Origin of the sequence: Methylomagnum ishizawai (assembly GCF_019670005.1) — a bacterium.
In the GTDB taxonomy this organism is placed as follows: Bacteria; Pseudomonadota; Gammaproteobacteria; order Methylococcales; family Methylococcaceae; genus Methylomagnum; species Methylomagnum ishizawai.
This window is the reverse complement of sequence record NZ_AP019783.1, coordinates 392,501-623,186: the sequence shown is the minus strand read 5'-3', so window position 1 is coordinate 623,186 and position 230,686 is coordinate 392,501. Positions and strand designations below refer to the sequence as shown.

Sequence of the window (230,686 nt, the reverse complement as noted above, 5' to 3'; positions counted from 1 at the left end):
CTCGTTGACGACGAACCCTCGGCCCGCGACCGGCTGCGCGGCCTGCTCGCGGAAATCGACCCCGCCACCGAAATCGTCGGCGAGGCCGGCGATGGCGGCGAGGCATTGCGCTTGATCGCCAAGGCCGCGCCCGACCTGGTGTTCCTGGATATCCTGATGCCCCGGCTCGACGGCATCGCCACGGCGCGGGAAATCTCCAAGCTGGCCGAGCCGCCCGCCGTGGTGTTCGCCACCGCCCACGACGATTACGCGGTGGACGCCTTCGAGCTGAGCGCCATCGATTATTTGTTGAAGCCGGTGCGCAAACAGCGCCTGGAAGCCGCCCTGTCCAAGGCCAAGCGCTTCACCGGCGAAGCCTGGAGCAAGCTGGCCGAAGCCCTGCCGCCCGAGCGCCGGCCCGCCCGCAGGCATTTGTGCGTCTACCGCCATGGCGAATTGCGCTTGGTGCCCTTGGCGGCGGTGGCCTATTTCCGGGCCGACAACAAATACACCACGGTGCGCTTCGACGAGGGCGAGGCTTTGCTGGACGATTCGCTGGTGTCCTTGGAACGGGAGTTCGGCGAGAGTTTCATCCGCATCCACCGCAACGCCCTGGTGGCGGTGGACCGGGTCGAGGGTTTGCACAAGCTGCCCGAGGGCGGCATGGGGATGCGTTTGGTCGGCGTGGCGGAATTGTTGGAGGTCAGCCGCCGCCATTTGCCCGGCGTGCGCGAGCGCTTCCGGCAAATCGGCGGTTTGGTGCCGTGATGGTGCGGGTTTTCCCGGTTTTGGAGGTCGCGATGAAGATGCCTAGCTGGTTCCGGCCCGCCGTGGCCTGGGTGGTATTGGCCGCGCCGCTGTCGGCGGGGGCCGAGGCTCCGGCCATGGTGCGGGGGCAGTTGCTGTATGTGCCGGTGTATTCCGAAGTGCCCTATGGCGACAAGGGCTTGAATTTGAATTTGACCGCCACCTTGAGCCTGCGCAACACCGACCGCGGCCATGCCATCCGCTTGAAGCGCATCGATTATTACGGTGCCACCGGGAGTTTGGTGCGCGCCTATCTCCGGCAGGCCGAGACCCTCAGGCCGATGGCGTCCACCGAGGCCATCGTCAAGGAATCGGACCGGAGCGGTGGCATCAGCGCCAGCTTCCTGGTGGAATGGGAAAGCGACGCGCCGGTGTCCGCGCCGGTGGTCGAAGCCTTGATGGTGAACAGCACCTATAACCAGGGCTTGGCGTTCAATAGTCCGGCGCGGGTGTTGGAAGAGCGGCGGTGATCTTGCCGAATCGGTCGGTGGTTCATGGTTTGGATAAACTCTAATTAAAAGGGCGGATTGATGGCAATTTTATTGGTGGGCGCGGTGCTGTGTATGGCCGCATTAATCACGTCGGCGTGGCTGATGACCTTTGCCCGGTGGTTTCCGATAGAGGGCATAGATAAAAAATTCTTGGTCGATTATAAAACCATGATTAGGGCGCACGTCGATTATGCCCTGATGGCGCTGTTTAATTTGGCCTTTTACGGCGCGGGCGTCGATTTGCCCGTGTTCGCGTGCTGGTGTGTGGCGATTGGCGGTTTCGCCAACCCCACGGTTTTTGTCATCGCCGCGTTTGACCCGGATTTTTGGAACAAGACCCACTGGAAGATTTATACGGCAGCCAGTTTTGTGATTACGACCTTGGGTTTTTTGGGGGTTGGCATCGCTTTTCTAAAGCACGTTTTGTGAGGGGTTAAGATAAAACCCTTGGGATGGGAGAAGATAGGCCGCTGGAAAACCCCAATGCCCCGGATTCCGCCGCCATCCATCCGGGTTGGGTCGATGTCTGGTTTAACCGAAAGGAGGTTTTGAATGATCGAAAGAACCGGGCGCTGCCTATGCGGTGCCGTCACCTTCACGCTGGTGGGCGAACCCCTGGCGGTCCGGGTTTGCTGGTGCCGCGATTGCCAGCACCTCGCCGCGAATGGCAGCGTGAACGCCATGGTGCCCGCCGAGGCGCTGGTGGTCGCGGGGACGCTCTCGGCATATACCAAGCAGGCCGATAGCGGCAACACGGTCACACGCCAGTTTTGCCCGGCTTGCGGTACGCAGCTCTTCGCGCAATCCTCAGGCCGGCCCCAATTCCGGGTGGTGCGTATCGGCAACCTGGACGATCCGTCGTCGCTCCGTCCCGGCATGAATATTTGGGCCGCGAGCGCCCCTGGCTGGGCTTGCCTCGACCCGGCGCTGGAGCGGGTGGAACAGCAGCCTACACCGCCGCCACCCCGCCAATCCGCATAACCGGGCGGGTTCCGCCCTACAGCCCCCGGAAAATCCCGAACACCGCGTCCAGCCCCAGCAAACCCGCCGCCATCACCAGCGAATACAACAGCATGAACAGCGCGATGGTTTCGCCCGCCATCAGGCCGGCGGGATAGCCGCTGGGCCGGTGGCGCAGGGCGAAGGCATAAAGCCCCGCCAGGGTCTGCGACACCACGAACAGCGCGAACACCAGCAGGAAGCGCTCCTGGAACCTGAAACCATGGGCGGCCACGTCGCCGACCACGGTCAACAGCATGGGCGTATACAGCGAGCAGGCGGGCAGGGCCAAACCATAGGCCAGCGGCAGGGACAGCCGGAGCCTGTCGGTTTTCAGCGCCGCCCATAGCAAGGCCGGCACCCATAGCAGGTTGAGTCCGAACATCAGGGCGGCCAGGGCCAGCGCGTCCGCCGGGGTGGTGCCGGCGGGGTCGAGCAATAGGGAAATCAGCCGGTGGAGCAGGGGATGGGCTTTGTACAGGAAGGGATTCATGGATATGGGCGCGGTCCAAGCGGAATCGGGGCCGGACGGCGGATCGTCCGCCCCGGCGTTATAATGCGGCGTTTTTTACCACAGGAACCGCGTCGAAAGCGTGTTTCCCCTGTCGCCGACACCCGCCCATGCTCAGTTACCGCCACGCCTTCCATGCCGGCAACCACGCCGATGTCTTCAAACACCTCGCCCTGTGCTGCCTGGTGCGGGCCTTGCTCCACAAGGACAAGCCGTTTTTCTACCTCGACACCCATGCCGGGGCTGGCCGCTACAACCTCCATGCGGAGATGGCCCGCAAGAACCGCGAACACGAAACCGGCATCTCGCGGCTATGGGACGAGCCCAATCCGCCCGCCGGGGTCCGCGAATACCTCGACGCCGTCCGCGCCACCAATCCGGGCCGGGAACTGCGCTGGTATCCGGGTTCGCCGCGCATCGTCCGGCCCTGGCTGCGCGACCCGGACCGCATGGCCCTGTGCGAACTCCATCCCAACGAAGTCCATCTCTTGGAGGCCGAATTCGCGGGCGACCGCCAAGTCCGGGTCGAGCATCTGGACGGCTACCAAGGTTTGAAAGCCCTGCTGCCGCCACCCGAACGCCGTGGCTTGGTCCATATCGACCCGGCCTACGAACTCAAGGACGAGCGCAAGCGCTTGTTGCAAGCGGTGAAGGAAGGCTACAAGCGCTGGGCCACCGGCATCTACGCCATTTGGTATCCGATCCAGGACCGCGCCACGGCGGACGATTTCCTGCGCCGCTTCAAAAAGCTGGAGATTCCCAAGGTGCTGCTGGCGGAATTCTCGGTGTTGCCGGACGCGCCGTTCCGCCTCAACGGCAGCGGCATGATCGTCATCAATCCACCCTGGCAATTGGAGGAGCAATTGCGGGCCGCTTTGCCCTGGCTGTGGGAGCGGCTCGCGGTCGGGCGGCAAGGCCGCTGGCGGGTGGAATGGCTGGCCGGGGAGCGGGAGCGCGGTGCCGAATGATCCGTCCCGCCCGTCTGGAAGACCTGGAAACCCTGGTCCGCATCGAGAACACCAGCTTCGAGACCGACCGGATTTCCCGGCGCAATTTCCGCTACCTGCTGACCAAGGCCAATGCCGCCACCCTGGTCTACGAGCAAGGGGGCGCGGTGTGCGGTTATGCCACGACCTTGTTTCACACCGGCACCTCGCTGGCCCGCCTTTATTCCTATGCCGTCGATCCGGCTTGGTTGCGGCGCGGCATCGGGGCCGCCTTGGTGCAGCGCTGCGAAGCCCTGGCCTTGGAGCGCGAATGCATCGCCCTGCGCCTGGAAGTGCGGCGCGATAATCCGGCCTCGCTCAAGCTGTTCGAAAAACTCGGCTACCGTTATCTGGAAATCGTGCCGGATTATTACGAGGACCACGCCTCGGCCTTGCGCTTCGAGAAAACCCTGGCCCCGCACCTCAACCCGGAACTGGCCCGCGTGCCGTATTACCAGCAGACCCTGGATTTCACCTGCGGCCCCGCTTCGTTGATGATGGGCATGAAAGCCTTGCAGCCCGAGTTGGAACTGAGCCGCAAGCTGGAACTGCGCATCTGGCGCGAGGCCACCACGGTGTTCATGACTTCGGGGCACGGCGGCTGCGGGCCGTATGGCATGGCGCTGTCGGCCTACCACCGCGGTTTCGAGGTCGAGGTCTATGTCAACGACGACGGCGCCTTGTTCATCACCTCGGTGCGCGACCCGGAGAAGCGCGAGGTGATGCAGGTGGTGCAGGAGGATTTCCTGGAGGAATTGCGGACCCTGCCGGTGCGGATCGTCCACAGCGCCCTGAACGTCATGGAATTGCAGGAGCAGATGGAGCGGGGCGGCATCCCGGTGGTACTGATTAGTTCTTATCGTCTTTACCAAGAAAAATTCCCACACTGGATCGTGGTCACAGGCTACGACGAACTCTATTTCTATCTGCACGATCCCTATGTCGATACCGAGGCGGGCAAGACCCTGACCGACTGCGTGAACCTGCCCATCCTGAAAAAGGATTTCCAGCGCATGGCCCGCTATGGCAAGACCGGGCAGAAGGCGGTGTTGATCTTGAAAAAACCGGGCAAGCGCCGCCGCCATTAGCATGGCCCTACACCTCGTCGTCGTCGAAAGCCTCAAGGATTGGCAGCCCGATTATCCCAAGGTCCGGGTGGTGACGGCGCGGGATTACCTGTCCAAGCCGGAATATCTCAAGGCCAAGGACTTGCGGGTCATCAACCTGTGCCGGAGCTACCGCTATCTCAGCACCGGCTATCACTGTTCGCTGCTGGCCGAGGCCCGCAGCCACCGGGTGTTGCCCTCGGTGCGGACCTTGACCAGCCTCAGCAGCAAATCGATCTACAGCCTCAACGCCGAAGACCTGGATGGCTTGATCCAGCGCAGCCTCAAGAAGCGGTCGGCGGGGCCGGGCGACGAGTTCGAGCTGCCCATCTTCTTCGGGCGCGGCGCGGACCCGGCCTTGCAGGATTTGGCGCGGCAGATTTTCGATCTCTTCCCCTGTCCGCTGCTCAAGGTGGAATTCCGCTACCACGGCAAATGGGCGATCGACACCGTGAAGGCGCTGCCCTTGAACGGCATGGCCTCCGGCCCGCACCGCCCCTTCTTCATCGACGCGCTGAACGGCTATCTCGCCAAGCCATGGCGGGCCTTGCGTCCCCGCAACGCTTGCCGCTGGGATTTGGCGATCCTGCGCAATCCCGCCGAGAAGATGCCGCCTTCCAACGCCCTGGCCCTGCAAAAATTCGCCAAGGCCGGCAAGAGGCAGGGGGTGGACGTGGAACTGATCGAGAAGCGCGATTACGAGCGCCTGGCCGAATACGACGCCTTGTTCATCCGCGAAACCACCGCCATCGACCACCACACCTACCGTTTCGCCCGCAAGGCCCAGATCGAGGGGCTGGTGGTGATCGACGACCCCGATTCCATCCTGAAATGCACCAACAAGGTCTATCTGGCCGAGTTGATGGCGGCCCACCGCATCCCCGCCCCCCAAACCCGCATCCTGCAAAAGGGCGACCCCGACCTCGCCAAGCTGGGCGAGGGACTGGGTTTCCCGCTGGTGCTGAAAATCCCGGATGGTTCGTTCTCGCGCGGGGTGTTCAAGGCCGACGACCCCCGCCAGTTCCAGGACTTGACCCAGAAGCTGTTCAAGGAATCCGATTTGATCCTGGCCCAGGAATTCTTGTACACCCAGTTCGATTGGCGCATCGGCGTCTTGAACGGGCAGCCCTTGTACGCCTGCCAATATTTCATGTCGCGGGCGCATTGGCAGGTGGTCAGGCACGAGGCTTCGGGCCGGGCGGTGGAAGGCGGGTTCAAGACCCTGGCGGTGGCATCCGTGCCGGCGTCCGTGCTGGACGCCGCCCTGGGCATCGCCAAATTGATCGGCGATGGCCTGTACGGCGTCGATGTGAAGCAAGACGGGCGCGGCGTCTATGTGATCGAGATCAACGACAATCCCAACCTCGACGCCGGGATCGAGGATCAAATCCTGGGCGACCAACTGTACGACCGCCTGGTCGGCGAATTCGTCCGGCGGCTCGAAGCCCGGCGACGGGCTTGAGCCGCCGCCGCTGGATTCTGTGAATACGCTCTTTTCCCACCGGCGTTCCAAAACCTGTCGCCAGTCCCATCCCGCTCGCCTGGCGGCCATGGCCTCTTGATTTCAAAGCAATTCTTGTATCGCAAAGGCCGGGCGCACCGGGCGGTGCCGGGCGGCGCTTTTCATCTTGTATTGTTTGGATTACGCTCTGGACCGGCGAAACTGTGATGAAAATCAATGGTGCGCGGATATTCGATATTTACGATATGGGGCATGGGCCATTCCAGGAATGGCGTGAACCAAGCGAGGCCATGATGATAAGAACGGCGGAACAGGCGGCCTGTCCGGAGGCGTTGACGGTGGAGCCGGAAACCCCGGTGGCGGAGGTGTTGCGTAGCGTGCGGGCGGGCGGCGGGGGCGCGGCCTTGGTGGCGCGGGGCGGGCGGCTGTTGGGCTTGGTGACGGTGCGGGAATGCGTGTTCGCCGCGCTGCGCTACCGCAACCTGCCCGAGGTGGCCGTCGCCGAATTGATGTATGCCCCGGTGCCGGTCGCCGGGGCGCGGGAGGATTGGGCCACGGCCTATGCCGCCATGGTAGAGCAGGGCATCTGTCATCGGGCGGTGGTGGACGCCGAGGGCCGTTGCGCGGGATTGATCGGCCTGGACGATTGCTGGGCGGGCTTGGTGGACGCGCTCCCCGGCTGCTTGCCGGTACCGGAACAGGCCATGAGCCGCGCCGTGGTCACGGTCAAGGAAACCGATAGCCTGCTGCTGGCGATCCGGCACATGGCCCGCCACGCCATCGGCTGCGTGGTGGTGGAGCGGCGCGGCAAGCCGGTGGGTGTGTTGAGCGACATGGATATCGCGCCCTTGATCCAATACGGCGTGGACTTGGCGGCAATCCCGGCCAGTGTCCGCATGGGGCGGGAGGTACCGGTGTTCCCGGTCGATGGGGCGGCGGCGGCGGCGTTCGCGGCCTTGCGGGAACCGGGCGTGCGGCGCTTGGTGATGGTGGACGGCCTGGGCCGGATCGCGGGCCTTCTGAGCCGTCACGACCTCCTGCGTGGCTTGGGGGGGGAACAGGCCGGGCCCGTGCCGCTCCACGCCATCAGGGAGGGGTTGGAATGGCGGGCCATCGCCGATGCCGGGGAGGACGCCGTGGCGGTCCTCGATGGCGCGGGCCGGGTGGTCCGCGCCAACCGGGCCTTGGCCGGCCTGCTCCGGCGCGATAGGGCGGAAATCCTGGGCCGTCCCTTGGAGGCGGTCCTGAACGGGCGCAATGTCCAGCCGATCCCGCGTTTTTGGTTGAAACGCCGGGCCGGCGATCTGGTCCTCGCCGCCCAGGACCCGCGCAACCCCTTCGGGATTCCCGTGCTGCTCGGCAGCGGCCCGCTCGAACTCGACGGGCTGGCGGCGACCGGAAGGCTGTTCAAAATCCGCGATCTGGGCGGGACGCTGCGCCACGAGGAGCGCGACCGGCTGTGGGGGGCGTTGATGGAACAGTCCGCCGAGGGGGTGTTGGTGATTTCGGCGGCGGGGGAAATCGCCGAGGCCAACCGGGCGTTTTGCGAGATCGTCGGTTGCGGCGAGCAAGCCTTGCTGGGTTCCGACTTGGCGGTTTGGGTGGACCACGGTCCCGCCGCGCCCTTGTTCCGCGCCTTGCGGGAAGCCGTGGCCGCCGGGCGGGACTGGCGCGGGACGGTCTTGCACCAGGGCCGCAATGGCAGCCTGCATTCCCGCGAACTCCGGGTCGGCCCGGTGGAACCGGAGCGGGGTGCGCCCGCCCGCTATCTGGCCTTGGTATCGGGGATGCCCGTCGCCGAGTCCGTTTGGTACGGGGCCGGGGCTTGGTTCGAGCGCGAAGCCGCGGCGGCGGGCCTCGAAAGCCAGTTGCGCCGGGCCATCGAGCGCGATGAATTGAGCCTGTGCTATCAGCCCCAGGTGGAAATCGAAGGGGGCCGGGTGGTCGGGATCGAGGCCATGGTGCGCTGGCAGCATGGCGAGCGCGGCTTGATCGCCCCCGATGGCATCCTCCCCACCGCCGAGCGCGGCGGCTTCATGGCCGAATTGGACCGTTGGGTGTTGCGCCGGGCCTGCGCCCAGGGGCGGCGCTGGTTGGATTCGGGGTTCAACTTCGGGCATATCACCGTCAATGTGGCGGAGTCGCATCTGCGGTGCCCGGATTTCGGCACCACGGTGCGCCGGATACTGGAGGAAACCGGCCTGCCCGCCGCCGGTTTGGAAATCGATATCCCCGAAACCGCGTTGGCGGTCCGGGACCGGGAGTTGACCGAAGCCCTGGACGCTTTGAGCCAGTTGGGGGTCGCGGTCGCCATCGACAATTTCGGCACCGGCCAGACCTCGCTGATGCTGCTGGCGAGCCTGCCGGTGCGATGCCTGAAACTGGACCGGGGCGTGCTGGGCGAAGCCAGGGCGACGGGTTCCGGCCTGACCCGCGCCGCCGTCGCCGTTGGCCGTACCCTGGGCCTGGGCATCATCGCCAAGGGGGTGGAAACCGAACGGCAGCGCGACGAACTGCTGGCCGAGGGCTGCGGGGAGGCGCAGGGCTTCCTCTATGGCCGGCCCGCGCCCGCCGAGGAAATCGCCCGCATGTGGGCGGTTTGAGCGGTTGGGAAGCCCCGCGCCAAGCGCCGCCCCGGCGGCGCGTCCCGCCGCGTTGCCAGCCGCGTTCCCTTCCCCCTAAACTGCGCGGCTTTCGCGCCTCGGAGATCATCGCATGTTCGGCTTCACGCTTCGTTTCCTCGCTGCCCTGGTCCTGGTGTTCGCCACCTGGAATCCCTCGCCATGGAATTATGTGCGCTGGGCGACGGCGACCGGATGGGGTGCGCCGGAAGCGTTCGCGGGCGTGGTGTTGTTGATCGGCTGGGTATTGTTCCTGCACGCCACGCTGGAATCGCTCGGGTTCTTGGGCATCGCGCTGGCCGGGGCTTTCCTGGGCTCGCTGGCCTGGCTGCTGTTCGACCTGGGTTGGCTCTCGGCCCAGGGCGAGGCCATGGCCTATGTGGCCTTGGTGTTGATCGCCGCCGTGTTGGCGATAGGCATGTCCTGGGCCCATATCTGGCGGCGCATGTCGGGGCAGGTCGAGGTCGACGAGGGACACGACCACGGATAGCCGCGGGGCCGGATCAGGGCAATTCGGCCACGTCCAGGAATTGCCGCAACACCTGGGCGAACCACGCCTGGTCCAACACCCCGGCGCTTTCCCTGGCGCTGTGCATGGCCCACATCGGGCAGCCGCAATCCACCGCTGGAAGGCCCAGCCGGGCCGAGGTCATGGGGCCGATGGTGGAGCCGCAGGCGAGGTCGGTGCGGTGGGCGTATTTTTGATAGGGCACCCCGGCCTGTTCGCACAGCCGCATGAACCGCGCCTCGCCCAGGCCGTCGGTGGCGTAGCGCTGGTTGGCGTTGAGCTTGATGGCGGGACCGCCGTTCACCTTGAGGCCATGGGCCGGTTCGTAGGCGTTGGGGAAATTGGGATGGTAGGCGTGGGCGGCGTCGGCGCTGACCAGGAAGCCCTGGGCCAAGGCCCGTTTGTAATCCGCCGCGCCCAGCCCCAGGCCGTGGGCGATCCGTTCCAGCACATCGGCCAGGAAACCGCCTTGCGCCCCTTTGTGGCTCTCGCTGCCGACCTCCTCGTGGTCGAAGAACGCCGCCACCTGGGTATGCGCCCCGGTTTCCGCCGCCAGCAAGGCCGCCAGGCCCGCATGGCAGGATGAAAGATTGTCGATCTGGCCGTCGGCGATGAATTCCCCCGCCGCGCCCCAGAACGCCCCCGGCTGGGTGTCGTAGACGTTCAGTTCGAAGCTCAGGATATCCGCGGGCGCGCACCCCGCCTGCTCCGCCAGCAAATCCAGGAAACGCTGTTCCGGCTGGGTTTCGCCCTGCAAGCCGGTCAGCAGCAGGGGCAGTTCGCTCTGCTTGTTCAGCTTGAGGCCGTCCTCGTTGACGCCGCGGTTCATGTGTATGGCGAGGTTGGGCAGCCGGGCCAGGGCTCGGGGGAAGCGCAGCAACCGGGTTTCGATCCGGGCCGGGCCGCGCAGGTGCAACCGCCCCGCGAGGCTTAGATCGCGGTCGGTGAAGGTCGCCAGGATCGGCCCGCCGTAGACCTCGACCCCCAGCCGCAACAGGTTCTCCGCCTTGTGCGGGGCTTTGGGCTTCAGGCGCAGCCCCGGCGAATCGGTATGGGCGCCGACGATGCGGAAGCCCCGCTCGGGCAAAGCCCCGTCGCCGATGTGGAAGGCGATCAAGGACGAACCGCCCCGGATCACATAATGCTTGCCGCCGGGGCCCAGGGACCAGGCCGCGCCCTCGGGCAAAGGCGTATAGCCCTGGGCCAGCAGCCGTATTTCCAAGGTGGCGGCGGCGTGCCAGGGGCTGGGGCTGTGGTCGATGAAGTCGAGGAGGTCTTGGGCGTGGCGCTGGGGTTCCGGGGCGATGTTCATGGCGTCTGGACAGGTCGGCGAAAAGCCGCCAGTGTAGCGCCGAATCCGCCGGAACGGCGAGGCGAGGCGCGTCGGAAAAATCCGGAACATCCTTGTTCCGTTAGCGCATTCCAGTATGAACTGTGCGGTCTCCCTCTTCCGACGCACGCCTAGATAGCGGAAATATCCATTTCCCGCGCCCGGACTGGGCAGTCGATGACAAGGGGGGGATGCATCATCGACCACTGCCGGACGGGCATTAATCTAATAGCCCGGCTTGCCGCGAAGAATACGTAGCAATCCGTATCGATAACCCAGCCCGGTTTGTTCATTTCCGCTTCACCTATCCAGGCCATCCCTGGCGTGTACTTCATCGCTACAATGCCTTTTCCCATCCACCCGCGTGCCCAAGCCATGAACCTGCCGTTCCCATCCCCTTCCTGGCCCTGGTCCAGGAATCCCTTGCCCTTCCTGCTGTTGCTGTCCGGGTTCGCGGGCATTTCCTACGAAGTGCTGTACGGGCGCTTGCTGGGCAATCTGATCGGCGATCAATTCGCGGTGTCGGCGGCGGTGCTGATTACGTTCTTGCTGGGATCGGGGCTGGGTTCGGCCTGCGCCCATCGGCTGTGGCGCTGGCTGTGGTTGATCGAGGCCGGGATCGGCGCGTGCGGTTTGGCCTTCGTGCTGTGTTACGGGGACTTGCAAACTTTGCTTTACAGCGGGCAGGTTTCCGCCGCCTCCGGGCTCGGGGCGCAAGTCGGGGTGGGCGTGGTCTTGCTGCTGCTGCCCGCGTTCCTGGTGGGATGCAGCGTGCCCTTGTTCGCGGGTTATCTGGCGACCGAGGCCGACGACGCCGGTTTCGCCCAGGTCTATTCGATCTACAACCTGGGGGCGGGCGTGACCGCCGTGGCGCTGGAGTTCGCGGTGCTGCGCTGGTTCGGGATTTCCGGGGCGATGCTGGGCTTCGTGGGGATCAATTTCGGGGTGGCGGCCTGGCTGCGGTTGGGTTATGGCGAACCGCGCCCGGCACCCGTGGTGGCGGTGGAATCGCGGGCTTTCCCCGTCCGCGAGGTCGCCGCCCTGGCCCTGGCCTCGGTGGCTTCGGCGATCTTCCAGTTGTTCATGGTCAAACTGGCCGAATTCATGTTCGGGCCGTTCCGGGAAACCTTCGCCCTGGTGTTGGGCATCGTGTTGTTCGGCATCGCCCTGGGCACGCCCCTGGTCAAGCGCTACAAGGTCGGTTTCGCCACCCTAATGCTGGTCAATCTGGCCGGTTTGGCCCTGCTCCTGGCCGCTGTGGAACCCGCCGTGACCGCCTATTCCTTGCTCTACCAGGGCGCGAGCGAAATCCGGGGGGCCGTGACCGCGCTCAAGGCGCTGCTGCTGCTGGCCTTGATGGCCGTGCCCGCGCTCACTTTCGGGGCCACCGTGCCCGCCTTGTTGATCCGCTCCGCCCAGGTCGCCAAGGAATCGGGTTATCTCCTGTTCGTCGCGGCCCTGGCCAATAGCGCCGGTTTCCTGCTGATGGTGTTCGCCCTGCATCCCTATCTCGATTACGGGGTGCAACTATTGGTGGTGGCGGGTTTTTCCGGGGCGGCGTGGCTGGTTTACCGGGGGCTGGGCGTCCGGGAAATCGAGTTCGCCGTGGCGGGGGCGGCGTTGTTGTTCGCTGTGCAGCGCTGGGTGTGGGACGAGCGCTTGCTCTATATGAATTACGTGACCTTCCAATCCCATGCCGAATTCACCAAAACCCGCGCTTCTTTCAAAGTCACGGATCGCTTCAAAGGCCACCAGGATATTTTCTCGATCACCTGGATCGGCAATAAACCCTATTTCTTTATCAATGGCTATGTGAGTTTTCCGCTGAATTCTTCTTCCGAGCAAATCGTCGGCCTGATGGCCGCCATGTTCTCGCCGCGCACCGATGAGGCCCTGGTGTTGGGCTTGGGCAGCGGTGCCACCGCCTCGGTGGTGGGCATGGCCTTCGACCATACCGATGCCGTGGAAATCAATCCCGCCGTACAGGCCAATCTCGGCAAGCTCAAACGCTGGAACCACGATATCGCCAATAACCCCAAGGTCGATGTGATCCTGGACGATGCCATCCATTATGTACGCGGTGTCGGCAAGACCTATTCGCTGATTTTGAATACCGTGACCTCGCCCTTGTATTTCAGTTCGGCCAAGCTCTATACCCTGGATTTCTACCGGGCGGTGAAAACCCATCTACGCCCGGATGGTGTCTATGCGACTTGGGTGGATTCGCGCATCGGCGATGTCGGCATCAATATAATCCTCAAAACCTTGGGCGCGGCTTTCAAGGAATGTTCGATCTTCTATGTCAAAGCCACTTATTTCTTGATCCTCTGCGGCGACCAGCCGGTGGCTTTGCGGCAAACCGGCCTTGCCAGCAAAGCGCCCGAGGTCTGGCGGGAGTTGGGTGGACAATATCTGACCTTGCCGGATTGGATTCCCTACAACCTCTTATCCGGGCGGGCCTTGACGCTGATCGAAAACCCGGAAGCGGTGCCGGTCAATACCCTGGATTTCCCGGCCTTGGAATTCGAGATCGCCCGCTTGAAACACAAGGGCATTCCCCGCTTCAAGGCGGTGCTGGAAAGCCGGGTGCAATTGGATCATGTACGGGATTATCTGACGGCGCTGGGGGAATGGAAACCGGCAAGATTGGTGGTCGAAGCCGGGCAAAGATTGGACAAGGAAGCTTATCTCACCCGCCGCTGGAGCGCCTTGGTGCGGGCCGCCGCCCAGGATTATCGGCGGGATTATGCCGTGGCGGATTTTGATTATTGGCAAGCCCTGGTGGATCAAACCCCGACCGCCAAGGCCCATCATAAATATGGCTATCGCTTGTTGGAAAACGGGCGCTACGAAGAAGCCATCGCCCAATTCCGCCAAGCCTTGGCGCTGGACGGGCGTTACGATAATGCTTACTTCAATATCGGCTCGGCTTATGAGGCGATGGGTAATCGCGCCGCCGCCTTGGAGAATTATCAGCGCGAATTGGCGGTGGATGGCGGCGATCAAGAGGCGCTGTACCGGATGGGCCGGAGTTATGTGGAACTCGGCGATTATGAAAAAGCCTGGTTTTATCTGACCATTCCCAAGCGCTCGTTCGATGGAATCAAAGCCGTTTTATATCGGGCCAGGGCGCTGGATGGCTTGGGACGGCGCGACGAGGCCATGGCGTTATATCGGGAGATTATCCAAACCCGGCATGCCGATCCGGCGGTGGTCGAGGAGGCCCGCAGGCGCTTGGCGGAACCCGTCGCGGCGAAGTAAAGCGGAAACTCCCGTGGGTTGGGGCGGCGTGGGCACCCTGGGCCACCTGCCGCCTATCGAGGTCCACGCCGCCAACCTGCACGATAGATACGGTGGGAGCCTGCGAGGCGCTGCGCCGGGCGGCGGAGAAGCACCCCCGGACCGAGGCGTTCTCCGGCGACGCGGGCTATCGCGGCACGGCGGTCCAGTACGTGGACGAAAAGCTGGGCTGGGTCCTGAACATTCCCCAGAGGATCAATGCGTCTGAATCTTTGCCAGACAGCTTCTCAACGATATCCCCCGCAAAAAAGCCAGGCGGCTCCCCCGCCGCCCGGCCTTCTCCAACCCCACCCGCCGACTACTGCCCGGTCGTGGCCGGGGTCGCCGCCGGAACCGGCTCCGGCTTCACCGTCGAACGCACGTTAATCAGCTTCTTCAGCAGGTCGAACCAAAAGCTCGCGCCCAGCGTGGTGGCGGCGGCGGTCAGGAACAGCCCCGCCAGCTTGGACAGGATGGCCCAAATACCGGTCGGGAGGGGATTCATTTCGTTCCAGCCCAACGGCACCCCGGCGCTGGGGGTCTTCTTCTGGACCTCGTCCAGGAACGCGCTGAAATCCTGGTCCGCGTTGGCCGTGGCCGGCGCGGGCCGCTGGGCATAGCCCTGCGCCACCGCCACGAACGCTTCCCGCATCGCCCGGTCGCGGGATAGGTTGGCGCTGATGCCGACGGTATCGGCGTTCAAGGACGCCGCCACCAAGAATCCCACCACCAAGGCCACCATCCTGGTATGGCGCTGATACCAGCCCGACACCCGCTGCATGCTGTCGTCGTACCAGGCCGCCAATTCCGCCCGCACCTGATCCACATCGTCCCCGGCCTTGTTGAGGATGGCGGTCAAGGCGGACTTGAGTTGGCCGTCCGGCAATTGGTCCACCGATTCCCGGATTTTCTGGATGCCCAGCGGGGCGGTGCCCACGCCGTCGGTGCGCTGGACCACGATATCCAGCAAGGCCGTGGCGAATTTGCGGGACGGGATATAGGACGGCAGGTTGCTCCCGCCGTCCTTGAATTCGCCCCGGAACAGCGAAAAGATCATGGGATGGTTATACACCTGGGCGACCAGGCCCTGGCCATCGGACCCCAGCATTTCCTTCATGCCCTCCAACAGGAAGGCGCTGCGTTTGTTCAGGAAGTTTTCCACCAATTCGATCAAGGTGGTGGCGATCAGGCTGATCAGGAGGTATAGGAAAACCAGGCTTATCGCCACGTCGAGCAAATCAAGTCCAGGCATGGGAGCGCTCCTCGGATAGGGTTGTTGGACACCGGGCCTGGCCCCGCCGCCAGCGCGCAGCCCGCGGTCCTCAGGAAAAGACGCCTCATGGCAGAGACGCCACCATGCCCGATGCCTATGCTACCCATGCGTTACCTGGATTGCCATATGACTATGACAGGATACGCGCCAGCGGTGCCGCGCCTTCCAAAAAAGACAAGCTGGGGAATCGCTTCCGCCCGGCCCGCTATCCCGGCGGGGTCCATTGATAAAGCCAAGTCTCGGTCAAGGCCCCCTTGTCGTCGCGCAGATAGCAGCGCAAATCCACCGGCTCCCCGCCCTCGCTCATCAGGTCGAAGTTGCAGCGCCACAGCGGCGTGCCCTGGAGCGGACGGGCGGCGGGTTCCTTGACGATGCCCCGCGAGGACCACACCACCGGCTCGACGCGGGCGTTCCCCGCCAAACCAGCCAACCGGCCACCCGCGAAATCGATCACGAACTTGCGCGAGGGCACCCGCCCGCGCTGACCCGGCACCCCGCCCGCCCCGATGCGGGTCGCCACCGCCGCGGCGATGCCCGGACGGTCCACCGGGACTTCGCCCCAGGACAGCCGGTAGCGGAACACCCGCTCCTGGCCCGGACCCAAAGCCTCGGCGGGATTCCAAAACGCCACGATATTGTCGAAGGTCTCGTCCGCCGTGGGGATTTCCACCAACTGCACCGCGCCCCGGCCCCAATCGCCCACGGGCTCGACCCAGGCCGAGGGCCGCAGATGGTAGCGGGCGCCATCGTCGAGATAATGGTCGAAATCGCGGTCGCGTTGCAGGAGTCCGAAGCCCTTGGGGTTGTGGTCGAAGAAGGAATTGACCCGCACCACCGGCGAATTGACCAAAGGCCGCCAAATCCATTCGTCCGCGCCGGTATGGAGGCACAGCCCGTCGGAATCGTGGATTTCCGGGCGGAAATCGTCGGCGACCCGGCGGTCGTTCTCGCCGAACTGGTACATGGAGGTCAAGGGCGCGATGCCGACCCGCTCGATGGGCCGGCGCGGGAAGAGACGGGCCTCGATCTCCATCACCGTGTGGGTGCCGGTGCGGACCTCGAAGGTATAGGCCCCGGCCACGCTGGGGCTGTCGAGCAAGGCATGGAGCCTGAGATGGTCGGCCCGCGCCGAAGGCCGTTCCAGCCAGAAAGCGCGGAATTCGGGGAATTCCTCGGGCCGGGGCAGGCCGGTATCCAGCGCGAGGCCACGCGCCGAAAGGCCGTATTGCCGGGTCGCGCCCACGGCGCGGAAATAGCTGGCCCCGAGGAAGGAAAACAGATCGTGGTCGAGATCGGGCGGGGCGTAGATCCCGAAACCGGCGAAGCCCAAATCCTCGGCGGCGTCCGGCGCGGCGGTTTTGCCGAAATCGAACAACTCCGGGCAATAATGGACCGGCTCGGCCACGCCATGCACGACCTCGTAGAGCGCCACCGGATGCTTGAAGAACAGCCCCAGATGGAACATGCGGGCCTGGAACGGCAAGCCCAGCCCGGCCCAGAGCGCCTGTTCGGGCCGGAAACGGATGGCTTGATAGGCGTCCCAATCCAGATCGGCGACCCAATCCGGCAGCGCCTCGTCGGGTGCCGGCACGAACGGCTGTTGCGCCAAATCCCTGGCCTCCTGCCGCAACCAGTCCCGGCTGAAAGGCTTGCCTTCCGGCGCGGACCGGTTGGGTTCGCGCCGCGCCGCCAGCAACCGTCCGGGCGTCCACGCCCCCCAGGCCGCCAAAGCCATCAACCTAAGCAAAACTTCCCTGCGGATCATGCTGAACCCCCCGCATCATAAGGTGATATATCCCGAAATCTAGCCCGATCCGGGGCGTCCGTCCATGTGGCGGGGTATGATGGCGCGTCCCACGCCCCCCTGGAGGAACCCGCCATGCCCATCGCCCGCGCCGACCTGCAAAGCTTCCTGACCGAGTTGCTCCAGCCCTCGGATTATGCAGATTATGGTCCCAACGGCCTGCAAATCGAAGGCACCGAGACCCTCGGACGCATCGCCTTCGCGGTTTCGGCCACCGCCGATTCGGCCCGGCTCGCCGTCGAGGGCGGGGCGCAGGCGCTGATCGTCCACCATGGCCTGTTCTGGAAATTCCACGGCCCCAAGCCCCTGACCGGCCCCTTCGCCCGGCGGGTGTTCCCATTGGTGCGGCACGGGGTGAACCTGTTCGCCTACCATCTGCCCTTGGACGCCCACCCGGAAGTCGGCAACGCCGCCAGCTTGGCGCGGGCCTTGGGGATGGTGGAACTCGAACCCTTCGGCGACCACGAGGGGCGTCCCACCGGGATCAAGGGCCGCCTGGCCGAACCCATGGCGGCGGAAGCCTGGCGCGGGCGCTTGGGCGCGGTGTTGGAGCATCCGGTGATGATGGCGAGCCCGGACCCGGAGGCCCCGGTGCGTTCGGCGGGCATCATCACCGGCGGGGCCAACCGCGATTGGCCCAGGGCCGTGCGGGAACGGCTGGACGCCTATGTCACCGGCGAGATGAGCGAGCATGATTGGCACGAAAGCCAGGAGGCGGGGCTGCATATGTACGCCGGGGGCCACAACGCCACCGAGCGCTTCGGCATCCTGGCCTTGATGGCGAAGGTGGAGGCAACCTTCGCGGTGGATTGCTTTTTCATCCCCAGCGGGAACCCGGCATGAACGACGCGGCACCGATTACTTATCAATTGCTGATCCGGGTCGCGGAGCCGGTGCGGGTCCGGGTCGGGCGGTTGGGCGAGTTCGATTTCCCGGCGGGACGCTATATCTACACCGGCAGCGCCAAGCGCAATCCCGAGGCCCGCATCGCCCGGCATCTCAGGGCGCTCAAGCGGCTGCACTGGCATATCGATTATCTGCTGGGCGCGCCCGGCGTCGCCGTCACCGGCACCCTGCGCTTCGGCGAACCCGAGTGCGTGGTCAACCAAATGACCGGGGGCCGCATCCTGGTGCCCCGGTTCGGGTCCGGCGACTGCCGGGCGGGTTGTTCGAGCCATCTCAAGTGGCTGGATGGCGAAGCGGGGCTTGCGGCCAGGCCGTAGGCCATAGGCTTCAGGCCGGTCCGCCTGGGAACCCACCCCTGGCAAGCTCCGCTGGGCGTGGGGCCGGGAGCGGAGCCGCCATGGATGCCGGTTCGGTGGGATCAATGCGCCGGTGCCGCCGCCGGGTCGCCATGCTGCATCCCGCCCATACCGCCCTGGCCCCCGCCGTGCTGCATCCCGCCCATGCCGCCCATACCCCCACCCTGCCGCATCATCTGCATGTGCTGCTGCATCATCTGGTGCATGGCTTTCTCGTTCTCGCGCATCATTTCGAGCTGCTCGGCCTTGAGGCGGTCGCGCTCCTTGTCGTCCTTGGCGCTCAGGATTTTGCCGGAGGTTTCATACATCTTCAGGAAGAATTCCTGCTTCTGCTTGAGGTGGGCCTCGTCGCCCATGCCACCCATCATACCGCCCCCCATGGCGGGCTGGCCGGGCGCGGGCGACGGCGGGGCGGCGGCGGGTGCGGCGGGTTGGGTTTCGGCCAGGACCGGCAGGCTGAGCGCGGCCGCCAACAAGGTGGCGGCGAATCCGGTTGCGAATTTCATGGCGTTGTCCTCGCTTGGTTGAAAAGGGTTCTTATCGCTCCGCCTCGATCCGGGCGGTACGGCCAGCTTAGCAGAATCACCACGCAACGATTTGAGCGATATCCAAATCCCGCCGCGCCGGGGAAAAACACAGCGCCCCCAGGAACCCGTATGATTTTCCCGTTCCCGCTCCCGCCGCAATCTGCAAGAATGGCGGGTCGGCGCTTCCCTGTGGGGGAAGCCCGTATCTTGTTGGGTAGAATCTCGAGGTATTGATCGTGAAATTCAGGCGGGCGGGATTTTTTTACGCTTTGGGCGCTTGGCTGGCGCTGTCCGGGGAAGCCTGCGCCCAGGCGCAATCCTTCGGGCTGGTCATCGCCGCAGTCGACGAGGCCGATAGCGAGGACGAGGACGAGGAAGATTCCAGCGCGAACCCGCAACAGCGCTTGGACCAATTGCGCGGCTGGCTCCGGCAACGCAACCAGGAACGGCAGGGCACGGAGTCCGACGCCCCCGCCGGGGATGATTCGGCCCCGGCCCATAGCTATTACAACGACAGCGATTGGGAGCGGCCCCGCTATAGCCGCGCCCATTATCGCGCGTACCGCCACCAGGGCCGGGGCCATCGCCACGGCCACCGCCACTATCGACGCGGGCATCGCCACGGCCACCACAGCTATCATGGCCATCGCCACCGCGCGGCGCGGCATGGGTACCGGCATGTGGCCGTCCATCATGGACGCGGACACGGCCACCACCACTACGCCACCCATGCCAGCCACCGCCCGCTGGGCTATCCAAGGCACGGCCACCACCACGCCAGCCACCGCCCGTTGGGCCATCCAGGACACGGCCACCGCGGCCATGCCGGCCCCGCGCACCGGAGCCATGCCCTGCCGAAACGCGGGCCGTCCAAAACGCTACGCCAAGCCCGGCCACACGCGACCCAGGCGGGTTTCGCAGCCAAACGCCGGACCCATGCCGCCCCGGTCAAACACCGCCCGGCGGCCCACACGCCCGCCAAGACCTTCAAGCGCGGCGGACACAAGTCCCGCCGTTGAGGACCACCGAGCTACGGAGTCATCCCATGGCGTCCAATCCCTTCACCCTGCCCTTCGAGCGGCTGCCCTCCAGCCTGCCGATCTTCCCCCTGCCCGACGCGATTGTCATGCCGCGTTGCCAGTTGCCGCTCAACATCTTCGAGCAACGCTATCTCGACATGGTGCTGGACGCCCTGGGTTCGGAACGCTTGATCGGCATGGTGCAGCCCGATTCCTCTTCCGGGAACGAGGACGCGGTTTACCGGACCGGCACGGCGGGGCGCATCGTCTCCTTCAACGAAACCTCCGACGGGCGGCTCCTGATCGTGCTGACCGGGGTGTGCCGTTTCGATATCGTGGAGGAAATCCCCACCGAGCGGGCCTACCGCCGGGTGCTGGCGGATTGGACGCGGTTCCAACGGGATTATGAAACCCCCAACGAAAGCGTGGGCTACGACCGGCTGCGGCTGATGGCCTTGCTGCGGGAATATTTCCAGCGCAAGGGCTTCGAGACCAATTGGACCAACCTGGAACAGGTGCCGGTGCCCTTGCTGGCCAACGTGCTGGCCGGGCAACTGCCCTTCAACCCGCCGGAACGGCAGGCGCTGGTCGAAACCGCCGCGCCCGAGGATATCGTCGCCAAGCTCATCAACCTGCTGGAATTCGACGTGGTGGGGGCGATGGTCGGCGACGGCAGGCAACATTAGGCGGGACGGATGGCTTCCGCCGTCCAGAAAGGCAAGCTCAAGCGCTGGGATGGCGGACGGGGCCGCAGCCCGCGCCCGGCGGCGAGCCGCCTAGAGCCAAGACGCCGCCCGCTCGATCACCCAATAAATCCCCAGCGACCCAATCGCATAGGCGGGAACCCAGCCGACCGGCCACGGCCAGCGCAACGGCATGGCCTCCAACCCGGCGCGACCCGCCAAAATCACCGCGACCCATAGCACCTGCCCGGTCTCGATCCCCAGATTGAACGCGAACAAGGCCAGCGGTATCTCCTCCGCCGGTAGCCCGACCTGGGCCAGCGCCCCCGCGAAACCCAGCCCATGCAGCAAACCGAACGCGGACGCCATGGCCCAGGGGAACCGCCGCGCCCAGGTTCCCCCCCCCGGACCCCGCCGGGCCAGTTCCACGGCGACGACGACGAGGGTCAACGCGATCAAGACCTCGACCGGTTGGGGCGGCACCCGGACCACGCCCAGCACGGCGAGGGAAAGAGTGGCGCTATGGCCAACGGTGAAAGCCGTGATGGTCCACAACAGCCGCTTCCAGCCCAGGATCAGCAACACCAGCCCGAGGACGAAGAGCAAATGGTCCGGCCCGCCCAGGATATGCTCGAAGCCGAGGCGCAGATAATCCCGTAATACATCGAACCGACCGGCCCGTTCGGGAATGAGCAGCAAGGGGGCGTCGCCGCGCAGGACGTGTTGGATCAAGCGCCCATCCGCCAAATGGACCCGCAGCAAGGCGTCGGTCTGGCGCTCGCGCAGGCCGGTGACGGCGATGGGCCGGCCGACCAAGTCAGCGGGATCGCACACGGCGCGCCAGCGCTGGGTGACCAGCGGGCCGGAGCGGTCGATGCTGGTGGTGGACACCGGCTTGCAGGCGTCCGGCAGGACCGCCCGCAGCGGCGGCTCGGCCTCCTGGGCGGACGGCAAGCGCCACAAAATATCGAGGGCCCCCGCGGTGGATTCGTGGATTTCCAGCAACGCCGGGTCGAGCGGATGCGCCATCCCGACCGGCAGCGCCCCCGCCATCCACAAGGCCAGCGCCCACAGGCTCCCGCGCCACGGACCGGCCATGTCAGGGCCGCGCCGCCAGGGTGCGGGGGCTGGACAATTCCCCGTGCCCCTCGACCTGGATACCGTAGAGTCCGCGCAGCCGTTCCATGCCCCGCGCCAATTGCGCCTCCGCCTGTTCCGCCTGTAGGCCCTCGACCAGTTGCTGCCGGATCGACTCGGGTTCCGGCAGGTGCCGGACGGATACCTCCTCCACCCAAACCAGGTGCAGCCCATAGGGCGATTCGATGGGGCCGGACCAAGCGCCCGGCCTTAGGGCGAACACCTGTTCGGCGAACGGCTTGCCGAAACGCGCCGTGACACGGTTCCAAGTCCAGGCTTGTAGCCGCAAGCCCAGCAGGAACGGGTCCGACAGCCCCGCCGCGTCCGGCGGCGACAAGGCGCGTATCCGGCGGAGCAAGGTCTGGGCGGCCCGCTTCAGGCCGGCTCCATGCCGGGCCTCGCTCAGGAAGACCTGGGTGAAGGTGATCGCGGGCGGCAACTCGAAACGCTCGCGGTGCCGCTGGAGATAATCCCGCAGTTGCTCTTCAGTGAATGCCGGAGCCTGTGGGTCTTGCGCGAGGAGGATACGCATTTTCTCCACCAACAGCCGGCGGATGACCGCGTCGTCGTCGAGCCCGAGCGCCCGCGCCTCGCGGGCCAATTCGTCCGGGTCCCGTCCGGGGTGGCTGCCCACCGCCCGCATTTTTTCGATCAAGCGGCGGCGCACGCTGGGGTCTTCATAGTCGAGCGCGAGCAGCCGCGCCTCCCGGTACAGCAGTTCCTCATCGAGGGTCTGGACGATCAGGGCCGATAGCTCCTGCGCGGTGGGCGGCTTACCCCAGCGCCGCGTGAAATCGGCCCGCAGCGTCTCGATACGGGCCGCGGTGACGACCAGCGGCTCCCGTTGCGCCTGGGGCCGATCGGGTTCGGCCCCAGGCCAGAACGCCCGCAACGCGAACAGGGCCGCCCCGATCACCACGAAATGCAGCAGCGGATGCCGAAGCCAGCGCCGAACCATGGAATGCCTCCACCCTCCTGTTTCAACGGCCCGCCAAGGCGGGAGCGTCCTTCAACAGATCGGCGAGGGGCGACGCGGCCGGCTTATACCAAATCGGCGAGGTCCAAGCGCGTTGCTGCACGGTCTGGGGCACGATGCCGCTACAGCATTGGGTGTATTCGTACTCCTCGTAGCTTTGCGGCAAGGTGCAGACCCCGCCCCCGCACTCGGCGTTGCTATTGCAGCCCTTCTTGTTAAAGGAGCGGTCCTTGGTGCGGCAGGTGCCCATCGGCTTGCTGCAATCGACGCCACGGGCGTTGCAGTAATATTGGGTCCAGCGGCAACTGGGGTTTTCCAGCACCCGCACGTAATAGAAAGCGTGCTGGGCCGGATTGAATGCCGGATCGGTCCAGACCGTGCAAAGCTCCTTCGCCCCTTCCCAGGAGGCCGGCTTGCAGGTACGCAGGTTCACCAAGTCTTCCGGTGCCTTGCCGGAAGCCTTGCCGACCACGTCGTAGACCTTCTCATGGGTCGCGCCGCCCGCATCCACCCAGCCCTTCACGATCTGCGCCCGTTCCAGGGGTGTGCCGGCATGGCCCGGCCAACCTGCGTCCATCAGGGCGCTGACAGCGAAGCTCGGTGCCTGCCCGCCGGGCGATCCCGCCAGCGTGCCGCCCATGGGCACGCCGCCGGCGTAGCCACGCTCCGCGAAATCGCCCTTGTCGCACAGGTTCTTGGGCAAGCCGAAGCCGCCGAAGACGCGCACGATGGGCCGGGTGCCGCTGGTGGCGTAGGTCTCGCGGTTTTTGAGCGCGGTGAAGATCGCGTCGCGGGAATTCTCCTCCGCCCAGGCCACGGTCAAGCCGCCGGCATTGGTTTCGAGCCCCAGGAAAAAGCGCTCGTTCAAAGCCCCGGAAGACGTGGCGAAACTCTGGATGCCGTGGGCACCGCTCTTGGCGTACTGCGCCGCGTCGGTCTGCCCCGGCGTGCCGTTGTGGTTGTCCAAGGCCCCGGCGAAACCGAGTTGGAACGGATTGACGCCGTGCTTGGCGGCATAGGCGAGGCCGTTTTCGAGGGTGTTGCGGACATAGCTGCGGGCCGGGATGGTATCGGTGGTTTGCAACTCGTCGGTCAGGTAGCCATCGGCCACCCCGCCGAGCCGCGCCCAGCCCTCGTTCTCGAAACCGCACAACTCGTCCGGGGGATTGGTCCAGGCCATGCCCGTCTTGGCGTTATAGCGGCATTCCGACTGCCCTTTGATCTGGGTGATTTCCACCAGCGGCTCGAATTCCTGGCGCAGCGCCGCCTCGGCCAAGCCAGCGGGGGTGTTGGCCGGGGGAATGAACATGCTGCCCCGGCTCATATTGGGATTGTGGGGGATGGTCAGCACGTCGCAATCCGGCTTGCTTGGATTGTCGGTACAGGCTTCCTTCAGTTTTTGCAACATCGGCACCGGGGACGCCACCGGCCAGCCGGGGGCCGAGGTGCAATCGGCCCCCGCGCCGCAGCCCAAGGGCGCTTCGACATTGCTGAGCGGTTGGTCGATCACTTGATCGTTGCGGAAAATCACGTTGCGGTGCAGGTTGTCGGCCCCGGAATTGCCGGTGAAATTCATGAGGCAGGCGGCACCGCTCGGACAATCGGCGGAAGGCGTGTTGTCGTCGGGCTTGTCGACCACCTTGTTGTTTTGGCGCTGATCCCAGCAGGGCAAGGCGGTGGCGTCCGCGCAGCGCCCGTTGGCGGCCATCGCGGTGTATTCGTAGGCGATGAAGGAAGTGAAGGCGCAGGCGGAACTGCGGTCGTAGGCGTCGTTGGCCATGGAGCGGACCTTGTCCCAGACCAGCTTGGCCTGCTGGGCGCAGCGCCGCCCGTCCGGGCCGCAGACGGGGGGACGGGCCGGGTTTTCCGCCACGTTCTCGAAGCCCGCCATGATGCCGGGCACCGCGCCCTGGCGCAGGCGCGAGAGTTCGTCGCGGGCGGCCACGCAGATCGGGTCGTTATAGCCCCTGGGCCGGCACATTCCGGTGTCGGCACCGGGCGCGGTGAAGCATTTCTGCCCGTTCCGGGTATCGCAATCGCTGTCGGCGGCGCAGGACTGGGTCGCCTCGAACATACAGGTGTTGGATTCGCCGAATTGCTCGGAATGGTCGGTGATCGCGGCGAAATCCAGCGCCCGGCCCTCGGGGAATTGCACGGTCCGCGTCGCCATGAACTGGCAATGTTCGCCCGGCATGCAGTAGGGATACGCAGCCACCAGCGTCTTCTGGTCGGGCGGGGTGTCGTCCTGGATACGGGTATCGGCCCAAGGCGGCAAACCCACCCGTCCGCCCTTGGCGTAGAGATAGGCTTGCTCCGGGGTATTGCGGGTTTCCAGCACCACCGCGTCGAACGAATACGCGGTATGCAGGTGGGTCTCGCCGAAGAAGGGTTGTTTGGTCGGCGTGTAATTGGCGCAAGGTTCGCGCACTTCGGTCCTGGCGAAGGGCAGGCCCCCGGCCACAGGATCGCCCCAGGCCACGCCGGCCAGGGAAACCAGGGTTAACAACACCCCCAGGATGATTGTTTTGAATGACTCGCCCATACCCGTCTCCTCCGTCGGAATAAAAAGTATCCAAACGCCTGGGGGAAAGATCGCGGAAAACCATCCCACCCAGGAAATGCAAGCACAGCCCTAAAGGCTAGGCTATGTTCGCATAAAAGGAAGAGTCGCCGCAGGTCGCGCGGGGTGGGACAGGGACGCTATGGAATGTAGCCAAAGGTCATCATGGTGCGGGCTGCGTCAATCCCCGCCGCCGTACAGGGTATAGATCCGCTCCAACATCTCGATATCCTCCGGGATCGGCTCCACCCATTCGGCATAGCCGAGTTCGGCCAAAAGCTTCCGGCCCTCCTCGTCGTGGTTCATGCCGATGAGGAAATCGCGCAAGGGTTCGGCCAATTCCACGCGCCGCGGCGACAAGCACCACAGATGGAAGGCGAAACCGGCCTCGCTCTGGTCCAAGGCCCGCACCATGCGCCGGGTCATGCCGGACAAACGCCGGTAGTTCTCCCCGTGCATGAACAGCAAATCGGCCTCGCCCTTGAGCAGCATCTGCACCGCCTTGATCTCGTGGCCGGGGAATTGGTAGCTCATCGCCCCCGAATCCAGCCCCTGTTCGTCCAGCAGATAACGGCCCAGCAGGTAGACGAAGGTATCCGGGGTGGCGGCGGCCACCTTGCACCCGGCGAACTCGGCCAGGGTGGCGCGGCCATCGTCGGCCCGCGCCAACAGGGTGACTTCGTCGCTCTGGTCGGAAGGCCGGGCCAAGGGCCGGTAGCCTTGCCGGGTAATCAAGCGCACCGCGTCGAAGGGCTTGGTGAAGACCAACTCCGCCGGGGCCACCGCCTTGCCCCGCTCGCCCAGCAGGTTGTCGGCGATGTCGAGATGCGCCGCCAACCCCAGGCGCCGCTGCAAATGGGTGTTGAGGAAATACCAGCCGTTGAGTTGCTGGTTGCTCTGCATATGGACCTGCCAGTTCAGGGCATGGTCCCCGGCGGCGGCCAGCGGCGCGGCGGCGGGCGGCACCATGGCCCTGGGCCCGGTGGAGGCGACCGGCTTGGCATAGGCCAGGGACTTGGCCGGGGCGGCGGGACCGTCCAGGCTCAGCCCGGAATTGACCGCCAACGCGGGTTGCGCCGCCGCCTCGGGTACCAGGAAGCGCTCCAGTCCGGTCATCTTGAACAGCATCGCGGTCATGCGCCCGACATGGCTGGCGCGGATGGCGATGCCCCTGGCCTGCCAATGCTCGAACAGCTTGAGCAATTGCGCCAAACCCATGGAATTGACCCGCTGCACCTCGGCGAAATCCAGTTCCACCTCGGCCCCGTCGGGCAATTTGTACAAGGGTTCCAGGGTGGCGATGGCGTCGATATCGAGGATGCCGCGCAAACGGACCCGGATGCGCTCGGCGGCCTGGGCCGGGGACGCGGCGGCGGGGGCCGGCTTCGCGCCCCCGGTGCCCAGGAAACGATCCAACCCGGTCATCTTGAACAGCATCGCGGTCATGCGGTTGGCGTTCTCGACCCGGATATCGATTCCGCAAGCCTGCCAATGCTCGAACAGCTTGAGCAATTGCGCCAGCCCCATGGAATTGACCCGCTGTACCGCCGCGAAGTCCAGTTCGACCCGGATGCCGGCCGGGAGCCCGTAGAGCGGTTCCAGGGCGGGGATGGCGTCCACGTCGATGACGCCGCCGAGCGCGTAGCGGCGCAGCTTGGGATCAGCCGAATCGACCGGCTGGATATGCAGGATGGTTGGAGACATGGTGGGTGGTCTCGTGGACTTCGCTATGGAAGAGGAATTGGAAGCCCTTGTCCGCTTCGGTATCCACCGGGCGGGCAAGGTCGAAGAGGACGGTGATCTGGGTCCGCCGGTACGGCAGCACCCTGAGTTGCAGATAGCTGGATAAACGCCACAGCAGGTAGAACCCGGCTCCCCCCTGCCCGGAAATCAAGCCATCGCCCTCGACATGGCGGGCCAGCCGTTCCAGGAACACCGCCGGGGTCAAGGTGCCCCAGCTATCGGCCACGGCCAGCCCCAGGAGGTTGTCCTTGAGCGCCACGGACAGGCCCAGGCGTTCGTCGTCGGCCAGGGCGCGACGTCCGCCCTTGGCATAGAGCGGAACGCCCTTGCCGTCCTTGGGCGCGGCATACAAGCCGTTTTCCAGCAATTCGTCGATGGCGAGCAGGGCCGGTTCCAGGTGTTCGCCCTTGACCCCGGCTTCTTCCAGGAACGCGCCGCATTCCTCGATCAAGAACGGCTTGTCGTCGCTATGGGTCACACTGAAATCGCGCCATTCGCCGCCCGCGCCGGGGATGAGCCCGGCCAGGTCGGCGGCGGCATGGCCCAGGTGCTGGTTGATGAGGGCGTCCCAGCCCAGGCGCTGCACGATGGGCTGGTGGCGCGGCAACACCCGGCGGATGCCCTCTTGGGCGAAGCGCGGCAATAGGTCGGCGAACCGGCCCTCGGCCAAAAACACCAGGTTCTGCCGCGAGATATAGGGCGACAACGGTTCCGCATTGGCCCGATACCAAGCCTCCAACAAGCGCACCAAGCCGGGTTCGTTCAAATCGGGGATCTCCTGGGTGGGCGTCGCGGCCACCCGCAGGGGCCGCTCGTGATATTCGGCGGAAAAGAATGTGACATCGTCCTCGAAGTAGGGATGGCCCGCGTGCTGTGCCAGGGCTTCCAGCAAGCCATCGCGCAACCCCTCCAAGGCGGTGCCGCCCTGCTCGTGCAGGAGGCTTTCCAGGCGCTCGTAGCCGAAAGGCTCGTCCGCCGCGTTGGGTTCTTCCAACAGGCCGTCGGTATAGAGGAACAAGCGGTCCCCGAGGTCCAGTTCGACCCGGACTTCCGGGTATTCGGCCTGTTCCGACTTCCCCAGCGGCAAGCCCGCCGCTTCCAGCATTTCCAGGGTGCCGAGCATGGCGCGGTAGAGATAGGGGAACTGGTGCCCGGCGTTGGCATAGGTCAACTGGCCGGTGAGGGTGTCGAGGCAGGCCGCGAAGAAGGTCATATAGAGCGTCTGCCGGGCGGTTTCCAACAGGGTGGCGTTGAGGCGCCCCAGGATTTGGGCGGGAGAGCGCTCGCCCGCGGTGGCCAGCATATTGACACCGGCCTTGACCGCGCTGACCAGGGTGCCCGCCGCCACCCCGTGGCCGCTGACATCGCCGATCATCAACAGGATGTAACGCCCTTCCACCGTGTAGCAATCGTAATAATCGCCGCCCACCTCGCTGGAAGTCAGCAAGGTGGCGAGTCCCTTGACGCCGGGCAGGTCGATCTCGGCGGGCGGCAACAACTGGCGCTGCACCTGGGCGGCCAGGGCTACTTCCTGCTTGAGCCGGTCGCTGAGCGAGCGCACCGCGGTCAGCAGCTTGCCCTGCGATTCCGACAGGCTGAGCATCATATCGGCGATGGCGACCACGCCGACGATGCCCTCGTCCGCCACCACCGGCAAGGCGTCGTAGAGCATCCCAGGGTCGCGGGCCAGATAATCGATCAGCACCCGGTCGATACGCTCCTCGGGTCCGGGATTGGCGGGGGCGGCGGCGAGTTCCGGCATGGCCTGGATGAGATCGGCCACCGAGCGGCGGGCGTAGATATCGCGGGCATAGGAGCGGCTCATAAAGCTCATGAAGGCCCGCCGCGACACAATGCCGTGATAGCGCCGCTGTTCGTCCAGCAAGGGGACGGCGAGGAGGTCTTCGCGCTTATGGAATAAGGCCAGGAGTTGCGGCACCTGGGCCTCGGGTGAAATCGATTCGACGGCACGGGCCAGATCGCCCATTTGGGGCGTGGAGAACCCATCGGTGGCGAGGTACAAGGCGGAAGGCGTATCGGACATACCGGGGGGACTCGAAAAGCGACCGGCCCGAGTATAGGAAAGCCGTATTACATTTCAATTAAATCGCTCTCCCAAAGGGTGACAGCTTTATCACCAAAAAGAAACAAGCCCCACCCAGGCTTCAAATGTCAGCCATTTGACACATAGGCTTGCCAGTGGTCTGGGTGGGGATGGCGGCACAAGTCCAAAACCAAGCGTAGCGCGGCCTGGAGATGACCCTGGGCAGCCTGGGATAGGGCCGCGCCCAGTTCGAAATCATCGCCCCGGATGCCCAGCAGGAAACAAGGTGGCGGCGCGACACCATTGATCCTTTGGTAGACACCCAGCACGGCGGCGGGGCTGAGGGCGTGGGTGGTGTAGGCCATGGCCCCGGCGGGTGCCAAGCGCTCGAAACGGTAGGGCGGGTCGCAGCGGGCATGGGCATCGGCGAACAGCACCAGTTTCCGGCCCGCGAGGTCCAGGGCGTGTTCGACCTGCAATTGGAAGTCGGTCAAGCACTCGATGCCGCCCGCCGCCTGGCGGGTGTCCGGGTCGAGATGGGATTCCAAAAGGTCCAGCAAGGCCGGACCCAGGGCGTCGTCGCCGCGGCCGGGATTGCCGTAACCGAAAATCAGGAGGTCAGCCATGAGGTCGCCTATAGGGGATGGGAATGGGGCTGGGGCGGGTTCCCATGCCCGGTTTGGGAACCCTGAAATCCGCCGGAAAACGCGCTAACCGCCGGGCCGGTTGAGGGGCTTGGCGGGCTTCCATTCAAAACTGGGCTCGTCGAGGGCGGCGGCGGCGGCGGGCGTTTCCTCCTCGCTGGCGATGGGTTCCAAACTCAGGCCCGAACGGCCCGGCGCGGGCTTGGGTCTTTCGGGCGGCGGGGTTTCGGCCTTGTTGCCCGGCGCGGGCGCGGCCTCGGGCGGGGCTTCCTCCTCCGGCTCGACCATCCGCGGTTGGCCCAGGTTGATCTTGAGCCGCACATTGTTGGCCGAATCGGCGTTCTTGATCGCGGTTTCCTCGCCGATCAAGCCCTGCCGGTACATGCGGACCAGATGGTTGTCGAAGGTCTGCATCCCCACGCCCTCGGACTTCTCCATCACCTCGCGGATGGTATGGACCTCGCCCTTGCGGATCAAATCGGACACCAAGGGCGTGCCCAGCAGGATTTCGATGGCGGCGGCGCGCTTGCCGTCCACCGTCGGCACCAGGCGCTGGGAAATGAAGGCCCTGAGGTTCAGCGACAAATCCATCAACAACTGGTTGCGCCGCTCTTCGGGGAAGAAATTGATGATGCGGTCCAGGGCTTGGTTGGCGTTGTTGGCGTGCAGGGTCGAGAGGCAGAGATGCCCGGTCTCGGCGAAGGCCAGGGCGTATTCCATGGTGTCCTGGGAGCGGATTTCGCCGATCAGGATCACGTCCGGGGCTTGCCTGAGGGTGTTCTTGAGCGCGTCCTCGTAGGACTGGGTATCGACCCCCACCTCGCGCTGGTTCACCAGGCTCTTCTTGTGCGGATGGATGAACTCGATGGGGTCTTCGATGGTGATGATATGGCCGGCGCTATGGGTGTTGCGGTAATCGATCAAGGCCGCCAGCGAGGTCGATTTGCCCGACCCCGTGCCGCCGACGAACAGCACCAGCCCGCGCTTCTCCATGATGACGCTCTTGAGGGTCTCGGGGAGGCCCAATTCCTCCAGGCTGGGAATCTTGACCTTGATGTTGCGCACCACCATGGCATAGGCGTTGCGCTGCTTGAAGATATTGACCCGGAACCGCCCCACGCCCGGCTCGGTGATGGCGAGGTTCATCTCGGGCCGATGCTCGAATTCGCGGCGCTGCTCGGCGTCCATGATCGAATGGGCGATTTCGCGGATGCTCTCGTCGGTCATCATCAGATTGTCGATGGGCGTGAGCTTGCCCTGGAACTTGGCGGCGGGCGGGGCGTTGGCGGTCAGGTAAAGATCGGAACCATCCTTGTAGACCAGGAGCTTGAGATAGGCTTGGAATTTCATGGAGCGCTCTCCAGGGCTGGATTCATGGGCGAAGAAGAGGAAGAACGCGGGACCGCGCCCCGGTTCATTGTCCATTATATGATGGGACAGGGGATTCACCCTGGCCGGACAGCGTTCCGGCCAGGGGATAGCGCTCAGGCGTGGCGTTGCAGGCGGGAGACGACCCTCTCCTCGGCATCGAGGATTTCCAGTTCCAAAGGCATCTTGCCCAGGGCGTGGGTGGCGCAGGACAGGCAGGGATCGTAGGCGCGGATGGCGACTTCCAGATGGTTGAGCAAGCCTTCGGTCGGTTCCACCCCGTCGAGATAGGTCGCGGCCACCTGGCGGATGGATTCGTTCATCGCCTGGTTATTGCTGGTGGTCGAAACGATGAGATTGGCCTTCACCACCAGATCCTGGTCGTCGATCTGGTAATGGTGGAACAAGGTGCCGCGCGGGGCTTCGATCACGCCCACGCCCGCGTAGCGCTTCTGGCCCTTGACCACGAGGTCGGTGCCCAGGATTTCCGGGTCGAGCAGGTAGCGCTGGATGCCTTCGGCGGAATGCAAGGCCTCGATCATCCGTGCCCAATGGAAGGCCAGGGAACCCTGCACCGGCCCGCCCGCGCCATGGGCCATGAAATCCTGGCGGGCGGCTTCCGCCAAGGGGGTGTCGATGAAATCGCAGTTGTTGACGCGGGCCAGGGGACCGACCCGGTACCAGCCGTTTTCCTTGCCCTTGGACACGATGTAAGGGAATTTCATATAGGACCAGGGCCGCACCTCCTCGCGCAGGTAATCGGTGTATTGGCGGTAATCGACATGGTCGAAGATGTCCTGTCCCAGGTCGTCGCGGGCGCGGAGTCCCCCGTGGTAAAGGTCCATCGCGCCATCCGCGCGGATCAGGCTGAGGAAATTGGAACGGATATAGGCGAACTGGCCGTTATGTTCCAGATCGGCGAGATGCAGGCGCTTGGCCAGTTCCACCGCTTCCTGGCTCCATTGGACGGCCTCGGCGATGCCTTCCAGCAGATAATCGCGTTCTTCCGCCGAGAGCGCCTTGTTCATGCCGCCGGCGATGGCCCCGGTGCCATGGACGCGCTTCCCACAGATCATACGGATGACTTCCTGGCCGTATTTCCTGAGCTTCACGCCCTTGAGCCCCACGTCGGGATAATCCTGGATCACGCCGACGATATTGCGCTTGGCCAAATCGCTGCCGAAGCCGAACAACAAATCGGGCGAGGCGAGGTGGAAGAAATGCAGGGCGTGGGATTGCAGCATCTGGCCGAAATGCAGCAGGCGGCGCAGCTTGTCGGCGGTCGGGGTCAGTTGATCGACGCCGACCAGTTGGTCCACGGCCTTGGCGGCGGCGAGGTGGTGGCTGACCGGGCAGATTCCGCACAGGCGCTGCACCATGATCGGCAGTTCCCAATAGGGACGGCCCTGGATGAAGCGCTCGAAGCCGCGGAATTCGACGATATGGAGGCGGGCCTGTTTGACGCGGTTGTCCTCGTCCAAGAGCAGGGTGACTTTGCCGTGTCCCTCGACCCGGGTGACGGGATCGATCACGATCCGCTTGAGGTTTTCCGGGTTGGCGGCGGTTTCCAAATGTTCGTACATAACCTATTCCCCACGGGTGAGCCGCCCAGCCGGCGGCTTCCCGAAGCATAACACAGGCTCCGGAAACGACTGTTTATGTCCAGGGAAATCACCCGTCGCCGATCCGACGAAACCCGTTGCAAATCGCCGATATTGGCGTATGTTTGAAGCCAGAGACTCCCGCCGGCGGTGGTTCCGCCGTCCGGCGCTGGTTTCCCCCAGCGGGGAAAACGGTCCCGCCGGTCTCCGCCGCCATCCCAAGCGCGGTGGAGTTCGCTTCCAACATGGGTGGACCCCACCCAGGAGCGCGTTATGTACCTCAAGCAGAAGAAAGACGGACATCTGGTTGAAGTGCTGGGCCTCAACGACCTCGTCAACCCGATCCACACCCAGGTCATCGGCCGCCTGCATTACGGCGAAGAAATGCAGGAACCCGATAAATTCCCCAAAACCGAGCTGATATTCCCGTCCGGCGAGGCGCTGCCCCAATGCTGGATGGATGTGCATTACCGCGATCAGGAGTTGCACCGCTAGCCACTACGGGCCGGGCGCTGCCCCGGCCCCCGATATTCAGCCCGAGGCGAGGCGGTGCGCCTGCCGCGTCGTCTCGGGCAGGCGGAACCGCCCGGTGCAACGCAGCACCCATTCCACCGCCGTTGCCAAACCTATCCTATGCCCCGCCGAGACATAGATCGGCTGTACCCCCCGCCGGGTACGCAACACCGCGCCGAGGGTTTCCTCTTTATCCCGCAGCGGCACCCAAGCCCCTTTCACATCCGGGACTTCCTCATGCCTGCCACAAAGCCGGGTCTTGCCGGCGCCGATGCTGGGCAGGTCGGTCAATAGCCCGAGGTGGCAGGCGATCCCCAAGCGGCGCGGATGGGCGTAGCCCTGGCCATCCACCAGCAATAAATCCGGCAACACCGCCAAGCCCGCCAGCGCCTTGAGGATGGCGGGCACCTCGCGGAAGGACAGGAGGCCCGGCACATAGGGGAACGCGGTCGGCAAGCGGGCGATGCTGCTTTCGATCAAGCCGAGTCCGGGATAGTCCAGCACCGCCACCGCCGCCCGCGTCACTTTGCCCCCGTCCTCGAACCCCACATCCACACCCGCCACGCGCCGGATATCGGCGGGCAGTTCGTCCTCGATCTTCACCAACCTACGCAGTTGGTTTTGCAGGGCTATCGCGGCTTTGGGATCGAGGTTCCAGGGGTGTTCATGGTGGATTCGCATAGCCTGACCATTGCCTCTGGCTGGGTTGGATTGTCAAACGGTTGGTCGGTGGTGGCGCGGGAGTCCGCTGGTTCCGTGCGGGCCGGGGCGGAGTTGGTTGAAAGCTGATCTAGGTCTGGTCCGTTTCACGCAAACCGCCATCGTAAAATTTTACAGTTGCTCGCCGTTCCCTAAATACGCCATCCGGCTATATTTCCATCTTTTTGTTTTCTCTGGTATTTTTATATTTTGGCTTGATTTTTGCTATAGCATTCCGACCAGCGAAGTCGGCCTAAAAATTGGCCTACCAACCACCAAGCATAACCTTATTGATTCAGTAGGTACGGATTCAATGAAAAAACTCAGAACCCTCCTCTTCGCCGCCCCCTTCCTTGCATTCTCCGCCCTCGCACCTAGCGTGGACGCGGCCCCCATACTCGTCGGATCCGGGCCATATACTGGAATATCCGGTATCGACATCTCGGGCACCAGCTACGACGTGACCTTCATAGAAGGCGCCTATGATTCGCTGTCTTCCACCCATTTCGGACTGACCCAAGGAAACGACACCTTGGCGAACGCTATAGCTTCCGCCATCGCAAACGTCCTGCTCGCCGGTCCCACCACGCGGGCACAGGTTTACGGGCTGACCGGAACAGGATCGGGTAGCTCAATCCTGATACCCGTCGGCATCGGTTTCCCATTCGGTTCTGGCACACCGTTTGTCGTCGGATCCCAAGTGCATTCGGATTTCGCCCCCAGCAATTGGCAAGTAGGCACATCGCCGACGCCGCTAAACTCTCCGACCAATGACACCACCACGGGCGACCTGGTCTACGTGGACGTCACGCTCTCGGCGGCGGCGGTTCCAGAACCCACCTCCCTCGCGCTCTTCGCCGCCGGCCTCGCCGCCGCCGCCGTCCGCCGCAAACCCGCTTGAAACCCAAGCCACGCGGGCCCGCCACGGCCAACGCGCCACGCATCTATCCCACCGGGCGGCCTCCGCGGAGACCGCCCGTTCCGCTCCAATCCCGTCGAAAAATTTTACAGCCGCCAAACGCTCAGGACCGGGTGCCCCAGCGCTTGGCCTCGTCCCACAGCGCGTCCATCTCGGCCAGGGTGGTTTCGTCCAGGGTCTTGCCCAGGGCGGCGACGCGCTCCTCGATATAGCGGAACCTCTGGCTGAATTTGCGGTTGCCGTCGCGCAGGGCCGATTCGGCGTCGACATCGAAATGCCGGGCCAGATTCACCACCACGAACAGCAAATCGCCGATTTCCTCGCGGATCGGGCCGGGATCGCCCGCGGCTTGGGCTTCTTCCAATTCCAGCAATTCCTCGCGCACCTTGTCGAACACCGGCCCGATCTCGGGCCAATCGAAGCCATGGCGGGCGGCGCGTTTTTGCAGTTTCTGCGCCGCCATCAGGGCGGGGAGACTATCGGTCAGGCCGTCCAGCACGCTGGGGGCGGGCGCGGCCTTGCCCTTTTCCTGGCGCTCGGCCTGTTTCGATGCCTCCCAAGACCGCTGCCGCGCCTCGTCGCTGTCGAACACCACACCGCCGAACACATGGGGATGGCGGCGCACCAGCTTATCGGCGATGGCCCCGGCCACGTCGTCGAAGCCGAACAGGCCGCGTTCCTCGGCGATGCGGGCATGGAAGACCACTTGCAGCAGCAAATCGCCCAGTTCCTCGCGCAAATCCTCGGGGTCGCCACGCTCGGCGGCATCGGCCACTTCGTAGGCTTCTTCCAGGGTGTAGGGGACCAGGCTGGCGAAATCCTGTTGTACATCCCAGGGGCAGCCGGTTTCCGGGTCGCGCAATCGGGCCATGATGTCGAGTAGGCGGAGGGTGTTTTGCATGGTGGGTATGGATGGCATGGTAGGGTGGGCACGTATTCCGTACCCACCGGGATGGCCGGGAATGGCGGGCATGGGTACATGCCCGCCCTACTCCCTTACGCCGCCTCGGCGATGCCGTTATGCCGCAACAAGGCATCGATATTCGGCTCGCGCCCCCGGAAGGCCACGAACACATCCATCGCCTTGCGGCTGCCGCCGGTTTCCAGGATGTTCTCCATGAAGGCGCGGCCCGTGTCGGCATCGAACACGCCGTTTTCCTCGAACAGCGAATAGGCATCGCTGGACAGGACTTCCGCCCATTTGTAGCTGTAATAGCCCGCCGCGTAACCGCCCGCGAAGATATGCGAGAAGCTATGCGGGAAACGGTTGAACGCGGGCGGCACCACCACCGCGACTTGCTTGCGCACCTCGTCCAGGATGGCGTAGACCCGTCCGCCCTGGGCCGGATCGTATTCGCGGTGCATCCTGAAATCGAACAAGGAGAATTCCAACTGCCGCACCATCTGCATCCCGGATTGGAAATTGCGGGCGGCGGTCATCTTGTCGAGCAGGGCTTGCGGCAAGGGTTCGCCGGTCTGGTAATGGCCGGAAATCAGGGCCAGGGCTTCCGGTTCCCAACAGAAGTTCTCCATGAACTGGCTCGGGAGTTCCACCGCGTCCCATTCCACGCCATGGATACCCGACACGCCCAGATGGTCCACCTGGGTCAGCATATGCTGCAAACCATGGCCGAATTCGTGGAACAGGGTCAGCACTTCGTCGTGGCGCAGCAAGGCCGGATCATCGCCGGTCGGCGGGGTGAAATTGCAGGTCAGGAAAGCCACCGGCGTCTGTACCGCGTCGCCCTTGCGGCGGCGGGTCAGGCATTCGTCCATCCAGGCCCCGCCGCGCTTCTTGGGACGGGCGTATAAATCCAGGTAGAACGCGCCGCGCTTCTGGCCGTCGCGGTCGTGGATTTCGTAGAAGGTGACTTCCGGGTGCCAGACCTCCACGCCCTCGACGGCCTGTATGCTCAGTCCGTACAGCTTTTCCACCACGGCGAACATCCCACCCACCGCCTTGGGCGCGGGGAAATAAGTCCGCACTTCTTCTTCGGATAGATCGAATTTGTGCTGGCGCAGCTTTTCGCTGGCGTAGGTCAAGTCCCAGGATTGGGCATCGGCCAGTCCCAGATGCCCGGCGGCGAAAGCTTTGAGTTCGGCCAAATCGCGGCGGGCATGGGGCAGCGAACGTTCGGCCAGATCGGTCAGGAAGGCCACCACCTCATCGGTCGAAGGAGCCATCTTGGTGGCCAGCGACAGCTCGGCGAAATTGGCGAAACCCAGCAACCCGGCTTCCTCGTGGCGCAAGGCCAGGATGCGCTCCATCAACTCGGTATTGTCGAACTGGCCCGCGTTCGGCCCGGTTTCGGATGCCCGCGTGGCGTAGGCGGTATAGAACTCCTGCCTGAGTTCCCGGTGGTCGGCATAGGTCAGGATGGCGATATAGGACGGGAATTCCAGGGTGAACAACCAGCCCGGCAACTCCTTGGCGGCGGCGGCCTGGCGGGCCATGGCCTTGGCCGAATCGGGCAGCCCGGCCAGGAGGCTTTCATCTTCGATGTGCTTGGTCCAGGCTTGGGTGGCGTCCATCAGGTTGTCCTGGAACTGGCTGGTCAGCTTGGATAATTCCTGGGCGATGTCCTTGTAGCGGTCCTTTTGCTCGGGCGGCAGATCAACGCCGGACAGGCGGAAATCGCGGAGGGCGTTGTCGATGATCTTGCGTTGGGCCGGGTCCAGGCGGGCGAACTCGGGACCGTCGGCGATGGCGCGGTAGGCCCGGTACAGGGCTTCGTTCTGGCCGACCTCGGTGGCGTATTCGCTGAGCAAGGGCAGGCAGGCGTTATAAGCCTCGCGCAGCGCGTCGCTATTGACCACCGAATTCATATGGCCGACCGGCGACCAGGCCCGGTTCAGCTTATCGTCCAGGTCTTCCAAAGGCTCGACCAGATTGTCCCAGGTGTAGGTCTTGCCCGGCTCCAACAGGGCGGCGATGGCGGCGCGGTTATCGGCCAGGAGCTGGGTGATGGCGGGCACCACCTGTTCGGGCAGGATGCGGGAAAACGGCGGGAGGTCGTGGGATTCGAGTAGGGGATTGCTCATGGGGTTGTCGATCCGGGATGGGTGGTGTTCAAAGGAAACAAGGGCAGGGATTCCGACCCGTCAGCCCTCGAAAAATTTCATGGCCTGGGCGATGGCGTCCTTGGCCTCGTGCAGCACGCGCAGCGAATACGCGGGCGAAAGTTGCTGGTTCTTGAGTTTGGTGCAGGCCGGGATGGCGTTGATGGCGGGCAGCGCGGCCATCTGGGGCGTGCCGATATAGGAATGCAGCTTGGACAGGATGACGATATCGTTCAGGGTCAGCCGCTCGCCGCCGTCGTAATACCAATCCTCCGCCACCTGCGGAATGATGCCGAGTTCCGGAGGGAAATCCCAGCGCTTGAGGATGTAAGCCCCCACCGGCCCGCGTACCCTGGGCAGGATGGCTTCGACCTCTTCCGGGGTCCATAGCGTCCTGGGCAGGTTCTCGGTGAAATAAAGGCAGGGCACCGCCCCGATATCGGCCAGCAAACCGGCCAGCAAGGCTTCCTCCCGGTTCATCCCCGGATTATCCGCCGCCAACACATAGCACAGGGCCGACAGATGGATGCTGTGCCGCCAATGGTTTTGCGCGATCCGGGCGAGGTCTTCGTCCTTGCAACGGAACACCTGCTTGAGCGCGAACGCCATGACGAGGTTGCGGGTCGCGAGCAGCCCCAGGCGGCTGACCGCGTCCAAGCAGGTCACGACGGGCCGGGACGGCAGGTACAAGGGGCTATTGGCGATATGCACCAGCCGCGCCGCGATCACCGGGTCGAGTTGCACGATGCGGGCGATCTCGGCCAGGCCGACATCTTCCCGCACCGCCTGGCCGACCCTGGCGGCGACCTCGGGCAGGGAGGGCACGCGCAATTCATCGTCGCGGTAATGCTGGCTGAACGCCTGGAACAAGGAGCTTTCCCGCACCGCTTCGGGGATATCCAGGTTGTCGGCGTCCAGGCTATGGGGAATCTCCCGGGTCAAGGTCGAACCCAGGCTCATGATCTTGGCCGACACCCGCAGGATTTGCACATCGGTCTTGGCTTCGGCGGTGGCGGTGTAATGCTTGCCATAGCACAGCGGGAAGCGGGCCTTGGCGGTGTCCGCGCCGATTTCGTAGCGGGTGCCCTGCCCCACGTCCATGACGACGGTGCCCTCCAGCAGGTAATGCACATATTTGATGGGATAGCCCGCCCGGAACAGGATGGAACCGGGGCCGCAAACCTCGGCCTTGCGTTCCAGGGCGTAGGCGCCCAATTCGTCGTCGTCCAGGTTGCGGATGGGGAACAGCCGCTTGAGGATGTCCAAGGTGATGGGCAGGGGGGGCCGTGCGGAGGGCAGGATCACCCGGCGCTCCGGGCTGGCTTCCACCAGTTCGGAGATTTCGGAATCGGGTTCTCGATGTTTCGCCCCGAACAGGCGGCTGAGGAATCCCATGGGTTTAGGCCCTATGCACGGTGGTCGGAAGGGGTGGCAGCACAGGCTATGGCGCGTCCCATCATAACCAGCGGGCCATTATTCGGCAAAGGCGGACCTCCAGGACCGCCCGGCCCCGCCCATTGCCAAGCCCGGTTTTCGCCCCGTCTATAATGAATGGACCTGATTCGAGCCAAACCCGCCGCGTGGAGCGTGCCCGCCCGCCGCACCGACACCCGGCCCAGCCCCCACCGACACGACCGCGCCCGATGCCACAAGCCACCCGCCTCCTGATCGTCGATGACGACCCGCTCACCCGGACCCTCATCGGCGGCACGCTCAAAACCATGGGATTCGATATCGCCGAGGCCGGCGATGGCCTGGAATGCCTCGCCCTGTTCGGGTCCGAGCCGGTAGACGCGGTGTTGCTGGATGTGATGATGCCCGGCATGGACGGCTTCACCGCCTGCGCCGAACTGCGGAAACTTCCCCAGGGCCGGCATACCCCCATACTCATCATGACCGGGCTGGACGATTTGGAATCCATCACCCGCGCCTTCGAGGCCGGGGCCACCGATTTCATCACCAAACCCATCAACTTCCCCCTGCTCGGCCACCGCGTGCGCTATGCGCTGAAAGCCAGCGACACCACCCGCCGCTTCGCCGACAGCGAACGCCGCCTGCACCGCCTCGCCTATTTCGACAGCCTCACCGAATTGCCCAACCGCGAGTTCTTCAAAGAGCACCTGCACTACATGGTGTCGCTGGCGGCGGCGAAAAACAGCCTGTTGGCGGTGTTGTTCCTGGACCTCGACGGCTTCAAACGCATCAACGACACCCTGGGCCATCCCCTGGGCGACAAGGTGCTCAGGGCCGCCGCCGAACGCCTGCGCCAGAGCCTCAGGGCCGGCGCGGCGGTGGGCTGGTCGGAACGCTTCCGGGAAGGCGACGCCCTGGCCCGGCTGGGCGGCGACGAATTCACCGTGCTGTTGTCCCGGATCGAACGGGCGGAGGACGCCTCCCTGGCCGCGGAGCGCATCCGCACCGCGCTGGGCCAAGCGCTCAAGATCGGCGGGCAGGAGCTTTACACCACCGTCAGCATCGGCATCGCGGTGTTCCCGGAAGACGGCGGCAACGCCGACGAACTGCTGCGCAACGCCGACCTCGCCATGTATTACGCCAAGCGCGACGGCGGCAACGCCCACCGCCGCTTCTCGGGGCAGATGGCGGCGGCGGTGCTGAAGCGCATGACCCTGGAAAACCTGCTCCGCAAGGCCGTCGAGCGCGGCGAGCTACGCCTGCACTACCAGCCCCAGTTCAACATCAACGACGGGACGGTCGCGGGCGCGGAAACCCTGCTGCGCTGGACCAACCCGGAACTGGGCATGGTGTCGCCCGCCGAGTTCATCCCGCTGGCGGAAGACACCGGCTTGATCGTGCCCATCGGCGAATGGGTGCTGCGCAACGCCTGCGCCCAGGCCAAGGCTTGGCGCGGCCAGGGCTTGGCCCTGCCCCGGATGGCGGTGAACGTCTCCGCCGTGCAATTCCTGCACAAGGGCTTCCCCGACCTCGTCACCCGCATCCTGGAGGAAACCGGCCTGGAACCCCGGGCCTTGGAACTGGAACTCACCGAAAGCGCCCTGATGCAGGACGCCGATAGCGCGACGCTGGCCCTGCGCACCCTCAAGGACATCGGTGTGCAGCTCGCCATCGACGATTTCGGGACCGGCTATTCCAGCCTGAGCCGCCTCAAGCAATTCCCCATCGACCGGCTCAAGATCGACCGCAGCTTCGTCCGCGATATCGAAACCGACGCCGACGACGCCGCCATCGCGGTCGCCGTCATCGCCATGGCTTCGAGCATGAAGCTGGAGGTGGTGGCCGAAGGCGTGGAAACCCCCGGCCAATTGGAGTTCCTGAGGAGCCGGGGTTGCCACGAGGTGCAGGGCTTCCTATTGAGCCGTCCCCTGCCCGCCGAACAGATCGCCGCGCTCCTGGCCCGGCCCGGCGCGCGGCGGGCGGGCAGCGCTTAGGCCGGCATGGCGCAAACACCCCGCCCACGATCACGCGCCACTCTATTTCCCCGGAACGCCGCCCCCCCGCCCACGAAATCGGCGACACTGGCCTTCCCGCCCCGTGGCGCGGGGCACGGCCCCAAGCCCCTCCCTTCCAGACCGGAGACGACCCCCATGGAATCCATCAGCGCGTTCGAAATCATCAAGATCGGCATCGGCCCGTCCAGTTCCCACACCATGGGACCCTGGCGGGCGGCGGCCCAGTTCGTGAACGAGTTGGGCGACCTGGACGCCGTGGCCCAAATCAACGCCCGGCTCTACGGCTCCTTGGCCAAGACCGGGGCCGGGCACGGCACCGATATCGCCGTGCTGATGGGCCTGTCCGGCGAGGACTACACCCGGATCGACACCGGCGCGATCCCGGCCAAGGTCGAAGCGATCAAGCGCGGGGGCCGCCTCCACCTGGGCGGGGTCCGGGAACTCCCCTTCGCCTATGCGAGCGACCTCGTGTTCGATTACGACACCACCCTGCCCCGCCACGCCAACGGGATGCGCTTCGGCGCGACCCGCAAGGACGGCTCCACGGTGGAGCGGACCTATTACTCGCTGGGCGGCGGTTTCATCGCCACCGAACACGAGCCCGACCCCGCCACCATGAAAAAGATCGTCACGCCCTACCCTTGCCATACCGGCGCGGCCCTGGAGGACAATTGCCGCAAACTGGGGCTGTCGGTGTCCGAGCTGACCTATGTCAACGAGCAGGCGTGGCGCAGCCGGGCCGAGATCGACGCCCTGGCCCTGGGACTGTGGAAGGAAATCCGCGAATGCGTTTTCCGCGGCGTGAACAGCGAGGGCTATTTGCCGGGCGGCTTGCGGGTGCGCCGCCGCGCCGCCGAGATGAACCGGCGGCTGCTGGGCGATGCGGTCTACGCCAGCCTCAACCAATGGCTGGACCTCATCCAAAGCCAGCCGCGCGACTTCACCCGCGTCAACAAATGGATTTCCTGCTTCGCCCTGGCGGTGAACGAGGAAAACGCCTCGTTCGGGCGGATCGTCACCGCCCCGACCAATGGCGCGGCGGGGGTGATCCCGGCGGTCTTGATGTATGCCTGGTGCTTCCTGGACGGTTTCGACCAGGACAAGGTGATCCGCTTCCTGCTCATCGCCGGGGAAATCGGCACCTTGTTCAAGAAGAACGCCACCATCTCCGCCGCCATGGGCGGTTGCCAGGCCGAAATCGGCGTGTCCTCGGCCATGGCGGCGGCGGGGCTGGCCGAAGCCCTGGGCGCCTGCCCGGCACAGGTCTTGATCGCCGCCGAAATCGCCATGGAACACCACCTGGGCCTGACCTGCGACCCGGTGGGCGGGCTGGTGCAGATTCCCTGCATCGAGCGCAACAGCATGGGCGCGATGAAAGCCATCACCGCCGCCAATATCGCGCTGGAGACCGACCCCAAGGACGCCCGCGTCAGCCTCGACGCCGTCATCAAGACCATGTGGGAAACCGCCCAGGATATGAACAGCCGCTACAAGGAAACCGCAGAGGCCGGTCTCGCCATGCACATCCCGGTCAGCGTGCCCGAGTGCTGAGGCCGGGCCGCAGGTTCAAGCCGGATAGACTGTAGGGTGGGCACGTAGGGTCATGCCCACGATTCAACCCGCGTGATAGCCATACAGCCAGCGCGCGGGGCCGCCGCCCAGGTTCCGCACCGAATGCACCGCGCCCGCCGGGATCAATAATTCCTCCCCGGCCTCCGGCTGGTGGACCACTCCGTCGATCTCGAACTCGACCCGGCCCTCCACCACCATCACCAGTTCATCGACGCCGTGGACGAAATCCTCCCAGCGCTGGCCGGGCGGGTCCACCCAGAGATCGCAACCGAAACCGCGCCGACGCCAATCTTCCGCTACCGCCGCCCTATCGACCATGGTGCTACCTCCCCAGTGGTTGGAACCTCAACCCCGGACCCAGTAAATCCCGGCCACGACCACACCGACCCCCACCACGATGCCGCGCAACAGGGCCGGTTGGATCCGCCCGGCCAGCTTGCCGCCCAAGGCGCCGCCGACCAAGGCCCCCACCGCCATCGCCAGCGCCACCGGCCAATCCACCCGCCCCGACAGCGCCAGGAACAGCGCCGCCGCCGTGTTGATGGCGAAGGCGACGCCTTGCTTCAAGGCATTGAGCCGGGTCAGGCTGTCGTCCAGCACCAAGCCCAGCACCGCCAGCACGATCACGCTCACCCCCGCGCCGAAATAGCCGCCATAGACCGCCGCCAGGAACGCGGGCACCACCCCCAGGGTTTCCAGCCAGCGGGCCGAATCCGGGTGGTTGGCGCGGCGCAGCAACCAAGCACGCACCCAATCCTGGCCAGCCAGCAGCAAAGCGGCGAACAGGATCAGATAAGGCACCAGGGCGCGGAAAGTCCGTTCCCCGGTATGCAGCAACAGCGCCCCGCCGACGATCCCGCCCAGGATGGCGGTGGGCAGGTACAACCACAAGCGGCGGCGCTGGCTACGCAAATCCCCGGCCTGGGCCAGGGTGGCGGCGAAATAGCCGGGACACAGCGCCACGGTATTGGTGATATTGGCCTCGATGGCGGGCAGGCCCACCGCCGTCAGCAAGGGAAAGGTGATCAAGGTGCCGCCACCGGCCAGGGCGTTCACCGCGCCCGCCGCCAGCGCGGCCAGGGCGACCAGCGCCCATTCGATTCCGCTCATGCTTGGAGTTCCGATCTAGGGAGAAAAAGGAGCCGCCGAGGCCGAGCGCTTGAACGCCAGGAAGGCGCGGGCGCAGCCCAGGTCGTACAGGATCAGGCAAGCGGCCAGCCCGGTCTCGTCCGGCGCGGCGGCCTGGGCCGCCAGGGTTTCCCAAAGGCCGGGCGGTTCCGGCGGTGGATCGGGCAATTGCTTCAGCCACTTGGCGAATTTGGCCTCGTGGACATGGGCCATGGCCGCCACGAAGGCGTGGTTCCAGCTTTCCAAGCCTTCCGGCAAGCGGCAGGACCAGCGCGCCAGCGCCTCGCGCATATTGTTCCGGCCCACATCGTCCAGGCCGCGCATATTATCGGCCAGCACCGCATTCATGGTTTGCAGCCGTTGCAACACCGGGGGCGGCACCTCGGCGAACAACAACCCCGCGAAGATTTCGGCCGCCGGGCGCGGCAGCGGGGCGCTGGGCTTTACAGGTTTTGGGGATCGGTTGGGCGGGCGGCGCATAGTGGGAATGGCGGATGTCCAGGGTCGGGCAATGATAGCGGTCCGTGGGGCGGCCCGGCATAAGGGAATCGCTTATTGCCACGGAGCAATCTGTCAACACCGGTTGAATTTCGGGAACCGGCGGGGGCGGGACGGCGGGTTTTGACCGGCGAAGGGGTAAAGCGGCCCGCCAGTCCGGCGCGGAATCCATCCACCGAGTTATCCACAGGCTTGGCAAGGCCCAATCTGGGTTTTCCTATAACCCCATTTTTTCATAGCCGACTGATTTATATCGCAAAAAATCAGTTAACCCAGAGTTTGGCCGCTGGGGGCGGCGTCCGCCGGGATAATCCATCCCGCGAATATCCACAGGCTGGATGGAACCGGCAGCAGGGGTTTGCCGCCCCCTGCGGATCGTGCGCCATAAAGGGATATTTCGCTTATTCCCAAGCCCGGCTTTGGCAAGACGCGCAAAAACCGCGGCCGGTTTCAGGCGGTTTGGAGGTGGAGCTTCCAATACAGATAGACGGCCCAGCCCAGCAAATGCGCGGCGACGATGGTATGCAGCAGAATCTTATAGGTCGATTTCCGGGTTTTATGGCGCAATTGGTTCTGGGCCACCAAGGCGCCCGGCCAGCCGCCCATGAGTTCCAGGACCAGGAGGTAGTTTTCCGGGACCCGCCAGCGACGGGTGGCGGCATGGGTTTTGTCGGCCCCGTAGATCATGATGGTAATCAGGCTGAAGATGCAGTAGGAAAAGAACGGCAGCGGGTTCCGGGCCATCCACAGCGTATAGGACGACAGCATCAAGGGCGTCAGGATCAACAGGTTGGTCAACAGGGAACGGGGCTTGGGCGCCAGGGAGAACGGCTTGGGCTCCGGGTGTTCGTAGTCCATACCCTCGATCAGGGCGAAAGCCGCCCGCTTCTTGTCCCCGGCCTCGGCGCTGTCGTCGGGCCGGAAGCGTACCGCGTCGCCGATTTCCGGGCGGCGGCTCATGCCCTTCTTGAAGGCGGTGATGTGGATGAAATGGTCGTCCTGGTCGCCGTCCGCGGGTTCCGGGCGCACGAACCCGAAACCTTTCAGGTCGTTCCACATGACCAGGGTGCCCTTGAGCAAGGGGGTTTTGCGCGCGGAGGATTTCTCGGCGGTGGACATAGGCGTTCGCGTGGTGGGATGGAGGTTCGGAACCGCGGGGCGGGCCATCCATGGTGTTGCCGGGCTTATTTGATCGCCAGCATCCCGCAGAAGTTATACCAACGGAAAAACACATCGCAAGTCCTGAAGCCATTGCGGAGCAGGAGTTCGCGGTTTTCCTCCAAATGATAGGGGATCAGCACGTTTTCCAACGCTTCCCGCTTCTGGGCGATTTCCAATTCGGAATAGCCGTTGCGCTTCTTGAAATCGTAATGGTATTTGATGAACAGCCGGTTCAGGGTCGAATCCTGGCCCAGCACCTTTTCCACCAGGATCAAGCAACCGTTGGCACGGGTGCCCTGGGCGATGGCGGCGATCAAACGGTCGCGGTGCAGGGGGCGGACGAATTGCAGGGTCAGGTTCATGACGACCACGGAGGCATCGACCAGGGCGACGCCTTGATCGAGGTTCTGCCGGACCAGTTCGCAAGGCCGGGCCAGACCATGGCGGGCCAATTTTTGGCGGGCCTGTTCCAGCATCTCGGGCGAAGCATCCACCCCGACGAAGGCCACGCCCGGCGGCACCATCCGGTCCAGGCACAGCAAGGTGGTGCCGGTGGAACAGCCGAGATCGTACAAACGGCTGCCCTCGGCGGCGAAGTCGGCGGCGATTTCGCCGATCATGCGCTGTAGCTCGGCGTAGAAGGGCACGGAGCGGTCCAGCATATCGTCGAACACCAGGGCGGTTTCCTGGCCGAAATTGAAATCCCCGGCGATGGGCTGGGGCGCGCGGAACAGTTGGTCTTTGCTCATGGCGGGTGGCGGGTAGCGGCTCGAGGCCCGCAAGCATACCAGCCGCCACAGGGTGGACGCTCGCCGGACTCAGGACGCGGCTTGCCGCAGATGGTGGCGGGTGATCCGCTCCAACAACACCGCCGAGTGGTAGCAGGCGTCGGTGGTGGCTTCCAGGAGTCCCAGGATTTCGGTCCAATCCAGCTCAGAAATCAGCGACAGCGAACTATGCCGCCGGTGCGATTTGCGCCATTCGTGATAGATGGCGTCGGCTTCTTCCTCCCAGCGCTTGAGCGCTTCCCGGCAGTCCCGCACCCCGTCCAGGGTATTGCCGGGATAGCGCCACACCTCGACCGCGAGCCGCGCCGCCATCTCCAGGATGATCGCGAGGATGCGCTGGGCGTCCGGCTCGGCCCGTTCCGGCGTGAAGATATCGATGACCCGCGCCGTGTTGTTGAGTCCGTCGATGATATCGTCGAGGTGCTTGACCCAAAGCTGGGTCAGGTGGATGAGTTCGGAATAGGGGGGGTCTTCCAGGGCGCGGTGGGCCTCGGCGGTGAGCCGGTCGCCGAACTCCTCCATGCGCCTGATCTCGGCGATATGGGCTTGGGGCGCGTCGAGGTGGCCGAACAAGCGCTTGAGTTCCTGGCCGCAGGCGATGGAATTATCGAGGTGTTGCCGGAGCAGGCTTTCGAGCGGGCGGAAGCGTGGATCGGGGGACATGGGAACCTGTGCGGGCCAAGCCGGTGGGAGGGGCACGCTAACCGGCTTATGTTGCTGGCGTGTGAATCGGCCCGTCCAACCCCGCCGCTACGGCCCCTCCGCCAAAAACACCGCCCTTCTCGGCGCGGGCAAGCCCTCGACCGTCAAGCCCGGATTCGCGGGATCGAGGCAATCCGGCAAGGACTGGAACCGCATCCAATCGGTCGAGCGCTGTTCCTCCGCCGTGGTCGGGGTCACGTCGATCAAGCGGATATTGCGATAGCCGCAGCGCTTCAACCAGCCTTCCAGCGTCGGGCAGGACGGGATGAACCAGACATTGCGCATCCGGGCATAGCGGTCCTCCGGCACCAACACCTGCCCGGCCCCGCCCTCGATCACCAAGGTTTCCAGCACCAGTTCCCCCCCCTCTCGCATACAGCCCTTGAGTTCCAGCAAATGATCCAAGGGCGAGCGGCGGTGATAAAGCACGCCCATCGAGAACACCGTGTCGAACGCCCCGAGGTTGGGCGGTACATCGTCGATGCCCACCGGCAGCACATACACCGGGAAATCCCCCGCGAAATGGCGGATCGCCAGGAATTGCGCCACGCTCAGCAAGGTGGGATCGATACCGATCACCCGTCCGGCCCCGGCCCCGACCATGCGCCAGGCGTGATAACCATTGCCGCAGCCCACATCCAGCACGGTGCGCCCGGCCAAGGGCTGGATGGCGGATTCCAGCCGCCGCCATTTCAGGTCGGAGCGCCATTCGGTGTCGATAGGGATGCCCAGCACGTCATACGGCCCTTTGCGCCAGGGATGCAGTTCCCGCAGCAGGGTTTCGATCAAGGCCAATTCCGCCGCCGCGTCGGCCCGGCCTTTAAGTTGGACGGCGTCGGCGTTCAAATTGACCCAGGCGGGTTGGATGGGCGGCAAGCGGCGCAGGACTTCGCGCCAGCGCGGCCAATCGCCGTGGTGGTCGGCGGCAAAGGCGCGGGCGAGTTGGGCGGGCAACGATTCCAACCAGGGCCGGAACACGGGTTCGGGGAAAGTTTCGGCCAGCGTGGCGTAGGCGGCAAGTTCGGGGCTATCGATCATCGCGGCAGGGCTACCATCTAAAAAGCGGAAGCAACATGATAGCCATTCGGCCCGCCGCCGCGTACCATGCGCCGGGCGGTACGCGGCGCGTACCCCATCGCATCACAGCCAGGAGCCCAGCGCATGAATACCCCGGACCTCGCCGCCGTCAAAACCTATTTGCTCGACCTACAAGACCGGATTTGCGCCGCCCTGGAAACGGAAGAACCCGAAGCCCGCTTCCAGGAGGACAATTGGACCTATGCCAGCGGCATCGGCGGGGGCCGGACCCGTGTCATGGCGGGCGGCCAAACCTTCGAGCAGGCCGGGGTGAATTTCTCCCATGTCGCGGGCAAGACCCTGCCGCCCTCCGCCACCGCGCACAGGCCGGAACTGGCCGGGCGTGGCTTCCAGGCCGTGGGCGTGTCCCTGGTGGTGCACCCCTTGAATCCCTATGTGCCGACCTCGCACGCCAATGTGCGCTTCTTCATCGCCGAGAAAGAGGGCGAAGCCCCGGTCTGGTGGTTCGGCGGCGGCTTCGACCTGACGCCGTATTACCCGTTCGAGGAAGACGCCGCGCATTGGCACCGGACGGCTCGGACCGCTTGCGAACCCTTCGGCCCGGAGGTCTATCCCCGCTTCAAGCGCTGGTGCGACGAGTATTTTTTCCTGAAGCACCGGGGCGAGACGCGGGGCGTGGGCGGGCTGTTCTTCGACGATGTGAACGAAGGGGGCTTCGAGCGCAGCTTCTCCTTCCTCCGCAGCGTGGGCGACCATTACCTGCCGGCCTACCTGCCCATCGTGCGGGAACGCAAAGCCACGCCCCACGGTGCGCGGGAACGGGAGTTCCAGCTCTACCGGCGCGGGCGCTATGTGGAATTCAACTTGGTGTACGACCGGGGGACGTTGTTCGGGCTACAGTCGGGCGGCAGGACCGAATCCATCCTGATGTCGCTGCCGCCAGTGGCGCATTGGCGTTATGACTGGAAACCCGAGGCGGGCAGCCCGGAGGAAGCCTTGTACCGGGACTTCCTGCGGCCCAGGGATTGGCTATGAGCCTTTCTTGCCGACCGGCTCTTTCAGCGCGGCGGCGTTGCGCTCGGTGAGGTGGGCGATGAGTTGGTCGAGGGAGCCGGTGCGGGCGACTTCCTCGGTGAAGCTGGAGCGGTAGTTCTGCAACAGGCTGACCCCCTCGATCAGCACATCGTAGACCTTCCATTGGCTGCCCTCCAGAATCATGCGGTAGTTCACGCCCACGGGCTGGGCGCCGGATTGGAGGATTTCGGTGCGGACCATCACCTTCTTATCGGCGGGATTCATTTCCAGCGGCAGATACCGGATTTTCCAATCGGCATACTCGGTGAAGGCGGTGGTATAGGTGCGCACCAGCAAGAGGCGGAATTCCTTTTTGAAGCGGTCCTTTTGCTCCGGGCTGGCAGTCTTCCAGAGCTTGCCGAGGATCAAGACCGACACCCGGTCGAAGTCGATTTGCGGCTCGATGATCTGGTCGACCAGGGCCGTGGCTTTGCGGAAATCGGATTTGTATTCGGGCTTTTGCAAGGAGACCTGCAATTGGTCGGCGGTCTTTTGGATCACCACTTGCGGCGGGAGCAAGCCTTCCTCCGCCCGTACCGTCGCGGCGCACAGACCCAGCAACAGCCCAAGCACACCGGCCCAACTCGCCAAGCCGAAGGAAGATTTGGTAAATTTCATTTATAAACTCCTGAAACTCTAAACCTTTGATCTTTTTTATCATAACCCGAGAGGCCGGGATACACTACCGAGTCCCCGCCCCGGTCGAACGCCCGGACCGACATGCCATCGAATCATAGCATTTTCTACCCCCGAACCCGATTACGCCGGATGCGGCGCGATGATTTCAGCCGCCGCCTGATGCGCGAAACCCGGCTCGCCCCGGACGACCTCATCTATCCCTTGTTCGTGCTGGAAGGCGGGAACCGCCGCGAGGCCGTGGCCTCCATGCCCGGCGTCGAACGCCTCAGCATCGACCTCCTGGTCGAGGAATGCGCCGCCGCCCACGCGCTGGGCATCCCGGCGGTGGCGCTATTCCCGGTGACGCCGCCGGAACTCAAATCCCTGGACGCCGCCGAGGCCCACAACCCGGAGGGGCTGGCCCAACGCGCCGTCCGCGCCCTCAAGCAGGCCGTGCCGGGATTGGGGGTGATGACCGACGTGGCGCTGGACCCGTTCACCACCCACGGCCAGGATGGCTTGATCGACGGGCAAGGCTACGTGGTCAACGACGCCACGGTCGAGGTGCTGGTGAAGCAGGCGCTGTCCCATGCGGCGGCGGGCGCGGATATCGTGGCCCCCTCCGATATGATGGATGGCCGGATCGGGGCGATCCGCGCCGCCTTGGAAGCCCAAGGCCAAGTGAATACCCGCATCCTGGCCTATTCCGCCAAATACGCCTCGGCCTTCTACGGTCCCTTCCGCGACGCGGTGGGTTCCGCCGCCCATCTGGCCGGGGGCGATAAATATAGCTATCAAATGGACCCGGCCAATTCCGACGAAGCCCTGCGCGAGGTGGCGCTGGACCTCGCCGAAGGCGCGGATATGGTGATGGTGAAACCGGGCCTGCCCTATCTCGATATCATCCGCCGCATCAAGGACGAATTCGGCGTGCCGACCTTGGCCTACCAAGTTAGCGGCGAATACGCCATGCTCAAGGCCGCCGCCCAGAACGGCTGGCTGGACGAGCGCAAGACCGTGTTGGAAGCCTTGCTCTCGCTCAAGCGGGCCGGGGCCGACGCCATCCTCAGCTATTACGCCAAGGATGTGGCGCAGTGGCTGCGCGAAGCGTAGCGCCGACCCGCCGATGCCGTGGACCTTCGCCCATCCCGCCGCCGTCCTGCCGTTGTGGCCTTATTGCCCCGCCTGGCTGCGCTGCGGGGCTTTGGTGGCCGGGAGCCTAAGCCCGGATCTCGGCTACTACCTCCAGCGCTTCGATTGGGCCACCCTCGCCCATACCGGAGCGGGTAGCTTGCTCGTCGGCCTGCCCTCGGGCCTCTGCCTGTATGGCTTGGCCTATGGGCTCCGCAAGCCGCTGTGCCACGCCCTGCCCCAACCCCACCGGGCCGCGCTCTGGCCCTTGACGCAAGCCCCCGGACCCAGCCGTCCCGGCGAGTGGGTGGCTTTGGCCGTCTCGGTGGTCCTGGGGGCCTGGACCCACACCGGCTGGGACTCGCTCACCCACCGTGACGGCTGGGTGGTCGCGAAGCTGGCGTGGCTCCGGGAATCCATGCGGATAGGCGGAACGGAATTTCCCGTATACGCCCTGCTGCAACAATTCAGCACAGTGGCGGGCACCCTGATCTTGCTGGCCTGTTACCGGGCTTGGTTGCGTGCCCAACCCGCTCCGGCCCCGTCCTGGCAAGACGACCGGGGACGTTACCTCCTCGGATCGCTGGCCGCGCTGGCCGCCCTGATCGCCGCGGTCCTGGTTTCACTCCCTACGGTGGCCGACATCCAGGGCACGATGGCGGTCCGCGTCCTCGCCTTCCAACTCGCGGTCCATGGCACCGCGATTTTCCTGCCCTTGTTCACCCTGGGCGCCCTGGTGTTTTACGGGCTATCCCGTCCTCCCTCCAACGACTCGAACGATTAACCCCACATGACCTTTCCAGACCGCTACGCCGTCTTCGGCCATCCCATCGGCCATAGCCAATCGCCGCGCATCCACGCCTTGTTCGCCGCGCAAACCGGGCAAAGCCTGACCTATACCGCCCAGGACGTACCCGCCGAGGCTTTCGAGACCGCCGTGCGGGAGTTTTTCGCCACGGGCGGCAAGGGTTTGAATTGCACCGTGCCGCTCAAGGAACTGGCTTTCGCCTGGGCCGACAGCCTCAGCGAACGGGCGGCGCGGGCCAAGGCGGTCAACACCTTGGCGCTCCGGCCCGACGGCGCGGTATTCGGCGACAACACCGACGGCGAAGGCTTGGTCCGCGATCTGACCGGAAACCTGGGACTGGAAATCGGCGGACGCCGCGTCCTGCTGCTGGGCGCGGGCGGGGCCGGTCGGGGCGTCTTGGCCCCCTTGCTGGCGCTGGCACCGGGACGGCTGGTCATCGCCAACCGCACGGTGGCGAAAGCGGAAATCCTGGCCGGGGAATTCGGCGACCTCGGCCCGGTCGTGGGCCGCGGTTTCGCGGACTTGGCGGGGGAAAGCTTCGACTTGATCCTGAACGCCACCGCCGCCAGCCTGGGCGGCGAGGTGCCGGACCTGCCCGGCGGCATCCTGGCGGCGGGGGGAAGTTGCTACGACCTGGCCTATGGCAAGGAACCCACGCCCTTCGTGCGCTGGGGCGGCGCGGCGGGCGCGGCGCTGAGCGTGGACGGCATCGGGATGTTGGTGGAACAAGCCGCCGTGGCTTTCGAGCTATGGCGCGGGGTGCGCCCCGCGACCCGGCCCGTCATCGCGGCGTTGAACGCCGGGCGGGGCTTGGCGGCCTAGGACAGCGCCAACCCGGCATCGCGCAGGTATTGGTTCTTGAGCAAGACATAGCCATCCTTGGAATAACTGAGATATTCGAGTTCCTCGTCCTTAAGCGTGCGGACCTGCTTGGCGGGAGCGCCCACGTACAGGAAACCGCTTTCCAGGCGCTTGCCGGGCGGCACCAGGGTGCCCGCCCCGACGATCACCCGTTCCTCCACCACCGCGCCGTCCATGATGATGGCCCCGATGCCGATCAGGCACAGGTCGCCGATCCGGCAACCATGCAGCACCACCCGGTGCCCCACCGTGACCCCGTTGCCGACGATGAGCGGATGGCCCTCGGGATTGGCTGCGCTGCGATGGGTGACATGCAGCACGGAACCGTCCTGGATATTGGTTTCGTCGCCGATCTCGATCAGGTTCACATCGCCCCGGACCACGCTCGTCGGCCAGATCGACACATCCCTGCCCAAGCCCACATCCCCGATGACCACGGCGCTTTCGGCGATATAAACCCCCGCGCCCAATCTGGGTTCGATGCCGTGAAAATTCTGGACCGCCATTGTATTCCCCTTGCTGCTAAGCATGCGGTTGGAACCGTCGAGGTTCCCGGACATGATAGCGCAAAGCCGGACCGGGCCGGACCCCTGGCGTTCAGGCGTCTTCGCCGCCGGAATCCAATTCCACCAAGCTGTAACGCGCGAAAGAAAGCGTGGCTTCCAATTCCTCGCTCACCCAATAGTGGGCCAGTTCCCCGCCCGCCCGCACCCGGACGGTCCCGCCCTGCCGCACCGCGCCCGGCAAGGCCAGCAATTCCGGGCCCTTGCGTAGCACACCGTCGGCGGCGAGCAGCAAAGCCTTGCCCCTGGGCTTGGAAGCGCCGTCGTAAATCTCCACCACCTCGGCGGAAGGCGCGAATAGTTCCACCCCGAAGGTCAAGCCCTGCTTGCCGCATTCCACCCAGCGGATCACCGCGATGAAACGCAGTTGCCGCTCGGGCGTGCCCAGCCAAAGGCCGATCAATTCGCCCACCTTGGTCCGCGCCGCCGGTTGCGCCGACCAAAAGATGCAGCAGCCCTGGGCGCTGGAATTGACGATCCGGCCCTCGACCATCACCGGGACGGCCTCCGGGGCCATGGCGGATTCCTGATCGACCGACCAGATATCCTCGGCGCGGACCGCCGCCACGCCCTTCCGCCGGCTCGCCAGCAGCTTGCCCAGGCCCACCTCGCTCCGCGACAGCCGCGCTTCGATGTTCCCGTCCGCGGAGGGCGACCGTTCATGCCTCTCCCGGATCAATTCGAGCGCCGCCCCGGACGGAGCGGAATCGTCCGGCCCGCAGTCCGGCCGCCCGCCCAAAGCCGCCACCAAGGACGGCAAACCCGCCACGCACCCGCACCTATCGGACTCGGCGCGGCGGGCATAGCGGCGCTTTTCCAAGCCGGCCAGGCTGCGCGCCACCCGGATCAATACCGCCCGCTCGTGCGGGGATTTGCCCAGCACCACCTCGGGCTCCAACAAAGTGTTGGCCAACGACTGGGTATGGAGGAAACGCGGTTCGCTGACCTCGAAACCGTTCGGGAGCCGGGTGCGGGCGGGCGGGAGCGACCCGCCCACATCGATATAGATTTCGGCGAGTTGCCCGTCGCGGACGATTTCCGTGCCGAACCCCACCCGGTCCACCCATTGGCCCAGCAGCTTGAACACCAGTCCCATATCGCGCTGCCGCAAGCGCCGGGTATTCGCCGCCGCGAACAACACGCTCCGGATGAACACGCCCCCCGCGGTGCGGCAGGGCGCGGGCTCGTCCATTTCGTCGAACACCAGATCGAGCGTCCGCCGCGCCTCGGCGACCCGGTACAAACGGTACAGGATCAACCAATAGGCTTCGTCCACCGGGCGGTAAAGCCGCGAAGTCCACAGCAACACCTGTCCCCAATGTTCCAGGGCGCGGTATAGGGCGAGCGCCTGGGCGTTTTCGGCCCTGCCACGGCGGGACGACCCCACCGCGTCGAACGCCGCCAACACATAGCCCATGCCCAGTTCCCTATGCAAACCAATGCCTTGGTGGATATACCGTTCGGCTTCGGCGGCATAGGGCAGGGCCGCGTCCAGGAAACGGGCTTCGGCCTGCTGCGCCAGCATCAGCACCATGGGCCTGAGCAACTCGGCCAGTTCCACCCGGACCCATATCGGCAACTCCGGCCTATGGTTGAAGGATTCCAAGGCCGCCTCGATCGCATCGAAGCAATAGGGCGTATTGGCGAGGGGCAGTTCCGCGAGCCAGACGGAAACCCCCGAAAGGGTGGGTTCTGGGACCATGACGCCTAATTGTTGCCCGCCCATGGGACTGAAATATGTGCTTGCTTTCATGGATGATTGCCCGTTAAAAGCGTCCTTGCGGTCGAAAGGGAGACCGACCTTTGAGTGATGGGATGTAATATGTTTACTTTAATCCAAGTGTAATCGGATTTCAGCCGGATGCGGGCTGTGAACCATGCAGGGAAAACACGGTATCGGCCAAATGCTACGGGAGGGGGCGGCATCCAGCGGATGCCGCGGCGGGCGGGTTTTATTGGGGGGAACGGGCGGCTTTTTCGTCCAGCCCCGAAAGGCCGAAGCGCCGCCGTAGCTCATCGAGGACTTGATCCGGGTGCAAACCCTGCTGGGCCAGCAACACCATACTGTGGAACCAGAGGTCGGCCACTTCGTAGACGATCTTGTCGGGCACGCCGTCCTTCGCGGCCATCACGGTTTCGGTGGCCTCCTCGCCGATCTTCTTCAAGATGGCATCCAAGCCCTTGGCGTAAAGCCCGGCCACGTAGGAGGATTTGGGGTCTTGGGTTTTGCGCTGTTCCAGGACAGCGGCCAGTTCGGTCAATACGTCCATCGCTTCACGCCGTGTAGATCGATTCGGGGGATTTCAACACCGGCTCCACCGTTTCCCAGCGCCCCCCGCGCAGCACCCGGAAAAAACAATGGTGGCGACCGGTATGGCAGGCGATGCCGCCGATTTGCTCGACCTTGAGCAGGATCACGTCCTCGTCGCAGTCCAGGCGGATTTCCAGCACCTTCTGGCGATGGCCGGATTCCTCGCCCTTGCGCCAGAGTTTTTTGCGGGAGCGCGACCAGTAGACCGCGTGGCCTTCCTGCGCGGTCAGTGCCAGGGCTTCACGGTTCATCCAGGCCACCATCAGGATTTGCCCGGTGGCGGCTTCCTGGGCGATGGCGGGAATCAGGCCGTCTTCGTTCCAGCGCACCTCGTCCAACCACGCGCTCATAGCCGCACCTCGATGCCTTGGGCGGCCATGTGTGCCTTGGCCTCGCGGATGCTGTATTCGGCGAAATGGAAAATGCTGGCGGCCAGCACCGCGTCGGCCTTGCCCTGGGTGACGCCGTCGGCCAGATGCTGGAGATTGCCCACCCCGCCCGAAGCGATCACCGGCACCGGCACCGCCTCGCTGATGGCCCGTGTCAAGTCCAGGTCGAAACCCTGCTTGGTGCCGTCGCGGTCCATGCTGGTCAGGAGGATTTCCCCCGCGCCGTATTCCACCATGCGCCGCGCCCACTCGACGGCGTCGAGGCCGGTGGCTTTGCGTCCGCCGTGGGTGAAGATTTCCCAGCGCTTGGGGTCTTCCGCCACCTGCTTGGCGTCGATGGCGACCACGATGCATTGCGAACCGAAGCGCTCCGCCGCTTCGCGCACGAATTCGGGCCGGAACACGGCGGCGGTGTTGATGCCGACCTTGTCGGCCCCGGCGTTCAACATGCGGCGGATGTCTTCCAGGGTGCGGATACCGCCGCCCACGGTCAGCGGGATGAACACCTCGCCCGCGACCTGCTCCACCACATGCACCATGGTTTCGCGGTTGTCGGAACTGGCGGTGATGTCGAGAAAGGTGATTTCGTCCGCGCCTTCCCGGTCGTAGCGGCGGGCGATTTCCACCGGATCGCCGGCGTCCTTGATTTCCACGAACCGGACGCCCTTGACCACCCGGCCATTGTCCACGTCGAGGCAGGGGATGATGCGCTTGGCTAGCATGTCAGTATTGCTCGGCGATTTTGCGGGCGGAGGCGAATTCCAAGGTGCCTTCATAGATGGCCCGGCCCGTGATCGCCCCCATGATGCCATCGCCGACCACCTGGCCCAGGGCGTGGATATCGGCGATGGTATGGATGCCGCCCGAGGCGATGACCGGGATGCGGATCGAGCGGGCCAGCCGGGCCGTGGCCTCGACATTCACCCCGCCCATCATGCCGTCGCGGCTGATATCGGTATAGATGATGGCTTCGACGCCGTCGTCCTCGAATTTCTGCGCCAGATCGATCACATCGTGGTGGGACAACTTGGACCAGCCATCGATGGCGACCTTGCCCTCTTTGGCGTCCAACCCGACGATGATATGGCCGGGGAATTCCGCCGCCACCTCGCGGATGAAATGCGGGGCGCTGACCGCCTTGGTGCCGATGATGACGTAATCCACCCCGGTGTTGAGATAACCCTGGATGGTCTCCTCGTCGCGGATACCGCCGCCGACCTGGATCCTGACCTCGGGATAGGTGGCGCGGATGGCGTGGATCACCTCGGCGTTGCGCGGCACCCCGGCGAAGGCGCCGTCCAAGTCCACCAAGTGCAGGCGCTGCGCGCCTTCCGACACCCATTTCCCGGCCACCGCGACCGGATCGTCGGAGAACACCGTATCCTCGTCCATGCGGCCCTGCCGCAGGCGGACGCACTTGCCATCTTTCAGGTCGATAGCAGGTATCAAGAGCATGGGGAAATCCTCAACAGGGGATGGTTAGCGAATGGGAGGGCTTAGGATTCGGGATGCCAGCGCAGGAAATTGGCGAGCAGGCGCAAGCCGGCGGCTTGGCTTTTTTCCGGGTGGAACTGCACGGCGAAGATATTGCCATGGGCCAGCGCCGCCGCGAAGGGCTCGGGATAGTTCGCCGTGGCGGCGACATCGGCCCCATTGGCGGGCCGGGCGTAATAGCTATGGACGAAATAGAAGCGGCTGCCCGGCGCGATGCCCGCCCACAATGGGTGATCGCCCTGCGGGAAGACTTCGTTCCAACCCATGTGGGGGATTTTCAGGGCGTGCCCGGCCGGGTCGCGCAGGGTATCGGCGAAGCGCAGGACGCGGCCCGGAATCAGGCCCAAGCAGGCGGTGCCGTTGTTCTCTTCGCTCGCGTCCAGCAAAGCCTGCATCCCCAGGCAGATGCCCAGCAAGGGCTTGGTGGCGGCGGCTTCGCGCAGCACCTGGGCGAGGCCCCGCGACTCCAGCGCCGCCATACAATCGCGGATGGCCCCGACGCCGGGAAACACCACCCGGTCGGCCTCCAATATGGCTCCGCGCCGGTCGGTCACGACCACGGCAGCGGAAGGATCGGCGTGCTGGACGGCCTTGGCGATGGAGTGCAGATTCCCCATTCCATAATCGATGATGGCGACGGAAGACATGGGCGGGAGTCGGTCAGAGGGTGCCTTTGGTGGAAGGGATGGTGCCTTGCATACGCGGATCGGCTTCCAAAGCCATTCTCAGGGCGCGGCCAAACGCCTTGAAGATCGTTTCGGCGACATGGTGTGCATTCTGGCCTTTCAGACTGTCGATGTGCAACGTCAGCTTGGCGTGGTTCACGAAGCCCCGGAAGAACTCGCCAAACAAATCGACATCGAAATCGCCGATCCGGGCACGGGGGAAAGTGACATCGTAAGATAACCCTGGACGCCCCGAAAAATCAACGACCACGCGGGACAGCGCCTCGTCCAGGGGCACATAGGCATGGCCATAACGGCGGATGCCCTGCTTGTCGCCGACCGCCCGTTCCACGGCCTGCCCCAGGGTGATACCGATATCCTCGACCGTGTGGTGGGCGTCGATATGCAGATCGCCCCGCGCCCGGATATCGAGGTCGATCAGGCCATGGCGGGCGACTTGGTCGAGCATATGGTCGAGGAAGGGCACGCCGGTATCGAAGACGCCCTTGCCGCCGCCGTCGAGGTCGAGGCGGATGCGGATTTGGGTTTCGGAGGTGTTGCGTTCTACTTCCGCGGTACGGTGGTTCATGGGTAAGGCCGGATGGAATACGAGGTCGGCCATTTTAGCAGGCGGGCGGCGGACGCGGGGAGGAATAGCCTCGCTTGGGCTTATTGGACCCAAGGATCGATGTTGACGATGCCCAGCACCGCGCCGGTATCGGCATCGACCAGGACCGTCTGGTCGTGGGCCTTGGCGCGCATGGGAAGGAATTTGACCTTGGCCGGGTCGAGGTCGTGGCTGGAAAGATAGGCGGACAGTTTATCGCGGGTGGCGGCGTCGCGTTGGGTTAGGGCATCCAGCGGCTTGGCTTTGCGGGCGGCTTCGGGGGCTAATTCAGCGTAGGGAGCATAGTAATGGGGCGACTGTGGAAGATCGGCCCCCCCCGCAAGAGCGGAAAACATCAATTCATTCTTTTCGGTAACATCAGTCGGCATCTTTGCAGCTACAACTTTCACCCCAGTCAGAGGCAACGTTTTATATTCCTCATAGGAAAATTTCTTCATTTCCTCCATTGATATATCCGGCACGGCCACTAAATCGAAACGATCCACAGAGAAAACCATGTACACGGGTCGAGCCAAATAAATAGTACGCAGCCCGTACCCCATAGCATTCAGTTGAATCAATACAATAATTGCCATATCCAACCAGAGTTTGGGCTTCTTCACATCCCAGACAATCAAAGTCAGCAATGGCCCTAAACAGACATCGACGCCCGCAAGAATCAGGATAAGTTCCATTCCTCCTATAGCCCAGGCATACTCCTGCGGATACCAAGTTAGAGACAATAACGTACACAACGAAGCAACAACCAATACGCTGATAGCAAGATGGATGGTAAAAGCTTTCCAACGGGACACACCTGTTTTTTGCCTCAACATTCTACATATACCCTTAACCCTTACATCGCGCAATACAACTCCAAAAAAAACCGCCCCGTAGGGCGGTTCTTCGCTGAGCATCAATCCAATGGGTAGTTTATTGGCCTGCCACATAGCCGGTACGGCAATTAGCCGGCAAAAACTTGTCACTTATAGTAGTAGATGTACATGCCCATGTAAGCAAGCCAGATCCAGCGGTAGCTTCAGCCGGAGTAAAGAGCAGGTCACCATTAGCATTAGGAACCTTGGAGGTAGCCGTGACAATGCCCCCTGCACCAACGGTAACCGCGCTAACATAATTCGTCGCATTGGCAAAGGTATAACCCGTATTGGTCGCCGTGACATTAGCCAAGCCACCAAGTGTCTGTGCGGTTTCAGCAACCGCAACTTTAGCGGGCTCTGCCATGGATACCACTTCGGAGAGCTTTGCACGAGTGGTGTAGTCCTGATAAGCCGGCAACGCAATCGCCGCCAAAATACCGATGATCGCGATCACGATCATCAATTCGATCAGGGTGAAACCCTTTTGCACCTGCGCTTTAACGTTCATATGAACTCCTTTGGATTTTGAAAATAAAACAAACCGGGGAAACCGTCGATCATTAGGCCATCCGGCCCTCGGGCTTACAGTGAGCATGAACGATGCCAACCCATCCGGGCGCGGAATTAAAGGGCTTGGGAGGCGATGGACGCCGGGGCTGGCAAGAAACGGCGTTGCCCGCGGTCACGAAGTGACGCAATCCGTCACTGCGGTCTCATTCCTTCACCGGCCGCTTTTCCAGCTTGCGCTGCAAGGTCCGGCGGTGCATCCCCAAGGCGCGGGCGGCGGCGGAGATATTGCCACTATGTTCGACCAGCACCTTCTGCAAATGCTCCCATTCCAAGCGCCGCACCGACAGCGGCTTTTCCTTGATCTCGACGGAGGCGTCGCCCGCGTCCTTGTGCAGGGCCGCGACGATCTCGTCGGCGTCGGCGGGCTTGGTCAAATAATGTACCGCGCCCAGTTTGATGGCCTCGACCGCCGTGGCGATGCTGGCGAAGCCGGTCAACATCACGATCCGGGTATTGGCGTCGAGTTCGTGCAGCCGCCGCACCAACACCAGCCCGGACTCGTAGCCGATCCTGAGATCGATCACCGCGTATTCGGGATCGACCCGCTCGGCCAGGGCCGCCCCGCCTTCCACATCGTTGGCGGTGTGGACCTCGAACCCCCGTTTCGCCAAGGCCGATTGCAAGACCCCGCAAAAGGTCGGATCGTCATCGACCAACAGCAGCGTGGGCAGATGGCTGTCGGCCTCGTCCAGCGCGGCTTCCAATTCCTCTTCGATCTGCTCTTCCATACCCAATCCTCTCCGGCTAACCAGGAACCAAAGGCAAGATGATCGTCGTGCAGGTGCCGCCGCCAGGGCGGGCCGCCATATCCATATGGCCTCCCAAACGCTCGATAGTGGCGAAAGCCAAGAACAAGCCCACGCCCAAGCCCTGCTCCTTGGTCGAAACGGGCGCCTTGCCCAAGCGCTCGGCCACGGCGGGCGCGATACCGGGACCATGGTCCATGATCCTCAAGGTCGCGCGTTCCCGGTCCCAACGGGCCTCCAATTCTATCCCGGCGGGCGAAACCTCCGCCGCGTTGTTCAAGATGTTGATGAGGGCGTGGGTCAGGGTCAGTTCGGCCAGGATGCCGGGGGCGGGGATGGGACCGGCGCTTTGATAGTCCAGCCGGGTGCCGGGCGACTGGTGGCGCCAGCCCTCGACGGTTTGTTCCAGGTACGCGGTCAAGGGCATGACATGCCCGGCCTCGGCGCGGATTTCCCCGGCGCTGGCCGACATCACCGACAGCGCCTTCTTGCAGCGGTCCACTTGCTCGCGCAGGATTTTCATCTTGGCCATGAGGTCGGCCCCGCCCTCGCAATCGCAGTCGCCCTCGATCTCGTGGATCAGGATCGCCATGATGCCGAGCGGCGTGCCCATCTCGTGCGCGGCCCCCGCCGCCAGCGTGCCCAAGGCCACCACCCGCTCGTTGCGGAGGCTTTGCTCGCGCACCTCGGCGAGGCGGCGGTCGCGTTCGCGCAAGGTGTTCGCCATCTCCACCACGAAATAGGCCACCAGCACCGCGCTGAACACGAAGCCGAACCACATCCCGAAGGCGTGTAGTTCCAGCCCGTGGTTCTCCGACAGCGCGTGCATCATATGGCCGGCGTCGTTTTGCAAGGTCATGGCATGGATTTCCGGCAAGGGCTCGTAAAAGCCCATCAAGACCGTATAACAGCCGGAAGCGAAGATCACCATGTACCAGGTATAGGATTGCGGCAACACGGTGGCGGTGATGATGAGCGGCAACAGGAAGAACCAAGCGACCGGGTTGGTCGCGCCGCCGGTGAAATAGAGGATGGCCGTGATCGCCAGCACGTCCACCGACAACTGGATGAACAGCTCGAACTCGGCGATGGGGTCTTCGGAACCCAGCCGGAGCCAAGTCCACCAGTTGAAGGCGCACAACAGGGTCACGATGCCCCACAGGGGCGCTTCCCGCAGCGGGAAATCCAGGCCGTAGATGCTGATCCACACGATCAGGCATTCGCCCAGGATCATGAGGTTCCGCAGCACGAACAGCCAGCGCAGGTTTTGCCGGGCGTCCGCCGCCAACGCGGCGGGTGTGGGGATACTGGTCAAGGGGCTTGAATTCATCGCGGCGGATTCCAGGATTCCGGTGGTTCGGGCCGCCAATGCGGCAATTTGACACATTCCCCAGCCCCGCCGGGATTGATAGCATCAATGGATCGATATTCCGCCCCGCTTTGTCCAAAGCCGGGTGGAATCCGACGCAAGTATCCGATAGTCTTCCTCAGGGGCAGAAGTTGATTACTTCTGCCTTTTTTGTTTGTGCCGCCAAACCCCGCCCTCACGCCGCATCCACCGGGCAAACCACCCCGGTGCCTCCCAAACCGCAATAGCCCTCGGGGTTTTTGGCAAGGTATTGCTGGTGGTAGGCCTCGGCGTAATAGAAAACCGGCGCGGGGCCGATTTCGGTGGTGATGGCGGCGGGCTTCCCGGCCTGGGCCAAGGCCGCCCGATAAACCTGCCGCGATTGTTCGGCCAGGGCCAGTTGCGCGTCGCCATGGGTATAGATCGCCGAGCGGTATTGGGTACCGATATCGTTGCCCTGGCGCATACCCTGGGTGGGATTATGCGCTTCCCAAAACACCTTCAGCAGCGTTCCATAGCCCACCCGCGCCGGGTCGAACACCACCCGCACCACTTCGGTGTGTCCGGTCAGCCCGCTACAGACCTCCTCGTAGGTCGGATTGGGCGTGAATCCCCCGGCATAGCCCACCGCCGTGGCATACACGCCGGGAATGGACCAGAACTTCCGCTCCGCCCCCCAGAAACAGCCCAGCCCGAACTCGGCGATTTCCATGTCCTCGGGGAAGGGCGGCGCGATCCGGTGGCCATTCACATAATGCGCTTCCGGCACGGCCATCGCGCCCGCCCGTCCCGGCAACGCTTGGTGTGGCTCCGGCATGACGGCTTTTTTGCTTCCAAACATCGTGTTGTCTCCTGCCCGCATCGGCTGGGCCTTATAATATCGCTTTGCCTTTCAATGGGTTAAGACGATGAGCGAATACGATAGCCTACAGCGCTTCCTGTTCGAGGATTTGGGGATACGCGGCGAACTGGTCCGGCTGGACGCCAGTTGGCGCAGCGTGCAAGAACGGCATCCCTATCCTCCCAAGGTGGCCGAGCAACTGGGCCAAGCCCTGGCCGCGACCCTGCTGCTGTCCGCCACCATTAAATTCCAAGGTTCCTTGATCCTGCAAGCCCAAAGCGGCGGCCCCATCCAAACCTTGGTCGCCCAGGCCACCCATCACCGCGGCCTGCGCGGCTTGGCGCGGTGGCAGGGCGAGGTGGCGGGCCGGAGCCTGGCCGAACTCTTCGGCGAGGGCCGGCTGGTGCTGACCATCCAGAACGAAGGCAACGAGCCCTACCAGGGCATCGTCCCGCTGGAAGGCGCCAATCTAGCGGCGGCCCTCCAAAGCTATTTCGCGCTGTCGGAGCAATTGCCGACCCGGCTGTGGCTGGCGGCGGACGGGCAGCGGGCCACCGGCCTGTTCATCCAGGAACTGCCCGCGCAACGCCGTAGCCAGGAGGATTGGGACCGGATCACCTATCTCGCCGATACCGTCACCGAGGCAGAATTACTCAAACTACCGCGCCAGGAATTATTGTACCGGCTATTCAACGAGGAACGGGTGCGGGTGTTCGAGTCGGAGCCGGTCGCGTTCCGCTGCGGCTGTTCCAGGGAGCGCATCGAAGGCTTGCTCGCCCATCTCGCCCAGGACGCCATCGAATCCATCGCCCAGGAGCGGGGGATGATCGAGGTCGATTGCGAATTCTGCAACCGCCACTACAGCTTCGACCCCATCGATGTCCGCCTGATGTATTCGGGACAGCCCAAACCGCCCTCCAGCACCACCCGCCAATGAAAAAAGGCACCACCCCCAGGGGAGTGGTGCCTTCGCGGTTCCGATACCGCCGTGGGCGACGCGCCTACAGCCAGTATACGAAGATGAAGAGGCCGAGCCAGACCACGTCGACGAAGTGCCAATACCACGCGGCGGCCTCGAAGGCGAAATGGTTTTCCGGGCTGAAATGGCCCTTGGCGCTACGCAGCAACACCACGGTCAGCATGATGGCCCCGATGGTGACGTGCAGGCCGTGGAAGCCGGTCAGCATGAAGAAGGTGGAGCCGTAGATGCCGGTGCCGAGGGTCAGGCCCATGTCGCTATAGGCTTCATGGTATTCGAAGGCTTGCAGCACCACGAACAAAAAGCCCAGGGCCACGGTGGCGATCAAGCCCTTGATGAGCTGGCCGCGGTTGTTCGCCAAAAGGCCCCAGTGCGCCCAGGTCACGGTGCCGCCGCTGCTCAACAGGATCAAGGTGTTGATGGCGGGGATGCCCCAAGCCGCCATCGGCTCGAAATGGCCACCTTCCTTGCCGCCCAGGGTATCCGGGCCGTTGGTCGGCCAGATGGCCTCGAAACCCTTCCACAGCAATTCCTGGGATTCGCCCAGGGCACCTTCGCCGCCCAGCCAGGGGATGGAGTATTGGCGGGCATAGAACAAGGCACCGAAGAAGGCCGCGAAGAAAAAGACTTCCGACATGATGAACCAGATCATGCCCATGCGGAACGAGACATCCACCTGGTGGCTATAAACCCCGGCGACGCTTTCCTTGACGACCTCGCCGAACCAGAAAAACATCATGGCGACCACGATCAATGCGCCGATGATCATGAACGTGCTGCCGGAGCCGTGCCCGTTCATCAGGTTGGAGAAGCCCGCCAGCAGCGTGAAGAGGCCGACTGACCCCATGATGGGCCAATAGGCGTGATGCGGTAGGTAATATGAGGTTTTGGTTGCCATGGTTTGCCCCTGGTTCGTAAAAAGTATGGAGATGCGTTAATCCGGCTGCTTGTTGGTGATATCGAAGAAGGTATAAGACAACGTCATATTGACGATGGTATCGGGCAGGGCCGGGTCGATAGTGAAGCGGACCGGGAGCTTGCGCTCCTCATGCGGTTCGAAAGGTTGCTCGGTGAAGCAAAAACACTCGGACTTCTTCAAATGCGGTGTCGCGACACCTGGAGCGATGCTGGGGATGGCCTGCCCCACCAACTTCCTATCGGTCAGGTTCTTGGCGTAGAAGTTGACCGTATAGGACTGCCCCGGATGGATATCCATCTTCGCCTTCTCCACCCGGAACGCCAGCGGCGTATTGCCATTGACCGAGGTGACGAATTCGATAGTCAATCGCCGCGCCTCGTCCACCTTGTAATCGACCGGGGCGGCGGCTTCGGTCTTGACCTTGCCGTTCAGCCCGGTGAGTTCGCAGAACACGTCGTACAGCGGCACCAGGGCGAAACCGAAACCGAACATGCCGACCACGACCAAAACCATGGCCGCGATCAAGCCCTTTGTGGATTTTTTACGCTGGCTCATTGGCTTTTGGAAGCGATGACCATGAAGATCGCGTACACATAGAGCGCGATGGCGATAGCGGCGATCAGTCCCGCCAGCAGCAGATTCTTTTTCCGGGTATCCATATCTTGGGATAGCCCCCGCCCAGGAACGGGCGGGGAAAGTTCCTAATCGTTATTTGATTTCCGGCGCGGTTTCCCAAGTGTGGTAGGGCGGCGGGGACGGCAACTGCCATTCCAGCCCATGCTCGCTCGCGCCTTCCCAGACTTCGTCGGTGGCCTTGTCGCCTTCGTGGCGGCAACCCTTATAAACGACGTAGACGAAGATCAATTGGGAGAAGCCGAACACGAACGCGCCCACGCTCGACCAGGCGTTGAACTCGGCGAATTGCAGGGCGTAGTCCGGGATACGGCGCGGCATACCGGCCAGACCCAGGAAGTGCTGCGGGAAGAAGGTGACGTTGACCGAAATCGTGGTCAGCCAGAAGTGCAGCTTGCCCAGGCGTTCGTCGTACATGCGGCCCGTGAATTTCGGCATCCAGTAATAAGCGGCCCCCAGCAAGGAAAACACCGCGCCGCTCACCAGCACATAATGGAAGTGGGCCACGATGAAATAGGTATCGTGATACTGGAGGTCGGCGGGCGAGATCGACATCATCAGGCCGGTGAACCCCCCCATGGTGAACAACACCACGAAGGCGATGGCGAACAGCATCGGGGTCTCGAAGGTCATGGCGCCCTGCCACATGGTGGACAGCCAGTTGAAGACCTTCACGCCGGTCGGCACCGCGATCAACATGGTGGCGTAGGTGAAGTACAACTCGCCTTCGATGGGCATGCCCACGGTATATTGATGGTGCGCCCAGACGATGAAGGATAGGAAGCCGATGGACGCAGTGGCGTAAACCATCGAGCTATAACCGAACAAAGGCTTGCGGGCGAAGGTCGGGATGATCTGCGACACCACGCCGAAGGACGGCAGGATCAACACATACACTTCGGGATGGCCGAAGAACCAGAACAGATGCTGGTACAGCACCGGGTCGCCGCCACCGGCCGCGTTGAAGAAGCTGGTATCGAAGAACTTGTCGGTCAGCAGCATGGTCACCGCGCCGGCGAACACCGGCATGATGGCGATCAACAGGAACGCGGTAATCAGCCAGGTCCACACGAACAGCGGCATCTTCATCAGGGTCATGCCCGGTGCCCGCATGTTGAGGATGGTGACGATGATGTTGATCGCCGCCATGATCGACGAGATACCCAGCAAATGCACCGTGAAGATGGTGAACGGCAGGGCCGCGCCAGTCTGAAGCACCAGCGGTGGATACAGGGTCCAACCGGCGGCGGCGGCACCGCCTTCCATGAACAAGGTGCTGGCCAGCATCACCACGGCGAACGGCAACAGCCAGAAACTCCAGTTGTTCATGCGGGGCAAAGCCATATCGGGGGCGCCGATCATCATCGGGATCAGCCAGTTGGCCAGTCCCGCGAACGCCGGCATCACCGCGCCGAACACCATGACCAGGGCATGCATGGTGGTCATGGAGTTAAAGAAAGTGGGGTCTACGAACTGCATCCCCGGTTCGAACAATTCGGCCCGGATCACCAGGGCCATCGCGCCGCCGACCATGAACATGACCAGCGAAGTCAGGAGATAAAGGGTACCGATGTCCTTATGATTGGTGGTGAACACCCACCTCAACAGCCCCTTGGCGGGACCGTGATGGTCGTGGTGTTCATCGTCATGGGATGCCGTGACTGCTGACATAGCATTTCACCTCGTGGGGAATGGGGGTTGATCGATCTGATTAATCTACCGGAATCTCGGACGGCTGGATCATGTCGCCCACGCCGTTGCCCAGCGCATTGCGCTGATAGGTCACCACGGCGGCGATTTCGGCGGGCTTCAGGATGTTCTCGAAGGCGGGCATCAGCTTACCCTTGCCATCCATGACGGTGGTGACATGGGCCATGATGGGTCCGGTCGCCACCGGGCTGTGGGTGATCGCCGGGAAGGTGCCGGGGATGCCTTCGCCATTGGCTTGGTGGCAGCTCATGCAATTCGCTTCATACACCTCTTTGCCCTTCGCCATCAGTTCGGCGCGGACCGCGGCGTCGTCGACCTTGGGCGCGGAAACCGGAGCGGCGGCTTTCGCCTCCTCTTTGACCGGAGCCGGCGCGGCGGCGGGCGGTTCGTAGGCGGTGCCCTTCTGCGCGGCGACCCACTTCTTATAGTCCTCCTGCGACTTCACTTCGACCACGATGGGCATGAAACCATGGTCGCGGCCGCAGAGTTCGGTGCATTGGCCACGGTAGGTGCCCACCTTATCCACCTTGACCCAACCATCGGTGATGAAACCGGGGATGGCGTCCTTCTTCCACCCGAAGTCCGGCACCCACCAGGAGTGGATCACATCGGCCCCGGTGAACACGAAACGGACCTTCTTATTGACCGGGATCACCAGGGGATGATCCACGTTCAAGAGATAATGTTCGACCTTGCCCAGATCGGACTTGGCCCCCAATTGGCGGGCCTCGTTGCTCTTCTGGTCCAGGGTGCTGAAGAAATCGATACCTTCGTCGAGGTATTCGTAACGCCATTTCCACTGGTAGCCCGTCACCTTGACCGTCATATCGACCGGCTCGCGGCTATTGTCGAGGTCGTACATATTCAACATGACCCGGGTGGCGGGAATCGCCATCGCCAACAGGATCAGGAAAGGAATGATGGTCCAAACGATTTCCAGCTTGGTGTTCTCGTGGAACGTGGCCGGCACCACGCCCTTGGACTTGCGGTGATAGATCAAGGAATAGATCAAAACACCATACACCACGACGCCGATCGCCACGCAAATCCACAGGATGAGCATGTGCAGGTCGTACACGTCGCGGCTCAGCTCGGTCACCCCCTGCGGCAGATTGAGCGCGTAATCGGCCCGGGCCTGGCCCGCGGCCAGCGCGCCCAAACCCGCAAACAGTCGTCGTAAATTCTTCACGGAGCCCTCTCCTAAAGTCTAAAAAGAAAAGCCAAATTTCGAATTATTTGCCATCGCGCAAAATCTGCCGCAATTCATGGGCGAGCCGCTCGCGCTCGGATTCCGCCAGGAACCGCCCGATCTCGATTGCCTTTCCATGCAAACGGAGGAACAAGCTGCTGGGATGGCCTGGGATGGGTGATTTGACCCAGTCCAGCGCGACCCATGCGCGTTGGAACCGGTAAGTCTGCTCCGGCTGGTTCCGGCCCTTCTCCAACAGGACCGTGGCTTCCGTGACGGTAATCACCTCTTGCAACGCGGAGGCTTTGAAGCCGAGCCTGAAGCAATAAGCCAGCAACAGCCATTCGGCCCCCGAGAATGGCAAGACCGGCCACAGCCCCAAGCTGGCGAACCCGATGGCGATGCCCGCCATGACCAAGGCGGCGGCGAACAACAAGCGCCGGGCATCGCGGCGGCTGAGCGAGGCGTTGGGCCGCAGGATAAGACGCCTTCCGCCGCCGCTATCGTCCTGTTCTGATTCGACCATGGCCATGCCCGAATTTGACGTCCATCAGGAAACCGGGATTATTTTTTCGCCCTCCACCGATTGGGCACGGAAAACCGAATACACCCAAAAGGCGTGTGTGATTTTTCGCTAAAGAAGCGATTGGGTTTCGACCGGCTGGAAGGGTGGAGAATGTAACTTATGAACCCGGCAGGTGCAAGGTTTCATCCCGGCCCCGGACAGGAAACACGCCATGGAACCAGCGGCGGCTCCAATCCTCCGCAAGGCAAGACCGCGAGCGGAGGAGAGGCGAATTCGCGGGTCAAGGTTTCGATGTTTTGCCCGGCGGAAGCAAAATCCGGTTCGATCCGGTTGGCGACCCAGCCCGCGAATTCCGCCCCGGCGGACACGATCGCGGCCTGGGTCAACAAGGCGTGGTTGAGGCAACCCAGGCGCAAACCCACCACCAGGACCACCGGCAAATCCAAGGCCAGAGCGAGATCGGCCACCCGTTTGCGCCCATCCAAAGGCACGGCCCAGCCGCCCACCCCCTCGACCAGCACGTGGTCGGCGGCGGGCAACCCCTTGAAAACCTTGACGATATGCTCGATCTCGACCGGCCTTCCGGCCTCGGCGGCGGCGATGTGCGGCGAGACCGGCGGCCCGTAGGCATAGGGATTGACCTGCTCATACGGCAAGGCCATCGACGCGGCGGCTTGCAAGGCCAAAGCGTCCTCGTTGACCCACCGCCCCGCCCGCCAAACAGCGCCGGTCGCGACCGGCTTCATCCCCAGTACACATAAGCCCCGCGCCCGCAAGGCCCGCATCAGGGACAAGGTCGCCCAGGTCTTGCCGATGCCGGTATCGGTTCCCGTGATGAAAAAGCCTGTTTGCCGCATAGGTGACTCCCATCCGCCCCGTGAAAAAACCACCTTAATAAAAGGAATCTTTCCCGGCGGTGGCACGGGCCATCCGCCGCCCGCGTCCATGCCGGAGGCCCGCGCTCCAGGCCGGGGCCATCAACCCGCCCGCATACCGCCCGCCGTAGGCGTCGAACTCCCGCCACGACCGCCGATACGTCTCGGAACTTAGAACCCTACACAAGACTTGGGTACTATCCACGGTTCCTAGCCATGTCCATTGGAGAGATATCGTGTTTTCAAGACATAAATTGCTCGCGTTGGCGCTCGGCACCCTGCCCTGCCTGGCCCAAGCGGACCTGCCCGATTACGGCAAACCCGGCCCGATGGCGGTGGTCAGCGGCGAATACCGGCTCCCGGCGGCCCTGGACCCCTTGGTCACTTCCGAACGTATCACCGAAGTCTGGGCGGCGGTGTTCCGTCCCGCCAGCGCCCCCAAGAAACCCTGGCCGCTGGTGGTGTTCCTGCACGGCAACCACGGCACCTGCGGGCATTTCGACGATACGCTGGGCATCCGCATCGACGACGACGCCACCTACACCTTCACCGGCGATTGCCCGCCCGGCTATGTCGTCACCCCCAACCACCGCGGCTACGACTACCTCGCGAAAAACCTGGCCTCCTGGGGATACGTGGTCGTGTCGATCAACGCAAACCGGGGCATCACCGCGGATTTCGGTCCCTCCGAGGACCCGGGCCTCAACCTGAGGCGCGGGCGGATGGTGCTGCGCCATCTGGCCCTGCTGTCCCAATGGAACAAGGGCGAACAGCCCGCCCCGTCCAGCCTGCCCTTCCCGCTGGAAAAGACCATGGATTTCTCCGAGGTCGGCCTGATGGGACACAGCCGGGGCGGCGAAGGGATGCGGGCCGCTTGGCGGCTGTACCGCGACGATGGCAGCCCGTTCCGGGTGGAAATCCACAGCCCCTTGACGGTCCGGGCCATCTTCGAGATCGCCCCGGTGGACGGGCAGACCTTCCGCGAACTCGATGCCGAGGACGTGTCCAGCATGGTGCTGCTCTCGGCCTGCGACGGCGATGTGTTCGACCTCGAAGGGGTGCATGTATTCGACCGCGCCCTGCTGGGCCTGGCCGATGGCTTCACAGTCCCGGCCCGGCCCCATCCCAAGGGCACCTTCAACGTCCTGGGCGGCAACCATAATTTCTACAACACCGAATGGCAGCAATCGGATTCATCCGGCTGCGCCGGCCACCCGGCCCTGTTCCCGGACACCAAGGGTTCGCCCGCCCAACGCCTGGCCGCGCTCAACACGCTCATCCCGTTCTTCCGCGGCACCCTGGGCAAAAAGCCCGATTCCGCCCGACTGGCCGTGTTCGACCCGCGCACCCCGTTCACCGGCCCCCTGTCCACCATCGGTGGCCTGGAACGCGGTTTCGCCTACTCGACCGCCTACACCGACCGCTGGACGCTGGAGGACTTCGACGCCCGGAAGCCGGTCAGCACTGCGGGCATCCCGCACTTCGCCCAAGGCGCGAAAATCACCCACCAAGCCGCGCCGCCCGAGCATGACCAGCGCCTCAGGGTGGCGCGTATCGATTGGCCTTTCGGTGCCGGTTCCGATATCCCCCATGTCGATATCGCCCTGGCCGACCCCGGCTTCGGCATCGATATCAGCGCCTACCGCTACCTCGGCCTGCGCCTGACCACCGCCTGCCATCTCGGCTCCTGCGCCCCGGACTGGCTGGATGCGCCCCAGTTGGACGCCAGCCTGAGCCTGCTGGACGCGGACGGCAACGAGTCCAACCGCATCGCCCTCAAGGATGTCATCGACCTGCGCAGGCCCGTGGGCACGGACTTCGGTTTTCCTTGGTACTCGCCGCTGTTTCCGGGCGCGGGGTTACACAGCCTCTTCCAACACGCCTATTTGCCCCTGGCCGGCCTGCAAGGGATCGACCTGACCAAAATCACCACCTTCCGGTTCAACTTCGACCGCAGCCGTGGTGGCCGCTTGCTCTTGGACGCCATCACCGTGCAAAACGACCCGCTCGACCTACCGGCACCGCCCACGCCCTTGGCGCAACCGGCGACACCCTTGGCCGCGGGCATCGTGGATAGCGCCCCGGCGCTGCCCACTCCCGCCGCGACCGTCCAGGACGGGAACCGGGTGGTGGGCGTGGCCCGCCGCGATGCCGGAACCGCTCCCTCGGCGGCATCCCGCCCAACCCAGGGCGGCTGGGTCGATCTCACCCTCAACAGCGACCACCCCTTCCCGATCACCGACAGCCTGCCGCAAGCCACGCTGGGCCAGGCGCGGTCCCTTTATGTGCGGCGGAGCGTCGATGGCCATTCGGTCGTGGCGACCTTCTCCGCCAGCGACTACGACCGCCAGCCCGGCGATGCCCCGCTTTCCGTCCGGGTCGGCAGCCAGCGGCTATGGGACTTCGGCACCAAGCCGCGGTGAGGGTCCGCCGGGGCGGCATCAGGGTTTCGAGGCGCGGCCATACACCGCCTCGAAACCCGCCTGGATACCGCCCTCCCCCCCCTGCGCGGCATAGGCGTCGAGCATCCGCCGCAGGGTGCGCTTGCCGGTGAGGTGGCGGGGCCGGTCGGCGGTGATGTTGTGCGCCCCCAGTCCTTTGAGTTCGCGCATGAGGGCGTGGACATCGGCGTAGTGGAGCCGACGGGTTTCGCGCTCGACCCCGGCCCGGACGAATCCGGCCCCGGCCAAGGCCTCCCCCACCTCCGCCGCGTCGGTGAATTCGTTGACATGGGTATGCCCCGGATCGGCCACGGCCCAGGCGCGGCGCAGTTCCGCCAAGGTGTCCGCGCCGAAGGTGCTGAACAACACGCGGCCCCCCGGCTTCAACACGCGCCGGAACTCACGGAACACGCCGGCCAAATCGGCGCACCATTGGATCGCCAGATTGGAAAACACCAGATCGACCGAAGCCTCGGCCAAGGGCAAAGCCTCGGCATCCCCGCGCAGATAACAAGCTCCGGGTCCGATCCGCTCCCGCGCCGTCCGCAGCATCCCTTCAGCGATATCCAGCAGGACGAGCCGGGACCCTGGATAGGCCTCCCGCAAGCGGGCGGCACCATAACCCGTGCCCGCGCCCACGTCCACCACCACGGCGGGCGGCGCCCCGTCCGCCGCCAGCCGGGATAGCAAGCGCTCGGCGATTCCGCGCTGCAACCCGGCCACGCCATCGTAGCCCGCCGCCGCCGCGCCGAACGAACGGCCCACCCAGCGCTTATCGGGATGGGCGTTCATGGCGGGCGATGAAATCCAGGATAGCGGCGGCGGCCGCGTCGGGATGGGTGGCGAACGGCAGATGGGCGGCAGCGGGCAGGAGGCACACCTCCATGCCCGGCACCAGCGCCCGGAGCGCGGCCCCGGCTTCTTTGGGCACCAAGCGGTCGTGCGCCCCCAACACCGCCAGGGCCGGACCCGCCGCATGGGCCAGCGCCGCCCGCAAGTCGGCCTCCCGCAGGAGATTCAAGCCCCCGCGCAAAGCTTCGATGGCTGGCGGTTCGCATTCGTCCAAGGCCGCGCCGATCTGCTTGACCAACTGGCGGGCATTGTCCAGGCCGAAGGTTTGCAGGCCGATGAAGCGCTTGAGGGTCGCCCCATAATTGGCTTCCAACTCCTGGGCGACCCGTTCCAAGGCACTGGGCGCGACGCCGGGCCAATCCGGCGCGGCGATGAACCTGGGACTTCCGGCCATCAGCACCAAGCCGCGCACCCGCCCGGGATGGCGTTCGGCGGAGGCCACGGCCAGCACGGCCCCCAAGGACCAGCCCAGCCAATAGGCCCGCGCCGGCGCGGCGGCGACCAAGGCATCGGCGACAGTGTCCAGCGAAAAATCGGCCAGATCGCCGCTACGGCCATGGCCGGGCAAATCGATCAAGGTGACGCGGACCCGCTCCGCCAGCCGTCCGGCGAAGTCCCGCCACACGCCACCATGCATGGCCCAACCATGGATCATCACCAGGTCCGGCCCCGTGCCGAAGGTTTCGGTATACAGGCCCGGTGTCCGTCGGCTCATGGCGCGGCTCCGGCCCGGAATCCCGGCTGGGCGGCTAGATCGGCCAGCGCCGCCAGCAAGCCATCCACATGTTCCTCGCGATGGGCCGCGCTCAGGGTGATCCTGAGCCGCGCCGTGCCGACCGGCACCGTGGGCGGGCGGATGGCGCCGACCAGGAAACCGGCCTCGAACAACGCGGTCCCGGCCCGGACCACGCTGGCGTTATCGCCCAAGACCACGGGTTGGATCGGGCTGGCGCTGGGCATCAAGACGAGCCCCAATTGTCCGGCCCCGGCGCGGAAGCGCTGGATCAAACGGCGTAGATGCTCGCGCCGCCAGGACTCCGCGCGGGCCAAGCGCAAGGCGGCGCGGCCCGCCTCCGCCACGGCGGGCGGCAGGGCCGTGGTATAGAGATAAGTACGGGCGCGCTGGATCAGGTATTCGATCAACTCCGCACAGCCCGCGACGAACGCCCCGAACGTCCCGAACGCCTTGCCCAAGGTGCCGACCAAAACCGGCACCGCGTCCTGTCCCAGGCCCGCCAGTTCCAACACGCCACCGCCCCGCCCGCCCAACACGCCCAGGCCATGGGCATCGTCGATCATCAGGACCGCGTCCAAATCGCGGGCCACGGTGGCCAGTTCCGCGACCGGAGCCACATCGCCATCCATGCTGAACAGCCCGTCGCTGACGATCAACCGGGTGGATGCATCGCCAGCGCCCAGGGCCGTCCGCAACGCCGCCGCGTCGGCATGGGGATAGCGCTTGAGCCGCGCCCCCGAGAGCAAGGCCCCATCCAACAGCGAGGCATGGTTCAGCCGGTCCTCGAACACGGTGTCACCGCGCCCGGCCAGGGCGGTGATGGCCCCGAGGTTCGCCATATAGCCGGTGGAAAACAGCAAAACCCGTTCACGCCCGGTGAACCCGGCCAATTCCTCCTCCAGCGCGTGGTGCGCCCGGCCATGGCCGGACACCAGATGCGCCGCACCGGCCCCCGCGCCGTAGTCCTCCGCGCCGCGCCGCAACGCCGCGACCACCTCGGGATGGTTCGCCAGCCCCAGGTAATCGTTGCCGGAAAAATTCACCCGCGGCCGACCGCCGACCACCACGTCCACGCCCTGCGGACCTTCCAACATCCGACGGCGGCGATACCGCCCGTCCCGCTCGATGGCGGCCAGCCGGGCGCGCAACTCTTCGCGGAAATCGGCCATTACTGGACGCCGAGTCCCGACATCTGCAACCCCAAGCGCCGGAACAAGCGCCGGTCGCCCTCGGCCACCGGATTCTCCGTGGTCAACAGGCGCTCGCCGTAGAAAATGGAATTGGCCCCGGCCAGGAAGCACAGGGCTTGCATCTCGTCGCTCATATCGGTGCGGCCCGCCGACAGGCGCACCCGCGCTTCGGGCATCATGATGCGGGCGGCGGCGATGGTGCGGACGAACACGAAGGGATCGAGCTTTTCGATCCCGGCCAGCGGCGTGCCCTCGACCTGGACCAGCATATTGATCGGCACGCTCTCGGGATGCTTGGGCAGGTTGGCGAGTTGGACCAACAGCCCGGCGCGGTCGCGGTCGCCCTCGCCCATGCCGACGATGCCGCCGCAACACACACTTATGCCCGCCTGCCGCACCCGTTCCAAAGTGTCCAGCCGGTCCTGGTAGGTGCGGGTGCTGATGATCTCCGAGTAATATTCCTCGGAAGTGTCGAGGTTATGGTTGTAGAAGTCCAAACCGGCGTCCTTGAGCCGCCGGGTCTGGCCATCGCTCAGCATCCCCAGGGTGACGCAGGTTTCCAGCCCCAAGGCCTTGACACCATCGATCATGGCGCAGACCCGCTCGATGTCGCGGTCCTTGGGACTGCGCCATGCGGCCCCCATGCAAAAGCGGCTGGCCCCTTGCGCCTTGGCCGTCCGGGCGGCGGCCAATACCTGTTCCACCGGCATCAACTCCTCGCGGGGCAGGCCGGTGTCGTAGCGGGCGCTTTGCGGGCAATAGGCGCAATCCTCTGCGCACGCGCCGGTCTTGATGCTGAGCAGGCTGCTGATTTGCACCTGGTTGGGATCGAAATACTGGCGGTGTACCGTCTGCGCCCGGTAGACCAGATCGTTGAACGGCAGGGCGAACAGGGCCTCGACTTCTTCCACGCGCCAATCGTGGCGGATTTCGGCGACCGGGTGGTCATGCCAGCCTTTGAAGTTTGAGGTGGAATTTTCTCGCATGGGGGACTCCGGGAATGATCGTTCGGGCGGCTTGGGCGCGGGTCCGTCAACTCGGCCAGGGGGTCGGCGCGGACAGGTGGCCGCGTATTATACAAGAATGGCTGTATCCACCCACTTGCCTGTTATGCGGCGATCCGGGCGGGGCGGGCTTGGACCTGTGCCCGGCCTGCGCCGCCGACCTGCCGCGCATCGCCGTGGCCTGCCCGCGTTGCGCCTCGCTTGTGGCCGCGGACGCGCCGCGCCTGTGCGGGCGCTGCCAAATCCGCCCGCCAGTCTACAGCGCCGCCCATGCGCCCTTGCTTTACGACAGCCATAACGAGGTCGGCTTCCTGGTCAAGGGGCTGAAATTCGCCCGGCGGCAAGCCTGCGCCCGCTTGCTCGGGACTTTGCTGGCGGACAGCCTCGCGGGCCGGGCCGATCCGCCCGAAGCCTTGATTCCCGTGCCCTTGCATCCCCGGCGCTTGCGGAAGCGCGGTTTCAACCAGGCGCTGGAAATCGCCCGCTTCGTCTCGGCCCGCTTGGAAATTCCGCTCGCGCCGGACGCCTGCCGCCGGGTGCGCGACACCGCCGCGCAGTCCTCGCTCGGTTCGGCCAAGCAACGGCGGCTGAACCTCCGCGAGGCGTTCCGGGCCGCACCGGACCTCGCCTACCGGCATGTGGCGGTGATCGACGATGTGCTGACCACCGGCACCACCGCGACCGAATTGGCGCGGACCTTACGGCGGGCGGGGGTGGAAAAGGTGGAGGTTTGGACCTGTGCCAGGGCGGGTTAGCCAGGCGCAATCCACGCCATGCCCCGTGGCTACCGTCCACGGACCGGAGGACTAGGCCTCCAACACCGCCTGTCGCGATCGCCTTGGCTATCGGACGGGAAATTGTCTACCATCCCCTCTGCGATGGACCTAAAACGCCATCGGATTCATATAGATATAACAAGCATCGTTCCCCAGGAAAAACCCAGGAGTCCCCTATGCGTATCACACCCGCCATCGTCCTGCCCCTCCTCTGGCTGGGCGCGGGCTTCCCGGCCGCCCAGGCCGCCGCCCTCGCCGGTCCCGCCTCCGGCTACAACGCCTTCTTGTTCGGCGATTTCACCAGCGCCAACTCCGATACCGAGGGCAATCTGGCGGCGGGCGGTGCCGTCAACGTCAGCAATTATTCGGTGGCCTCACACATCAACGGCAATCCCAGCGCCTCCCCCAACCCGGCCCGCTTGGTGGCCGGGAACCTGACCGCCAGCAACGGCGGCGTCGGCAACGGCCAGAACGGCGCGATCTACGCCGCCCATGCCTCGCTCAGCAGTTTCACCGCCACCGGCGGCGTGTTCTCGCAAACCCTGGTCGATTTCGCCGCCGCCCGCACCCAATACCAAACCCTGTCCACCTATTGGGATTCGCTCACGGCCAACGGCAGCGCGGCCAACAATTACGGCTCGCTCACCCTCACCGGCAGCAACACCGTGTTGAACGTGTTCGACCTCGACGGCGGCGCCATCACCAATACCAACTCCGTCGATATCTACGCCCCCGCCGGTTCCACCGTCCTCATCAACGTCGGCGGCACCGGGCAGACTTTCCAGAACGGCCAAGTCACCCTGCACGGCATCGACCCGACCCACGTCATCTACAACTTCTTCGATTCCCGCTCGCTGAACCTGGCCGGCAGCAAGAACCCGAACGGCTCCATCCTGGCTCCCTGGGCCAGCGTGTCCGGCGGTTACGGGCAAATGTACGGGCAACTGCTGGCCGAATCCTTCAACGGCAACATCGAGTTCCATAATTTCCTGTTCGCGGGCAGCCTGCCCGATCCGGTCGCGGTACCGGAACCGGCGACATTCTGGCTGTTCGGCCCGGCCTTGCTGTGGAGCCTTGGGAAAACCGCCCGGCGCGGTACCCCGGCCCGCCCGCCGCGGGCATAAAAAAGGCGGTGGTCCCGCGCTCCCAGGAACCACCGCCAAGCGCCACAGCGTAGACAACCGCGTGGATCGACCCGACCCGATACCGACCCCACGCTAGGGCGTGGGAGGAACCTGGGTCGCGGCCCCGAAATAGCCATAGACCTCCGGCGCGGCCAACAAGGTATCTTGCAAATTCCTACGGGAAGCGGGGAAACCGCCCCGCGCCCTCAAACCGGCCGCCGCCGGATCGCCGGACAGCAGGATGGCATCCGCCACCGCCAAGCCCAGCAACTGGCCTTGCAGGTTGTCGAAACCGAAATGCACGCCCAGGTACAACCTGCTCGCGCCGTTTTCCAATTGGGCCTGGCTGAAGGTCGCCACCGTCCGGGATTGGGTGTTGCCGGTGCCGTTATTGGTGCCGACCAGCCAGGGCAGGGTGGTCAAGGTGGCGGCACCCGCCTTGCCCGGCAACACCTTGTCCCCGAAGAAAGCCCGCAGCACCTCGAAACCCGCCGCCCCGGTGGCGCTGTGCCCGGCGGTGTTGGAAGGATGGGCGGGCGTCGCCGCGAGCGGGTGCCAAGCACCGTAATCGTTCACCGCACCGCTGGCGTCGGCGTTCAGGGCGGTGATCGGGCGCCAGAATTTCTGCTGGTATTTGGAATCGAAGGCGGCGAAGCGGGCATCGGCCACGGCGTTGCCCAACAAGGCGAACAGCTTGGCGTTCTGGTCCAGGGTATAGCGCCGCGCGGTGGCGGCGATCCGCGCCGCCTCGAATACGAAGATTTCGGCATCCTGCTTGTAATAGAGCGCCTGGGCGGCCTGGTCGCCGGTACGCAGGCCCGGATGCGCCGAATCCTGCCCGTGGTTCTTCACATAATCCAATTCCTGGACATACTCGGGGCTGCCCACTTCGGGCGACAAGGGCACGGCGGCGACCAGTTTGATCTTCTGCGCCGTGGTCAGGCTGAAGGGGGTCACGTCGCGCCAATTGAGATCGATACCGGGCCGCCCCTGGATCGCCGTCCCGCTGGCGTCGAAGCCGGTGGGCGCGCCGGTCTCGGGATCGTTATAGACCGCGCCGGCGTTGCTCTGCCGCCATAGCCCTGGGCCGGGATTCGCGGTCGGGACCAAGTCCGCGCCATAGGTGGCGGCGGCGGCGGCATTGTCGTACTTGCGGGCGGCGATGGCGGCGGCGGCGGCATCCTTGCCCGCCTGGATACCGGGATCGCCCGCGGCCACGCCCAATTGCGCCAAATACTGGGCCAGCTTGGCATCCAGCCAAGACCGGGTCTGCGCCCAACGGGCATCGACACCGGCCACGGTGGGATTGGGCAATTGGCCCAACAGCACGTCATGGGCCGCCTGGGCCGCCGCCGCCGCCGCCGAACCCGTATGGCCGGCTGGGTGGTAATAGGACTTGGGGCTGAAATGATCGATGGCATTCACCGCGTCGAACACCGCCCGACCCTGGATCGCCTCGATGCGGGTGGAAAGATTGGAATTGAGGGCGACGCCGGTGCCGGTCGTGCCGTCGAAGCCCTTGGTGGCCTGGACGGCATATTCATTCCAGTCGGTCACGGCGTCGGCCCGGACCTCGGCACCGGACAGCAAAGCCGCGACGCCCAGGGCCAGCGCGGATAGGCGTGGGGGGAAGGAAGTGTGCATGGAATCCTCGTTGTGGTGTGTTCGCGGGCCGGGTCGGCGCATGCGCCCGGCCAGGGCTTGCGGAAAGCCCATCCCGGCGGGGGAAGACCCGGCAGTCCGCCTTGGTGAAAACAGGATTCATGCCAAATGCCAAGCCATTGATTGCGATCAATAATTCCACCGCCGCCGGCCCACTCCCGATAGGGATGGGGCAGCGCTTGCTGATATCCTGCTGCCGGGTCAGCAGCGTTTGGACCGGCCCCGCCCGACCGGCCCGGCGGCGCGGACCACACTCCCGGTGCCGCCGAATTTTGTTATCCTCTCGGCCACATCTTCCCGCGAACCCATCGGCGCCCATGCCCAAACCGCCCATGCCCCCCGAGGACTTTGAACTGTTCCGCCAGGAAATGGCCGATGTCGAGCCTTTGTCCACCCCCCGCCCCGCCCCCCCGTCCAAACCCCGCGCCGCGCCCACGCCCGGCCAGGACTACCGGCGCGAAGCGGCCCAGCGCGAAGCGGGGCTGTTCGACGAGAACCAATTGCCCACCGTGTTCGTCGAGCCGCTGCATCCGGAGGCCATCCTCAGCTTCAAGCGCGGCGGCATCCAGAACGGCGTGTTCCGGCGCTTGCAACGCGGCGGCTACGATATCGAGGCCATGCTCGACCTGCACGGCCTGAACGTGGAGCAGGCCCGCCACGAAGTCCACCGCTTCATCCAGGATTGCCTGCGCCACGATGTGCGGCTGGCCCTCATCAGCCATGGCAAGGGCCGCAACAACAAGGAACAACGCCCGGTCCTCAAGAGCTTCCTGGCCCGCTGGCTGCCGATGTTCCCGGAAGTCATGGCCTTCCACAGCGCCCAGCGCTATCACGGCGGGGCCGGGGCGCTCTACCTGCTGCTACGCAAGAGCGAACGGCAAAAGCACAAGACCCGCGAAAAACTCGGACTCGTCTCCGGCAAACCCGAACCATGACCCCCTCCCCCTGCGGCCCCGCGGCCACCCCACCCGACCTGGGTTCCCCGCCCTTCCAAGCCGCCGCGCGGTTCGCGTCCGAACCCATCGCCACGGTGGAACCCCTGGGCCGGGGACTCATCAACGCCACCTTCCTGGTCACGACCGCCACCCGCCGCTTCGTCCTGCAACGCATCAACGCCAGGGTGTTCCCCGACCCCGTGGCGATCATGGCCAACCTCCGCATCCTGACCGACCATCTCCGTAGTCCCGCGACCCGCGTTCCCGCCCCCGCCCTGCGCCTGCCCGGCATCCTCGCCACACTGGACGGCGCGGATTTCCACCGCGACGGGACCGGGGAATACTGGCGGGCGCTGGATTACATCGAGGATTCCCGCACCCTGGCCCGGTTGGACCACCCCGCCCAGGCCGAGGCCGTGGGCCGGGCCTTGGGCCGCTTCCACGTCCTCGCGGGCGGCATCGATCCCGCTTCGATGCGCGATACCCTGCCCGGCTTCCATATCGCGCCCCAATATCTGGCCCGCTTCGACGCCATCGCCGCCCGGCCCCGCCCGGCGGACGGGGCGGCGCTACGGGCGGCCCTGGATTTCGTGGCGGCGCGGCGCGATGGCCTGGGCGTGCTGGAGCAGGCCAAACGACGCGGCGAACTGGTCCCGCGCATCGTCCACGGCGACCCCAAGCTGGATAATGTGCTGTTCGACCCGACAGGCGGGCACGCGGTCGGCTTGGTGGACCTCGACACGGTGAAGCCGGGCCTGATCCATTACGACCTGGGCGATTGCCTGCGCTCCTGCTGCAACCGCCAGGGCGAATGCGAACACGGCGGGCCGGCCCGCTTCGACCTGGATTTCTGCCGCGCCATCCTCAAGGGCTACGGGGCCGAGGCCCGCGCCCTCCTCGGTCCCGCCGACCGCGCCTACCTGTACCACGCCATCCGGCTGTTGCCCTTGGAACTGGGGCTCCGGTTCCTGACCGACCATTTGAACGGGGATGTTTATTTCCGGGTCGATGCGCCGGGGCAGAACCTGGAGCGGGCGCGGGCGCAATTCCGCTTGGCGGAAAGCGTGGAGCGCCAGGAAACCGAAATCCGGGACTTGATCGCCGGATTGGCCTGATTCCCCACCAGGAGCCCGGCCCGGCCGGAACGCCGAATGGAATCGGTTAATCCACACAAACCGCTTCGGGCGGTTTTCTGTTTATACTGTCCGCTATTTTCAATCCGACACCATTCCGCAACATTTGAGCCGCAGAACATCCGTGGTCAAGAACCTCGTCAAAACCCGAATTCCCACCGGCTACGGGGAATTCAACCTTTATCTTTATAACGAACACGGCAAGGAACACCTGGCCCTGGTCAAGGGCGAAGTGAGCGGGCAGGCTTTGGTGCCCGTGCGGGTCCATTCGGAATGCCTGACCGGGGACGTGTTCGGTTCCAGGCGCTGCGATTGCGGCGACCAGCTCAAACATACTCTGCAATACCTGGGACGCCTGCCTTGCGGCATCCTGGTCTATCTGCGCCAGGAAGGCCGCGGCATCGGCCTCCGCAAGAAGATGGAAGCCTACAACCTCCAGGACGCCGGCATGGACACGGTGGAAGCCAATATCCATCTCGGCCACCAACCCGACGAACGCGATTACGGCATCGCCGCCCGCATCCTCCAGGATTTGGGGCCGCAATCGATCCGCCTCATCACCAACAACCCGCACAAGGTGGACGAACTCACCGCCCATGGCATCCAGGTCGAGGCGCGCATCCCCATCGAGGTCGGCCACCACCAGGACAACCTGGACTATCTGCGCTCCAAGGCCGAGAAGATGGCCCATCTGCTCACCTTCCGCGAAGAAACCCCGGAACACCGCGACCTCGCCTTCATCGAACCCCTGCTGGACCAACTCTCCCTGGCCCGCGCCGCCGCCAACGAAGCCGGCCCCTTCGTGACCCTGGCCTATGCCCAGAGCCTGGACGGCGGCATCGCGGCGGAGGCCGGGACCCCCGCCGCGCCGACCTCCCGCCCGGCGCTGACCCTGACGCGCCACCTCCGCGCCCAGCACGACGCGCTACTGGTAGATATCGATTCCCTCCCGGCCGGCGCCACGCCGCCCGCCATCCGCCAGGACCAGGGGACCGATCCGAGGCCGGTGATCCTCGACAGCCAGCTCCGCACGCCGCCGGAGGCGCTGGCCCAGGGCGGCCGCCCGCCCCTCATCCTCACCGCCGCCACGCCCGACCCGGCCCGCGCGGCCTCGCTCGCGGAGCGCGGGGCCGAGGTCGTGGCGGTCGGGACCGATACCGGGGGTGGCATCGACCTCCCGCTCGCCCTCCGCGCCCTCCGCGCGCGGGGCATCCATACCCTGATGGTGGAAGGCGGGGCCGCCACCATCCGCCGTTTCCTGCGGCAGCGCTTGGTGGACTATGCCGTCATCGCCATCACCCCCAGGCTCGGCGGCGGTCCCCAGGCCATCGGCGGCCCCGGCCTGGCGGGGGAAGCGCCCGCCCTGGGCATCACGGACTGCCAATACCAGACCCTGGGTTCGGATATCATCGCCCACGGCCCCGTGGGCTACGGGTAGCGCCGCCGCCCGACGGGTCCGGTCCCGACGGCCCGCGCAATACGTAAAACAACAAGCCATCCGCCTCAACCTCAATGGATTCCGGTAATACACCATGGTTTACCCCATCGAACCCTCGCACGCCCTGTCGGCGCGCAATCCCTACCGCGCCCCGCGCCCGCCCTATGGCAAAAACAACCGCTCCCCCGGAGCGGCCCCGGCCCAGGCGGTGTTCCATACCGCCCGCCATTCGGTGAGCGTCCGCGACACCGAGGTCCCCGCCCCCAAGCCCGGCGAATTGCTCATCAAGGCCCATTGCTCGGCCATCAGCCCCGGCACCGAATCCCTGATCTTCCGCGGCGGGATGCCCGAAGGCTGGGGCCTGGACACCGCCCCGTCCAAATCCGGCGGCGAATTCCGCTATCCCTTCAAATACGGCTACGCCCTGGTCGGCGAGGTGGTGGAGGTGGGCGCGGGCGAGGACCGCGATTGGCTGGGCAAGCGGGTGTTCGCCTTCCATCCCCATCAGGACTACATCGCCATCGACCAGCGCCAATGCCAGCGCCTGCCGGAAGGGATGCCCGCCGAACGCGCCCTGTTCCTCGCCAACCTGGAAACCGCCCTGAACCTGGTGCAGGACGCCGGCCCCCTGGCCGGGGAACGGGCCATGGTGTTCGGACAGGGCGTGGTGGGACTGCTGACCACGGCCCTCCTCGGCCAATTCCCGCTGTCCGAACTCATCACGGCGGACCCCCTGCCGCTGCGGCGCGAGCGTTCCAAGGAACTGGGGGCCGGGCTCGCCATCGACCCCTCGAAGGGCCGCGAACTGGCGGTATTGGAAGAATGCCTGTTCCACGGCGACCATAACGGCCTGGACCTCGCCATCGAGGTCTCCGGCCATATCGAGGCGCTCAACCAGGCCATCGCCCTGACCGGCTTCGATGGCCGCATCGTGGTGGGTTCCTGGTATGGCCGCCACGCCGGGCCGGTGGATTTGGGCGGGCATTTCCACCGCCGCCGCATCCGCCTGGTGGCGAGCCAGGTCGGCACGCTCAACCCGGCGCTCAGCGGGCGCTGGAGCAAGGACCGGCGGCTCAAGCTGGCCTTCGACTGGCTGGACCGCATCCAGCCCGAGCGCCTCATCACCCACCGCTTCCCCCTGTCCGAATGCCAGCAGGCGTTCGAGGTGGTCGGCGACAAGCTGGCCGGGGCCTTGCAGGTGGTGTTCGAATATCGCGGCTGAACCCGCCCACAAAAAACCCCGTGCGCTCCCAACGGAGCGCACGGGGTTTTTTCATGCCCAGCCCTCAGGCTTCGTCCGGCCCGGCGGCGGGGCCGCCATCCGGCAGCTTGACCTTGCTGAAATAGCGCAACAGGTCGGTGGTGGTGATAATGCCCACCAGTTTGTTGTCCTTCACCACCGGCAGGGCACCGATACGGTGTTTCGCCATGATCGCCGCCGCGTCGGAAATCTGTTCGTTCGGGTTGATGGTCAGCACGGCGCGGTGCATTATGTGGCGCACTTTCTGGGGGACGACATGCAGGGCCGCCGCCTTGTCCCCGCTCTCCTCGATCACGTTCGAGTTGTTCTTGGGACCGAGCGCCTTGTACAGGTCGCGATCCGAGACGATCCCGATGACTTCGCTCTTTTTATTGACGACCGGGACGTGGCGGATCTTCTCGTAGTGCATCAGGAAAAACACCCGCTCGATCAAGGCTTCTTCCTCGACGGTGAACACCTTGGTGTGCATTAAATCGCCGACACGCATAACAACCTCTTTTATGTAAGTAAATCGCGGGAACATACAAGAAAACCGCCCGCGGTTCAATTCATAGTTAACGGAAGCACAACGATGGGGTCGCGCGGAGTCCCCGGACACCGCGCGGCACGATACCGCCCATTCAGATATCCGACGCCCAATATGAGCATCTCATTCCGTGACTATCCCGATATCAAATCCGCCCTCGACGAACGCAGCCTCAACCCCCAGGTCCGCACCGCCTTCCAGCACGCCCTGCGCGGGCGGGAATGGCTGTCCTGCCTCGACCTCGGGGCGGGGGCGGGCGCGTCGCTATGGCGGCTCCTCAACGCCGACCTCAAGGCCGACCTCGCCATCACCGCCGTGGACCCGGACCGCGACCTGCTGGAATTGGCGCTCCGGCGCCTCGCGGTCCTGCTCAGGGCGCGGGATTTCGAGGTGGCGACGCCCGGACCGGACCATATCCAGGCCCGGCGCGGCGGACGCTCGATCAGCATCGAGTTCGTGGCCGCCGGTCCCGAGGACTTCAACCGCCAAGAACCCACCCGCCAATTCGACGTGGTGGTGGCCCACCATGTGACGGACCTGCTGCCGACCCAGGCCATGGCCGATCGCATCGCCTCCTGGCTCAAGCCCCAGGGCGTGTTCTACGCCGCCCTCAACTACGACACCGGCACCACCGTGTTCCCGGCCTACCATGACGCCGACCTGGAACAGCGCATCCTCGCGGCCTACGACGCCGCGATGGAGACCCGGCGGATGCGGGACCAACCCGCCGAGGATGCGAAACCGGGGGGGCGGCTACACGGGGCACTGCTCGAAAGCCACCTGGACATCCTGGCCCAGGGGGCCTCCGATTGGAACCTGACCCCGCTACGCCGGACCTACCGCGACCAGGACGATCTTTGCCTGGACGCCGTCCTTGCCCACATCCGCGCCGAAGCGGACCGCTCCGGCGGGATCGGCCCCCACGCGCTCGATAGCTGGCACCGCGACCGCCGCCTGGAAATCGACCGCCGCAGGCTCGGCCTGATCGTCCACCAGGTGGATGTGCTGGCCCAGCGCGGGGCTTGAAGCCTTCCACAAACATAGTCCCGTAGATACCGGATGGAGCGTGTGGAGCCCCGGAACCTGGGCTTTACACCCGTTTCGGGATTCCGCCACGCATCATCCGGGTAGTATCGCTTGGCGCGTAAATTCACAAAAAAGAGGTAAAATGCCCTAAGATTGCTTCAATCTGGCAGGTTTCAGCCTTTCTCAATAGACGCCCCACCACGGAGGAGCCACCATGTCAATTCGATTATCACAATTATTCAACCGCAGCCGAAGCGGCGCGTTCTTGTGCCTATTGCTGGCGGGAACGGGCTGGGCGCAGGCAGAACTGGCTTTCAAGGAAATCACCGGCCTTACCAGGGTTGGCAATTTATATGCCGGACAGCCCATTTCCGCCGACATGGACGGCGACGGCAAGTCCGACCTCGCTGTAGCGAGCGACAACGGCGTGTCGGTGCTGCTGGGCAACGGCGACGGCACTTTCCAAACACCCCGGTACTACGCCTTGGGCTATACTCCTGCCTCGATCGCAGCGTCCGACCTGAACGGCGACGGTCATACCGATCTCGCCACCATGGATGCGGAGTTCTCCTGGATCTCCAAAAGTAGCGTGTCGGTACTGCTGGGCAACGGCGACGGCACCTTCAAGACTCGTCAAGACTACGCCGTGGGCAGTTTCTCCCCAACAGTCGTGGCGTCCGACCTGAACGGCGACGGCACGCCCGACCTCGTCATCGCGAACGAGGACAGCCGAAGCGTGTCGGTGCTGCTGGGCAAGGGCGACGGCACCTTCCAACCCCGCCAGCAATACGGCGCCGGCATCGACTTCGGTCCGGACTCAGTGGCGGCGTCCGACCTGAATGGCGACGGCTATACCGACCTCGCCACCGTGAGCGACTTCTACAGCACGATATCGGTGCTGCTGGGCAACGGCGATGGCACCTTCAAGGCCAACCGGGACTACGTTGCGGGCTATTACGGCTCCAACCCCCACTCGATTACCTTGGCCGACCTGAACGGCGACGGCAAGCCCGACCTCGCCACCATGCTCAATCCAGGCGAGAGCACCAGAAAAAGCCCCGCCGTGTTGGTAATGCTCGGCAACGGCGACGGTACCTTCCTAGCCCCCCAGTACTACGCCGTTTCGCCCAGCTTATGGAGTACCAATAATGTCGGATCGGTGATGGCGTCCGACCTGAATGGCGACGGCCATCCCGACCTCGTCACCGCGAACCCCACCGCCAGCACGGTGTCGGTGCTGCTCGGCAAGGGCGACGGCACCTTCATGACCCACCAGGATTACGCCGCGCGCAGCAACGTCTCATTAACGTTCACGGTTTCCGACCTGAACGCCGACGGCCATCCCGACCTCGCCATCGCTAACGACAATGACGGCAGCGTATCGATACTGCAGGGCAAAGGCGATGGCTCCTTCAAGGAGTTACACCCCAAAGATGTTTATGCCGTAGGTCACCGGCCCACCGATGTCCACCTGTCCGATCTGAACGGCGACGCTCATACCGATCTCGCCACCACGAACAGTCTTTCCGGCACCATTTCAGTGCATCTGGGCACGGGCAATGGCACATTCCGGGCCAGAAGGGACTACGCCGTGGTCCCTTACGGCACCTCCCTCGGATCGCTCACCATGTCCGACCTGAACGGTGACGGCCATCTCGACCTCGCCGCCTCCCACGGCAAGGACGTGTCGGTGGTGCTGGGCAAGGGCGATGGCAGCTTCACACCCCGCCAGGACATCGCCATGGTCAACCCCCCCTATTATTATGGATGGATATCCTTGCTCAAGGTATCCGACATCAACAGTGACGGTAAACCCGACCTTATCACCATGAACCAGGACTTCACCTACTTCGCCAAGAATTCGGTGTCGATCTTGCTGGGCAACGGCGATGGCACCTTCAAAGCCAATCAGGACTATGCTGTGGGCAAATATCCGAATTCGATAGCCGTGTCCGACCTGAACGGCGACGGCCATCCCGACATCGCGGTCACCCTCTATTATCATCCGAGGCATAGAGTCAGCGTTTCCACGCTGTCTGTGCTGCTGGGCAACGGCGACGGCACGCTCAAGGCCCGCCAGGACTACGCCGCTTGCGATGGTCCCTTCGATATTAAGGTGTCCGACCTCAACGGCGACGGCCATCCCGACTTCGTTCTCCAATGTTCCACTGGGTTATCGGTGTTGCTGGGCAACGGCGACGGCACCTTCAAGGCCCGCCAGGACTATGCCGCCTGTAAGGGTCCGGAGATCAATGTGGCGGACCTGAACAACGACGGCCATCCAGACCTTGCTGCCACCTGCAAGAAATTATTGGTGCTGTACGGCAAAGGCGACGGCACTTTCCAATCCCATCGGAACTATGCCGTAAAGAGCCCACGCTCCCTGAAGGTGGCCGACCTCAACGGTGACGGCAAGCCCGACCTCGCCAGCCTGAGCGGCAGCAGCAGCCTGTCGGTACTGCAAAGCAAAGGCGATGGCACCTTCGGCGCCAGGAAGGATTTCGATACCGGCCATCTCCCCTGCAACCTCGCGTTCGGCGACCTGAACGGTGACGGCAAGCCCGAGGCGGTCACGGCCAATTGCCAAAGCGACACCGTCTCCGTCCTCATCAACACCTCCAAGCCTTGAGCTAGGCCGACACCTACGCGCCCCGGCGAAACACCGCCGGGGCGTACCTTCCCAAACCTACCTCCGCACCACGCACCGGGACCATCCGCCAATGAGTTGCGGTACACTGGAAAAACAAGCCCCCGGTCCCATCGGGCCGATTTTCCACACAGCCCCCGCATTGAGCGCCACGGACGGGACTTCCCAGCCCGTCGATCCATCCTTGACACCATGAACGACAACTACGACGCCTCCTCCATCGAAGTCCTATCCGGCCTCGACCCGGTGCGGAAACGCCCCGGCATGTACACCGACACCGCCCGCCCCAATCACTTGGTCCAGGAAGTCGTCGACAACAGCGTCGACGAAGCCCTGGCCGGTTTCGCCAAGACCATCGACGTGCGGCTCATGGCCGACGGCGGCATCGAAGTCCGCGACGATGGCCGCGGCATGCCGGTCGATATCCATCCCGAACTCGGCGTGTCCGGGGTCGAGGTGATCCTGACCAAACTCCACGCGGGCGGCAAATTCTCCAACAAGAACTACCGCTTCTCCGGCGGCCTGCACGGCGTCGGGGTGTCGGTGGTGAACGCGCTCTCGGACAAACTGGAAGTCGAGGTGCGCCGCGGCGGCAAGGTCTCCGCCATGGCCTTCGCCCGCGGCGAGAAGGTCCAAGACCTCCGCATCATCGGCGACGCCCCCAAGCGCGACACCGGCACCACGGTGAGATTCTGGCCGGAAGCCCATTATTTCGACACGCCCAAGGTCGCCGTGCCGAGGCTCAAGGCTTTGCTCAGGGCCAAGGCCGTACTCTGCCCCGGCTTGAGAATCAGCCTCAACGACGAAGCCGCCCAGGAAACCGAAACCTGGCACTATCAAAACGGCCTGCCCCAATACCTGCTGGATCGGATCGGGGCCAGGGAATGCGTGCCGGAAGAACCCTTCGTCGGCAGCCTGGAAAGCCGCCAGGAAGCGGCGGATTGGGCCGTGGCCTGGACGCTGGACGGGGACATCGTGGCCGAGAGCTATGTCAACCTCGTGCCCACCCCGCAGGGCGGCACCCATGTCAACGGCCTCCGCACCGGCTTGACCGAGGCCGTGCGCGAATTCTGCGAGTTCCGCAACCTGTTGCCGCGCGGGGTGAAGATCGCCCCTGAAGACGTGTGGGAACGCTGCCATTACGTGCTGTCGGTCAAACTGCAAGAACCGCAGTTCTCGGGGCAAACCAAGGAACGCCTGAGTTCCAGGGAATGCGCCGCCTTCGTTTCCGGCGTGGTCAAGGACGCCTTCAGCCTGTGGTTGAACCAACACCCGGCGGTGGGCGAGCGCATCGCCGAACTGGTGATCGAAAGCGCCCAGAAGCGCCTCAAAGCCAGCCGCCAAGTCACCCGCAAGAAGGTCACGGCGGGACCGGCCCTACCCGGCAAGCTGGCGGATTGCTCGGGACAGGACATCAACCTGTCCGAGTTGTTCCTGGTCGAGGGCGATTCCGCCGGGGGTTCGGCCAAACAAGCCCGCGACAAGGAATACCAAGCCATCATGCCCTTGCGCGGCAAAATCCTGAACACCTGGGAAGTCGAACCCGGCGCGGTGCTGGCCTCGCAGGAAGTCCACGACATCAGCGTCGCCATCGGGGTGGAGCCGGGTTGCGCCGACCTGACCGGGCTGCGCTATGGCAAGGTCTGCATCCTGGCCGACGCCGATTCCGACGGCAACCATATCGCCACCTTGCTCTGCGCCCTGTTCGTGCGGCATTTCCGGCCCTTGGTGGCGGCGGGCCATGTGTTCGTGGCGATGCCGCCCTTGTACCGCATCGATGTGGGCAAGCAGGTCTATTACGCCCTGGACGAATCGGAGAAAAAGGGCGTCCTCGACCGCATCGAGGCCGAGAAGATCAAGGGCAAGATCAACGTGCAGCGCTTCAAGGGCCTGGGCGAGATGAACCCCGCGCAACTGCGGGAAACCACCATGAACCCCGACACCCGCCGCCTGGTGCAACTCACCTTGGAGGAACTGGCGGAACAGGAGACCACCGACGAGCGCCTCGATATGCTGCTGGCGAAGAAACGCGCCCCGGACCGCAAAGCCTGGCTGGAGGCCAAGGGCAATCTGGCCGTGGTGTAGCGTTCATCGCGCCGAACCGCCACGCCACACACAAAAACGCCCGTCGCGGGGGACGGGCGCGGAGGGGCCGGAGCGCCCTGGTTTATTGCGCTTGGCCGCCGGAGTACTCCCGCATGACGGACCAGCTATACGAGCAGCTATTGCTGCGTCCCGCGAAAGAAGCCGACGCCGTGACCTTGAAAGTCGCGGATTCCTTGAGGCGCAGCATGTTCCCCTTGGGATTGAGACTGCCGACAAAGGCATACTTGACCGGGCTGAACTTATAGTTATAGGTTCCCCCCCCCGCCGAACCGCTACCGCTCAGTTGCTTGGTTTCCTCTTGGAAAACCTTGGATTGCTGGAAAATATATGAATCGTTCTGGTCGTCGATCATGAAACTCAGCTTGCGGCCCTTGCCTTTCCAGTCGCCGGCGAACGCTCCCAAGCCCAGCGTATCGCCGGTCACGGTGAAGGTCTTGTCCGGGTTGAACTGGACATTCAAGCTAAGATTGGCCTGGCCTGGCAATTTGATCCTTTTCCGACCGGCCCCCTGCCCACCCACATTGCAAGAAAAGGCATAGCTCACGTTATAGGCCCCGGTCAAATTCCAAGTCGTGTCGCCCAGTTTCGAGGCCTTGGCCGCCGCCGTGGCCCCGCCACTGAACGCGAAAGCGACCGTCGAAATCCCCACCCACAAAATTTTTTTCATCATATGCACGGCACAGCCTCTTCAACAAAATCAAATCGTTACAAAATAAAAGCCAGCTATCGAACTGGCGCTTGGCTACCGGGCATCCCGGCGAAATAAACCATAGCACCAGCCAGAACCGGCTTTTATGCACCAGATTTTGCAGGCCGCACCAAATTTTGCAAGTACCCCAAGGGATTTGCCGCCCATGGATGGCACCCGCTCCGGGACGTGGGATAGCGACGGGCAGACGGCTGGAAAAAAACGCGCCCTAGCCCGCTATCCGTTCTACAATCACGCTTGGTCTTAGCGCAACCGGATCGATATCGTGAGCAAACGGCGGGGCATGGGGGTGGGGGTATGGTGGCTGGCCTTGGCGGGGCAAGCCTTGGCCGGCGATGGCGATCCGGGCAGCCTAGCCCCGGAAATCCAAGCCCCCAAAGTACCCGACAAAGCCAGCCCCGTATTCAGCGAGGACGAGCAAAAGCGCATCCAGGAACTCAGGCGCTGGCTGCTGCGGCGGCAACAGGAACGCAAGCTCCAGGAGCCGGGCCCGCTCGACGCCCTCAAACAAGCCAGGGCGGCGGCCCCCGCCTTCCCGGACCTCGCCGCCGCCGACCCCGCGCCACGGCCCAAAGGCAACCCGGTCCTGCATATCGGGCGCGGTCCCGATGGACGCATCCACCACCGCTACATCTTCAACGAATCCGGTCCCGACCAACTCCAATCCGCCGTGCCGGAATACAGCCCCGCCCTGCGCCGCAGCCGTTGACCGGCCCTATTCGCCCGCCTTCAGCCGCTCCCAATAATCGGTGTACAGCGTGACCGCATCGCCGATGTCGGTCTGGTACTCGCCCTTCCGCAAGACCGCCTCGCCGGGATACACGGTCGGGTCGTCGCGCAGTTCCGGGGCGAGCCGCCGGACGGCCTCGGCGTTGGGCGAGGCATAGCCGATCTTCCCGGTGACGAGGGCCGCGATCTCGGGCCTGAGCAGGAAATCCAGCAGGCGGTGGGCGTTGTCGGGATGCTCCGCGCCCTTGGGGATCACCCAATTGTCCATCCACAGGATGCAGCCCTCCTTCGGATAGATATAGCGGATATCGGGGTTTTCCTGGCGGGCGTGGTAGGCGTTGCCGTTCCACACCACGCCGATGTCGATCTCGCCCGTGGCCAGCAGCACCAGGGGCGAATCCGAGTTGAACAGCCGGATATTCGGCATCAAACCCCGGAGTTCGGTGTAAGCCGCCTCGATCTGGCGCGGATCGGTGGTGTTGCCCGAGAGTCCCAGGGTCCGCAAGGCCAGGCCGAACACCTCGCGCATATCGTTGGGCAGCAACAACGCGCCTTTGAACCTTGGATGCCACAGGTCGGCCCAGCCGTCCACCGAGGCCGGATCGATCTTGCGGGCATCGACCGCGATCCCGGTCGTGCCCCACAGATACGGCAGGCTGTAGACATTGCCCGGATCGAAAGCCTGGTTGAGATGGCGCGGATCGAGATGGGCGAACCCCGGCAGCTTGGCCCGCTCCAAGGGCCGCAACAAGCCCGCCGCCCGCAGCTTGTCCACGAAATAGGTCGAGGGCACCGCCAGATCGTAGCCCTTGCCGTCCAGCAGCTTGAGCTTGGCGTACATGGCCTCGTTGCTGTCGTAGGTGGACACCGTGACCGCGATGCCGGTTTCCGCCGTGAAGCGCTCGACCACCTCGTCCGGCAGATAATCCGACCAATTGAAAATCCGCAATTCCGGCGCCTCGGCCCGCGCGGCGGCGGCGAACCCACCCAGCCACAGCGCCAGCCACAGCCTCATCGCGGCCCCCGGTGCAGCAACCACTGGGACAGCGACACCAGCAGCAAGGACAGCGCGAACAACAAGCTCGCCAGCGCGTTCACCTCCGGCTTCACGCCCAGCCGCACCATGGAATAAATCCGCAAGGGCAACACCTCGAACTCCGGCCCGGTCACGAAAAAGCTCACCACCACATCGTCCAGCGACAAGGTGAAGCTCAACAACCAACCCGCCGCGATGGCCGGCAGGCACAAGGGCACAACCACCCGCGCCAGCGCCGCCGCTTCGCCCGCGCCCAAATCCTGGGCCGCCTCGATCAAACCCCGGTCGAAACCCTGCAAGCGCGACAGCACCGTGACCACGACGAAGGGCAGGCAAAAGCCGGTGTGGGCCAGCAGCAAGGTCCAGAATCCCAGTTCCACACGCAAGGCGATGAACAACACCAGCAGCGACACCCCCACCACGATATCCGGCGACATCATGCCCACCAGCAACAAGCCCTGGGCCAGCGCCCGCCCCCGGAAGCGATAGCGGTACAGGCCCACCGCGCCCAAGGTGCCGACCACGGTGCCGAGGCTCGCGGCCAGCCCGGCGATGGCCAGCGAATGCAGCGCGGCCTGCTTGAGCCCTTCGTCCAGCGCCAGATTGCGATACCAATCCAAGGTCCAACCTTCCCAGCGGGTGGCGTACTTGGAGGGGTTGAAGGAATAGGCCACCAACACCGCCATCGGCAGGTACAAAAAGCCATAGACCAGCGCCAGATAAACCCTAGCCATGGCCGACCCCGCCCCGGACCCGGCCATATAACGCCAGGCACACGAACAACAACGCGATCACCAAGACGCTGGCGGCGGCTCCGAACGGCCAATCGCGGGCATCGAGGAATTGGTCCTTGAGGAAATTGCCGACCAACAGCCCCCGCGCCCCGCCCAACACATCGGTGACATAGAACATCCCCAGCGCGGGCAGGAACACCAGGAGGCTTCCCGCCGCGATGCCCGGCGCGGTCAAGGGCACGATCACCCGCCAAAAGGTGGCGAAGCGGCCCGCGCCCAGGTCGCGGGCCGCTTCGATCAGGCGGTGGTCGAGTTTCTCGAAGCTGGAATACAAAGGCAAGACCATGAACGGCAGCAGGACGTAGACGAGGCCGATGGCGACCGCCGGGCCGGTATAGAGCAGGCGGACCGGTTCGTCGATCCAGCCCAGCGCCAACAGCAAAGCATTCACCGGCCCCTTGGCGGCGAGCAGCCCGCGCATGGCATAGACCCGCGCCAGCGAATTGGTCCAGAACGGCACGATCACCAGGGTCAACAGCGCGGGCCGCCACCCCGCCCGCACCCGCGACAACAAATAGGCGAAGGGATAGCCGACAAGCAGGCACAACACCGTCGCCAGCGCCGCCAGCGCCAGCGAATGGCCGAACACCCTGAGATAGAGCGGATCGAGCAGCCGGGCATAATTGGCGAGGGTGAAGACGGGGGCGATCAAGCCGGATTCGTCGCGGCGCATCAGGCTGACGGCGGCCACCATCAGCAGCGGCAGCAAGGTGAAAAGGGTCAGCCAGAGGGGGAGGAAATAGGCGAAGGCCGGGGGTTGGGTTCGCATCGGGGGAATAGGCGGATCAATCATGCCGGGTCAGGTTATCGACACCGCCCGTTTTCGCAAGCCCATACCTCGCTTTCAAATAGCCCAAGGGCCAGAGATAGGCGGTATCGCGCAGCACATAGACTTCCTTGCTCCCAAACTTCATTTCTTCGGCGAAAGCTCGCAGCAAATCGATCCCGGCCAAGACCTCGTCCTGGCTCAAGGTTTGGCAAAGGCTTTGCGCGTAAGCATCGAAACGATATTGGCTGTCGGCGCAAACCTCCCGCCATACCCCCGGTTCGGCCAAACGCCGCCGCGCTTTTTCCAAATCCCGTGGACCGATCTTGCCCATTTCCGGCGTGGCATGGAGCAGCATCGCCGCAGCCCAAACACCCTGCCCCGCCAAATACATGGCACGGCGATGGATGATACCAGGTTTCCGCTCCACCATTTCCCGAACGATCGGCATTAGGAAATCGTTTTCCAACCGCTTGGAAGCCTGGGCGAAACCCTCCACAAAACCCCGATAAGCCACCTCGTCGGCATAATTCTTAAAACCCCATTCCAGATCGAACGTGGTTGTCCTAGCCTCGGATTCGCCCGCTGCCCGATAAGCGCCGAACGAAGCGCTCTTACCCACCTCCAGGAAAACAATATCTTCGGGTTTATAATGAGGCAAAGGAAATAACTCCAGAGCCGCCGCAAACGCCAAAGCCGCCACCTCCTGACGATCGAGGAAATCCATTTTCACCGTCCCGCCGGATTCGGATTCCAAACCGGCCTTCAACCTAGCCCCGTCTTCCGTGGCCCCTAGACCTTCATGGCCCACCACCCGGATTTGTTCCGGCCCGACCGAATACCCGGTACCCAGGCGATCCCGTAGCGTACCCACCGCCATCAAAATCTCCCGCAATCCCCGATCCGGCGTGACACCCATTTTCACCGATGGTAATTGGGTAAAACAGGTGCCTATCGCGGTTTGGCCATTCAAGCAGGCCTTACTCAAATTGGCCACCCACGCCCTAACCTCCGGCCCGGCCACCTCGATTAAACCGGACAGGTCGGGATTGAATTTCCGGTTATTATCGGGTTTTTCCGATCCATTCACATATCCCAGCCCACTCCCACCATAAACCCCACTTCCAGTGGTGGACAATCCTTGCCCATACACCATGGACGGTTCCGGTTTTGGTACCCAAGTGGTCCAGGCCAATCCGCCCAAGGCCGCCATCAGTAGGATGGCCCAGACTCCCAAGGGCATCCAGGTGGCTGGATGCCGGGGGGATTCGACCGTTTCCGGCTTGAGCGGACCGCCGCATTCCGGGCAGATGGGAGGATCGCCGGTATCGGAAGCGATTACCGCCCGCTGGTCGGCCAGACCACAGGTTCCGTAACGGATACATCGATATTGAGGTGCCATGAGAACTCGCGCAAAAGATTCCGCATCGACGCGGGCAGTGGCGGGCGTTCCTGGCAATAGCCAGCGCAGCATCGGGGAAAGGTTGGTGGAACGGCTCACATTACCGGAAAGCCTGGCAAAACAAAATGGAAGCGTTTTGGATGGAACGGGTTTGGCGGAAGCCACGGGGCGGAAAGGTGTGAGCAGATTAACGTCAGATAGGCACAGGCCGGTGAGAATCGATCCACATCCTTGTGGAGTGTGTCAGCAAGCCCGCCAATTCATTGCAATTGAATCACTTGGTACAGGGATTCGTTTAATTTCCGGTCCGGCTCGCCATCGAATTTCGTGACACGGTCATCGTCGAATATGACCACGATCCTGTCACCGCCCAAAACCGCGAGACCTTCGGCCTTATGGGGGAATTTTACCGGCTTACCAGTGGTAGCGTCTTTAATCAAAACTGGGCGCGCTTGCCGCCCCGGTTCGCTTTCCAAAACTTTTTCATCCAAAACCCAGAGGTAAGAACCCAATTTCTTGGAAGGTTCTTCGCCTTGCTCGAAGCTGGTCAACAAATAAAGCCTTTTATTGGCTGGATCGTACTCGACACTGGAAAGCCCAACCTCTTGCGGCACACCCGCTGCTTGATCTTCCGGCGACACATCGAATTGATACTTGAGCTTATAGTCGCTTCCCAAGCTTATCTGATTGTTGGCGATGGTATATCCCACCTCGACCAATTTTCTGGCATAGTTAAATTTATCGTAGCTCTCGCCCAACTCGCGGATCCCGAATAACAAGCGACCGGTATTATCCTGAGGCGACTTGGCCGGAATGGCGGCAATCCCTTCGATCTTGAAATACCCCAACTTATCGCCGCCCTCTGTCACCGTTTTTTTGATTTGCTTGCGGAATTGGTCGATATCCTGTTCTGTCTTCCCAATCAGCACTTGGGGTTGATCGTGATGACCCGCAGGCCAAGCCAAAATCCGGTTATAGGCGTTCCAGTCCGGCTTGTTTGGATCGAAACGGTCGAAAGCCGTGGTGGCGATCACCCATGCCCCGTCGGGGGTGGTGGCCATGCCTTCGTATTTGCTGGATTTGATATAGGTATCCGGGATTTTGAAGTAATCCGGCTTATCATCCACCTTGCTTCCGTCGAACCTTTCGGCGAATACCGGAGAACCATCGGGGATGGCTTTATCATTGGCAAAAACCAGGATTTTTTCGGCTTTCGCCACCGCCGATAACTCACAGGTCGGGGGCTTTTCGGCTTGTAATTTTTCGGCGGGGAAGCAGGTGATCCATTGGCTGGATTGCACGGAGGCGATTTGGGGTCCGACTCCGCTGCATCCGGCGTTGGTAAAAAACAATGACAGGCAGGCTAATCTGCCAATAACAGTGCAGATTTCAGGCTTTGATAACTTTTTCATCACGATTTCCTTATTGCAAAATTGGTTTAATATTGGACACATCTCTTTTAACATTTCCCATCTTGGCGACATTTTTCATGCAGATATCCCAAAGGCCACGCATACATTGAGTTTCTGAAGAAAAAAACCTTTCCTGCTCGGTTTTTAAAGCCCAATTCATCCGCAAATACTTTTACTATATCCATACCAGATATAATATTTCTAGTCGAAAATACATCACATACCTTCAGCATATCCTCCCGAACCTGCTTAGCCACCTTCGGATCATTAATTCCTTGATTATTAAGACACACACTCATACCCTGCTTAACGCCTACCGCACGCTTCCTTAGATCATTTATATTGTCAAGCGAAATATTCGGAAACCGTCTGGTATCATAAGGTCGCTGCAATGTAAATAAAGCCCAATTAATACCACCAGCCAAGTAAATCCTGTCATGCGAAAATATTCCAGGCTTCCGGTCGATCAAGGCCCTGATTTCCGGCCTCAGCACTTCGTCCCTTATCTTTTCAGACATGATCGACCAGTCTTGATTGCTAACCACTATAGGCGTGGGGCCATCATCAGTAGGCTTTTTGCGCGTAATCTCAGACTCCACTAGATCACTAAATTTCTTGGTACCTAATAACCTTGTTAAGGAAAATGGCACAAGTCTACCATCAGCATCTTGATAAGAACCCACGATATTTCCGCTGCCAATATCCAAAATCACGGCTTGCTCCTTTCTTTTGTCCCGCCATTTAGCCGGTAACATCGCGATCATACCTTCGAAGTTATATCTAGCCTCTTGGTCAAAAGTCACAAAGTCCATTTTTCCAGGCAAATTTACCCTTTTTTCAATTTCCCTTTTAAGTTCGGTCTTATGCTCAGCGTCATTAACACTACTACTTCCAACAATATAAATATCCTCTACATCCACGCCTTTTGCCATCACCATCCCCAGCATTTGTTCCACTGCTATCGCGGTGTCCCTTATCGCGTTTTTCTCAATTCCACTGGGGTTTAATGGAGAAATGGCATCTTTGAGCAAACACTTCATCGCCTGCTCCTGCTCGCCATCATCGTCCGTATCGCTTTGGCAGTCCGGGTTGTTTTCGGCCTCATGAAAGCCTACCGCCAACCCTCGAATACCTTTGCCACCTACCTCGATAATTCCAACTTTTTCGGGTCTGCCGGAAGATGGATTGGGTCTCCGCTCCGAACCCCATTCTTGCGCCAACACATTCACGACCTCATCGAAACTTTGAGGTGGATCGGAATGTTTAGCTATAAATTCTATGTATACCATCCGACCCTGGTTTTCCTCATTAATCAATTCCTTTTCCTTAACCGTAAGCGCCTTTAGCCCTAGCAGTTTGTAACCCTGGCGTTGTACTTTTCCAGCATTCACCAATGCTTTGATTTCAGGAGCGCGGTCCTTCATCGCCTCGTGTACGGCCTTGAACTCGGCAATATCTTCAGCGGTGGGTTGGATTACCACAGCGTAAGCATGGCCCGGTACCGCGCACTGAAATATCAGCAAAACCGCCATCAGGAATCGCGGCAAGGATTTCACAACGAGAACAATCGAACGCGGCATGGCTTATCTCCAACGCTGGGTTTATCACAACTCTAGCCTTTAACGACGGTTAATCGGAAAAGTCTTGATCCAATCGGACGCGGGCTTGGGTGCCCAAACAGGATCATCCCGCCCCGTTGCCGGATCGGTTTTCCCATCCAAATCGCGTTCCGGCTCCGGTGTTGGCCCAGGGTAGCGCCGCTCGGTATCGCTCTCGGACTGCTGCAAGGGCGGTCGCACTTCCACCACCCGCTTTTCCGGCGTTGGCGTAGATACCGGAGCCGGCGCAATCGGCTCTTGCCTATCGGGAGAAAGCAACAAATACCCTACGCCCATGGCGATGGCCAAAACCGCCGCCGCCACACCGCCGATGATCCAATACCCCTGCCCGCCCCCGGCTTTGCCGGGATCGGCGACCGGCACCAATGTTTTTCCGCATTCCGGGCAGATGAAATTGGTATCGTCGGCCTGCAATAACTTGCGGCTGTCCGCGTTGGCGCAGATGCCATAGTTTTTGCACCGCCCTGTTTTCTGCGTCATAAACCCACCTTTTCACAATTATCGCTATAAACCCGCTCGACCGGGTTTAGCCTATACCCCGATTTATCGAGGTATCGCCGCCTGCAATGCCGCTAGCTCGCGCTTCAACCTATCCCGTTCGGCGATTTGGGGATTGCCTTTTTTAACCTTGGCTTTCATCGCTTTAATATCTGTTTGATATTGACCGATTCGCCGGGTCAGGCGGGCATTGGCTTTGCCCGCTTGTTTCAAGGCTCCCCCGATATCACCCAACTCCCTTTCCATGCCATCCAAATCGGCCTGTGCCTTTGCCAAGGCCGCTTCGGTGTCCTGCTTGGTTTTTTCCACTTCGGCGGATTGCTGGGCCAATTGCTGTTTAAGCTCTTGCTCGTCCGCCAGTATTTTCTTGCCTTCGTCGATCCGGCCTTGATAGGCATCGCTGGCATGGCAGTTGACGCTGCCGAAAAACCCTGGATCATAACGCGGATCGCAATCCCGGGTGGTGGCGCAACCGGACAAGCCCGCCACCAAGGCAAAACCCGCAAAATACTGGTAACGCATAGGCTTAACCACTGACGGTGGATACATCGAGTTTCTGCGTGAATCCCCGGACTTCCTGATCCGCCGCGTTCACCTGTTGTTGCAGGGTTTGCACCTCCTGGCCGATACGCGGGTCGGTCGCCACGGCATAGCGGTCCTGCCATTGCTTATCGACATGCCGCAAATCGTCCAACTTCTTCTCCAGCAGCGCCTGGGTTTTGCGCAGGACGGCTTTGCGCTTCTTGGCTTCGTCCAGGCTGATTTTGTGCTGGGCGTAGTCCTGTTCAAGCTGGGCGAGCTTCGCCAGGTTCTCGTTGACGACCTGCTGTTGGGTGGCGACATAGGAGGACACACGCTGGTTGTCTTGGCGCACATCGGTAATGACCGATTGCAGGAATTGCTCTTGGTTGGCGTATTGCTGGCGCTTCTGGGTCATGTACTCCGCAGCGGTCAAGCCGAGGCCGCACCCGGCCAAGGCCGAGGCCACGCAGGTTGCGGTATTGCCCCCGGCAAGGGCACAACCGCCCCCCCCCAACGCCGCGCCCAAGAGGCACCCTTGGAGATGGGAACTACTGAACCATTCGCTCTGCGTCTCCAAGCGCTGTTCGGATGGGCTACGCGGCACGGTGGCGCAGGCGGACAGGGCCAGGGTCGCCAGGGCGACGGCCAGGGCGTTGATGGTCGATCTGGGTTGCTTCATCGTTTTCCCCCTTTTTAGGTAGTTCATTCCAGACGGACCGCCGCGCAATCCCGATACCAAGCTTCCCGGTTTTGCTTGCCATCGGCGGCGTAGCGCTGGGCGTGTCCGTACAGCAGTTTCACGAAGGGCATGAAATCCTGGTATTTGCGCTGTTCGATCCGGGTCAGGAGCAGGTCTTTCTCGGCCCCCAGGATTTCCATGGGATAGCTCCGGGCCAGTTCCAACACCGCATCGGCGTAGAAGCCGAGATTATTGGCGACCCGGTCCTTGAGCTTGAGAATTTTTGTTTCATCGTTAAGGCAATCCTGCCCCTTGGTATCCCTTAGGCAATGGGCTTTCTTACGATTTTCCCAAGGTTCGATGACATTGTACTCATCGTCGCGGAGTTTTTGACAAATCATCGCGGCGGTGCGTAGCGCCTCCCTGGCGGCACGCCTGCGGTCTTCGTTCTGGAATTCGATCACGCGGGCGGTTTCATCCCAGACATGGTCCAAGCGCCTACGCAATAGCGGATGGTTGGTGTGGATCGCCAAATCGCTGATATCGGCCAGCAGGTCGCTGCGCGATTCATTGGACAGCTTGCCCAGGGGATCGGGACAAGCACTCACCACCGCACCGGACTGAACCGGGGCCGGGCCGGCAGGCACCACCGCGGCCTTGGCCGCTTGGCAGTGCTGGAGCGCCGCTTCCGCTTCCCCGAGCCGCTGGGCGAGACGCGGGTCCGGGACGGCGGTTGTCGGCGGTGCCGGCTGCGGTTGCGCCGCCCGCGACGGGGCCGCTTCATCCTTGAGGCTCGCCCACTCGGCCTCGATGGCACGGAGGTTCTGTTCGCTGATGACCGGCCCGGCCACGGCGACGCGGAAGCCGGTGGTCTCGGCCCGGCGCGGTTGCTTGTCGGTGTAATAAGGTTCTTCGCGGCGCAGGGAGGAACGGATATCCCCGGCGTTGGTGTCGAAATTGCCGCCGCGCACCACGAAGCCCCCGGCCCGCCCGTGCCAATGGGAATGCTTGGTCAGATGAAACAGGTCGAAGGCCATTTCATCGACATTGCCCAGGATGTCGTACAGCCCCAACGGATTCGGACTCAGCAGTCCGATATACTGGACCTTGCCATTGGCGGATTCCGTGCCTTGGTGCTGGACATAGCGGTATAGCTCGCCGTCCTTGACGAAGTTGGGACCACGAAAATCGGCCTCGTTCACGGCATTGCCCCCCCGCGCCGCGAACTCCCATTCCACCTCGGTCGGCAAGCGGACGAAACCCAGCGATTTGCCATCCTTGGGCACTTGGTCCTGGGCGTTGGCCAGCAGCCATTGGGTATAACCATCGGCGAAAGCCACCGCGTCGAACCAGCTCAGACCGGTCTTGGGGAAGTTTTCCTCGGGCAAGCCTTGGCAATCCAGCGGCCCGTCCTTATGGGCGAGGGAGCGCCGGACCGCCTCGTATTGGCGCCGGGTCACCTCGTATTTGCCCAGCAGGAAATAGCGCCGGGCCGGATTGCCCGCGATGGGGAAGGCTCCCGCCAAATAGGCATCCACCGCGCCTTCCTTGGGGCCGAGCACCGCGCCGGGGTTTTCCTCGCCCAGCCGCAGCTTTTGCTCGCCCAAGGCACCGCCACCCACGGTCTCGACCCGCCGGAACACCATCTTGCCGCCGCAGGGCATGGGCAAGGCCACATCGTCCGGCAGGGGCTTGGCGGGATCGTTCAGGGCGTCCAACCCGTCGGCCCCGAACGCCAGCCCTCCGGCCAGCCACAACAGCAAGCCCAGTCCCCAATCAGCCATTCTCGCGCAGGCATTCCGCCGGCTGGATCGATTGTGCATGGAAAACCCCCAGTAACGAAGCCAACAAGGTGAAACCCAAGGTACCGGCGGCGGCGGTCAGCGCGTCCCCGGTTCCAAGGCGGCAAAGCGCCCCGGCCACGCCGCCATAACCCAATAATTCGGCGAACAATTCCGCACCGTAGTGGTTGAGCGCCGTGGACCCCGCCGCGTACAGCGCCCCGGCGATGACAAAGGCCACGCCGCCCAAGAGCAGGGCTTGATACAGGCAGAAAGCCAGGATTTCGCCGCCCGTGAGGCCCATCAAGCGCAGCAGGGCCAAGCTGCCACGCTTGCGTTCGAGGGTGATCCAACTCGCGCCGCCGAAGGCACAGGCCCCCCCCACCAAGGCTATCGCGCCGATCCAGGCCAAGACCCGGCCCAGCAGCCGGTCGGTGGCTTGCAGGCGGGCGAGGTCGTCCATGCGGGTGCGGGTTTCCAGCCCGGAAGCCCTGAGGCGGTCGGCCAGCGGGATCACATCCTCGGGCCGTCGGGCGTAGAGCCGGGCCTTGGCGTAGGTGGTGCGCGGGCCGGCACGGTGTTTGCCCGCCAGCAAGGAAGAAGCGGCGCGGGCCGGCACGGTGGCGGCGGGCTGGACCGGAGGAGACGGCGTGGACTCCGAACCCGTCGGGAATAGGTCATCGGGCGCATCGGGCCAGAGCGGCCAGGACGGTAGCGGTCCGCCCCAAGCACTGCCGCAAACGGCGGACGGCGGCGCTCGCGCTTCCCGCCCGAATAGCAGGGCGGGCACGGCATAGCCCTCCTTGTAATCCTCGACGGCTTCCAGGAATTCCAAGCGGGTGAACAACGCGGGCCGGGCCAACGATGCTTCCGGCACGATGCCCGCGACCGTCAATTCCAGGGATTCGCGCTGGTCGATACCGTCCAGAGTGCGCGTGATCCAAACCTTGACGCGCTCGCCGGGCGACACGGCCAGTTGGGCGGCGGCGGGATGGGTCAGCAGGATGGCGTCGATCCGGTCGGGCGGAGCCAGCCCCAACGGCAACAAGGGATCGCCCACCGCCGTGGGTACGATATCCACCTGCCGGAGTTGCAGGCCGTTGCGGTTTTCCAGATCGACCACGGCGCTCAGGGTACGGGTGCCGGGAATGACGAAGCGGACCCGTTCGGTGTCGGCGCGGAGTTGCTCGAACCAAGCCGGGGATAAACGGGTGTTCTCGAAAATCAGGACTTCGAGGTTGCGCGGGTCTTTGAGCAGGATTTCGCGCAAGGTATACAGCACTCCGGCCTTGAGTCCCAGCAACAACAGCAGCGGGGCCAGCACGCTGACGATGGACAAGGCCAGGGCCGCCGACACCCGCCAGTCATGGCGCAAATCCTGGAATCCCAAGCGCAAAGCCAAACCCCGGCGCGACCGCGGCGTGGGGTTCGGATGGACCGGGGCGAACTCAGGCCGCATGGTGGTCGAACCTCGCCAACCGGCCTCCGGCATCGACCCAGGCCCGCATTTCCCGCAGGCCCAAGCGCTGGATCAAATCGCGGTCGTGGGTGACGATGACCGCCATGCCACGCCCGTCGCGTACCAAATCCACCAACAAACCCAGGACGGCTTCGGCGCGGGCCGGGTCCAGCGCGGCCGTGGGTTCGTCGGCCAGCAGCAAGGGCGGCGCATGGGCGAGGGCGCGGGCGATGGCGACCCGCTGGCGTTCGCCCACCGAAAGCTGGCCCGGTTTCTTCGCCAGTAGATGGCGGATATCGAGGGTATCGACCAGGCGGTCCACCTCCGGGCCATCTTCCGACAGGCCGACCAAGCGCCGGGGCAGGCCGATATTGCCGCGCACGTCCAGGAACGGCACCAAACCACCGCTTTGCAGGATGAAGCCGAGCCGGTGGGCGCGTAGCCCACAGAGCGCGTCTTCGCGCCCGTGCCGCCATAACGCGGGGATGTCGAGCGGCGGCTGTTCCGTGTCCACCCGCCATGCCAGATGGCTGCCGGGACCGGGTTCCAGCACCAGTCCGAGCATTTCCAACAGCGTGCTTTTGCCGCAGCCGCTGGGGCCGGTCAGGGCCAGGATTTCGCCCGCGCCCAGCGTGGCGCGGGCCGTTTCGACCCTGAAACCCTCGTCGCCGACGCCCCTGGTGCGCCGCAACTCGAATTCAAGGCAGGGCGCGGCAACCATGACCATGGTTCAGGGCAAGGCGTCCAAGGGCACGGGATAGACCTTATCGCCGTCCTCCACCGCAGGGTCCGGCCCGCCCAAGGCAATCCAGCGACGGTTATCGCTCTCGTAATCTTTGTAGCGTTCCAGCTTGTTCTCGACCTCGCGGATGAAATCGTCCTGCTCGGTCGGCCCCAAACCGGCCCAGCGCTCCGGAGTCATGCTCATCACATGGCTCTGGTAGGGGAGGCCTTCCAGGTATTCGCCCAACAGGCCCATCTCGGCGAGGCTGAGTTTTTGGGCACGGTCGGGATCGCGTGTCAATGCGGAGACGTATTGTTTCAATACATTGAAGAATTCCCCGGTGGATTTCTGCCCAGCGCGGGCGGCGTCAAGGATGGCCTTGACGGTCAAAGCCAGGTTGCTGAGTTCGTTGCGGGACAGCAAGACCTTGACCTCGACATTGGGCCGCACCGGGTCCAGGAGGTCGCGGTCGTTCATCCAGCCGGCGAAGTCGTCCGGGATACGGTCGCCCGAGGTTTGGCCCAGATATTCGAGGCGGAGGGCATTGCCGAGAGTCGCCGTGTCTCTCTCGATGCTGCGGAATACCCGGTTCAACTCCTCGTTGTCGGTTTGAGGCGGGCAGTGATACGCGGATTCGCCTTGGTCCCGGCTGACAACCTTGGCGTAGTGGGCGATGATCGATTGGGTGAGGCAATCGACCACCCCATTGAAACCGCCGATATTGTCGGCATTCTCCACGGGATAATAAAGCGGCCCTTTGGTGTAGAGGTTCTGGGTCAGCTCGCGGTATTGGGCGGCAGCCTTGGCGTGGTCGTTGTATTTTTTGCCGCCCACGGTCTTGAGGTGGATCGCGTACAACGTGACGTTACGGTCTTGCGCGGCGATCTGGCGAATTTCCCCCGCTTTCATGCCGGTCTCCGACAAAGGTTGCCCGTCGCGGTCGAGATCGCCCGGATTCAAGGCTCCGGCATCGGTGATGAGGATCACGTATTTGGCGCGGTAGGATTGCCAAGCGATATCCTTCTTCAGCGCTTCCATCAGGCCCGCGTAGGCATCCTCGTCGAACTCCGCACTGGATTTCCTCGCCTCCTTGACTTCCTCGATCCCGGCCATAAACGCCTCGGGATTGCCCGATGATTCGGGTAAACCGGGATCGACCACCAGTTTCTTCACATATTCCAGTTCGGGCACGGCGCGGGTACTGGAGCGGAAGGTGACCAAACCGAAGTGGATTTCCCTGCCCACCGGGGATTCGCTTAACTGGTGGAAAATCTGCCGCATGGCCTCTTTGGCGGCGTCGATATAACGCATCATCGAAAACGTGGAATCGATGACAAACATCACCGCCGCCCCACGCTGCTCAGGCTTTCCACCACCACCGTCGTTTTTTTGGGAAATCGCATGGACTCGCAGCAAGCGCATTGGCTTTCCTGTGACATTGCGAATTTCCCGGAAATCGGTGATCGGCAGCAGGTAGAACTTCTGGTTGAAGTCGATGTAGTTCTTGGGTTCGGCGGAAACGATGGGGGCATCGCTCCCGCCCTGCGCCGCCACCAGCGCCGCCCCTGGATCGGCGGATTTGGCGATCCGTTCGAGAACGGCATCGTCCTTGAACAGCCAGACCCGCTCGCGGCCCGCCGGGTTGTCGAACACCACGGTGATTTGTTGCTTCCAAGCCACGGCGGAAGCACCGCGCAGCCAACCCTCCGGCTTGCATTCGGCGCTGCCGCCGACTTGCAGCCATTCCTCGCCGCCCAGCGTCTGCCGTTGGTAGACATAGAAACGGGTCAACGGCGCTTGGGCCTCGCCCTGCCCGCTCCCCGGTTGCGCGGCCAGGACCGCGCCGGGCCGGGTCAGGACGCGCTCGTACAGGCTGCGCTTGCCGGGCAGGAGCAAGGGTTGCGGCACGCAACGGGCGGAAGCTGGCAAGGGATTGGCAACGATTGGTGTCGGTACCGGCGCGGCTTCCGATTTGTCTTTGCCGGACAGCAGCCAATACCCCGTACCGCCGACCGCCCCGGCCGCAACCAACCCAAGCCCAACCAGCAACGGCCAATTCGGTCCCGTGGGTTTGGGGGGAACATAATCTGATAGGCCAGAACCGCACTCCGGGCAGACGAAATTGAATTCGTCGGCGTCGATGATGGCGCGTTGCTCGGCCTTGGCGCAGCCGCCGTAGTTTTTGCAGCGCCCCGCTTTCTTAGCCATGATTTCCTCTTTATTCTACCTATGCTCTACCACTGATCGATCCGTATACCCATAATCTATTATCGGCCATTCTTTCCATATTTTTCTAGCGTACCTATTGGCCACGTCATGATAATCAACCTGGGGCACAGCGCATTTCGCAATAAGCGAAAACAATTTTCGCCTATCCGAGTTTTCTTCATTCAAAATTTCCATATCATAATCAGAGATAACAATATTAATCCCATGATTTTGCACCAGATATAGCAATCCGTCCTCATTCCCAATCACACGCCCGGATCGCTTAATTCTAACCACATCATTCTCACGCCCTTTCATCCTGTCGGCAACTTTCTGGTATTCCAGATAGTCGGAGCCTTGTTGATCATCACACTCGGCATCCATTGCTTCAGCCACTACAAGCCACGGAAGAACGCCCAACAATAGCAACATTGACATATTGGCCGGGGCTTTCATAGCGCCATCCATTCAACGATGAATACCGGCTTCCTCTATCCATTGGTCCATGGTTTTGCTGGAACTTTCCCGTGGCCTTACAATATCCCCTCGCTTAATTCCATTCTCATCATGAAAATCTATGGAATCATGATGCTTGACAACACTTTTTCCACTAGCAGAAGCATATTCAGCACCCCAGCGGTATGAACCTTCAACATACTCAATTCTTGCGTACCTATCTTTGCCATCATTGGTAACTATCCAAGCGATAGAAACCACCACCACGATGATCGTGAAGGCTACAATCGCAAGCACCAGCGATGACTTATCAATAAACGGATTAACCATGCTCCCCCCTTTAAGCTATCCAGGGTTATACACAAGCTATTTCGGCGACCACTCCCGCCAGCGGTTCCGCGCATACTCGTTCGCCACCCGCTCATACTCGGTGGCGGGATTGGAATACTCGGCCACAAAGGCGAACAAGGTCCGCCGATCCTGGTTTTCCTGGCCAACCAGGCTCCGCTGCTCCGGGGTCAGCCGGGCCCCCTCCACGGGATTCAGCAGGCCGGATTCGCTGCCAACCAGCTGACCGGCCTGCTTGAGCGCATCGATATCGAGCGACCGCGCCTTGATCCGGCCTACCGCCTCCCAGGCCCGCCGCAGCTTGCCGGGCGGCATGGTTTCGGGGGCTTGGGCGGGCGGGGCGGCGAATTCATCGATCCATTGTTCCATGGGCTTGCGGATGGCGGTGACGCCGCCGCCCGCGAACCCGGATACTTCGGCGGCGGCCATCCCCCCCACCGCCGGACGCGACAGGTAATACCCCAACCCGCTACCCAGCCCCGCCAACAAGACCACCCCCGCGCCCAGGACCAGCCTGCGCCGGACGACACCATCCGGTGGCCCGCCCTGGCCGGTGCTTTCGGCCAGGGGCGACCGGCATTCGGGATTGCCGCACACGAATTCGGCCCCCGCTTCCACCGCCTGCAACAGCCGGTCGTCGGCGAAATGGCAAACCCCGTAATTCCTGCACCTGCCTTGTCTCAGCGCCATGGTCCCACCCCGCTCAACGCACCGCCATCACCCGCTGGATCGCCGCCCCGCAGGCTTCGTCCATCTTGAGGTAGATCGGGTCGCGCTCATTGTGGTTACGGTTGCGCTGGACATTCTCCAATTGCGCCAGCAGCTTTTGCTTGAGTTCCTCGCGGGCGGTGGCGATGCGGTATTGCTCCGCCGCCAAGGCATCCCTCACCCGTTTTTCCACCGCCTCGGATTGCTCCTGGGTCAGTTGCCCGATCAAGGCGCTGAGGACGGCGGTTTCGGTGGCGGGACGCGGTGGCGCGTCGAACAAGCCCAGCAAGACATCGGGGTAATAGAAGAAACGCGGACGGCCATCGGCATCCAACAGCTTGAGCTTGCGTTCCTGCTGGCCGGTGGCATCGTTGTAGGTTTGCTCGAACACCCCAAGCGCGGCGGCGATTTGCAAAGCGGGCAACACCCGCTTGCCCGCCTCGCCCGGCGCGGGCCGGAACAGGCCGGGCAAGGCGGGCTGATGGTCCTCGATATGCACTTCCAACAACGCCCGCTCGCGGGAACCGACATTGAGCCGGTAGTCATAGCGCTCTTTGAGCTGCCACACCGGCTCCAGATAGCGCAGGGGGAACACGTACTTGAAGGCGATCAGGCAGATTTCGTTGCTGCGGCGACCGCTGTCGATGATTTCCACCTTGCCCTCGAAGCTGTCCCGGAACAGGGCTTTGAGTTCCTCGCGGAACGAGGCCCGTTCGTCGCAACGCGGCAGGCTGACCGCCAGCATGGAGTTGGGACCGACCCCGCCGCCGAATTCCACGCCGCGCCATTGCATGAAGGTCAGGGAGCTACGCACCAGGGTTTTGATGTAATCGCGCAGCTTTTCCCGGTCGGCGAATTGCTCGGCCAGCTTGATGACGATGTTGACGCCGAAATGGCGGTTGTTGGGTCCGGTGCGCTCGTCGTGGGCTTGTTCGGCATTCTGCCGCGCCACGTCCTCGAACACCCGCATGGCGTCGGTTTCCTTGATGAAATGCTGGACCATCATGGCGAAGCCTTTTTCCCGGCCGCTCTTGCGCTGCTTGTTCTCGGCGGCGGTATCGACCGCCTTGCGCCGCAGGACGCCGGCCCAACTGCGCTGCATCTGCTCCAGTTCCAGCAAACTGCGGCAGAAGCGCCGGACCCCGGCGGGTTCGTAGAATTTCACGACATTGGCGGTTTCGACGTTGCTGGCGGCATCGTCCTGGCAAGTCTGGCCGCGGCGGCGCTGGAAGAAATCGTTGACCTGGGACAGGCCCACCCGGAATTCGGCCAAGCTGGGACGCAAACGGTCGCGCAGTTCGGCAACGACCCGGCGCAGCAGCTTCTCGGCGAAGGTCCAAGCCTGGATCAAGGTGCGCTTTTCGTAGACCTCGGTCAGCAAATCGGCCTGGGCGTTGAAGATATCGCCGGGCCTTCCCATCGCCCGGCCCAAGATACCCATCTTGGCCCAGCGCGAACTATTGTCGTCCATGCGCTCGTTGAGGCCGCCCAGGCTCTTCTTGATGGCCTCCAAGCGGGCGGGAATGGTCCCTAGGCGGCGCTCCAAATCCTCGATCAAATCGTCGAGGAAGGTCTCCAATTCCGTCACCGAATAGGTGCCATCCTGCCATTGGCCGAACATCCATTGCTCGACGGTATCGCAGATTTCGGCGACATGGCGGTCGGGCAGGCCCACGTCGCGACCCACGGCCTCGTACAGCTTATCCACCCCGACGCCCCGGAAACTATCGTTGTAGTAATCCTGGAACGCCGTTTCCAGCCGGTCGAGGCGGGGGTCGATGCCATTGCCGCTGCCACCTTCCCAGGCATCGGTCTTGAGATGGGGGGCGATATCGTTCCAGGTTTCCTGGATCGGTTTCCAGCGCTGATTGGAAATCTCGGTGGCGAGGATGCCTTTGCTCAGGGTGATTTGCTCGTCGCTGAGCTTCCAGCCCGCCAGTTTGTCCTGCTTCTGCACGTCCAGTTTGAAGGCGGTCTTTTTCTTCTCGTCCACGAAGGCGGTGGCGGTTTCGGCGGGCCAATTGTTGTAGAGCATCTGCAAAGCGGCCTGCGAGGCGAAACTGGCGGCGAAATGCTCGCGGATTTCTTCCTCCGGCACCAGCAGCCGCTTGAGCCCGAAGCTCAGGAAGCGGGTACTACGGACTTTCTGGGTGGGATCGGTGGTCTGGCCCTCGTCGTCGATGATGGTGTTTTCCAGGGTGATGGCATCGCGCAGGGGACGGTATTGACCGGCGTCGGCGCTATCGATCAGGAAAATGCGCTGGAACGCCAGTTGGGCGATGAGGTTGTGGATTTCCTCGTTCTTGACGCCGATCACGAGGCCGCGCTCGTTGATATTGGACAGCACGAAACAGCCTTGCAGACGGTCCAGCAGATGGGTGCGGCCCCCGGCGGCGATGTTTTCGAAACGATGGGCCGAGCCGGTATTGGCGGTGAGGTCGTAGGGGGTGAACAGCGGTCCGCCCTTGTTGGGACCGTCCTTGGGATCGGACAGCAGGTAGGCGTTGAGTTCCTGCAAGGCGGCATAGCCGTTGGCGTAATAATTGGTGCGCTCGCCATTGCTGGCCCATTCGGAATTGGGCTCGGGTAACAAGAGATAGAGGAAGATCGGGAATTCCCTGGAATTGGCGAAATGGCGGCGCAACTGGGCGATGACATGCAGGAACGCCCCCGACCCGGTGCCGCCGGCCAGGCCGCAGCATACATGGAAGCTCACGCCCTGGACCCCGCTGGTGCCCGATAACTCGTTGCACAAGGTTTTCACCCGGTCCACGAAGGCCTGGCATTGCGGCTCGAACAAAGCTTCGCCCAAACGCCGCATCTGCCCGCCCGCCGCCTGCTGCACGTTCATCTGGCTGAAAATATCGGTCCACAGCTGGGGATTGCCGATATAGCGGTGGGTGACCGGGAAATGCTCGCGGTCGCGCAAGCGGGTTTGCAAATCGTTGTGGGCGATGGAGAGCCGGTGGCGCTCGTTGAGGGCGATCAAGGCACCGATATCGCCCTGGGTGCGCCAGCGCTCGCTGGCGGCGAGGTCGTTGGCGCTGGAATCGACATATAGATAGCCGATATGCACCACATGGTGCTTGCCGTCCGGGCCGATAGGCTCGACATTACGGAATTCTTCGTACACCCCTTTGCGGAACGCCTTGATGACCTTGCCGCCGGTACCGCCCAGACCGATGATGAGATGATTATTGCTCATGGTTTTCCTGTGATGGGTTCGAGTTTTTTCCAAGCGTCGTCAATGGCCGGGGCCAAGCCCAAGGCCGGGAAAGGATCGCCTCATTCTTTCAAGGTGGTGGGTTCCAAGCGCTTCCAGGCGTCATACACGGCCAGCGCGAACAAGGGCAGCCACAACAGCAACAGCAATCCGGCCAAGCCCAGGCGGGCCATCAGCACGATCCGCCCGATCTTCTGTTCGAGCAGGCGCTGCATTTCGGTCCCGGCCAGTTGCACCGCCTTGAAATGATCGTAGGCCGTGCCGGGATTGTCGCGGAAGAATTTCTCCATGTCGCCGCGCAAGACCTCGGGCAAAGGCCGCTCGTCCGCCCACAGCAATTGGGCGAGCAAGGGCAGCCGGGTCTGGAAATGCTCGGCCACGCGGTTGGAATCGATGGTGGCGATGGCGGATTGGGATTCGCGGTGGCTGGCGGGGATTTTGGTGCCGCCCTGTTCCGGGGAAGGATAGCCCGAGAAGTTTTCCAAGGGCTGGCCGTCGGGGGTTTTCAGGGCTTGGACCGCCCAGTATTGCTGACGGAAGGATTCTTGGTTCCAGGCGTCATCGTGGGTGAAGCCGGTTTGCCAGGTCTTGAGGATGGTTTCGGCGGCGGGCTTGAGATAGGCGGTGGCGGGCAGCGACAAGAAGATCAGGCACGTCAGCGGGAACCACAACCCGGCCACGCCCCCCAAAATCCACCCCGGCCGCCAATCCCGCAGCACCAAGCGCCCGGACAGCCAGAACAAGGCTTCGACCAAACACGCCAATATCACCGCGACGGCCACCCAGCGATAAAAATCCTCGCTCAGTCCCCGGAACTCGTTGAGCGCTTGCCGTAGCAACTCGAATAGCCCGTATAGCATCTTTCTGGTTCCCGGATGTAGTTCCACATTTTCGCCCGGCCCCATGGAACAGTCCCAGTACCGGATACCACCCCATCGGCTAGCGGGGATTATATTCCGAATCCAGTCCTATAGAAGTTCCAAACTTTTACCGGAATGTAGCGCGGGGTTTAGCCCATCCCCAAACCCGGTATGTCCCGGGCGGGGGTGTTCGGGGATTGGAGTATCCGGGCGGTGGGCACCCGGACGCTGGCAAGCGGGGTCCGCGCTAGGCCGGACCCTATGGCGGGAGCAATGGCATGTTTTCGGAATGGCGCTAGGGTTGCCAGAAAGCCTTGAGCGCAACCTTCAGTTTGCGCGGGCAAAGGGAACGCGGGAAACCGGGCCGTTCAACGCCAGCCCATCGGCACCATCGACCGCAACAACCGGGGAAACTCCACCCCCAACCGCGCTTCCAACCCACGGGAGACGGGCCGGAGCCGCTCCAGGTCGGGTTTGGGCACGTCCGGGCCGAAACCGAAGCCGATGATATTGCCCCGACCGATGACCGGCAGGCGCAGCGTGTGGCTACCGTAATATTGGCGGAGCAGGTCCACGGCCTCGCGGTACGAATCGCGGTCGCTGCCCCACAGATTGAGGGCGAACACCCCGGAGGGCTCCAGCAACCGGGCGCAGGCGGCGAAGAAATCGCGCTCGTTGACCGAGGCCGACAAGCCCCGGTCGTCGTAGATATCGACGAAGATATGGTCATACAGGGACGCCCCGGCCAAGGCTTCCCGGCGCACGAACTCGCGGGCGTCGCCGATATGGATGGCGAGGTTCGGCGCTTCCGGCAACCCGAAATAGCGGTGCGCCACCTCCACCACGGCGGCACGGAATTCCACCACCTCGATCCGGCAGTCCGGGAAGTTCCGCGCCAGGAACTTGGCGAGCGACCCGCCCCCGAGGCCCAGCGCCAACACCCGGCGCGGCCCGGGCGTGAACATCAATCCCGCCAGCATGGCCCGGACATAGGACAGCTCCAGCCGCTCCGGCTCGGCCAAGGCCATGGCGCTCTGCCGGGGCGGGGTGCCGAAATGCAGGGCGCGCACCCCGTAACTATCGACCACCTCGATCAAGCCTTCCGTATCGCGCCCGCAATACACCAGCGTCCCGCCATACCTACGCACGGGCTCCGTGTCCCGTACCCCCTTGCGGAAACCGAACATCGTCATCCTCCTTTCAATTCCATCCCATGGGCGTCCGCTAAGCCATACGGCGCAAAGACTGTGGTATTTCCCCGAACCCGCGTTGCGCACACCGGCGACCGGCGGGAATAAATCCTTGTTTTTAAGGCGGAATCGGCTTTCGGCACGCTACCTGCACCGTAGGTCGGCGCATAGCCTCTTCTACTGGGACACCGAGGGCCGGCCAAACCTCCTCTTCGATCTTCCTGACTTCCCGCCGTTAATCGCACCCTTCCGAGCTATCCTCAAGCGTTCCGCCTTCGGTGTCCATTTTTTCCCAGTCCTGCCGCCGCCCCGTCCGGTAATGGCTATAATCCTGGGCCGATCCGCATCCCTGGATGCCGCCGCCCAACCCTCCCGGACCCCAGCCATGACCGCTCCCCCACCCTATCCCAGCGAAGACAACCACTATCTGGCCGAGCATGTCGCCCTTTTGCGCGACAGCCACCGCCATTGGACGGGCCGCCCCCTGCTCGATCCCCGCCTGACCCACGAGGAAGCCGCCCGCTACCTGTTCGCCGCGCCCTTCGTGGTGGTGTCCCACGACACCGCCCCCGACCCCCTCTTCAACTACGCCAACCAGACCGCGCTGGCCCTGTTCGCCATGGATTGGGAAGAATTCACCGCGCTGCCTTCCCGGCTCTCCGCCGAGAGGATCAACCAGGAGGCGCGGGCGGAACTGTTGGCGCGGGTGGCCGAGCGGGGTTACATCGACGATTACCAGGGGGTCCGCATCGGACGGCATGGACGGCGCTTCCTGATCGAGGCGGCCACGGTGTGGAACCTGCTCGATCCACGCGGCGTGATCTGCGGCCAGGCGGCCTGCTTCAAGCATTGGAAGTTCTTGTGAAATCCCGGCGGCGGCCCGGCGGCTAGGCCATCGCTTCTTCCGCCCCGGACTCGGTCAGCGTATAGCGGTAGAACGACGGCGAAGCCTCCACCAGTTTGACGATGCACACCCGGCGCTTGCCGCCGGGGAAATCCAGCATCACCCCGTCCCCGCCCCGCCATTTGCACGGCTCGGTGAGCAGGCCGACCTGCCCGTCCGGTTCGGACGCCTCTAGCCACACCGCGTTGCGGACCCCGTCCTTCAGCCGCTCGTTCCTGGCCCGGATCAAGCGCGGATTGGCCCCCAAGAGCTCGAAGCTATGCCAGAACCGGCCATCGCGGATTTGTCCGCTACGCAGGACGCCGAGTTGCACCCATTCGTCGTCGGAATTGAGTCCGATCAACGAACCCGCCCGCAACATCCACCGCCCCGAATCCAACAGATAGAAACCCGGCAATTCCGAAGGCACCACCTCGACCATGCGGTTTTTCTCCGCCGTCTCGCTCGCCACCACGGCCTCGGCCAGGGTGCGCCCGGTGAAACGCGGCGCGGTGTGGAGCTTGGTGCTGTCCAACGGCGCGAGTTCCAATTCGTTGCCCGCCCAGGTTTCCGCACGGCGGCCGGGCTTGGAACGGCGGAACTCGATATCCTTGAGCATCGGCACCACGGCCTTGAACCCGGTGGCGAGCGAGACCCGGCGCCCCCCGGCGGCCTCCAGGCAGGGCAGGCGATCCCCGAGCCGCGGCAAAACCCGCCGCAGGGGATGGGATTCGGGCGCGACCGACGCCCGCAAGGTTTCGCGCAAGACCGACAAGGCCCGTTCCGCCGACACGCAGGGCAATCCCGCCGGCGCGGGCACGCCCGGCGCGACCGGCACCAAAATATCCAACTCCTCGGGATCGAAGCAGAACGCCGAACGCAAACCGGCCTCGTCCGCGACCGGCGAACCCTGTTTGGCCAGGAGCGCCAGCCCATCGAACAAGCGCTGCGTCTCATCCTGCGGCAGGCCGCGCGGCACCGCCAGGCCGAACAAGAAAAAGCGCAGGAACAAATCGCGCAAAACCACCGGTGGCCTGCCCTCCAGTTCGGCGGTGGCGTCCAGCACCTCCGCCGCCGCCGCATGGCGATACAGCCTGCGGAACGAGGACAGCACCGAGGACGACGGCGCCTCGTAGACCTGGGCCGAGCGCAACATGCTTTGCAGCAGGTGTTCCAGGCAACGGCGATAGATGAACAAACGGCACGGCGCGTCGAACGCCTCCTGGAACGCCGCAGCCTCCACCAGTTGCCGATAGCCGAGCGCGGCCTCGAGATGGAAGCGGGCCGCGAGGCTGGCGATCTTGCGGGCCTTTTCCTCCATGGGAAAAACGGCGTCGATGAAATGGGGCATCAAGCCCCGCTCCAAGCCCTGGACCATCGGGTGGCAGCGCTCCAGCAACTCGAAGCGCAATTGCAGGGGCATGGGATAGACATTCAAAGCCTGCTGCACCGGCAGGAACCGCTGGCAACACTCGCGGATATTGCCCAGCGGTAGTTGATCCAGCCACGCGGTGGCCGATTGGACATCTAGGGCGAAGGGCAAGGCCGGTATTTCCTGAAGCAGCATGGCGGGTGGAACCGACTGTCTTGGGGTTTAAGGGAAGAAAAACGTCCAAAGTTTAGCCCTGTCGGCACATTCTGACAAAGCCGCGCCCGGACCAGACCGACGGTTTGTGAAATAGCGCTCAATACCAAGGCCAATCCGGGTCGGCCAAACCGCCATCCAAGACGAACTTCGGGATCACGTTGTCGATATAAGGAGGGGAAGGAATCGCGTCCCGGCCCATCTTCAGGGAGACGGGCCGGGACGGAAGGGGCCGCGGCCCCGGAGCGAGCCACCGCACGGAAGCGGTGGCTGGGAGGGAAGGTTCAACCCCGGCCGGCGGCGGTGTTGCGGATGCGGTGCTTGTCCATCAGGCGATAGAGCGTCATGCGCGACACGGCCAGTTGCCGGGCCGCCCGCGAAATATTGTTCTCGGTCGCCCGCAGGGTGACCTGGATGATCTCCTTCTCGGCCTCGGCCTTGGCTTCGTCCAAGGTCATCACATTGCCCTGGAACTTGGTGGTGCCGGGTTCGACCACGTTCAGCCCCAGGTCTTGCGGGGTGATCCAGCGGTCCTCGCACATGACCATGGCGCGGCGGACGCGGTTGATCAACTCGCGGATATTGCCGGGCCATTCATAGCGCTGCATGGAAGTCACCGCCTCGGGCGTGTAGCCGCTGATGTGGCGATATTTCTCGTTGACGAACAGGTCGAGGTAATACTTGGCGAGCAGTTCGATATCGTCGCGGCGTTCGCGCAGGGAAGGCACATTGACCACGAACGGGCTCAAGGCCTGGTACAGTTCTTCCAGGAAATGCCCATCGGCGACGGCTTTCGCCAGGTCGGTATGGGAAGCGGCGATGATGCGGACATCGACCGGAATATCGCGGTCGCCCCCCACGCGGCGGATGGTCTTCTCGCGCAGGAAGCGCAGCATGACCTCCTGGAGGTCGGCGGGCAATTCGCCCACTTCGTCGAGGAACAAAGTGCCGCCGGAAGCGGCCTCGATGCTGCCTTCCTTGGTACGGTAGGCCCCGGCGAACGCGCCCTTCTCGAAACCGAACAGTTCGGACATCATCAGGTTGGAGGGCAAAGCACCACAGCTCACCACGATGAACGGCCTATCGCCGCGCATGGAACGGCGGTGGATGGCGCGGGCGGCGATTTCCTTGCCCGAGCCGTTCTCGCCCCGGACCAAGACCGGAACATCCAGGCCGGCCGCCCGTTCGATATCGGCGAACAGCTTGGTGAATTTGGGGCTGCAACCGATGATGCCCTCGTCGCCGTGGCTCGGGGTCTGGGCGCGCAGGCGCTTCATCACCAAGGCCATGCCATAGGCGTGGCCGAGGGTGAATTGCAGGCGCTCGGGATCGAGCGGCAGCGTGTGGTAATCGTAGAAGCCCTGGGCGATCAGTTGGCAAACCTCGCGGTTATGCAGGGCTTGCGGCGGCAGCAGCGCGATCCATTCCATGGGATAGCGCATCGCCAATAGCGACTGGATGGGCGAAATATCGGCTTGTTCGCGGGAACCGAACAAGACCATGCCCAAGTGGAAGCCGTGGGCATCGATGAGGTTCTTGGCCTCGTCGAGCCGGGTCACGGTGATGATATCCCAGCCCCTGGCACGCAGCGCGTCCAGCACGCCGTTATCGGTTCCCGTGGGATCGAAGCACAAAAGTTTGCGCGTATCCATGTATTGCTCTCCTATGTTAGCTAGCACTGAGTTGAACATTAAATTTTCTTGTGGCGGCCACCCCGGCCACCCTGTTTCTCGGGAACGCTCCCGAATCCATCTTTCCAAATGCGGTCCCCTGGATACCGCTCCCTAACGGCTTTGCGGCGTATCCGCACACAGCGCCTTAACAAGCAGGGGGCAGGTGGTTCCTCCCCATTAAATCAAAATGGGGATGGAACCTCTTTCTTCCTTAACATATTTCTCCATTAGCTAACAGTGTAAAAGATTATTTGAAATCTGCCTACCCTGCCCAGCATAAACTTTGAGGCACATGCTTTCAAGGAGAGTCACCCATCGCTGCGGCGGGCAATGCGTCAACCACGGTTGGAATCCCATGCAGCCCCTTGAAAGATGGGCTTTTGCCCAAGCCGAACCCCATCGAAGCCCGGAAACGGGCCGGGCGCGGGCCGCCCGGATAAGTGGCAAGCGCTCAATAATATGCCACATCATAAGACAATTTTTAGTACAGAAGATGTGGCAATAGCCTTCCAAAAATACCGTAACACCACCAGTGGTTCAATAGCGACAGCAAAGACCGATGGGACGGCACAAAGCTCCCCAGGCCAACGTAACCCCCCTGTAACTGGGGCTTAATTTATACCGAGCGAGCTTCCGAAGAATCGGTATTTCCACCTACCTGGCACTTTATCCGTCATGCCCTGGAGCCTATGCGGCAGAAGCAAGACGAATCATGGCCCATGCATTGGAACTAGCGAAGCGCCGCTCCACCGCGGCGGGCGGAGCGGCATCCAGCCCAAGACCGTCCCGGTAGGGACGGAATCACCCCCCTGTATGAAACACGATCCCCTCTCCGTCCGCCGCGTCCACCCGGACCACATCGCCCGGACCCACCCGGCCCGCCAGGATGCTCTGGGCCAAAGGGTTTTCCAATTGCTGTTGGATCGCCCGCTTCAGAGGCCGCGCCCCATAGACCGGATCGAAACCGGCCTCGCCCAATCGGTCCAGCGCAGCCTCGCCGACCGCCAGGGTGATATCGCGCTCCGCCAGGCGCCGTTCCAAATAGCCCATCTGGATGCGGCAAATGGCGCGGATCTGTTCCCGCGCCAGGGGATGGAACACCACCACCTCGTCCACGCGGTTGATGAATTCGGGACGGAAGTAGCGCGACACCACCGCCATCACCGCCGCCTTCATGGACTGGTAATTCTCCTCGCCCGCCAATTCCTGGATACGGTCGGAACCCAGGTTGGACGTCATCACGATCACGGTGTTGCGGAAATCCACCGTGCGGCCATGGCCATCGGTCAAACGGCCATCGTCCAATACTTGCAGCAGCACGTTGAACACATCGGGATGGGCCTTCTCCACCTCGTCCAGCAGGATCACCGAATAGGGCCGCCGCCGCACCGCCTCGGTGAGATAGCCGCCTTCCTCGTAGCCCACATAACCCGGAGGCGCGCCGATCAGCCGCGCCACCGCGTGCTTCTCCATGAATTCCGACATGTCGATACGGACCATGGCCTCCTCGGTATCGAACAGGAACTCGGCCAAGGCCTTGCACAACTCGGTCTTGCCCACGCCGGTCGGCCCCAGGAACAGGAACGAGCCATTGGGCCGGCGCGGATCGGCCAACCCGGCGCGGGAACGGCGGATGGCGTCGGACACGGCCTTGATCGCCTCGCCCTGCCCCACCACCCGCCGGCCGAGTTGGGCTTCCATCTGCAACAGTTTTTCCCGCTCGCCTTCCAGCATCTTGGAAACCGGGATGCCGGTCCATTTGGACACCACCTCGGCGATCTCCTCGTCGGTGACTTTGTTACGCACCAATTTGGCCTCCTGGGCTCCGACCTGCACCGCCGCGTCCAGTTCCTTCTGCAAGCGGGGAATTTCCCCGTACTGCAATTCCGACATCCGTCCCAGGTCGCCCGCCCGCCTTGCGGCTTCCAGGTCCAGCTTGGCTTTTTCCAGCTTTTCCTTGATCGCGGTGCTGCCCTGCAAAGCGGCTTTCTCGGCCTTCCAGATTTCCTCCAACTCGGCGTATTCGCGTTCCATCTCGCCGATGCGCTCCTGCAATTCCTCCAGGCGGCGGCGCGAAGCCTCGTCGGCTTCCTTTTTCAAGGCTTCGCGCTCGATCTTGAACTGGATCAAGCGCCGCTCCAGCCGGTCCATTTCCTCCGGCTTGGAATCGATCTCCATGCGGATACGGCTGGCGGCCTCGTCCACCAAGTCGATGGCCTTGTCCGGCAGGTTGCGGTCGGTGATGTATCGGTGCGAGAGCATCGCCGCCGCTACGATAGCCGGATCGGTGATAGTGACACCGTGATGCACTTCATATTTTTCTTTCAAACCGCGCAAAATCGCGATGGTATCCTCGACGTTCGGCTCGTCCACCAACACTTTCTGAAAACGGCGTTCCAAGGCCGCGTCTTTTTCGATGTATTGGCGGTACTCGTCCAAGGTGGTCGCACCAATACAATGCAATTCGCCACGGGCCAGGGCCGGTTTCAACATATTGCCGGCATCCATCGCGCCCTCGGCCTTGCCCGCGCCGACCATGGTGTGCAGTTCGTCGATGAACAGGATGACCTTGCCCTCCTGCTTGGCGATATCGGTCAACACCGCCTTCATGCGCTCCTCGAATTCGCCACGGTACTTGGTCCCGGCGATCAGCGCCGCCATGTCCAGGGCCAACAGGCGCTTGCCCTTGACTCCTTCCGGCACCTCGCCATTGACGATGCGCTGGGCCAGGCCTTCGACGATGGCGGTCTTGCCCACGCCGGGTTCGCCGATCAAGACCGGATTGTTCTTGGTGCGCCGCTGCAAGACCTGGACGGTGCGGCGGATCTCGTCATCGCGCCCGATCACTGGATCGAGCTTGCCCTGCTCGGCGCGGGCGGTGAGGTCGATGGTGTATTTCTGCAAGGCTTGGCGTTGCTCCTCGACATTGGGATCGTTGGCCTTCTGGCCGCCACGCAGCTTCTCGATGGCCTGCTCCAACACCTCGCGGTTGAGACCGGCCTTACGCAGCGCATCGCCCAACTGCCCGCGATCCTCCAGCGCCGCCAGCAAGAACAATTCGCTGGTGATGAATTGGTCGCCGCGCTTCTGGGCCAGTTTGTCGGTGAGGTTCAGGAGGCGCAGCAAATCGTTGGAAATCTGCACATCGCCACCCACGCCCTCGACCTTGGGCAACCGTTCCAATGCCTGCCCCAAGACGGTGCGTAGCGGATTGACGTTGATGCCGCATTGCGCCAACAAGGGACGCACCGTGCCGCCGTCCTGGTCGATCAAGGCGACCATGGCGTGGAGGGGCTCGATGAATTGCTGGTCCTTGCCCAAGGCCAGGCTTTGCGCCTCCGCCAGTGCGGCCTGGAATTTGCCGGTCAATTTGTCCATTCGCATAAAAGATTACCTGCCGGGATATGATTCAGTGATGCCGCTTAAATGAGGCTTAAACCGGCCATTTTCAAGCCAGCGCCCCGCCCCCGCGCCCCGGAATGGTGCCGCCCGGCCCGCTTGGTGCGGGCTTTGCGCGTCTTTTATAATGGCCGCGACCTCGCGCCCCCAGCCTCCCAGGCGACCGCCTTCCCGGCGTCAAGCAACCACAGTTCCGGTGACCAATGGCCTTGCGCCTCCCACGATTGAACGGCGACCTGTTTCCACTTTTGCTGCTGCTGTCGGTTTATGGCTTCGCGCTTTCCCTGCTGCTCGGACGCGGCAGTTACAAACCCTGCCTTTACCTGTGCGGCTACGCCACGCTGGGCATCCTGGCCTCCACCCGCCCGCCACGGCTGGACCGGGATATCCTGGCGGTGGTCGGCCTGGGGGCGCTCCTGCTGGGGCAAGGATTGGCGATGGCGGGCGACAAGCTCTGGGGCAGCGCCCACACCGCGCTGTTCGGCGCGACGCTGCTGGTGTTCGCCCTGCGCCTGCTACCGGACCGGCTGGCCCAAGGCCGTCCGCCACCCCATGCGGCCATCGCGGCAAGCCTTCTCCTGGTCGCGGTGCTGGCCCATGCCATAGCCTACCCGCTCAAGCTCAACCAGGCCGGGCTGTATTCCAACCTGCATTATCTGGCCCTGTTTTCGGTCACGACCCTGCCCCTGTTGTTTTATTTCGCCGCGACGATCCAGAACCGGCTGCGCTGGCTATGCATACTGGCCTTGGCGGTGGATTTCTGGCTGCTGCTAAAAACCCAATCCCGGCCCGGTTATCTGGCCTTGCTCGCCAGCGCCCTGGCGAGTTTGCCCTTCCTGTCGCGGCGCTGCCAATCCCTCGCCCTGGGGTCCATCCTATTATTGCCATTGGGATTATATTTCTCGGGATTATTCGGCTTCGCCGCCAGGGTGGACGACCTCGCCGCCAACTTCCTCAAGGAAGAACGGATGATTATTTGGCGGGAAACCTGGGCCATGCAATTGCGCAGCCCTCCCTTGGAATGGGCTTTCGGCCATGGTTTCGGGGCGTATTTCTGGAATTACCAGCCGATTTCCAGCTACCACGACAAAGAGGATTTCACCTTTCCCCATAACTATTTCCTGGAAGTCCTCTATAGCCATGGACTTCTGGGATTGACCCTGGTCGTGCTGGCCTATGCCTCGTTCTTCTGGAAGCTAGCCATAACCACCTGGCGTTGCCAAGATCAAACCGGGACAAGATTCGGCATTATGCTCATCAGTGTCGCCAGCGCCGAACTGGTGCAAAGTTTCCTCACCCTGCCCTTGTTCTCCCGGCACCAGCTTTATCCATTCGGCCTATTGCTAGGTGCCAGCCTGTATTACTTCAGAAAATATACCCCGCATGAGCGCCATTGATTTCCCGCCGGTCAGCCTGATTATCCCCAATTACAACGGGTCCGCCCTGCTCAAGGCCAACCTGCCCGCCGTGCTGCGGGCGGCGGCGGACTATCCCGGAACCGCTTCCGTCATCGTGGTGGACGATGGTTCGCGGGATGGCAGCGCGGCCCTGGTCCGCGGCGGATTCCCCCAGGTGACGCTGGTCGAGCATCCGGTCAACCGGGGTTTCGCCGAAGCCATCCATTCCGGCGTCGCGGCGGCGCCAACCGAATTGCTGGTGTTCCTCAATTCCGATGTCACCCCCGCCCCGGATTTCCTCGCGCCCTTGGCCGGGCATTTCGCACGGCCCGGGATATTCTCGGTGACGCCTTTGGTGTTGGATGAACAAGGCCGCTGCAACGAGGTTTCCTGGCGTTGCTACCATATCCGGGGTGGGCGGCTCCGGGCCGTGCAATGGACGCCGCCCGATACTTTCAGCCACCCTTGGCAAACCCTATTCGCTTCCGGCGGTTCGATGATGCTGCGGAAATCCATGTTCACCGCCTTGGGCGGCTTCCTGCCGATTTTCAAGCCATTTTATTCGGAGGATTTCGACCTGGGCCTGAGGGCTGGACGGCGGGGTTGGATCAGCCTATTGGAACCCCGCAGCCGGGTGGTCCACGACAGCGGCTCGGGTTCGATCAAAACCAATATCGCCGCCAAACGCATCCGCGCCATCCGCATCCGCAATCATTTCCTGCTGGAATGGATGCACCTCCCGGCGCGGGATATATGGTTGCGCTTGCTGCCGGGTTATCTGTGGCGCTCGGCCAGCCGTTTCGTGACTTTCAATTGGGTTTATCTCTTGGGTTTGGCCGGGGCTTTGGCCAGGCTCCCGGAAGCCCTACGCTTACGCGCCGCGATCCAGGCTTCCGCCACCTTGGATTTTTGGAGCCTCATGGCGGATATCGAACATTCCAAACATCATTGATACCCCCTCAAAACCCATTCTTATGACTCCCGAACAACGTCTCGCGGTATTGATTTCGTTTTCCGGCGCAGGCGGCGTGGAACGGATGGTCCTCAACCTGTTACCGGCCATCCTGCGGCAAGGCATCGCCGTGGACCTGCTGGCGATCCTGCGCCAACCCGTGCCGGATTTGGTGCGCATCGAAGGCTCGGGGCTGCGCCTGTTCGATCTGGGGGTGGGCCATACCACCCTGGCCGTACCCGCCCTGGTCCGCTACCTCAAAACCGAACGGCCCACCGCCTTGCTCGCCGCCAAGGACCGCGCCATCCGCGCCGCCGTGCTGGCCAAGGCTTTGAGCGGGGTGGAAACCCGTTTGGTGGGGCGGCTGGGCACCCATCTTTCCGCCGCCCAGGCAGGCAAACCGGCTTGGCAGCGCTGGCTGCGGACCCAGCCCATGCGCTGGGTCTATCCCAAGGTGGACCGGGTGGTCGCGGTTTCGACCGGCGTGGCCGAGGACGCGGTGCGGCTGACCGGGCTACCGGCCTCGCGGGTGGTGGTGGTGCGCAATCCGGTCATCACCCCGGATATGGCGGACAAAGCCGCCGAGCCGGTCGATCATCCCTGGTTCGGGGATAAAACCTGCCCGCTCATCCTGGGGGCGGGACGGCTGACGCGGCAGAAGGATTTCGACACCTTGATCCGGGCGTTCGGGCGGGTGCGGACGCGGCGCGAATGCCGCTTGGTGATCCTGGGCGAGGGCAAGCTGCGCGGCGATTTGGAACGGCGGGTGCGGGAACTGGGCTTGGAAACTTCGGTCGCCCTGCCCGGCCATGTGCGGAACCCTTACGCCTATCTCGCCAAGGCCGATTTGTTCGCGCTGTCCTCGCGCTGGGAAGGCTCGTGCAATGTGCTGACCGAGGCCATGGCCCTGGGCACGCCGGTGGTTTCGACCGACTGCCCCAGCGGTTCGGCGGAAATCCTGGGCGGCGGGCGCTACGGGCCGCTGGTAGCGGTGGGCGATGTGGAAAAACTGGCCGAGGCTATGCTGTACGCCCTGGACCATCCCACCGCGCCGGATTCATTGAAGGCGGCCGTGGCCGAATACAACGCCGAGCATAGCGCCCGGCGCTATTTGGAAATCCTGGGATTCGCCCCCCGCGACGCAAACACCCCCGCAACCGCCAACGCCGCCTAAACCCCTATGCTGCTCTCCCTCAAATACAACTTCCTGTTCGTCCATATCGCCAAGACCGGCGGCACCAGCGTCCGCGATTCGCTGTGGTTCTATAAATGGGCCGACCCCTACCGGATTCCGCAATTCCTGTGCAGCCGCCTGAGCGCCCTCACCGGCCATAGGATCGGGGCCAAATTCCCGCGCCACGCCAAGCTGGTCGCGGCCCAGGAAATGCTGCCGCGCGAGGTGTTCGAGCGGCTGTTCAAATTCGCCTTCGTGCGCAATCCTTGGGATTTGCAGGTCAGTTCCTATCACCACATCCGCCGCGAACGGCCCCAACTCATCACCCATGTCGATAGCTTCGAAGGTTTCCTGCGCTGGAAATTCGACCCCGAGCGCCCGCCGCAATACCACGCCGACATGTCCACCGAACGCCAAAGCGATTATCTGATCGACCTGCATGGGCGCAATCTGGCGGATTTCGTCGGGCGCTACGAATGCTTGGCCGAGGATTTCGCCGAAGCCTGCCGCCGCATCGGCATCGCCTGCCCCAAACTGCTGCACGCCCGCAAAGCCACCGACCGTGGGCGGGACTACCGGAGCTACTACACCGACACCACGGCGCAATGGGTGGCGGATCATTACCAAGCCGACCTCGCCCTGTTCGGCTACCGCTACGACGATCCGCAAGCCTTCCATTTCGATCCATGAACCAGACCCCGCCCCGGAGCATCCTCATCGTCCGGCTCAGCGCCATCGGCGATGTCATCCTGGCCTCGGGCCTGATCCCGGCCCTGCGGCTCGCCTACCCGGACGCCCGCCTCGCCTGGCTGACCGACGCGCCCCAGGCCGATTTGCTGCGCCACAATCCCCGGCTGGACCGGCTGCACCTCTGGCCGCGCCGCCGCTGGCGGGAATTGCGCCAGGGTGGCGAATACCGGCAGCTATTGCGCGAGGTGGCCGGTTTGGTGCGCGAACTCCGGGCCGAACGCTACGATTGGGTACTGGACCTGCAAGGCTTGTTGAAAAGCGGGGTGTGGGCCTACGCCGCAGGCGGGAAGCGCCGCATCGGCCTGGGTTCGCGGGAAGGCAGCCGCTTCTTGATGACCGAAGTGCTGGACCGGAACGTGGACAGCCCCTTGATCGGCAAGGAATACCGCAAGCTGGCGCGATTCCTGGGTGCGGATGGTTTCGCCCTGGATATCGCCGTGAGCGCCGCCGACCGGGCCGAAGCCGCCGCGATCAAGGCCAGCTCCGGTATCACGGGCGCCTATGCGGTCATCGCCCCGTTCACCACCCGGCCCCAAAAACATTGGTTCGATGAACACTGGGCGGAATTGGCCCGGAAAATCCGGGCGGAACGCGGCTGGCCGGTGCTGATGCTGGGCGGTCCCACCGACCGCGCGCACGCCGCCGCACTCCGCGCCCTGGCGGGCGATGCGCTGACCGACCTCGTGGGCCAGACCGGCCTGGGACTGTGCGCGGCCTTGATCGAAAACGCCCGTGGCCTCATCGGCGTCGATACCGGCCTGACCCATCTCGGCATCGCCCTCAAGACGCCGACCCTGGCCCTGTTCGGCTCGACCCGGCCCTATCTCGACACCGGCAGTTCCACGGCGCGGGTGCTTTACCAAGCCCTGGATTGCTCGCCCTGCCGCCGCCGCCCGACCTGCGGCGGCACCTACGATTGCATGAGGCTGCACAGCCCCGACACGGTATTGGCCGCCCTCGCCCCACTCCTGGAAACCGCCGCATGAAAACCATCCACATCGATCTGGGCCGCCATCTCTACGGCGGCGGTCGGCAAGTCGTCCATTTGCTGGAAGGGCTGGCGGCGCTACCGGGCGAGCCGGTACTGGTGTGCCGGGAAGGCTCGGAACTCAGCCGGGCGGTACGGAATCCCGCCGTCCGGGTACGGGCACTACCGTTCCGGGGCGATCTCGACCTGGCTTGGACGGGCCGCTTGCGCCGCCTCATCCGCGAGGAAAAACCCGACCTCCTGCACGTCCACAGCCGCATCGGCGGGTTCCTGACGGCATTGGCCGGGACGCTGGAACACATCCCCATGGTCCATAGCCGCCGGGTGGACAATCCCCCGCATTGGATCGACCTCAAGTTCCGGTTCCCGCTGTTCCGGCGCATCGTCACCATCTCCGAGGGCATCCGCCAGGTGATGCTGGCCCATGGCGTGCCGGCGGCCCAACTGGTCTGCGTGCCCAGCGCGGTCGATACCGGGCGCTACCGGCCCGGCGGCGGGCGCGGCGCGTTCCGATGCGAACTGGGCCTGGCCGAGGATTGCGTCCTCGTCGGCGTCGTCGCCCAGATGATTCCGCGCAAGGGCCACGAAGTGCTGTTCGACGCCCTGCCCGCGGTCCTGGCCCGGCATCCGGCTATCCGGGTGCTGCTGTTCGGCAAGGGGCCGTTGGAGCCGGAGTTGCGGCGCATGGTGCGAACCCGCGGCCTGGAGGGAAACGTAATGTTCGCGGGCTACCGGACCGATATGCACCGGGTCATTCCCTGCCTGGATTTGGTGGCGCATCCGGCCTGGATGGAAGGCTTGGGCGTGGCGCTGCTGGAAACCGCCGCCTGCGGCGTGCCCCTGGTCGCGGCGCGGGCGGGCGGGATGCCCGAGATCGTCCATCCCGGCGTGAACGGCTACTTGATCGAGCCGGGCGACAGCCACGCCTTGACCGGCTATTTGCTGGATTTGCTGGACCATCCCGAACGCCGCCGGGAATTCGGCGAGGCCGGGCGGCGGCTGGTGTTGGAGCGGTTTTCGGTGGAGCGGATGGTGGCGGGGAATTACGCCGTCTATCGGGAAGCACTGGATCAAGGCGGGAGCGATGGTTCAATCCGCCGATGACGAGCCCCCCTCCCGATTGATGCCGCCCACGACAAAAACCGGCATGGGGAGCGTTCTCCGCTGGGAACCTTGGGGGGTGGGCCGGGGTCAGGGCTTCAACCGGGAGCGAATTTCCCGGTGTGTCTGAAACCCGGCTACTCACATGGAGGTTGCCATGATCGTAGGACAAGCGATTTTCCTGGTATTGGCCTTGAGCTTGATGTTTAGCGCATTGATCGCCCGCGCCGCCAAGGAGTGATCGTCGCGGCGCGCCGGGCCGTGGGCCGGGTCCGGCCCGCCCACGGTCCGCCTAGCGGGCCCCCAAGACCACGATGGTTTTGCCCTTCACCGTCACCAAACCCTGCTCCTCCAGATTCTTCAGTACCCGCCCCGCCATTTCCCGCGAGCAACCGACCAAGCGCCCGAGTTCCTGGCGGGTGACGCGGATCTGCATCCCATCGGGGTGGGTCATGGCGTCCGGCTGCTTGGACAACTCGATCAAGGCATGGGCGATCCGCCCCGACACGTCCAACAGCGCGAGGCTCCGCACCTTGCGGCTGGTATCGAGCAAACGGGTCGACACCTGCCGCCCCAACGAGGACAGGATGGCGATGGCATGTTCCGCCAGATCGGCGGTCAGGAGATGGTGCAGGCGTTGATAGCCGATTTCGGCCAACTGGCTGGCCTCGCGGGTGCGCACCGTCACATCGCGCACCATGCTCCCCATGAACACGCCCATTTCGCCGAGGAACTCGCCCCGGTTGAGATAGGCCAGGACGATATCCTCGCCGGTTTCCTTGTTGTGCATGCTGACCGTGCAGGAGCCTTCGACGATGTAATACAGCGTGTCGCCGGCATCGCCGGGCTTGATGATGGTGGCCTTGCTGGGATAGCGGCGGCGGTGGCAGTGTTGCAAGAGCCGTTGCAAAGCCTCGTCGGCGGGCGGACTCGCGGAAGGTATGGGCATGATGGATGCTCGCGATGACTTGAAAACCTTGGCCTAGCGCGGAAGTCTAGGGCGAATTCTATTCCCCCGATGCTGGCGGGGTGTGATACATTATGCCGCTATTTTTTCCGGTGGGGTTCTTCCGATGAAGGCTCGGGTCAAATGGGTCGAAAACGTGCTGTTCCTGGGCGAATCCGGCAGCGGCCATGTGGTGGCGATGGACGGGCCGCCGGAATCGGGCGGCAAGAACCTGGCCGCCCGCCCGATGGAAACGCTGCTGATCGGCATGGGCGGCTGCACCGCCTTCGACGTGGTCCATATCCTCCGCAAAGGCCGGCACGAAGTGCGCGACTGCGAAGTCCGGCTCGAAGCCGAACGCGCCGACACCGACCCCAAGGTCTTCACCAAGATACACATCCATTTCGTGGTCAAAGGCCAAGGCCTGACCGACAAAGCGGTGGCGCGGGCCGTAGAGCTCTCGGCGGAGAAATACTGTTCCGCCTCCATCATGCTGGGCAAGACCGCCGCCATCACCCATGATTACGAAATCGCCGAGGATTGAAGCATCCCCGCCGCCCGCCGCGGTTCCCGCCCCGGCCCTCCCATCCACCACCCACCGCTGACAACCGGCGGTCCCAACCCAGACAGGGGGTAGCGTTAGCTCGATGGAAATCGATAAATTGCAATTGCACGGCTTCAACAATCTGACCAAGTCGTTGAGTTTCAATATCTACGACATCTGCTACGCCAAGACCGAGCAACAGCAGCGTCGCTATATCGAATACATCGACGAGATGTACAACGCCAAGCGGTTGACCCAGATTTTGACCGATGTGAATGCGATCATCGGTGCGGAAATCCTCAACATCGCCCGCCAGGACTACGAGCCGCAAGGCGCGAGCGTCACCATGCTGATTTCCGAGGGGCATGTGCCGGACACCATCACCAACCTCGAAGCCCCCGGCCCCATGCCCGATTCCGTGGTCGCGCACCTCAACAAGAGCCATATCACCGTCCACACCTACCCGGAAAGCCATCCCTACGGCGGCATCAGCACCTTCCGGGCCGATATCGATGTCTCGACCTGTGGCCGCATCTCGCCCCTGAAGGCGCTCAACTACCTGATCCACAGCTTCGAATCCGACATCGTGATCATGGACTACCGCGTGCGCGGTTTCACCCGCGATATCAGCGGCCAGAAGCACTACATCGACCACGAGATCACCTCGATCCAAAACTACATCTCGGACGTGACCGCCGAGCGCTACCAGATGATCGACGTCAACGTCTACCAGGAGAAAATCTTCCACACCAAAATGATCCTGAAGGACTTCCACCTCGACAACTATTTATTCGACACCGACAAGGACGCCCTGACCCTCGAGGAGCGCACCGCCATCCAAAAGCAATTGCAGCGCGAAATGGCGGAAATCTTCTACGGGCGCAATTACAAGCTGCGCCGCTGAGGGATGGTCGATCGAGCCGGGTCCGGTCCCCAAGGCCGGACCCGGCTTTTTCATGGACGGAAAAACCCATCCGGCCCCTTTCCACCCCAGGGATTCACCTTTTGTCGGATTGGTTTGGCCCGGCCGGGGGCGGCTTGCCATAATCCACCGCACCGTGCGCGGCCCTATCGAGTGACCTTTTATGTCACTTTGATACGTAAACTATCCCCCGTCCCGCCGCCGCCCCGGCGGAATTCCATACCCGGCCCTGAGTCCGGCGCTTCGAGAGCTTGGCTTTGTTCGTGCATGTCCCGGACGACGTGCTAAAGGCTCAACGCGAGGGCCTTTCAACTCCACCCGCCCGGACGGACCGCCTACGAAGCAAGACAATCCGGGCTACCGTTCGACCGATACCGCGCACCGAAAGCCCGGCGATCCACTATCATTCGGGGCGGTGGTTTCCAAGGGCCATGGTGCCTTGAGAGCCAAACTAAATCCTTCATCCTTATATATTCGAGGTAAAAGAATATGGCTAATAAGTTTTTTTGGAGCACTGTTACTGAAACAAATAACAATGCAACCATAGGCAGCTTCGACCCAAGCGCCGATATATTTGTTTTCGACCACGACAGCAGCTCGAACGAAATTTCTGCGGCGCAAGTCACCATCTCCACGGTCGGCAACAGCCCCACCGGTGATGTCACCTTCTCCTATAACGACAACGGCACTACCAAAACGGTCACCATAACGGGTTTATCCCTGTCCGAACTTACCACGACCACCTCCGACGCCTTCGGTAATGTCCGCTTCAACGATCAAAGCGTACTGATCGTGGGCGACAATATTTCCAACACCCCAGGCGCCACCACCCTCGATAATGCCGCCAACACCCTCACGGGCGGACCGGGCAACGACCAGCTCGTCGGCCTGGGCGGCAACGACTCCCTGGTCGGCAAAGGCGGCGACGACTTGCTCATCGGCAATGGCTTCGGCACGACCGGCACCGATATCCTGGTGGGCGGCGCGGGCAACGACACCTATGTCGTGGATAACTCCGCCGATGTCATCACCGAAAGCTCCGGCGCTGCGAACGGCACCGCTGATTTAGTCCAATCCTCGGTATCGTTCACGCTCGCCGCCAACGTCGAGCAACTGACCTTGCTCGACACCTCTTATGGTGTATCCGTAGGAGCCATCAACGGCACCGGCAACACGGCGGGCAACAATATCTTGACCGGCAATAGCTCCGCCAATACCCTGAGCGACAACAACGGTACCGCCAAGGACACCCTGGTCGGTGGCCTGGGCAACGACACCTATATCATTGGCAATACCAGCGATGTGATCACCGAGAGTGGCGGCACCAGTGGCGGCATCGACCTAATCCAGACCGCAAAAACTTATTCGATCTCCTCCCTTGCCGACATCGAACAGCTTACCCTGACCGGCAGCGCGAACATCGACGGTACCGGCAACGCTGCAAACAACACCCTCTTAGGCAACTCCGGCAACAACAACCTGAATGGCGGAACCGGGGCCGACTCGATGGCCGGCGGCACCGGCAACGACACCTATACCGTGGACAACCTGGGCGATACCGCCACCGAATCGCTAAACTCGGGCACCGATCTGGTCCAGTCCTCGGTGAACTTCACCCTTGGCACCAATGTCGAGCAACTGACCCTGACCGGTTCCGCCGTCAGCGGCACGGGGAACACCGCCGCCAACACCATCATTGGCAACGCCAGCGACAACACCCTCAGCGACGGTGGTATCGGCTTGGCGGACAGCATGGTCGGTGGCGCGGGCAACGACACCTACACCGTCAATAACACCGGCGACATCATCAACGAAACGGCAAATGGAGGCGCGGGCACCGACTCGGTCAATTCCTCGGTGACGTTCACCCTCGCCACCGGCGTCGAGAAATTGACCCTGGCCGACAGCGGCGGTGCCATCAACGGTACCGGCAACGCGGCCGCCAACACCATCGTCGGTAATTCCCTGGCCAATATCCTCAGCGATGGCGGTGTCGGTTCCCCGGACAGTCTGGATGGCCAACTCGGCAACGACACCTACCTCGTCAACAACAGCGGCGACATCATCTCCGATTCCGGCGGCACCGACACGGTCCAGTCCACCAAAACGTACGACCTCTCCGCCAACGCCACCACCGTCGATAAGCTGACCCTGCTCGACAGCGGCGGTGCCATCAACGCCACTGGCAACTCCCTGGCCAACACCATCACCGGCAATACCGCCGCCAACACCCTCGACGACGGCGGTTCCAACGCGGCGGACAGCATGGCCGGCGGCGCGGGCAACGACACCTACGTCGTTCACAACAGCGGCGACACCATCTCCGATTCCAGCGGCACCGACACGGTCCAGTCCTCGGTGGACTTCACCCTCGCCGCCACCTCCGGCATCGAGATACTGACCCTAACCGGTGCCGGCAACATCGACGCCACCGGCAGCACCGCGGCCAACACCCTCAACGGCAACGGCGGTGACAACGTACTGACCGATGGCGGCACCTCGGCCGACAGCATGGCTGGCGGCGCGGGCAACGATACCTACTTCGTAAACAACATCGGCGACAAGATCACCGAGAGTTCCGGTGCCGCGAACGGCACCGCCGATTGGGTCCAGTCCTCGGTAACATTCACCCTCACCGACAACATCGAGAAGCTGTCCCTGCTCGGCACCACCAGCGCCATCAACGGCAAAGGCAATAGCTCGAGCAACACCATCATCGGCAACGGAGGGAATAACATCCTGGACGACGGCACGGCCACCCCCAATGCTGGTGGCGCGGACAGCATGGACGGCGGCGATGGCAACGACACTTACCTCGTCAATCACAGCGGCGACACCATCACCGATTCCAACGGGACCGACCTGGTCCAGTCCACTGTGACTTACGACCTCTCCACCAAGGCCACCACCGTCGATAAGCTGACCCTGCTCGACAGCGGCGGTGCCATCAACGCCACCGGCAACGCCCTGGCCAACACCATCACCGGCAACTCCCTGGCCAATACCCTCAGCGATGGCGGGGCCGGTGCGGCGGACAGCATGGCCGGCCTCGCCGGCGACGACACCTACACCGTCAACAACGCCGGTGACACCATCTCCGATTCGGCGGGTACCGATCTGGTCCAGTCCAATGTGTCCTTCACTCTCACCGCCACTTCCGGGATCGAAAAACTGACCTTGCTCAGCAACGCCAATGCTATCAACGCCACCGGCAACGCTCTGGCCAACACTATCACCGGCAACTCCCTGGCCAACACCCTCAGCGACGGCGGGGCTGGCGCGGCGGACAGCCTGATCGGCGGCGCGGGCAACGACACCTATGTCGTCAACAACACCGGCGACGCTATCAGCGACACAGGAGGCGACAGCGCCGACCTGATCCAGTCCACAGTGACCTTCTCCCTCTCCTCCGCCTCCGTCTCGGGCGTTGAAAAGCTGACCCTGACCGGCACCAGCGCCATCAACGGTACCGGTAACACCGCCGCCAACACCATCATCGGCAACGACGGTGCCAACACCCTCAGCGACGGCGGCTCCAACAGCGCCGACAGCTTGGCCGGGGGCAAGGGCAGCGACACCTATATCGTGAACAACGCCAGCGACACTATCAGCGAAAGTGGTACTAGCACCGCTGAAGGGACCGCCGACTTGGTTCAATCGTTCGTCACGAGTTTCACCCTGTCCAGCAACGTCGAGCAACTTACCCTGATGACGGGTGCTGTCAACGGCACTGGCAGCGGCGACGCCACCAACAATCTCATCACCGGCAACTCCTCCGCCAACACCTTGAACGATGGCGGCGGTGACGGTAATGACACCCTGAACGGTGGCGCAGGCAACGACACCTTGGTCGCTACCAGCAGCGGTATCGACACCCTCAACGGCGGCGATGGCAGCGACCTTTATCAGGTCAGCGTCGATAATTCCAGCACCACCACCACCATCAACATCTCCGATAGCGGCACAGTCACCAGCGATGTGGATACCGTGGAGGCGACCCTGGCCACCGGTGAGACCTTCACCCTGGAAAACATAAACAGCATCGAGAAACTCACGCTCCTGGGCCCCGCGAATTCTTCCGGCACCGGCAACCTACTCAACAACACCATCACCGGCAATACCGGAGCGAACGTGTTGGTTGGCTTGGCAGGCAACGACATTTTGTACGATGGTGCCAGCACCGCTGCCAATTCCAGTGCTGCCGACAGTATGAATGGCGGCGTCGGCAACGACACCTACTATGTCACCAACAGCAATGATAAAGTGTCGGAAGCGGCAAGCGATATTGGCGACCAATCAGCGGATGGATCAGGGACGGATATTGTCTTCGCGTCGGTGAGCTTCACCCTCGACGACGCCGGCACCATCGAGAAACTCACCCTGACCGCCAATAGCATCACCGGCACGGGCAATTTCCAAGACAATACCATCGTCGGCAGCACCGGCTCGAACACCTTGCTGGGCGGTGCGGGCAACGATATCCTCGACGACGGCATCACTGCCTCGGGTAGCGCCGATTCGATGAACGGGCAGGATGGCAACGATACCTATTTCGTCCACCACACCGGCGACACCGTTGTCGATAGCTCCGGCACCGACACGGTACAGTCCACGGTTACCTTCACCCTCGCCAACTCGATTGAAAACCTGACCTTGCTCGACGTGGGCGGTGCCATCAACGGCACGGGAAGCACTGCGGCGAACAAAATTATCGGCAATAGCTCGGTCAATACTCTGAGCGGGGGCAGCGATACTGCCAGCGATACCCTGCAAGGCGGTGGCGGCAACGATATCATTACCGTGGGCGGCGGCAAGGATACGGTCGTCTTTGAAGCCAACGCGGTAGCCAACGGGCTGGGAGATTCGGTGAGCGGCTTCACCGTAGGTTCGGGCAGCAGTGCCGATAAGCTGGACTTCAACAACTTCTTCGGCGCGGCCACCAATATCACGGTCCTGCCTGCGGTCGCCGAAGGTTCGTCCGGCGCGGTCGCCATCGCCACGGGTAACGTCCTGCAGGTGATCGACACCGGCGGCAACTTGGACGCAACTGGCATCGCGGCCTTGTTCGGCACCGGCAAGCCCTTCGAGGCGGCGCTCGCCAGCGAAAAATTCGTGATGATCACCGCCGACACCTCGGGCGATGCCAAGGGCTGGTATATCGACGTGGGGGCCAATGCTATCGTCGACGCCAGCGATGTTAGCCAAGTGGTCACCTTGGTCGGCGTCAATAATCTGGCCACCACTCCGCTGGTCTCCGCCAACATCGTGGCCTAAGCAACCCACCCACCGACCGGGCGCGACCCCGCGCCTGGCCCGGTTCCCAACAAAAAGGCCGGAGGGCGCGCAACACGCCCTCCGGCCTTTTGCTTTCACGGAGCGGGCCACGCTATCCCGGCAAACACCGCGCCAACAAAGCCACCGGATGCAACACCTCGACCCCGCCCAATCCGCGCCGCTTCAACCCCGCCCGCAGGTGCATCGCGCAACCCGGATTGGAAGTCGCCAGGAAAGCGGGCCGCTCGGCGGCCACCCGGTCCAGCACTTCGTCGCGCAGCGCCCCCGCCATTTCTGGATGCTCCAGTGAATAACTTCCCGCCGCGCCGCAGCAACGCACCTGGGCCGGGAGCGGCACCACCTCCAGCCCCGGAATCCGCCGCAACAGGACGGCGGCGTGGCGGTCGGCCTTCAAGACATTCTTGAGGGTACAGGGCGCATGTACCACGGCCTTGGCTTCCAAGGGTAGGAGCGCCAAGTCGTCCGGCCAGGGCAACCCGGCCAGGAATTCGCCAATATCCCGGACCCGGCCCGCAAACCGCGCCGCCGCCTCCGTCGCCGCCCGCTCGCGGTAATCGCGCAGCATCGCCCCGCAACCGCTGGCGAAACCGACGATGGCGTCTTCGCCATCGAACGCGGCCAGGTTGCGCTCCATCAGCGCCGCCGCCGTGCGGGCATCCCCGCCATGGCCGTGCAAAGCCCCGCAACACGCCTGCGCCTCCGGCACCCGCACCCGGACGCCCAGCCGGTTGAGCAGGCGCAGCGTGGCGGACACGGTTTCGGCATCCAGCAGGTTGGCGGTGCAGCCCAGGAACAAATCCGCCCGTCCGGTTTCCGCCGGGCCGCTGGCGGGATGGACGCCGCTCCAATCGGTCGCGCCGGCGCTGGCCGGCAGACCCGCCGCCACCTCGCCCAGCCCCGCCGCTTCCAGCAGGAAGCCGCCGCCCCGCAGCACCGCCCCGCCCAGCGCGCCCGCCATCAGCGACTCGGCGCGGTGGCGCACGCCGCCGCCGACCAGGAGCTTGCGCAGGGCGGCGGTTTTGAGCTTGGCGGCGCTGGATTTGCCGAGTTCGCCGACCTCGCCCCGGAAACGGTCCACGATGCCGCCATAGGGCACATAGGCCGGACAGGCCGCTTCGCAGGCCCGGCACAGCAGGCAGTTATCGACATGGCGGACCAGTTCCGGGGTGGCTGCGAGCGCCCCCCGCGCCCAACCCTGGATCAGGGACAGACGGCCCCTGGGCGATTCGTTCTCGTCCTGGGTCTGGAGATAGGTGGGGCAATGCGGCAAGCACAAGCCGCATTTGACGCAGAGGTCGGTGTCGGCGGCGAGATCGGGGCGGTTCAAGGGGGAACCTCGGGAGTTTGTGGGAAAGACGGCGGGCCGGGATCGCTCCCACACGGACCGTGGGAGCTTGGAAGACGCGGGAACTCAGTGGCGGAAATGCCTCATGCCGGTGAAGACCATCGCCAAGCCATGCTCGTCGGCGGCGGCGACGACCTCGGCGTCGCGCACCGAACCGCCGGGCTGGATCACGGCGGTCACGCCCGCCTCCGCCGCCGAATCCACCCCGTCGCGGAACGGGAAGAAGGCGTCGGACGCCACCACCGAACCCGCGACCTGTAGCCCCACATCCTGGGCCTTGATGGCGGCGATGCGGGCCGAATAGACCCGGCTCATCTGCCCCGCGCCCACGCCTACGGTCTGGCGGTCCTTGGCGTAGACGATGGCGTTGGACTTGACGAACTTGGCGACATTCCAGGCGAACAGCAAATCGGCGATCTCGGCCTCGGTCGGGGCGCGGCGGCTCACCAGCTTGAGCCCGGCCCGCTCGACACGGCCCAAGTCCTTGTCCTGCACCAGCAAGCCCCCGGCCACCCGCTTGTAATCCCATTCCGGCTTGGGTTCGGCGGGCCAAGCGCCGGTTTCCAGCACCCGGACATTGGCCTTGGCCGCCAGGATCGGCAGGGCGTCGGGGGCGATGCCGGGGGCCAGGATCACCTCCACGAATTGCCGTTCGACGATGGCACGGGCGGTCTCGGCGTCCAAGGCGCGGTTGAAGGCGATGATGCCGCCGAAAGCCGAGGTGGGATCGGTGGCGTAGGCGCGGTCATAGGCTTCCAGCAAGCTCTGTCCCTCGGCCACGCCGCAGGGATTGGCGTGCTTGACGATGACGCAGGCGGGCGACTCGGCGAATTGCTTGACGCATTCCAGGGCCGCGTCGGCGTCGGCGATGTTGTTATAGGACAGTTCCTTGCCCTGGATTTGCCGGGCGGTGGCGACGGTGCCGGGAGCCGCGCCCGGATCGACATAGAAGGCCGCGCGTTGGTGGGGATTTTCGCCATAGCGCAAGGCCTGCCCGTGGCGGAACCGCGTCACCAGCGGATCGGGGAAGGGTTCGCCGCCTTCGATCTTGCCCAGATAGGTGGAGATGGAGGCGTCGTAGGCCGCGGTATGGCGGAAGCTCTTGATCGCCAAGCGGAACCGGGTGGCGGCGGACAAGGCGCCGCCGTTCTCCTTCAGTTCGCGCAGCACCAACGGGTAATCCAGGGGATCGACCACCACGCCCACGGCGTCGTGGTTCTTGGCCGCGCCCCGGATCATGGCCGGACCGCCGATATCGATATTCTCGATGGCCTCCGCCAAGGGGCAACCGGGCTGGGCCACGGTGGCCTCGAACGGATAGAGGTTCACCACCACCAGATCGATGGGACCGATGCCATGCTCGGCCATCACCGCCTCGTCCACCCCGCGCCGTCCCAGGATGCCGCCGTGGATTTTGGGATGTAGGGTCTTGATGCGCCCGCCCATCATCTCGGGGAAGCCAGTGTGCTGGGAAACCTCGATGGCGGCGATGCCGCTGTCCAGCAACAGGCGCGCGGTGCCGCCCGAAGACAGGATTGCTATGCCCAGCGCGGCCAGTTCGCGGCAAAAATCCACCACGCCGGTTTTGTCGGAAACGCTGATGAGGGCTCGGGTCACGGGATTGTTCATGGCGGTAGCAGGGTTGTAGGGTGGAAGGGAGCTTATTCGATGCCGTATTGGTTCATCTTCTTGCGCAAGGTGCTGCGGCTCAGCCCCAAGACCTGGGCGGCGCGGCTTTGGTTATGGCCGCAGTGTTCCAGCACGGTTTCGATCAAGGGCTTTTCGACCTCGCTGATGACCATGGCGTGGAGTCCGGTCGCGGCGTAGCCATCCAGCCCGGCGAAATAATGGCGCAGGGCCAAACGCACCTGCTCGCTCAGGATCGGGGCGGCCCCCGGCCCCGGCGGGATGGCCGCGTCCGGCGCGGGCGGAATGCTTGCGGGGTCCACCGTCATGCGGCCACTCCTGCCCGGTGCGGGTCGAACAGCGTATCGATCAGGGCGAGTTGCCGGGCGGCGCTATCCAGGCCGTTGAACAAGGGCAGGAAACCCGGCGGACAAGGGAGGTATTGGAGATACCAAGCGACGTGCTTGCGGGCGATCCGCAGGCCGCGATATTCGCCATGCAGGGCGTGGAGTTCCCGTAGGTGTTCCAGCATCACCGCATGGACCTCGGCGGGCGCGGGCGCATCCGCCGGGCGCAGCCCGTCGAGACGCGCCGCCATGGCCCGGAACAACCAGGGACGGCCCAGGGCGGCCCGGCCCACCATCACCGCGTCGGCCCCGGTGGCGGCCAGGACGGCGGCGGCCTTGTCGGGGCTGTCGATATCGCCGTTGGCGATGACCGGGATGCCCACCGCCCGCTTGACCTCCCGGATCGTCCGGTATTCGGCCTCCCCGGCGAAGCCGCAGGCGCGGGTGCGCCCATGCACGGCGATGGCCTGGATGCCCGAGTCCTCGGCGATCCGGGCGATGGCCGGGGCGTTGCGGTGTTCGGGATGCCAGCCGGTGCGTATCTTCAAGGTCACGGGCACGGCCACCGCGCCGACCACCGCCGCCAGGATGCGCCCGACCAGGGCTTCGTCCTGGAGCAAGGCGGAACCGGCGGCTTTGTTGCAAACCTTCTTGGCGGGACAGCCCATATTGATATCGATGATCTGGGCGCCGCGGTCCACATTGATGCGGGCAGCCTCGGCCATTTCCGCCGGGTCGTTGCCCAGGATTTGCACCGAATGGGGTCCGGGTTCGCCGACGTGGTCGGTGCGGAGCAGGGTCTTGGGGTCGTCGCGCAGGGCGGGGTTGGCCGAGACCATCTCGGATACGGCCAGCGCGGCCCCGTAACGCCGGCACAGGCGGCGGAACGGCCTATCGGTGACCCCGGCCATCGGGGCCAGGATCAAGCGGTTGGAAAGTCGGTAAGGGCCGATGTGCATTGGGGTTCGGGAGGGTCGGGCAGGGCCGGGAAGTCTAGCCGGAACCGACCGGGGAAGCCAAGGGTCCAGGCCGTAATTTCCCGGCCCGGCGGCGGCGGTTCGATCATGAAGGATAGCACCTCTCCCGCGCCAAACGGGCGATTTGCCTATCGTGGCCACGGCCCAGCAGCGCCACCGCCAGCACCGCCCCCAACAGCGCGGCGGCCATATCCGATTGGGCATCCCAAACATCGCCCTGGATCGCCAGGAAAGCCTCGGCCCGTCCACCCAAGAGCCAGGCCACCCCCCATTCCACCAATTCATAGGCGGCGGAAAGCGCCAAGCACAGCGCGGGGACCAGATAATCCAGCCAAACCCGCCGCGCCACCACCCCGCCCCGGAGCAACAATTCACGGAACGCCAGGGCCGGCGCGAAACCTTGGAAGAAATGGGCCAGCTTGTCGAAACCGTTGCGCCCCCCGCCCAGCGCATCGAACCCCGGCACCCGCGCGAAGGAATAATGCGCCCCGAGCAGGATCAAACCGCACAGGATGAACAACGCGGCGTAGCTCAGCGGGGTGAGCGGGAAACGGCGGCGCGTGGCCCGGAGCGCCAGGAAGATCGCCAGCGCGGGCGGGATTTCCAGGCACCAGGTCACCAGATCGTAAGGCGCGATGGCGGAACCGACGCAGGCGGCGAGGAAAGCGGGGGTCCAATAAGCGGGCATGGGGAGGGGCGCGTCGGGCCGGAGCCTGTGCGGGACGGGCACCCCGCGCCACCCCCGGATGGGAAACGGCGCGGACGGGCTGCCGTCCCGCCCAGCGGCTTAGCCGCCCAGCACGCCGCCGTAGGGCTTGAAGGATTCGCCGACATGGTGGGCGCAGGCGAGGAACTGATAGGCCTTGCCCTCGATGGTGCGCTGTATCCGCTCCAGACCGCTGGTGTTACGGCATTGGGTGCCTTTCAGCGTGCTGGCTTGGCATTGCTTGGCCCCGGTGGAAAGATCGACCAAGCCGCTGGCGGCGGGCGCTTCGGCGGCGACCGCCGCTTCGGGTTCCGCCACCGCCTCCGGTGCTTCGGCGGGGACCGCTGCCTCGGCCGGGGTGGCTTCCGCCGCCGCGGGAACCGGAGCGCTGGACGCGGCCAAATTGGCCAGATATTGCTCCACGCGGGTCTTTTTGACGACCACCGGCACCTCCGGCAAGCCCAGGCCGCCCAGGTAATTCGCGACCCCGGTTTTGCCGCCCGCCCTGGCCCGGTAGGCGGCGGCGGCGGCGCGGTCCGCCTCGGTCTCGCCGGAAACCGCCGTTTCGGCGGCCAGATTCGCCAAATACCGTTGCACCCCGGTGCCCTGCGCCGGGGCGGGGTTTTCGGCCAGGGCCGCCACATACCTGCCGACGCCGGTATCGAACTCCACGACCACCGGCCCCTGGGCCGCCGCTTCCTCCGCGGCCAACTGGGCCAGATATTTCGCGACGCCGGTAAGCTGGGCGGCTTCGGGCTGGGCCTCAGCCGCCACCGGGGCCGGGGCGGGCGGCACACCGGGGGAGCCGCCAAACAAGCCACGAATCGAGCCTAGCACTTGACCAATGATATTCGCCATGAATCATACCTTTATGTTCTTAGGTTTAAAGAAATCCGTCCCCCGCGGGGGAACCGCGACCGCCGCGAACCGCAACCGCTATTTTATACACTATCTACGGAGCGGAGCGCAGCGCCCTGAATCCGGACCCGCCCGCCCCTAGCCCGGCGCGGCCCACGCGCGGGAAACTTCCCGCAATAGCTCGATGAGCTTGCCGATCAAGGGACCGCGGGCCGTGGTCTTGCGCCAGACCAAGCCGATCAACCGCCGCGGTTGCGGCTCGGCGAACGGCAGGTAGCGGATGCCGGTATGGTCCTCCCGCGCCGCCGTCCACGGCATCAAGGTGATGCCGGTCCCGGCCCGCACCATCATCCGCAGGGTTTCCAAGCTGGTGGCGCGGAAATCCACCTCCTCGTGGCCGCCATGGCGATAGCACAGGTTCAAAGCCTGGTCGCGCAGGCAATGGCCCTCGTCCAACAGCAGCAACCGCAAATCGGCCAAGTCCCGCAAATCGACCCGCTCCCGCGCCGCCAGCGGATGCTCCGGCGGCACCGCCAATAAAAAGGGATCGTCGAACAGGCGCATGGACACCAGGGCCGGATCGTTCACCGGCAAGGCCAACAGCGCCGCGTCGCAACGCCCGGTCCGCAATTGCTCGACCAAAACGTCGGTCTTTTCCTCGATCAACAGTAGTTTCAACTTGGGCAGGGTTTGGGCGATGGCGGGCACCGCCGCCGGGAACACATAGCTGGCCAGGGTGGGGAATCCGCCCAGCCGGAACATCCCGGCGTAGGGGTCGCGGGTCGCGGCGGCGATCTCCTCCATCGATTCGACCTCGGCCAAGACCCGCCGGGCCACGGCGATGATGCGCCCGCCCGCCTCGGTGGGGCGCACCGAACGGTTGTTGCGCTCGAACAACGCCACCCCGAGTTCGTCCTCCAATTTCTTGAGCTGGGTGCTGAGGGTCGGCTGGCTGACGCAGCAACGCTCGGCCGCCAGGCTGAAATGGTTCAGGTCGGCGACCGCCACCAGATATTTCAGGTCGCGGAGGTTCATGGGAGGCCATCGGGAGGTGGAAGGGACCGCCGGGCCATTCTAGCCCAGGGAACATAGCCATGCTCAATGATTAGCATAAGAACAAACGATTTTATGGATGCCCCAGGTTCCGCCACAATGCGCCGCCTTCCACCAGTGCGATCCAAGGAGAAACCCATGACCCCTGTCGAAATCGGCTTGACCCTGATGCTGCTCGCCACCGCCGGCGGCTCGGTGGCCTATTGCGCCCACCACGCCAAGCGGCTGGCGCAAATGGAGTCCCAGGACAGCGAGTCCACGCTGCCCCTGCGCCTCGAAGTCCGCTGACGCCCCCGGCACCCCATAAAAGCCGGAGCGCCACACGGCCAAGCACCGATCATGCGCCCGGCTGCCAATACCCCAGGTGGTAGCCGACCGCCAGGATCAAGGTCAGCGCCAACAGCCCCATCCAGAACACCACGGTCATCCCCACCAAACTCAGGGTATAGGGCCGGGATTCGTCGAGCTTTTCCAGGCGCAGTTCCCAGCCCAGCTTGGGGTGGACGCCGAACACCTCCTCGACCTTGGTCAGATAATTTCCGGCCCGCTTCAAGTGCAGCCATAGCATCAAGGTCCGCATCCCGCCCAATAAGGTGATGGCGAACGGCAGGGCGAAATAATGCGGATCGACCTGGGCCGGCGCGATATAGCCGAAGGCCAGCAGCAGGATATTGAGCAAGATGACGGTATGCTCCAAGCGCCATTTTTCCTGGGTGGCGCTGAGGATTTCATCCTGGAGTTTACCGAATTCGATCAGCAGGAAATCGGCTTCGCGGTCCTTGAGATAATCGGTGCGTTCGCCATCCCTATCGCCCCTATCGCCGCCATACGGCGCGGACCGCTGCCCCGGTGGTCTTGGTTGTAGCATTTTGGCACCCCTCGCGCCCTGGCGCGGATGGCTGGCCGGACTGGTTCAAACCCGCCCGCGAACCGGCGGGCGGTCCCTCCGAGTATAGCCCCGCCGGGCGGATCACCCGGTTTTGCGGCGGGCCACCACCATGCCGTCGCGGGTGGGATTGACGAAGGCGTCGAAACCGGAATCGGTGAAGATCAAGCGGTTATGCTCGCGGATGGCCTCGGTCCAGCCGGGCACCGCATCGGGCAGGCATTCCCGCGCCACCCGGCCATGCCATAGCACGTTGTCGGCGATATAGAAGCCACCGGGCCGCACCCGCTCGCGGGCCATGCGCCAGATATCGGGATAATCGCACTTGTCGGCGTCGTTGTAGCAGATATCGAATTCCCCCCCCGACCGAGCAGAACACGCCCTGGGCCTGCCCGATACGGAATTCCACCCGATCCCACAGCCCCGCTTCCTTGAGGAAATGCTCGGCCAGCGGCAGATTGGCGGGATCGCTGTCGGCACAGACCACCCGGCCTTCCGGTCCCACCGCCACGGCGAACCAATGGGCCGAGTAGCCGAAGCCGCTACCGAACTCGAACACCCGGCGGGCGGCGATGCCGAGCGCGAGGGTCTTGAGGAACACCCCGCACAAGCGTCCCACGATGGGGAAGCTCTGGCGGATGGCGAGGCTTTCCATCCCGATCAGGGTCGGAGTGTCGGTGGATTGGGCGAGGTCGGCGAGATAAGCCTCGATCTCCCGGTGGACGGGGGCGATCAAGGCCGGTTGCGAAGGGATTGTGCGGGTGTCGTCCATGGGGAACCTCCTGTTGACCATGAATCCGGTAAAGGCCCGAACATAGCACGATCCGTGGTCCGGGACACTTAGGCACGACGGGAGGCGCGCGGGAAATCACCGCGGTGGCCTGACGCCGCCTTTGCGCTTGATACCGAAGCCAACGCGGAAAATGTCGGGCATGTTGTAACGCTTGTCCTCGGTGCGGTAGAGGACGGCGAGTTCAACGAGATCGTCAACCAAAGAATCGAGTTTGCGACCGGGACTAGGATCATTGCTATAACGGCGGGGAGGCAGCCTTTGGTTAGTGCTGGCAGCATCCAATGATTCTTGGACACAAGCTTCCGTCCACTTTTCCCGCAATTCATCAAAAGTCAATGGAACTGCCGAACCCTTTAAAGCCCGAAGCAATGGCTCGACCCAAGGATAATCTTCTTTGAGTTCACGAACCCTGATTTCCGAGGCTTTTACTACACCTTGCTGTACTCCTTCGTAATGCAACGCCAAATTATGGTTTGGCCGGTTTGCATCGGTCCATTCAGCGGCTTCCTTGAAGGCTAGCAAAATACTTCTAGGACTTAAGCGCCGTTTGGCATCTGACAAATGCACAGGAATCCAAGTATAGGTATAGCCCTTTTTAGCGCTGGCACCCATCCAAGGCCCGGTAATTGCCTCAACTATACCCCTTATCAATTCTTCGTCTATATTCCTAGGAAATAAATAAGCACCATCCATAATTTGCCATTGCACGCTGGTTTTTTGACTAAGAATATTACGGAACTCCTCGCCCACAATAACCGAATTAGCTAAATGCAAAAAAATTACGCCATACAAGTCATTAGGGCGCCATTCAAGCTCTGGTTTTGCATGTAGAAGTTTAGAGCTATCGGCAAAGCTCCATATATCATCATTCTCCTCAACCATATCCGGGCGCAGAAAAAATTTAAAGCGGATAGCCCGGCGAGAGCGGCATTCAAGACAAAGTTTCAGAGCGGCGGATAATATGCCACGAATTTTCTTCCAGTCATCGGCGAGGCGATCCAAAGAATCAAACAACAACAGCACTTTACCCTGTTCTTGAAGTGCCTGGTCACATTCCGCCAAGTATTTATCGACCTCGCCGGAATGAGTTTCAACCCAACTGACCGCAGCCTCCCACCCTGTATTGAAAGGTAAATCCCTATTCAAATAAATAAGCGCATGCCTAAGCAAAACCGCTTGCCATATCGCATCGGGTCTATAATTGCGACTCAACAATGACTCTATGCTGGCACGATTAGGAAAATCCTTGTCGCTCGGGTCCAAACCAAAGCCCACGCGCACCACGATATTTGCAAGACCTTGAACTCTAGCGGCATCAGCAACAAATCTATGAGTTTTTTCGTCATTCAATACCGCAGTCCAAAAGCTCTTTCCGGCACCGCGCATCCCCACAACAATATTATATTCCGGTGACAACGCTTTGCCATGTTTTGGTGGCACATAAATTTCAGACAATTGAGGCGCATCAAGGGTTTCTTTAGCCTGTGTCGGCGGTAAATTTATAAGCGCTTGACGGAAGGTATTGGCATCAAACTGAAGCAAGGAACGTATCATATTCAAATGGTTTCCTGCGCCAAATTGTTTTGCAATAATCGCGTGGTGGCATTTGGAAAAAATTTACCAAAAGCCTGCTCCACCGCCTGCCAGGAAGGCCGTGCTTGGGAATCAATCAAATCGAAAGACCTGACTCTTGGATCGAATCCGATAAACGCGGGTTGATGCGGGCCAGTATCTTCCGGGTTAAAAAGCTGTGGCTCGCGTCCAAGTTTTTTCTTCTCCTCTTCCTCTATTTCGTCTGTATCATAAAACTCCTGCCAAGTTTCATAGGAGCGCTCGACAAACCGCAGCCTCGCGGCATCGGTCGATTCGGTTTGCGCGGCCACCATGCTTAAACGCCAGCGCAAGTCATTTTCAGGCATCCCCCATTCGACACTTTGCGCCATCCTTAAATGCTGGAATAGCTTTTTATATGCTTGCCAACTCTGATACTCATCCCGCGCAAACAAAAATACTTTAGCGCCTAGCCGGGTCACAGCGGCGGACCCAATATCATGCAAGCCCGCACGGGCATCCAATAACACCGCGTCGGGCTTATCGAATAAACCAGCCAATTGCTGCAACAGGATCAGCAGCCGCTCGGCCAATCCTGAAAACTCCCCGGTTTCCGCCCGGAAGGTGGGCATATAAATCCGGCCCAATTTATTCACATAATCCTGGGTTTTTCTACCGAAAGCCGGTAAGACACGTATCCGTCCCGGCTCATCATTGCTTAAAGCACAATCCACCATGCATTCCCTGAGCAAGGCTTCATTGGGCTGGCCGACCAAGCATTCCACCAGCCAATCGACCAAGCCGTAATCCGGCATATGGTCCTCGTCCAGCAATACCCCGGCGACTCCGGGCGCTTCCAAATCCACCAGAACGACGTTTTTACTTTGCTTGGCCAAATACCAAGCCCATAATGCGAACGCCGTTGTCCTGCCCACACCGCCTTTAATACTGAAAGCCACCGCCGCGGGCAAGGGTGGCTGTTCAACGAGGGGTTTGCGCAACCAATCTTGATTGGTCTGCAAACGATCTATCAGCCATGTTTTGGAAGCATCGGGAAAGCGGACGCGATCCGGGGAATCCAAAATATCCTCTGGCACTACCAAATCGCTATGCCTAAGCAAAATACGTTTGCTTCCGGGACTATAAATCCCCAAAGCCCGATGCAATTCGTCCGCCAAGGCGTCCCATTCGGCAGAATCACTCATGGCATTATCGGGAATCGTCACAACCAGCTTACCCAAAGCATCCCTAATCAATGTGGTTTCTGGTGGTGAATCACCAAACTGTTGCCCTAAGATACGCAACGTGTCTAGAAGAATCGAATCGAACTTTGGCGCTATCATTTGCGGACCCCACTTAACCCCACGGCACCCAATAAACGCCGGGCGGCATTCCGATGATTTTCCATGGTTTGTGCGGAAAGATAACCATCCGCACAATACCTCTGATCCACAGACCAATCCTCGAAAGGATTATTCTTATCAAGCAAATCCACCAAACTTGGATAAGCCCTTTGCAAGCTTTGCAGGTTGATGTGGTTCCAAAGCACATTGACATGCTTCCTATAGGACTCATCAAGCCTTGAATCCGCGGAGAATGCCGGTAGAAGAACCAATGCCGACTTAACGGCGCATTCAGCAGATAAGCCATAAAATTGATCGGCATTTTCTACTCTGCTTTCCGTCTTCAGTAATGCGGCATCGGCGAAATTTTCCCCCACCGTCATAGCATCCCCCGCTTTTTAATCAAGCCTTCCGATAAATCTCCGCCCCCGCCTTCACGAACTCCCCGGCCTTCTCCTCCATGCCCGCCGCCAAAGCCTGCGCCTCGTCCACGCCATGGGTCTTGGCGTATTCACGCACATCCTGGGTGATCTTCATCGAGCAGAAATGCGGGCCGCACATCGAGCAGAAATGCGCCAGCTTCGCGCCCTCCTGCGGCAGGGTCTCGTCGTGGAATTCGACCGCCTTCTCGGGATCGAGGCTCAGGTTGAACTGGTCGGCCCAGCGGAACTCGAAGCGGGCTTTCGACAGCGCGTTGTCGCGGGACTGCGCCCCCGGATGGCCCTTGCCCAGGTCGGCGGCGTGGGCGGCGATCTTGTAGGCGACGATGCCATCGCGCACATCCTGCTTGTTGGGGAGGCCCAGATGTTCCTTGGGCGTCACGTAGCACAGCATGGCGGTGCCGAACCAGCCGATCATGGCCGCGCCGATGGCGGAGGTGATGTGGTCGTAGCCGGGCGCGATATCCGTGGTCAGCGGCCCGAGGGTGTAGAACGGCGCTTCGTGGCACAGTTCCAGTTGCTTGTCCATGTTCTCCTTGATCATGTGCATCGGCACATGGCCCGGTCCTTCGATCATGACCTGGACATCGTGCTTCCAGGCGATTTCGGTGAGTTCGCCCAGGGTCTTGAGTTCGGCGAACTGGGCCTCGTCGTTGGCGTCGGCGATGGAGCCGGGACGCAGGCCATCGCCCAGGCTGAAGCTCACATCGTAAGCCTTCATGATTTCGCAGATGTCCTCGAAATGGGTGTAGAGGAAGCTCTCCTTATGATGGGCCAGGCACCATTTCGCCATGATGGAACCGCCCCGGCTGACGATGCCGGTGACGCGCTTGGCGGTCAGCGGGATGAACGGCAGGCGGATTCCGGCGTGGATGGTGAAGTAATCGACGCCCTGCTCGGCCTGCTCGATCAAGGTATCGCGGAAGATTTCCCAGGTCAGTTCCTCGGCCTTGCCATTGACCTTTTCCAGGGCTTGGTAGATCGGCACCGTGCCGATGGGTACCGGGGAATTGCGGATGATCCACTCGCGGGTTTCGTGGATGTTCTTGCCGGTGGAGAGGTCCATCACGGTATCGCCGCCCCAGCGGATCGACCACAGCATTTTTTCCACTTCTTCCTCGATGGAGGAAGTCACGGCGGAATTGCCCAGGTTGCAATTGATCTTCACCAGGAAGTTGCGGCCAATGATCATCGGCTCGGATTCCGGGTGGTTGATATTGGCCGGGATGATGGCCCGGCCCCGCGCCACCTCGTCGCGCACGAATTCCGGCGTGATGATCTTGGGGATGGCCGCGCCGAAGGCTTCGCCGGGATGCTGGAACCGGTACATCTCGGCCAGGGCTTCCAGCTTCTGGTTCTCGCGGATGGCGATGAATTCCATTTCCGGGGTGACGATGCCCCGGCGGGCATAGTGCATCTGGGTCACATTGGCCCCCGGCCTAGCCCGGCGCGGCGGCTGGATATGCTCGAAGCGGAGTCCGGCCAGCGCTTGATCCGACTGGCGCTGGCGGCCATAGGCGGAACTCGGCCCGGACAATGCCTCGGTATCGCCACGCTCGGCGATCCAACCCGCCCGCAGCGCCGGGAGTCCCTGCCTCAGGTCGATTTGGACCTCCGGGTCGGTGTAGGGACCGGAAGTGTCGTAGACGTGCAACGGCGGGTTCTGTTCCGCGCCGAAGCCGGTGGGCGTGTCGGACTGGGTGATCTTGCGCATGGGCACGCGGATATCCGGGCGGCTGCCCTGGACGTAGACCTTTTCCGAAGCGGCGAAGGGCTGGATGGAGGCGCGCTTGGCGGCGACGGCCAGATGCGGAAGTTCGTGTGCGAGAGCGTTCATCGCGGGCATTCTCCTGGATCGAGGGACGGGGGACGCAGGAGAAGCGGTCGGGGACGGGCTGGCGGGGACTGGCAACCCCGGCCCTGTGACTGGCTTCCCTACGCCGGTATTAGCCGGTTCAGGTTCGAAGGGTGTGTCTCAGCCCCGCCCGGTACACGGCGGAGCACCCCTAGCCTTACGGGTGTCGGCTAAGCTAAAACATGGGGGGCGATTTGGCAAGGCGGAGGAATCACCATGCCAAGGCGGCCCGCCCCCCCCGGCCCCCCCGGCCGCGGCCTCCATGGCGATGAAGATACAGATCGATACATCGTACCGCCACTATCGGTTTACCCTGGCGGGAAACTATACTACCCTGCCGCCTGCAACAGCCAATTCCCCCCGGAATCCAATAAAATCAATAAGTAAACCCGCGGCGTAACTCCGGCCAGCGCCCGGCCCAGGCTACATACGGATACAACCGCGCCCATCTCCCCCATCGTTTCGTCAGAGGCTGAGACCACCGTGCCATCCACGCATACGCCGCCAGGACGGCGTCCACCGCCCGCGGGGGCCATGCCGCCATGACCGGGCGCAAGCGGCGGACCCGGCCGCAATTCCAATTGGGCTGGCTCCCCTTGCTGACCGCCCTGGGCGGGGCGCTATTCAGCCTGTCGCCGTTGCGGGGACCGCTGGAAGAAGGCATCGGGCTCGGACTCCTGTACGCGCTGCGCGGTCCCGCCAGCCCGCCGGGCGAGGTCGCCATCCTCGGCATCGACCACGAATCCGCCCAGCGCCTGCAAGCCCCCGACGACCCCCATAATTGGCCGCGCCACCTGCACGCCAATATCCTCCGCAACGCCCAGCGCGGCCAGGCCGAATTGCTGGCTTTCAATATCTTCTTCGCCAACGCCTCCGCCGATCCGGGGGCCGACCGGGCCATGGCCGAAGCCATGCGCGGCCTGGGCCGGACGGTGCTGACCGATTATGTCAAGCCGCGCCAATTGCGCTCGGGGCTTTATGTCGAATCGCTGGTGGAACCCACCCCCGAACTGGCCGACGCGGCGCTCGCCACCGCGCCCTTCCTGCTGCCCCGCGACACCCTCAGCGCGTCCAGCGCCTTCCTCACCTTCTTCGGCGACGAGGAACGGCGGGCCACCCTGCCCACGCTGTTGATGCTGGCCTATATCCAACGCACCCATTGCGCCGAGCTGGGCGCTTGGCTCGGGTCCGCCGATCCCGAATTGGCCCGGATCGCCGCCCAATCCCCGCCCTGCCAGACCCGCCCCAAGGAGTTCGAACCCACCCTCCGCCTGCTGATCGAACAACTCCGCGCCCGCCCCGGACTCGAAGCCAGCCTGGAACAAGCCCTGTTGAACAGCCGCTTCCCCGCCGCCACCCGGCGCTTGCTGCGGTCTTGGGCCGGGGTGCTGGCGGGCGGGGAGGTGCGCTATTTCAACCATTACGGCCCCTCGCATAGCTTCCCCATCCTGTCCTACCAGGATTGGGTGGGCGACCCGCCGGAATCCACCCTGGCCGCGCTGGCGGGCAAGATCGTCCTGGTGGGCTATCTGGAGGATTTCCAGCCGGAATCCACCGAGGGGCTGTTCTACACGCCGTTCTCGGCCATCAGCTCGGTGGAACTGGCGGCGACCGCGCTGGCGAACCTGTTGGAGGACAAATGGGTGCGCCCGGCCTTCTCCCCGGTCGGCGAGGGCTTGTGGCTGTTGTTCTGGGGCGGGGTCTTGGGTTTGTGCGCGATGCGGCGGAGCGCGGCGCGGGGATTCGCCCTGATCCTGGGCCTGGGCGGGCTTTATCTCGCCGCCGCCTGCGCCCTGTTCGGGCTGCGGGGGGATTGGCTGCCGTTGGTCGCGCCGCTGGGGTTGCAATTGCCCATCGCGCTGTTGACCTGGGGCTGGCTCAACTATGTGCGCCGGGCCGAGCGCGAACGCGCCATGCAATCGGTGATCCACCGCTTCATCCCGGTGGATGTGTTCAGCCAACTGAGCCGACACGAGGATAGCGCGACCCTGCCCAACTATGGCCGCATGGCCCAGGGCATCTGCCTCGCCACCGACGCCGGGCGCTACACCGCCTTGGCCGAGACCTTGGAACCCATGGCCCTGGCCCGGCTGATGAACGCCTATTACGCCGCCCTGTTCGAGCCGGTCACCCGCCATGGCGGCTGGGTGTCGGACGTGGTGGGCGATGCCATGCTGGCGATCTGGATCGCCCGCGACGACGACCCCGGCGCCCAGGAAGCCCGCGCCAACGCCCTGGCCGCCGCCAGCGCAATCCGCCTCGCCGTGCGCCGCTTCGAGAAAACCCACGAACTGGTGTTCCCGGTCCGCCTCGGCATCCATTACGGCGAACTGCGCATCGGCTATGTCGGCACCGCCGAGCGCGGCGAGATCCGCGCCGTCGGCGACACGGTGAACACCGCCGCCCGCTTGGAAGGGCTCAACAAGCTGCTGGGCACCCACAGCCTGGTGTCGGAGCGAACCCTGGAGGATTTGCCGGACGCGGGCGTCCGCCCCCTGGGCGCGTTCCTGTTGCCGGGGAAATCCAAGCCGATCTCGGTGGCGGAATTGATCACCGACCCCGAGGCCGGACCCTGTCCCGAATTGCGCCAGCGTTTCGCCGATGCGCTGGCCCTGTTTAACGAAGACCGCTGGCAGGAGGCCCATGCGGCGTTCACCCTGTTGAACCTGCACTTTCCCGACGATGGACCGACCCGCTTTTATTACAAGACTTGCCAAAGCTATCTGGCGGAACCGCCCCAAGGAAGCGATACTCCTGGCATCGCGGTCGAGAAGCCTCCACCGGCGGAACTGTTCAACCATAAAAAATAAGCAGGAATCCCAACATGGCCCGTATCCACTCCCCGGCCCGGCGGCGTCGCCCGGCCACGACCGATGGCCCGGCATCGCACCGGGCCGTACTGTCCTGCTTGGTTTTGGCCCTGGCCTGCACGGCCACGGCGGAGGCCCAGACCTGTTCGGACTGGGCGGCGCGGCTGGCTTCCGCCGAGGGCCAGGTCGAGGTCCATACCGATACCGGACACTGGCAGCCGGTGGTGGTGGACCAGCGCTTCTGTGCCGGCGACAAAATCCGCACCCAGACCCAGAGCCGCGCCTCCCTGCAACTCGCCAACCAGACCTACATGACCCTGGACCAGCGCAGCACCTTGGTTTTCCGCACGGTCGAGGCCGAGAAACCGTCCTGGGTGGAATTGATCGCGGGCACGCTGTTCGCCCGCAGCCGCACGCCGCGGTCGTTGGATATCCATAGCCATTTCATCAACGCCACCATCAAGGGCACCGAGTTCCTGGTCAGCGCCGAACCGGACCGGGGCGAGGTGATGGTGATCGAGGGCGAGGTGGAAGCCTCCAACCCGCAGGGCAAGGTGACAGTGACCGACGGCCAGAGCGCCATCGCCCACGCCGGGCAAGCGCCCCAGGCCAGCCTGACCGCCCATCCCGAGGATGCGGTGCAATGGGCCTTGTATTTCCCGCCCTTGCTGGACGCCGCCAGCCTGGCGCACGCCCGCCAGCCCGCCCTGGCCGGGGCGGCGCGGAGCTATGCCGAGGGCCGCGTCGCCGACGCCCTGGCGCGGTTGCAGCAAATCCCGCCCGCCCAGCGCGACCCCGACACCACCGCCGCCCTGGCCGGTGTGTTGTTGAGCGTGGGACGGGTGGACGAGGCCGAGCCGTTGCTGGCCGCGCCCAGGGGCAAGCCGGTGCCGGCCAGTTTCACCGCGCTGCGTTCGGTCATCGCCCTGGCCCGCAACCACAAGGCCGAGGCGCTCAAGCTGGCCGATGCCGCCCTGGCCGCCGACGCCCAATCCACCTATGGCTGGTTGGCGCGGTCCTATGCCTTGCAAGCCGGGTTCGACCTGGAGGCCGCCCTGGCCGCCGCCGAACGCGCCGCCGCGATCAGCCCCGACAACGCCTTGGTCCAGTCGCGCCGGGCCACGTTGTTGGCTTCGCTGGACCGTTGGACCGAAGCCCAGGCCGCAGCGGAACTCGCCACCCGCCTGGACGGGGGGCAATCCCGGCCCTGGGTGGTGCGCGGTTTCGCGGAATTGCGGCGGGGCGACCTGGACGCCGGGAAGTCCAGCTTCGAGGAAGCCGCCCGTTTGAATCCCGCCGATCCCATGGCGCGGCTGGGGCGGGGCTTGGCGCTGATCCGGGAGGGCGATTTGGCGGAGGGCACGGCGGATATGGAAATCGCCGCCAGCCTCGATCCCGGCGATTCCTTGATCCGCAGCTATCTGGGCAAGGCGTATTACGAGCAGAAGCGCGGCAAGGTGGCGGAGAAGCAATTCGATTTGGCCGAGCGCTTCGACCCCAACGATCCGACGCCTTGGTATTACAACGCCATCATGAAGCAGACGGTGAACCGTCCGGTGGAGGCGCTGCACGATTTGCAGCGGTCGATGAAGTTGAACGGCAACCGGGCGGTGTACCGTTCCAAGCTGGCCTTGGACGAGGATTTGGCGGCGCGGGGCGCGGCCCTGGGGCGGATTTACGGGCAACTGGGCTTCCAGCCCCGCGCCTGGATCGAGGGTTGGAAGGCCTTGGAGGACGACCCCACCGACTACACCTCGCACCGGCTGTTGTCGGACACCTATTTCGCCCTGCCGCGCAGCGATATAGCGCGGGTCAGCGAGTTGCTGCAATCGCAGTTGTTGCAGCCGATCAATATCACGCCGGTGCAGCCTTTGTTGGCGGAAAGCTCGGTGTTCCTGCTGGGGGGTTTGGGTCCGGCGGACCTTTCGCTACAGGAGTTCAACCCGCTGTTCCAGCGCAACCGTTTCAGCCTGTTGGCGTCGGGGATGGTGGGCAGCAACGACACCTATAGCGACGAGGTGGTGCATACCGGGCTGTGGGACGATTTTTCCTATAGCCTGGGGCAGTTCCATTACCAGACCCAAGGCTTTAGGCCCAACAACAATATCAATTCCAACCTCTACAACGCCTTCGTCCAGGGGCGGGTGACGCCTTGGCTGAATGTGCAGGCGGAGTATCGGCATCAGGAGGTGGGCCGGGGGGATTTGGATTCGCGCTTCGCGCCGGATGCGTTCCAGCAATTCGTCATCGACAACTACAAGCAGGCTTCCGAAACCGATACCTACCGCTTTGGCCTGCACGCCAATCCTTCCGAGCATGGCGATTTCCTGGCGTCCTATATCCATCTGGACCGGTCGGCCACCGAGGGGTACTTAAGTAACAGCAACTTCGATCAGCTTACTCATAACCATGGCGATACCGGCGAGGCGCAATATATTCAGCGCTATGAAAACGTGAAGGCCATTTTAGGCGGCGGTTATTATCAGCTCGACACCACCTCCCAGCTCAAAATAAGGCCGGTCGGTAGCGCGAACAGCACCTCTCAAGGTAATGGTTATCTCTACACCCACATCCGCTATCCTCAACAGATGAACTGGACCTTGGGACTCAGCGTCGATGCCCTTGATAACGGATCGGCACCGACCACTGCCCAGGTCAATCCCAAATTCGGCCTGCTGTGGAATATCTCGCCCGACACTGTGCTACGCATGGCGGCGTTCCGCACCATGAAACGCAATCTGCTCACCGGCCAAACCCTGGAACCCACCCAAGTTGCGGGTTTCAATCAATTTTTTGATGACTTGAACGGCACCGACGCCACCCGCTGGGGGCTAGGGCTGGATCAGCGCTTTAATCTCGATGTCTTGGGCGGCGTGGAATTCTCCCGGCGGGAACTCGCCTTACCGAGCGACTTAACCGAATCACATTGGCGGGAGACCCAATACCGGGCCTATCTTTTGTGGACGCCACATTCACGTTGGAACACCAGCCTTGAATATTTCCGTGAACAATTCGACAATTCGAGCGGCTCAGCCGCATTAAATACCCGCACCCAAACCCTGCCCTTGACCATCTCGTATTTCGATCCTTCGGGACTCTATACGAACCTCAAGGCTACGTATTTCCACCAGGATGTGGACCTGCCGGGGGGCTGGCAAAGCGAGGATGTGCCATTCCTGGACCTGGGGCTAGGCTATCGCTTACCCAACCGCTGGGGCTTGGCCGAAATCCAGTTCCAGAACCTCCTGGACCGCAACTACCACTACGAAGGATTGCAGGACCGCAGGCCACCGCAGATCGGCGGCATCCCGGCGTTCCTGCCTTTCCCGCCCGAGTTCACTGTATTCGCCCGCTTCACGCTGGCGCTCTGAACCGGACGGGGCCAAGGTCGGCGATCAATACAGCAGGGTCGCGGTGAAACCGCCACTCTCACAACGATAACCACACGACCTAGGAGAACAACAATATGCGTAACCGAACCCTCCCTTTCGGCCTGATCCCAGCCCTGCTGGGATCGGTCCTGATGTTCGCCACCGCCGACCTCCCGGCCCAGGAAACCGCAACTACTACACCCGCATCGGAATCCACCACCACGCAAACTACCACTGAACCAACCAGCACAGCCACCGACACATCGGCAGCCAAGACTGCCGCCGCATGCACCAAACGTTGCATCGATATATCCGGCAACTATCAAAGCTGCAAAAATGTAAACAATATCCCAATGTATACCTGCACCAGCCCGAACAACATTTGCTCGGGTGCCTGCTTTTAAGCCCAGCCCTCCGATAAAACCCGCCCACCGTGGCGGGTTTTTTATCGCCCGCAAACCACCGGATGCCACTGTCGCCAACCTGGGATACAATCGCCGCGCTTCCACCCTCCGCCGGGGAAGCGCCACCCACGCCCCGATCCCCCACCACGACAGGAGAACACCCATGTTGAGCCGCGCTTTACGCCATGGCCTCGTTTCCGCGCTACTTGGTGCCACGCTGGCGCTAGCCACCCTTTCCGCCCAAGCGGCGGAACCGCAAGCCACGACCCCGGATGGACTGCCGCAGAGCCTTGATCGTGCTGCTGGTACACAATTGAAGATCAATCAGGAAGCGGCGGCAGCGGCGGCTTGCACCAAATCTTGCTCTGATAGCAGCGGCAATCTCAAACCTTGCCAGTATGTAGGGACTACTCCAAAGTACCCCTGCCCCAATCCAACTACCCTTTGCTCCACCGCTTGCCAATAACCGCAAGAACACAAAACCCGCCATCCCCCCGATGGCGGGTTTTTTATCGCCCGCAAACCACCGGATGCCACTGTCGCCAGCCTGGGATACAATCGCCGCGCTTCCACCCGCAAGCCGTGAAGCCACACCCCGGCCTCAGGCAGCGAACACCACCCGCACCCGCAGCCCCCCGCCCGCCCCGTTCTCCAGCCCCACCCGCGCCCCATGCCGGTCGGCGATGGTCTTGACGATGGACAAGCCCAGCCCGGTGCCCGGCTCGTGGGTCGCCTCCCCCCGATAAAAACGGTCGAACACCCGCGCCCGGTCCGCCTCGGCAATGCCGGGTCCGGTATCGCGCACCTCCAGGAGGGGCCGACCTTCCGCCCGCCACACCGACAAATCCACCCGCCCGCCCTCCGGGGTATAGCGCAAGCCGTTCTCGACCAGGTTCGCCACCAACACCCGCAAGGCGGCGGGATCGCCCTGCACCTTCAAGCCATCGTCGGTGGCGACCACGCCCAGATCGATATGCTTGGCCTCCGCCAAGGGCAGATGCTCCGCCACCACCTGCCGCGCCAGTTCGCCCAGCAACACCGGCTCGAACGGCTTGGCCGCGAGGTCCGGGTCTTGGCGGGCCAGGGTCAGCAATTGCTGCACCGCCCGCCCCACCCCGGCCTTGAGATCGTCCAGCGCGGCGCGGCGGTCCTCCTCGGTCTCGGCCCGCTCGACCAATTGCGCCTGGAGTTGCAAGGCGGCGATGGGTGTGCGCAGTTCGTGGGCGGCGTCGGCGATGAAGGCTTGCTGCGCCGCCAAGGCATCGCCCAGCCGCACCAGCAAATCGTTGAGCGAACGCACCAAGGGCCGGGCCTCCTGCGGGGCTTGCGCCTCGGGCAAGGGGTCCAACGCCTTGGGCGTGCGGGTGGCGACGGCGCGGGCCAGCCGGTTCAAAGGCTCCAAACCCCGGCTCACCAACACCCAAATCGCCGCGCTCAGCACCGGCAGCAACAACAGCAAGGGCAACAACACCCGCAACGCCGCCTCCAAAGCCATGTGGTCGCGCACCCGCATCGGCTGGGCCACCTGGATCACCTGGCTGCGCGAACGGATGGCGAACACCCGCCAAGCGCCCTCGCGGGTCTCTACCGTGGCATAGCCCCCGTCCATGAAACCGGGCAATTCCACATGCGGCTGCGAGTAATAAAGGCGCACCCCGGTCGCGTCCCACACCTGGATGACGAAATCGAAGTCCTCCTCGTCGGCGTCCACCGGCGGCATCCATACCGCGCCGAAGGCCGGATTGCGCAGCGACAAGGCGATTTGGCGCAAGTGGTAATCGAACAAAGCCCCCGCCTCCTCGCGGGCCGTGAAATAAATCGCCGAAGCCCCCAGCAACAAGGCGGTGATGATCGCCCCCAGCAAGGTGGCGATGAGTTTGCGGCGGATCGATTTCATGGCTGGTTCGGCAACAAATAACCCACGCCGCGCACGTTCCGCACCCAATCCGGCCCCAGCTTGCGGCGCAGGGCGTGGATATAGACCTCCACGGCGTTGCTCTCGATTTCCTCGCCCCAGCCGTAGATGCGGTCCTCCAATTGCTTCCGCGACAAGGGCACCCCAGGGCGTTCCAGCAAGGCGCTGAGCAAGGCGAATTCGCGGGCCGAGAGCGCGATGGGCTGGCCGTCCAGGCTCACTTCATGGCTGACCGGATTCACCCGCAAAGCCCCATGCTCGATCACCGGCTCGGCGCGTCCGCCCCGGCGGCGCAGCAAGGCCCGGATGCGGGCGGTGAGTTCGTCCAGGTCGAAGGGCTTGACCAGATAATCATCGGCCCCGCCGTCCAAACCCTTGACCCGGTCGGCCACGGCGTCGCGGGCGGTGAGGATCAGGACCGGGAGGGTGTTCTTCTTGGCCCGGAGTCCCGCCAGCACCTCCAGGCCGCTCTTGCGCGGCAGGCCCAAATCCAACAGCAGCAAATCGTACACATCGTTGCCCAGGGCCAGTTCGGCGGCGATGCCGTCCCGCACCCAGTCCACGGCGTAGGCTTCTTTCTTGAGTCCGATCTGGACGCTCTTGCCGATCATGGGATCGTCTTCGGCCAATAACAGGCGCATGGCGGGATTCCTCCGGGTGTTGTCATGGCGGATGTTTTCACATTATTGGTAGGGTGGGCGCGTATTCCGTACCCACCGGGATGACCCGCGAAGGGTGGGCATGAATACAGCCTTTGGATATCTCCCCGGCCCTCCAAAGCGAGCTTTGGGCTCCAGGCCGATGGAAACCGGTGGATTTTAAGCGGGGATCAAGGGGAAGGGGGCGGCGGCTGGACTGCCGCCGGGGCGGTATCGGGCGGCGGCGGATAAGTGCTTTGCCGGTCCTCGTACAAGATATGGCCGGGCACGGGCACGCGGTGCCCCTTGGCGTACATGCATTGGATATAGCCGATATCGTAGCGCTCCTGGGCATCCTCCCCGGCGGCCTGGGCCGTGCCGGTCCCGGCCAGGGTGCCGGTCGCCAAACCCACGCCGGAACCGACCGCCGCCCCTTGTCCGCCGCCGATGGCCGCGCCCGCGGCGGCCCCCACCGCCGTACCTATCACCGCCGCCCCGACGCCACTCGCCAGCGCGGCCTGGGAAGCGGTCTTGCCGCCGGTCTGGAACAGGGCGAACTGGCGGCACTGATAATCATCGCCCCGGAATTGCTCGAAACCCTTGCCGGTGCCCGGCAGCACCAGGACGCTGGGCCCGCTGGGCGTGGTGGCGCAGGCTCCCAGCAGCGGGAGGACGATCCAAGGCAGGGCGCGGGACGGCGGGTTCATGGAGGCTCCATCGGGTTGGGATTGGGGGCGGGGTTCGTGGCGGCGGGTTCCGGGATGGCCTTGCGCCAACCGGAAGGACAGTCGCGGACATAAGGATAACGCCCGCGTGGATCGTCGCAGCGATACCAATAACCCGGCTCCTGTCCCATGGGCGCGGGCGCGATGGCCTGCCAGCCCGCCGGGCAATCCTTGACATAGGGCGCGTAGCCCGGCGGGTCCGGGCAATAATGCCAAGGCCGCGGACCGGCGCTCCCGGCGGCGCCGCGCTCGATATAGACCGGCGGCTCGGCGGGCACCGCGACTATCGCCGGGGGATAGGCGTAATAGGGATAATAATACGGCCCAGGGTACGGCCAGCCCCAGCCCGGCCCGAAGTAAAACCCGAAGCTGGAATACCCACGGAATGGACGACCGCCATAATAGCCATGGCCCCAATAGCCGCCACCGCGATATCCACCGCCCCAGTGTCCCCCGCCATAATGACCCCCGCCGCCATGGCCTCCACCGCCACCGCGGGCCCAGGCGGTTCCGCCCAGGGCCCATCCCAGGGCCAGTATCCCGATCAGCTTGACCACTCGCATCGCCCTCCCATCCCGTGGCGGACCCGGCCACACGCCATGGCCCATCGCCCATGATTATTGGACCGCGCGGCCCCCGCCCGGTTGCCGCCGCGCTGGCCCTGCTGGCGCTCTCCGGCTGCACCCTGCTCCAAACCACGCTGACCCTGCCCGAGCGGGCCGTCTCCCGCATCCTGCCGCAAAAGGACGGCGACACCGCCGACCCGGTGGAACTGCAACAGCAATTGATGCGCTTCTCCGACGACTTCCTGGCCTCGATGCTGGGCGCCAGCGAGTCGCTGCGGCGCAACGGGCAGAAGCTCGATCCCATCGAACTACGCACGCTGCAATTGCAATATACCGACAACATCCAGGCCGTCGCCACCGGCCAGAACGCCTTCGCCGACCTGTTGGACATGGCCGCCCTGGTCGCCCTGACCCGGATGACGGTCGAAGATCATTGGATACCCGGCGAATACCGCGAATCGGCCCGGCCCCTGCTCAACGCCTGCCGCGAAGGCGAAAAGCAAATCTGGCAAATCGCCGATGGCGTCCTGGCCCCTGGGCAAATCGCCGAACTCCGCAAAGCCATCGCCGCCTGGCACCGCGACAACCCGACGCCGGAAGCCTTCCGCACGGTACGCGCCCTGGGCTTCTCCAGCATGATCGCCAAGGCCAGCCGCCCCACCGACGCATCGCGCTTCCCCAGCGTGTTCAAGCTGCTCGATATCGACCCGCTGTCGGGACTCGACCCCGCCACCCGCGAACTGGCCCAAACCCGGCTGTTCGCCGAACGGGCCTTGTTCCTGGCCCAGAGACTACCGAACCTGGTGCGCCAGCAAACCGAACTGCTGGCCCTGCAAACGGCGGGCTTGCCGGAACTGCGGGAAGCCATCGCCGCCTCGACCCAACTGGCCGCCGCCGCCGACCGCTTCAGCCAAACCACGGAACGCCTGCCCGATGTGATCGGCCACGAACGGGCACAAATCCTCGCCGCCCTGGCCGACCAGCAACGCGGCCTCACCGCCCTGGCCGCCGAGACCCGGCAGGCGTTCACGGCGGGAACCCAGATGGCCGCCGGCACCGATCAAGCCTTGCGCACCTTCGGCGCGGTGGCCGCCCAACTGACCGCCGATACCGGCCCGCCCCGGCCCGATGCGGAACCTTTCCGCATCGCCGACTACACGGCGGCGGCGGCGCGGATCGAACAGGCGGCGGCACGCCTGACCGGCTTGCTCGACGCCTTCGGCCACAGCACCGACCCGGCCCGGTTCGAACGGCTGGCGGCGGGTTTCGACCGCCTGGGCGCAAAGGCCCGCACCGAAGCGCAGGCGGTGGTGGATTATGCCTTCCAAAAAGCGCTGTGCTTGATCGCGATCCTGTGCGGCGCGGTCCTGGCGACGGCCCTGGCGTATCGCTGGGCGGCGGAACGCCTGCGCCGTCCGCCCCAGGACCGATGATGCCGGTCCGGTGCCGAACCGCTATGATGCGCCTGCCAACGACCACGCCCCCGATGCCATGAGCCTGCAATACTTCGACGATGTGCCGATCATGCCCTATACCCGCCTGCTCGGCGGCGGCTCGCCGCACGAGGGCGGGCCGGTGTGGCCGGATTGGGAGCGCCAGACCACGGCGCGGCATTGCCGCAAGGGCCAGCCCTGCGACCATCCGCCCATCGAACTGCCCATCGAGGATATCCTGGCCGAACCGGTCGCCTGGGCCGGTCCCATCGTCCCCCATTTCGGCCATCAGATATCCGAGTTCTCCTTGCGCATCCTGCCGACCCTGGCCGAATGGCCGGAAGCCGTGTTCGCCTTCGCGGCCAATCCGCTGCGCAAAATCACCTCGCCGGCCACGGCCCCCGGTTTTTTCCGGGACATCTTGGCTTGGTTCGGCGTCGCCCCGGAGCGGACGCGGGTCCTGGCCAAACCGACCCTGGCCCCCCGCCTCTGCGTCGCCCCCCAGGCCGAGCAACTGGGCCGGATCGGCCCCGCGCCGGATTATCTCGACCTGCTGGATGCGCTCGCCCGCCAGCGCCTGGGCCGTCCGGTCCGGCGGGGCCGGTTGTACGTCTCCAGGGCGGGCCAAAGCGCCCGTTTCGCCGGGGAGCGCTACCTCGAAACCGCCTTGGTGGCGGCGGGCGTGACGGTGTTCCGACCGGAAAAGGTGGCCCTGGCCCAGCAACTCAGGCGCTACGCCATCGCCGAGCATGTGATCTTCGCGGAAGGCTCGGCCTTGCATGGCACCCAGCTCCTCGGGCGGACGCTGGGCCGGGTCAGCATACTGTGCCGCCGCCCAGGTTCCAGGGTCGCCGAGGTCTTCGTCCAACCCCGCGCCCAGAGCCTCGAATACCTGGATTTCGGGGCCAAGCTGATCCATGGCCTGGACGAGGCGGGCAAAGCCGCCGATAGCCGGGGCATCACCGTCCTGGACGAAGCCTTGTTGCTGGATGGCCTGGAACGGCTCGGCATTCCCATCCGGCGGCACTGGGACAGCGCACGATACCAAGCGGCCTGCGTGGCCGATACCAAGGAATGGCTGGCGCACTTCGCCAGGGGTCGGCGCTTGGCCGTGCCCGGTGCCCGCGAGCGCGTCCTGGCCTGCCTCGCCGCTTGCGGCTTCGCCGCCTTGGCCCCGGCCATCGACGCGCCGCCCCCCCGGCCCGCCCGCGCCGCGTCCACTTCCCGCTGATCCGATGAACCCAACGCCCATCGTCCAATTCCAAGCCGTCGTCAAACGCTACGACGGCAAAACCATCCTGCCCGGCCTGGACCTCGCCGTGAACGAGGGCGAATTCCTGACCCTGCTCGGTCCTTCCGGCTGCGGCAAAACCACGGCCTTGCGGTTGCTGGCCGGGTTCGAGACGCCCGACGCCGGGGAAGTGCGGCTCGACGGCGGCTGCGTCAACGCCCTGCCGCCCCACCGCCGCCCGGTCAATACCGTATTCCAGAGCTACGCCCTGTTCCCGCATATGACGGTGTTCGACAACGTGGCGTTCGGGCTGCGGATGGCCAAGACGCCGCGCGCCGACATCCCCCCGCGGGTGGCGGAAGCCCTGGCCGGTGTCCAATTGGAGGATTTGGCCGGACGCAAGCCGCACCAGCTATCCGGCGGGCAGCAACAGCGGGTGGCCCTGGCCCGCGCCCTGGTCAACCGGCCCCGCGTGCTGTTGCTGGACGAATCCCTCAGCGCCCTGGATTACCGCTTGCGCAAGGAAATGCAGCGCGAACTCAAAGCCCTGCAAACCCGGCTGGGCCTGACCTTCCTGTTCGTCACCCACGACCAGGAGGAAGCCCTGTCCATGTCCGACCGGGTGGCGGTGATGCGGGCCGGGAGGATCGAGCAGATCGGCACGCCCCGCGAGATTTACCAACATCCCGTCAGCCTGTTCGTGGCCGGGTTCGTCGGCGAGAGCAACCGGCTGGACGCGGTCGTCACCGCGTTGCCGGGGCCGGGCCGGATCGCGGCGCGGGTCGAAGGCTTGGACTGCGTGTTCGGTTCCGGGCGGACCTGGGCAGTGGGCGACAAGGTCCATGTGCTGCTCAGGCCGGAACATCTGCGGCTGGAACCGGAAGCCGCCGCGCCGGGCCGCTTGCGGGGCACCATCACCGCGCAGACCTATAAAGGCATGGGTCTGGACACGGTGGTCGAGCTGGACGGCGGCAAGAGGGTGCTGGCGAGCGGCTTCCTCGGCGGGGAAGATCAAACCGGCGGTTACAAGGCCGGACAGCGGGTGGCGGTGGCTTGGATGGCGGGGGCGGAGACGGTGTTGCCCGCCGAGGCATAGGATCAAATCGAGCGATCCAGGCCCACGGTCAAAAAGCCTTCCGCAAACCCGGTGCGCGGTGGACAATTTCCCAGTCATTCCATACCCAGGACGCCGCCATGCCCAATCCCTTCTTCTCCACTTCCCTGGACGACCGCCTCGCCCAACACGCGGCCCTGGACGGCCCAACCACCCTCCTCGACTGGTTCCGCGCCACCGCGCCGGAAGTCCCGGCCTACCGCCGATTCCTGGCCGGGCACGGCCTCGCGCCCGAAAGCGTGGCCACCTTCGAGGATTTCGCCCGCCTGCCGCTCACCAACAAACCCAACTACATGCACGCCCATCCCCTGCCGGAACGCTGCCGGGGCGGGAGCCTGTTGGATTGCGACCGGGTGGCGGTGTCCTCGGGTTCCACCGGCCAGCCCACCTTCTGGCCGCGCTCGGTCCGGCACGAATTCGACATCGCCCTGCGCTTCGAGCAAGTGTTCCGCGACAGCTTCCAAGCGCACGAACGCCCCACCCTGGCGGTGGTCTGCTTCGCGCTGGGCAATTGGGTGGGCGGGCTCTACACCGCGTCCTGCCTCTGGCATCTGGGGCAAAAGGGCTATCCGCTCCTGGTGGCGACCCCAGGCAACAAGCAGGAAGAAATCTTCCGGGTGGTGCGCGAACTCGCCCCGCATTTCGAGCAGACGGTGTTGCTGGGCTATCCGCCCTTCGTCAAGGATGTGATCGACGCCGGGCTGGCCGAGGGCATCGATTGGCCGCGCCACCGCATCAAACTGGTGTTCGCGGGCGAGGTGTTCAGCGAGGAATGGCGCAGCCTGGTGGGACAAAGGACCGGCTCGACCGCGGTGTGCTACGACTCAGCCTCGCTCTACGGCACCGCAGACGGCGGCGTCCTCGGCAACGAAACCCCCCTGAGCATCGCCGCCCGCCGCTTCCTGGCCCAACATCCCCAGGCCGCGCGGGAATTGTTCGGCGAATCGCGCCTGCCGACCCTGGTGCAATACGATCCCCTCAGCCGTTATTTCGAGTTGCACGAGGGCACCCTGGTGGTTTCCGGCGACAACGGCGTGCCGCTGTTCCGCTACCACATCGCCGACAAGGGCGGACTCGTCGGCCATGCCGAATTGCTGGCGTTCCTGGCCGACCATGGCGCGAAGCTGGAGGATTACGGGCTGGACCCGGCCCGGCCCACCCGCGCCCTGCCCTTCGCCTACGTGTTTGGCCGGGCCGATTTCACGGTCTCGTATTACGGGGCCAATATCTACCCGGAAAACATCGCCGTGGGCCTGGAGCAACCGGATATCCAGGCTTTCGCCACGGGCAAGTTCGTGCTGGAAGTGCGGGAAACCCCGGCGGGCGACAGCGAATTGAGGGTGACGGTGGAATTATTGCCGGGCATCGCCGCCGACGCGGGGAAAGCGGCGCGGTTGGCCGAATCGATCCGGGCGCAATTGCTCAGGCTGAACAGCGAGTTCGCCAATTACATCCCAGCGGAGCGGCAAACGCCCAGGGTGGAATTAAAGCCGTTCGGGGATGCCGGGTATTTCCCGGCGGGCGTGAAACACCGCTATACCCGGCGCTAAAGGTGGGAGAAAACCCCAGGCCCGCGTCCCCCGGTGGTTTATGCGCCGGTTTCGGCAAAAGAATCCAGGATAGGCCGGGTGGATTATCCCAACACGTCGCGCAAAGCCGATTCCAGGGTTTCAAAGCGGAATTCGAATCCCGCTTCCCGCGCCCGCCCGGGCAGGACCCGCTGGCCGCCCAGGAGCAATTCCGCCATTTCCCCCAGGCCCAACCGGAGCGGCCCCGCCGGGACCGGCAATAAGGCGGGCCGCTTCAACGCCGCCGCGAGGCGGGCCGTGAATTCGGCGTTGGTGACGGGCCGGGGCGCGGTGGCGTTGAAAACGCCGGCGAGGTGCGGGGAATCGATGAGGAAGCGGGTCAGGGCGATATGGTCGTCGAGATGGACCCAGGACATCCATTGCCTACCATCGCCGATCCGCCCGCCCAGCCCGAGTTTGAACAAGGGCAACATCCTGGCGAGGAATCCGCCGCGCGGCGCGACCACCAAGCCGGTCCGCAGCAAACAGACCCGGATGCCCAAGGCCGCGGCGTTCAGCGTTTCCGCTTCCCAGGCCGCGCACAGGCGCTCGCTGAAACCTTCGCCCCGGCAGTCCGAAGCCTCGTCCAGCGTTTCGTCGCCGCGATCGCCATAGACACCTATGGCCGAGCCACCGATCAACACGGCGGGTTTCTGGTCGGCCCGGCCCATGGCCTCCACCAGCCGCCGGGTCAAATCGACCCGGCTCTCCCACAAAGCCCGCTTGCGGCTTTCGGACCAACGCCGGTCGGCGATGGGTGCGCCCGCCAGGTTGATGACCGCATCGAACCGGGAAGCGGGCGTCCAGACCTCCAGGCTATCCACGATCTCCACGCCCGGCCCGCATTTGAGCTTGGCGGCGGCGGGATCGCGGCTGAGGACGGTAAGGTGGTGCCCACTTTCCGATAATGCCTTGCACAGCGCCCGACCGATCAGGCCGGTGCCACCCGTGACGAAAATCCGCATGGCTTTTGCAACCTAAAATGTTGTGGCGGACCCGCCCCGAGGCTGGAGGGAAAACCGAACGACATCGTGGAATGCGTCCTAGGCTGGCATATAGGCGGGGGAAATACCGCTGGAACCTGTTTATTTCCAGGTGAACCAGGGTTTTGGAAGCAGATTATGGACGGGAAGCAGGGGAGAGGATAACTTTTTTCACTGGCCGATTACGGCGGATATAGGCTTTCCATAACACGGTGAAAAGCGTTTTCGAGAGAAGCCTATACCCACCGCGAATCGAAATACTTACTTTTTTTCTTCGTCGTTGAAAACCCAACGAACAAAGAACACGCCAACGGCGATGATCACGATGGTGACCACGATGCCGACGGGGGATCTCATTTTTTCAACCAGATCTAGTATGGCTCCCATTCTTAACCTACCTTCTTAACTTAAAATTTGTTCTATTGGGTGTCTTTTGAAATAGCAACGAACGCTATTGCGGCGACTATTCTTACCTTACGCTCGGCCCCTGTCAAGTCAACAGGCTCCGTCGCCGCCAAATTTAACCACGCAAACCACGCGACAAAACGCCGCAGGCCAATTAATCCGGGCACAAAAAAGCCCAGAGGATATTATCATCTGGGCTAGGATTCGGTGCCTGAAAAAGTTATTTTGATTTCGCCGCTTTACTTGGCTTGAACAAAGCTGTTTTCAAGGACGGGAATCTTCAGGCTTGAATTACCGGATAACTTAGTTCATGGAAACCGGGGCTTCCAGCTTCTGCTTGTCGCCGTCCGGGGAGTTACCGCAGCCAACAACAACCAGGGACATCATGAGAACGCTAACAACGCAAAGCAACTTTTTCATAAGATCCTCCTCAATTACAAAGCTCTAAGATTTATAGTTGGTAGTGCCGATAGCACGGCGACTTTATAAAGAAGATTTCCTAAAAATGCAAGAGGGGCCTTTGTTTTTCGCCCGCCACGGCCCGCCGGCCTGGGCGGAAAGCCTATGGTGGGCGGCGGATTATAAGAACAACACCTCCAAACCCGCCGCCGTATCGACCTCCCCGGCGGAGGCGGCCCCCGTCCCGCGTAGCCGCTCCAAACCCGCGAAATCGAACAAGGCGCGGTCGGCCAATTGCGAGGGGGCCACATTGCCCAGCGCCGTGAAAATGGTCTCCACCCGCCCCGGATGGCGCTTTTCCCATTCGGCCAACATGGCCTTCATGGCTTGGCGCTGGAGGTTTTCCTGGGAGCCGCATAGGTTGCAGGGGATCAAGGGGAAATCCCGGACCTCGGCATAAGCCGCGATATCCCGCTCCTTGCAATAGGCCAAGGGGCGGATCACCACATGCCGCCGGTCGTCGCTGAGGAGTTTGGGCGGCATGGCCTTGAGCGCCCCGCCGTAGAACAGGTTGAGGAAGAAGGTTTCCAGGATATCGTCGCGATGGTGGCCCAAGGCGATCTTGGTGATGCCGTTCTCGGCGGCGTAGCGGTACAACACCCCGCGCCTGAGCCGGGAGCATAGTCCGCAGGTGGTTTTGCCCTCGGGGACCACCCGCTTGACGATGCTGTAGGTATCCTGCTCGATGATGTCGAAGGGCACGCCCCGGCTTTCCAGGTACTTGGGCAAGATATGCTCGGGAAAGCCGGGCTGTTTCTGGTCCAGGTTGACGGCGACGATTTCGAAGCGCACCGGGGCGCTCATCTGGAGGCTGAGCAGGATGTCGAGCAAGGTGTAGGAATCCTTGCCCCCGGACAAGCAGACCATCACCTTGTCGCCCGCCTCGATCATCCGGTAATCGGCGATCGCCTCGCCCACCTGGCGGCGCAGGCGTTTTTGCAGCTTGTTGAACTCGTAGCGCTGCTTTTCGCCAAGCGCCAGGGTCGCGCTATCCACCATAGCGTTGGAACACCAAGCTGGCGTTGGTGCCGCCGAAGCCGAAGCTGTTGGACATGGCGATATCGATGCGGGCATTGTCGATCCGCTGCCGCACGATGGGCACGCCGTCCGCGCCGGGGTCGAGGTTGTCGATATTGGCCGAAGCGCAGATGAAACGCCCCTCCATCATCAACAGCGAATAAATCGCCTCGTGGACACCCGCCGCGCCCAGCGCATGGCCGGACAGGGACTTGGTGGAACTGATCGGCGGGATTTCGGCCCCGAACACTTCCTTCACGGCCTGCAACTCGCGAATATCGCCGATGGGGGTGCTGGTGCCATGGGCGTTGATGTAATCAATCGGGCCGGCCACCTGTTCCATGGCCTGCCGCATGCAGCGCACCGCGCCTTCGCCGGAAGGCTGGACCATATCGTAGCCATCGGAGGTCGCGCCATAGCCGATCAATTCACCGTAGATTTTGGCCCCGCGCGCCTTGGCGTGTTCCAGTTCCTCCAGCACCAGCACCCCGGCCCCGCCCGAGATCACGAAACCATCGCGGTCGGCGTCGTAGGCGCGGGAAGCGACTTCCGGCGTGTCGTTGTACTTGGACGACAAAGCGTTCATGGCATCGAACAACACCGTCATGGTCCAATGCACTTCTTCGCCACCACCGGCGAAAACCACATCCTGCTTGCCCAATTGGATCAATTCGGCGGCGTTGCCGACACAATGGGCGCTGGTGGCGCAGGCCGAACTGATCGAGTAATTCACGCCCTTGATCTTGAACGGCGTGGCGAGGCAGGCGGAATTGGTGTTCGACATGGTGCGCGGCACCATGTACGGGCCGACCTTCTTGATGCCCTTCTCGCGGTAGCTATCCCAAGCCAACAGCAGATTGGAGGTGGAAGGACCGCCGGAGCCCATCACCAGGCCGGTGCGTGGGTTCGAGACTTCGGATTCTTCCAAACCGGCGTCGCCGATGGCCTCCTGCATGGCGAGGTAATTGTAGGCCGCGCCATCGCCCATGAACCTGCGGATTTTGCGGTCGATCAACTCGTCCGGGTCCAGCTTGATCGGGCCATGGACCTGGCTGCGGAATTTCATTTCCCGGTATTCCTCGCTGAAGCGGATACCGCTCCGGCCCTGCCGCAGGGCGTCGGTCACTTCCGAGCGATTGTTCCCGAGGCTGGAAACCACCCCGATACCCGTTACAACTACGCGCTTCATATCGTGCAACCTCGTCAAAAGGCGTCCGTGGAGGTGAAGAGGCCGACCCTGAGATCGGAGGCTTCGTAGATGACCTTGCCATCGCACTCCAACTCGGCGTCGGCGATCCCCATGACCAATTTGCGCATGATGACCCGCTTCAAATTGATCCGGTAGACGACCAGCCGATTCGTGGGCAACACCTGGCCGCGGAATTTGACCTCGCCCACACCCAAGGCCCGGCCCCGGCCCTTACCCCCCATCCAGCCGAGATAGAAACCGATCATCTGCCACATGGCATCAAGCCCGAGGCAACCGGGCATGACGGGATCGTTCATGAAATGGCAGTCGAAAAACCACAGGTCGGGGCACACATCCAACTCGGCGATGATCGAACCCTTTTCGTAAAGGCCGCCCTCGGAATTGATATGGGTGATACGGTCGAACATCAGCATGGGCGGAAGCGGCAGTTCGGCGTTGCCGGGACCGAACATTTCTCCCCGTCCGCATTGGATCAATTCCTCGCGGGTGTAGCTATGCTGCCTTTGCTTTAATTCTGGTTCCTTGCTTATCATGATATTGCCCGATGTTGCCTCTATACCTGTTATAGTGCGGAATCCCCCGGCGCGGACGGCCTCCCGCATTCCTCGACGATCAGCCGATGCCGCCGTGGCGGAAACCCTTCCCATCGTCCGAACCCAATATAATGCGGACCGGCATGGGCGGAGAATCCGTAAATCCCAGCTGTTATTAGCGAGTTTTTGTTAAACGTTCTATTGTACCAGGAAAAAACCCGCTTGATGACACGGCACCGGGCCGTGCGCAACCCCCTCCCCTAGAATATCCCAAAATCATGCGGGAGCGGCTTTCAGGCCACAGCCATAGCTTGCGCGCCTAAAATCCACCCCCGCCAAGAACGTCCGGCACGGCGATGCCCCGGCCTGGACGGTCCTTCCTCACAAGGAAGCGCCGCGCAATCCCTTCACCGCCGCCGCCACATCCCGGCTGAGATCGTTCAAAGCGTGGTTCATCGCCTCCACCGTGGCCCGGTAATCCGGCCCCGCCGGGTGCGCCGTGTAGCTGGCTTCCCGCGCCAGCAATTCGTTGTCGTTGGTGGGACTCGATACGCTCCACCGCGCCTTCAACACCACATCGCCCGAATCCGCCCGGTCGTAGCGGACCACCCGCACCGCCACCTGGTAATCGATCTCCTGCGAACGGTTCCAGGGATAGACCACCACCTTCTGGCCGGGCAGCAGGAGCGAGAGGTTCTCGGCCAAGACCTGCACCACGTTATCCTGGACCGGCTCGGCCCAGCGGTCGAACTCGGCCAGCTTCAGCTCGTTGGCGCCGCTGCGGGTGACGATCTGGGGCCGGTCCATCGATTTGGGCAGTTCCACCGGACCCAGGCCCAGCGCCAAGCCCAGGCCGGCGGCCTCGGTTTTGGCCCCGGAAGCCGCCAAGGGCGCGAGGGTGTAGAACCGCGTCGGCGGCGTGCTGCCGCAACCGGCGGCGGACAACAAAACGGCGTAGGCCAGGATAAGGAGGCTGCGTCTCATGGTGTGGCTCCGGATTTGCCCTTCAACAAGGCATCGGGGTGGCGGTCGAGGTAATCGCTGAGATTACGCAGGGAACGGGCGGCGGAGGACAGCTCCTCCAGCGCCTTGTTGAGGTTGACGGTCATCGGCGCGCCCGGCTCCAACTGGCCCAGCGCCTTCTTGACCGAACCCAGGCTCTGCTCCATGCCGGTGGCCAGGGCGGCGACATGGGTGTCCGCCGTCTTGGCCAAGGTTTCGACCTGCTTCATGGCCGCGTCCAGGTCGCGGATGGTCTGCTGCAACTCGGGGGTGTTGACCAGCCGGTTGGTGCCCTGGACGGTGCCCAGGAGTTCGTTGCCGATCTTCTCGAACGGTATCTTCTTGAGGCTCGCCATGATATCCATGGCGGACTTCTGCAATTCGTCGCTCAAGGACGGCAGAGTGGGAATCTCGGGATAGGGACCGCCATAGGCCAGGGTCTTGGGCGGTACGTCGGGATAGAGGTCCAAATCCACGTACAACTGCCCGGTCAGGAGGCTCCCGGTCTTGAGCCGCGCCCGCATCCCCTGCGCCACCAAGCCTTCGATGACCGGGCGGCGGCCCTGGGCGATCTGGTCGCGGTAGGAGGCCAGGTATTTCTTCACCGCATCCCCGCTGGCGAAATCCTCCGGGTCGAGTTCGACCGTGACCGGGATGCGGAATTTCTTGGTCTGGAAATCCAAATCCAAACGCACATCGGTCACGGTCCCGACCCGCATCCCCCGCACCTCGACCGGCGCGCCGCGCCGCAAGCCGCGGACGGAATCGTCGAAATACAACAGGAAGGTCTGCTTATGGCTGTGGGCGCCCTCGCCCACGTCGGTGAAATTGGGATGCAGGGTGAATTCGGTGCCCGCCACGCTTTCTTGGCTGCCGGGATCGGCCACGTCCGGGGTGTCGAAGGCGATGCCCCCGACCAGCATCGACAACAACGACCCCACCTTGAGGTTGAAGCCCTGGGCGTCCATCGACATGTCGATGGCGTCCGTCAACCAAAAGCGCGTCTTGTCGTGGACCAGTTGATCGAACGGAGCGTCGATGAAAATCTCGGTGCGGACGCTTTGCTTGTTATCGGCCAAGCGGGTCTCCACCACCCGGCCCACCTGGATATTGCGGAAATAGATCGGCGCCCCTTCCTTCAAGGCCCCGGCGTCGTAGGACACCAGGATGAACACGCGCCCCGGCGTGTCGGCGCTGATCTTGGGGGCGTGTTCCAGGCCGATGAAATCCTTGCCGGGCTTGCCGGAACCGAATTCCACCGCGATGTAATTGCCCGCGATCAAGGTATCGAGGCCGGAAACCCCGCCCAGGCCCAATTGCGGCTTCACCACCCAGAACCGGCTGTCCGCGCCCAGGTGCGAGGCCACGGTCTTGCTCATGCGGGCGGTCGCCACCACCTTGGACAAATCGCCGCTCAGTTCCACCGTCTGGAGCAGGCCGACCTCGACATCCTTGTACTTGATCTTGGTCTTGCCGGCCTCCAGGCCCACGGCCTCCTTGAAGGTGATGGAGATCAGCGGCCCCTGCTCGCTGAGGGTCTTGTAGGCCAGCCACAAGCCGATCAAACCCGCCACCAGCGGGATCAACCACACCAGGGGGAGGCTGCGGGATTCTTCGACCAGGGCTTCGGGAGGGATATCGGCGGAGGGAGGGGAAGGTTCGTTATGGTTTTGGCTCATCGGATTGTTCCAGGGCGTCCCAAATCAAACGGGGATCGAAGCTCATGGCCGCGAACATGGTAATCACCACCACCCCCGAGAAGGCGACGGCACCCGCGCCCGCCTCGATGGTGGCCAGGGCACCGACCTTGACCAAGGCCACCAGGATCGAGATCACGAAGATATCGATCATGGACCAGCGCCCGACGCTCTCGGTCAGCCGGTAGAGGAAGGTGCGCTGGCGGGGCCGGGTGTGCGATTTGCGACCGACCGAAATCAGCAAATAGGTCAGCGTCAACAGCTTCAACACCGGCACGGTGATGCTGGCGAAGAACACCAGCAGCGCCAGCGGCCACATGCCGCTTTCGAGCAATTCCTTGACGCCGCTCAAGATGGTGTCCGGCTCGCCGTGTCCCGACATGACCACGGTCATGACCGGGAGCAGGTTGGCCGGAATATACAGGATATAGGCGGCAATCGTCAGCGCCCAGGTGCGGCTGAGGCTATTGGGCTTGCGCGAACGCAATTCCGCCCCGCAACGGGGACAGCGGGCATGGCAGCCGTGCGCCAGGGGCCGGGCGCGGACCAGCAGATGGCAGGCGTCGCAGTTCCAGAAACCGGCGCGGCGGGCGCTGACGAGGGGTGGATTCATTTCAAGGACTCCAAACGCTCCCAGATTTCATGGGGTTCGAGCATGGCGTCGGTCGCGGCCATGGCGACGATCATGGCGGCGAAGGAGTACAGCGACAAGCCCGGTTCGATGGTGGCGAGATCGGCCAGCTTCACCACGGCGACCAGGATGCCGAGCATATAGACCTCGGCCATGGCCCACGGCCCCAACAGCGCGATCCAGCGGAACACCGTGGTCATGCCCGGCAGCCTGCGGTTCAGCCTGAGCGGCAACAGCACATAGAGCCAACCCGCGATCTTGAGGCCGGGCGCCAGGATGCTGACCCCGAACACCAAGGCCGCCATCGCCGAGAAACCCTGGTGCTTCAACTCGAACACCCCGGAAATGACGGCGCCATATTCCACCCGGCCCTCGATATTGAGGCCCAGCAAGGGAAAGCTATTGGCGAGCGTGAACAACACCAGGCAAGCGAACGCCATCGCCAGGCTGCGGCCCAGGGTATCGCGCTTACGTTGCAATAATACCGCCCCGCAGCGGACACACAGGGCTTTCTGGCCCAGGCCCAGCTTGGGCACGGGATAGAGCGCGTCGCAATCATGGCAGGCGATCCAATGTTGGTGGTGTTGCGCCGGGGTCTGGGTCGCGGGCCGCATCCTGTCCTCCCCCTCAGGCATGTTGATGCCAGAACGGCGTGCCGATGACCGGCGTGCTGGCCTGGGCCGAATCATGCTCCGCCATGGCCCCGCCAAGATAGGCCAAGCGCCCCGCCGCGACCGCCTGGGCGAACGCCTGGGCCAAGGCCACCGGATCGCCCGCCAAGGCCACGGCGGTATTCAATAGCACGCCGTCGTAGCCCCATTCCATCACTTGGCAGGCATGGGAAGGCAGGCCCAGGCCGGCATCGATCAGCATGGGGACTTCGATGCGCTCGCGCAGCAGCCGCAGGGCGTAGGGATTGACCGGACCCTTGCCGGTGCCGATGGGCGCGGCCCAAGGCATCACGGCTTGGCAGCCGACCTCGACCAAGCGCTTGCACAGCACCAAATCCTCGGTGCAATACGGCAGCACCTTGAAGCCTTCGCGCAGCAGCTTATCGGCCACCGCCACCAGCCCCAGGGTATCGGGCTGCAAGGTGTAGTCGTCGCCGATCAATTCCAGCTTGAGCCATTCGGTATCGAAGATTTCCCGCGCCATCATGGCGGTGGCGTAGACCTCTTCCGGGCTATGGCAACCGGCGGTATTGGGCAGGATGGGCACGCCCAGCCGGGCGAGCAATTGCCAGAAGGCCTGGCCGCCGGTTTCGTGGTGGGCGGCGGCTTGGCGGCGCAGCGACACCGTGAGCAGGGCGGGCGCGGCGGCCCGGACCGCTTGTTCCAGGATTTTGGGGGAAGGATACCGCGCCGTCCCCAGCAGCAAACGCCCGGCGAAGGACTGGCCGTAGAGGATGAGCGCGTCGGCGGTTTCGGTAGGGGAATTCATGGCTTCACTCACAGATAAGGTTCAACCCCCGGCGACGGGCTGGACGACCTCGACCGCGTCGCCCGCATGTAGCCGGGTCTCGCCGTACAAATGGCGATGGACGAATTGCAGATTGACCGCCACCGCGAACGGCGGGGCCGCGCCGAAACGGGCGAGGGCTTCCGCCAAGGTGGCGTCCTCGGGCAGATCATAGGGCTTTTGGTTGATGGTTATGCGTATGCTCATGGGAAATGGAGCGCGTTGCGCGATTAACGCCGGTAGAGCGAAGGGAACGGCTGGGCGGCGCACCAGGATTCCAGATCCGCGCCGCCCCGCTCCGCCACCCGCCGCAGCAAGGCCAGGGTGGCCTCCATGACCGCCGGGGCGATCAGATAGCCATGGCGGTACAAGCCGTTGACCTGGATCAGGCGCCCGCCGTCCCAGCGGATTTCCGGCAGATTATCGGGCAGGGCCGGGCGGCAGTGCGCGGCCAATTCCAAGATGCGGGCCTCGCCGAACGCGGGATGCACCGCATACAAGGCCGACAGCAATTCCAGCGCGGAACGCACGCTGGCCGGGGAAGTATCCTCGGTCTCGATCTGGGTCGCGCCGATGACATAGATACCACCGGGCTTGGGCGCGATGTAGAGCGGATAGCGCGGATGCAGCAAGCGCACCGGGCGGGTCAGGCCCACCTCGGACGATTGCACCCGCACGACTTCGCCGCGCACGCCGCGCAGGGTCCGCCATTCCGGCTTGGCCCCCAAACCCCGGCAATCGAGGATCCAATCGGCCCGGACTTGGTCCGGCGCGGTTTCGGTATGCCAATGCAAAGCCACTTCGCTGGCTTCGAGTTGGGCCAGCAAAGCCGCCAGCAGGCCGCGGTTGTCCAACTGGCCTTCGCCCGCGAGATAAATCCCCTGGGCGAAACGCTGGCCCAAGGCCGGTTCCAGGGTTTGGAGCTCGGTGCCGGACACTTCGCGCACCCGGCCGCCCCCGCGCAAAGCGGGGTCCAGGGTCCGCAGCCGGGCCGAGAACTGGGCGGCTTGGTCGCGGTCCTGGGGATGCCAGACGACGAGGGTGCCCGCCTGTTGGAAGAACACCGGGCGGGACAGGGCGGCGATGATGCGGGGCCAGCGCTCCAGGCTGGCGCGGCCGAGTTCGACGATGACGGGTTCGGAGACCACCGATTCGGCCCAGGGCGCGAGCATGGCGGCGGCGATGTGGGCCGCGGCGGTCTGGCCGTCGGGGCCGCCGCGCTCGTGGACCGCGACGCGGTACCCGGCGCGTGCCAATTCGACGGCCAGCAACCGCCCCATCAGGCCCGCGCCCAGAACGGCGATATTCAAAGACATGGAATTACCGGGGGTGATGAAAAAATCCCGCGCCCCAGTCCGGGCGCGACGGGGGATTTTCTCACGAATCGGCGGTGCGGGGGCAGTTGGCGGAGCGGTGCCGCAAAAGCTCCGAGCCACGGCCCGGATGGGACGCGGCGGGCGGCGCTATGTTCCGTCCGGGCCGCGCGGGTTCGGTGGCCATTCCTGGGAATACGCCTTGCGGAAACCTTCCTGCAGGGTCTGCCACAGCTTGAGGTTGTGCTGGGCGAGGTCGGCATAGATGGAGGCGGGCGCGGTCTGGATGAGGTTCGCCATCTGTTCCTGTACCGCCTGTTGCTGCTTGAGGAACACCGCCATGCTCTGTTCGAGATAGCTCGTCATGAACCCCTGCATGGCGTCGCCATAGGTGCGGATGATCTGCTCCAGCATCTCCTGGGTGAAGATCGGCCTGCCCCGTTCTTCCTGCTCCAGGATGACCTGCATGAGGATGGAACGGGTGATGTCCTCGTCGGTCTTGGCGTCCACCACCTTGAACTTGACGCCGGCTTTCACCAGCCGCCGCACATCGTCCAAGGTGACATAGGCGCTGATCTCGGTGTCGTAGAGGCGGCGGTTGGAATATTTCTTGATGATGCGTTCGGGTTGCACAATTTCAGGGAGGATCGGGGAGGTTGAAAGAGAGGGGTTCCGGGCGGCGCGTGGAATTCCGGCTGTGTCCACCGCGCCGCCGGACCCCGGTTTATTGCATATGCTGGCCGCCGTTGATGGCGATTTCGGCCCCGGTGATGAAGCCGGATTCGTCCGCCGTCAGGAAGACGATCAAACGCCCGATCTCGGCGGGCTTGCCGAAGCGCCCGACCGGGATTTCGGCCATGATCTTGGCGCGGTGTTCTTCCGGCACCGCCATGATCATGGGCGATTCGATATAGCCGGGCGACACCGTGTTGACCGTGACGCCCTTGCGCGCCCCTTCCCGCGCCGCCGACATGGTGAAGCCATGGATGCCGGCCTTGCTGGCGGCGTAATTGGCCTGGCCGAACTGGCCCTTCATGCCGTTCACCGAGGAGATATTGACGATGCGCCCGAAACCCCGGTCCATCATGCCGGGGAACGCGCAGCGGGTGGTGTTGAACACGCTGTCGAGGTTGGCCGCGATGACTTCGCGCCATTGCTTGGGGTCCATCTTGCGCAACGTGGCGTCGCGGGTGATGCCCGCCGCGTTGACCAGGATATCGACCGGGCCGATATCGGCTTCGATGCGGGCGAAGGCTTGGGAGGTCTCTTCATAATCCGCCACATCGCAGCCCACGACCTTCATGTCATAACCCTCGGCCTTGCGGGCCGCTTCCCAGGTGTCGGGCACGCAATCCGGCGTCCCCGGCAGGCACAGCGCCACCACCCGGTGGCCCGCCGCGCCCAGATGCTTGCAGATTTCGGTGCCGATGGTGCCGGTACCGCCCGTGACGACCGCGATTCTTCCGCTCATGGATCAACTCCTTAGCTTGGTTATAACGCTACAAGCTCAACGTTCCACCGCCACCGCGATGCCCTGGCCGCCACCGATGCACAAGGTCGCCAAGCCCTTCTTGGCATCGCGCCGGGCCATCTCGTGCAGCAAAGTCACCAAAATCCGCGCCCCCGACGCCCCGATGGGATGGCCCAGGGCGATGGCCCCGCCATTGACGTTCACCTTGGCGGTATCCCAGCCCAGTTCGCGGTTGACGGCGATGGCCTGGGCCGCGAACGCCTCGTTGGCCTCCACCAAATCCAGTGCGTCGATACCCCAACCGGCCCGGTCCAGCGCCTTGCGGGTCGCCTCGATCGGCCCCAGGCCCATGACCGCCGGATCGACCCCGGCACAGCCGAAGGCGGCGATCCGGGCCAAGGGCGTCAAGCCCAACCGCTCCGCCGTGCTTTCCGCCATCAGCAGCACGGCGGCGGCCCCGTCGTTGATGCCGGAGGCATTGCCCGGCGTCACCGTGCCCTCGGGCCGGAACGCCGGTTTCAGCTTGGCCAGCGCCTCGACCGTGGTGCCGGAGCGGGGAAATTCGTCGGTGTCGAACACCAGGGGCGGTTTTTTGCCCTGGGGTACTTCGATGGGGACGACCTCGTCCCGGAACCGGCCCGCCGCGATGGCCGCCGCCGCCTTGTGCTGGGAAGCGGTGGCGAAAGCGTCTTGCTCATCGCGGGTGAGGCCGAAGCGCTGGGCGATGTTCTCCGCCGTGCAGCCCATATGGTAGTCGTTGAAAATATCCCACAGGCCATCGACGATCATGCTGTCGGCCAGGGACCAATCGCCCATGCGCTGGCCATCGCGGGAATGGGGCAGGAGGTGGGGCGCGAGGCTCATGTTTTCCTGGCCGCCGGCCACCACGATCCCGGCATCGCCGCAACGGATGGCCTGCGCCGCCCATTGCACGGCCTTGAGGCCGCTGCCGCAGACCTTGTTCAAGGTGGTGGCCGGGGTCTCGTAAGGGAGTCCGGCGTACAGCGCCGCTTGGCGGGCGGGATTCTGTCCGGCCCCGGCGGCGAGGACTTGGCCCAGGATGACTTCATCGACCTGCCGGGCTTCAAGCCCGGTCCTGGCGAGCAACCCGGCGATCACGTGCGCGCCGAGCCGGGCGGCGGGGATATTCGCCAAGGAGCCGCCGAATTTACCGATGGCGGTACGCGCCGCCGCGACGATGACCACTGCTTCCATAACGGGGATTCCTCTCTGATATCTTGGAGGGGTGGACGGACATGATTGCCTAGGGTCGCCCATGGGGGGTTAAATGATGCCGCGCCCCACCGGGCGGGCGCCGAATCCCGCATCGCTTTCCCCCAACCGAGAACCGACCTATGAAAAAAGCTAGCTTGATCCTGTTGGCCCCGCTGCTGTTCGCCGCCTTCGCCGCCCAGGCCGAAACCCCGGCTCCGGCGGCACCGGTAACAGCCACGCCCCCAACCCCGGCGGCGACTCCCGCCACCGCGCCCGCCCACAAGGCCAAAAGCGCTTGCTATCCAGATATCCAAGCCCTGTGCGCGGGCGTCCAAAAAGGCGAGGGCCGCATCCAGAAATGCCTGGACGAACATGCCGACCAGGTTTCCGCCGCCTGCAAGGCCGAACACGCGCAAAAGAAGGCGGAAAACCAAGCCATCAAAGCGGCCTGCAAAACCGATATCAAGCAGTTCTGCGCCGACAACAAACGCCACGGCGCTTGGCTCGGCTGCCTCAAAAGCCACGCCGCCCAGCTTTCCCCCGATTGCGCCAAAACCCTAAACGACGCCATGGATTAATCCATAGCGCCGCCGGACCGAAGCCAGGACACCGGTCCCGCCCCGATCCGGTCACCGACCGCTAGAGGGTGGTTTTGCTATCGCCGCCGTTGTTGGTCCCGGCGGCGGTCTTGGCCAGGGTTTCGGCGATCTGGCCGAAAGCGTCCTGGGTTTCCAGCGCGAACTTCAAATAATCGGCGGTGCGCGACACCATCTTCTGGCCGAACTCCGAAGCCAGCTTGCCCTGCTCCAGCGCCCAGCGCGAGGGGTCTTTCACCTCGCCCAGCAATTGGGCGTTGCGGGTGCCGAATTCCACATAATCCTGGGCCACGGCCAAACCTTGCGCCACGGCTTTCTGTGTCGTTTCGGCGGTGACCTCCTGCCAACGGACCACCGGAACCCATGCGGCCCGGTTCGTTTCCACCCATTGTCCAAACAAATCTGCGTTCATGGCTTACCTCCTTTGTGAGCGCCTGGGCACAACGGAACATTTCGTTGTGCATTGCAGCATAAACTTCAAAAATAGGCTTGTCAAAGGTTTTTCACCCCTGGCCGCGCCCAACACCCAACCCAGCCAATACCTAGCAATATGGTAGGAAAACCGCCCCCGCAATCCGGGACATGCGGGGCGCGAAAACAAGCCGCGCCATGTTGCATCGCACCAAAAGCTTGCTATAGTGACCGGGCGGACCCCGATTCCATCCATCCAGCGAGGTGCTTCCCATGAGTTCCAAAGCTTCCACCGACCCCGGCGATTGGACCGCCGTATGGGCCGACGCCCAGCAAAAATACTGGCAAAGCTGGCTCGACCTCTCCCAACAAGCCACCGCGACCCTGACCCGGCCCCCGGAACCCCCGCCCAATCCCTGGACCCAGGCTTTCGACTTCTGGGCCAAGCTCATGCCGCAGGCCGCGCCGCCGGAAAACCGCGACTGGATCGGCAAGCTGACCGCCCTGAACAAAGGCTATCTGCAAATGGGCGAACACCTGTGGAAAACGCTGTCGGCGGGGCAGAACCCGCCACCCGATCCACACGCTTGGTGGGAAATGGTCAGCCAGGGCTTCAAGTCCATGCAGGACGGTTTCGCGGCCCCATCCCGCGACAGCCAAGACCCCTGGGCAGGGTTCGCCACCTTCTGGGGCATGCCCATCGACAATTGGCGGCGGGTCTGCTCGGCCTACTCGGCCATGCCGGGCGATATCGAAACCGCCTTGCGCGGCTTCATGGGACCGGGGGCCGGGACGCCCGAAACCGCGCTGAGCCGCTGGCTGTCGCTGCCGACCCTGGGCTACACCCGCGAAGCCCAGGAGGAAATGCAGCGCCTGGGGCAACTCTGGCTCGAACATAGCCAAGCGCTGCGCGAATACGCCGGCGGGGCGCTGGCGAAAGTGAGCGCCAAAGCCGGGGAATCGCTCATGGCGAAGCTCCATGAGTTGACGGCGCAGGGCAAGACCCCGGAATCCCTGCGCGAGTTCTACAACCTCTGGGTGGATTGCGGCGAGGAAGCCTATGCCGCCCTGGCCCCCACCCCGGAATTCACCCAGGCCCAGGCCCGCATGGTCAACACCCTCCTGGCGGCCAAGCGCCAAGAGCAAAAGATGGTGGACGAGTTCCTCAGCGCCTTCAACATGCCCACCCGCCGCGAGCTCGACACCAGCCACAAGCGCATCCACCAGCTCCAGCGGCAGGTTTGGCGCTTGCAGGAAGATTTGGAGGAAGCGGGCATCGCCGCCTTGCGCGAGGAGGTCGCGGGACTGCGCCGGGAACTCGAAGCCCTGCGCGCCGAATCCAATCCATCCAAGGGCGGCAAATCCCCCCGCGCCGCCCAACCCACCGCCTAAGCCGCAGGAGGCACCACCATGCTGCGCCCGGACCAAATCGTTCAGGAAGCCTTCGACTTCAACCGCCGCATCGCCGCCGGGATGACCACCCTGGGCCAGATCGGCCAGATCGAAACCGGCGTGTCCCCGAGGGAAGCCGTCCACCGGGAAGACAAGCTGACCCTCTACCGCTACCACCCCAGGGTCGCGGACCCGGCCAAGGTGCCGGTGTTGATCGTCTACGCCCTGGTCAACCGGCCCTATATGGCCGACCTACAGGAAGACCGCTCGCTGATACGCGGCCTGCTCGACCAGGGGCTGGACGTGTATCTGGTCGATTGGGGCTACCCGGACGCCGCCGACCGCTTCCTGGAACTCGACGACTATCTCAACGGCTATCTGCGCCGCTGCGTGGATTTCATCCGCCGGGCGCACAAGCTGCCCGCCATCGACCTCCTGGGGATTTGCCAGGGCGGCACCTTCTCGCTGTGCTTCACCGCCCTGCACCCGGAAAAGGTCCGCAACCTCGTGACCATGGTCACGCCGGTGGACTTCCAGACCCCCGACAACCTCCTGAGCCTGTGGACCCGCGAACTCGACACCGACCTGATGGTGGACACGCTGGGCAATGTGCCGGGGGAACTGCTGAACTGGGGGTTCCTGTCGCTGAAGCCGTTCCGGCTGACCGGGCAGAAATACGTGGACATGGCGGAAATCCTGGAAGACCCGGTGAAGCTGAAGAATTTCCTGCGCATGGAGAAATGGATTTTCGACAGCCCCGACCAGGCGGGCGAAGCCTATCGGCAATTCATCAAATGGTTCTACCAGGAAAACCGGCTGGTCAACGACACCCTGGAAATCGGCGGCAAGAAAGCCAGCCTGTCGCGGGTCACGATGCCGGTGCTGAACGTCTACGCCACCGAGGACCATCTGGTGCCGCCCTCCGCCTCCATCGCCCTGGAAAAGCATGTGGGGAGCCGGGATTACACCGCCTTCGCCTTCAAGGGCGGACATATCGGGATTTATGTGAGCGGCCGGGCGCAGAAGGAGATTCCGCCGGTGATCGCGAAGTGGATCGGGGCGCGGGCGCATTGAGGGATGCTTTGGGCGGGGAGACATGCGGCGGCAGTTTGGCGGGGTGCCTGCTTCATACGGGATGAATGACAGCGCAACCGTGAATATTCACCACCAAACCCGTGAACATATCACTGAACCTGGGCGCGGCATCCGGTCAAATCTCCAGCGAAATGTGAAAAACATCACACTCCAATTCCCAACCCAGAAAAACCCGTAAGGATATCCCCCTATGCTGAAGCCACTCCGCCGCCTCCTGCCCGCTTTGCTGCGGCTGTTCCACATCGGCCACGCCCCCGGATTCGCCGGTTGGGCCTCGCCCCCGCACCGCCCGGCCTGGGACAACGGCATCGATTACGATATCCCGACCTTCCTGAGACGCCGCGCCGGATGACGCGCTCCCCGATACGAAAAAGGCGGAACCCCACAGGATTCCGCCTTTTTTTATGCTCCCGAAACGGGGAGTCCCCCATCAATCGTAATGCACCAGCTCATACGGCAGTTCGGGTTCCTTGCCCGCCGCCACGTCGGTCAGGAATTTCCAAAACACATCGGCGGAAGGCGGACAGCCCGGCAGGAAATAATCCACCTTCACCACTTCGTGGATGGGATGGACCTTGCTGAGCAGCAAGGGCAATTCGGGATCGTTGGGAACCTGGGCGTCCTCGACCCCGACGCCATGGAGATAGGCTTCCTCCAGACATTCCTGCAAGGGAATATGGTTGCGCAGGGCGGGAATCCCGCCGTTCAAGGCGCACGCCCCCACGCCCACCAGGATTCTGCAATGCTTGCGGAATTCGCGCAGGGTATGGACGTTCTCGGCATTGCACAGCCCGCCCTCGATCAAGCCGATATCCACCGTCTCCGAGCAATGCTTGATATCGGTGAGGGGACTGCGGTCGAACTCGGCGACCTCGCACAAGTCCAGCAAGCGCTCGTCGATATCCAGCAATGACATATGGCAGCCGAAGCAGCCTGCGAGCGAAGTGGTCGCGACTTTGAGTTTGTTAGCCATGGTCCGCTCCTAATACCGCTTGATCGTGTTCCAAGCTGACTTCGCCGATGGTGTGGTGGTCGAATATCCGCTCGCCGATGGGGACTTCGTAGCCCTTGCGCTTGATGAGGATCGCGCCGACCGGGCAGACCTGGGCGGCCTTGTCCCCGGCCGAGAAATCGGTGTCCTTCAGCAAGCCCGAGGCCGAGTTCACCACCAAACGGGTTTGCAGGCCGCGCCCGGCGAGGCCGAACACGTTCTTGCCATCCACGTCGCGGCTGGCCCGGACGCACAGTTCGCACACGATGCAGCGGTCCAAATCCAGCATGACATCCGGATGGGAAGCATCGACCCGGCGCGTCGGGAAGAAATGCGGGTAATGGGTGTCGAGCATCCCGACGTAATAGCCCACCGCCTGCAATTGGCAGTTGCCGGTCTTTTCGCAACCGGGGCAGATATGGTTGCCCTCGACGAACAACATCCGGGTGATGGCCCGGCGGGTTGCGTTGAGTTCCGGGGTGTTGTTCTGGATTTCCTGGCCTTCGCCGGCCGGCATAGTGCAGGCCGCGGCGCTGCGGCCATTGACCTTGACCGTGCAGAGCTTGCAACTGCCGTGCGGCTTGAATTCCGGGTTGTGGCAGAGGTGCGGGATGTAGATCCCGGCGGCGGTGGCCGCTTCCATGATGGTCTGGCCCGGCTGGTAGGGAACCGCCTGCCCGTCGATGCTGATGTGATACGGCTTCATCTTTCCACCTTACTGGTTGGCCTGTTCCAAATGGGCATGGGCGTCGTCGCGCCCGGTGAGTCGCCTGGAAACTTCCAGCGCCCCGTCCAGATCGAAACCGGGCTGGAACACGGTTTCCTTCAACCGCGCCTCATATAGGCCGGGATAACGTTCCAGCGTGGTGAGGATGGGATTGGCGGCGGTCTGGCCGAGGCCGCAATGGCTGGCCCCCTTGATGATCTTGCCGAGGTCGGCCAATTCGGCCAGGTCGTAGGGCGTGCCATGGCCCGCGCAAATCTTGTCGTGGATGTTCCTGAGCAACGCGGTCCCGACCCGGCACGGCGTGCAGAATCCGCAGCTTTCATGGGCGAAGAAATGGGTGAAGTTGCGGGCGACTTCCAAGGGGTCGCGGCCCTGGCCGAACACGATGAAGGAGCCGCCAGTGGCGAGGTCTTCGAAGGCCAGCTTGCGGCCAAACTCCTTATCCGAGATGAAGGTGCCGGACGGCCCGCCCACCTGCGCCCCGAACGGGTCGGACGCGCCGCAGTCCGCGAGGATTTCGGCCACCGTGGTCCCGAACGGATATTCGTAGATGCCGGGCCGGGCGCAGTCGCCCGAGATGCTGAGGATTTTGCTGCCCTTGGATTTCTCGGTGCCGTGGGCCGCGAACCACGCCCCGCCGTGCAAGGCGATCATGGCGGCGGACAGGAAGGTTTCCACGTTGTTGACCACGGTGGGCTGGCCGAGATAGCCATGGGTCACCGGGTAAGGCGGGCGGTTGCGCGGATTGCCACGCTTGCCTTCCAAGGATTCGATCAAGGCCGATTCCTCGCCGCAGATATAAGCCCCCGCGCCCAGGTGGATTTTGATATCGAAGTCGAAGCCCTCGCGGCCCTGGATAGTCTGGCCGAGCAAGCCCAAACGGCGGCGCTCTTCCAACACCGCCAGCAAGGGCTGATAAAGGTGCAGGTATTCGCCGCGCAGATAAAGGAAGCCCCGCTTGGCCCCGACCAGGGCGGCGCACACGGTCATGCCCTCGAACACCCGGTGGGCATGGCTGTTCAACAACACCCGGTCCTTGAAGGTGCCCGGCTCGCCCTCGTCGGCGTTGCAGATCACAAAGCGCTGGACTTCGCTGCGCTTATCCATCGGGCAGAACGAATCCTCGTCCGGGCCTTCGTAGCAGAACCGCCATTTCCAAGCGGTATTGAAACCGGCACCGCCGCGTCCGCGCAGGCCGGATTGTTCCAATTCGGCGAAGGTCGCGTCCCGGCCCCGCTCGAACAGCTTGGCCAGCGCCGCGCCCGGCTCGAAGCCGTTCTCCAACAGTAAGCCGGGTTTATGGACGTTGTCGGCCACGGCGAAGAATTCCTCGGGCCAAGCCTCCAGCGGCGCGCCCGCCTCGACCAGTTCGGCGATACGCCCAATCCGCGCCCGGTCCAGCCGGGTCAGGGCCAAGCCGTTCACCAAACCCGCCGGGCCTTGCTCGCACATCCCGGTGCAGGAGGTGTAATCCACGCTGACCGCGCCATCGGCGCGGGTCTCGCCCAGCCTCACGCCCAAGCGTTCGCAAAGATCAGCAGCCAGGGCGCGGCTCCCGAGCATCTGGTCGGTGATGGAATCGCTGACGCGGAGGTCGTAGTGCCCCCTGGGGGTGGTGGACAGGAAACTATAGAACTCCACCACGCCCTGGATTTGGGCGGGCGGCACCTGCAAAACCTCATACAAGAACACCATGGCCTCGTGCGGCACATGGTGTAGATAGGCTTGGACTTCGCGGAGGATTTGCAGGAGTTCGGTGGGTTCGCCGCCGTGGCGGGCGACGATGGTTCTCAGATGGACTAGATCGGCGTCGGAAAGGGGCATGACGGTCTCCTTGGCGTTGTTCCATTCACTCAAATATTAACAGGCGATTCCGGGAGCATGGCCCGGATGGCGAAATAATCCATTCGGCAAATCCACTCGAACCACAAGGTTTTTCCAGGTCCACAGGAGTACCCGTGGGAACGGCGGGAAGGCGGTTCCCCCGCCCCTTGCCCGTCCCAAGGCTAGGTATTATCTTACGCCCTGGCCGGACCGCCCCAAAACGCTCCAAAAATCCGTCATTCCAGCCCCGCGGGCGGATACGCCGACACCGCCCCCCTTCCCCGCGTCGATCACACAACAATCAAAAAATCCACGAGGACTCTATGCGAAATTGGAAAAGGCTCCTGATGGTCATGGCCCTGGCGGTGTTCGTGCTGGCCGGGGTGCTGTTGGCGTCGGGCATGGCCCTCACGGACTTCATCGTGGACTATTGGTGGCATAGCGAGTTGGGGTATGGCGGTTATTTCTGGCTGAAGCTGCTCTACCGCTATATCCTCTCGGGCAGCGTCACCTTATTCTTCTTCCTGATCTTCTTCCTGAACTTCCTGGCGGCCTCGCGCTTCCTGGGCGTGGACGAGGACGCCTTCGCCCGCCTCGGCCGCGGCGAAACCAGCCGCTACCGGAAACTCCTCGCCCTGTTCCAAACCGGGTCGATGCAGGTTTATATCCCGGTTTCCCTGATCCTCGCCATCGCCATCGCCTTACCATTTTATGACCAGTGGCAACAGGCGCTATTGTTCGTGTTCGGGCCCGAGGCCGGCATCGACGATCCGGTGTTCGGCAACGATGTCAGCTTTTATCTGTTCTCCTACCCGGTGTTCGAGCTGATCCAGTTCGAGTTGCTGATGGCGGCGATCATCCTCACCCTGGGCGTGGGCGTCCTCTATCTGTTGGAACACCAATTGCTACCGGGACGGCAAAAACCCTGGCCGACCGGGGCCAAGCTGCATATGGCGGGGCTGGTGATGCTCACCACCTTGGTGCTGTGCTGGGATTTCGTCCTCGACCGCTTCAAGCTGCTCTATACCGATGCCCACGAGCCGCAGTTCTTCGGCCCCGGCTTCGTGGATTTCCACTATCACCTGCCCCTGATCTGGCTGTCGGTCGCCAGCTTGTTCGGCCTGGGGATCGCGGCGCTGCATTACCTGAACCGGCGCAACCGGCTGGGGCTGGCCTTGGTCGTGGGTCTGGCGGCCTTGTTCCTGGTGTCGGTGGGTCTCCGCAAGATCGATTCCATCCCCCAAGGCATCGACAAGTTCATCGTGAAGCCCAACCCGGTCAAGACCGAACGGGGGTACATGCAGAACAACATCGACGCCACCCTCGCCGCCTACGACCTGAAAAACATCAAGATCATCGACATGGTGCCGGGCCTGCCCGAAGAGGATGTGCTGGACCCCGAACTCCGCGCCCACCTCTATAACATCCCGGTCTGGGACCCCGAATTCCTGGACGATGTCTACCAGCAAATGCAGGGCATCCGGCCCTATTACCATTTCACCGATGTGGACGTGGCCCGCTACCTCATCAACAACCAGCTCTATCAGGTGAACCTCGCCGCCCGCGAGGTCAATATCACCCGGCTCCCCCAAGCCGCCCAGAACTGGGAAAACACCCATCTGCGCTATACCCACGGCTATGGCGTGGTCGTCACGCCCGCCGCCCAGGACGGCGAAACCCCGATGCGCTGGTATCTCCGGGATTTGAACCTGCAAACCAAGGAAGGCTTCAGCATCGAGAAACCCGATATCTATTACGGCGAGGAAGACCTGACCTACGCCATCGTCCCCAACAAGCTGAACATCGTGGGCATTCCCAGCTTCGACGAGGAATCCAGCTTCAACTACACCGGCGGCGGCGGCGTGCCGATTTCCTCGTTGTTCCGCAAGCTGTTGTTCGCGCTGTATTTCCGCGACCGCAATTTGTTCTTCTCCATCAATATCGACGATAAGAGCCGGGCCTTGTTCCACCGCAACATCGTGGACCGGGTGAAATCGCTGACCCCCTTCCTGCAGCTCGACCACGATCCCTATATCGTCGTGACCTCCAAGCGCCTGCATTGGATCATCGACGCCTATACCACCTCGGATTGGTATCCGGTCTCCAAGCGCTCCTCCGCCCGCTTCAACAACGACCGGGAAGACCAGGATTTCAACTACCTGCGCAACTCGGTCAAGATCGTGATCGACAGCTTCTCCGGCCATGTCGATTACTACGTCGCCGACCCCAACGACCCCATCATCCAGGGCTACCGCAAAGCCTATCCGGGGCTGTTCAAAGACATCAACACCCTGCCGCCGGCCCTGAAGGAACAATTGCGCTATCCCAAGGACCAGTTCACGGCGCAGATGAAAATCTACGCCCGCTACCACCAGACCGCCCCGGAACTGTTCTACGAACAGGCCGAAACCTGGGATTTCGCCAAGGTCAACGGCAATGTGATGAAGCCGTTCTATTTCACGACCACCCTGCAGGATTACCTGGACAACCAGCAGAGCTTCATCCTCATCAACCCGATGACGCCCATCGCCCGCAGCAACCTCAGCGTGCTGGCGGTCGCGGGCACGCCCACCATCGGCGCCAACATCGCCCCCACCCAGGGTTATAGCAAGCAAATCGCGCTCTACCGCTTCAGCCGGGAAATCCAGGTGGACGGCCCGGCCCAGGTCAGCGCCCTGATCGACCAAGACCCGCAGGTCTCGCGGCAGTTCTCGCTGTGGGACCAGAAAGGTTCGCAGGTGCTGCGGGGCCGCATCATCGTGCTGCCGGTCGGGCATTCGGTGCTGTACGTGCAGCCGGTCTATCTTTCCTCGACCAGCGGCACCCGGATTCCCGAACTCACCCGCATCATCCTGTCGATGGGCAATGTGGTGGTGATGGACGCCTCCTTGGAACAAGGCATCATCAAGCTGGAACAGCGCCTGCGGGAAGTCCGCCGACAATCGCTGGACGTGAAGCCGCAATCCGCGCCCCTGCCCCCGCCCCAGCCGGGAGAGCCGGCGTTCAAAGCCATGTAGCACGGCGGGAAGCTCTGAAAACGACAAACCCGGCGCGGGGGCGACCCACGCCGGGTTTGTTTTTGTCTACGGAACAATACGCTTTCAGGGCGTCTTGGCATCCGGCAAGGGTTCGAGGCCGGGCGGATTATGCAATGGCGGCAAATTGAGCGCCGGAGCGGACGGCGGCGGAGCCTTTTCCTTCTTGGGTTTGGGCGGAGTCACCGGCTCCAAATCCTGCGGGGCGGCCGGCGATGGCGGCGCGGCCTCGCCCGCGGGGGTCTCGCCGCCCGGCGCGGCCCCTTCCTCGGCGGGGAAATCCATGGTGTCGAGCTTGTCGGCGAGGGTGTAGCCGGTATCCAACGAAATCACGCATTTGTCGGGAAACGTCACCTTATGGCCAGGCTTTTTGAAATTGATCTTGAGGATGCCCCGCAGGCTGCGCGGCCCCACCGCCAGATATTGTTTCTTGGCGGAATGCTCGAACATGGCCGAATCCAATTCCTCGCCCACGGTGAAATCGAAGGCTTCGGCAATCGGGTCCTCGGATTTGCCCTGCGCGAATAGGGAGCGCAGATTGAGCTTGTCGCCGGTGGGCACGCCCACGCCGCTCTCGGTGGCGAAATAACCCTGGAGCTTGGTCCTGGCGGTGATCTTGCCGTTGACCCCGGACGGGAAATCATGCTCGAAGCGGATCACGATTTCCTTTTGCAGGGGCGCGGTGGCGATGAGGGTGGCGTTGGCGATGCTGATCGAATTGACCCGCGAGGCGTTGTGGCAAATCCTGGCGGTCTGGCCCGGCTGGTCGGCCTCGATCCTGACGCCCGGATAGTCCCCGGCGATGGCGACGCAGCTCGCGGCCTCCATCTCCGGCTGCAACCGCACCCCTTGTATATCCGCCGTCAGCGCGGCCACCGTCGCGGGGGACAGCAAGGGCAGGACCCACCAAGCACGCAATAATTGATTCCAAGACATTGAGATTCCTCTGGTTTTTACCGGGGCCGGGAGAACCCCGGCGGCGCTGGGCCGGATCCGGGGCCGGGGAATGGTATCGTTTGTGGCCGGGACGATGAAGGGGGTTCCTGAAAAAGCGGGTTTTGTGAAGGGGATGTGCCAAATGGAAGCCGGGTTTCACGCCCGCATGGCCCTGAGCCGCTTGCGTAGATAATAGACGGCGACCGCGCAGTATTCCCGCAACTGTCCGCCTTGGTCGGAGACGCTCCAGTCGTCGATGAGCTTTTGGATTTCGGCGGGTGTGCGGCTACCCGCTTTCCGGGAAAGCCTATCGTGGACCGCGTTCCAAACCGCCAGGCGATTTCCCAGCAAACGGGGCAGATTGAGATTAAGCACCCCATTAAGCTGCCCATCAAAATCAGTATCCGCCGACCCCACCTTGCCATTGCCGAGAAAGCTGATCTGGCTTTCGATCCGATGGCCCGGATGGGCCGGATGATATTTCAAATCTCGGTTGCCTTTCCGGGTATCGCAAGTTTGCTGGGAATAGGGTTCGCCTTCGTGCCCTTGGCAAGCTCCCAGCAGATTTTGATAATCCAATTGTTCATGCGGGTAGTGGTCTTGGCAATGCCAATGCTCCACCTTCATCTCCCACACGCCAATCCGCTTCATGCAATAAGCGCACAGATAGCCCTGCTCCCGCAATAACTGCGCCCGGATCGCCTGTTTGACCGGCGTAAACAGCGGTCCATCGTAAACCGCGTCCGGCTGGCAGCGATATTCGGTTAGCTCCTTTGGTTCAGGGCTTTTCACAATAGCCCTCATGCTTGGTCATCCGGTTCGAGCATGAACAGCAAAGCATCCGCACGCACCAACTCGGGAATATCGCCCTGCAATTCCTGTTTCATCCGCGCTATCGCGACTTTGGCTTCTTTGAATTTATCCTGATCGATCAAGAGGAATAAGTCGTCCAACTGCCGTTGAATCTCGCTATTGCGGGCCAAGGTATCGCCATCGGGTCGCATCAATTCGTCGAGTATTTCATTGCTGCTCAAGCCTTTCGCTTGTTGCGGCGTGGAATAGGTCAGGCCGTTTTCCTCATCCTGTACCAATAAGCGGATTTGTCGGCCTTCGGCCTCGCCCAAAACTTGCGGGGAGTGGGTGGAAACCACGAATTGGCAGTTTGGAAAGGTGCGGGTTAGGTTTTTCAGGATGGTCCGTTGCCAAGCGGGATGGATATGCAGGTCTATTTCGTCGATTAATACGACTCCTTCTCCCTTTAAAGGATTCGCCATATTTGGATTGGCGATTGCCAAACGCCGGGCCAAATCTCCAATCAGAGCAATCAGACATCTTTCTCCGTCAGAAAGTTGATCTACCTGGACTTCATGGTTATTTTTTACCGCCGTCATCCGCAAGGGTTTTCTATGAACTGTCAATCTCTCAAAATTAGGCAAAAATACCTGCAAAGCTTGGCGCACGGCGGTTAATTGAATATCTTGGAACGCCACCAAATTACCGTTTTCCAAAAGGCGGAAAGAGCTTTCAAATATTTCTTGTAGTAATTCGGTTGTCTTTTCGTTTTCAAAATCTTGGCGATTACGAAACCACTCGAAAAAATGGCGAAAATTCACCGCGCCAACTAAAGACCCATCCCAAGCATCCAATAAACCAAAATCATGCGACTGCCTGATACGCAAGGGAATATCCAAAACCGCACGGTTAACCGGATAATAAGAAAAAATTGGAATATTGCACTGGCTTTGGGTTTCCGAAATTTGCTGCTGAATCAACCTCGTATATTTCGAGAGCGCTTCCAATTCCGTGGCTTTGGCGGGCTGGGCATGGCCCTTTCTGGTTTTCACCAATTGCCAAGATAGGTTTTCCGGGACGCTGGATTCCGCGCGGATACGCGCATATCCCGCCCCATTATGGATGGACAATTCGGAAATTTGCTGGCCGGAACCACCCGCCCGCCGAACCCGCGCCACCACCCACGACAGCAAAATAGCCAAAGCATCCAATACCGTGGATTTACCCGAGCCATTCACCCCGGCCAATACCGTCAAATCCGGTTCCAGCGGCAGTTCCAAGGCTTTGCCGACCCCACGGAAGTTTTCCAGAATCAGCCGTTCAATCTTCATCGCCTAGTTTTCTCCCGCGACTGGACATAAAAAAAGGCGGACAGTTTAACCCTGCCCGCCCTCCTTCACGGTCAAACCTCAGTGGCTAACGTGGACCTTCCCACCCTTGGCCTGCCCGATGTCTTCGAGCATCTGGCCGAACCACGGGGTGTCGATGTCGAACGGCTTGCCGCCCTTGATGCGCGGGAACTCGATGGCCCGCAGCACATTGCCGTTGTCCTCGTCGTGGCCGATCACGCCCGGCTCGCGCCGCATCGCGCATTCCACCGCCAAATCGGCGCAGGACTTGATGAGGCGGATGTCCTCCGCGTTGGAAGCGGCGGCGCGGGCGAAATAACCGGACTTCTGCACCAGGGTCTTTTCCGCGCCCAGCATCTGCGCGAACTGTTCGCCGAACCATTTGCCGGGGTTCACGGCGTCCAGCTTGATATGGCCGAAGGCGTCGCGTGGCACTTCCTGGCCCTTGGCTTGCATCTCGGCGACGATGGCTTCGACACCCGCGCCTTCGGAAATGAAGATATTGACGCAATCGTGCTTGTCCATCACGGCGCGGAGGCGCGCGGCCTCGGCGGCGAGATCGATCTCCATCTCGGGGATGAACACGCCGTGGACTTCATAGCAGTCGCGGCTGAGGCCGATACCGGGCAGCCAAGCAGCGCCGTCCAAGAGCTTGCGGTATTCCTGGGCGGTGGCGGCGGTCAGCCAGCCGCAGTTGCGGCCCATGACTTCGTGGACGATCAACATGCGGGGATTCGCGCCGGTCTCGGCCACCACGTTCCAGAAGTAGCGCGCGCCCTGTTCGGCGGCGGTCCAGGCCCCCAGCGATTGCTTGATGGGGAACACGTCGTTATCGACGGTCTTGGGGAGGCCGATCACGGTCAGGCCGTAACCGTTCTTGGCCAGGAAGGCGGCGAGGTCGGCGGCGGCGGTGTTGGTGTCGTCGCCGCCGATGGTGTGGAGGACGTCCACGCCGTCCTTGACCAGTTGGTCGGCGGCGACCTTCTGCGGGTCTTCGCCTTCCTTGACCAGGCCGCGCTTCACGCAGTCCTTGACGTTGGTCAGCTTCACCCGGCTATTGCCGATGGGCGAGCCGCCGAACTTGAGCAGGAGGCCGGCGTTGGCGCGGACTTCCGGGGTGATGGTGTAAGAGTCGCCCAGCAGCAGCCCTTTGTAGCCGCCGTGGTAGGCGATGATCTCGATGGACGGATCGATTTCGTTGTAGCGCTCGATCAGGCAACCCACGGCGGTGCTGAGGCAGGGGGCCAGACCACCGGCGGTGAGGAGTGCGACTTTCTTGGGTTTGCTCATAGGTTTCTCGTTGGCAGTTATCGGTTTGACGACGCGAGGTCGAACGCATATTGAACCCGGTTTAAACAGTTTTAGGCAAGCGGCGGGATGGGCCGTCCAAGGCATTACGACCCCGTAAAACTACGCCATGCTTAGGTGGCGGGGACCGCCCCGCATCGCCCCCCACTTCCCCAGCGCCATCCCGGCAAGCACCGCCATGAAAAACGACACCTACGAATTCTCAAGGTCCCTATTGGACTCGCTGAACGACGGCCTCTACGTCTGCGACACGGAGCGCCGCATTGTTTATTGGAGCAAATCGGCGGAACGGATCACCGGCTGGCGCTCCCAGGAGGTGATCGGGCGCAAATGCTCGGACAACCTCCTCTGCCATACCGACAAGGACGGGCGGCAACTCTGCGGCGAGGAGTTCTGTCCCCTGCACCGCAGCATCATCACCGGCAAATCCGCCACCTATCCGGTGCTGCTGTTCGCCAAGGCCAAGGACGGACGGCGGGTGCCCCTGGTGGTTTCGGTCTCGCCGATGCGCGATGGCGACGGCACCATCGTCGGCGGCATCGAGACCTTCCACGATTTCAGCGAGTCCTACGCCAACCTGGAACGCGCCCAACGGATCCAAAGCCTGTCCCTGGCGCACGACCTGCCCGCCGATCCCAGGGTGGCGTTCTCGACCTTCTATCTGCCCCATGACCTGGTCGGCGGCGACTTCTTTTCCATCCGCCCCCTGGACGGCGACCGCTACGGCTTCTTCCTGGCCGACGTGATGGGCCATGGCTTCGCCGCCGCGCTCCATACCATGCACCTGAATTCGCTCTGGGTCCGCGCTTCGGACACCCTCGCCACCCCCGCGGAATTCGCCCGGCGCATGAACCTCGAACTGGGCAAGGTCGCCAAGGACGAATCCTTCGCCACGGGTTTATGCGGGATGCTGGATGTGGCGGCCAAGCGCCTGCGCTTCGTCTCGGCGGGCGGCCCGCCCATGCTCCTATGCCGGGCCACAGGGGCCATCGAAGAATTGCGCGTGTCCGGTTTTCCCTTCGGCGTGGTGGGGGAAGCCCAGTATGAGGAATTGGAAGTGGCCTTGGCGGAGGGCGACAGCCTGCTGCTGTTCAGCGACGGGGCCGTCGAGGTGCAAAACGACCAGGGGCGGCTATTGGGAACCGAAGGACTCTTGGCCATCCTGCAAAGCCTGGACTATCCGCGGGCCGGGCTCAGGATCGAAGCGCTGCAAGCGGCCTTGCTCAAATATTCCAACGCCATCCGGCTGGACGACGATGTCACCTTCCTGGAAATCCGCCTCGCCGCCCAGGCTTGACCGGCGTCCGGCGCCGCCGCGCTTCAATGCCAGCGCAACGAACCTTCGGCCAGATGGCCGCGCAAGCCTTCCAGCAATTCCCTATCCAGCCCGTCGAGGGGTCCGGCGGTGATGAACACCAGCCGACCCAAGCCATCCTGCCCGGCCCGCACGGCCAGCGCCGCCGGGGGATATAAACGCCCCGCCGCGCCGTGCAGCGCTACCGGCTCGAAGCGCTCGCGCAGATGCACCACGCCCTTGATCCGCACCAGCCGGGCACCGTGGCGGTCGAGCAAGTTTTCCAGGACTTCCCGCAACAACGGCCAGGACACGGCGGTACGCAAATGCAGGGAGAGGCTACGGAACCCATGTCCGGGCACCTCCCCGCCGCCGGGCAGTTTGCGCCCACCGCCCGCCAGCGCGGCCAACAGCGCCGCCGGGTCGATGGCACCGTGCGCGGCCTGGAAACGCGGCACGGCGGGGGCCAAAGCGTCCAAACGGGATTCAAGCAGCGCGAGATCGGCGGGCGTGCCGAGGTCGGCCTGGGTCAACAGCAAGGCATCCGCCCAGGCCGCCTGGGCCTTGGCTTCGGGAAAATGGTCGATCTGCCCCGCCGCCGCCGGAACCGCCAGGGTGGCGACCACGCCCTGCAAGGCGTAGTGCCCGGCCAGCCAGCGGTCGCGCAGCAAAGTATCCAGCACCGGCTCGGGACTGGCGACCCCGCTGGTTTCCAGGACGATCCGGTCGAACCGGGGCGCACCGGGCTTGCCCCAAGCCAGCCAAAGGTTCTTCAAGACCGGGGCCAGCGCCCCCTTGATCTGGCAGCACAGGCAGCCGCCCGACAGGGTCATCAACGGCAGGTCTTGTCGTTCCAGCAACTCATGGTCCACCGGGGTCTGGCCGAATTCGTTGATAAGGACCGCCGTGCGCGGCCCATCGCGCAGCAGCCGGTTCAACAAGGTGGTCTTGCCGCTGCCCAGGAAGCCGGTCAGGACCAGGATCGGCAGGCGCGTTATCTCAGCCATGGGCGTGGCAGGTCTTGAGGGTGGCGACGATCTGCTCGCGGGGCAGGTTGCGCCCGATGAACACCAGGACCGACTCGCGCTTTTCATCGTCGCGCCAGGGCGCGCCCAGGCTTTCATCCAGCAGCCTATGCACGCCCTGGAACACGATCTTGTTGGGATTGCCCGCGATATGCAGGATGCCCTTGTAGCGCAACAGGTCGGCCCCGAATTCGGAGATCAATAAATCCATCAGGGCAAGCAGCTTGGCGGCGTCGAACGGACGCTCGGCGCGGTAGACGAAGGAATGCACCTCGTCGTCGTGTCCATGGCCGAGGTCGTTGAGGAAATCCGGCTCGATCCCGAGGATGGCGTCGAGGTCGAAGCCGTGGATATCCAGGATATCCCGCAACGATGTCTTCCCGAAATGCACCGGCTGGATGGGCGCGCGCGGGTTCATGGCCCGCAACCGGGTTTCGAGGTCCGCCAAGGCGGCGGCGTCCACCAAATCGGTCTTGGACAAAAGGATGCGGTCGGCGAAGCCCACCTGTTCCTGCGCCTCGTGATGCCGGTCCAACTGCGCGGGCGCGTGCTTGGCGTCCACCACGGTGAGGATGGCGTCGAGCCGGTAATCCTCCCGGATGTTTTCCTCCAGGAAGAAGGTCTGCGCCACCGGGGCCGGGTCGGCCAGCCCGGTGGTTTCGATGACGACCCGGTCGAAGCGAATGTCGCCCACCTCGCGGCGGTCGGCCAGGTCGCCCAGGATGCGCAGCAAATCGCCGCGCACCGTGCAGCAGATGCAGCCGTTGTTCATCTCGACGATTTGCTCGCCCGCTTGGATCAGCAATTCGTTGTCGATGCCGGTCTCGCCGAACTCGTTCTCGATCACGGCGATGCGCTGGCCCTGCGGTTCCTGGAGGATGCGGTTCAGCAGCGTGGTTTTGCCCGCGCCGAGGAAGCCGGTGAGGAGGGTCACGGGAATGGGGGCGGTGTCGGTCATGGCTTGCTCCTGGGCAGGCGGTTCGGAGAGAGGGAAATCCGCTTCACAGCGGGTCCAGGGTCAACAGCAGACGGCGCGGCTGTTGCGGGGTCGGCGTGGGCGAACGGTGGACGACGCCCCGGCCTTCGCCGCCTTCCCAGCGGTTGCCCTTGAGCAGGCCGATGGCATAGGCCGGCAGGGTCCGCACCGATCCAGGGTCGAGGACCAAGCCGGAAACCTCGTCCGGCTGGCCGCAAGCGCCCTGGCCCAGCTTGCCGCGGTCGGCGGCGGCATCGGGCAGCCATTCGGTGCCGAGGCCGCCATAGGTACACACCAAGCGCACCGGTACATGATCCACATGGAAACGCGGACACATGGCCGTTTCCAAAACCCTGAGCCGCAGGCCCAGCCCTTCCGGCTCGAACAAATCGCGGAACAGTTCCACCAGAAACCCGACATCGGCCAGCCACGCCCCGGCACCGGGCAGGGCGAGGACTTCTTCCGGCAGCAAGGATTGGAACGACGGGGCTTCCGTCCCGATCCGCAGTTCGCGCTCGAAGCGCCAAGGGCCGGACAACAGCCGCGCCACGAAGCCTTCCAGGCCGGACGCGACCGGGCGGCGCAGCACGCACAGGTTCACCTCGGGCCGGTAGATCAAGGCCAGATCGGCGGGCTGGGCGGTTTCGATGGCCTGGGGCCATGCCATGGGGGCGGACAAAGGGGCGGCGCTGGCCATGGGAATCTCCTGCGGGGGAATCAATGGGTGGCGATCAAGGGTTCGAGGACCACCACCGACTGCATGAAACCCACGCCCAGGGCGAAGGCGGGCACTTGCCCCCAGCCGGTATCGGCGGCGGGTTCATGCAGGGCGGGGATGAAATCGGAAGCGGCGATATAGATGAACCCGCCCGCCGCCATCGGCAGCAGCAGGGCCAGCGAAGCCTCGGCGTAATGGCCGAGCAACAGGGTGGCAGCGATGCCGGGCAATACGGTCAGGGAGCAATAGAAGTTGTAGCGGATGGCCTCGGCGGGCCGGTAGCCGCCCTGGATCAAAGCGCCCACGTCGCCGATCTCCTGGGGAATCTCGTGGGCGACGATGGCAAGGGTGGTGGTCGCGCCGATCCAGGGATCGGCCCAGAAGCTGCCCGCGATGAGGATGCCGTCGATGAAGTTATGCACGGCGTCGCCGATCAGGTTCATGCGGGCCATGGGCTGCGCGCTGTCGACTTCCGGCCCCTCGGCGGGCGCGTGGTCGTGCCGCCAACGCACCCATTTTTCCAGCACGAAAAACAGGAACAAGCCGCCCAGCACCGCGAGGCAGACCCCGCCCACATCGCCCTGCCGGGCTACGGCGTCGGGAATCAGGTGGATGAAGGCATCGCCCAGCAACACCCCCACCGCCAGCGCCACCAGGTTGGGCACCCAGCGCCGCAAGCGCTCGGGCGGCAGCCACAGCACGAAGGCACCGGAGAAGGCCATCAGGCTGACCACGAGACCGGCGGCCAGGGCGTAGAGGCTGGATTCGATCCCGGCCACCATGGCTCAGTAGCTCACCCGCACGCCCAATTCCGCCCCGCGCCCCGGCTCGGGCGCGAAATTGCGGAGATACGAAGTCGAGTTGCGGAGGTTGTCGTCCAGCAGGTTGTTGCCCTGGGCGAACACCCGCAGCTTGGCTCCCTCGAACGCCTGGACCTCGTATTGCACGGCCAGATTCAACAGCACATAGCCATTGGTCTCGGTGTCGTTGGCCCCCGGATGGTCCTGCTTCTCGCCACGGGTCAGGCGCAGGTTGGACGACCAATGGTCGTCGTAGGCGTAATCGACCTGGAAGCCATAGCGCAGCGGCGGCATCCTCGGCACATCGCCGCCCGCGACGAACTCGCCGCGGGTGAAATCGCTGAACAAGGTCAAATCGACCATCCCATAGCGGTTTTCCATCAAGGGGAAGGTGGCCTTGGCCTCGTAGCCCTTGAAGGTGGCGTCGGCCTGGGCGCTCTGCACCACCGGGAAACACGCGCCGGGCGAGGAACAACTGGCCTGGAAAACGCCCAGATCGTCGTTGAACACGCCGCCGGTCTGTTGCTGGTAGATGTAATCGTTCACCCAGTTCTGGAACAGGTTCAGTTCGGCGCTCATCCACGACGCCTTGAAGCGGTAGCCCAGGTCGAGGTTGTAGGAGGTTTCCAGCTTGAGGTTGGGGTCGCCGCTTTCATAGCTGTGGGTGGCGTCGTGGATGCCGTGCGAGAACAACTCCTGCACCTGGGGGGCGCGTTGGGAACGGGTCACGGCGAAGCTGACCGCGTGGGCTTCATTGATCTTCCACTGCCCGGAACCGGAGGCGCTGATCGGCGCGTAATCGCGGTTCGGCCCGCCCTGTGGCGACACCGAGGCCGATTCGCCCCGGAGCCCCAGTTCATAGGTGCCCGGCCCGTAGGCGAACGACTCGACCGCGAAGGCCCCGTAGTTCTGGATTTGGGAATTCGGCACCAGGGGCACCGGGTCTTCCATCGAGATCGCGCTGAAATCGCTGGACACCGCCTGGAAACCCAGCACGCCCTTCACCGGCCCGATGGGCGCGTGGGCCAGTTCCAACCGTCCCTCGTAGGTCTGGTTGTTGAACAGGGTGGCGGCCTCGCCCCCGCTCAGTTCGGTGTGGGTGTAATCGACATGGGCGAAGCGGAGGCGCAACGCCTCGACGGCGGCCAGCGGGTTTTTGAGTTCGCTTTTGAAGTCGTAGCGGGTCTGCTTCATGTTGATGCGGGTGTCGGGACCGCCCGCGCCATCCGGCGGAATGCCGTAGTTGTTGCCCAGGTAGTTGATCGAGGCCCCGGCGAACCCCTGTTCCCCCACCAGCGAAAACCCCACCGTGCCGCCCTTGGCCCGGGCGCTGGTGTTGGGGATGACGCCCTCGGAATTCTGGATATCCACGCCCTGCAAGGCGGCGTCGCTCTGGCGGGCGGCGTTCTCGGCGATGGCCGGGCCGCCGATATGCAGGTTGCCGCCGTCGCGGTAGAAGCCGTCGAGATGGAAGGCGAACAGGTCTTGCCCGCCCTCCAGCTTGAGATTGCTGATGCTCTGGTCGGACACCGAGTTATAGCGCTGCTCGAACACGCCGGAAACCGGCTGTTCCGCCCGCCGTTCCGGGACGCGGTTGTCGAGGATGTTGACGACGCCGCCGATGGCCCCGCTGCCATAGAGCAGGGTCGCGGGCCCGCGCAAGACCTCGATCCGGTCGGCCAGCACCGGTTCGATGCTGTTGGCGTGGTCGGGGCTGAGCTGGGCCACGTCGCCATTGCCGAGGCTGTTGCTCATCACCCGGACCCTGGGACCGCTCTGGCCCCGGATCACCGGGGTGCCGACACCGGGACCGAACGACTGGCTGGTGACGCCGGCTTCGCTCTTGAGGGTTTCGCCGATGGTGGAGCCCACTTTCAAATCCAGTTCGTCGCCCGTCAGCACGGTGGCGGGCCGGGCGACCTCGGACAGCTTTTGCTCCAAGGGGGCGCTGACGACGACTTCCTCCAAAGGCTGGGCGGCCTCCTCGGCGTGGGCCAGGGGAATCAAGGCGGAAAGGGTGAATGGGGCAAGGGCGCGGTGCATGATGGCGGTCTTCCGTAGGCGGCTGGAGGCATTGTGATAACATCACATAAATCCAGCTTACGGAAGAATCCGGGATACCGCAAGCCCGCTGTCATACGGGGCCTATGCACCAACACCCAGGTGGATATACGCCGATCCCGGCCCCATCCACGGAGACGACACGCCAAGCCCTTGAATTTCCGGCCCCGCTTTGCTCCGTGATGCTGGCACCATCTTTGCTTGGAGTCGCGGGCCATGTTTTTTGACGGACAGACGCTCCCGTCGTCCCGGCTTAACCCCTCCCCCCACATCCCTCGTTAAGCCGGGCTTTTTCCCTTCCCCCACGGCGGCACCGCCCCGCTATGCGATAATCCGCAACCTTCACAATCCACAAGATACGGGTATGGCAATGTGCAAGGGTACGCTGTTCGTGGTATCCGCGCCTTCGGGGGCGGGCAAAACCAGCTTGGTGAAGGCGCTGCGCAAGGGGATGGACGGCTTCACCGTCTCGGTATCGCACACCACGCGGGCACCGCGGCCCGGCGAGAAGGACGGGCGGGATTATCGCTTCGTGGAGCGGGCCGAATTCGAGCGCATGATCGCGGCGGGTGAATTCCTGGAACATGCCCGCGTGTTCGACAACCATTACGGCACGGCCCGCGCCACGGTGGAAGCGGCCTTGGAGCAAGGCGGGGATGTGTTGCTGGAAATCGATTGGCAAGGCGCCCGGCAGGTGCGGACCCTGCTGCCGGACAGCGTCTCGGTCTTCATCCTGCCGCCGTCGCTCGCGGCCTTGGAACAGCGCCTCACCGGGCGCGGCCAGGACGATCCCGCCACCATCGCCCGCCGGATGGGCGACGCGATTTCCGAAATGTCCCACTATGGGGAATACGATTATCTGGTGGTGAACGACGATTTCGCCGTGGCCTTGCGGGAACTACGCGCCATCGTCATCGCCCACCGGATGCGGAGGGCGCGACAGGCCGAGAAGCACCGGGGCTTGATCGCCGACTTGCTGAAGGCTTCATAGCTCCCGCTCCTCGTGTAGCCACGGCTCCACCGCCACGGGCCGGTACGCCGCCAGGGCTTCGAGCAAGGCCGAAGGCTCGGCCCGGTCCAGCAACAAGCCCCGGTCATCGGCGCGGAGGAAATCCTCCGCCACCGCCTGGTCGCACAGCGCCAGCAAGGGCCGGTAATAGTCCGCCACGTTCAGCAGGCCGACGGGCTTCCGGTGGAATCCGAGCTGCGCCCAGGTGAGGATTTCGAACAATTCCTCGAAGGTGCCGAAGCCGCCGGGCAAGGCGATGAAACCCTCGGCCAATTCCGCCATCCGCGCCTTGCGGGCGTGCATGGAATCCACCACTTCCAGCCGGGTCAGGCCGACATGTTCCACCGCCCGGCCCGCGACCTCGCGCCCGACCAGGGACCGGGGGATCACCCCGATCACGCCGCCGCCCGCCGCGAGGCAGGCATCCGCCACCACGCCCATCAGGCCGATATTGCCGCCGCCATAGACCAGTTCCACGCCGCGCCCGGCCAGTAGGCGGCCCAGTTGTCCGGCCATTTCCTGGTATCCGGGCCGCGCCCCCGACCGGGAGCCGCAGAAAACGCAAACTCTTCGCATGACATCGCTCCCGTCGATTATAAGGACCGCCATTCACGGCCTTCCTGGCGACCATATAGCACATAATGCAATAGGGGATGGATATAAGCCGCCGCGACATCTGGATAGCGCCGGAGATACCAGTCGCCGTCGAAGCAGGCCAATAACCCATCGTCCACTTGATCGCCCAATTCCCGCTTGAGGATCAAGGCGGATGGCGAGGTTTGGCCACAGGGTATCCCAGGATCGATTCCGGCGGCGGCGATGGCCTGCCGGACTTTTTCGACATACCGGGTTTCGATGCCGCGCAGTATGTCGCCGATTTGGAATCGCTCCACGAATCCACGCATGGCTTCGCCCACCAAGGTGCCGTAGCGCCCGGCCAGCGTGGTATCCTCGATGCCGTTCCAATCATGGGCGACGAAAAACAGGAGATCGCGCTGGGATTCCACCGCCCCGCGCCGGATACCGCCGATACTGGCAGCCCCCCTAGCGCGTCCCCGCTTAATCAGGAATTCCTCCAGGGATTTCACCACATAATGATTCACCTGGACGATGGCCCTATCCGGCTGGTAAATATAATGGGGCGCGGCCTCCCCGGAATTTCCATGGGCGGGAACCTGCCGGGTAAATACGGTATTTTCCACCCGGAGTTCGGGTAGATGGGGGTCTTTCCAGCCCGCAATGACCTGGGTTTTGGCGAGGGTTTTTATAAACGGGTTGGCGATACCCTTGGTGAAACGCTGGATCACCGGTTCCGGCCCGCGCCGGAAGCGATGGCCGGAACCCATAAGAAACCAGTTGATATAAATCACCGAACACCACTCATGGTCCCTCAAAAAATCGGGTAGCCGCGCATGGCGCTTGAAACACAGGAATTCATCGGCATCCAACACGCATACCCAGCGGAACGAGCGGACATAATCGGAACGCATGGCCGATTGGTAGGCGAATTCCTGGGGCGATTGGTCCTCGGGGATATGGTCGGTGGTGGAAACATGCCGGATCAAACCCAAGGCGGCGAGCCGGTCGAGCAGGATATCGCCGTGGTCGTCGTTGTCGTTGGAAAAAATCAAGATGTCATCGAAGCCGATGAGCTTGTGGTAGAGGATCCATTCCAGCAGCCACGGCCCTTCGTTGCGCACCGCCGCGACCAGGATCGCGCTATTTGTGTTCACGGCCCAGGCCCGGTGTCCGCAGGGCCATAGCCTCCACCGCCCGGCGTTTCGACCACGAACACATCGCCCGCCGCCATCGCCACCTCGGCCCGGAAATCCAGTGCCTCGACGGTGCCATCCTGGCGCACCACGTTATTGCATCCCTTGGCACCCGCCGCCCCGCCCTTGAGCCCGAACGGCGCGTGATGGCGGCGTCCCGACAAGATGGCGGCGGTCATGGGTTCCAGGAACCTAATGCGGCGCGCCACGCCATCGCCGCCGCGCCAAGTCCCCGCGCCACCGCTGCCCCGGCGGATGGCGAAGCTTTCCAGCCGCACCGGGAAGCGCCATTCCAGCATTTCGGGGTCGGTGATACGGGAATTGGTCATATGGGTCTGCACGGCATCCGCGCCGTCGAAACCCCGGCCCGCGCCCGCCCCGCCGCACACGGTCTCGTAATACTGGTGGCGGGCGTTGCCGAAGGTGAAGTTGTTCATGCCGCCCTGCGAGGCCGCCAGCACGCCCAAAGCCCCGTACAGCGCGTCGCAAATCTGCTGGGAAGTCTCGACATTGCCCGCGGCCACGGCGGCGGGCGGGCGCGGATTCAGCAAGGACCCCGCAGGGATGATGATTTCCAAGGGACGCAGGCAACCGGCGTTGAGCGGGATATCCTCGCGGACCAGGGTGCGGAACACATACAGCACGGCGGCTTGGCACACGGCGGCGGGCGCGTTGAGGTTGTCGGGCTGTTGGGGCGAGGTGCCGGTGAAATCGATCCGCGCCGCCCGCCGTTCCCGGTCGATAGCGACCGCCACCCGGATCACCGCCCCCGAATCCATCTCGACCGCGAATTCGCCATCGGTCAGCCGCTCGATGGCCCGCCGCACCGCCGCTTCGGCATGGTCCTGCACATGGCCCATGTAGGCCCGCACCGTGGGCAATGAATAGCGCCCGATCAAGCGCCGCAAACCCTCGGCCCCTTTGGCATTGGCGGCGACCTGGGCGCGGAGGTCGGCGAGGTTTTGTTCCGGGTTGCGGGCGGGATAAGGGCCATCGGCCAGCCAAGCCCGCACGGCGTCCTCGCGCATCCGCCCGGCTTCGACGAGCCTGAGGCCCGGACTCAACGCGCCTTCCTGGTCGATGCTCCGGGAAAAAGGCGGCATGGAACCCGGCGTGCTGCCGCCCACATCGGCGTGATGGCCACGCGAGGCCAGATAGAACAGGATGGAGCGGCCCGCTTCGTCGAACAGCGGGGTGACGACGGTGATATCGGGGAGATGGGTGCCGCCGTGGTAGGGCGAATTGAGGAGCCAAGCCTCGCCGGGGCGCAGTTCGTGGCCGTGGTTTTCGATCAAGGCCCGCACGCTGCCGCCCATGGAACCGAGATGCACCGGGATATGCGGCGCGTTCGCCACCAAATCGCCCGCGCCATCGAACAGGGCGCAGGAAAAATCCAGCCGTTCCTTGATGTTCACCGAATGGGCGGTGTTTTGCAGGGTGTAGCCCATTTCCTCGGCGATGGACATGAACTGGCGGTTGAAGATTTCCAGCCGGGCCGGATCGACCCCGGCGTCCCCGGCGGATTCCTGCGCCAAGGCCACGGCGCGGGTCAGGACCAAATCGCCGCGCGAGGTGATTTCCCCGCACCAGCCCGGTTCGATGACCGTGGTGGCGGTCGACTCGATCAAGAGGACCGGGCCGATCAGCCGGGTGCCCGCCGCTAAATGCTCGCGCCGGAACACCGGCGTATCGTGGTGGCGGTCGCCGGAATACATGGGCACACGGGCGATGGGCGCGGGCGGGGAAGAACCCGCTGCGGGCAAGGCGACCACGCTATCCGGGCGCGGATTCAAACCGATGACTTCCACCACGGCGGTTTCGACCAGCAAGCGCTTGTCCGGGTAGACAAAGCCGAAGCGCTGCCGGTGCTGCGCCTCGAAATCCTGTTCCAGCCCGGCCAGTTCGCCGAAAGCCACCGGGAACGTGGTCTCCGTGCCTTCGTAGCGCAACATCAGCCGGGGCCGGGCCTGGATCCGTTCCGGCGCGACGGCTTGCCCGGCCAATTCCCGCCGCCCGGCGCTTTCGAGGTCGGCGAGCAGGGCCGCCAAGCGCTCCATCAAAGCCTCGTCCAATACCGCCACCACGGCTTGCTCCTTCAAAACCCGGTAATCGGCCAAGCCCATGCCATAGGCCGACAACACCCCGGCCAGGGGATGCAGCAAAATCCGGGCGATGCCCAAGCGATCCGCCACCCGGCAAGCGTGCTGACCGCCCGCCGCGCCGAAACAGCACAGGGTGTAATCGGCCAGATCGTAGCCGCGCTGCACCGAAATCCGCTTGATGGCGGCGGCCATATTGGTGGCGGCGACTTCGATGAAACCCTCGGCCACCGCTTCCGGCGTCGCGTCCCGGCCCGTCGCGGCCTGTACCGCCGCCGCCAATTCGGCGAAACCGCGCTCGACGCTGGCGACATCCAAGGGCAAATCGCCCGCGGGGCCGAACACCTGGGGGAAGAATTCCGGGCGGAGCTTGCCCAACCTGACATTGGCATCAGTCACGCACAACGGCCCGCCGCGCCGGTAACAGGCCGGGCCGGGATTGGCCCCGGCGGATTCCGGTCCCACCCGGAAACTCAGCCCGTCATAACTTAGGATGGAACCGCCCCCCGCCGCCACCGTATGGATATGCAGGATGGGCACGCGCAGCCGCGCCCCGGCCAGTTCGGTTTCCAGGGCGCGTTCCAATTCACCGGCATAATGGGCCACATCGGTGGAAGTGCCGCCCATGTCGAAGGTGACGATCTTGCCGAAACCCGCCGCCCCCGCCGTCGCCACCGCCCCGACGATGCCGCCCGCCGGACCCGACAAAATGCTGTCCTTGCCTTGGAAATGCCCGGACTCGACCAAGCCGCCGTTCGATTGCATGAACAACAACCGGGGCGCGGCATCGCCGCCGACCAAGCCACCCGTTACCCGCTCGACATAGCGGCGCAGCACCGGCGATAAATAAGCATCCACCACCGTGGTATCGCCGCGCCCGACCAGCCTCAGCCCCGGACTAACCCGATGCGACAGCGAAACCTGGGTGAACCCGATGCGGCGGGCCAGGGCTTCGAGCGCCAGTTCGTGATCGGGCACCCGCCAAGCGTGCATCAGCACCACGGCCAGGGCGCGGTAGCCCGCGTCGTAGGCGGCACGCAAATCCCGCTCGGCGGCTTCCAGATTCAGCGGCGCGAGTTCGCGGCCCCCGGCATCGTGGCGGCCTTCGATTTCCACCACTTTTCCATATAAAGGCGCGTGACGGCGAATGTCCAGGGCGAAAATATCGGGCCGGTTCTGATAACCGATCCGCAACACATCGGCGAAGCCTTGGGTGATGGCGAGCGCCGTGGGTTCGCCCTTGCGCTCCAACAGGGCGTTGGTGCCGACCGTGGTGCCCATCTTGACGGCTTCGATCCCCGCCAAGGGCGCGGTGGAAGCCAGCCCCAGAATATCGCGGATGCCTTGCAAGGCGGCATCGGCATAGCGCTCGGGATGGTCGGACAGCAGCTTATGCGTCAGCAAAACGCCATCGGGACGGCGGGCCACGATGTCGGTGAAGGTGCCACCACGATCAATCCAGAATTGCCAAGTCGTCATAGGAATGGAAGGGGGAGGAAACGGCGGGAAATCCCGGCGGCGGGCGAAATAGTTGACTCTTTTGCTAGGATATGTAACCCTACAATTTACATGCTATCCGTGTGAATTCCAGGGAGCCACACCGTGCGCTTAACCACCAAAGGCCGCTATGCGGTCACCGCCTTGCTTGATCTTGCCTATCATAGCGAAAAAAGGCCGGTGACATTGACCGACATCGCCAAGCGACAGCATATCTCGCTGTCCTATCTGGAACAGTTGTTCGCACGCCTGCGCCGGGCCGGCATGGTGGAGGGCGTCCGGGGTCCGGGCGGCGGCTACCAACTGAGCCGCGACGCCGGCCAGATCAGCATCGCCGATATCATCGCCGCCGTGGACGAGACCATCGATTCCACCCGCTGCGGCGGCAAGGGCAACTGCCAGAACAGCCAGCCCTGCCTGACCCACGATCTGTGGATGGGCCTCAGCGACCAAATCCGCCAATACTTGGATTCCATCAGCCTGCAAGATGTCCTGCAACGCAAGAACGTCCGCCAGGTCGCCGAACGCCAGGACAAGCAAGCCGCCACCTTCGGCTTGGACATACCGCTGCAACGCGACCTCATGATGTGATCCCCAAAGACCATGGTCTATCTGGACCACAACGCCACCACCCCGCTGGACGGGCGGGTGTTGGAGGCGATGCGGCCTTATCTCCAGGCTTTCTATGGCAATCCGTCCGGACTGTATAAGCTCGGACGCCTGAGCCGTAGCGCCATCGACACCGCCCGCCAACAAGTCGCGGCCCTGGTCGGGGCCGATCCTGCCGAAGTCATCTTCACCAGCGGCGGCACCGAGGCCAACAACCTCGCGCTGAAAGGCCTGGCCTTCGGCCTGCCGCACGGCCTCGCCGTGGCCGGTGCCACCGAACATCCCTCCGTCAGCGAACCCTTGCGCTTCCTGGAACAACTGGGCTGGCGGGTGGCGACCCTGCCGGTGGACCGCGATGGACAACCCGATACCGCCGATCTGGATTCGCTCCCGTTCGATAGCTTCCGCTTCGCCTCCCTGATGCTCGCCAACAACGAAACCGGCGTGATCCACGCCATCGGCCCGCTGGCGGCGTGGGTGGCCGAACGCGGCGGCTTCCTGCACTGCGACGCGGTGCAGGCGGCGGGAAAGATTCCGCTGGATTTCAAGCGCAGCGGGGCGCATTTGCTTAGCTTATCGGCGCATAAGCTCTATGGTCCCAAGGGCGTCGGTGCCTTGGTGGTGGACCGCTCGGTGCCGCTCGAACCCCTGCTGCACGGCGGCGGACAAGAGCGCGACCAGCGCGGCGGCACCGAGAACGTGGCGGCGATCGTCGGCTTCGGCCAGGCGGCGGAACTGGCGCTGGCCGAACTGGAAGCCCGTAGCGCCCTGCTACTCCGCCTACGCCAATACCTGGAAGCGGGCTTGCGCGAACTGCCCGGAATCAAGATTTTCGCCGAACGGGCCGCACGCCTGCCCAATACCGTGCAATTCGCCCTCGAAGGCTTGGACGGCGAAACCCTGGTGATGAACCTGGACCGCCAGGGCATCGCGGTCTCCAGCGGTTCGGCCTGCGCCAGCGGTGGCGGCGAGCCCAGCCCGGTCTTGACCGCCATGGGCATTCCGGCGGATTTAGCCAAGGGGGCTATCCGCGCCAGCCTGGGCCAGGACAACACCGAAGCCGATATCGAGCGCTTCCTGGCGGTTTTGCGATCATTGGCCTGCACCCTACGCGGCTGAAACCTCGTGATAAACTGGCGGAACCCCCGTCTAAGCACACAGCCCGACACATTCCATCCCCACCCAGAGGATTCCCCACCATGTCCATCATACTCACCGAACCCGCCGCGGCCCAGGTCTCCAAGCAATTGGCGAAACGCGGCGCCGGGCTAGGGCTCCGGCTGGGCGTGAAGCCCGCCGGCTGCACCGGCTTCGCCTACGTGGTCGATTACGCCGACGCCGTCGAGGCCGACGACGCGGTGTTCGAGCAGCACGGGGCCAAGGTCGTGGTCAAACAAGGCGACCTCGCCTACCTGGACGGCGTCGAAATCGATTTCCGCCGCGAAGGCATCAGCGAAGCCTTCAAATTCCACAACCCCAATATCAAGGCCACCTGCGGCTGTGGCGAAAGTTTCGCGGTCTGACGCGGGTTTTCTTACTTCCCGCACATAATTCCAGTAAAATCCGCAGCTTTTCCCCGCCTCGTGGCGGGCGGGCCTTCCAGCTTCACAACAGAGAACCCAGGAGATTCCATGGCGGTCGAACGCACCATTTCCATCATCAAGCCCGACGCTGTCGCCAAGAACGTGATCGGCGCGATCTACAGCCGCTTCGAGCAGGCCGGACTCAAGATCGTGGCGGCCAAGATGCTGCACCTCAGCCGCGAACAGGCCGAGGGCTTCTACGCCGTCCACCGCGAGCGCGGCTTTTTCAATGATCTGGTCGGCTTCATGATCTCCGGCCCGGTGATGGTCCAAGTCCTCGAAGGCGAGGACGCCATCCTCAAGAACCGCGAAATCATGGGTGCCACCAACCCCAAGGACGCCGCCCCCGGCACTATCCGCGCCGACTTCGCCGTCAGCATCGACGAGAACGCCGTGCATGGCTCCGACAGCCCGGAAACGGCGGCGCAGGAAATCGCTTACTTCTTCCAGCCGAATGAACTCTGCCCCCGCACCCGTTAATCCCGGCGAAGCACCCGGAACCACCAACCTGCTCGGTCTCGACCGGAAGGCCATGGAAGCCTTCTGCGCCGGGATCGGCGAGAAACCGTTCCGGGCTTCGCAGTTGCTGCAATGGATCCATCAACGCGGGGTCGACGACTTCGCGTCGATGACCAACCTCAGCAAGGTATTCCGCGCCAAGTTGGCCGACACTTGCGAAATCCGCGCCCCCGAAATCGTCCTGGCGCAGAAATCCGCCGACGGCACCTGCAAATGGGTGCTGCAAACCGACGCCCAGAACCGGGTGGAAACCGTGTTCATCCCGGAGGAAGGCCGCGGCACCCTGTGCGTCTCTTCGCAAGTCGGCTGCGCCCTGGAATGCTCGTTCTGCTCCACGGCCAAGCAAGGCTTCAACCGCAATCTGAGCGTGGCCGAGATCATCGGCCAGGTCTGGACCGCGCAGCGCGAATTGGGCGAAGGCCGCATCACCAACGTGGTGCTGATGGGCATGGGCGAACCCCTGCTCAACTTCAACAACGTGGTGTCCGCCATCTCGTTGATGCTGGACGATTTCACCTATGGGCTATCGAAGCGGCGGGTGACGCTCAGCACCTCCGGCGTGGTGCCCGCGCTGGACCGGCTGGCCGAAGTCACCGATATCAGCCTCGCCGTGTCCCTGCACGCGCCGCACGACGAACTGCGCGATGTGCTGGTGCCGATCAACCGCAAATACCCGATCCGGGAATTGCTGGCCGCCTGCAAGCGCTATATCGGCCAGGATGGCCGCCGCAAGGTGACTTTCGAATACGTCATGCTGGATGGCATCAACGACACCCCGGCCCATGCCAAGGCGCTGGTGCGCCTGCTCAGCCATGTGCCCTCGAAGGTGAACCTGATCCCGTTCAATCCCTTCCCCGGCACCGACTACTGCTGTTCCACCCCGGAAAACCTCAAGAGGTTCAGCGAAATCCTGCAACAGGCGGGACTCATCACCACCACCCGCAAGACCCGCGGCGACGATATCGACGCGGCCTGTGGGCAGTTGGTGGGCAAGGTCAACGACCGCACCCGCAGGCAAATCCGCCTGCACCAGGTCGCCACCGCCGCGCCATGAACGTCCGCCGCTCGACCGTCTGGGTTTTCGCAAGCTTGCTCGGAGCCTGTTCGTCGAGTCCGCAAACCATCCAAACCTTGCCGCAACCCGCGCCCGCCAAATACAGCCCGCAAGAGGCTTCCAAGATTTACGTCGAAAAAGGCGTGAAATACATGGAAGCGGGCAGCTACGAAGTCGCCTTGCAGGATATGAAGCGGGCCATCGACTTGGACGACGACAACAGCGAGGCGTATAACTCCATCGGCGTCCTCTACGAGCGTATCGACGACTACCCCAACGCCGACACCAGTTTCAAGAAGGCGCTGTCGCTCAAGCCCGATAATTACGGGGCGCGCAACAATTACGGGCGCTTCCTGTGCAACCGGGGCAAGACCCAGGACGCTTTCGAGCAATTCGACCAGATCATCGGCAACAAGCTGTACGACCAACCCTGGGTGGCGCTGACCAATGCCGGCATCTGCGCCCGCAAAGCGGGCAAGAAAGCCGAGGCCGAAGGCTATTTGCGGCAGGCTTTGGACGCCGCGCCCAACTTCCCGCCCAGCTTGCTGGAAATGGCGAAACTGAGCCGCGAGAACCGCCAACTCATGTCGGCACGGGCCTTCCTGGAACGCTATTTCGCCGCCGCCGGTCCCAATCCCGAAGCCCTCAAGCTCGGCATCGAAATCGAAACCGCGCTGGGCAACGAGGAAACCGCCCAGGAATACGCCACCACGCTCAGGCAGCGCTTCCCCGGCGGCAAATAGCCCCGAGCATCCGCCGCCCCGGTCCCGCCGGGGCGAATCTTCATCAGGAGTATCAATGGCTGAAAACATCCAGGCGATCCGCGGGATGCACGATATCCTCCCGGACCAAACGCCGCGCTGGCACCATGTCGAGGCGGTCCTGCGCCGGGTCATGGCGGCCTATGGCTACCGCGAAATCCGCATGCCGCTGGTGGAAAAGACCGAGTTGTTCAAGCGTTCCATCGGCGAAGTGACCGATATCGTCGAGAAGGAAATGTATACCTTCGAGGACCGCAACGGCGATTCCCTGACCCTGCGCCCGGAAGGCACGGCGGGTTGCCTGCGGGCCTGTTTGGAACATGGTTTGATCCATAACCAAGCCCACCGGCTGTGGTACGCCGGGCCGATGTTCCGTCATGAGCGCCCGCAGAAAGGCCGCTACCGCCAGTTCAACCAACTCGGCGTCGAGGCCTACGGAATGCCCGGCCCCGATATCGACGCGGAATTGATCCTGCTGTGCCGCCGCCTGTGGCGCGAACTCGGGCTAGGCCACAAGCTGGAATTGCAGATCAACTCGCTGGGCACGGCGGAAGAGCGTCTGGCCTACCGCGCCAAGTTGGTCGAATACTTCCGCGCCCATTACGAAAAGCTGGACGAGGACAGCCAGCGGCGGCTGGAAACCAATCCCCTGCGTATCCTCGACAGCAAGAATCCCGACCTGCGGGAAGTCATCGAAGGCGCGCCGGTGCTGGCCGAGGAATTCGGCGAAGAATCCAAGGCCCATTTCCAAGGGCTGCTGGAACGGCTGGACGAGGCCGGTGTCGCTTATGGGGTCAATCCCCGGTTGGTGCGCGGGCTGGATTATTACTGCCGCACCGTGTTCGAGTGGGTCACCCAGGAATTGGGCGCCCAAGGCACGGTCTGCGCCGGGGGCCGCTACGACGGGCTGATCGAACAACTGGGCGGCAAGGGTTCGGCGGCGGTGGGTTTCGCCTTGGGGATGGAGCGGCTCATCGACCTGTTGGACGAGCCCGAGCGCTTCGAGGCGGCGGCCCAGCCGCACGCCTATCTCATCAGCGTGGGCGCGCTGGCCGAACGCAAGGCCGTGGCCCTGGCCGAATCCCTGCGCGACGCCCTGCCCGGCTTGCGCCTGCAAGAGCATCGCGGCGGCGGCGGCTTCAAAAGCCAGTTCAAGCGGGCCGACAAGAGCGGTGCCCAGGTGGCCTTGATCCTCGGCGACGACGAGGCCCGCGACCTGAACATCGGTATCAAGCACCTCCGCACCGACGCCGGGCAAACCACGCTGGCCCAGGCGGAACTAGTGCCTTTCCTACAAAAACTCATCTGACGGCGAGGGGACCGGAATGGAAGATTTATCCGAAGAAGAGCGCCTCGAAGCGCTACACCGCTGGTGGAAAACCAACAAGCAATCGGCGTTCGTCGGCGTCCTGCTCGGGCTCGCCATGGTGGGCGCTTGGAACATGTGGCAAAACAACCGCCGTGGCGCCATTGAACAGGCCAGCAACCTCTACCAGCAATTGCTCAAGGCCTCGGAAGCCCGGCAGACCGACCCGGCCCTCAAGCTGAGCGAGCGCCTCATCGAGCAATATGGCTCGACCAGCTATGCCGAATATGCCCGGCTCTTCCTCGCCAAGGCCAAGGCCGACAAAGGCGATCTGGCCGGGGCCAAACAAGCCCTGGAAGAGGAACTCGCCAAGAGCCACGACGACAACCTGAAAGCCCTGGCCCGGCTGCGGCTGGGCCGGGCCTTGCTGGCGGGCGGCGAAACCGACGCGGCCTTGAAGCTGATCGAGCCGGTCACCGACCAGCAAGCCGGCAAGCTGGCCGGGCTGTACGAGGAACTCAAGGGCGATCTCTACGCCGCCGCCAAACGTCCGGCGGATGCCCGCCTCGCCTACGGGAAAGCCAAGGAACTCGGCGAAAACTCCCCCCTGTTGGAACTCAAACTCAACGACCTGCCCGGCACGGCGAACTGATGCGCCTGACCCTTCTTTTGCTGAGCTTGGGAGTGTTGTCGGGCTGCGCCGAATTCAGCGCGTTCAAGGACCTGGCCGAATCGGTGCAAGGCTTGATCTCCGGCACCGACAACGCCGACCCACCCAACGAGTTGCAACCCCTGGAACCCAAGGTCAAGCTCACGGTATTGTGGGACGCCACCATCGGCGACGGCTACGATGAACAAGTGGTGAACCTGGTGCCCGCCGTGACCGAGGACCGGGTCTACGCCGCCGACCGCAAAGGCGTGGTCGAGGCCCACAACCGCCTCAAGGGCGATAAGCTCTGGTCGGTGGAAACCGAATTCGCGTTCTCCTCGGGTCCGGTGGCGGCGGGCGACAAGCTCTTGTTCGGCACCAGCAACGGCGAATTGGTGGCCTTGAACGCGCTGGATGGCTCGCTGGCCTGGAAAACCACCTTGACCAGCGAAATCCTGGCCCTGCCCCGCGTCGAGAGCCATACCATCGTGGTCCGCACCAGCGATGGCCGGGTGATCGGCCTGGACGAACAGAGCGGCGGCACCCGCTGGTCCTATGAACGCAGCATCCCGCCCTTGTCGGTGCGCTCCCTGGGTTCGCCGACCCTCGCGGACGATCTGGTGCTGGACGGCTTCGGCGGCGGCAAGCTGGTCGCGCTCGGGCTCGCCGACGGCAAACCGGCCTGGGAAGCCGTGGTCGCCCTCCCCCATGGCCGTTCCGAGGTCGAGCGCCTGGTCGAACTGGACGCCGACGCCTATATCAAGGGCGACACCGCCTATGTCACCGGCTATCAGGCGGGCGTGGCGGCGGTCGACCTGCACGGTGGCGATGTGGCGTGGCGGCAGGAGCAGGTCTATTCCAGCCACGGCCTGGCCGGCGACCGCCGCGGCCTGTTCCTGACCGATGCCAACAGCGATGTCTGGGAACTGGATATCCACAGCGGCAACGATCTGTGGAAACAAACCGATTTGCACATGCGCCGCCTCACCGTCCCCGCCTTGGTCAAGGATTATCTGGTGCTGGGCGATTTCGAGGGCTACCTGCACGCGCTATCCCAGGACGACGGCGGCTTGTTGGGCCGGGTGCGCCTGGACGACGACCAGCCGATCCGCGCCGCGCCCGTCGTCTACGACGATATCATTTACGTATATACCGCCGGCGGCGTCCTGGCCGCCGTCGCGCTGGAGTAGCCATGTTACCCGTAGTCGCCCTGGTGGGCCGCCCCAATGTGGGGAAATCCACCCTGTTCAATTATCTGACCCAAACCCGCGACGCCCTGGTCGCGGACTACCCCGGCCTGACCCGCGACCGCCAATATGGCCGGGTCAAGCGCGGCGGGCGGCGGAATTTCTTCGTGGTCGATACCGGCGGTATCGTCGAAACCGAACTCGGCATCGACGAGCAGGCCATGCGCCAAGTGCGGGTCGCGCTGGAAGAGTCCGACCTGGTGCTGTTCCTGGTCGATGGCCGCGACGGCCTCAACGTCGGGGACGAGGCCATCGCCGCCCACCTCCGGCGGATCGGCAAGCCGGTGCTGCTGGCGGTGAACAAGCTCGACCGGCCCGGCCAGACCCTCGCCGCCAACGAGTTCCACGCCCTGGGCCTGGGCGAGCCGCATCCCCTGTCCGCCTCCCACGCCCTGGGGATAGACGCCCTGCTCGACGCCGTGCGGGACAAGCTCCCGGCGGAAGACCCGGAAGATTCCGCCGACGCGGCCCCCGGCATCCATGTCGCCGTGGTGGGCCGTCCCAACGTCGGCAAATCCACCCTGGTCAACCGGATGCTGGGCGAGGAGCGCGTGGTCGTGTTCGACCAGCCCGGCACCACCCGCGACAGCATCCATATCCCCTTCGAGCGCCAGGGCAAGCCCTACACCCTGATCGACACCGCCGGCATCCGCCGCCGCGGCCGCATCGCCGAGACCATCGAGAAGTTCAGCGTCATCAAGGCCATGCAGGCCATCGAGAAGGCCCATGTGGTGGTCTATATCATCGACGCCCGCGAAGGCGTGACCGACCAGGACGCGACCCTGTTGGGCATGGTGCTGGAGATCGGCCGGGGGCTCATCGTCGGCCTGAACAAATGGGACGGCCTGGCCCACGATCACAAGGAAGAAATCCGCCGCCAGATCGACCTCAAGCTCGGCTTCGTCGATTTCGCCGAGAAATATTTCATCTCGGCCCTGCACGGCACCGGGGTCGGCAATTTGTTCGACGCCGTGGAGGGCGTGTACGCCGCCTCGATGCTGGACATGTCCACCGCCCGGCTGACCCGGTTGCTCCAGGACGTGGTCGCCGCCCACCAGCCGCCCCTGGTGCGCGGCCGCCGCATCAAGCTGAAATACGCCCACCAGGGCGGCAGCAACCCACCCACCATCGTCATCCACGGCAACCAGACCGACGAAATCCCCGGCAGCTACAAGCGCTACCTCGGCAACGCCTTCCGCGAGGCGCTGGACCTGCACGGCACCCCGGTCCGGCTGGAATTCAAGGGCGGGGACAATCCCTACCAGGGCCGCCGCAACCCGCTCACGGAACGGCAAATCCGCAAGCGGCGCAGGCTGATGAAACATGCGAAGAAATAGCGGGGCATAAAAAAACCGGGGACGACCCGGTTTTTTTATGCCCGTGTTGGTGGTGGCCTATCGCTTGGCATTGCGGCGGCAGGACCAGCCCATGCCCACGAGGCCGAGGCCGGTGAGCGCCAGGGTGGCGGGTTCCGGGACGCCCGGATCGGTACGGGTCTCCAGGGAGGTGGCTTCGAGATAATACCCGAGCGGACCGCTGATGCTGAGGGCGATGGCGTTGACATCCGCGAAGTCCACCGCGCCGCCCGTGAAACTGCTGAAGGAGAAAAACTTATAGAGGGAACCGCACGGAGGGCTGCTGAGGGGACAATCCAGCAAATTGTGCAGCGTACTGCTGGCCGACACCGCGCCCGAATTCGACCACACGGTGATGGTCAGGTCCACGCCCGCGGTCAGGTAGTTCAAATCCAAATAGAATCCTTGGGCGTCGTGGATCGCGGGATTGAGGCTGTTCTCGTAGAGGTTCACGCCGGTCAAGCCCATCGCGGGCGTGGCCGAATCGGCCTCGGTCGCGCCATTGGTGCCATTCCATAACACCTGCGCGTTGGCATTGACATCGCCCGCGTTGTATATCACCAAGCCGGTGGTTCCGATATAGGGGGCGCAATCGGCCGAGTCCTTGCCGGCGGAAAGGCAGGTGAATGTACCATCGGAACCCCCGCTAGGATTTTTCAAATACAGGTCCCGATAGCCACCGATAGCCCCGCTCGCGGCGTCATCCGTCGACCAAGCCGACGTGTCCGTCGGCTGGTTCAAAAAAGCCTCGTTGGCGGGATTGGGGTTTTTGAAATTATCCACCATGAGGGCGTCCGCACCCGTGGATGCGCCGACCAAAACGGCCAACAGGGCCAAGTGGGCTGGTTTTCGGTTAAACATGATCGCTTGCTCCATCGTGCAAAGCGGGGTCGGAAGACGACTCCCAAGACTGCTGATGACGTTGATTAGAAAGGTATCAATATATTAGCAGCTTCCATGCCCACGAGAATTTATAGTTATATTTCATTGGTCTAGCTAGGGCCGTATACCAGCCGCCCATATCGGCATCGCCGGTTGTTAAAAATTCGGACAAAAAAATCATATGCAAAGCCAGAAAATATCCCGCCCAGACGGCGGCGTTTTTTGATATTCAATGGACGGGGACTCGAAATCCGCGTATTCCCGCTGAACCGGTCGGTTTTAGCTGTAAAAATCAACAGACGGACCGGTCCGGTCCTACATTCCCCCTCCCGTGGCAACAAAAAAGGTAGGCAGGGCTACCTTTTTTGTCTGCGCTCGGAAGTCGGTTTTTAAATGGATTTGCGGCGGATGCGGGCGGCCATACCCGCAAAGCCAGCCCCCAGCAGGAATAGGGTGGCGGGTTCCGGATTATTGAACACGCGCAGAAGTTGGAAATTGGCGTCGTAAGGCGTGCTACCGGAGAAGGTAAAAACAATGGAAGTCACATGGGTAAAGACGCTAGGATCGCTGAATTCGTTAAACCCTACGTCAAATACACCGGAGCCAGCAAAAGGCACGGTACCGGACGTAGAGGTGCCGTTCACTAGAACGGAAACGCTAACCCCCGTGTCCACACTCACCACATCCATGGCGATCGAGGTACCCGCAAGGGTGAAATCGGTGCTGGCAAAGCCGTTATAAGTAATCTGGACGGTTCCACCCAAGGAGGCGGAGTTAGCCGATATGCCCAGGATACCATCGCCGGGCAAGCCATTGGTGAATTCGGCATTCAACCTGGCGGTGCCACCGATACCAGGATTGTCAATCGCATTGACGGTAACCGTACGATCAGCGCCAACCAGGCTAGTGCCCGAAAAATTATTCTCGGCTTGAGTACTTGGCGAGCCTCCCGCTACGTCAGAAACAAGTTGATCGGTATTGAAATCATCGATCAAAAGCGAGATCGCCTGTGCGGTGCCCGAAAGCCCGGTCGCCATAGTCAACACGGCGGCTTTAAGAAATAAAGATTTCATAATGGTTTTTTCCTGCACAAAAGTAAGCGCCTTCATGGAAGCGATCATAAGGTGACAACCCCGAGATCTTGGGAAACCCGAAGCGGTCGCCCTTACCCAACCAAACGCCGATTTTATTCCCACAAGCCTACCCACTCTGTCCGGTCATCATTCCAGCCAAGCGGATCGGCTTTCGCTCAATCTTAACGTAGCATTATATAAAGCACATATCATACCAAAACTTTATCTCTTTGTTTCAAATACGCTTTCTCATTCAATCCAACAGCACAACATGGACTTGTAAATTTTTAAAGACATTGGAATTCCAGCCCCCACGCCACGCAAGCCATTGATTTAATGGGCCTCCATCGAAACAGGTGCTTATCGCCACCCCCACGAACAAGCTTGCATTAACCAATATTCCGGCGACGGCGGCTCTGCCAGTATCGCCGCCCAACCTCGCCGAATCCAAGCCAGGTTTATCCGCTGCCTCAATCCTCCCGCGCCAAGCCCTGCACGATATACCCCCCCGACTTCTCGTCGAATTCCAAGGCCAGGAGCTTGCGGGCCTGAGCCTCTTCCAGCAAGTCGGCGAAGCTGCGGAAGCCGTGGTAGGTTTCGTTGAAGCCTGGTTTGCGCCGCTTGAGCGCTTGTTTGACCATCGAACCCCAGACCTTGCCTTCGTCGCCGCGTTCCTCGAACAAATCCTCCACCGTCTCCACCACCCAATCCAAGGCCTGTTGCCGCTTATCGGGCGGCTTGGCCGGTTCGGCCACGGGTTCGGCGGGCGCCTTGGCCGCCTTGGCGGACGCGGCCTTGGGCTTGCGCTTGGCCTTGCGCTGTTCCTTGGATTCGGTCTCGCGCACCAAATCGTCGTAATAGATGAACTCGTCGCAATTGGCGATCAACAGGTCGGAAGTCGATTCCTTCACCCCGACGCCGATCACCAACTTGTTGTTCTCGCGCAGTTTGCTGACCAGGGGCGAAAAATCCGAATCGCCGCTGATGATGACGAAGGTATCGACATGGGCCTTGGTGTAGCAGAGGTCCAGGGCGTCCACCACCATGCGGATATCGGCGGAATTCTTGCCCGATTGCCGTACATGGGGGATTTCGATCAGTTCGAACGCCGCCTCGTGCATCGCGGCCTTGAATTCCTTGTAACGCTCCCAGTCGCAATATGCCTTTTTCACGACGATATTGCCCTTGAGCAGCAGGCGCTCCAGCACTTTCTGGATATCGAAGGCTTTGGATTTCAGGGCGCGGACGCCGAGGGCGACGTTCTCGAAGTCGCAGTACAAGGCCATGATGCGGGTATTGGGCGGTTGTGACATGGGATCAGGGGCCATCGGGGTGGAGGGGAAAATCCAGGGGGGCGGCGGGATTCCAGCCCAGCCCGGCCAGGACGGCGCGGAATTCCGGGTCGAGCGGCGCGGCGAGCGCCAAGCCAACGCCGGTGGCGGGATGGACGAAACCCAGCCGGACCGCGGCCAGCAACAGCCGGTGGCAGCCGAAATGCCCGCGGAAGAATTGGTTATGCCGTCCATCGCCATGGCTGGTGTCGCCCACCACGGGATGGAAGATATGCTTCATATGGCGGCGGATTTGGTGCTTGCGCCCGGTCTTGGGCGAGATCGCCAACCAGGAATAGCGGCAACTGGCATAGCGCCCGACCGGAAACGGCAGTTCGGCGGTGGCGAGGCGGCGGTAATGGGTGAGGGCGGGCTGGGCGGGTTTGCCGGGTTGGGCCAGGGCATCGGTCATGGGGTCGGCCTCCTCGGCCAGGGCGTAGTCGATGACGCCCCGCCCGGCGGTATGGCCGCGTACCACGGCGGTGTAAAGTTTCTCGACACCGCCCCCGGCGAACAAGCCGGTCAGCCGCCGGGCCATGTCCACCTCCAGGGCGAATATCAAAATCCCGGCGGTGGGTTTGTCCAGGCGATGCACCGGATACACCCGCCGCCCCAGGAGGTCGCGGGTCATTTGCAAGGCGTAGCGGGTTTCATGGCGGTCGATGGCGGAGCGATGCACCAAGAGTCCCGCCGGCTTATGCACCGCGACCAGCCAGTCGTCCTGATAGAGGATATCGATCAAGCGGGGCCGCCCCTGGACCTCACGCCAAAGGCTCCACCGAATAGCGCACCCATAGCCGGTGTTCCTCGCCCGGTCCCAGCACCACGGCGGCGTCCGCCGCGTTGGCGCTCTCGACACAGAGCATCTTGAGATGGCCGCCCGCCGCGAAATCGCCCAGCTTGGCAGCCTTGTCCTCCCAGGGATTCCACACCACGGTGGCGCGGCTGCCGCTCTTCTCGATGCGGATGCGGCGGTTCAGGGACAGGTCCTCGATCAGGCAGGTGGACTCGGTGCCCAGATAGACCCGGTCCACCTCGCCGCCCACCGTGACCGGCCCGGCCTGCCGTTTGCGGCGGCCACCGTCCACCTTGTCGATATATTCCACGCCGTCCAGGCCCAGCACCCGGACCTCGCGCACATCGCCGACGGCGAAATAGGTGTGCAGCGCCTCGCCCAGGACCAGGGGATTCGGGCTGCGGCTGCGGGTGCCGAGTTCGATTTCCAGGGCCGCGCCGAGGGTGTAGCGCACTTCCAGCGGAGTGCAATGCGGCCACAACAGGTCGTCGGCGTCCTTGCGCAGCAGCCGGAAACCGAGCCGGTTGGCCCCGCCCTCCAGGGTGGCGACCTCGATCACCTCCCACGCCGCCGTGCGGGCGAAACCATGGACCGGGAACGCGGACTCCTCGGCATGGGGTCCGAACCAGGGCCAGCAGATCGGCACCCCGCCCCGCGCCGATTTCCCGCAGGCGAATTTGGCCTGGGGCGACAGCCACACCACGGCCGCTTGATCCTTGGGCGCCCAGGTCAGCAATTGCGCCCCCTGCAACGCCAGGACGCCGGAACCCTGGGCGTTGTTGACCTCCACCACCGGCATCCCGTGCCGCTCGGTGAAATCCACGGTGCCGGATAGGCCGAAGCGCTTTTGCAGATCGGAGAGATAGCTGGTATCCATGAAATTTCCTTGACTATGGCTATTGGAAGGATGGAACGACGGGACGGTGGCCGGTCGGGCTGGGGGCGGGCTGGCGTCGGGGCAAGGGTAGGCGGATTGCCCTGGAAGAGCAAGCGCGGCGAGCGGGCCGCCGGGAACCCCGGTTAGGGGCGGCGCGGCGGTACCGATCCGGCCAGCGCGCCCTGGAACACGGCGGCATGGACGGCGTAATTGCCGCCACCGCCCACCCCGACAGCGGACAACACGCCGACGATCCAGGCCCGTCCCCCCTCGCGCAGCAACAGCGGCGAGCCGGAATCGCCGTGGGTGCCGTCGCAATCGCAGACCAGCACCCGGCCTTCCGCCAGCCTGCCACTCACCCGGCAGCCATCGTGCAGGGAGAGGAGGTTGGGCCGGTCCTGACCATAACCGGCCCGTTGCAGCCGGGGGGACGGCCCCGCGTCCGGCAACGGGCGGATCGGCACGGGCCGGATCGGCAGGGGATGTTCGAGGCGGACCACCGCCCAATCCCCGGCCAGGGCTTCCAGCCCAGGGGCCGTCCCCAGGTCGGCGGGCGGGGCGTGGTCCAGCGTCCGGCCACGGGCATAGCCCAAATCGTCGTCGCGCCGGAGGTCGGCCACGAACACCAAATCCCGCGCCGCCAGACGCTGGCCGGTGCGGCGGTCGGTCAGGCAATGACCCGCCGTCAGCACGGCGTCGGGAGCGATCAAAGTAGCAGTACAATAGCCGCCATGGGGTTGGTTGAGCCGGCCAATGGCCTGCCAGGGCCAGGCGGTCGAATCCAAGGGGGCGCGGTCGTCGCCGCCCACGATGCCGGGCGGCGGGAACACGCGGCCGGCATCGGCGCACGGCGCGGCCAAGGACAAGGCCGCGGCCAAGGCGGGGCCAAACCGAAAATCAGCGCGGGAAAACATGCCGGACCTCCCATATATGAAGCAAGCCAGCACCCCGGACCCTCCCATCCGGTCGGCCATGGTTTATATTCTCCTTGAGGGCCGCGGACGATTGAATTCCACCGCGCCCCGCCCCGTCTAAGCAGGCAGGACCGGGATTCCATGCCGCTTGGACCAGGGGATCGCCCGGCCCCCCCGCCCACCGATGCGGGCAGGGTCCGCCGTCACCGCAAGGAAAAACCGCGCCCCGCTCCGCAAGAACTCCACAAGGTGCCAAGATGCAAATCGCGACCGCAAAACACGACGGCAAAACGGTCCTGAGCCTCAAGGAAGAACGGCTGGACGCCCACAATTCCAGCGACCTCCGGGACCAAATCCTCAAACTCCTGGAAAACGGCGACACCCAACTCATCGTCGATCTGGCGGGCGTCCGCTTCATCGATAGCTCCGGACTGGGGGCGCTGCTCTCCGGCTACAAGAACGCCTCGCTCAGGTCGGGTTCGTTCGTGCTGGCCGGACTCCAGCCCAGGGTGCAATCGATGTTCGAACTGACCCGGCTGCACCGGGTGTTCGATATCTACCCCAGCGTCGAAGGAGCCCTCAACAAAGCCTAAGCGAGGACGTGGCCATGTGCGAAGAAGGCTGCTGCATACACCTGGATATCGTGGTGCCCAACCAGACCCGCTATCTGGGCCTGATCGGCAATATCGCCGAGCAATTGGCCAGGGTCTTGGACGGCTACAGCGGCGACCGCGACGCCCTCGCCTACCATCTCAACCTGGTGCTGACCGAGGCCATGGTCAACGCCATCGAGCATTGCCCCGAAAACCAACCCCGCAAAACCGTGCGGGTCTGCATCTACATCGCGGACAAGGAACTCAACATCCATGTCCACGACCAGGGCCAGGGCTTCGACCTCGATGCCGTGCCCGCCCCCGACTTCGACGACCCTTGCGAACGGGGCCGGGGCATCTTCCTGATCCGCACCCTCATGGACACCGTCGCCTATCGCAAGACCGATAACGGCAACGTGCTGGAAATGTATAAAAAACTCGAATAACACCCGCGCCCGAACCCGCGGGGGGAGTTCCGCCATGTCCTGGGAACGCGCCTTCAAGGCCGACCTCGCCCGTAGGCTGGCCGCCTCCGGCCAGCCCTGCCCCGATTCGCTCGCCAGCGCCGTCTTCGCCCCGGAATACCGCGCCACCACCCCGCCCGGACTCGCCGCCCGCGACGCCCTGCGCCTCGCCGCCCTGGACCGGGATGGCGGCGAAGGCTTCGACCTGTGGGAACCCGATCCCGACCTGGGTGGCTACCATCAACTGCGGCTTTATAGTGGGCGGGAACGCGGGCTGGACGAAATCATGCCGCTGGTTCAAAGCCTGGGTTTCCGGGTATTGGACCAAAGCTCGTTCCGGCTGGAACTGGGGGCGCGGCGCTGGTGCCTGCGCGGTTTCGCGGTGCGGCCGCAAGCCCCCGGCGTCGATCCGCTGGCGTATAAGGCCCAGGTATTGGAAGCCTTGGACGCGCTGTTGGCGGGCCGGGTGGACAACGACGCGCTGAACGGCCTGCTGCTATCGGCGGGGCTGTCCTGGCGCGAAATCGATGTGTTCCGGGCCTACCGCAACTATTACTTCCAACTGGGCAGCCATTTTGGCCGCTTCCGTTTCCACCAAGCCCTGCTGGCCCACCCTGGGGTGGCCCGCTTATTGTTCCGCTATTTCGCCGCCCGCTTCGAGCCGGATGGCCGCTGGGACACGCCCGGCCAGCGCGAGGAAGAAGCCCTCTCGCCGCTGCGGCAGGAACTCTCCGCCCTCCTGGACGGCGTGGCCGACAGCGCCGAGGACCGCATCCTGCGCGATGTGTTCAACCTGATCGACGCCACCCTCCGCACCGACTACTACCTGCCCAAAGCCCCGGATCAACACGCCATCGCCTTCAAGATCAACAGCCTGGGCATCATCAATATGCCCGCGCCCCGGCCTTTGTTCGAGGTTTACGTACATTCGCGGCTGATGGAGGGCATCCATCTGCGCGGGGCCAAGGTGGCGCGGGGCGGCATCCGCTGGTCGGACCGGCCCGACGATTTCCGCAGCGAAATCCTGGACCTGATGCGGACCCAGATGATCAAGAACGCGCTCATCGTGCCCTTGGGCGCCAAGGGCGGCTTCGTGTTGAATTCCAGCGAACCGCGCCCGGAAGAACGCGAGCGGCTGGCGCAAACCGCCTACGCCACCCTGATGCGGGGCTTGCTCGACCTGACCGACAACCCCGCCGTGGAACCGCCCCACCGCCGCATCGCCTACGACGCCGCCGATCCTTACCTGGTGGTCGCCGCCGACAAGGGCACGGCGCGGATGTCCGACACCGCCAACCGCATCGCCGCCGAGTATGGCTTCTGGCTGGGCGATGCCTTCGCCAGCGGCGGCTCGTGGGGATTCCACCACAAAAAACTGGGCATCACCGCGCGGGGCGCTTGGGAATGCGTGAAACGGCATTTCCGCGAGGCCGGGCTGGCGCTGGACCGCCCCTTCAGCGTGGTGGGCATCGGCAGCATGGACGGCGATGTGTTCGGCAACGGGATGTTGTTGTCGGAAAATATCCGCTTGCTCGCGGCTTTCGGCTCGCGCGAAATCTTCCTCGATCCCGACCCCGATCCGGCGGTGTCCTTCCGCGAGCGCCTACGGCTGTTCGAGCTGGCCGCGCCCGGTTGGGAAGCCTATGACCGCGCCTTGATTTCGCCGGGTGGCGGGGTGTTTCCGCGCGACGCCAAGGATATTCCGCTGTCGCCCGCCGTCCGCGCTTGGCTGGGCCTGCGCCATGCCTCGGTCGATGGCGAGGAATTGATCCGGCTGCTGTTGGCCGCGCCGGTCGATCTACTGTGGCTGGGCGGCATCGGCACCTATGTCAAAGCCGGTTCCGAGCGCCATGAATCGGTGGCCGACCGCGCCAACGACGCGGTGCGGATCGACGCGGGCCAGGTCCGGGCCAAGGTGGTCGGGGAAGGCGCGAACCTGGGCTTCACCCAGAAAGCCCGCATCGAATACGCCCTGGCCGGAGGCCGCATCGATACCGACGCCGTGGACAATTCCGGCGGGGTGGACCTGTCCGACCACGAGGTCAACCTCAAGATGCTGCTGGCCCTGTTGCGCCAACGCGGTCTCGTCGAGGACGAATCGGAGCGGAACCGCAGGCTGGCCGACCTGTCCGGAGCGGTGGTCGAGTCCGTGCTGGCCCACAACGCCGCGCAAAGCCTCTGCCTGTCGCTGGACCGCCAGCGCTGCGCCTTGGACGCCGAACCCTTCCTGGACGTGGCCGACCGGCTCGCCAACGCGGGGCTGTTGGACCGGGCGGTCGAATCCTTCCCCAGCCGCAAGGACATCCTGGCGCGGGGCGGCGGACTCACCCGCCCGGAACTCGCGGTGTTGATGGCCTACGCCAAGCTGGCATTGAAGCGGGCCTTGCTGGACCGCCCGGAATTTCCGGGAGAGTGGGGCCGGGATCATCTGTCGGCCTATTTTCCTGGACCGTTGCGGGAGGAGTTCGGCGCTTATCTGCCAGGACATCCCCTGGCGCGGGAAATCACCGCCACCCAGATCGCCAACACGGTCATCGACCAAGCCGGGGTGGGTTTCCTGGCCTGGGTGGAAGAACTGGATTCGGCTTTATTGGCGCGGGCCGCGGCGGCCTATGCGCGGTTCGACCACCTTGTCGGGGGAGCCGCCTTGCGGGAACAGATCCGCCAGTTGGATGGGTCTTGGACAAGCGACCGGCAATACGATGGGCTGTTGCGGCTGGAGCGGCTGCTGGCGGAGGCGTGCCGTCGGTCTTTGGACCGGAATTCCATCCCAGCCGTCGAAGCCGGGCTTGGGGGCTTGCGGGAGTATCTGGATTATCTGGCCGCAACCCCAGGTTCCACCCCCACCGGAACCCTGGCCGAATTGATCGCGGCGGGATTCACCCAGGCACAGGCGCGCTTGCTGGTCCATGCCGAACGGCTGGGCGAATTCCCGGCCTTGCTGGAATGGGCCGAATCCCAAGGTTTGGCGCTGGCCGAGGCGGCCCGTTTGTCCGACGCCATCGCCGCCCAGCTCGGATTGCCGCGTTTGATTACGTTATTGGCGGCGGTCCAGCCCCGCGACCGCTGGGAACGTCAGGCAAAACTGGCCTGGCTCGACCGGTTCCAAACCGCCCCGGTCCGTTTCGGCGCCTGCCTAGCGCGGCAAGGTGTCCCGGAACCCGCGGCCTTGTTCGCCGCCCCCGCCCTACAAACCCGCTTGGCCCGCTTCCAACGGCTGGCACGGGAATTGACCGATGCCGCCGCCACCTCCGTGGTTCCCTTCGCCGCCCTGGGCGCGGCGCTGGAAGCCTTGCGGGAGGCTTGCGACGGGGACGTTCAATCCGAACGCGCGATCACCGTCCCGAAGGCATAGGCCCGCGCCTCCTTATAAAGGATCACCCGGCTAGGGAGGGCGGTCGCCTGCCAACCGGGCGGCAAGCGCTTGAGGATGGCTTCGATGAATTGGCGGGTGGTATAGGGTTTGGGAGGCGGGACGACCTGGGTGTTCACGAGGTCGGGATGCGGTTTGCGACTGCCGCGCCCGGCGTTCTCGACCCGGAACGTATACGGCAAACACTCCTTGAGCAAGGCGCAGGCCAGGGCGGCGGTGGCGGGAAAAGGCAGGCCCAGTTCGATGCCGCGGTCGATATCCACCGGATACTGGGCGTCGAACCCCTCGGGCTTGAGATTGGTGGTATCGCGTTCGCGGCCCGGATCGTTCGAGCCGAAACCGCTGTTGTTCCACGGTAGCGGCGCGATCTGGCCGTAGTGTTTGATGAGTTGGGTTTCGAGGTCCATCGCCGTGAACACGAACACCCGCACCGCCTTGAAAGCCACCTCGGCGGGGTCGAGCTTGACGCGGTGCTGGATGGTGCGGGCATGGCGTTCCAACCGCTTGCGCAGACCGGCCTCGGCGTCGGTCTTGCCGATGTAGACCAGATCGCCGCGCAATAGCAGTTGATACACACCCTGGGTCTCGGGAATCCCCACGAGATTGCCAGGCAACAAAGGCGCGGCCTCCATCGCGCCGAACACCTCGACCAGATTCCGCAAGAGCGCGGCGGGCAGATCGAACTCGAATTCCAGATAGCCCGGCATTAGGCGCGGTCCGGGGTCGCCGCCTGGACAAGATGGGCCTTGATGCTGCCCGCCACGATGGCGGCGAGTTCCACCGGCACGGCGTTGCCGAGCTGGCGCATGGATTCGGTCCAGGAACCCTCGAACCGGAAATCGTCCGGGAAGGTTTGCAGGCGGGCGCTTTCCCGCACCGTGAAATAGCGCACCGAACCATCGGGGCGCAGCAGCATGTTTTCCCCGCCCGGAACCCCGTGGTCGCCCGCTTTCAAGGTCTTGGCCGGTTCGTCCAAAGGACTGCCAGTATGGCCGTGGTAGCTGCGGGCGCCTGGCTGGAAACGGTGGTTGGCGTGGACTCCGACCGCCGTGGGCTGGGTTTCCGGGTCGGGCAAATCCTCGATGGCATCGCGCACCGTCCGCCAGGGGAGCGAGCGGGGCGCTTCCGCGAGGGCCAGGGCGCGGGCCTTGGCCTTGCCTCCCTCGGGCCGGTGGCGCTGGGCGATCCGGTGGCGTTCCCAATATTCGCCGCTACGCCATTGCGACCATAACAGGGCGTCCAGGTCGTGGGTAGGTTCGGGGAAGGACCATTCGATACCCAGATCGGCGCGGAACCCGACCAGGAAAATGCGCTCGCGGCGCTGGGGAACGCCGTAGTTGGCGGCATTCAGCAAGCCGCGGGTCAGGATGTGGTAATGCAAGCCGTCGTGCCTACCGCCCGAATGGTGCTTCTCCAAACGGGCCCGGTGCGCGGCCCAATCTTCGCCGGGCCGGGGTGTCATTTCGGGATAGGACAGGTGCAGGCGGATGTATTCGAGATAGGGAATGAAACTGGCGCGGGTCAGTCCCTTGACGTTCTCGAACATGAAGGCTTTGGGCTGGAGTTCGCGCACCGCCCGGATGGCCTGCGGGAACATGTCGCGCTCGTCCAGATAGCCGCGATGCTTGCCCCCGAGCGAAAACGGCTGGCAAGGCGGCCCCCCCGACACCAAATCGACCCCGCCCCGGATCGCGCGGAAATCGAAAGCGCGGACATCGCCTTCGACCAAGGGCCAATGCGCCACGGGTTCCAGCCGCCTGGCCTGGTTTTGGCGCAGGGTATGGCAGCAATGGCGGTTCCACTCGATCACCGCCAAAGGCTCGAACCCGGCCCGGCTGATCCCCATCCCCAAGCCGCCCGCTCCGGCGAATAACTCGACCGCCCGCATGTGGTTTATTCATCCTCCGCCAGGAACATCTGTATCTTTTCTATCAGGCCGGGAATATCCCAGGTCTCGCATTCCCATACCACCATGAAACGCCACCCCAGGTCGAGGAGGGCTTCCTGCTGCCGCTTATCGCGGCGGCGGTTGCCTTCCAATTTGGGACGCCAGAACTCCGGCCGCGATTTGGGCAACCGGGCGATCTTGCATTCCAGGTTCGGGTGTTGATGCCAGAAACAGCCATGCACGAACAGCACTTTACGCAGGCGTGGAAATACCAAATCGGGGGAACCCGGCAAGCGCCTCACATGCAAGCGGTAACGGTAGCCCATGGCATGGACCAAACGCCGCACCAGGATTTCCGGCCGGGTATCCTTGGAGCGGACCCGGGCCATGAGTTCGCTGCGCTCGGCGGGCGTGAGGGTGTCAACCATGGCCCATTTTAGCGCCAGACAAAGAAAAAGCCCCGCGTCCTATGGAGGACGCGGGGCTTTTCTATTTGGATGCCTGGCGGTTCCCTACTTTCACATGGGTAACCACACTATCATCGGCGCTAAGCGGTTTCACTTCCGAGGTCGGGATGGGATCGGGTGGTTCCCGCTCGCTATGGCCACCAGGCAAAACTGGTCGGTCGGAGCGTAGCTCAACAACTCTGGAAAACGTACACGTCGCGTAATGCGTCAACACCACACCGTTTGGGTGTTATATGGTCAAGCCTCACGGGCAATTAGTACTGGTTAGCTTCATCCATTACTGGACTTCCACACCCAGCCTATCAACCTGGTGGTCTACCAGGGCCCTTCGGGGGACTCGAGGTCCCAGGGAGATCTCATCTTGGGAGGGGCTTCCCGCTTAGATGCTTTCAGCGGTTATCCTGTCCGAACATAGCTACCCGGCTGTGCCACTGGCGTGACAACCGGAACACCAGAGGTTCGTTCACTCCGGTCCTCTCGTACTAGGAGCAACTTCCCTCAAATCTCCAACGCCCACGGCAGATAGGGACCGAACTGTCTCACGACGTTCTAAACCCAGCTCGCGTACCACTTTAAATGGCGAACAGCCATACCCTTGGGACCGGCTACAGCCCCAGGATGTGATGAGCCGACATCGAGGTGCCAAACACCGCCGTCGATATGAACTCTTGGGCGGTATCAGCCTGTTATCCCCGGAGTACCTTTTATCCGTTGAGCGATGGCCCTTCCATACAGAACCACCGGATCACTAGAACCTACTTTCGTACCTGCTCGACTTGTATGTCTCGCAGTCAAGCGCGCTTTTGCTCTTACACTCATAGCACGATGTCCGACCGTGCCGAGCGCACCTTCGTGCTCCTCCGTTACTCTTTGGGAGGAGACCGCCCCAGTCAAACTACCCACCATGCACGGTCCCCGATCCGGATAACGGATCCAGGTTAGAACTCCGAATTCACCAGGGTGGTATTTCAAGGTTGCCTCCGCCGGAACTGGCGTCCCGGTTTCACAGGCTCCCACCTATCCTACACAAGCGAAGTCAAAGTCCAGTGCAAAGCTATAGTAAAGGTTCACGGGGTCTTTCCGTCTAGCCGCGGGTACACTGCATCTTCACAGCCAATTCAATTTCACTGAGTCCCGGGTGGAGACAGTGTGGCCATCGTTACGCCATTCGTGCAGGTCGGAACTTACCCGACAAGGAATTTCGCTACCTTAGGACCGTTATAGTTACGGCCGCCGTTTACCGGGGCTTCGATCAAGAGCTTCGCTTGCGCTGACCCCATCAATTAACCTTCCGGCACCGGGCAGGCGTCACACCCTATACGTCCACTTACGTGTTTGCAGAGTGCTGTGTTTTTAATAAACAGTCGCAGCCACCGTTTTCTTGCAACCTTGTTCAGCTCCATCCGCGGGGACTTCACTTACTTAAGGCGTACCTTCTCCCGAAGTTACGGTACCATTTTGCCTAGTTCCTTCACCCGAGTTCTCTCAAGCGCCTTGGGATTTTCACCCTGCCCACCTGTGTCGGTTTTGGTACGGCCCGATCCAACCTGAAGCTTAGAGGTTTTTCTTGGAAGCATGGCATCAATCACTTCGGCTGTATTGCTACAGCGCCGTCGTCACATCTCGGCGTTGACCCCCCGGATTTGCCTAAGGGATCCGCCTACCTGCTTAAACCGGGACATCCAACACCCGGCTGACCTAGCCTTCTCCGTCACCCCATCGCAGTTGGTACGGGTACGGGAATATTAACCCGTTTTCCATCGACTACGCCTTTCGGCCTCGCCTTAGGTGCCGACTAACCCTGCGCCGATTAGCGTTGCGCAGGAAACCTTGGGCTTTCGGCGAGCGGGTTTTTCACCCGCTTTGTCGTTACTCATGTCAGCATTCGCACTTCCGATACCTCCAGCGGACCTTACGATCCACCTTCGCAGGCTTACGGAACGCTCCCCTACCACTCGGCCAAAGGCCGAATCCGCAGCTTCGGTGCATGGCTTAGCCCCGTTGAATCTTCCGCGCAGGCCGACTCGACCAGTGAGCTATTACGCTTTCTTTGAAGGATGGCTGCTTCTAAGCCAACCTCCTGGCTGTCTGTGCCTTCCCACATCGTTTTCCACTGAGCCATGACTTGGGGACCTTAGCTGGCGGTCTGGGTTGTTTCCCTTTTGACGACGAACGTTATCACCCGCCGTCTGTCTCCCGTGCTGTACTTCATCGGTATTCGGAGTTTGCATTGGTTTGGTAGATCTAGACGACCCCCTAGCCGAAACAGTGCTCTACCCCCGAGAGTAATCACACGAGGCGCTACCTAAATAGCTTTCGAGGAGAACCAGCTATCTCCGAGCTTGTTTAGCCTTTCACTCCTATCCACAACTCATCCGAATCTTTTTCAACAGATCCCGGTTCGGCCCTCCAGTAGGTGTTACCCCACCTTCAGCCTGGTCATGGATAGCTCGCCCGGTTTCGGGTCTATTCCCAGCGACTATGGCGCCCTATTAAGACTCGCTTTCGCTACGCCTCCCCTACACGGTTAAGCTCGCCACTGAAAATAACTCGCTGACCCATTATACAAAAGGTACGCAGTCACCCCACGAGGGGGCTCCCACTGCTTGTACGCATACGGTTTCAGGTTCTATTTCACTCCGGTCACCCCGGTTCTTTTCGCCTTTCCCTCACGGTACTGGTTCACTATCGGTCGATGAGTAGTATTTAGCCTTGGAGGATGGTCCCCCCATGTTCAGA

The 230,686-nt window shown here is 63.6% G+C and carries 203 protein-coding genes, 2 rRNA genes, 1 pseudogene and 1 riboswitch (3 of these 207 running past the window's edge); of the genes and pseudogenes, 73 read left to right on the top strand and 133 right to left on the bottom strand.

The window, feature by feature from the left end; all coding sequences use genetic code 11:
- A protein-coding gene (locus K5658_RS02720) for a sensor histidine kinase (RefSeq protein ID WP_221065461.1) crosses the window boundary here: on the top strand, nt 1-8 show its 3' portion. It extends 1,048 nt beyond the left edge of the window; the window shows 8 of its 1,056 coding nt (coding positions 1,049-1,056); its start codon lies off the left edge, out of view; the stop codon is at nt 6-8.
- Nucleotides 1-747 carry the 3' portion of a LytR/AlgR family response regulator transcription factor gene (locus K5658_RS02715; RefSeq protein ID WP_221065460.1) on the top strand. Its footprint begins 12 nt before the window's first position, so only the last 747 of its 759 coding nucleotides appear in the window; the start codon falls outside the window, past its left edge; the stop codon is at nt 745-747. The genes K5658_RS02720 and K5658_RS02715 overlap by 20 nt, the downstream gene beginning before the upstream one ends.
- A 32-nt stretch (nt 748-779) precedes the next feature.
- Nucleotides 780-1,256 carry a DUF3124 domain-containing protein gene (locus tag K5658_RS02710; protein ID WP_221065459.1) on the top strand — a complete coding sequence of 159 codons (477 nt, stop codon included), beginning with the start codon at nt 780-782 and terminating at the stop codon, nt 1,254-1,256.
- A gap of 60 nt (nt 1,257-1,316) precedes the next feature.
- Nucleotides 1,317-1,706, top strand: a complete 390-nt coding sequence (locus tag K5658_RS02705) for a hypothetical protein (RefSeq protein WP_221065458.1) — start codon at nt 1,317-1,319, stop codon at nt 1,704-1,706.
- A gap of 123 nt (nt 1,707-1,829) precedes the next feature.
- The gene (locus K5658_RS02700; RefSeq protein WP_221065457.1) at nt 1,830-2,258 is read left to right on the top strand and encodes a GFA family protein; all 429 of its coding nucleotides are present in this window, start codon (nt 1,830-1,832) and stop codon (nt 2,256-2,258) included.
- A 16-nt stretch (nt 2,259-2,274) separates the two neighbouring features.
- On the opposite strand, the gene K5658_RS02695 is transcribed toward K5658_RS02700, so the two are convergent.
- A complete protein-coding gene (locus K5658_RS02695; protein ID WP_221065456.1) occupies nt 2,275-2,769 on the bottom strand; it encodes a hypothetical protein in 495 nt (164 codons plus the stop codon).
- A 128-nt stretch (nt 2,770-2,897) separates the two neighbouring features.
- On the opposite strand from K5658_RS02695, the gene K5658_RS02690 reads away from it, so the two are divergent.
- The 5 genes from K5658_RS02690 (at nt 2,898) to K5658_RS02670 (ending at nt 9,452) form a co-directional block, all read left to right on the top strand.
- Entirely contained in the window at nt 2,898-3,755 is an 858-nt protein-coding gene (locus tag K5658_RS02690; protein WP_221065455.1) for a 23S rRNA (adenine(2030)-N(6))-methyltransferase RlmJ, read from the top strand.
- Nucleotides 3,752-4,861: a GNAT family N-acetyltransferase/peptidase C39 family protein gene (locus K5658_RS02685; protein ID WP_221065454.1), complete on the top strand. Its 1,110-nt coding sequence runs from the start codon at nt 3,752-3,754 to the stop codon at nt 4,859-4,861. The genes K5658_RS02690 and K5658_RS02685 overlap by 4 nt, the downstream gene beginning before the upstream one ends.
- Nucleotide 4,862: 1 nt before the next feature.
- Nucleotides 4,863-6,341, top strand: a complete 1,479-nt coding sequence (locus K5658_RS02680; RefSeq protein WP_221065453.1) for a RimK family protein — start codon at nt 4,863-4,865, stop codon at nt 6,339-6,341.
- Between the two features lie 290 nt (nt 6,342-6,631).
- Nucleotides 6,632-8,944, top strand: a complete 2,313-nt coding sequence (locus K5658_RS02675; protein ID WP_221065452.1) for an EAL domain-containing protein — start codon at nt 6,632-6,634, stop codon at nt 8,942-8,944.
- A gap of 112 nt (nt 8,945-9,056) precedes the next feature.
- Nucleotides 9,057-9,452 (top strand): DUF6524 family protein, encoded by a 396-nt coding sequence (locus K5658_RS02670; RefSeq protein WP_221065451.1) that lies wholly within the window; start codon nt 9,057-9,059, stop codon nt 9,450-9,452.
- A gap of 13 nt (nt 9,453-9,465) precedes the next feature.
- Here K5658_RS02670 and K5658_RS02665 read toward each other — a convergent pair whose 3' ends face one another.
- Nucleotides 9,466-10,782: a M18 family aminopeptidase gene (locus K5658_RS02665; RefSeq protein WP_221065450.1), complete on the bottom strand. Its 1,317-nt coding sequence runs from the start codon at nt 10,780-10,782 to the stop codon at nt 9,466-9,468.
- Nucleotides 10,783-11,175: 393 nt separating this feature from the next.
- Between K5658_RS02665 and K5658_RS02660 the strand changes: the two genes are divergently transcribed.
- The gene (locus K5658_RS02660; RefSeq protein WP_221065449.1) at nt 11,176-14,061 is read left to right on the top strand and encodes a tetratricopeptide repeat protein; all 2,886 of its coding nucleotides are present in this window, start codon (nt 11,176-11,178) and stop codon (nt 14,059-14,061) included.
- Between the two features lie 337 nt (nt 14,062-14,398).
- Here K5658_RS02660 and K5658_RS02655 read toward each other — a convergent pair whose 3' ends face one another.
- Both K5658_RS02655 and K5658_RS02650 read right to left on the bottom strand, forming a co-directional pair.
- Nucleotides 14,399-15,331 (bottom strand): hypothetical protein, encoded by a 933-nt coding sequence (locus K5658_RS02655; RefSeq protein ID WP_221065448.1) that lies wholly within the window; start codon nt 15,329-15,331, stop codon nt 14,399-14,401.
- 226 nt (nt 15,332-15,557) lie between these two features.
- Nucleotides 15,558-17,117, bottom strand: a complete 1,560-nt coding sequence (locus K5658_RS02650) for an OpgD/OpgG family glucan biosynthesis protein (RefSeq protein WP_246628549.1) — start codon at nt 17,115-17,117, stop codon at nt 15,558-15,560.
- A gap of 114 nt (nt 17,118-17,231) precedes the next feature.
- Here K5658_RS02650 and K5658_RS02645 point away from each other — a divergent pair, with 114 nt between their 5' ends.
- Nucleotides 17,232-17,999, top strand: a complete 768-nt coding sequence (locus K5658_RS02645; protein WP_221065447.1) for a Nif3-like dinuclear metal center hexameric protein — start codon at nt 17,232-17,234, stop codon at nt 17,997-17,999.
- The gene (locus tag K5658_RS02640) at nt 17,996-18,379 is read left to right on the top strand and encodes a GIY-YIG nuclease family protein (RefSeq protein ID WP_221065446.1); all 384 of its coding nucleotides are present in this window, start codon (nt 17,996-17,998) and stop codon (nt 18,377-18,379) included. Before K5658_RS02645 ends, K5658_RS02640 begins: the two co-directional genes overlap by 4 nt.
- 101 nt (nt 18,380-18,480) lie before the next feature.
- Here K5658_RS02640 and K5658_RS02635 read toward each other — a convergent pair whose 3' ends face one another.
- Nucleotides 18,481-18,924, bottom strand: coding sequence for a hypothetical protein (locus K5658_RS02635; RefSeq protein ID WP_221065445.1), 444 nt, complete (start codon nt 18,922-18,924; stop codon nt 18,481-18,483).
- Between the two features lie 257 nt (nt 18,925-19,181).
- On the opposite strand from K5658_RS02635, the gene K5658_RS02630 reads away from it, so the two are divergent.
- Both K5658_RS02630 and K5658_RS02625 read left to right on the top strand, forming a co-directional pair.
- Nucleotides 19,182-19,964, top strand: coding sequence for a hypothetical protein (locus tag K5658_RS02630; RefSeq protein WP_221065444.1), 783 nt, complete (start codon nt 19,182-19,184; stop codon nt 19,962-19,964).
- Nucleotides 19,965-19,990: 26 nt separating this feature from the next.
- A complete protein-coding gene (locus K5658_RS02625; protein ID WP_221065443.1) occupies nt 19,991-20,650 on the top strand; it encodes an LON peptidase substrate-binding domain-containing protein in 660 nt (219 codons plus the stop codon).
- A gap of 90 nt (nt 20,651-20,740) precedes the next feature.
- On the opposite strand, the gene K5658_RS02620 is transcribed toward K5658_RS02625, so the two are convergent.
- The 8 genes from K5658_RS02620 to K5658_RS02585 form a co-directional block, all read right to left on the bottom strand.
- Nucleotides 20,741-21,745, bottom strand: coding sequence for a HupE/UreJ family protein (locus K5658_RS02620; RefSeq protein WP_221065442.1), 1,005 nt, complete (start codon nt 21,743-21,745; stop codon nt 20,741-20,743).
- 1 nt (nt 21,746) lies between these two features.
- On the bottom strand, nt 21,747-22,742 hold the full coding sequence (locus K5658_RS02615; RefSeq protein WP_221065441.1) for a peptidyl-prolyl cis-trans isomerase: 996 nt from the start codon (nt 22,740-22,742) through the stop codon (nt 21,747-21,749).
- Between the two features lie 22 nt (nt 22,743-22,764).
- Entirely contained in the window at nt 22,765-25,302 is a 2,538-nt protein-coding gene (locus tag K5658_RS02610; RefSeq protein ID WP_221065440.1) for a DUF3604 domain-containing protein, read from the bottom strand.
- A 198-nt stretch (nt 25,303-25,500) separates the two neighbouring features.
- Complete coding sequence (locus K5658_RS02605) at nt 25,501-27,024, bottom strand: PhnD/SsuA/transferrin family substrate-binding protein (RefSeq protein WP_221065439.1); 1,524 nt, start codon at nt 27,022-27,024, stop codon at nt 25,501-25,503.
- Nucleotides 26,981-29,107 (bottom strand): PP2C family protein-serine/threonine phosphatase, encoded by a 2,127-nt coding sequence (locus K5658_RS02600; protein WP_221065438.1) that lies wholly within the window; start codon nt 29,105-29,107, stop codon nt 26,981-26,983. Before K5658_RS02600 ends, K5658_RS02605 begins: the two co-directional genes overlap by 44 nt.
- Before the next feature lie 128 nt (nt 29,108-29,235).
- Complete coding sequence (locus tag K5658_RS02595) at nt 29,236-29,733, bottom strand: hydrogenase maturation protease (protein ID WP_221065437.1); 498 nt, start codon at nt 29,731-29,733, stop codon at nt 29,236-29,238.
- Between the two features lie 84 nt (nt 29,734-29,817).
- Nucleotides 29,818-31,101 (bottom strand): PilT/PilU family type 4a pilus ATPase, encoded by a 1,284-nt coding sequence (locus tag K5658_RS02590; RefSeq protein ID WP_221065436.1) that lies wholly within the window; start codon nt 31,099-31,101, stop codon nt 29,818-29,820.
- Nucleotides 31,102-31,235: 134 nt separating this feature from the next.
- The gene (locus K5658_RS02585) at nt 31,236-32,702 is read right to left on the bottom strand and encodes a Ni/Fe hydrogenase subunit alpha (protein WP_221065435.1); all 1,467 of its coding nucleotides are present in this window, start codon (nt 32,700-32,702) and stop codon (nt 31,236-31,238) included.
- Between the two features lie 291 nt (nt 32,703-32,993).
- Here K5658_RS02585 and K5658_RS02580 point away from each other — a divergent pair, with 291 nt between their 5' ends.
- Nucleotides 32,994-33,215, top strand: coding sequence for an acetyltransferase (locus tag K5658_RS02580; protein WP_221065434.1), 222 nt, complete (start codon nt 32,994-32,996; stop codon nt 33,213-33,215).
- 36 nt (nt 33,216-33,251) lie between these two features.
- On the opposite strand, the gene nfi is transcribed toward K5658_RS02580, so the two are convergent.
- Complete coding sequence (gene nfi / locus K5658_RS02575) at nt 33,252-33,914, bottom strand: deoxyribonuclease V (protein WP_221065433.1); 663 nt, start codon at nt 33,912-33,914, stop codon at nt 33,252-33,254.
- Between the two features lie 97 nt (nt 33,915-34,011).
- On the opposite strand from nfi, the gene K5658_RS02570 reads away from it, so the two are divergent.
- On the top strand, nt 34,012-34,833 hold the full coding sequence (locus K5658_RS02570) for a PEP-CTERM sorting domain-containing protein (RefSeq protein WP_221065432.1): 822 nt from the start codon (nt 34,012-34,014) through the stop codon (nt 34,831-34,833).
- 121 nt (nt 34,834-34,954) lie between these two features.
- Here the strand turns inward: K5658_RS02570 and mazG are convergent, their stop codons facing one another.
- From mazG to K5658_RS02555, 3 genes are all read right to left on the bottom strand, one after another.
- Nucleotides 34,955-35,752, bottom strand: a complete 798-nt coding sequence (gene mazG / locus K5658_RS02565; RefSeq protein ID WP_221065431.1) for a nucleoside triphosphate pyrophosphohydrolase — start codon at nt 35,750-35,752, stop codon at nt 34,955-34,957.
- A gap of 95 nt (nt 35,753-35,847) precedes the next feature.
- Nucleotides 35,848-37,893: an oligopeptidase A gene (prlC, locus tag K5658_RS02560; protein WP_221065430.1), complete on the bottom strand. Its 2,046-nt coding sequence runs from the start codon at nt 37,891-37,893 to the stop codon at nt 35,848-35,850.
- A 60-nt stretch (nt 37,894-37,953) separates the two neighbouring features.
- Nucleotides 37,954-39,306 (bottom strand): HDOD domain-containing protein, encoded by a 1,353-nt coding sequence (locus K5658_RS02555; RefSeq protein WP_221065429.1) that lies wholly within the window; start codon nt 39,304-39,306, stop codon nt 37,954-37,956.
- A gap of 248 nt (nt 39,307-39,554) precedes the next feature.
- On the opposite strand from K5658_RS02555, the gene K5658_RS02550 reads away from it, so the two are divergent.
- Together K5658_RS02550 and K5658_RS02545 are read left to right on the top strand one after the other, a co-directional pair.
- Nucleotides 39,555-41,318, top strand: a complete 1,764-nt coding sequence (locus K5658_RS02550; protein ID WP_221065428.1) for a putative bifunctional diguanylate cyclase/phosphodiesterase — start codon at nt 39,555-39,557, stop codon at nt 41,316-41,318.
- 156 nt (nt 41,319-41,474) lie between these two features.
- Nucleotides 41,475-42,890 (top strand): L-serine ammonia-lyase, encoded by a 1,416-nt coding sequence (locus K5658_RS02545; protein ID WP_221065427.1) that lies wholly within the window; start codon nt 41,475-41,477, stop codon nt 42,888-42,890.
- Between the two features lie 63 nt (nt 42,891-42,953).
- Here the strand turns inward: K5658_RS02545 and K5658_RS02540 are convergent, their stop codons facing one another.
- The 7 genes from K5658_RS02540 to cmoB form a co-directional block, all read right to left on the bottom strand.
- Entirely contained in the window at nt 42,954-43,229 is a 276-nt protein-coding gene (locus K5658_RS02540) for a cupin domain-containing protein (protein ID WP_221065426.1), read from the bottom strand.
- 27 nt (nt 43,230-43,256) lie between these two features.
- Nucleotides 43,257-44,021: a sulfite exporter TauE/SafE family protein gene (locus K5658_RS02535; RefSeq protein WP_221065425.1), complete on the bottom strand. Its 765-nt coding sequence runs from the start codon at nt 44,019-44,021 to the stop codon at nt 43,257-43,259.
- A 15-nt stretch (nt 44,022-44,036) separates the two neighbouring features.
- Nucleotides 44,037-44,519: a hypothetical protein gene (locus tag K5658_RS02530; RefSeq protein ID WP_221065424.1), complete on the bottom strand. Its 483-nt coding sequence runs from the start codon at nt 44,517-44,519 to the stop codon at nt 44,037-44,039.
- A 468-nt stretch (nt 44,520-44,987) separates the two neighbouring features.
- Nucleotides 44,988-45,656 carry a DUF1294 domain-containing protein gene (locus K5658_RS02525; protein ID WP_221065423.1) on the bottom strand — a complete coding sequence of 223 codons (669 nt, stop codon included), beginning with the start codon at nt 45,654-45,656 and terminating at the stop codon, nt 44,988-44,990.
- A gap of 65 nt (nt 45,657-45,721) precedes the next feature.
- Nucleotides 45,722-46,447 carry a carboxy-S-adenosyl-L-methionine synthase CmoA gene (gene cmoA / locus K5658_RS02520; RefSeq protein WP_221065422.1) on the bottom strand — a complete coding sequence of 242 codons (726 nt, stop codon included), beginning with the start codon at nt 46,445-46,447 and terminating at the stop codon, nt 45,722-45,724.
- Nucleotides 46,448-46,516: 69 nt separating this feature from the next.
- A complete protein-coding gene (locus K5658_RS02515; protein ID WP_221065421.1) occupies nt 46,517-47,149 on the bottom strand; it encodes a DUF47 domain-containing protein in 633 nt (210 codons plus the stop codon).
- A gap of 87 nt (nt 47,150-47,236) precedes the next feature.
- Nucleotides 47,237-48,226 carry a tRNA 5-methoxyuridine(34)/uridine 5-oxyacetic acid(34) synthase CmoB gene (cmoB, locus tag K5658_RS02510; protein ID WP_221065420.1) on the bottom strand — a complete coding sequence of 330 codons (990 nt, stop codon included), beginning with the start codon at nt 48,224-48,226 and terminating at the stop codon, nt 47,237-47,239.
- A 123-nt stretch (nt 48,227-48,349) separates the two neighbouring features.
- Between cmoB and hemF the strand changes: the two genes are divergently transcribed.
- On the top strand, nt 48,350-49,261 hold the full coding sequence (gene hemF / locus K5658_RS02505) for an oxygen-dependent coproporphyrinogen oxidase (protein WP_221065419.1): 912 nt from the start codon (nt 48,350-48,352) through the stop codon (nt 49,259-49,261).
- On the opposite strand, the gene K5658_RS02500 is transcribed toward hemF, so the two are convergent.
- Entirely contained in the window at nt 49,256-49,918 is a 663-nt protein-coding gene (locus tag K5658_RS02500) for an MlaC/ttg2D family ABC transporter substrate-binding protein (protein ID WP_221065418.1), read from the bottom strand. The genes hemF and K5658_RS02500 overlap by 6 nt on opposite strands.
- Before the next feature lie 102 nt (nt 49,919-50,020).
- On the opposite strand from K5658_RS02500, the gene hemB reads away from it, so the two are divergent.
- From hemB to aroE, 3 genes are read left to right on the top strand one after another with little or no spacing between them, the layout of a single operon-like run.
- On the top strand, nt 50,021-51,031 hold the full coding sequence (gene hemB, locus K5658_RS02495) for a porphobilinogen synthase (protein WP_343223288.1): 1,011 nt from the start codon (nt 50,021-50,023) through the stop codon (nt 51,029-51,031).
- Between the two features lie 13 nt (nt 51,032-51,044).
- A complete protein-coding gene (locus K5658_RS02490) occupies nt 51,045-51,833 on the top strand; it encodes a DUF4184 family protein (RefSeq protein WP_221065417.1) in 789 nt (262 codons plus the stop codon).
- A 6-nt stretch (nt 51,834-51,839) separates the two neighbouring features.
- Nucleotides 51,840-52,679, top strand: coding sequence for a shikimate dehydrogenase (aroE, locus tag K5658_RS02485; RefSeq protein WP_221065416.1), 840 nt, complete (start codon nt 51,840-51,842; stop codon nt 52,677-52,679).
- On the opposite strand, the gene K5658_RS02480 is transcribed toward aroE, so the two are convergent.
- The 13 genes from K5658_RS02480 to msrA all read right to left on the bottom strand — a co-directional run bounded on the left by K5658_RS02480 (nt 52,676) and on the right by msrA (nt 63,130).
- Nucleotides 52,676-53,224, bottom strand: coding sequence for a gamma carbonic anhydrase family protein (locus tag K5658_RS02480; RefSeq protein WP_221065415.1), 549 nt, complete (start codon nt 53,222-53,224; stop codon nt 52,676-52,678). The genes aroE and K5658_RS02480 overlap by 4 nt on opposite strands.
- 91 nt (nt 53,225-53,315) lie before the next feature.
- Nucleotides 53,316-55,034 carry a hypothetical protein gene (locus K5658_RS02475; protein ID WP_221065414.1) on the bottom strand — a complete coding sequence of 573 codons (1,719 nt, stop codon included), beginning with the start codon at nt 55,032-55,034 and terminating at the stop codon, nt 53,316-53,318.
- Between the two features lie 199 nt (nt 55,035-55,233).
- Nucleotides 55,234-55,551, bottom strand: a complete 318-nt coding sequence (locus K5658_RS02470) for a phosphoribosyl-ATP diphosphatase (RefSeq protein WP_221065413.1) — start codon at nt 55,549-55,551, stop codon at nt 55,234-55,236.
- Between the two features lie 4 nt (nt 55,552-55,555).
- The gene (hisI, locus tag K5658_RS02465) at nt 55,556-55,942 is read right to left on the bottom strand and encodes a phosphoribosyl-AMP cyclohydrolase (protein ID WP_221065412.1); all 387 of its coding nucleotides are present in this window, start codon (nt 55,940-55,942) and stop codon (nt 55,556-55,558) included.
- Nucleotides 55,939-56,703: an imidazole glycerol phosphate synthase subunit HisF gene (gene hisF / locus K5658_RS02460; protein WP_221065411.1), complete on the bottom strand. Its 765-nt coding sequence runs from the start codon at nt 56,701-56,703 to the stop codon at nt 55,939-55,941. Before hisF ends, hisI begins: the two co-directional genes overlap by 4 nt.
- Before the next feature lies 1 nt (nt 56,704).
- Entirely contained in the window at nt 56,705-57,436 is a 732-nt protein-coding gene (gene hisA, locus K5658_RS02455; RefSeq protein WP_221065410.1) for a 1-(5-phosphoribosyl)-5-[(5-phosphoribosylamino)methylideneamino]imidazole-4-carboxamide isomerase, read from the bottom strand.
- Between the two features lie 41 nt (nt 57,437-57,477).
- On the bottom strand, nt 57,478-58,122 hold the full coding sequence (gene hisH, locus K5658_RS02450) for an imidazole glycerol phosphate synthase subunit HisH (RefSeq protein ID WP_221065409.1): 645 nt from the start codon (nt 58,120-58,122) through the stop codon (nt 57,478-57,480).
- Nucleotides 58,123-58,135: 13 nt separating this feature from the next.
- Nucleotides 58,136-58,729, bottom strand: coding sequence for an imidazoleglycerol-phosphate dehydratase HisB (gene hisB, locus K5658_RS02445; RefSeq protein WP_221065408.1), 594 nt, complete (start codon nt 58,727-58,729; stop codon nt 58,136-58,138).
- Nucleotides 58,730-58,809: 80 nt separating this feature from the next.
- Nucleotides 58,810-59,583 (bottom strand): TfpX/TfpZ family type IV pilin accessory protein, encoded by a 774-nt coding sequence (gene tfpZ, locus K5658_RS02440; protein WP_221065407.1) that lies wholly within the window; start codon nt 59,581-59,583, stop codon nt 58,810-58,812.
- A gap of 97 nt (nt 59,584-59,680) precedes the next feature.
- On the bottom strand, nt 59,681-60,133 hold the full coding sequence (locus K5658_RS02435) for a pilin (RefSeq protein WP_221065406.1): 453 nt from the start codon (nt 60,131-60,133) through the stop codon (nt 59,681-59,683).
- A 205-nt stretch (nt 60,134-60,338) separates the two neighbouring features.
- Complete coding sequence (locus K5658_RS02430; protein ID WP_221065405.1) at nt 60,339-60,923, bottom strand: response regulator transcription factor; 585 nt, start codon at nt 60,921-60,923, stop codon at nt 60,339-60,341.
- Between the two features lie 16 nt (nt 60,924-60,939).
- The gene (locus K5658_RS02425) at nt 60,940-62,271 is read right to left on the bottom strand and encodes an ATP-binding protein (protein ID WP_221065404.1); all 1,332 of its coding nucleotides are present in this window, start codon (nt 62,269-62,271) and stop codon (nt 60,940-60,942) included.
- A gap of 214 nt (nt 62,272-62,485) precedes the next feature.
- A complete protein-coding gene (msrA, locus tag K5658_RS02420; RefSeq protein ID WP_221065403.1) occupies nt 62,486-63,130 on the bottom strand; it encodes a peptide-methionine (S)-S-oxide reductase MsrA in 645 nt (214 codons plus the stop codon).
- A 67-nt stretch (nt 63,131-63,197) separates the two neighbouring features.
- On the opposite strand from msrA, the gene hslO reads away from it, so the two are divergent.
- Nucleotides 63,198-64,067: an Hsp33 family molecular chaperone HslO gene (gene hslO / locus K5658_RS02415; RefSeq protein WP_221065402.1), complete on the top strand. Its 870-nt coding sequence runs from the start codon at nt 63,198-63,200 to the stop codon at nt 64,065-64,067.
- A gap of 64 nt (nt 64,068-64,131) precedes the next feature.
- On the opposite strand, the gene K5658_RS02410 is transcribed toward hslO, so the two are convergent.
- From K5658_RS02410 to bioD, 6 genes are all read right to left on the bottom strand, one after another.
- Complete coding sequence (locus K5658_RS02410; protein WP_221065401.1) at nt 64,132-65,007, bottom strand: cytochrome c oxidase subunit 3; 876 nt, start codon at nt 65,005-65,007, stop codon at nt 64,132-64,134.
- 36 nt (nt 65,008-65,043) lie between these two features.
- Complete coding sequence (locus K5658_RS02405) at nt 65,044-65,583, bottom strand: cytochrome c oxidase assembly protein (protein WP_221065400.1); 540 nt, start codon at nt 65,581-65,583, stop codon at nt 65,044-65,046.
- Between the two features lie 153 nt (nt 65,584-65,736).
- On the bottom strand, nt 65,737-67,332 hold the full coding sequence (gene ctaD, locus K5658_RS02400) for a cytochrome c oxidase subunit I (protein ID WP_221065399.1): 1,596 nt from the start codon (nt 67,330-67,332) through the stop codon (nt 65,737-65,739).
- A 40-nt stretch (nt 67,333-67,372) separates the two neighbouring features.
- Complete coding sequence (gene coxB, locus K5658_RS02395) at nt 67,373-68,560, bottom strand: cytochrome c oxidase subunit II (RefSeq protein ID WP_221065398.1); 1,188 nt, start codon at nt 68,558-68,560, stop codon at nt 67,373-67,375.
- Between the two features lie 43 nt (nt 68,561-68,603).
- Entirely contained in the window at nt 68,604-69,086 is a 483-nt protein-coding gene (locus K5658_RS02390) for a DUF2244 domain-containing protein (RefSeq protein ID WP_221065397.1), read from the bottom strand.
- A gap of 182 nt (nt 69,087-69,268) precedes the next feature.
- Nucleotides 69,269-69,943, bottom strand: coding sequence for a dethiobiotin synthase (bioD, locus tag K5658_RS02385; protein WP_221065396.1), 675 nt, complete (start codon nt 69,941-69,943; stop codon nt 69,269-69,271).
- Between the two features lie 254 nt (nt 69,944-70,197).
- On the opposite strand from bioD, the gene K5658_RS02380 reads away from it, so the two are divergent.
- Nucleotides 70,198-72,384: an alpha/beta hydrolase gene (locus K5658_RS02380; RefSeq protein WP_221065395.1), complete on the top strand. Its 2,187-nt coding sequence runs from the start codon at nt 70,198-70,200 to the stop codon at nt 72,382-72,384.
- A gap of 18 nt (nt 72,385-72,402) precedes the next feature.
- Here K5658_RS02380 and bioC read toward each other — a convergent pair whose 3' ends face one another.
- Genes bioC through bioB form a run of 4 tightly spaced genes read right to left on the bottom strand, consistent with a single transcriptional unit; the run spans nt 72,403 to nt 76,166 of the window.
- Nucleotides 72,403-73,194, bottom strand: a complete 792-nt coding sequence (gene bioC / locus K5658_RS02375) for a malonyl-ACP O-methyltransferase BioC (protein WP_221065394.1) — start codon at nt 73,192-73,194, stop codon at nt 72,403-72,405.
- Nucleotides 73,175-73,969 (bottom strand): pimeloyl-ACP methyl ester esterase BioH, encoded by a 795-nt coding sequence (gene bioH / locus K5658_RS02370; RefSeq protein ID WP_221065393.1) that lies wholly within the window; start codon nt 73,967-73,969, stop codon nt 73,175-73,177. Before bioH ends, bioC begins: the two co-directional genes overlap by 20 nt.
- Nucleotides 73,966-75,159, bottom strand: coding sequence for an 8-amino-7-oxononanoate synthase (bioF, locus tag K5658_RS02365; RefSeq protein WP_221065392.1), 1,194 nt, complete (start codon nt 75,157-75,159; stop codon nt 73,966-73,968). The genes bioH and bioF overlap by 4 nt, the downstream gene beginning before the upstream one ends.
- Nucleotides 75,159-76,166: a biotin synthase BioB gene (bioB, locus tag K5658_RS02360; RefSeq protein WP_221065391.1), complete on the bottom strand. Its 1,008-nt coding sequence runs from the start codon at nt 76,164-76,166 to the stop codon at nt 75,159-75,161. Before bioB ends, bioF begins: the two co-directional genes overlap by 1 nt.
- A gap of 14 nt (nt 76,167-76,180) precedes the next feature.
- On the opposite strand from bioB, the gene K5658_RS02355 reads away from it, so the two are divergent.
- Together K5658_RS02355 and K5658_RS02350 are read left to right on the top strand one after the other, a co-directional pair.
- The gene (locus K5658_RS02355; RefSeq protein ID WP_221065390.1) at nt 76,181-76,939 is read left to right on the top strand and encodes a ComF family protein; all 759 of its coding nucleotides are present in this window, start codon (nt 76,181-76,183) and stop codon (nt 76,937-76,939) included.
- A 197-nt stretch (nt 76,940-77,136) separates the two neighbouring features.
- Nucleotides 77,137-78,084, top strand: coding sequence for a choice-of-anchor A family protein (locus K5658_RS02350; protein WP_221065389.1), 948 nt, complete (start codon nt 77,137-77,139; stop codon nt 78,082-78,084).
- 93 nt (nt 78,085-78,177) lie between these two features.
- Here K5658_RS02350 and K5658_RS02345 read toward each other — a convergent pair whose 3' ends face one another.
- Nucleotides 78,178-79,728 (bottom strand): vanadium-dependent haloperoxidase, encoded by a 1,551-nt coding sequence (locus K5658_RS02345; RefSeq protein WP_221065388.1) that lies wholly within the window; start codon nt 79,726-79,728, stop codon nt 78,178-78,180.
- Nucleotides 79,729-80,063: 335 nt separating this feature from the next.
- Here K5658_RS02345 and smrA point away from each other — a divergent pair, with 335 nt between their 5' ends.
- From smrA to K5658_RS02325, 4 genes are all read left to right on the top strand, one after another.
- The gene (gene smrA, locus K5658_RS02340) at nt 80,064-80,681 is read left to right on the top strand and encodes a DNA endonuclease SmrA (protein WP_246628548.1); all 618 of its coding nucleotides are present in this window, start codon (nt 80,064-80,066) and stop codon (nt 80,679-80,681) included.
- Nucleotides 80,678-81,796 carry a phosphotransferase enzyme family protein gene (locus tag K5658_RS02335; protein WP_221065387.1) on the top strand — a complete coding sequence of 373 codons (1,119 nt, stop codon included), beginning with the start codon at nt 80,678-80,680 and terminating at the stop codon, nt 81,794-81,796. Before smrA ends, K5658_RS02335 begins: the two co-directional genes overlap by 4 nt.
- Before the next feature lie 124 nt (nt 81,797-81,920).
- On the top strand, nt 81,921-83,252 hold the full coding sequence (gene ribA, locus K5658_RS24070) for a GTP cyclohydrolase II (RefSeq protein WP_221065386.1): 1,332 nt from the start codon (nt 81,921-81,923) through the stop codon (nt 83,250-83,252).
- Nucleotides 83,253-83,346: 94 nt separating this feature from the next.
- Nucleotides 83,347-84,474, top strand: a complete 1,128-nt coding sequence (locus tag K5658_RS02325; RefSeq protein WP_221065385.1) for a zinc-binding dehydrogenase — start codon at nt 83,347-83,349, stop codon at nt 84,472-84,474.
- A gap of 64 nt (nt 84,475-84,538) precedes the next feature.
- Here K5658_RS02325 and K5658_RS02320 read toward each other — a convergent pair whose 3' ends face one another.
- Nucleotides 84,539-85,000 carry a CBS domain-containing protein gene (locus K5658_RS02320; protein ID WP_221065384.1) on the bottom strand — a complete coding sequence of 154 codons (462 nt, stop codon included), beginning with the start codon at nt 84,998-85,000 and terminating at the stop codon, nt 84,539-84,541.
- Nucleotides 85,001-85,153: 153 nt separating this feature from the next.
- On the opposite strand from K5658_RS02320, the gene K5658_RS02315 reads away from it, so the two are divergent.
- The 3 genes from K5658_RS02315 to parE all read left to right on the top strand — a co-directional run bounded on the left by K5658_RS02315 (nt 85,154) and on the right by parE (nt 90,797).
- Entirely contained in the window at nt 85,154-86,065 is a 912-nt protein-coding gene (locus K5658_RS02315; protein WP_221065383.1) for a class I SAM-dependent methyltransferase, read from the top strand.
- 214 nt (nt 86,066-86,279) lie between these two features.
- Complete coding sequence (locus K5658_RS02310) at nt 86,280-88,694, top strand: FG-GAP repeat domain-containing protein (protein WP_221065382.1); 2,415 nt, start codon at nt 86,280-86,282, stop codon at nt 88,692-88,694.
- A 210-nt stretch (nt 88,695-88,904) separates the two neighbouring features.
- Nucleotides 88,905-90,797 (top strand): DNA topoisomerase IV subunit B, encoded by a 1,893-nt coding sequence (gene parE, locus K5658_RS02305; RefSeq protein WP_221065381.1) that lies wholly within the window; start codon nt 88,905-88,907, stop codon nt 90,795-90,797.
- Between the two features lie 82 nt (nt 90,798-90,879).
- Here the strand turns inward: parE and K5658_RS02300 are convergent, their stop codons facing one another.
- A complete protein-coding gene (locus tag K5658_RS02300; protein ID WP_221065380.1) occupies nt 90,880-91,488 on the bottom strand; it encodes a hypothetical protein in 609 nt (202 codons plus the stop codon).
- Nucleotides 91,489-91,792: 304 nt separating this feature from the next.
- Here K5658_RS02300 and K5658_RS02295 point away from each other — a divergent pair, with 304 nt between their 5' ends.
- Entirely contained in the window at nt 91,793-92,236 is a 444-nt protein-coding gene (locus tag K5658_RS02295; protein ID WP_221065379.1) for a hypothetical protein, read from the top strand.
- A gap of 6 nt (nt 92,237-92,242) precedes the next feature.
- Here the strand turns inward: K5658_RS02295 and K5658_RS02290 are convergent, their stop codons facing one another.
- From K5658_RS02290 to K5658_RS02200, 19 genes are all read right to left on the bottom strand, one after another.
- The gene (locus tag K5658_RS02290; protein WP_221065378.1) at nt 92,243-93,271 is read right to left on the bottom strand and encodes an extracellular solute-binding protein; all 1,029 of its coding nucleotides are present in this window, start codon (nt 93,269-93,271) and stop codon (nt 92,243-92,245) included.
- A complete protein-coding gene (potC, locus tag K5658_RS02285; protein WP_246628547.1) occupies nt 93,268-94,026 on the bottom strand; it encodes a spermidine/putrescine ABC transporter permease PotC in 759 nt (252 codons plus the stop codon). The genes K5658_RS02290 and potC overlap by 4 nt, the downstream gene beginning before the upstream one ends.
- A complete protein-coding gene (gene potB, locus K5658_RS02280) occupies nt 94,019-94,855 on the bottom strand; it encodes a spermidine/putrescine ABC transporter permease PotB (RefSeq protein ID WP_221065376.1) in 837 nt (278 codons plus the stop codon). Before potB ends, potC begins: the two co-directional genes overlap by 8 nt.
- Before the next feature lie 16 nt (nt 94,856-94,871).
- The gene (locus K5658_RS02275; protein ID WP_221065375.1) at nt 94,872-96,419 is read right to left on the bottom strand and encodes a hypothetical protein; all 1,548 of its coding nucleotides are present in this window, start codon (nt 96,417-96,419) and stop codon (nt 94,872-94,874) included.
- 95 nt (nt 96,420-96,514) lie between these two features.
- Nucleotides 96,515-97,666 carry a hypothetical protein gene (locus tag K5658_RS02270; RefSeq protein WP_221065374.1) on the bottom strand — a complete coding sequence of 384 codons (1,152 nt, stop codon included), beginning with the start codon at nt 97,664-97,666 and terminating at the stop codon, nt 96,515-96,517.
- A gap of 47 nt (nt 97,667-97,713) precedes the next feature.
- Complete coding sequence (locus K5658_RS02265) at nt 97,714-99,246, bottom strand: hypothetical protein (RefSeq protein ID WP_221065373.1); 1,533 nt, start codon at nt 99,244-99,246, stop codon at nt 97,714-97,716.
- 39 nt (nt 99,247-99,285) lie between these two features.
- Nucleotides 99,286-99,765, bottom strand: a complete 480-nt coding sequence (locus K5658_RS02260; RefSeq protein WP_221065372.1) for a hypothetical protein — start codon at nt 99,763-99,765, stop codon at nt 99,286-99,288.
- Nucleotides 99,766-99,828: 63 nt separating this feature from the next.
- A complete protein-coding gene (locus K5658_RS02255) occupies nt 99,829-100,305 on the bottom strand; it encodes a hypothetical protein (protein ID WP_221065371.1) in 477 nt (158 codons plus the stop codon).
- 4 nt (nt 100,306-100,309) lie between these two features.
- A complete protein-coding gene (locus K5658_RS02250; protein ID WP_221065370.1) occupies nt 100,310-100,984 on the bottom strand; it encodes a hypothetical protein in 675 nt (224 codons plus the stop codon).
- Nucleotides 100,985-101,007: 23 nt separating this feature from the next.
- Nucleotides 101,008-102,768 carry a formylglycine-generating enzyme family protein gene (locus K5658_RS02245; RefSeq protein ID WP_221065369.1) on the bottom strand — a complete coding sequence of 587 codons (1,761 nt, stop codon included), beginning with the start codon at nt 102,766-102,768 and terminating at the stop codon, nt 101,008-101,010.
- Complete coding sequence (locus K5658_RS02240) at nt 102,761-104,224, bottom strand: ABC transporter permease (protein ID WP_221065368.1); 1,464 nt, start codon at nt 104,222-104,224, stop codon at nt 102,761-102,763. Before K5658_RS02240 ends, K5658_RS02245 begins: the two co-directional genes overlap by 8 nt.
- The gene (locus K5658_RS02235; RefSeq protein WP_221065367.1) at nt 104,214-104,945 is read right to left on the bottom strand and encodes an ABC transporter ATP-binding protein; all 732 of its coding nucleotides are present in this window, start codon (nt 104,943-104,945) and stop codon (nt 104,214-104,216) included. Before K5658_RS02235 ends, K5658_RS02240 begins: the two co-directional genes overlap by 11 nt.
- Before the next feature lie 9 nt (nt 104,946-104,954).
- A complete protein-coding gene (locus tag K5658_RS02230; protein ID WP_221065366.1) occupies nt 104,955-107,156 on the bottom strand; it encodes a vWA domain-containing protein in 2,202 nt (733 codons plus the stop codon).
- A 15-nt stretch (nt 107,157-107,171) separates the two neighbouring features.
- Complete coding sequence (locus tag K5658_RS02225) at nt 107,172-107,612, bottom strand: hypothetical protein (protein WP_221065365.1); 441 nt, start codon at nt 107,610-107,612, stop codon at nt 107,172-107,174.
- Between the two features lie 12 nt (nt 107,613-107,624).
- Nucleotides 107,625-107,942, bottom strand: a complete 318-nt coding sequence (locus tag K5658_RS02220; RefSeq protein WP_221065364.1) for a hypothetical protein — start codon at nt 107,940-107,942, stop codon at nt 107,625-107,627.
- 36 nt (nt 107,943-107,978) lie between these two features.
- Nucleotides 107,979-108,650 (bottom strand): YdbL family probable chaperone protein, encoded by a 672-nt coding sequence (locus K5658_RS02215; protein ID WP_221065363.1) that lies wholly within the window; start codon nt 108,648-108,650, stop codon nt 107,979-107,981.
- 13 nt (nt 108,651-108,663) lie between these two features.
- Nucleotides 108,664-111,873: a tubulin-like doman-containing protein gene (locus tag K5658_RS02210; RefSeq protein WP_221065362.1), complete on the bottom strand. Its 3,210-nt coding sequence runs from the start codon at nt 111,871-111,873 to the stop codon at nt 108,664-108,666.
- An 80-nt stretch (nt 111,874-111,953) separates the two neighbouring features.
- Nucleotides 111,954-112,751, bottom strand: a complete 798-nt coding sequence (locus tag K5658_RS02205; protein WP_221065361.1) for a hypothetical protein — start codon at nt 112,749-112,751, stop codon at nt 111,954-111,956.
- Between the two features lie 368 nt (nt 112,752-113,119).
- On the bottom strand, nt 113,120-113,938 hold the full coding sequence (locus tag K5658_RS02200) for a spermine/spermidine synthase domain-containing protein (protein ID WP_221065360.1): 819 nt from the start codon (nt 113,936-113,938) through the stop codon (nt 113,120-113,122).
- Between the two features lie 388 nt (nt 113,939-114,326).
- Here K5658_RS02200 and K5658_RS02195 point away from each other — a divergent pair, with 388 nt between their 5' ends.
- Nucleotides 114,327-114,806 carry an MEKHLA domain-containing protein gene (locus K5658_RS02195; protein WP_221065359.1) on the top strand — a complete coding sequence of 160 codons (480 nt, stop codon included), beginning with the start codon at nt 114,327-114,329 and terminating at the stop codon, nt 114,804-114,806.
- A gap of 22 nt (nt 114,807-114,828) precedes the next feature.
- Here K5658_RS02195 and K5658_RS02190 read toward each other — a convergent pair whose 3' ends face one another.
- The 3 genes from K5658_RS02190 to clpB all read right to left on the bottom strand — a co-directional run bounded on the left by K5658_RS02190 (nt 114,829) and on the right by clpB (nt 121,466).
- Nucleotides 114,829-116,367, bottom strand: a complete 1,539-nt coding sequence (locus K5658_RS02190; RefSeq protein ID WP_221065358.1) for a hypothetical protein — start codon at nt 116,365-116,367, stop codon at nt 114,829-114,831.
- 326 nt (nt 116,368-116,693) lie between these two features.
- Nucleotides 116,694-118,061, bottom strand: a complete 1,368-nt coding sequence (locus K5658_RS02185) for a sigma-54 dependent transcriptional regulator (RefSeq protein WP_176225090.1) — start codon at nt 118,059-118,061, stop codon at nt 116,694-116,696.
- 822 nt (nt 118,062-118,883) lie between these two features.
- The gene (gene clpB / locus K5658_RS02180; protein ID WP_221065357.1) at nt 118,884-121,466 is read right to left on the bottom strand and encodes an ATP-dependent chaperone ClpB; all 2,583 of its coding nucleotides are present in this window, start codon (nt 121,464-121,466) and stop codon (nt 118,884-118,886) included.
- Nucleotides 121,467-121,690: 224 nt separating this feature from the next.
- Between clpB and K5658_RS02175 the strand changes: the two genes are divergently transcribed.
- From K5658_RS02175 to K5658_RS02150, 6 genes are read left to right on the top strand one after another with little or no spacing between them, the layout of a single operon-like run.
- Nucleotides 121,691-122,878: an O-antigen ligase family protein gene (locus K5658_RS02175; RefSeq protein ID WP_221065356.1), complete on the top strand. Its 1,188-nt coding sequence runs from the start codon at nt 121,691-121,693 to the stop codon at nt 122,876-122,878.
- Entirely contained in the window at nt 122,865-123,830 is a 966-nt protein-coding gene (locus K5658_RS02170; protein ID WP_221065355.1) for a glycosyltransferase family 2 protein, read from the top strand. The genes K5658_RS02175 and K5658_RS02170 overlap by 14 nt, the downstream gene beginning before the upstream one ends.
- A 22-nt stretch (nt 123,831-123,852) precedes the next feature.
- Complete coding sequence (locus K5658_RS02165) at nt 123,853-125,004, top strand: glycosyltransferase (protein ID WP_221065354.1); 1,152 nt, start codon at nt 123,853-123,855, stop codon at nt 125,002-125,004.
- A 6-nt stretch (nt 125,005-125,010) separates the two neighbouring features.
- Complete coding sequence (locus tag K5658_RS02160) at nt 125,011-125,694, top strand: sulfotransferase family 2 domain-containing protein (RefSeq protein WP_221065353.1); 684 nt, start codon at nt 125,011-125,013, stop codon at nt 125,692-125,694.
- Nucleotides 125,691-126,740: a glycosyltransferase family 9 protein gene (locus tag K5658_RS02155; protein WP_221065352.1), complete on the top strand. Its 1,050-nt coding sequence runs from the start codon at nt 125,691-125,693 to the stop codon at nt 126,738-126,740. Before K5658_RS02160 ends, K5658_RS02155 begins: the two co-directional genes overlap by 4 nt.
- Complete coding sequence (locus tag K5658_RS02150; RefSeq protein WP_221065351.1) at nt 126,737-127,846, top strand: glycosyltransferase; 1,110 nt, start codon at nt 126,737-126,739, stop codon at nt 127,844-127,846. The genes K5658_RS02155 and K5658_RS02150 overlap by 4 nt, the downstream gene beginning before the upstream one ends.
- Nucleotides 127,847-128,135: 289 nt before the next feature.
- Here K5658_RS02150 and crp read toward each other — a convergent pair whose 3' ends face one another.
- Complete coding sequence (gene crp / locus K5658_RS02145; RefSeq protein ID WP_221065350.1) at nt 128,136-128,792, bottom strand: cAMP-activated global transcriptional regulator CRP; 657 nt, start codon at nt 128,790-128,792, stop codon at nt 128,136-128,138.
- Between the two features lie 124 nt (nt 128,793-128,916).
- Between crp and K5658_RS02140 the strand changes: the two genes are divergently transcribed.
- From K5658_RS02140 to K5658_RS02130, 3 genes are all read left to right on the top strand, one after another.
- The gene (locus K5658_RS02140) at nt 128,917-129,333 is read left to right on the top strand and encodes an OsmC family protein (protein ID WP_221065349.1); all 417 of its coding nucleotides are present in this window, start codon (nt 128,917-128,919) and stop codon (nt 129,331-129,333) included.
- 109 nt (nt 129,334-129,442) lie between these two features.
- A complete protein-coding gene (gene speD / locus K5658_RS02135; RefSeq protein WP_425515941.1) occupies nt 129,443-130,237 on the top strand; it encodes an adenosylmethionine decarboxylase in 795 nt (264 codons plus the stop codon).
- Nucleotides 130,238-130,744: 507 nt separating this feature from the next.
- On the top strand, nt 130,745-135,529 hold the full coding sequence (locus K5658_RS02130; protein ID WP_221065348.1) for a beta strand repeat-containing protein: 4,785 nt from the start codon (nt 130,745-130,747) through the stop codon (nt 135,527-135,529).
- Nucleotides 135,530-135,641: 112 nt separating this feature from the next.
- On the opposite strand, the gene K5658_RS02125 is transcribed toward K5658_RS02130, so the two are convergent.
- The 7 genes from K5658_RS02125 to K5658_RS02095 form a co-directional block, all read right to left on the bottom strand.
- Entirely contained in the window at nt 135,642-136,877 is a 1,236-nt protein-coding gene (locus K5658_RS02125) for a (Fe-S)-binding protein (RefSeq protein ID WP_221065347.1), read from the bottom strand.
- A gap of 84 nt (nt 136,878-136,961) precedes the next feature.
- The gene (gene purH, locus K5658_RS02120) at nt 136,962-138,524 is read right to left on the bottom strand and encodes a bifunctional phosphoribosylaminoimidazolecarboxamide formyltransferase/IMP cyclohydrolase (RefSeq protein ID WP_221065346.1); all 1,563 of its coding nucleotides are present in this window, start codon (nt 138,522-138,524) and stop codon (nt 136,962-136,964) included.
- A 32-nt stretch (nt 138,525-138,556) separates the two neighbouring features.
- Nucleotides 138,557-138,850 (bottom strand): helix-turn-helix domain-containing protein, encoded by a 294-nt coding sequence (locus tag K5658_RS02115; protein WP_221065345.1) that lies wholly within the window; start codon nt 138,848-138,850, stop codon nt 138,557-138,559.
- Nucleotides 138,847-139,827: a tRNA dihydrouridine synthase DusB gene (gene dusB / locus K5658_RS02110; RefSeq protein ID WP_221065344.1), complete on the bottom strand. Its 981-nt coding sequence runs from the start codon at nt 139,825-139,827 to the stop codon at nt 138,847-138,849. Before dusB ends, K5658_RS02115 begins: the two co-directional genes overlap by 4 nt.
- A gap of 103 nt (nt 139,828-139,930) precedes the next feature.
- Entirely contained in the window at nt 139,931-140,533 is a 603-nt protein-coding gene (locus K5658_RS02105) for a DUF2238 domain-containing protein (protein ID WP_221065343.1), read from the bottom strand.
- Between the two features lie 99 nt (nt 140,534-140,632).
- A complete protein-coding gene (locus K5658_RS02100) occupies nt 140,633-141,409 on the bottom strand; it encodes a hypothetical protein (RefSeq protein WP_221065342.1) in 777 nt (258 codons plus the stop codon).
- Nucleotides 141,410-141,547: 138 nt separating this feature from the next.
- On the bottom strand, nt 141,548-142,444 hold the full coding sequence (locus K5658_RS02095) for a LysR substrate-binding domain-containing protein (RefSeq protein ID WP_221065341.1): 897 nt from the start codon (nt 142,442-142,444) through the stop codon (nt 141,548-141,550).
- Nucleotides 142,445-142,600: 156 nt separating this feature from the next.
- On the opposite strand from K5658_RS02095, the gene K5658_RS02090 reads away from it, so the two are divergent.
- Complete coding sequence (locus K5658_RS02090) at nt 142,601-142,750, top strand: hypothetical protein (protein ID WP_221065340.1); 150 nt, start codon at nt 142,601-142,603, stop codon at nt 142,748-142,750.
- Nucleotides 142,751-142,799: 49 nt separating this feature from the next.
- Here the strand turns inward: K5658_RS02090 and K5658_RS02085 are convergent, their stop codons facing one another.
- The 7 genes and pseudogenes from K5658_RS02085 to thiC form a co-directional block, all read right to left on the bottom strand.
- Nucleotides 142,800-143,330, bottom strand: a complete 531-nt coding sequence (locus K5658_RS02085) for a hypothetical protein (protein ID WP_221065339.1) — start codon at nt 143,328-143,330, stop codon at nt 142,800-142,802.
- A gap of 102 nt (nt 143,331-143,432) precedes the next feature.
- Nucleotides 143,433-143,828, bottom strand: coding sequence for an O-methyltransferase (locus K5658_RS02080; RefSeq protein ID WP_281425977.1), 396 nt, complete (start codon nt 143,826-143,828; stop codon nt 143,433-143,435).
- Nucleotides 143,785-144,003: pseudogene (locus K5658_RS23895) on the bottom strand (O-methyltransferase); the annotation flags it as partial. The pseudogene K5658_RS23895 and the gene K5658_RS02080, both read right to left, overlap by 44 nt.
- Before the next feature lie 213 nt (nt 144,004-144,216).
- A complete protein-coding gene (locus tag K5658_RS02075) occupies nt 144,217-145,701 on the bottom strand; it encodes a hypothetical protein (protein WP_221065338.1) in 1,485 nt (494 codons plus the stop codon).
- The gene (locus tag K5658_RS02070; protein WP_221065337.1) at nt 145,698-147,035 is read right to left on the bottom strand and encodes an AAA family ATPase; all 1,338 of its coding nucleotides are present in this window, start codon (nt 147,033-147,035) and stop codon (nt 145,698-145,700) included. Before K5658_RS02070 ends, K5658_RS02075 begins: the two co-directional genes overlap by 4 nt.
- Nucleotides 147,032-147,418 (bottom strand): hypothetical protein, encoded by a 387-nt coding sequence (locus K5658_RS02065; protein ID WP_221065336.1) that lies wholly within the window; start codon nt 147,416-147,418, stop codon nt 147,032-147,034. Before K5658_RS02065 ends, K5658_RS02070 begins: the two co-directional genes overlap by 4 nt.
- Nucleotides 147,419-147,437: 19 nt before the next feature.
- Entirely contained in the window at nt 147,438-149,312 is a 1,875-nt protein-coding gene (gene thiC, locus K5658_RS02060) for a phosphomethylpyrimidine synthase ThiC (RefSeq protein WP_221065335.1), read from the bottom strand.
- Between the two features lie 78 nt (nt 149,313-149,390).
- A riboswitch (TPP riboswitch) is annotated at nt 149,391-149,493 on the bottom strand.
- A gap of 379 nt (nt 149,494-149,872) precedes the next feature.
- On the opposite strand from thiC, the gene K5658_RS02055 reads away from it, so the two are divergent.
- From K5658_RS02055 to K5658_RS02045, 3 genes are all read left to right on the top strand, one after another.
- Nucleotides 149,873-152,140 carry a CHASE2 domain-containing protein gene (locus tag K5658_RS02055; RefSeq protein ID WP_221065334.1) on the top strand — a complete coding sequence of 756 codons (2,268 nt, stop codon included), beginning with the start codon at nt 149,873-149,875 and terminating at the stop codon, nt 152,138-152,140.
- A 14-nt stretch (nt 152,141-152,154) separates the two neighbouring features.
- Nucleotides 152,155-155,511, top strand: a complete 3,357-nt coding sequence (locus tag K5658_RS23890; RefSeq protein ID WP_221065333.1) for a FecR domain-containing protein — start codon at nt 152,155-152,157, stop codon at nt 155,509-155,511.
- A 95-nt stretch (nt 155,512-155,606) separates the two neighbouring features.
- Entirely contained in the window at nt 155,607-155,915 is a 309-nt protein-coding gene (locus K5658_RS02045) for a hypothetical protein (protein WP_221065332.1), read from the top strand.
- Nucleotides 155,916-156,516: 601 nt separating this feature from the next.
- On the opposite strand, the gene K5658_RS02040 is transcribed toward K5658_RS02045, so the two are convergent.
- The 4 genes from K5658_RS02040 to K5658_RS02025 all read right to left on the bottom strand — a co-directional run bounded on the left by K5658_RS02040 (nt 156,517) and on the right by K5658_RS02025 (nt 159,756).
- Nucleotides 156,517-157,812 carry an ATP-binding protein gene (locus K5658_RS02040; protein WP_221065331.1) on the bottom strand — a complete coding sequence of 432 codons (1,296 nt, stop codon included), beginning with the start codon at nt 157,810-157,812 and terminating at the stop codon, nt 156,517-156,519.
- Nucleotides 157,809-158,471 carry a response regulator gene (locus tag K5658_RS02035; protein ID WP_221065330.1) on the bottom strand — a complete coding sequence of 221 codons (663 nt, stop codon included), beginning with the start codon at nt 158,469-158,471 and terminating at the stop codon, nt 157,809-157,811. Before K5658_RS02035 ends, K5658_RS02040 begins: the two co-directional genes overlap by 4 nt.
- A gap of 188 nt (nt 158,472-158,659) precedes the next feature.
- A complete protein-coding gene (locus K5658_RS02030; RefSeq protein WP_221065329.1) occupies nt 158,660-159,175 on the bottom strand; it encodes a hypothetical protein in 516 nt (171 codons plus the stop codon).
- The gene (locus tag K5658_RS02025; protein ID WP_221065328.1) at nt 159,172-159,756 is read right to left on the bottom strand and encodes a hypothetical protein; all 585 of its coding nucleotides are present in this window, start codon (nt 159,754-159,756) and stop codon (nt 159,172-159,174) included. Before K5658_RS02025 ends, K5658_RS02030 begins: the two co-directional genes overlap by 4 nt.
- A 50-nt stretch (nt 159,757-159,806) precedes the next feature.
- Between K5658_RS02025 and K5658_RS02020 the strand changes: the two genes are divergently transcribed.
- From K5658_RS02020 to K5658_RS02005, 4 genes are all read left to right on the top strand, one after another.
- The gene (locus tag K5658_RS02020; protein WP_221065327.1) at nt 159,807-161,192 is read left to right on the top strand and encodes a hypothetical protein; all 1,386 of its coding nucleotides are present in this window, start codon (nt 159,807-159,809) and stop codon (nt 161,190-161,192) included.
- 10 nt (nt 161,193-161,202) lie between these two features.
- Nucleotides 161,203-162,423: a glycosyltransferase 61 family protein gene (locus K5658_RS02015; RefSeq protein WP_221065326.1), complete on the top strand. Its 1,221-nt coding sequence runs from the start codon at nt 161,203-161,205 to the stop codon at nt 162,421-162,423.
- 4 nt (nt 162,424-162,427) lie between these two features.
- Nucleotides 162,428-163,519 carry a spermidine/putrescine ABC transporter ATP-binding protein PotA gene (gene potA, locus K5658_RS02010; protein ID WP_221065325.1) on the top strand — a complete coding sequence of 364 codons (1,092 nt, stop codon included), beginning with the start codon at nt 162,428-162,430 and terminating at the stop codon, nt 163,517-163,519.
- A gap of 98 nt (nt 163,520-163,617) precedes the next feature.
- The gene (locus K5658_RS02005; RefSeq protein WP_221065324.1) at nt 163,618-165,087 is read left to right on the top strand and encodes a phenylacetate--CoA ligase family protein; all 1,470 of its coding nucleotides are present in this window, start codon (nt 163,618-163,620) and stop codon (nt 165,085-165,087) included.
- 83 nt (nt 165,088-165,170) lie between these two features.
- Here the strand turns inward: K5658_RS02005 and K5658_RS02000 are convergent, their stop codons facing one another.
- The 14 genes from K5658_RS02000 to K5658_RS01935 all read right to left on the bottom strand — a co-directional run bounded on the left by K5658_RS02000 (nt 165,171) and on the right by K5658_RS01935 (nt 178,499).
- Nucleotides 165,171-166,070: a TIGR01777 family oxidoreductase gene (locus K5658_RS02000; protein ID WP_221065323.1), complete on the bottom strand. Its 900-nt coding sequence runs from the start codon at nt 166,068-166,070 to the stop codon at nt 165,171-165,173.
- Between the two features lie 1,002 nt (nt 166,071-167,072).
- Entirely contained in the window at nt 167,073-167,951 is an 879-nt protein-coding gene (ttcA, locus tag K5658_RS01995; RefSeq protein WP_221065322.1) for a tRNA 2-thiocytidine(32) synthetase TtcA, read from the bottom strand.
- Nucleotides 167,941-169,158: a beta-ketoacyl-ACP synthase I gene (fabB, locus tag K5658_RS01990; RefSeq protein ID WP_221065321.1), complete on the bottom strand. Its 1,218-nt coding sequence runs from the start codon at nt 169,156-169,158 to the stop codon at nt 167,941-167,943. The genes ttcA and fabB overlap by 11 nt, the downstream gene beginning before the upstream one ends.
- A 14-nt stretch (nt 169,159-169,172) precedes the next feature.
- Complete coding sequence (fabA, locus tag K5658_RS01985; RefSeq protein WP_221065320.1) at nt 169,173-169,712, bottom strand: 3-hydroxyacyl-[acyl-carrier-protein] dehydratase FabA; 540 nt, start codon at nt 169,710-169,712, stop codon at nt 169,173-169,175.
- Between the two features lie 381 nt (nt 169,713-170,093).
- Complete coding sequence (locus tag K5658_RS01980; RefSeq protein ID WP_221065319.1) at nt 170,094-170,696, bottom strand: PqiC family protein; 603 nt, start codon at nt 170,694-170,696, stop codon at nt 170,094-170,096.
- Nucleotides 170,693-172,393, bottom strand: coding sequence for a PqiB family protein (locus tag K5658_RS01975; protein ID WP_221065318.1), 1,701 nt, complete (start codon nt 172,391-172,393; stop codon nt 170,693-170,695). The genes K5658_RS01980 and K5658_RS01975 overlap by 4 nt, the downstream gene beginning before the upstream one ends.
- Nucleotides 172,377-173,024, bottom strand: a complete 648-nt coding sequence (locus K5658_RS01970; RefSeq protein WP_221065317.1) for a paraquat-inducible protein A — start codon at nt 173,022-173,024, stop codon at nt 172,377-172,379. Before K5658_RS01970 ends, K5658_RS01975 begins: the two co-directional genes overlap by 17 nt.
- Nucleotides 173,021-173,656, bottom strand: coding sequence for a paraquat-inducible protein A (locus K5658_RS01965; RefSeq protein WP_221065316.1), 636 nt, complete (start codon nt 173,654-173,656; stop codon nt 173,021-173,023). The genes K5658_RS01970 and K5658_RS01965 overlap by 4 nt, the downstream gene beginning before the upstream one ends.
- Nucleotides 173,657-173,669: 13 nt before the next feature.
- Entirely contained in the window at nt 173,670-174,482 is an 813-nt protein-coding gene (gene thiG, locus K5658_RS01960) for a thiazole synthase (protein ID WP_221065315.1), read from the bottom strand.
- 21 nt (nt 174,483-174,503) lie between these two features.
- Complete coding sequence (gene thiS / locus K5658_RS01955) at nt 174,504-174,707, bottom strand: sulfur carrier protein ThiS (protein WP_221065314.1); 204 nt, start codon at nt 174,705-174,707, stop codon at nt 174,504-174,506.
- Nucleotides 174,708-174,730: 23 nt separating this feature from the next.
- On the bottom strand, nt 174,731-175,816 hold the full coding sequence (locus K5658_RS01950; RefSeq protein WP_221065313.1) for an FAD-dependent oxidoreductase: 1,086 nt from the start codon (nt 175,814-175,816) through the stop codon (nt 174,731-174,733).
- A 147-nt stretch (nt 175,817-175,963) separates the two neighbouring features.
- Complete coding sequence (phaR, locus tag K5658_RS01945; RefSeq protein ID WP_221065312.1) at nt 175,964-176,446, bottom strand: polyhydroxyalkanoate synthesis repressor PhaR; 483 nt, start codon at nt 176,444-176,446, stop codon at nt 175,964-175,966.
- Nucleotides 176,447-176,537: 91 nt separating this feature from the next.
- Nucleotides 176,538-177,284, bottom strand: coding sequence for an acetoacetyl-CoA reductase (gene phbB / locus K5658_RS01940; protein WP_221065311.1), 747 nt, complete (start codon nt 177,282-177,284; stop codon nt 176,538-176,540).
- A gap of 36 nt (nt 177,285-177,320) precedes the next feature.
- Nucleotides 177,321-178,499, bottom strand: coding sequence for an acetyl-CoA C-acetyltransferase (locus K5658_RS01935; protein ID WP_221065310.1), 1,179 nt, complete (start codon nt 178,497-178,499; stop codon nt 177,321-177,323).
- Between the two features lie 140 nt (nt 178,500-178,639).
- Between K5658_RS01935 and K5658_RS01930 the strand changes: the two genes are divergently transcribed.
- Nucleotides 178,640-179,077 (top strand): hypothetical protein, encoded by a 438-nt coding sequence (locus tag K5658_RS01930; protein ID WP_221065309.1) that lies wholly within the window; start codon nt 178,640-178,642, stop codon nt 179,075-179,077.
- A 61-nt stretch (nt 179,078-179,138) separates the two neighbouring features.
- On the opposite strand, the gene K5658_RS01925 is transcribed toward K5658_RS01930, so the two are convergent.
- Nucleotides 179,139-179,507: a phasin family protein gene (locus tag K5658_RS01925; protein WP_221065308.1), complete on the bottom strand. Its 369-nt coding sequence runs from the start codon at nt 179,505-179,507 to the stop codon at nt 179,139-179,141.
- A 272-nt stretch (nt 179,508-179,779) separates the two neighbouring features.
- Here K5658_RS01925 and phaE point away from each other — a divergent pair, with 272 nt between their 5' ends.
- The 3 genes from phaE (at nt 179,780) to K5658_RS01910 (ending at nt 182,345) form a co-directional block, all read left to right on the top strand.
- Nucleotides 179,780-180,898, top strand: coding sequence for a class III poly(R)-hydroxyalkanoic acid synthase subunit PhaE (gene phaE, locus K5658_RS01920; protein ID WP_221065307.1), 1,119 nt, complete (start codon nt 179,780-179,782; stop codon nt 180,896-180,898).
- A gap of 18 nt (nt 180,899-180,916) precedes the next feature.
- Complete coding sequence (locus K5658_RS01915; RefSeq protein ID WP_221065306.1) at nt 180,917-181,972, top strand: class III poly(R)-hydroxyalkanoic acid synthase subunit PhaC; 1,056 nt, start codon at nt 180,917-180,919, stop codon at nt 181,970-181,972.
- 211 nt (nt 181,973-182,183) lie between these two features.
- Nucleotides 182,184-182,345, top strand: a complete 162-nt coding sequence (locus K5658_RS01910) for a hypothetical protein (RefSeq protein WP_221065305.1) — start codon at nt 182,184-182,186, stop codon at nt 182,343-182,345.
- A gap of 78 nt (nt 182,346-182,423) precedes the next feature.
- On the opposite strand, the gene K5658_RS01905 is transcribed toward K5658_RS01910, so the two are convergent.
- Genes K5658_RS01905 through K5658_RS01895 form a run of 3 tightly spaced genes read right to left on the bottom strand, consistent with a single transcriptional unit; the run spans nt 182,424 to nt 185,535 of the window.
- Nucleotides 182,424-182,966, bottom strand: a complete 543-nt coding sequence (locus tag K5658_RS01905; RefSeq protein ID WP_221065304.1) for an NADH-quinone oxidoreductase subunit B family protein — start codon at nt 182,964-182,966, stop codon at nt 182,424-182,426.
- Entirely contained in the window at nt 182,959-183,690 is a 732-nt protein-coding gene (locus tag K5658_RS01900; RefSeq protein WP_221065303.1) for a 2Fe-2S iron-sulfur cluster-binding protein, read from the bottom strand. Before K5658_RS01900 ends, K5658_RS01905 begins: the two co-directional genes overlap by 8 nt.
- 9 nt (nt 183,691-183,699) lie before the next feature.
- On the bottom strand, nt 183,700-185,535 hold the full coding sequence (locus tag K5658_RS01895) for an NAD(P)H-dependent oxidoreductase subunit E (protein WP_221065302.1): 1,836 nt from the start codon (nt 185,533-185,535) through the stop codon (nt 183,700-183,702).
- Between the two features lie 323 nt (nt 185,536-185,858).
- Here K5658_RS01895 and K5658_RS01890 point away from each other — a divergent pair, with 323 nt between their 5' ends.
- A complete protein-coding gene (locus K5658_RS01890; protein WP_221065301.1) occupies nt 185,859-188,552 on the top strand; it encodes a UPF0182 family protein in 2,694 nt (897 codons plus the stop codon).
- An 84-nt stretch (nt 188,553-188,636) separates the two neighbouring features.
- Here the strand turns inward: K5658_RS01890 and K5658_RS01885 are convergent, their stop codons facing one another.
- The 4 genes from K5658_RS01885 to K5658_RS01870 form a co-directional block, all read right to left on the bottom strand.
- Nucleotides 188,637-189,506 (bottom strand): hypothetical protein, encoded by an 870-nt coding sequence (locus K5658_RS01885; RefSeq protein WP_221065300.1) that lies wholly within the window; start codon nt 189,504-189,506, stop codon nt 188,637-188,639.
- Between the two features lie 156 nt (nt 189,507-189,662).
- Nucleotides 189,663-190,298 (bottom strand): retron system putative HNH endonuclease, encoded by a 636-nt coding sequence (locus K5658_RS01880; protein ID WP_221065299.1) that lies wholly within the window; start codon nt 190,296-190,298, stop codon nt 189,663-189,665.
- Nucleotides 190,299-190,306: 8 nt separating this feature from the next.
- A complete protein-coding gene (locus tag K5658_RS01875; protein ID WP_221065298.1) occupies nt 190,307-191,629 on the bottom strand; it encodes an AAA family ATPase in 1,323 nt (440 codons plus the stop codon).
- Nucleotides 191,630-191,707: 78 nt separating this feature from the next.
- Nucleotides 191,708-192,937, bottom strand: a complete 1,230-nt coding sequence (locus K5658_RS01870) for a pyrophosphate--fructose-6-phosphate 1-phosphotransferase (protein ID WP_221065297.1) — start codon at nt 192,935-192,937, stop codon at nt 191,708-191,710.
- Nucleotides 192,938-193,133: 196 nt separating this feature from the next.
- On the opposite strand from K5658_RS01870, the gene K5658_RS01865 reads away from it, so the two are divergent.
- Entirely contained in the window at nt 193,134-194,252 is a 1,119-nt protein-coding gene (locus tag K5658_RS01865) for a SpoIIE family protein phosphatase (protein WP_221065296.1), read from the top strand.
- 23 nt (nt 194,253-194,275) lie between these two features.
- Here the strand turns inward: K5658_RS01865 and K5658_RS01860 are convergent, their stop codons facing one another.
- Genes K5658_RS01860 through K5658_RS01840 form a run of 5 tightly spaced genes read right to left on the bottom strand, consistent with a single transcriptional unit; the run spans nt 194,276 to nt 199,811 of the window.
- Nucleotides 194,276-195,256: a CobW family GTP-binding protein gene (locus K5658_RS01860; protein ID WP_221065295.1), complete on the bottom strand. Its 981-nt coding sequence runs from the start codon at nt 195,254-195,256 to the stop codon at nt 194,276-194,278.
- Nucleotides 195,249-196,232 (bottom strand): CobW family GTP-binding protein, encoded by a 984-nt coding sequence (locus K5658_RS01855; protein WP_221065294.1) that lies wholly within the window; start codon nt 196,230-196,232, stop codon nt 195,249-195,251. Before K5658_RS01855 ends, K5658_RS01860 begins: the two co-directional genes overlap by 8 nt.
- 43 nt (nt 196,233-196,275) lie before the next feature.
- Entirely contained in the window at nt 196,276-196,947 is a 672-nt protein-coding gene (locus K5658_RS01850; RefSeq protein ID WP_246628546.1) for a DUF1826 domain-containing protein, read from the bottom strand.
- Between the two features lie 20 nt (nt 196,948-196,967).
- Nucleotides 196,968-197,750 (bottom strand): ZIP family metal transporter, encoded by a 783-nt coding sequence (locus K5658_RS01845; protein ID WP_221065293.1) that lies wholly within the window; start codon nt 197,748-197,750, stop codon nt 196,968-196,970.
- A gap of 3 nt (nt 197,751-197,753) precedes the next feature.
- Nucleotides 197,754-199,811 carry a TonB-dependent receptor gene (locus K5658_RS01840; protein WP_221065292.1) on the bottom strand — a complete coding sequence of 686 codons (2,058 nt, stop codon included), beginning with the start codon at nt 199,809-199,811 and terminating at the stop codon, nt 197,754-197,756.
- A gap of 388 nt (nt 199,812-200,199) precedes the next feature.
- On the opposite strand from K5658_RS01840, the gene gmk reads away from it, so the two are divergent.
- Nucleotides 200,200-200,820, top strand: a complete 621-nt coding sequence (gene gmk, locus K5658_RS01835; RefSeq protein ID WP_221066884.1) for a guanylate kinase — start codon at nt 200,200-200,202, stop codon at nt 200,818-200,820.
- Here the strand turns inward: gmk and K5658_RS01830 are convergent.
- Genes K5658_RS01830 through K5658_RS01820 form a run of 3 tightly spaced genes read right to left on the bottom strand, consistent with a single transcriptional unit; the run spans nt 200,815 to nt 206,188 of the window.
- Nucleotides 200,815-201,414, bottom strand: coding sequence for an LOG family protein (locus K5658_RS01830; protein WP_221065291.1), 600 nt, complete (start codon nt 201,412-201,414; stop codon nt 200,815-200,817). The two genes, gmk and K5658_RS01830, sit on opposite strands and share 6 nt — an antisense overlap.
- A 17-nt stretch (nt 201,415-201,431) precedes the next feature.
- Nucleotides 201,432-202,571, bottom strand: a complete 1,140-nt coding sequence (locus K5658_RS01825) for a glycosyltransferase family 2 protein (protein WP_221065290.1) — start codon at nt 202,569-202,571, stop codon at nt 201,432-201,434.
- A complete protein-coding gene (locus K5658_RS01820) occupies nt 202,568-206,188 on the bottom strand; it encodes a hydantoinase B/oxoprolinase family protein (protein WP_221065289.1) in 3,621 nt (1,206 codons plus the stop codon). The genes K5658_RS01825 and K5658_RS01820 overlap by 4 nt, the downstream gene beginning before the upstream one ends.
- Before the next feature lie 123 nt (nt 206,189-206,311).
- On the opposite strand from K5658_RS01820, the gene iscR reads away from it, so the two are divergent.
- The 10 genes from iscR to der all read left to right on the top strand — a co-directional run bounded on the left by iscR (nt 206,312) and on the right by der (nt 215,271).
- A complete protein-coding gene (iscR, locus tag K5658_RS01815; RefSeq protein ID WP_221065288.1) occupies nt 206,312-206,797 on the top strand; it encodes a Fe-S cluster assembly transcriptional regulator IscR in 486 nt (161 codons plus the stop codon).
- A 12-nt stretch (nt 206,798-206,809) separates the two neighbouring features.
- Complete coding sequence (locus tag K5658_RS01810; RefSeq protein WP_221065287.1) at nt 206,810-207,934, top strand: cysteine desulfurase family protein; 1,125 nt, start codon at nt 206,810-206,812, stop codon at nt 207,932-207,934.
- A gap of 80 nt (nt 207,935-208,014) precedes the next feature.
- Nucleotides 208,015-208,338, top strand: coding sequence for a HesB/IscA family protein (locus K5658_RS01805; RefSeq protein WP_221065286.1), 324 nt, complete (start codon nt 208,015-208,017; stop codon nt 208,336-208,338).
- Nucleotides 208,339-208,446: 108 nt separating this feature from the next.
- A complete protein-coding gene (gene ndk, locus K5658_RS01800) occupies nt 208,447-208,878 on the top strand; it encodes a nucleoside-diphosphate kinase (protein ID WP_221065285.1) in 432 nt (143 codons plus the stop codon).
- Nucleotides 208,853-209,971 carry a dual-specificity RNA methyltransferase RlmN gene (gene rlmN / locus K5658_RS01795; RefSeq protein ID WP_221065284.1) on the top strand — a complete coding sequence of 373 codons (1,119 nt, stop codon included), beginning with the start codon at nt 208,853-208,855 and terminating at the stop codon, nt 209,969-209,971. The genes ndk and rlmN overlap by 26 nt, the downstream gene beginning before the upstream one ends.
- Complete coding sequence (pilW, locus tag K5658_RS01790; RefSeq protein ID WP_221065283.1) at nt 209,968-210,714, top strand: type IV pilus biogenesis/stability protein PilW; 747 nt, start codon at nt 209,968-209,970, stop codon at nt 210,712-210,714. The genes rlmN and pilW overlap by 4 nt, the downstream gene beginning before the upstream one ends.
- Nucleotides 210,715-210,769: 55 nt before the next feature.
- Entirely contained in the window at nt 210,770-212,041 is a 1,272-nt protein-coding gene (gene hisS / locus K5658_RS01785; RefSeq protein ID WP_221065282.1) for a histidine--tRNA ligase, read from the top strand.
- A gap of 16 nt (nt 212,042-212,057) precedes the next feature.
- Nucleotides 212,058-212,690 (top strand): YfgM family protein, encoded by a 633-nt coding sequence (locus tag K5658_RS01780; protein ID WP_221065281.1) that lies wholly within the window; start codon nt 212,058-212,060, stop codon nt 212,688-212,690.
- Nucleotides 212,690-213,877, top strand: a complete 1,188-nt coding sequence (bamB, locus tag K5658_RS01775; RefSeq protein WP_246628544.1) for an outer membrane protein assembly factor BamB — start codon at nt 212,690-212,692, stop codon at nt 213,875-213,877. Before K5658_RS01780 ends, bamB begins: the two co-directional genes overlap by 1 nt.
- Nucleotides 213,878-213,879: 2 nt before the next feature.
- Complete coding sequence (der, locus tag K5658_RS01770; protein WP_221065280.1) at nt 213,880-215,271, top strand: ribosome biogenesis GTPase Der; 1,392 nt, start codon at nt 213,880-213,882, stop codon at nt 215,269-215,271.
- A gap of 57 nt (nt 215,272-215,328) precedes the next feature.
- Here der and K5658_RS01765 read toward each other — a convergent pair whose 3' ends face one another.
- The 6 genes from K5658_RS01765 to K5658_RS01740 all read right to left on the bottom strand — a co-directional run bounded on the left by K5658_RS01765 (nt 215,329) and on the right by K5658_RS01740 (nt 221,162).
- Nucleotides 215,329-216,150 carry a PEP-CTERM sorting domain-containing protein gene (locus K5658_RS01765; RefSeq protein ID WP_221065279.1) on the bottom strand — a complete coding sequence of 274 codons (822 nt, stop codon included), beginning with the start codon at nt 216,148-216,150 and terminating at the stop codon, nt 215,329-215,331.
- A 410-nt stretch (nt 216,151-216,560) separates the two neighbouring features.
- Complete coding sequence (locus tag K5658_RS01760) at nt 216,561-217,292, bottom strand: PEP-CTERM sorting domain-containing protein (RefSeq protein ID WP_221065278.1); 732 nt, start codon at nt 217,290-217,292, stop codon at nt 216,561-216,563.
- Nucleotides 217,293-217,714: 422 nt separating this feature from the next.
- Entirely contained in the window at nt 217,715-218,557 is an 843-nt protein-coding gene (locus tag K5658_RS01755) for an NYN domain-containing protein (protein ID WP_221065277.1), read from the bottom strand.
- Nucleotides 218,558-218,561: 4 nt separating this feature from the next.
- Nucleotides 218,562-219,317 (bottom strand): pseudouridine synthase, encoded by a 756-nt coding sequence (locus K5658_RS01750; RefSeq protein WP_246628543.1) that lies wholly within the window; start codon nt 219,315-219,317, stop codon nt 218,562-218,564.
- A 19-nt stretch (nt 219,318-219,336) separates the two neighbouring features.
- Nucleotides 219,337-220,248, bottom strand: coding sequence for a D-hexose-6-phosphate mutarotase (locus K5658_RS01745; RefSeq protein ID WP_221065276.1), 912 nt, complete (start codon nt 220,246-220,248; stop codon nt 219,337-219,339).
- A 143-nt stretch (nt 220,249-220,391) separates the two neighbouring features.
- A complete protein-coding gene (locus K5658_RS01740) occupies nt 220,392-221,162 on the bottom strand; it encodes a trypsin-like serine peptidase (RefSeq protein ID WP_221065275.1) in 771 nt (256 codons plus the stop codon).
- Nucleotides 221,163-221,419: 257 nt separating this feature from the next.
- On the opposite strand from K5658_RS01740, the gene K5658_RS01735 reads away from it, so the two are divergent.
- From K5658_RS01735 to K5658_RS01725, 3 genes are read left to right on the top strand one after another with little or no spacing between them, the layout of a single operon-like run.
- Complete coding sequence (locus tag K5658_RS01735; RefSeq protein WP_221065274.1) at nt 221,420-221,755, top strand: STAS domain-containing protein; 336 nt, start codon at nt 221,420-221,422, stop codon at nt 221,753-221,755.
- A gap of 14 nt (nt 221,756-221,769) precedes the next feature.
- Nucleotides 221,770-222,201 carry an ATP-binding protein gene (locus K5658_RS01730; protein WP_221065273.1) on the top strand — a complete coding sequence of 144 codons (432 nt, stop codon included), beginning with the start codon at nt 221,770-221,772 and terminating at the stop codon, nt 222,199-222,201.
- A gap of 34 nt (nt 222,202-222,235) precedes the next feature.
- The gene (locus K5658_RS01725) at nt 222,236-225,574 is read left to right on the top strand and encodes an NAD-glutamate dehydrogenase domain-containing protein (RefSeq protein ID WP_221065272.1); all 3,339 of its coding nucleotides are present in this window, start codon (nt 222,236-222,238) and stop codon (nt 225,572-225,574) included.
- Here K5658_RS01725 and K5658_RS01720 read toward each other — a convergent pair.
- The 5 genes from K5658_RS01720 to K5658_RS01700 all read right to left on the bottom strand — a co-directional run.
- Nucleotides 225,538-226,299, bottom strand: a complete 762-nt coding sequence (locus K5658_RS01720) for a GIY-YIG nuclease family protein (RefSeq protein ID WP_221065271.1) — start codon at nt 226,297-226,299, stop codon at nt 225,538-225,540. The two genes, K5658_RS01725 and K5658_RS01720, sit on opposite strands and share 37 nt — an antisense overlap.
- The gene (locus K5658_RS01715; RefSeq protein WP_221065270.1) at nt 226,299-227,480 is read right to left on the bottom strand and encodes a DNA cytosine methyltransferase; all 1,182 of its coding nucleotides are present in this window, start codon (nt 227,478-227,480) and stop codon (nt 226,299-226,301) included. The genes K5658_RS01720 and K5658_RS01715 overlap by 1 nt, the downstream gene beginning before the upstream one ends.
- Before the next feature lie 5 nt (nt 227,481-227,485).
- On the bottom strand, nt 227,486-227,908 hold the full coding sequence (locus K5658_RS01710) for a very short patch repair endonuclease (RefSeq protein ID WP_221065269.1): 423 nt from the start codon (nt 227,906-227,908) through the stop codon (nt 227,486-227,488).
- 71 nt (nt 227,909-227,979) lie between these two features.
- Nucleotides 227,980-228,092: ribosomal RNA gene (gene rrf / locus K5658_RS01705) — 5S ribosomal RNA — on the bottom strand.
- An 88-nt stretch (nt 228,093-228,180) separates the two neighbouring features.
- A 23S ribosomal RNA gene (locus tag K5658_RS01700) occupies nt 228,181-230,686 on the bottom strand; it runs 385 nt beyond the window's last position.

Bases quoted from the DNA above. Each gene is read 5' to 3' on its own strand.
- K5658_RS02710 (WP_221065459.1), top strand. From the start codon at position 780: ATGAAGATGCCTAGCTGGTTCCGGCCCGCCGTGGCCTGGGTGGTATTG.
- K5658_RS02705 (WP_221065458.1), top strand. From the start codon at position 1,317: ATGGCAATTTTATTGGTGGGCGCGGTGCTGTGTATGGCCGCATTAATC.
- K5658_RS02700 (WP_221065457.1), top strand. From the start codon at position 1,830: ATGATCGAAAGAACCGGGCGCTGCCTATGCGGTGCCGTCACCTTCACG.
- K5658_RS02695 (WP_221065456.1), bottom strand. From the start codon at position 2,769: ATGAATCCCTTCCTGTACAAAGCCCATCCCCTGCTCCACCGGCTGATT.
- K5658_RS02690 (WP_221065455.1), top strand. From the start codon at position 2,898: ATGCTCAGTTACCGCCACGCCTTCCATGCCGGCAACCACGCCGATGTC.
- K5658_RS02685 (WP_221065454.1), top strand. From the start codon at position 3,752: ATGATCCGTCCCGCCCGTCTGGAAGACCTGGAAACCCTGGTCCGCATC.
- K5658_RS02680 (WP_221065453.1), top strand. From the start codon at position 4,863: ATGGCCCTACACCTCGTCGTCGTCGAAAGCCTCAAGGATTGGCAGCCC.
- K5658_RS02675 (WP_221065452.1), top strand. From the start codon at position 6,632: ATGATGATAAGAACGGCGGAACAGGCGGCCTGTCCGGAGGCGTTGACG.
- K5658_RS02670 (WP_221065451.1), top strand. From the start codon at position 9,057: ATGTTCGGCTTCACGCTTCGTTTCCTCGCTGCCCTGGTCCTGGTGTTC.
- K5658_RS02665 (WP_221065450.1), bottom strand. From the start codon at position 10,782: ATGAACATCGCCCCGGAACCCCAGCGCCACGCCCAAGACCTCCTCGAC.
- K5658_RS02660 (WP_221065449.1), top strand. From the start codon at position 11,176: ATGAACCTGCCGTTCCCATCCCCTTCCTGGCCCTGGTCCAGGAATCCC.
- K5658_RS02655 (WP_221065448.1), bottom strand. From the start codon at position 15,331: ATGCCTGGACTTGATTTGCTCGACGTGGCGATAAGCCTGGTTTTCCTA.
- K5658_RS02650 (WP_246628549.1), bottom strand. From the start codon at position 17,117: ATGATCCGCAGGGAAGTTTTGCTTAGGTTGATGGCTTTGGCGGCCTGG.
- K5658_RS02645 (WP_221065447.1), top strand. From the start codon at position 17,232: ATGCCCATCGCCCGCGCCGACCTGCAAAGCTTCCTGACCGAGTTGCTC.
- K5658_RS02640 (WP_221065446.1), top strand. From the start codon at position 17,996: ATGAACGACGCGGCACCGATTACTTATCAATTGCTGATCCGGGTCGCG.
- K5658_RS02635 (WP_221065445.1), bottom strand. From the start codon at position 18,924: ATGAAATTCGCAACCGGATTCGCCGCCACCTTGTTGGCGGCCGCGCTC.
- K5658_RS02625 (WP_221065443.1), top strand. From the start codon at position 19,991: ATGGCGTCCAATCCCTTCACCCTGCCCTTCGAGCGGCTGCCCTCCAGC.
- K5658_RS02620 (WP_221065442.1), bottom strand. From the start codon at position 21,745: ATGGCCGGTCCGTGGCGCGGGAGCCTGTGGGCGCTGGCCTTGTGGATG.
- K5658_RS02615 (WP_221065441.1), bottom strand. From the start codon at position 22,742: ATGGTTCGGCGCTGGCTTCGGCATCCGCTGCTGCATTTCGTGGTGATC.
- K5658_RS02610 (WP_221065440.1), bottom strand. From the start codon at position 25,302: ATGGGCGAGTCATTCAAAACAATCATCCTGGGGGTGTTGTTAACCCTG.
- K5658_RS02605 (WP_221065439.1), bottom strand. From the start codon at position 27,024: ATGTCTCCAACCATCCTGCATATCCAGCCGGTCGATTCGGCTGATCCC.
- K5658_RS02600 (WP_221065438.1), bottom strand. From the start codon at position 29,107: ATGTCCGATACGCCTTCCGCCTTGTACCTCGCCACCGATGGGTTCTCC.
- K5658_RS02595 (WP_221065437.1), bottom strand. From the start codon at position 29,733: ATGGCTGACCTCCTGATTTTCGGTTACGGCAATCCCGGCCGCGGCGAC.
- K5658_RS02590 (WP_221065436.1), bottom strand. From the start codon at position 31,101: ATGAAATTCCAAGCCTATCTCAAGCTCCTGGTCTACAAGGATGGTTCC.
- K5658_RS02585 (WP_221065435.1), bottom strand. From the start codon at position 32,702: ATGTACGAACATTTGGAAACCGCCGCCAACCCGGAAAACCTCAAGCGG.
- K5658_RS02580 (WP_221065434.1), top strand. From the start codon at position 32,994: ATGTACCTCAAGCAGAAGAAAGACGGACATCTGGTTGAAGTGCTGGGC.
- nfi (WP_221065433.1), bottom strand. From the start codon at position 33,914: ATGCGAATCCACCATGAACACCCCTGGAACCTCGATCCCAAAGCCGCG.
- mazG (WP_221065431.1), bottom strand. From the start codon at position 35,752: ATGCAAAACACCCTCCGCCTACTCGACATCATGGCCCGATTGCGCGAC.
- prlC (WP_221065430.1), bottom strand. From the start codon at position 37,893: ATGAGCAATCCCCTACTCGAATCCCACGACCTCCCGCCGTTTTCCCGC.
- K5658_RS02555 (WP_221065429.1), bottom strand. From the start codon at position 39,306: ATGGGATTCCTCAGCCGCCTGTTCGGGGCGAAACATCGAGAACCCGAT.
- K5658_RS02550 (WP_221065428.1), top strand. From the start codon at position 39,555: ATGCCACAAGCCACCCGCCTCCTGATCGTCGATGACGACCCGCTCACC.
- K5658_RS02545 (WP_221065427.1), top strand. From the start codon at position 41,475: ATGGAATCCATCAGCGCGTTCGAAATCATCAAGATCGGCATCGGCCCG.
- K5658_RS02540 (WP_221065426.1), bottom strand. From the start codon at position 43,229: ATGGTCGATAGGGCGGCGGTAGCGGAAGATTGGCGTCGGCGCGGTTTC.
- K5658_RS02535 (WP_221065425.1), bottom strand. From the start codon at position 44,021: ATGAGCGGAATCGAATGGGCGCTGGTCGCCCTGGCCGCGCTGGCGGCG.
- K5658_RS02530 (WP_221065424.1), bottom strand. From the start codon at position 44,519: ATGCGCCGCCCGCCCAACCGATCCCCAAAACCTGTAAAGCCCAGCGCC.
- K5658_RS02525 (WP_221065423.1), bottom strand. From the start codon at position 45,656: ATGTCCACCGCCGAGAAATCCTCCGCGCGCAAAACCCCCTTGCTCAAG.
- cmoA (WP_221065422.1), bottom strand. From the start codon at position 46,447: ATGAGCAAAGACCAACTGTTCCGCGCGCCCCAGCCCATCGCCGGGGAT.
- K5658_RS02515 (WP_221065421.1), bottom strand. From the start codon at position 47,149: ATGTCCCCCGATCCACGCTTCCGCCCGCTCGAAAGCCTGCTCCGGCAA.
- cmoB (WP_221065420.1), bottom strand. From the start codon at position 48,226: ATGATCGATAGCCCCGAACTTGCCGCCTACGCCACGCTGGCCGAAACT.
- hemF (WP_221065419.1), top strand. From the start codon at position 48,350: ATGAATACCCCGGACCTCGCCGCCGTCAAAACCTATTTGCTCGACCTA.
- K5658_RS02500 (WP_221065418.1), bottom strand. From the start codon at position 49,918: ATGAAATTTACCAAATCTTCCTTCGGCTTGGCGAGTTGGGCCGGTGTG.
- hemB (WP_343223288.1), top strand. From the start codon at position 50,021: ATGCCATCGAATCATAGCATTTTCTACCCCCGAACCCGATTACGCCGG.
- K5658_RS02490 (WP_221065417.1), top strand. From the start codon at position 51,045: ATGCCGTGGACCTTCGCCCATCCCGCCGCCGTCCTGCCGTTGTGGCCT.
- aroE (WP_221065416.1), top strand. From the start codon at position 51,840: ATGACCTTTCCAGACCGCTACGCCGTCTTCGGCCATCCCATCGGCCAT.
- K5658_RS02480 (WP_221065415.1), bottom strand. From the start codon at position 53,224: ATGGCGGTCCAGAATTTTCACGGCATCGAACCCAGATTGGGCGCGGGG.
- K5658_RS02475 (WP_221065414.1), bottom strand. From the start codon at position 55,034: ATGAAAGCAAGCACATATTTCAGTCCCATGGGCGGGCAACAATTAGGC.
- K5658_RS02470 (WP_221065413.1), bottom strand. From the start codon at position 55,551: ATGGACGTATTGACCGAACTGGCCGCTGTCCTGGAACAGCGCAAAACC.
- hisI (WP_221065412.1), bottom strand. From the start codon at position 55,942: ATGAGCGCGTGGTTGGACGAGGTGCGCTGGAACGAAGACGGCCTGATT.
- hisF (WP_221065411.1), bottom strand. From the start codon at position 56,703: ATGCTAGCCAAGCGCATCATCCCCTGCCTCGACGTGGACAATGGCCGG.
- hisA (WP_221065410.1), bottom strand. From the start codon at position 57,436: ATGCTCTTGATACCTGCTATCGACCTGAAAGATGGCAAGTGCGTCCGC.
- hisH (WP_221065409.1), bottom strand. From the start codon at position 58,122: ATGTCTTCCGTCGCCATCATCGATTATGGAATGGGGAATCTGCACTCC.
- hisB (WP_221065408.1), bottom strand. From the start codon at position 58,729: ATGAACCACCGTACCGCGGAAGTAGAACGCAACACCTCCGAAACCCAA.
- tfpZ (WP_221065407.1), bottom strand. From the start codon at position 59,583: ATGTTGAGGCAAAAAACAGGTGTGTCCCGTTGGAAAGCTTTTACCATC.
- K5658_RS02435 (WP_221065406.1), bottom strand. From the start codon at position 60,133: ATGAACGTTAAAGCGCAGGTGCAAAAGGGTTTCACCCTGATCGAATTG.
- K5658_RS02430 (WP_221065405.1), bottom strand. From the start codon at position 60,923: ATGGAAGAGCAGATCGAAGAGGAATTGGAAGCCGCGCTGGACGAGGCC.
- K5658_RS02425 (WP_221065404.1), bottom strand. From the start codon at position 62,271: ATGAATTCAAGCCCCTTGACCAGTATCCCCACACCCGCCGCGTTGGCG.
- msrA (WP_221065403.1), bottom strand. From the start codon at position 63,130: ATGTTTGGAAGCAAAAAAGCCGTCATGCCGGAGCCACACCAAGCGTTG.
- hslO (WP_221065402.1), top strand. From the start codon at position 63,198: ATGAGCGAATACGATAGCCTACAGCGCTTCCTGTTCGAGGATTTGGGG.
- K5658_RS02410 (WP_221065401.1), bottom strand. From the start codon at position 65,007: ATGGCAACCAAAACCTCATATTACCTACCGCATCACGCCTATTGGCCC.
- K5658_RS02405 (WP_221065400.1), bottom strand. From the start codon at position 65,583: ATGAGCCAGCGTAAAAAATCCACAAAGGGCTTGATCGCGGCCATGGTT.
- ctaD (WP_221065399.1), bottom strand. From the start codon at position 67,332: ATGTCAGCAGTCACGGCATCCCATGACGATGAACACCACGACCATCAC.
- K5658_RS02390 (WP_221065397.1), bottom strand. From the start codon at position 69,086: ATGGTCGAATCAGAACAGGACGATAGCGGCGGCGGAAGGCGTCTTATC.
- bioD (WP_221065396.1), bottom strand. From the start codon at position 69,943: ATGCGGCAAACAGGCTTTTTCATCACGGGAACCGATACCGGCATCGGC.
- bioC (WP_221065394.1), bottom strand. From the start codon at position 73,194: ATGAACGCCCATCCCGATAAGCGCTGGGTGGGCCGTTCGTTCGGCGCG.
- bioH (WP_221065393.1), bottom strand. From the start codon at position 73,969: ATGAGCCGACGGACACCGGGCCTGTATACCGAAACCTTCGGCACGGGG.
- bioF (WP_221065392.1), bottom strand. From the start codon at position 75,159: ATGGCCGATTTCCGCGAAGAGTTGCGCGCCCGGCTGGCCGCCATCGAG.
- bioB (WP_221065391.1), bottom strand. From the start codon at position 76,166: ATGCGAGAAAATTCCACCTCAAACTTCAAAGGCTGGCATGACCACCCG.
- K5658_RS02355 (WP_221065390.1), top strand. From the start codon at position 76,181: ATGATCGTTCGGGCGGCTTGGGCGCGGGTCCGTCAACTCGGCCAGGGG.
- K5658_RS02350 (WP_221065389.1), top strand. From the start codon at position 77,137: ATGCGTATCACACCCGCCATCGTCCTGCCCCTCCTCTGGCTGGGCGCG.
- K5658_RS02345 (WP_221065388.1), bottom strand. From the start codon at position 79,728: ATGCACACTTCCTTCCCCCCACGCCTATCCGCGCTGGCCCTGGGCGTC.
- smrA (WP_246628548.1), top strand. From the start codon at position 80,064: ATGCCCAAACCGCCCATGCCCCCCGAGGACTTTGAACTGTTCCGCCAG.
- K5658_RS02335 (WP_221065387.1), top strand. From the start codon at position 80,678: ATGACCCCCTCCCCCTGCGGCCCCGCGGCCACCCCACCCGACCTGGGT.
- K5658_RS02325 (WP_221065385.1), top strand. From the start codon at position 83,347: ATGGTTTACCCCATCGAACCCTCGCACGCCCTGTCGGCGCGCAATCCC.
- K5658_RS02320 (WP_221065384.1), bottom strand. From the start codon at position 85,000: ATGCGTGTCGGCGATTTAATGCACACCAAGGTGTTCACCGTCGAGGAA.
- K5658_RS02315 (WP_221065383.1), top strand. From the start codon at position 85,154: ATGAGCATCTCATTCCGTGACTATCCCGATATCAAATCCGCCCTCGAC.
- K5658_RS02310 (WP_221065382.1), top strand. From the start codon at position 86,280: ATGTCAATTCGATTATCACAATTATTCAACCGCAGCCGAAGCGGCGCG.
- parE (WP_221065381.1), top strand. From the start codon at position 88,905: ATGAACGACAACTACGACGCCTCCTCCATCGAAGTCCTATCCGGCCTC.
- K5658_RS02300 (WP_221065380.1), bottom strand. From the start codon at position 91,488: ATGATGAAAAAAATTTTGTGGGTGGGGATTTCGACGGTCGCTTTCGCG.
- K5658_RS02290 (WP_221065378.1), bottom strand. From the start codon at position 93,271: ATGAGGCTGTGGCTGGCGCTGTGGCTGGGTGGGTTCGCCGCCGCCGCG.
- potC (WP_246628547.1), bottom strand. From the start codon at position 94,026: ATGGCTAGGGTTTATCTGGCGCTGGTCTATGGCTTTTTGTACCTGCCG.
- potB (WP_221065376.1), bottom strand. From the start codon at position 94,855: ATGCGAACCCAACCCCCGGCCTTCGCCTATTTCCTCCCCCTCTGGCTG.
- K5658_RS02270 (WP_221065374.1), bottom strand. From the start codon at position 97,666: ATGAAAAAGTTATCAAAGCCTGAAATCTGCACTGTTATTGGCAGATTA.
- K5658_RS02265 (WP_221065373.1), bottom strand. From the start codon at position 99,246: ATGCCGCGTTCGATTGTTCTCGTTGTGAAATCCTTGCCGCGATTCCTG.
- K5658_RS02260 (WP_221065372.1), bottom strand. From the start codon at position 99,765: ATGACGCAGAAAACAGGGCGGTGCAAAAACTATGGCATCTGCGCCAAC.
- K5658_RS02255 (WP_221065371.1), bottom strand. From the start codon at position 100,305: ATGCGTTACCAGTATTTTGCGGGTTTTGCCTTGGTGGCGGGCTTGTCC.
- K5658_RS02250 (WP_221065370.1), bottom strand. From the start codon at position 100,984: ATGAAGCAACCCAGATCGACCATCAACGCCCTGGCCGTCGCCCTGGCG.
- K5658_RS02245 (WP_221065369.1), bottom strand. From the start codon at position 102,768: ATGGCTGATTGGGGACTGGGCTTGCTGTTGTGGCTGGCCGGAGGGCTG.
- K5658_RS02240 (WP_221065368.1), bottom strand. From the start codon at position 104,224: ATGCGGCCTGAGTTCGCCCCGGTCCATCCGAACCCCACGCCGCGGTCG.
- K5658_RS02235 (WP_221065367.1), bottom strand. From the start codon at position 104,945: ATGGTTGCCGCGCCCTGCCTTGAATTCGAGTTGCGGCGCACCAGGGGC.
- K5658_RS02230 (WP_221065366.1), bottom strand. From the start codon at position 107,156: ATGGCTAAGAAAGCGGGGCGCTGCAAAAACTACGGCGGCTGCGCCAAG.
- K5658_RS02225 (WP_221065365.1), bottom strand. From the start codon at position 107,612: ATGAAAGCCCCGGCCAATATGTCAATGTTGCTATTGTTGGGCGTTCTT.
- K5658_RS02220 (WP_221065364.1), bottom strand. From the start codon at position 107,942: ATGGTTAATCCGTTTATTGATAAGTCATCGCTGGTGCTTGCGATTGTA.
- K5658_RS02215 (WP_221065363.1), bottom strand. From the start codon at position 108,650: ATGGCGCTGAGACAAGGCAGGTGCAGGAATTACGGGGTTTGCCATTTC.
- K5658_RS02210 (WP_221065362.1), bottom strand. From the start codon at position 111,873: ATGAGCAATAATCATCTCATCATCGGTCTGGGCGGTACCGGCGGCAAG.
- K5658_RS02205 (WP_221065361.1), bottom strand. From the start codon at position 112,751: ATGCTATACGGGCTATTCGAGTTGCTACGGCAAGCGCTCAACGAGTTC.
- K5658_RS02200 (WP_221065360.1), bottom strand. From the start codon at position 113,938: ATGTTCGGTTTCCGCAAGGGGGTACGGGACACGGAGCCCGTGCGTAGG.
- K5658_RS02195 (WP_221065359.1), top strand. From the start codon at position 114,327: ATGACCGCTCCCCCACCCTATCCCAGCGAAGACAACCACTATCTGGCC.
- K5658_RS02185 (WP_176225090.1), bottom strand. From the start codon at position 118,061: ATGGATACGCGCAAACTTTTGTGCTTCGATCCCACGGGAACCGATAAC.
- clpB (WP_221065357.1), bottom strand. From the start codon at position 121,466: ATGCGAATGGACAAATTGACCGGCAAATTCCAGGCCGCACTGGCGGAG.
- K5658_RS02170 (WP_221065355.1), top strand. From the start codon at position 122,865: ATGAGCGCCATTGATTTCCCGCCGGTCAGCCTGATTATCCCCAATTAC.
- K5658_RS02165 (WP_221065354.1), top strand. From the start codon at position 123,853: ATGACTCCCGAACAACGTCTCGCGGTATTGATTTCGTTTTCCGGCGCA.
- K5658_RS02160 (WP_221065353.1), top strand. From the start codon at position 125,011: ATGCTGCTCTCCCTCAAATACAACTTCCTGTTCGTCCATATCGCCAAG.
- K5658_RS02155 (WP_221065352.1), top strand. From the start codon at position 125,691: ATGAACCAGACCCCGCCCCGGAGCATCCTCATCGTCCGGCTCAGCGCC.
- K5658_RS02150 (WP_221065351.1), top strand. From the start codon at position 126,737: ATGAAAACCATCCACATCGATCTGGGCCGCCATCTCTACGGCGGCGGT.
- crp (WP_221065350.1), bottom strand. From the start codon at position 128,792: ATGCCCATACCTTCCGCGAGTCCGCCCGCCGACGAGGCTTTGCAACGG.
- K5658_RS02140 (WP_221065349.1), top strand. From the start codon at position 128,917: ATGAAGGCTCGGGTCAAATGGGTCGAAAACGTGCTGTTCCTGGGCGAA.
- K5658_RS02130 (WP_221065348.1), top strand. From the start codon at position 130,745: ATGGCTAATAAGTTTTTTTGGAGCACTGTTACTGAAACAAATAACAAT.
- purH (WP_221065346.1), bottom strand. From the start codon at position 138,524: ATGAACAATCCCGTGACCCGAGCCCTCATCAGCGTTTCCGACAAAACC.
- K5658_RS02115 (WP_221065345.1), bottom strand. From the start codon at position 138,850: ATGACGGTGGACCCCGCAAGCATTCCGCCCGCGCCGGACGCGGCCATC.
- dusB (WP_221065344.1), bottom strand. From the start codon at position 139,827: ATGCACATCGGCCCTTACCGACTTTCCAACCGCTTGATCCTGGCCCCG.
- K5658_RS02105 (WP_221065343.1), bottom strand. From the start codon at position 140,533: ATGCCCGCTTATTGGACCCCCGCTTTCCTCGCCGCCTGCGTCGGTTCC.
- K5658_RS02100 (WP_221065342.1), bottom strand. From the start codon at position 141,409: ATGGCGAATATCATTGGTCAAGTGCTAGGCTCGATTCGTGGCTTGTTT.
- K5658_RS02095 (WP_221065341.1), bottom strand. From the start codon at position 142,444: ATGAACCTCCGCGACCTGAAATATCTGGTGGCGGTCGCCGACCTGAAC.
- K5658_RS02090 (WP_221065340.1), top strand. From the start codon at position 142,601: ATGACCCCTGTCGAAATCGGCTTGACCCTGATGCTGCTCGCCACCGCC.
- K5658_RS02085 (WP_221065339.1), bottom strand. From the start codon at position 143,330: ATGCTACAACCAAGACCACCGGGGCAGCGGTCCGCGCCGTATGGCGGC.
- K5658_RS02070 (WP_221065337.1), bottom strand. From the start codon at position 147,035: ATGATAGCGCCAAAGTTCGATTCGATTCTTCTAGACACGTTGCGTATC.
- K5658_RS02065 (WP_221065336.1), bottom strand. From the start codon at position 147,418: ATGACGGTGGGGGAAAATTTCGCCGATGCCGCATTACTGAAGACGGAA.
- thiC (WP_221065335.1), bottom strand. From the start codon at position 149,312: ATGAACGCTCTCGCACACGAACTTCCGCATCTGGCCGTCGCCGCCAAG.
- K5658_RS02055 (WP_221065334.1), top strand. From the start codon at position 149,873: ATGACCGGGCGCAAGCGGCGGACCCGGCCGCAATTCCAATTGGGCTGG.
- K5658_RS23890 (WP_221065333.1), top strand. From the start codon at position 152,155: ATGGCCCGTATCCACTCCCCGGCCCGGCGGCGTCGCCCGGCCACGACC.
- K5658_RS02045 (WP_221065332.1), top strand. From the start codon at position 155,607: ATGCGTAACCGAACCCTCCCTTTCGGCCTGATCCCAGCCCTGCTGGGA.
- K5658_RS02040 (WP_221065331.1), bottom strand. From the start codon at position 157,812: ATGAAATCGATCCGCCGCAAACTCATCGCCACCTTGCTGGGGGCGATC.
- K5658_RS02035 (WP_221065330.1), bottom strand. From the start codon at position 158,471: ATGCGCCTGTTATTGGCCGAAGACGATCCCATGATCGGCAAGAGCGTC.
- K5658_RS02030 (WP_221065329.1), bottom strand. From the start codon at position 159,175: ATGAACCCGCCGTCCCGCGCCCTGCCTTGGATCGTCCTCCCGCTGCTG.
- K5658_RS02025 (WP_221065328.1), bottom strand. From the start codon at position 159,756: ATGCGAGTGGTCAAGCTGATCGGGATACTGGCCCTGGGATGGGCCCTG.
- K5658_RS02020 (WP_221065327.1), top strand. From the start codon at position 159,807: ATGATTATTGGACCGCGCGGCCCCCGCCCGGTTGCCGCCGCGCTGGCC.
- potA (WP_221065325.1), top strand. From the start codon at position 162,428: ATGAACCCAACGCCCATCGTCCAATTCCAAGCCGTCGTCAAACGCTAC.
- K5658_RS02005 (WP_221065324.1), top strand. From the start codon at position 163,618: ATGCCCAATCCCTTCTTCTCCACTTCCCTGGACGACCGCCTCGCCCAA.
- K5658_RS02000 (WP_221065323.1), bottom strand. From the start codon at position 166,070: ATGCGGATTTTCGTCACGGGTGGCACCGGCCTGATCGGTCGGGCGCTG.
- ttcA (WP_221065322.1), bottom strand. From the start codon at position 167,951: ATGGTGGATAGCGCGACCCTGGCGCTTGGCGAAAAGCAGCGCTACGAG.
- fabB (WP_221065321.1), bottom strand. From the start codon at position 169,158: ATGAAGCGCGTAGTTGTAACGGGTATCGGGGTGGTTTCCAGCCTCGGG.
- fabA (WP_221065320.1), bottom strand. From the start codon at position 169,712: ATGATAAGCAAGGAACCAGAATTAAAGCAAAGGCAGCATAGCTACACC.
- K5658_RS01980 (WP_221065319.1), bottom strand. From the start codon at position 170,696: ATGAGACGCAGCCTCCTTATCCTGGCCTACGCCGTTTTGTTGTCCGCC.
- K5658_RS01975 (WP_221065318.1), bottom strand. From the start codon at position 172,393: ATGAGCCAAAACCATAACGAACCTTCCCCTCCCTCCGCCGATATCCCT.
- K5658_RS01970 (WP_221065317.1), bottom strand. From the start codon at position 173,024: ATGAATCCACCCCTCGTCAGCGCCCGCCGCGCCGGTTTCTGGAACTGC.
- K5658_RS01965 (WP_221065316.1), bottom strand. From the start codon at position 173,656: ATGCGGCCCGCGACCCAGACCCCGGCGCAACACCACCAACATTGGATC.
- thiG (WP_221065315.1), bottom strand. From the start codon at position 174,482: ATGAATTCCCCTACCGAAACCGCCGACGCGCTCATCCTCTACGGCCAG.
- thiS (WP_221065314.1), bottom strand. From the start codon at position 174,707: ATGAGCATACGCATAACCATCAACCAAAAGCCCTATGATCTGCCCGAG.
- K5658_RS01950 (WP_221065313.1), bottom strand. From the start codon at position 175,816: ATGTCTTTGAATATCGCCGTTCTGGGCGCGGGCCTGATGGGGCGGTTG.
- phbB (WP_221065311.1), bottom strand. From the start codon at position 177,284: ATGAGCGGAAGAATCGCGGTCGTCACGGGCGGTACCGGCACCATCGGC.
- K5658_RS01935 (WP_221065310.1), bottom strand. From the start codon at position 178,499: ATGGAAGCAGTGGTCATCGTCGCGGCGGCGCGTACCGCCATCGGTAAA.
- K5658_RS01930 (WP_221065309.1), top strand. From the start codon at position 178,640: ATGAAAAAAGCTAGCTTGATCCTGTTGGCCCCGCTGCTGTTCGCCGCC.
- K5658_RS01925 (WP_221065308.1), bottom strand. From the start codon at position 179,507: ATGAACGCAGATTTGTTTGGACAATGGGTGGAAACGAACCGGGCCGCA.
- phaE (WP_221065307.1), top strand. From the start codon at position 179,780: ATGAGTTCCAAAGCTTCCACCGACCCCGGCGATTGGACCGCCGTATGG.
- K5658_RS01915 (WP_221065306.1), top strand. From the start codon at position 180,917: ATGCTGCGCCCGGACCAAATCGTTCAGGAAGCCTTCGACTTCAACCGC.
- K5658_RS01910 (WP_221065305.1), top strand. From the start codon at position 182,184: ATGCTGAAGCCACTCCGCCGCCTCCTGCCCGCTTTGCTGCGGCTGTTC.
- K5658_RS01905 (WP_221065304.1), bottom strand. From the start codon at position 182,966: ATGGCTAACAAACTCAAAGTCGCGACCACTTCGCTCGCAGGCTGCTTC.
- K5658_RS01900 (WP_221065303.1), bottom strand. From the start codon at position 183,690: ATGAAGCCGTATCACATCAGCATCGACGGGCAGGCGGTTCCCTACCAG.
- K5658_RS01895 (WP_221065302.1), bottom strand. From the start codon at position 185,535: ATGCCCCTTTCCGACGCCGATCTAGTCCATCTGAGAACCATCGTCGCC.
- K5658_RS01890 (WP_221065301.1), top strand. From the start codon at position 185,859: ATGCGAAATTGGAAAAGGCTCCTGATGGTCATGGCCCTGGCGGTGTTC.
- K5658_RS01885 (WP_221065300.1), bottom strand. From the start codon at position 189,506: ATGTCTTGGAATCAATTATTGCGTGCTTGGTGGGTCCTGCCCTTGCTG.
- K5658_RS01875 (WP_221065298.1), bottom strand. From the start codon at position 191,629: ATGAAGATTGAACGGCTGATTCTGGAAAACTTCCGTGGGGTCGGCAAA.
- K5658_RS01870 (WP_221065297.1), bottom strand. From the start codon at position 192,937: ATGAGCAAACCCAAGAAAGTCGCACTCCTCACCGCCGGTGGTCTGGCC.
- K5658_RS01865 (WP_221065296.1), top strand. From the start codon at position 193,134: ATGAAAAACGACACCTACGAATTCTCAAGGTCCCTATTGGACTCGCTG.
- K5658_RS01860 (WP_221065295.1), bottom strand. From the start codon at position 195,256: ATGGCTGAGATAACGCGCCTGCCGATCCTGGTCCTGACCGGCTTCCTG.
- K5658_RS01855 (WP_221065294.1), bottom strand. From the start codon at position 196,232: ATGACCGACACCGCCCCCATTCCCGTGACCCTCCTCACCGGCTTCCTC.
- K5658_RS01850 (WP_246628546.1), bottom strand. From the start codon at position 196,947: ATGGCCAGCGCCGCCCCTTTGTCCGCCCCCATGGCATGGCCCCAGGCC.
- K5658_RS01845 (WP_221065293.1), bottom strand. From the start codon at position 197,750: ATGGTGGCCGGGATCGAATCCAGCCTCTACGCCCTGGCCGCCGGTCTC.
- K5658_RS01840 (WP_221065292.1), bottom strand. From the start codon at position 199,811: ATGCACCGCGCCCTTGCCCCATTCACCCTTTCCGCCTTGATTCCCCTG.
- gmk (WP_221066884.1), top strand. From the start codon at position 200,200: ATGTGCAAGGGTACGCTGTTCGTGGTATCCGCGCCTTCGGGGGCGGGC.
- K5658_RS01830 (WP_221065291.1), bottom strand. From the start codon at position 201,414: ATGCGAAGAGTTTGCGTTTTCTGCGGCTCCCGGTCGGGGGCGCGGCCC.
- K5658_RS01820 (WP_221065289.1), bottom strand. From the start codon at position 206,188: ATGACGACTTGGCAATTCTGGATTGATCGTGGTGGCACCTTCACCGAC.
- K5658_RS01810 (WP_221065287.1), top strand. From the start codon at position 206,810: ATGGTCTATCTGGACCACAACGCCACCACCCCGCTGGACGGGCGGGTG.
- K5658_RS01805 (WP_221065286.1), top strand. From the start codon at position 208,015: ATGTCCATCATACTCACCGAACCCGCCGCGGCCCAGGTCTCCAAGCAA.
- ndk (WP_221065285.1), top strand. From the start codon at position 208,447: ATGGCGGTCGAACGCACCATTTCCATCATCAAGCCCGACGCTGTCGCC.
- rlmN (WP_221065284.1), top strand. From the start codon at position 208,853: ATGAACTCTGCCCCCGCACCCGTTAATCCCGGCGAAGCACCCGGAACC.
- pilW (WP_221065283.1), top strand. From the start codon at position 209,968: ATGAACGTCCGCCGCTCGACCGTCTGGGTTTTCGCAAGCTTGCTCGGA.
- hisS (WP_221065282.1), top strand. From the start codon at position 210,770: ATGGCTGAAAACATCCAGGCGATCCGCGGGATGCACGATATCCTCCCG.
- K5658_RS01780 (WP_221065281.1), top strand. From the start codon at position 212,058: ATGGAAGATTTATCCGAAGAAGAGCGCCTCGAAGCGCTACACCGCTGG.
- bamB (WP_246628544.1), top strand. From the start codon at position 212,690: ATGCGCCTGACCCTTCTTTTGCTGAGCTTGGGAGTGTTGTCGGGCTGC.
- der (WP_221065280.1), top strand. From the start codon at position 213,880: ATGTTACCCGTAGTCGCCCTGGTGGGCCGCCCCAATGTGGGGAAATCC.
- K5658_RS01765 (WP_221065279.1), bottom strand. From the start codon at position 216,150: ATGTTTAACCGAAAACCAGCCCACTTGGCCCTGTTGGCCGTTTTGGTC.
- K5658_RS01760 (WP_221065278.1), bottom strand. From the start codon at position 217,292: ATGATCGCTTCCATGAAGGCGCTTACTTTTGTGCAGGAAAAAACCATT.
- K5658_RS01755 (WP_221065277.1), bottom strand. From the start codon at position 218,557: ATGTCACAACCGCCCAATACCCGCATCATGGCCTTGTACTGCGACTTC.
- K5658_RS01745 (WP_221065276.1), bottom strand. From the start codon at position 220,248: ATGGATACCAGCTATCTCTCCGATCTGCAAAAGCGCTTCGGCCTATCC.
- K5658_RS01740 (WP_221065275.1), bottom strand. From the start codon at position 221,162: ATGTTTTCCCGCGCTGATTTTCGGTTTGGCCCCGCCTTGGCCGCGGCC.
- K5658_RS01735 (WP_221065274.1), top strand. From the start codon at position 221,420: ATGCAAATCGCGACCGCAAAACACGACGGCAAAACGGTCCTGAGCCTC.
- K5658_RS01730 (WP_221065273.1), top strand. From the start codon at position 221,770: ATGTGCGAAGAAGGCTGCTGCATACACCTGGATATCGTGGTGCCCAAC.
- K5658_RS01725 (WP_221065272.1), top strand. From the start codon at position 222,236: ATGTCCTGGGAACGCGCCTTCAAGGCCGACCTCGCCCGTAGGCTGGCC.
- K5658_RS01720 (WP_221065271.1), bottom strand. From the start codon at position 226,299: ATGCCGGGCTATCTGGAATTCGAGTTCGATCTGCCCGCCGCGCTCTTG.
- K5658_RS01715 (WP_221065270.1), bottom strand. From the start codon at position 227,480: ATGCGGGCGGTCGAGTTATTCGCCGGAGCGGGCGGCTTGGGGATGGGG.
- K5658_RS01710 (WP_221065269.1), bottom strand. From the start codon at position 227,908: ATGGTTGACACCCTCACGCCCGCCGAGCGCAGCGAACTCATGGCCCGG.